The organism is Streptomyces longisporus, assembly GCF_039532765.1.
Classification (GTDB): domain Bacteria; phylum Actinomycetota; class Actinomycetes; order Streptomycetales; family Streptomycetaceae; genus Streptomyces; species Streptomyces longisporus.
Map to the genome: position 1 here is coordinate 166,806 of NZ_BAAASG010000016.1, position 207,078 is coordinate 373,883.

190 protein-coding genes, 1 tRNA gene, 4 pseudogenes and 2 riboswitches (1 of these 197 cut by a window edge) are annotated in these 207,078 nt (G+C 70.4%); of the genes and pseudogenes, 58 read left to right on the forward strand and 137 right to left on the reverse strand.

What is annotated here, in order from left to right; genetic code table 11:
* Positions 1 to 1,325: the 5' portion of an MMPL family transporter gene (locus ABD355_RS32800; protein WP_344404703.1), read on the reverse strand. The gene continues 1,078 nt to the left of window position 1, outside the view; 1,325 of the gene's 2,403 nt are visible here — the first part of the coding sequence; it begins with the start codon at positions 1,323 to 1,325; its stop codon lies off the left edge, out of view.
* Positions 1,326 to 1,490: 165 nt separating this feature from the next.
* Between ABD355_RS32800 and ABD355_RS32805 the strand changes: the two genes are divergently transcribed.
* Both ABD355_RS32805 and ABD355_RS32810 read left to right on the forward strand, forming a co-directional pair.
* Positions 1,491 to 2,180: a response regulator transcription factor gene (locus ABD355_RS32805; protein ID WP_344404519.1), complete on the forward strand. Its 690-nt coding sequence runs from the start codon at positions 1,491 to 1,493 to the stop codon at positions 2,178 to 2,180.
* Positions 2,177 to 3,661, forward strand: coding sequence for a sensor histidine kinase (locus tag ABD355_RS32810; protein WP_344404520.1), 1,485 nt, complete (start codon positions 2,177 to 2,179; stop codon positions 3,659 to 3,661). Before ABD355_RS32805 ends, ABD355_RS32810 begins: the two co-directional genes overlap by 4 nt.
* A gap of 15 nt (positions 3,662 to 3,676) precedes the next feature.
* On the opposite strand, the gene ABD355_RS32815 is transcribed toward ABD355_RS32810, so the two are convergent.
* From ABD355_RS32815 to ABD355_RS32825, 3 genes and pseudogenes are all read right to left on the reverse strand, one after another.
* The gene (locus tag ABD355_RS32815; protein ID WP_344404521.1) at positions 3,677 to 4,078 is read right to left on the reverse strand and encodes an ATP-binding protein; all 402 of its coding nucleotides are present in this window, start codon (positions 4,076 to 4,078) and stop codon (positions 3,677 to 3,679) included.
* Positions 4,079 to 4,173: 95 nt separating this feature from the next.
* The gene (locus ABD355_RS32820; protein WP_344404522.1) at positions 4,174 to 5,730 is read right to left on the reverse strand and encodes an ABC transporter substrate-binding protein; all 1,557 of its coding nucleotides are present in this window, start codon (positions 5,728 to 5,730) and stop codon (positions 4,174 to 4,176) included.
* A 216-nt stretch (positions 5,731 to 5,946) separates the two neighbouring features.
* Positions 5,947 to 6,372 (reverse strand): annotated as a pseudogene (locus ABD355_RS32825) (metallophosphoesterase); the annotation flags it as partial.
* A gap of 59 nt (positions 6,373 to 6,431) precedes the next feature.
* Between ABD355_RS32825 and ABD355_RS32830 the strand changes: the two are divergent.
* Positions 6,432 to 7,240, forward strand: a protein-coding gene (locus tag ABD355_RS32830; RefSeq protein WP_344404523.1) for an IS5 family transposase whose coding sequence is annotated in 2 segments (ribosomal slippage) — positions 6,432 to 6,779 and positions 6,782 to 7,240 — 807 coding nt in all. Because the reading frame shifts where the segments join, the coding sequence is not laid out codon by codon here.
* Positions 7,241 to 7,258: 18 nt separating this feature from the next.
* Here ABD355_RS32830 and ABD355_RS32835 read toward each other — a convergent pair.
* A pseudogene (locus ABD355_RS32835) lies at positions 7,259 to 8,083 on the reverse strand (metallophosphoesterase); the annotation flags it as partial.
* A 52-nt stretch (positions 8,084 to 8,135) separates the two neighbouring features.
* Positions 8,136 to 8,375: an SCO4848 family membrane protein gene (locus ABD355_RS32840; RefSeq protein WP_344404524.1), complete on the reverse strand. Its 240-nt coding sequence runs from the start codon at positions 8,373 to 8,375 to the stop codon at positions 8,136 to 8,138.
* A 91-nt stretch (positions 8,376 to 8,466) separates the two neighbouring features.
* Between ABD355_RS32840 and ABD355_RS32845 the strand changes: the two genes are divergently transcribed.
* On the forward strand, positions 8,467 to 9,738 hold the full coding sequence (locus ABD355_RS32845; protein ID WP_344404525.1) for a D-alanyl-D-alanine carboxypeptidase family protein: 1,272 nt from the start codon (positions 8,467 to 8,469) through the stop codon (positions 9,736 to 9,738).
* Here the strand turns inward: ABD355_RS32845 and ABD355_RS32850 are convergent.
* A complete protein-coding gene (locus ABD355_RS32850) occupies positions 9,683 to 10,657 on the reverse strand; it encodes a YihY/virulence factor BrkB family protein (RefSeq protein ID WP_344404526.1) in 975 nt (324 codons plus the stop codon). The genes ABD355_RS32845 and ABD355_RS32850 overlap by 56 nt on opposite strands.
* Before the next feature lie 198 nt (positions 10,658 to 10,855).
* Here ABD355_RS32850 and dprE1 point away from each other — a divergent pair, with 198 nt between their 5' ends.
* Both dprE1 and dprE2 read left to right on the forward strand, forming a co-directional pair.
* Positions 10,856 to 12,211, forward strand: coding sequence for a decaprenylphosphoryl-beta-D-ribose oxidase (gene dprE1 / locus ABD355_RS32855; protein WP_344404527.1), 1,356 nt, complete (start codon positions 10,856 to 10,858; stop codon positions 12,209 to 12,211).
* A gap of 658 nt (positions 12,212 to 12,869) precedes the next feature.
* A complete protein-coding gene (dprE2, locus tag ABD355_RS32860) occupies positions 12,870 to 13,625 on the forward strand; it encodes a decaprenylphospho-beta-D-erythro-pentofuranosid-2-ulose 2-reductase (RefSeq protein WP_344404528.1) in 756 nt (251 codons plus the stop codon).
* 10 nt (positions 13,626 to 13,635) lie between these two features.
* Here the strand turns inward: dprE2 and ABD355_RS32865 are convergent, their stop codons facing one another.
* Together ABD355_RS32865 and trpS are read right to left on the reverse strand one after the other, a co-directional pair.
* Positions 13,636 to 14,214: a 2'-5' RNA ligase family protein gene (locus tag ABD355_RS32865; protein WP_344404529.1), complete on the reverse strand. Its 579-nt coding sequence runs from the start codon at positions 14,212 to 14,214 to the stop codon at positions 13,636 to 13,638.
* 137 nt (positions 14,215 to 14,351) lie between these two features.
* Positions 14,352 to 15,365 carry a tryptophan--tRNA ligase gene (gene trpS, locus ABD355_RS32870; RefSeq protein ID WP_344404530.1) on the reverse strand — a complete coding sequence of 338 codons (1,014 nt, stop codon included), beginning with the start codon at positions 15,363 to 15,365 and terminating at the stop codon, positions 14,352 to 14,354.
* 89 nt (positions 15,366 to 15,454) lie between these two features.
* Between trpS and ABD355_RS32875 the strand changes: the two are divergent.
* A pseudogene (locus tag ABD355_RS32875) lies at positions 15,455 to 15,598 on the forward strand (siderophore-interacting protein); the annotation flags it as partial.
* A 103-nt stretch (positions 15,599 to 15,701) separates the two neighbouring features.
* On the opposite strand, the gene ABD355_RS32880 reads toward ABD355_RS32875, so the two are convergent.
* Positions 15,702 to 17,153, reverse strand: a complete 1,452-nt coding sequence (locus ABD355_RS32880) for a glycine hydroxymethyltransferase (protein ID WP_344404531.1) — start codon at positions 17,151 to 17,153, stop codon at positions 15,702 to 15,704.
* 45 nt (positions 17,154 to 17,198) lie between these two features.
* Positions 17,199 to 17,288: riboswitch (ZMP/ZTP riboswitch) on the reverse strand.
* A 104-nt stretch (positions 17,289 to 17,392) separates the two neighbouring features.
* Here ABD355_RS32880 and rocD point away from each other — a divergent pair.
* The 4 genes and pseudogenes from rocD (at position 17,393) to ABD355_RS32900 (ending at position 20,843) form a co-directional block, all read left to right on the forward strand.
* On the forward strand, positions 17,393 to 18,598 hold the full coding sequence (gene rocD, locus ABD355_RS32885) for an ornithine--oxo-acid transaminase (RefSeq protein ID WP_344404532.1): 1,206 nt from the start codon (positions 17,393 to 17,395) through the stop codon (positions 18,596 to 18,598).
* Between the two features lie 143 nt (positions 18,599 to 18,741).
* Positions 18,742 to 19,581, forward strand: a complete 840-nt coding sequence (locus tag ABD355_RS32890; RefSeq protein WP_344404705.1) for a DMT family protein — start codon at positions 18,742 to 18,744, stop codon at positions 19,579 to 19,581.
* A 280-nt stretch (positions 19,582 to 19,861) separates the two neighbouring features.
* A pseudogene (locus ABD355_RS32895) lies at positions 19,862 to 19,939 on the forward strand (FAD-dependent monooxygenase); the annotation flags it as partial.
* A gap of 34 nt (positions 19,940 to 19,973) precedes the next feature.
* On the forward strand, positions 19,974 to 20,843 hold the full coding sequence (locus tag ABD355_RS32900) for an aminotransferase class IV (protein ID WP_344404533.1): 870 nt from the start codon (positions 19,974 to 19,976) through the stop codon (positions 20,841 to 20,843).
* On the opposite strand, the gene pdxR is transcribed toward ABD355_RS32900, so the two are convergent.
* Entirely contained in the window at positions 20,765 to 22,162 is a 1,398-nt protein-coding gene (pdxR, locus tag ABD355_RS32905; RefSeq protein ID WP_344404534.1) for a MocR-like pyridoxine biosynthesis transcription factor PdxR, read from the reverse strand. The genes ABD355_RS32900 and pdxR overlap by 79 nt on opposite strands.
* A 47-nt stretch (positions 22,163 to 22,209) precedes the next feature.
* On the opposite strand from pdxR, the gene ABD355_RS32910 reads away from it, so the two are divergent.
* From ABD355_RS32910 to ABD355_RS32920, 3 genes are read left to right on the forward strand one after another with little or no spacing between them, the layout of a single operon-like run.
* Complete coding sequence (locus ABD355_RS32910) at positions 22,210 to 22,707, forward strand: carboxymuconolactone decarboxylase family protein (protein WP_344404535.1); 498 nt, start codon at positions 22,210 to 22,212, stop codon at positions 22,705 to 22,707.
* A complete protein-coding gene (locus ABD355_RS32915) occupies positions 22,704 to 23,150 on the forward strand; it encodes a carboxymuconolactone decarboxylase family protein (RefSeq protein ID WP_344404536.1) in 447 nt (148 codons plus the stop codon). The genes ABD355_RS32910 and ABD355_RS32915 overlap by 4 nt, the downstream gene beginning before the upstream one ends.
* Positions 23,147 to 23,875 carry an isocitrate lyase/PEP mutase family protein gene (locus ABD355_RS32920; RefSeq protein WP_344404537.1) on the forward strand — a complete coding sequence of 243 codons (729 nt, stop codon included), beginning with the start codon at positions 23,147 to 23,149 and terminating at the stop codon, positions 23,873 to 23,875. The genes ABD355_RS32915 and ABD355_RS32920 overlap by 4 nt, the downstream gene beginning before the upstream one ends.
* On the opposite strand, the gene ABD355_RS32925 is transcribed toward ABD355_RS32920, so the two are convergent.
* From ABD355_RS32925 to ABD355_RS32960, 8 genes are all read right to left on the reverse strand, one after another.
* Positions 23,876 to 24,847 carry an ABC transporter substrate-binding protein gene (locus ABD355_RS32925; RefSeq protein ID WP_344404538.1) on the reverse strand — a complete coding sequence of 324 codons (972 nt, stop codon included), beginning with the start codon at positions 24,845 to 24,847 and terminating at the stop codon, positions 23,876 to 23,878. It abuts the gene before it with no gap.
* 1 nt (position 24,848) lies between these two features.
* Positions 24,849 to 26,792 carry an ABC transporter permease gene (locus ABD355_RS32930; RefSeq protein ID WP_344404539.1) on the reverse strand — a complete coding sequence of 648 codons (1,944 nt, stop codon included), beginning with the start codon at positions 26,790 to 26,792 and terminating at the stop codon, positions 24,849 to 24,851.
* Positions 26,792 to 27,853: a quaternary amine ABC transporter ATP-binding protein gene (locus ABD355_RS32935; RefSeq protein ID WP_344404540.1), complete on the reverse strand. Its 1,062-nt coding sequence runs from the start codon at positions 27,851 to 27,853 to the stop codon at positions 26,792 to 26,794. The genes ABD355_RS32930 and ABD355_RS32935 overlap by 1 nt, the downstream gene beginning before the upstream one ends.
* Entirely contained in the window at positions 27,853 to 29,382 is a 1,530-nt protein-coding gene (locus ABD355_RS32940) for a GMC family oxidoreductase (RefSeq protein WP_344404541.1), read from the reverse strand. The genes ABD355_RS32935 and ABD355_RS32940 overlap by 1 nt, the downstream gene beginning before the upstream one ends.
* Positions 29,383 to 29,521: 139 nt before the next feature.
* The gene (locus ABD355_RS32945; RefSeq protein ID WP_344404542.1) at positions 29,522 to 31,051 is read right to left on the reverse strand and encodes an aldehyde dehydrogenase family protein; all 1,530 of its coding nucleotides are present in this window, start codon (positions 31,049 to 31,051) and stop codon (positions 29,522 to 29,524) included.
* Between the two features lie 181 nt (positions 31,052 to 31,232).
* Positions 31,233 to 32,276, reverse strand: coding sequence for a hypothetical protein (locus tag ABD355_RS32950; RefSeq protein ID WP_344404543.1), 1,044 nt, complete (start codon positions 32,274 to 32,276; stop codon positions 31,233 to 31,235).
* A gap of 10 nt (positions 32,277 to 32,286) precedes the next feature.
* Entirely contained in the window at positions 32,287 to 32,652 is a 366-nt protein-coding gene (locus ABD355_RS32955) for a hypothetical protein (RefSeq protein WP_344404544.1), read from the reverse strand.
* Positions 32,642 to 34,426 carry a hypothetical protein gene (locus tag ABD355_RS32960; RefSeq protein ID WP_344404545.1) on the reverse strand — a complete coding sequence of 595 codons (1,785 nt, stop codon included), beginning with the start codon at positions 34,424 to 34,426 and terminating at the stop codon, positions 32,642 to 32,644. The genes ABD355_RS32955 and ABD355_RS32960 overlap by 11 nt, the downstream gene beginning before the upstream one ends.
* 157 nt (positions 34,427 to 34,583) lie before the next feature.
* Between ABD355_RS32960 and ABD355_RS32965 the strand changes: the two genes are divergently transcribed.
* Complete coding sequence (locus ABD355_RS32965) at positions 34,584 to 35,504, forward strand: GNAT family N-acetyltransferase (RefSeq protein WP_344404546.1); 921 nt, start codon at positions 34,584 to 34,586, stop codon at positions 35,502 to 35,504.
* Between the two features lie 356 nt (positions 35,505 to 35,860).
* On the opposite strand, the gene ABD355_RS32970 is transcribed toward ABD355_RS32965, so the two are convergent.
* From ABD355_RS32970 to ABD355_RS32995, 6 genes are all read right to left on the reverse strand, one after another.
* Positions 35,861 to 36,727 carry a hypothetical protein gene (locus tag ABD355_RS32970; protein WP_344404547.1) on the reverse strand — a complete coding sequence of 289 codons (867 nt, stop codon included), beginning with the start codon at positions 36,725 to 36,727 and terminating at the stop codon, positions 35,861 to 35,863.
* A 127-nt stretch (positions 36,728 to 36,854) separates the two neighbouring features.
* A complete protein-coding gene (locus ABD355_RS32975) occupies positions 36,855 to 37,844 on the reverse strand; it encodes a malate dehydrogenase (RefSeq protein ID WP_344404548.1) in 990 nt (329 codons plus the stop codon).
* A 338-nt stretch (positions 37,845 to 38,182) separates the two neighbouring features.
* A complete protein-coding gene (locus ABD355_RS32980) occupies positions 38,183 to 39,424 on the reverse strand; it encodes a helix-turn-helix domain-containing protein (RefSeq protein ID WP_344404549.1) in 1,242 nt (413 codons plus the stop codon).
* A gap of 347 nt (positions 39,425 to 39,771) precedes the next feature.
* On the reverse strand, positions 39,772 to 40,254 hold the full coding sequence (locus tag ABD355_RS32985) for a helix-turn-helix domain-containing protein (protein WP_344404550.1): 483 nt from the start codon (positions 40,252 to 40,254) through the stop codon (positions 39,772 to 39,774).
* 191 nt (positions 40,255 to 40,445) lie between these two features.
* Positions 40,446 to 40,967, reverse strand: a complete 522-nt coding sequence (locus ABD355_RS32990; protein WP_344404551.1) for a DUF3017 domain-containing protein — start codon at positions 40,965 to 40,967, stop codon at positions 40,446 to 40,448.
* Positions 40,957 to 41,811 carry a bifunctional methylenetetrahydrofolate dehydrogenase/methenyltetrahydrofolate cyclohydrolase gene (locus tag ABD355_RS32995; protein ID WP_344404552.1) on the reverse strand — a complete coding sequence of 285 codons (855 nt, stop codon included), beginning with the start codon at positions 41,809 to 41,811 and terminating at the stop codon, positions 40,957 to 40,959. The genes ABD355_RS32990 and ABD355_RS32995 overlap by 11 nt, the downstream gene beginning before the upstream one ends.
* 246 nt (positions 41,812 to 42,057) lie before the next feature.
* Here ABD355_RS32995 and ABD355_RS33000 point away from each other — a divergent pair, with 246 nt between their 5' ends.
* The 7 genes from ABD355_RS33000 to ABD355_RS33030 all read left to right on the forward strand — a co-directional run bounded on the left by ABD355_RS33000 (position 42,058) and on the right by ABD355_RS33030 (position 48,607).
* Positions 42,058 to 42,669, forward strand: a complete 612-nt coding sequence (locus tag ABD355_RS33000; RefSeq protein WP_344404553.1) for an RDD family protein — start codon at positions 42,058 to 42,060, stop codon at positions 42,667 to 42,669.
* Positions 42,670 to 42,706: 37 nt separating this feature from the next.
* Positions 42,707 to 43,234, forward strand: coding sequence for a hypothetical protein (locus ABD355_RS33005; protein ID WP_344404554.1), 528 nt, complete (start codon positions 42,707 to 42,709; stop codon positions 43,232 to 43,234).
* A gap of 131 nt (positions 43,235 to 43,365) precedes the next feature.
* Complete coding sequence (locus ABD355_RS33010; RefSeq protein WP_344404555.1) at positions 43,366 to 44,112, forward strand: FHA domain-containing protein; 747 nt, start codon at positions 43,366 to 43,368, stop codon at positions 44,110 to 44,112.
* A complete protein-coding gene (locus ABD355_RS33015) occupies positions 44,109 to 45,674 on the forward strand; it encodes a serine/threonine protein kinase (RefSeq protein ID WP_344404556.1) in 1,566 nt (521 codons plus the stop codon). Before ABD355_RS33010 ends, ABD355_RS33015 begins: the two co-directional genes overlap by 4 nt.
* A 98-nt stretch (positions 45,675 to 45,772) precedes the next feature.
* Positions 45,773 to 46,273, forward strand: coding sequence for a hypothetical protein (locus tag ABD355_RS33020; protein WP_344404557.1), 501 nt, complete (start codon positions 45,773 to 45,775; stop codon positions 46,271 to 46,273).
* Positions 46,274 to 46,401: 128 nt separating this feature from the next.
* Positions 46,402 to 46,869, forward strand: a complete 468-nt coding sequence (locus ABD355_RS33025; protein WP_344404558.1) for a hypothetical protein — start codon at positions 46,402 to 46,404, stop codon at positions 46,867 to 46,869.
* Between the two features lie 73 nt (positions 46,870 to 46,942).
* On the forward strand, positions 46,943 to 48,607 hold the full coding sequence (locus ABD355_RS33030) for a protein kinase domain-containing protein (protein WP_344404559.1): 1,665 nt from the start codon (positions 46,943 to 46,945) through the stop codon (positions 48,605 to 48,607).
* A gap of 10 nt (positions 48,608 to 48,617) precedes the next feature.
* On the opposite strand, the gene ABD355_RS33035 is transcribed toward ABD355_RS33030, so the two are convergent.
* From ABD355_RS33035 to purN, 4 genes are all read right to left on the reverse strand, one after another.
* On the reverse strand, positions 48,618 to 49,343 hold the full coding sequence (locus ABD355_RS33035; protein WP_344404560.1) for a glycoside hydrolase family 16 protein: 726 nt from the start codon (positions 49,341 to 49,343) through the stop codon (positions 48,618 to 48,620).
* A gap of 150 nt (positions 49,344 to 49,493) precedes the next feature.
* Positions 49,494 to 49,997 carry a hypothetical protein gene (locus ABD355_RS33040; RefSeq protein ID WP_344404561.1) on the reverse strand — a complete coding sequence of 168 codons (504 nt, stop codon included), beginning with the start codon at positions 49,995 to 49,997 and terminating at the stop codon, positions 49,494 to 49,496.
* Between the two features lie 364 nt (positions 49,998 to 50,361).
* Positions 50,362 to 51,951: a bifunctional phosphoribosylaminoimidazolecarboxamide formyltransferase/IMP cyclohydrolase gene (gene purH / locus ABD355_RS33045; protein WP_344404562.1), complete on the reverse strand. Its 1,590-nt coding sequence runs from the start codon at positions 51,949 to 51,951 to the stop codon at positions 50,362 to 50,364.
* A complete protein-coding gene (gene purN / locus ABD355_RS33050; RefSeq protein ID WP_344404563.1) occupies positions 51,948 to 52,577 on the reverse strand; it encodes a phosphoribosylglycinamide formyltransferase in 630 nt (209 codons plus the stop codon). Before purN ends, purH begins: the two co-directional genes overlap by 4 nt.
* Before the next feature lie 318 nt (positions 52,578 to 52,895).
* Here purN and ABD355_RS33055 point away from each other — a divergent pair, with 318 nt between their 5' ends.
* Positions 52,896 to 53,657 (forward strand): hypothetical protein, encoded by a 762-nt coding sequence (locus ABD355_RS33055; RefSeq protein WP_344404564.1) that lies wholly within the window; start codon positions 52,896 to 52,898, stop codon positions 53,655 to 53,657.
* Positions 53,658 to 53,688: 31 nt separating this feature from the next.
* On the opposite strand, the gene ABD355_RS33060 is transcribed toward ABD355_RS33055, so the two are convergent.
* Positions 53,689 to 55,500, reverse strand: a complete 1,812-nt coding sequence (locus ABD355_RS33060; RefSeq protein WP_344404565.1) for a cell division protein PerM — start codon at positions 55,498 to 55,500, stop codon at positions 53,689 to 53,691.
* Between ABD355_RS33060 and ABD355_RS33065 the strand changes: the two genes are divergently transcribed.
* Entirely contained in the window at positions 55,483 to 56,430 is a 948-nt protein-coding gene (locus ABD355_RS33065; RefSeq protein WP_425585821.1) for a sigma factor-like helix-turn-helix DNA-binding protein, read from the forward strand. The two genes, ABD355_RS33060 and ABD355_RS33065, sit on opposite strands and share 18 nt — an antisense overlap.
* Before the next feature lie 73 nt (positions 56,431 to 56,503).
* Here the strand turns inward: ABD355_RS33065 and sucD are convergent, their stop codons facing one another.
* The 7 genes from sucD to ABD355_RS33100 all read right to left on the reverse strand — a co-directional run bounded on the left by sucD (position 56,504) and on the right by ABD355_RS33100 (position 67,856).
* A complete protein-coding gene (gene sucD / locus ABD355_RS33070; RefSeq protein ID WP_099930861.1) occupies positions 56,504 to 57,388 on the reverse strand; it encodes a succinate--CoA ligase subunit alpha in 885 nt (294 codons plus the stop codon).
* 20 nt (positions 57,389 to 57,408) lie between these two features.
* Positions 57,409 to 58,587, reverse strand: a complete 1,179-nt coding sequence (gene sucC, locus ABD355_RS33075; protein ID WP_344404567.1) for an ADP-forming succinate--CoA ligase subunit beta — start codon at positions 58,585 to 58,587, stop codon at positions 57,409 to 57,411.
* A 455-nt stretch (positions 58,588 to 59,042) separates the two neighbouring features.
* Positions 59,043 to 60,968 (reverse strand): hypothetical protein, encoded by a 1,926-nt coding sequence (locus tag ABD355_RS33080; RefSeq protein WP_344404568.1) that lies wholly within the window; start codon positions 60,966 to 60,968, stop codon positions 59,043 to 59,045.
* A gap of 244 nt (positions 60,969 to 61,212) precedes the next feature.
* Positions 61,213 to 62,244 (reverse strand): hypothetical protein, encoded by a 1,032-nt coding sequence (locus tag ABD355_RS33085; RefSeq protein ID WP_344404570.1) that lies wholly within the window; start codon positions 62,242 to 62,244, stop codon positions 61,213 to 61,215.
* A gap of 289 nt (positions 62,245 to 62,533) precedes the next feature.
* The gene (locus ABD355_RS33090) at positions 62,534 to 63,709 is read right to left on the reverse strand and encodes a VWA domain-containing protein (protein WP_344404571.1); all 1,176 of its coding nucleotides are present in this window, start codon (positions 63,707 to 63,709) and stop codon (positions 62,534 to 62,536) included.
* Positions 63,710 to 63,878: 169 nt separating this feature from the next.
* Complete coding sequence (locus ABD355_RS33095; protein ID WP_344404572.1) at positions 63,879 to 66,509, reverse strand: DUF5682 family protein; 2,631 nt, start codon at positions 66,507 to 66,509, stop codon at positions 63,879 to 63,881.
* Positions 66,510 to 66,716: 207 nt separating this feature from the next.
* Positions 66,717 to 67,856, reverse strand: a complete 1,140-nt coding sequence (locus tag ABD355_RS33100; RefSeq protein WP_344404574.1) for an ATP-binding protein — start codon at positions 67,854 to 67,856, stop codon at positions 66,717 to 66,719.
* Between the two features lie 145 nt (positions 67,857 to 68,001).
* Here ABD355_RS33100 and ABD355_RS33105 point away from each other — a divergent pair, with 145 nt between their 5' ends.
* Both ABD355_RS33105 and ABD355_RS33110 read left to right on the forward strand, forming a co-directional pair.
* Positions 68,002 to 69,357, forward strand: a complete 1,356-nt coding sequence (locus ABD355_RS33105; protein WP_344404575.1) for an SWIM zinc finger family protein — start codon at positions 68,002 to 68,004, stop codon at positions 69,355 to 69,357.
* Between the two features lie 64 nt (positions 69,358 to 69,421).
* Complete coding sequence (locus ABD355_RS33110; protein WP_344404576.1) at positions 69,422 to 71,044, forward strand: DUF5691 domain-containing protein; 1,623 nt, start codon at positions 69,422 to 69,424, stop codon at positions 71,042 to 71,044.
* Positions 71,045 to 71,195: 151 nt separating this feature from the next.
* On the opposite strand, the gene icmB is transcribed toward ABD355_RS33110, so the two are convergent.
* Positions 71,196 to 71,612: a coenzyme B12-dependent isobutyryl CoA mutase small subunit gene (gene icmB / locus ABD355_RS33115; RefSeq protein WP_030930230.1), complete on the reverse strand. Its 417-nt coding sequence runs from the start codon at positions 71,610 to 71,612 to the stop codon at positions 71,196 to 71,198.
* Between the two features lie 352 nt (positions 71,613 to 71,964).
* Between icmB and ABD355_RS33120 the strand changes: the two genes are divergently transcribed.
* Positions 71,965 to 72,831 (forward strand): lipase family alpha/beta hydrolase, encoded by an 867-nt coding sequence (locus ABD355_RS33120; protein ID WP_344404577.1) that lies wholly within the window; start codon positions 71,965 to 71,967, stop codon positions 72,829 to 72,831.
* 288 nt (positions 72,832 to 73,119) lie between these two features.
* Positions 73,120 to 74,580, forward strand: a complete 1,461-nt coding sequence (locus ABD355_RS33125; protein WP_344404578.1) for a M23 family metallopeptidase — start codon at positions 73,120 to 73,122, stop codon at positions 74,578 to 74,580.
* 40 nt (positions 74,581 to 74,620) lie between these two features.
* On the opposite strand, the gene pcrA is transcribed toward ABD355_RS33125, so the two are convergent.
* The gene (pcrA, locus tag ABD355_RS33130) at positions 74,621 to 77,107 is read right to left on the reverse strand and encodes a DNA helicase PcrA (RefSeq protein ID WP_344404579.1); all 2,487 of its coding nucleotides are present in this window, start codon (positions 77,105 to 77,107) and stop codon (positions 74,621 to 74,623) included.
* A gap of 354 nt (positions 77,108 to 77,461) precedes the next feature.
* Positions 77,462 to 77,615: riboswitch (cyclic di-AMP (ydaO/yuaA leader) on the forward strand.
* Positions 77,616 to 77,623: 8 nt separating this feature from the next.
* Here pcrA and ABD355_RS33135 point away from each other — a divergent pair.
* Both ABD355_RS33135 and ABD355_RS33140 read left to right on the forward strand, forming a co-directional pair.
* On the forward strand, positions 77,624 to 78,775 hold the full coding sequence (locus ABD355_RS33135) for a C40 family peptidase (protein ID WP_344404580.1): 1,152 nt from the start codon (positions 77,624 to 77,626) through the stop codon (positions 78,773 to 78,775).
* A 99-nt stretch (positions 78,776 to 78,874) separates the two neighbouring features.
* A complete protein-coding gene (locus ABD355_RS33140; protein ID WP_344404582.1) occupies positions 78,875 to 79,849 on the forward strand; it encodes a tellurite resistance/C4-dicarboxylate transporter family protein in 975 nt (324 codons plus the stop codon).
* Here the strand turns inward: ABD355_RS33140 and ABD355_RS33145 are convergent.
* Positions 79,827 to 80,180 carry a hypothetical protein gene (locus tag ABD355_RS33145; RefSeq protein WP_344404583.1) on the reverse strand — a complete coding sequence of 118 codons (354 nt, stop codon included), beginning with the start codon at positions 80,178 to 80,180 and terminating at the stop codon, positions 79,827 to 79,829. The two genes, ABD355_RS33140 and ABD355_RS33145, sit on opposite strands and share 23 nt — an antisense overlap.
* Positions 80,181 to 80,730: 550 nt before the next feature.
* On the opposite strand from ABD355_RS33145, the gene ABD355_RS33150 reads away from it, so the two are divergent.
* The gene (locus ABD355_RS33150) at positions 80,731 to 81,792 is read left to right on the forward strand and encodes a C40 family peptidase (protein ID WP_344404584.1); all 1,062 of its coding nucleotides are present in this window, start codon (positions 80,731 to 80,733) and stop codon (positions 81,790 to 81,792) included.
* 17 nt (positions 81,793 to 81,809) lie between these two features.
* Here the strand turns inward: ABD355_RS33150 and ABD355_RS33155 are convergent, their stop codons facing one another.
* A complete protein-coding gene (locus ABD355_RS33155) occupies positions 81,810 to 82,535 on the reverse strand; it encodes a LuxR C-terminal-related transcriptional regulator (RefSeq protein WP_344404585.1) in 726 nt (241 codons plus the stop codon).
* Positions 82,535 to 83,824 carry an ATP-binding protein gene (locus tag ABD355_RS33160; protein WP_344404586.1) on the reverse strand — a complete coding sequence of 430 codons (1,290 nt, stop codon included), beginning with the start codon at positions 83,822 to 83,824 and terminating at the stop codon, positions 82,535 to 82,537. Before ABD355_RS33160 ends, ABD355_RS33155 begins: the two co-directional genes overlap by 1 nt.
* A 179-nt stretch (positions 83,825 to 84,003) precedes the next feature.
* Here ABD355_RS33160 and ABD355_RS33165 point away from each other — a divergent pair, with 179 nt between their 5' ends.
* The gene (locus tag ABD355_RS33165) at positions 84,004 to 85,452 is read left to right on the forward strand and encodes a PspC domain-containing protein (RefSeq protein ID WP_344404587.1); all 1,449 of its coding nucleotides are present in this window, start codon (positions 84,004 to 84,006) and stop codon (positions 85,450 to 85,452) included.
* On the forward strand, positions 85,439 to 85,687 hold the full coding sequence (locus tag ABD355_RS33170; RefSeq protein ID WP_344404588.1) for a hypothetical protein: 249 nt from the start codon (positions 85,439 to 85,441) through the stop codon (positions 85,685 to 85,687). Before ABD355_RS33165 ends, ABD355_RS33170 begins: the two co-directional genes overlap by 14 nt.
* Before the next feature lie 55 nt (positions 85,688 to 85,742).
* Here the strand turns inward: ABD355_RS33170 and ABD355_RS33175 are convergent, their stop codons facing one another.
* Together ABD355_RS33175 and ABD355_RS33180 are read right to left on the reverse strand one after the other, a co-directional pair.
* Positions 85,743 to 86,273, reverse strand: coding sequence for a DoxX family protein (locus tag ABD355_RS33175; protein WP_344404589.1), 531 nt, complete (start codon positions 86,271 to 86,273; stop codon positions 85,743 to 85,745).
* Positions 86,274 to 86,419: 146 nt separating this feature from the next.
* Positions 86,420 to 87,709 carry a hypothetical protein gene (locus ABD355_RS33180; RefSeq protein WP_344404590.1) on the reverse strand — a complete coding sequence of 430 codons (1,290 nt, stop codon included), beginning with the start codon at positions 87,707 to 87,709 and terminating at the stop codon, positions 86,420 to 86,422.
* A gap of 186 nt (positions 87,710 to 87,895) precedes the next feature.
* Here ABD355_RS33180 and ABD355_RS33185 point away from each other — a divergent pair, with 186 nt between their 5' ends.
* Complete coding sequence (locus ABD355_RS33185) at positions 87,896 to 88,780, forward strand: DUF4429 domain-containing protein (RefSeq protein ID WP_344404591.1); 885 nt, start codon at positions 87,896 to 87,898, stop codon at positions 88,778 to 88,780.
* On the opposite strand, the gene ABD355_RS33190 is transcribed toward ABD355_RS33185, so the two are convergent.
* Positions 88,777 to 89,586 carry a class II aldolase/adducin family protein gene (locus ABD355_RS33190; RefSeq protein ID WP_344404593.1) on the reverse strand — a complete coding sequence of 270 codons (810 nt, stop codon included), beginning with the start codon at positions 89,584 to 89,586 and terminating at the stop codon, positions 88,777 to 88,779. The genes ABD355_RS33185 and ABD355_RS33190 overlap by 4 nt on opposite strands.
* A gap of 177 nt (positions 89,587 to 89,763) precedes the next feature.
* On the opposite strand from ABD355_RS33190, the gene ABD355_RS33195 reads away from it, so the two are divergent.
* Positions 89,764 to 90,237, forward strand: coding sequence for a pyridoxamine 5'-phosphate oxidase family protein (locus ABD355_RS33195; protein WP_344404594.1), 474 nt, complete (start codon positions 89,764 to 89,766; stop codon positions 90,235 to 90,237).
* Between the two features lie 10 nt (positions 90,238 to 90,247).
* Here ABD355_RS33195 and guaA read toward each other — a convergent pair whose 3' ends face one another.
* Positions 90,248 to 91,828 (reverse strand): glutamine-hydrolyzing GMP synthase, encoded by a 1,581-nt coding sequence (gene guaA / locus ABD355_RS33200; protein ID WP_344404596.1) that lies wholly within the window; start codon positions 91,826 to 91,828, stop codon positions 90,248 to 90,250.
* Between the two features lie 429 nt (positions 91,829 to 92,257).
* On the opposite strand from guaA, the gene ABD355_RS33205 reads away from it, so the two are divergent.
* Positions 92,258 to 92,560, forward strand: a complete 303-nt coding sequence (locus ABD355_RS33205) for a chorismate mutase (RefSeq protein ID WP_344404597.1) — start codon at positions 92,258 to 92,260, stop codon at positions 92,558 to 92,560.
* Positions 92,561 to 93,100: 540 nt separating this feature from the next.
* Here the strand turns inward: ABD355_RS33205 and ABD355_RS33210 are convergent.
* Positions 93,101 to 94,234, reverse strand: a complete 1,134-nt coding sequence (locus ABD355_RS33210; RefSeq protein WP_344404599.1) for a hypothetical protein — start codon at positions 94,232 to 94,234, stop codon at positions 93,101 to 93,103.
* Between the two features lie 300 nt (positions 94,235 to 94,534).
* Here ABD355_RS33210 and ABD355_RS33215 point away from each other — a divergent pair, with 300 nt between their 5' ends.
* A complete protein-coding gene (locus ABD355_RS33215; RefSeq protein ID WP_344404600.1) occupies positions 94,535 to 95,512 on the forward strand; it encodes an LPXTG cell wall anchor domain-containing protein in 978 nt (325 codons plus the stop codon).
* Positions 95,513 to 95,586: 74 nt separating this feature from the next.
* Here the strand turns inward: ABD355_RS33215 and ABD355_RS33220 are convergent, their stop codons facing one another.
* The 4 genes from ABD355_RS33220 to ABD355_RS33235 all read right to left on the reverse strand — a co-directional run bounded on the left by ABD355_RS33220 (position 95,587) and on the right by ABD355_RS33235 (position 101,854).
* The gene (locus tag ABD355_RS33220) at positions 95,587 to 97,365 is read right to left on the reverse strand and encodes a GMC family oxidoreductase N-terminal domain-containing protein (RefSeq protein WP_344404601.1); all 1,779 of its coding nucleotides are present in this window, start codon (positions 97,363 to 97,365) and stop codon (positions 95,587 to 95,589) included.
* Positions 97,366 to 97,394: 29 nt separating this feature from the next.
* Positions 97,395 to 99,008, reverse strand: a complete 1,614-nt coding sequence (locus ABD355_RS33225; protein ID WP_344404603.1) for a succinic semialdehyde dehydrogenase — start codon at positions 99,006 to 99,008, stop codon at positions 97,395 to 97,397.
* A 136-nt stretch (positions 99,009 to 99,144) separates the two neighbouring features.
* Positions 99,145 to 100,902, reverse strand: coding sequence for a serine/threonine-protein kinase (locus tag ABD355_RS33230; protein ID WP_344404604.1), 1,758 nt, complete (start codon positions 100,900 to 100,902; stop codon positions 99,145 to 99,147).
* Between the two features lie 49 nt (positions 100,903 to 100,951).
* A complete protein-coding gene (locus ABD355_RS33235; protein WP_344404605.1) occupies positions 100,952 to 101,854 on the reverse strand; it encodes an MBL fold metallo-hydrolase in 903 nt (300 codons plus the stop codon).
* 72 nt (positions 101,855 to 101,926) lie between these two features.
* On the opposite strand from ABD355_RS33235, the gene ABD355_RS33240 reads away from it, so the two are divergent.
* Positions 101,927 to 102,829 carry an AraC family transcriptional regulator gene (locus tag ABD355_RS33240; protein WP_344404606.1) on the forward strand — a complete coding sequence of 301 codons (903 nt, stop codon included), beginning with the start codon at positions 101,927 to 101,929 and terminating at the stop codon, positions 102,827 to 102,829.
* Positions 102,830 to 102,836: 7 nt separating this feature from the next.
* On the opposite strand, the gene ABD355_RS33245 is transcribed toward ABD355_RS33240, so the two are convergent.
* The 5 genes from ABD355_RS33245 to ABD355_RS33265 all read right to left on the reverse strand — a co-directional run bounded on the left by ABD355_RS33245 (position 102,837) and on the right by ABD355_RS33265 (position 113,101).
* Entirely contained in the window at positions 102,837 to 104,405 is a 1,569-nt protein-coding gene (locus ABD355_RS33245; protein ID WP_344404608.1) for a serine/threonine-protein kinase, read from the reverse strand.
* Positions 104,406 to 104,502: 97 nt separating this feature from the next.
* Complete coding sequence (locus ABD355_RS33250) at positions 104,503 to 106,116, reverse strand: serine/threonine-protein kinase (RefSeq protein WP_344404609.1); 1,614 nt, start codon at positions 106,114 to 106,116, stop codon at positions 104,503 to 104,505.
* A 72-nt stretch (positions 106,117 to 106,188) separates the two neighbouring features.
* Complete coding sequence (locus tag ABD355_RS33255; RefSeq protein WP_344404611.1) at positions 106,189 to 107,865, reverse strand: serine/threonine-protein kinase; 1,677 nt, start codon at positions 107,863 to 107,865, stop codon at positions 106,189 to 106,191.
* 161 nt (positions 107,866 to 108,026) lie between these two features.
* The gene (locus ABD355_RS33260) at positions 108,027 to 110,708 is read right to left on the reverse strand and encodes a protein kinase (protein ID WP_344404612.1); all 2,682 of its coding nucleotides are present in this window, start codon (positions 110,706 to 110,708) and stop codon (positions 108,027 to 108,029) included.
* A 164-nt stretch (positions 110,709 to 110,872) separates the two neighbouring features.
* On the reverse strand, positions 110,873 to 113,101 hold the full coding sequence (locus tag ABD355_RS33265) for a serine/threonine-protein kinase (protein ID WP_344404707.1): 2,229 nt from the start codon (positions 113,099 to 113,101) through the stop codon (positions 110,873 to 110,875).
* 172 nt (positions 113,102 to 113,273) lie between these two features.
* Here ABD355_RS33265 and ABD355_RS33270 point away from each other — a divergent pair, with 172 nt between their 5' ends.
* A complete protein-coding gene (locus ABD355_RS33270; protein WP_344404614.1) occupies positions 113,274 to 114,317 on the forward strand; it encodes a serine hydrolase domain-containing protein in 1,044 nt (347 codons plus the stop codon).
* Positions 114,318 to 114,395: 78 nt separating this feature from the next.
* Here the strand turns inward: ABD355_RS33270 and ABD355_RS33275 are convergent, their stop codons facing one another.
* Positions 114,396 to 116,102: a glycerol-3-phosphate dehydrogenase/oxidase gene (locus tag ABD355_RS33275; protein ID WP_344404615.1), complete on the reverse strand. Its 1,707-nt coding sequence runs from the start codon at positions 116,100 to 116,102 to the stop codon at positions 114,396 to 114,398.
* A 272-nt stretch (positions 116,103 to 116,374) separates the two neighbouring features.
* On the opposite strand from ABD355_RS33275, the gene ABD355_RS33280 reads away from it, so the two are divergent.
* Together ABD355_RS33280 and ABD355_RS33285 are read left to right on the forward strand one after the other, a co-directional pair.
* A complete protein-coding gene (locus ABD355_RS33280) occupies positions 116,375 to 117,580 on the forward strand; it encodes a nucleotide sugar dehydrogenase (RefSeq protein ID WP_344404617.1) in 1,206 nt (401 codons plus the stop codon).
* Positions 117,581 to 117,705: 125 nt separating this feature from the next.
* Positions 117,706 to 118,245: a hypothetical protein gene (locus ABD355_RS33285; RefSeq protein WP_344404619.1), complete on the forward strand. Its 540-nt coding sequence runs from the start codon at positions 117,706 to 117,708 to the stop codon at positions 118,243 to 118,245.
* Between the two features lie 688 nt (positions 118,246 to 118,933).
* Here ABD355_RS33285 and ABD355_RS33290 read toward each other — a convergent pair.
* The 4 genes from ABD355_RS33290 to ABD355_RS33305 form a co-directional block, all read right to left on the reverse strand.
* Entirely contained in the window at positions 118,934 to 120,058 is a 1,125-nt protein-coding gene (locus tag ABD355_RS33290; protein ID WP_344404621.1) for a GuaB3 family IMP dehydrogenase-related protein, read from the reverse strand.
* Between the two features lie 118 nt (positions 120,059 to 120,176).
* On the reverse strand, positions 120,177 to 121,679 hold the full coding sequence (gene guaB, locus ABD355_RS33295; protein ID WP_344404622.1) for an IMP dehydrogenase: 1,503 nt from the start codon (positions 121,677 to 121,679) through the stop codon (positions 120,177 to 120,179).
* A 154-nt stretch (positions 121,680 to 121,833) separates the two neighbouring features.
* A complete protein-coding gene (locus ABD355_RS33300; protein ID WP_030930346.1) occupies positions 121,834 to 122,421 on the reverse strand; it encodes a sigma-70 family RNA polymerase sigma factor in 588 nt (195 codons plus the stop codon).
* A gap of 455 nt (positions 122,422 to 122,876) precedes the next feature.
* Positions 122,877 to 123,488, reverse strand: coding sequence for a response regulator transcription factor (locus ABD355_RS33305; RefSeq protein ID WP_003948568.1), 612 nt, complete (start codon positions 123,486 to 123,488; stop codon positions 122,877 to 122,879).
* Positions 123,489 to 123,869: 381 nt separating this feature from the next.
* Here ABD355_RS33305 and ABD355_RS33310 point away from each other — a divergent pair, with 381 nt between their 5' ends.
* A complete protein-coding gene (locus tag ABD355_RS33310) occupies positions 123,870 to 124,196 on the forward strand; it encodes a WhiB family transcriptional regulator (protein WP_115906403.1) in 327 nt (108 codons plus the stop codon).
* 82 nt (positions 124,197 to 124,278) lie between these two features.
* Here the strand turns inward: ABD355_RS33310 and ABD355_RS33315 are convergent, their stop codons facing one another.
* Positions 124,279 to 125,178, reverse strand: a complete 900-nt coding sequence (locus ABD355_RS33315) for a LysR family transcriptional regulator (RefSeq protein WP_344404623.1) — start codon at positions 125,176 to 125,178, stop codon at positions 124,279 to 124,281.
* Between the two features lie 89 nt (positions 125,179 to 125,267).
* Between ABD355_RS33315 and ABD355_RS33320 the strand changes: the two genes are divergently transcribed.
* From ABD355_RS33320 to ABD355_RS33330, 3 genes are all read left to right on the forward strand, one after another.
* Entirely contained in the window at positions 125,268 to 125,549 is a 282-nt protein-coding gene (locus tag ABD355_RS33320) for a hypothetical protein (protein WP_344404624.1), read from the forward strand.
* Between the two features lie 96 nt (positions 125,550 to 125,645).
* The gene (locus ABD355_RS33325) at positions 125,646 to 126,419 is read left to right on the forward strand and encodes an SDR family NAD(P)-dependent oxidoreductase (protein WP_344404625.1); all 774 of its coding nucleotides are present in this window, start codon (positions 125,646 to 125,648) and stop codon (positions 126,417 to 126,419) included.
* 85 nt (positions 126,420 to 126,504) lie between these two features.
* A complete protein-coding gene (locus ABD355_RS33330) occupies positions 126,505 to 127,212 on the forward strand; it encodes an ester cyclase (RefSeq protein ID WP_344404627.1) in 708 nt (235 codons plus the stop codon).
* Positions 127,213 to 127,275: 63 nt separating this feature from the next.
* Here ABD355_RS33330 and groL read toward each other — a convergent pair whose 3' ends face one another.
* The 3 genes from groL to ABD355_RS33345 all read right to left on the reverse strand — a co-directional run bounded on the left by groL (position 127,276) and on the right by ABD355_RS33345 (position 130,553).
* Positions 127,276 to 128,901 (reverse strand): chaperonin GroEL, encoded by a 1,626-nt coding sequence (gene groL / locus ABD355_RS33335; protein WP_344404628.1) that lies wholly within the window; start codon positions 128,899 to 128,901, stop codon positions 127,276 to 127,278.
* Between the two features lie 128 nt (positions 128,902 to 129,029).
* Positions 129,030 to 129,338 carry a co-chaperone GroES gene (gene groES, locus ABD355_RS33340; RefSeq protein ID WP_003998759.1) on the reverse strand — a complete coding sequence of 103 codons (309 nt, stop codon included), beginning with the start codon at positions 129,336 to 129,338 and terminating at the stop codon, positions 129,030 to 129,032.
* 282 nt (positions 129,339 to 129,620) lie between these two features.
* Positions 129,621 to 130,553 carry a polysaccharide deacetylase family protein gene (locus ABD355_RS33345; protein ID WP_344404629.1) on the reverse strand — a complete coding sequence of 311 codons (933 nt, stop codon included), beginning with the start codon at positions 130,551 to 130,553 and terminating at the stop codon, positions 129,621 to 129,623.
* A gap of 89 nt (positions 130,554 to 130,642) precedes the next feature.
* On the opposite strand from ABD355_RS33345, the gene ABD355_RS33350 reads away from it, so the two are divergent.
* Entirely contained in the window at positions 130,643 to 131,806 is a 1,164-nt protein-coding gene (locus ABD355_RS33350) for a class I SAM-dependent methyltransferase (RefSeq protein ID WP_344404630.1), read from the forward strand.
* On the opposite strand, the gene ABD355_RS33355 is transcribed toward ABD355_RS33350, so the two are convergent.
* The 6 genes from ABD355_RS33355 to ABD355_RS33380 all read right to left on the reverse strand — a co-directional run bounded on the left by ABD355_RS33355 (position 131,807) and on the right by ABD355_RS33380 (position 138,747).
* Entirely contained in the window at positions 131,807 to 133,066 is a 1,260-nt protein-coding gene (locus ABD355_RS33355) for an RNA polymerase sigma factor (protein ID WP_344404631.1), read from the reverse strand.
* 47 nt (positions 133,067 to 133,113) lie between these two features.
* Positions 133,114 to 133,470 (reverse strand): YciI family protein, encoded by a 357-nt coding sequence (locus tag ABD355_RS33360; RefSeq protein ID WP_344404632.1) that lies wholly within the window; start codon positions 133,468 to 133,470, stop codon positions 133,114 to 133,116.
* 133 nt (positions 133,471 to 133,603) lie between these two features.
* Entirely contained in the window at positions 133,604 to 134,998 is a 1,395-nt protein-coding gene (locus tag ABD355_RS33365) for an FG-GAP-like repeat-containing protein (protein ID WP_344404633.1), read from the reverse strand.
* An 83-nt stretch (positions 134,999 to 135,081) separates the two neighbouring features.
* Entirely contained in the window at positions 135,082 to 136,044 is a 963-nt protein-coding gene (locus tag ABD355_RS33370; RefSeq protein ID WP_344404708.1) for an LCP family protein, read from the reverse strand.
* A 155-nt stretch (positions 136,045 to 136,199) separates the two neighbouring features.
* Complete coding sequence (locus ABD355_RS33375) at positions 136,200 to 137,573, reverse strand: glycoside hydrolase family 10 protein (RefSeq protein WP_344404634.1); 1,374 nt, start codon at positions 137,571 to 137,573, stop codon at positions 136,200 to 136,202.
* Between the two features lie 112 nt (positions 137,574 to 137,685).
* On the reverse strand, positions 137,686 to 138,747 hold the full coding sequence (locus tag ABD355_RS33380) for a LacI family DNA-binding transcriptional regulator (protein WP_344404635.1): 1,062 nt from the start codon (positions 138,745 to 138,747) through the stop codon (positions 137,686 to 137,688).
* Between the two features lie 152 nt (positions 138,748 to 138,899).
* Here ABD355_RS33380 and ABD355_RS33385 point away from each other — a divergent pair, with 152 nt between their 5' ends.
* The gene (locus ABD355_RS33385) at positions 138,900 to 141,203 is read left to right on the forward strand and encodes a beta-xylosidase/alpha-l-arabinosidase (protein WP_344404636.1); all 2,304 of its coding nucleotides are present in this window, start codon (positions 138,900 to 138,902) and stop codon (positions 141,201 to 141,203) included.
* 308 nt (positions 141,204 to 141,511) lie between these two features.
* Here the strand turns inward: ABD355_RS33385 and ABD355_RS33390 are convergent, their stop codons facing one another.
* The 4 genes from ABD355_RS33390 to tsaB are packed head-to-tail and all read right to left on the reverse strand — an operon-like array spanning position 141,512 to position 144,042.
* Complete coding sequence (locus ABD355_RS33390) at positions 141,512 to 141,769, reverse strand: hypothetical protein (protein WP_344404638.1); 258 nt, start codon at positions 141,767 to 141,769, stop codon at positions 141,512 to 141,514.
* Positions 141,766 to 142,863, reverse strand: coding sequence for a tRNA (adenosine(37)-N6)-threonylcarbamoyltransferase complex transferase subunit TsaD (tsaD, locus tag ABD355_RS33395; protein WP_344404639.1), 1,098 nt, complete (start codon positions 142,861 to 142,863; stop codon positions 141,766 to 141,768). Before tsaD ends, ABD355_RS33390 begins: the two co-directional genes overlap by 4 nt.
* Positions 142,856 to 143,389, reverse strand: coding sequence for a ribosomal protein S18-alanine N-acetyltransferase (rimI, locus tag ABD355_RS33400; RefSeq protein WP_344404640.1), 534 nt, complete (start codon positions 143,387 to 143,389; stop codon positions 142,856 to 142,858). The genes tsaD and rimI overlap by 8 nt, the downstream gene beginning before the upstream one ends.
* Positions 143,386 to 144,042: a tRNA (adenosine(37)-N6)-threonylcarbamoyltransferase complex dimerization subunit type 1 TsaB gene (gene tsaB, locus ABD355_RS33405; protein ID WP_344404641.1), complete on the reverse strand. Its 657-nt coding sequence runs from the start codon at positions 144,040 to 144,042 to the stop codon at positions 143,386 to 143,388. The genes rimI and tsaB overlap by 4 nt, the downstream gene beginning before the upstream one ends.
* A 632-nt stretch (positions 144,043 to 144,674) precedes the next feature.
* Between tsaB and ABD355_RS33410 the strand changes: the two genes are divergently transcribed.
* Positions 144,675 to 145,229, forward strand: coding sequence for a hypothetical protein (locus tag ABD355_RS33410; RefSeq protein ID WP_344404643.1), 555 nt, complete (start codon positions 144,675 to 144,677; stop codon positions 145,227 to 145,229).
* A gap of 9 nt (positions 145,230 to 145,238) precedes the next feature.
* Here ABD355_RS33410 and ABD355_RS33415 read toward each other — a convergent pair whose 3' ends face one another.
* The 5 genes from ABD355_RS33415 to ABD355_RS33435 form a co-directional block, all read right to left on the reverse strand.
* Entirely contained in the window at positions 145,239 to 145,412 is a 174-nt protein-coding gene (locus tag ABD355_RS33415) for a hypothetical protein (RefSeq protein WP_266959048.1), read from the reverse strand.
* A gap of 150 nt (positions 145,413 to 145,562) precedes the next feature.
* On the reverse strand, positions 145,563 to 146,108 hold the full coding sequence (gene tsaE, locus ABD355_RS33420) for a tRNA (adenosine(37)-N6)-threonylcarbamoyltransferase complex ATPase subunit type 1 TsaE (protein WP_344404645.1): 546 nt from the start codon (positions 146,106 to 146,108) through the stop codon (positions 145,563 to 145,565).
* Positions 146,074 to 147,324 carry an alpha/beta fold hydrolase gene (locus tag ABD355_RS33425; protein ID WP_344404647.1) on the reverse strand — a complete coding sequence of 417 codons (1,251 nt, stop codon included), beginning with the start codon at positions 147,322 to 147,324 and terminating at the stop codon, positions 146,074 to 146,076. The genes tsaE and ABD355_RS33425 overlap by 35 nt, the downstream gene beginning before the upstream one ends.
* Before the next feature lie 173 nt (positions 147,325 to 147,497).
* A complete protein-coding gene (gene alr / locus ABD355_RS33430) occupies positions 147,498 to 148,667 on the reverse strand; it encodes an alanine racemase (RefSeq protein ID WP_344404648.1) in 1,170 nt (389 codons plus the stop codon).
* Between the two features lie 62 nt (positions 148,668 to 148,729).
* Positions 148,730 to 149,533 (reverse strand): L,D-transpeptidase family protein, encoded by an 804-nt coding sequence (locus tag ABD355_RS33435; RefSeq protein ID WP_344404649.1) that lies wholly within the window; start codon positions 149,531 to 149,533, stop codon positions 148,730 to 148,732.
* Between the two features lie 128 nt (positions 149,534 to 149,661).
* On the opposite strand from ABD355_RS33435, the gene ABD355_RS33440 reads away from it, so the two are divergent.
* Positions 149,662 to 150,039, forward strand: a complete 378-nt coding sequence (locus ABD355_RS33440) for a VOC family protein (RefSeq protein WP_344404651.1) — start codon at positions 149,662 to 149,664, stop codon at positions 150,037 to 150,039.
* Positions 150,040 to 150,078: 39 nt separating this feature from the next.
* Here ABD355_RS33440 and ABD355_RS33445 read toward each other — a convergent pair whose 3' ends face one another.
* From ABD355_RS33445 to glmS, 3 genes are all read right to left on the reverse strand, one after another.
* Complete coding sequence (locus ABD355_RS33445; protein ID WP_344404653.1) at positions 150,079 to 151,551, reverse strand: NAD(P)H-hydrate dehydratase; 1,473 nt, start codon at positions 151,549 to 151,551, stop codon at positions 150,079 to 150,081.
* A gap of 16 nt (positions 151,552 to 151,567) precedes the next feature.
* Positions 151,568 to 151,939 carry a holo-ACP synthase gene (locus tag ABD355_RS33450; RefSeq protein ID WP_344404654.1) on the reverse strand — a complete coding sequence of 124 codons (372 nt, stop codon included), beginning with the start codon at positions 151,937 to 151,939 and terminating at the stop codon, positions 151,568 to 151,570.
* Between the two features lie 89 nt (positions 151,940 to 152,028).
* A complete protein-coding gene (gene glmS / locus ABD355_RS33455) occupies positions 152,029 to 153,876 on the reverse strand; it encodes a glutamine--fructose-6-phosphate transaminase (isomerizing) (RefSeq protein ID WP_344404655.1) in 1,848 nt (615 codons plus the stop codon).
* A 130-nt stretch (positions 153,877 to 154,006) separates the two neighbouring features.
* Here glmS and ABD355_RS33460 point away from each other — a divergent pair, with 130 nt between their 5' ends.
* The 3 genes from ABD355_RS33460 to ABD355_RS33470 all read left to right on the forward strand — a co-directional run bounded on the left by ABD355_RS33460 (position 154,007) and on the right by ABD355_RS33470 (position 156,191).
* The gene (locus ABD355_RS33460; RefSeq protein ID WP_344404656.1) at positions 154,007 to 154,171 is read left to right on the forward strand and encodes a DUF6183 family protein; all 165 of its coding nucleotides are present in this window, start codon (positions 154,007 to 154,009) and stop codon (positions 154,169 to 154,171) included.
* A 61-nt stretch (positions 154,172 to 154,232) separates the two neighbouring features.
* Positions 154,233 to 155,222 carry a type I pantothenate kinase gene (gene coaA / locus ABD355_RS33465; RefSeq protein WP_344404657.1) on the forward strand — a complete coding sequence of 330 codons (990 nt, stop codon included), beginning with the start codon at positions 154,233 to 154,235 and terminating at the stop codon, positions 155,220 to 155,222.
* Positions 155,223 to 155,243: 21 nt separating this feature from the next.
* Positions 155,244 to 156,191: a DUF389 domain-containing protein gene (locus ABD355_RS33470; protein WP_344404658.1), complete on the forward strand. Its 948-nt coding sequence runs from the start codon at positions 155,244 to 155,246 to the stop codon at positions 156,189 to 156,191.
* On the opposite strand, the gene ABD355_RS33475 is transcribed toward ABD355_RS33470, so the two are convergent.
* The 4 genes from ABD355_RS33475 to rplM form a co-directional block, all read right to left on the reverse strand.
* Positions 156,188 to 156,688: a hypothetical protein gene (locus tag ABD355_RS33475; RefSeq protein ID WP_344404659.1), complete on the reverse strand. Its 501-nt coding sequence runs from the start codon at positions 156,686 to 156,688 to the stop codon at positions 156,188 to 156,190. The two genes, ABD355_RS33470 and ABD355_RS33475, sit on opposite strands and share 4 nt — an antisense overlap.
* A gap of 145 nt (positions 156,689 to 156,833) precedes the next feature.
* Positions 156,834 to 158,192 carry a phosphoglucosamine mutase gene (gene glmM, locus ABD355_RS33480; RefSeq protein ID WP_344404660.1) on the reverse strand — a complete coding sequence of 453 codons (1,359 nt, stop codon included), beginning with the start codon at positions 158,190 to 158,192 and terminating at the stop codon, positions 156,834 to 156,836.
* A gap of 162 nt (positions 158,193 to 158,354) precedes the next feature.
* Positions 158,355 to 158,876: a 30S ribosomal protein S9 gene (rpsI, locus tag ABD355_RS33485; protein ID WP_115906438.1), complete on the reverse strand. Its 522-nt coding sequence runs from the start codon at positions 158,874 to 158,876 to the stop codon at positions 158,355 to 158,357.
* Between the two features lie 42 nt (positions 158,877 to 158,918).
* Complete coding sequence (rplM, locus tag ABD355_RS33490; RefSeq protein ID WP_030930458.1) at positions 158,919 to 159,362, reverse strand: 50S ribosomal protein L13; 444 nt, start codon at positions 159,360 to 159,362, stop codon at positions 158,919 to 158,921.
* Between the two features lie 347 nt (positions 159,363 to 159,709).
* Here rplM and ABD355_RS33495 point away from each other — a divergent pair, with 347 nt between their 5' ends.
* Complete coding sequence (locus tag ABD355_RS33495) at positions 159,710 to 160,612, forward strand: hypothetical protein (RefSeq protein WP_344404661.1); 903 nt, start codon at positions 159,710 to 159,712, stop codon at positions 160,610 to 160,612.
* Here the strand turns inward: ABD355_RS33495 and truA are convergent, their stop codons facing one another.
* The 31 genes from truA to rpsJ all read right to left on the reverse strand — a co-directional run bounded on the left by truA (position 160,613) and on the right by rpsJ (position 178,054).
* Entirely contained in the window at positions 160,613 to 161,467 is an 855-nt protein-coding gene (truA, locus tag ABD355_RS33500) for a tRNA pseudouridine(38-40) synthase TruA (RefSeq protein ID WP_344404662.1), read from the reverse strand.
* Between the two features lie 128 nt (positions 161,468 to 161,595).
* Positions 161,596 to 162,111 (reverse strand): 50S ribosomal protein L17, encoded by a 516-nt coding sequence (rplQ, locus tag ABD355_RS33505; protein ID WP_344404663.1) that lies wholly within the window; start codon positions 162,109 to 162,111, stop codon positions 161,596 to 161,598.
* Between the two features lie 94 nt (positions 162,112 to 162,205).
* Positions 162,206 to 163,228, reverse strand: a complete 1,023-nt coding sequence (locus ABD355_RS33510; protein ID WP_003966937.1) for a DNA-directed RNA polymerase subunit alpha — start codon at positions 163,226 to 163,228, stop codon at positions 162,206 to 162,208.
* A 120-nt stretch (positions 163,229 to 163,348) separates the two neighbouring features.
* The gene (gene rpsK, locus ABD355_RS33515; protein WP_003956432.1) at positions 163,349 to 163,753 is read right to left on the reverse strand and encodes a 30S ribosomal protein S11; all 405 of its coding nucleotides are present in this window, start codon (positions 163,751 to 163,753) and stop codon (positions 163,349 to 163,351) included.
* Between the two features lie 70 nt (positions 163,754 to 163,823).
* A complete protein-coding gene (rpsM, locus tag ABD355_RS33520) occupies positions 163,824 to 164,204 on the reverse strand; it encodes a 30S ribosomal protein S13 (protein WP_009300593.1) in 381 nt (126 codons plus the stop codon).
* Positions 164,205 to 164,399: 195 nt separating this feature from the next.
* Positions 164,400 to 164,513, reverse strand: a complete 114-nt coding sequence (gene rpmJ / locus ABD355_RS33525) for a 50S ribosomal protein L36 (RefSeq protein WP_003998809.1) — start codon at positions 164,511 to 164,513, stop codon at positions 164,400 to 164,402.
* Positions 164,514 to 164,572: 59 nt separating this feature from the next.
* Positions 164,573 to 164,794 (reverse strand): translation initiation factor IF-1, encoded by a 222-nt coding sequence (infA, locus tag ABD355_RS33530; RefSeq protein WP_003948620.1) that lies wholly within the window; start codon positions 164,792 to 164,794, stop codon positions 164,573 to 164,575.
* Between the two features lie 176 nt (positions 164,795 to 164,970).
* Entirely contained in the window at positions 164,971 to 165,807 is an 837-nt protein-coding gene (gene map / locus ABD355_RS33535) for a type I methionyl aminopeptidase (protein WP_344404709.1), read from the reverse strand.
* 100 nt (positions 165,808 to 165,907) lie between these two features.
* Positions 165,908 to 166,570: an adenylate kinase gene (locus ABD355_RS33540; RefSeq protein ID WP_344404664.1), complete on the reverse strand. Its 663-nt coding sequence runs from the start codon at positions 166,568 to 166,570 to the stop codon at positions 165,908 to 165,910.
* Positions 166,570 to 167,883: a preprotein translocase subunit SecY gene (gene secY / locus ABD355_RS33545; protein ID WP_344404665.1), complete on the reverse strand. Its 1,314-nt coding sequence runs from the start codon at positions 167,881 to 167,883 to the stop codon at positions 166,570 to 166,572. Before secY ends, ABD355_RS33540 begins: the two co-directional genes overlap by 1 nt.
* Positions 167,884 to 168,070: 187 nt before the next feature.
* Complete coding sequence (gene rplO, locus ABD355_RS33550) at positions 168,071 to 168,526, reverse strand: 50S ribosomal protein L15 (RefSeq protein ID WP_006140897.1); 456 nt, start codon at positions 168,524 to 168,526, stop codon at positions 168,071 to 168,073.
* Positions 168,527 to 168,528: 2 nt separating this feature from the next.
* Positions 168,529 to 168,711 carry a 50S ribosomal protein L30 gene (gene rpmD, locus ABD355_RS33555; protein ID WP_003974250.1) on the reverse strand — a complete coding sequence of 61 codons (183 nt, stop codon included), beginning with the start codon at positions 168,709 to 168,711 and terminating at the stop codon, positions 168,529 to 168,531.
* A gap of 2 nt (positions 168,712 to 168,713) precedes the next feature.
* The gene (gene rpsE, locus ABD355_RS33560; protein WP_019753099.1) at positions 168,714 to 169,319 is read right to left on the reverse strand and encodes a 30S ribosomal protein S5; all 606 of its coding nucleotides are present in this window, start codon (positions 169,317 to 169,319) and stop codon (positions 168,714 to 168,716) included.
* A gap of 36 nt (positions 169,320 to 169,355) precedes the next feature.
* Positions 169,356 to 169,739, reverse strand: a complete 384-nt coding sequence (gene rplR / locus ABD355_RS33565) for a 50S ribosomal protein L18 (RefSeq protein ID WP_071364959.1) — start codon at positions 169,737 to 169,739, stop codon at positions 169,356 to 169,358.
* A 3-nt stretch (positions 169,740 to 169,742) separates the two neighbouring features.
* On the reverse strand, positions 169,743 to 170,282 hold the full coding sequence (rplF, locus tag ABD355_RS33570; protein WP_344404667.1) for a 50S ribosomal protein L6: 540 nt from the start codon (positions 170,280 to 170,282) through the stop codon (positions 169,743 to 169,745).
* A 24-nt stretch (positions 170,283 to 170,306) separates the two neighbouring features.
* Complete coding sequence (gene rpsH / locus ABD355_RS33575; RefSeq protein WP_030930492.1) at positions 170,307 to 170,705, reverse strand: 30S ribosomal protein S8; 399 nt, start codon at positions 170,703 to 170,705, stop codon at positions 170,307 to 170,309.
* 212 nt (positions 170,706 to 170,917) lie between these two features.
* Positions 170,918 to 171,103: a type Z 30S ribosomal protein S14 gene (locus ABD355_RS33580; RefSeq protein WP_003948630.1), complete on the reverse strand. Its 186-nt coding sequence runs from the start codon at positions 171,101 to 171,103 to the stop codon at positions 170,918 to 170,920.
* Between the two features lie 5 nt (positions 171,104 to 171,108).
* Positions 171,109 to 171,666: a 50S ribosomal protein L5 gene (rplE, locus tag ABD355_RS33585; protein WP_007494758.1), complete on the reverse strand. Its 558-nt coding sequence runs from the start codon at positions 171,664 to 171,666 to the stop codon at positions 171,109 to 171,111.
* On the reverse strand, positions 171,666 to 171,989 hold the full coding sequence (gene rplX / locus ABD355_RS33590) for a 50S ribosomal protein L24 (RefSeq protein ID WP_031477830.1): 324 nt from the start codon (positions 171,987 to 171,989) through the stop codon (positions 171,666 to 171,668). The genes rplE and rplX overlap by 1 nt, the downstream gene beginning before the upstream one ends.
* A gap of 2 nt (positions 171,990 to 171,991) precedes the next feature.
* Positions 171,992 to 172,360 (reverse strand): 50S ribosomal protein L14, encoded by a 369-nt coding sequence (gene rplN, locus ABD355_RS33595; RefSeq protein ID WP_003998823.1) that lies wholly within the window; start codon positions 172,358 to 172,360, stop codon positions 171,992 to 171,994.
* Positions 172,361 to 172,672: 312 nt separating this feature from the next.
* A complete protein-coding gene (rpsQ, locus tag ABD355_RS33600) occupies positions 172,673 to 172,963 on the reverse strand; it encodes a 30S ribosomal protein S17 (RefSeq protein ID WP_099930779.1) in 291 nt (96 codons plus the stop codon).
* Positions 172,963 to 173,187, reverse strand: coding sequence for a 50S ribosomal protein L29 (gene rpmC / locus ABD355_RS33605; protein WP_030930505.1), 225 nt, complete (start codon positions 173,185 to 173,187; stop codon positions 172,963 to 172,965). The genes rpsQ and rpmC overlap by 1 nt, the downstream gene beginning before the upstream one ends.
* Positions 173,187 to 173,606, reverse strand: a complete 420-nt coding sequence (gene rplP / locus ABD355_RS33610) for a 50S ribosomal protein L16 (protein ID WP_009327094.1) — start codon at positions 173,604 to 173,606, stop codon at positions 173,187 to 173,189. Before rplP ends, rpmC begins: the two co-directional genes overlap by 1 nt.
* Before the next feature lie 5 nt (positions 173,607 to 173,611).
* Positions 173,612 to 174,439 carry a 30S ribosomal protein S3 gene (gene rpsC / locus ABD355_RS33615; protein WP_030839666.1) on the reverse strand — a complete coding sequence of 276 codons (828 nt, stop codon included), beginning with the start codon at positions 174,437 to 174,439 and terminating at the stop codon, positions 173,612 to 173,614.
* On the reverse strand, positions 174,439 to 174,786 hold the full coding sequence (gene rplV, locus ABD355_RS33620) for a 50S ribosomal protein L22 (RefSeq protein ID WP_003974262.1): 348 nt from the start codon (positions 174,784 to 174,786) through the stop codon (positions 174,439 to 174,441). Before rplV ends, rpsC begins: the two co-directional genes overlap by 1 nt.
* A 44-nt stretch (positions 174,787 to 174,830) precedes the next feature.
* Positions 174,831 to 175,112: a 30S ribosomal protein S19 gene (gene rpsS / locus ABD355_RS33625; protein WP_030930516.1), complete on the reverse strand. Its 282-nt coding sequence runs from the start codon at positions 175,110 to 175,112 to the stop codon at positions 174,831 to 174,833.
* Positions 175,113 to 175,124: 12 nt separating this feature from the next.
* Positions 175,125 to 175,961 carry a 50S ribosomal protein L2 gene (gene rplB, locus ABD355_RS33630; protein ID WP_115906448.1) on the reverse strand — a complete coding sequence of 279 codons (837 nt, stop codon included), beginning with the start codon at positions 175,959 to 175,961 and terminating at the stop codon, positions 175,125 to 175,127.
* Between the two features lie 38 nt (positions 175,962 to 175,999).
* Complete coding sequence (gene rplW / locus ABD355_RS33635) at positions 176,000 to 176,419, reverse strand: 50S ribosomal protein L23 (protein ID WP_099930777.1); 420 nt, start codon at positions 176,417 to 176,419, stop codon at positions 176,000 to 176,002.
* Positions 176,419 to 177,075 (reverse strand): 50S ribosomal protein L4, encoded by a 657-nt coding sequence (gene rplD, locus ABD355_RS33640; RefSeq protein ID WP_266958977.1) that lies wholly within the window; start codon positions 177,073 to 177,075, stop codon positions 176,419 to 176,421. The genes rplW and rplD overlap by 1 nt, the downstream gene beginning before the upstream one ends.
* A gap of 8 nt (positions 177,076 to 177,083) precedes the next feature.
* Entirely contained in the window at positions 177,084 to 177,728 is a 645-nt protein-coding gene (rplC, locus tag ABD355_RS33645; RefSeq protein WP_189933353.1) for a 50S ribosomal protein L3, read from the reverse strand.
* A gap of 17 nt (positions 177,729 to 177,745) precedes the next feature.
* Positions 177,746 to 178,054, reverse strand: coding sequence for a 30S ribosomal protein S10 (gene rpsJ / locus ABD355_RS33650; protein ID WP_003948644.1), 309 nt, complete (start codon positions 178,052 to 178,054; stop codon positions 177,746 to 177,748).
* A 579-nt stretch (positions 178,055 to 178,633) separates the two neighbouring features.
* Between rpsJ and ABD355_RS33655 the strand changes: the two genes are divergently transcribed.
* Positions 178,634 to 179,806, forward strand: a complete 1,173-nt coding sequence (locus tag ABD355_RS33655) for a right-handed parallel beta-helix repeat-containing protein (RefSeq protein WP_344404669.1) — start codon at positions 178,634 to 178,636, stop codon at positions 179,804 to 179,806.
* A gap of 122 nt (positions 179,807 to 179,928) precedes the next feature.
* Positions 179,929 to 181,296 carry a S41 family peptidase gene (locus ABD355_RS33660; protein ID WP_344404670.1) on the forward strand — a complete coding sequence of 456 codons (1,368 nt, stop codon included), beginning with the start codon at positions 179,929 to 179,931 and terminating at the stop codon, positions 181,294 to 181,296.
* Positions 181,297 to 181,435: 139 nt separating this feature from the next.
* Here ABD355_RS33660 and tuf read toward each other — a convergent pair whose 3' ends face one another.
* The 16 genes from tuf to ABD355_RS33740 all read right to left on the reverse strand — a co-directional run bounded on the left by tuf (position 181,436) and on the right by ABD355_RS33740 (position 201,162).
* Entirely contained in the window at positions 181,436 to 182,629 is a 1,194-nt protein-coding gene (gene tuf, locus ABD355_RS33665) for an elongation factor Tu (protein ID WP_344404671.1), read from the reverse strand.
* A gap of 178 nt (positions 182,630 to 182,807) precedes the next feature.
* A complete protein-coding gene (fusA, locus tag ABD355_RS33670; RefSeq protein WP_344404672.1) occupies positions 182,808 to 184,934 on the reverse strand; it encodes an elongation factor G in 2,127 nt (708 codons plus the stop codon).
* Between the two features lie 39 nt (positions 184,935 to 184,973).
* Positions 184,974 to 185,444 carry a 30S ribosomal protein S7 gene (gene rpsG / locus ABD355_RS33675; RefSeq protein ID WP_003998848.1) on the reverse strand — a complete coding sequence of 157 codons (471 nt, stop codon included), beginning with the start codon at positions 185,442 to 185,444 and terminating at the stop codon, positions 184,974 to 184,976.
* A 2-nt stretch (positions 185,445 to 185,446) separates the two neighbouring features.
* Complete coding sequence (gene rpsL, locus ABD355_RS33680) at positions 185,447 to 185,818, reverse strand: 30S ribosomal protein S12 (protein ID WP_003948652.1); 372 nt, start codon at positions 185,816 to 185,818, stop codon at positions 185,447 to 185,449.
* 341 nt (positions 185,819 to 186,159) lie between these two features.
* The gene (locus ABD355_RS33685; protein WP_425585819.1) at positions 186,160 to 186,813 is read right to left on the reverse strand and encodes a DUF1707 and DUF4190 domain-containing protein; all 654 of its coding nucleotides are present in this window, start codon (positions 186,811 to 186,813) and stop codon (positions 186,160 to 186,162) included.
* Positions 186,814 to 186,956: 143 nt separating this feature from the next.
* Positions 186,957 to 190,856, reverse strand: a complete 3,900-nt coding sequence (locus ABD355_RS33690) for a DNA-directed RNA polymerase subunit beta' (RefSeq protein WP_344404673.1) — start codon at positions 190,854 to 190,856, stop codon at positions 186,957 to 186,959.
* A 99-nt stretch (positions 190,857 to 190,955) separates the two neighbouring features.
* Positions 190,956 to 194,441 carry a DNA-directed RNA polymerase subunit beta gene (gene rpoB, locus ABD355_RS33695; protein ID WP_344404674.1) on the reverse strand — a complete coding sequence of 1,162 codons (3,486 nt, stop codon included), beginning with the start codon at positions 194,439 to 194,441 and terminating at the stop codon, positions 190,956 to 190,958.
* Between the two features lie 558 nt (positions 194,442 to 194,999).
* Complete coding sequence (rplL, locus tag ABD355_RS33700; RefSeq protein WP_344404711.1) at positions 195,000 to 195,389, reverse strand: 50S ribosomal protein L7/L12; 390 nt, start codon at positions 195,387 to 195,389, stop codon at positions 195,000 to 195,002.
* Positions 195,390 to 195,510: 121 nt separating this feature from the next.
* Positions 195,511 to 196,041, reverse strand: coding sequence for a 50S ribosomal protein L10 (gene rplJ / locus ABD355_RS33705; RefSeq protein ID WP_344404675.1), 531 nt, complete (start codon positions 196,039 to 196,041; stop codon positions 195,511 to 195,513).
* Between the two features lie 280 nt (positions 196,042 to 196,321).
* Entirely contained in the window at positions 196,322 to 197,179 is an 858-nt protein-coding gene (locus ABD355_RS33710) for an SCO4651 family lipoprotein (protein ID WP_344404676.1), read from the reverse strand.
* Between the two features lie 109 nt (positions 197,180 to 197,288).
* On the reverse strand, positions 197,289 to 198,221 hold the full coding sequence (locus ABD355_RS33715; protein WP_344404677.1) for an SCO4651 family lipoprotein: 933 nt from the start codon (positions 198,219 to 198,221) through the stop codon (positions 197,289 to 197,291).
* Positions 198,222 to 198,361: 140 nt separating this feature from the next.
* Positions 198,362 to 199,087 (reverse strand): 50S ribosomal protein L1, encoded by a 726-nt coding sequence (rplA, locus tag ABD355_RS33720; protein WP_115906465.1) that lies wholly within the window; start codon positions 199,085 to 199,087, stop codon positions 198,362 to 198,364.
* Positions 199,088 to 199,170: 83 nt separating this feature from the next.
* Positions 199,171 to 199,605 (reverse strand): 50S ribosomal protein L11, encoded by a 435-nt coding sequence (gene rplK, locus ABD355_RS33725; RefSeq protein ID WP_311696792.1) that lies wholly within the window; start codon positions 199,603 to 199,605, stop codon positions 199,171 to 199,173.
* Positions 199,606 to 199,773: 168 nt separating this feature from the next.
* Positions 199,774 to 200,613, reverse strand: coding sequence for a transcription termination/antitermination protein NusG (gene nusG, locus ABD355_RS33730; protein WP_344404678.1), 840 nt, complete (start codon positions 200,611 to 200,613; stop codon positions 199,774 to 199,776).
* 80 nt (positions 200,614 to 200,693) lie between these two features.
* On the reverse strand, positions 200,694 to 200,981 hold the full coding sequence (secE, locus tag ABD355_RS33735; protein ID WP_344404679.1) for a preprotein translocase subunit SecE: 288 nt from the start codon (positions 200,979 to 200,981) through the stop codon (positions 200,694 to 200,696).
* Positions 200,982 to 201,089: 108 nt separating this feature from the next.
* Positions 201,090 to 201,162, reverse strand: a tRNA-Trp gene (locus ABD355_RS33740).
* 283 nt (positions 201,163 to 201,445) lie between these two features.
* Between ABD355_RS33740 and ABD355_RS33745 the strand changes: the two genes are divergently transcribed.
* Entirely contained in the window at positions 201,446 to 202,672 is a 1,227-nt protein-coding gene (locus tag ABD355_RS33745; RefSeq protein WP_344404681.1) for a pyridoxal phosphate-dependent aminotransferase, read from the forward strand.
* Between the two features lie 118 nt (positions 202,673 to 202,790).
* Positions 202,791 to 203,864, forward strand: a complete 1,074-nt coding sequence (locus tag ABD355_RS33750; protein ID WP_344404682.1) for an adenosine deaminase — start codon at positions 202,791 to 202,793, stop codon at positions 203,862 to 203,864.
* Here ABD355_RS33750 and ABD355_RS33755 read toward each other — a convergent pair.
* Entirely contained in the window at positions 203,809 to 204,513 is a 705-nt protein-coding gene (locus tag ABD355_RS33755; RefSeq protein ID WP_344404684.1) for a hypothetical protein, read from the reverse strand. The two genes, ABD355_RS33750 and ABD355_RS33755, sit on opposite strands and share 56 nt — an antisense overlap.
* A gap of 54 nt (positions 204,514 to 204,567) precedes the next feature.
* A complete protein-coding gene (locus tag ABD355_RS33760; protein ID WP_344404685.1) occupies positions 204,568 to 205,179 on the reverse strand; it encodes a TetR/AcrR family transcriptional regulator in 612 nt (203 codons plus the stop codon).
* 103 nt (positions 205,180 to 205,282) lie between these two features.
* Here ABD355_RS33760 and ABD355_RS33765 point away from each other — a divergent pair, with 103 nt between their 5' ends.
* On the forward strand, positions 205,283 to 205,915 hold the full coding sequence (locus ABD355_RS33765) for an NAD(P)-dependent oxidoreductase (protein WP_344404686.1): 633 nt from the start codon (positions 205,283 to 205,285) through the stop codon (positions 205,913 to 205,915).
* A gap of 44 nt (positions 205,916 to 205,959) precedes the next feature.
* On the opposite strand, the gene ABD355_RS33770 is transcribed toward ABD355_RS33765, so the two are convergent.
* Positions 205,960 to 207,015 (reverse strand): UDP-N-acetylmuramate dehydrogenase, encoded by a 1,056-nt coding sequence (locus ABD355_RS33770; RefSeq protein WP_344404687.1) that lies wholly within the window; start codon positions 207,013 to 207,015, stop codon positions 205,960 to 205,962.
* Positions 207,016 to 207,078 lie beyond the last annotated feature (63 nt).

The window sequence follows — 207,078 nt, forward strand, 5'->3', positions numbered from 1 at the left end:
GCCACGCCGGGGGTGGTTTCGATGCCCTTGACCAGGGCGGTGGTGTCGCCGCCCTCGGTGACCACCTGGAGCGGGCCGTTGAAGCCGGGGCCGAAGCCCTCGGCGAGCAGGTCGTACGCCTTCCTGGTGGTCGTCGACGCGTCGTCGTTGCCCTGGTCGGTGGCGCCGAGGCGGAGCGACAGGACGGGGACGGCGAGGACGGCCATGACGACCAGGGCGAGGGCGGCGATCCTGCGGGGCCGCTTCTCGACGCCGGTCGACCAGCGGGCCGCGAGGCCGCTCGCCCGCTCCGGCTCGGGGCCGTCGGCGGCGAGCCTGCGGCGCTGGCGGCGGCTGAGCACCCGCGGGCCGAGGAAGCCGAGCAGGGCCGGGAGCAGGGTGGTGGCGGCCATGACGCTGAGCACCACCGTCAGCGAGGTGCCGATGACCACGCCGTCCAGGAAGCGCAGTTGCGTCACGAGCATGCCGGCGAGCGCGATGCAGACCGTGCCGCCCGCGAACAGCACCGCCCGGCCCGAGGTGTTGAGCGCCGTGACCGCCGACTCCTCGGGGTCCAGGCCGCGCAGGATGCCGCGCCGGTGCCGGGTGACGATGAACAGCGCGTAGTCGATGCCGACACCGAGGCCGATCAGGGAGGCGAGCAGCGGGGCGATGTCGGGGATGTCGGTGGTGTGGCTGAGCAGCTGGGTGGAGAACAGGCCCATGCCGACGCCGAAGACCGCGATGGCGATCGGCAGCATCATCGCGAAGAACGAGCCGAAGGCCAGGAACAGCACGACGGCCGCGGCGATGATGCCGACCATCTCGGACAGGCCCTGCGGCGGCTGCTGGACGCGCTGGATGGCCTGGCCGCCCAACTCGACGTGCAGGCCGCTCTTCCTGGCGCCCTGCGCGGTGTCGAGGACGTTCTGGACGAGGTCCTTGGGCACCTCGTTCGCGCGCTTGGCGAAGGTCAGCTGGGCGTAGGCGATCCTGCCGTCACTGCTGATCTGCACGGCACCCCGCGGGCCCGCGTAGGGGCTGGTGACCGCGCCGACACCGGGCAGTTTCGCGATCCTGTCGAGAGCGGGCGTGATCCGGGACCGGACCGCCTGGTCATTGACCGAGCCCTGGTCGACCTTCCACACCACCGTGTCGGTGTCGCCCGAGGTGTTCGGGAAGGCCTTCTCCATCAGGTCGTACGCGCTCTTGGAATCCGTGTCCGGGAGGGAGAAGACGTTCGCGTAGTTCGTGCCCGCCGTCGAGGCCGAGAAGCCCAGGCCGAACAACGCCCCCACCCACAGCAACAGGACCACCAGCCGGTGCCGATAGCACCACCGTGCCAATGCCGCCACGATCAACGCTCCTCTACGGTCGTCGGTTGGTCCCCCAGGTCCTGCGCAACAGGATTGGCGGCGCCACGCGCGCGTGGACCCGAATGCCCCTGACTCTCAAGGAACTCCAAAGACGGATCCGGCCTCGTTGTCAGTGGCCCGCCCGATACTGGGGTCATGACGACGGCTCCAGGCACCGTGCTGGTGGTGGAGGACGAGCCGAGCATCGCGGACGTCCTCGCCATCGCCCTGCGCTACCACCGGTTCGAGGTGATGGTCGCGGGCACCGTCCGCGAGGCCCTCGCGCTCGCCGAGCGCACCCGGCCCGACGCGGCGCTGCTCGACGTCATGCTCCCGGACGGGGACGGGCGGTCGCTGGGCCGCGAACTGCGCGCCAGGCGGCCCGAACTGGCGCTGGTCTTCCTCACCGCACGGGACTCGCCCGGCGAGATCGTCGGCGCCCTGGGCTTCGGCGACGACTACATCACCAAGCCGTTCAACATCGACGAGGTCGTCGCCCGTATCACCGCGGTGCTGCGGCGCACCCGCACGGCCGACGTCCTGCCGCAGCGGCCCCCGCTGCGCTACGGGGACCTGGAGCTGGACGAGACGACGTACAGCGTCCACCGCGCGGGCCGCTCCGTCGAGCTCACCCCCACCGAGTACGCCCTGCTGCGCTTCCTGGTGCGCAACGGCGGCCGGATCGTGCCCAAGGAGCAACTCCTGCGCCATGTCTGGCAGTACGAGCACACCCCGCCGGAGTCGACCGTCGTGGAGACCTACATCAGCTATCTGCGGCGCAAGCTGGACGCGCTGGGCCCGCCGGTGATCACCACACGGCGCGGTGTGGGATACGGGCTGGCATGAGGATCCGGTGGCCGCACTGCGAGCGCGGCATCCATTCGCTGCGCGCCAAGCTGACGCTGGCGAACGTCGCGCTGCTGGCCCTCGGCATCGTCGCGGCGACCGCGGTCAGCCTGATGGGCATGCGGTACTACCTGCTGAACCAGGTGGACGCCGAACTGAACAAGACCCGGCAGTCGCTGGGCGGTTCGCTCACGATGGACCAGATCGACGCGCTGGGCGCGCTGACGATCGTCCGCGACCGGTTCCTGCCGCAGCACGACGAACAGGCCCGCCCTGACTCGATCCTCACCGCCGTCGACGCGCACGGAAAGCCGCTCTCCCTGGCCCGTTTCGCCCCGACGGACACCCAACGCGCCCTCGCGAGCGCGGTGGACGATCCCCGTGCCCTCGCCGCGGCCGCCGACCCGCACGACATCAGGGTGCACGGCGCCCGCTACCGCGCCACCGCGACCCGCCTCGCCGACGGCACGTACATCCTGTTCGCCACCTCCACGGACGCCCTGCATCAGGGCATGCTCAAGGCCCTCAAGCTGGACCTCGCCATCGGTTCGCTGCTGCTGGTGCTGCTGGCCTGGCTCACGATGATGAGCGTCAGCCGCCGGATGCGGCCGCTGGAGGACATGGTGGAGACGTCGACGGCGATAGCCGAGGGCGACCTGACCCGGCGCGTGCCCTCCAGCCACCATCCGACCGAGGAGGTCGAGCAGCTGCGGCTCGCCCTCAACTCCATGCTGCACCAGGTCGAGTCGGCGTACCGCACGCGCGAGCACAGCGCGGCCCAGCTGCGCCGCTTCGTCGCCGACGCCTCGCACGAACTGCGCACCCCGCTCTCCGCGATACGGGGCTATCTCCAGCTGTACGACAAGGGCATGCTCAGCGTTCCGGACATGGGGGTCCCCCCGGTCGAGCGAAGTCGAGACTGGGGGAGCAAGCGGGCCTGGGAGCGGGTGCTGGCGGAGACGGACCGCATGGGGCGGCTCGTCGACGAACTGCTCACCCTGGCCCGCCTCGACCAGCAGCCCGAGCTGCGCTTCCGGAACGTCGACGTGAGCCGTCTGGTGCGGGACGCGGCCGAGGATCTGCGGGTGCAGCAGCCGGAGCGGCCGATCAAGGTCGCGGCCGACGGAGCCGTGCTGGTGCACGCCGACGAGTCGGGGCTCAGACAGGTGCTGGGCAACCTGGTGGGCAACGTACGCACGCACACGCCGGAGGACGTGGCGGTGCGGCTGGGGGTGGAGCGCGAGGACGGGGTGGTACGGCTGTGCGTCGCGGACGAGGGTCCGGGGCTGTGCGAACAGGACGCGGCTCGGGTCTTCGACCGCTTCTTCCGGGCCGGCGGCGGCGCGGGCAGCGGGCTGGGCCTGGCGATCGTCCAGGGGGTGGTGGAGGCGCACGGCGGTGAGGTGAGGGTGCAGACAGCGCCGGGCGAGGGCTTGCAGGTGACGGTCACCCTGCCGTCCCGGACGGCGGTACGGCCATGACCACCGGGGCGGGGCTCAGGTGTTGACCATGACGAGGGCCCACACCGTCTTGCCGTGGTGCCCTCTGCTCCACACCCCCCAGGCCGCCGCGACGGTCTCCACCAGATGCAGGCCCCGGCCGCTCTCCTCCCACTCGCCCACCAGCCGTAATCGGGGCTCCAGTCGGCCCTCGTCCGAGACCTCTATGAGACAGGAGCCGTCGGCCAGGGCGGTCACCGCCACCTCGAACTCCCGCTCGCGGAGCGGTCCGTGGCGTACGACGTTGGTCGCCAGCTCGGACACCAGCAGCACCGCGTCGGCCAGCGCCGGATCGTCCGGACCGTGCCCCCAGTCGGCCAGATGGTCCCGCACCCGGCGCCGTGCCAGGCCGACGGATGCCGGATGCCGGGGCAGCCGGAAGGAGTTGCGTCTCAACACGTTTGCTCCTCACCCCGCGCACACCTCCGCCACATGGTCCCGCGTCAGGTGAGCGTCCGACGTCACTGGGGCGAATGTCAACGCCGCGAGAAGCGTCAGATCCAGCCCAGGCTCCAGAGCCGGAACACACCGGTGCCGTCGTCGAGATACTGGCTGCCGCCGACGTCCTCGGTGCTCAGGACGTACTCCTTGCCCTGCCACAGCGGGATGACCGGCACGTCATGGGCGACGTCCCGCTGCAGCGTGCTGAAGTCGGAGGCGGCGTCGCCGCGGTCGGCGTACCGCTGGCTGGCCTGGATGAGCTGGTCGACGGCCTTGTTGCTGTAGCCGGTGTTCATGGTTCCCTTGGTGCCGACGAGCGGGGCGCCGAAGGTGTCCGGGTCCGGGTAGTCGGCGACCCAGCCGACGGCGTACGCGTCCAGCTTGCCGGTGGCCCAGGCCTCCTGGAAGGAGGTCCACCCGTAGCCCTTGAGGGTCACCTTGAACAGGCCGCTCGCCTCCAGCTGCGTCTTGATGGCCTGGGCCTCCGCCTCGGAGGAGCCGCGGTTCTCGGCGTAGCCGTAGGTGAAGCGGACCGGCGTCGTCACACCGGCCGCGGTGAGCAGGGCCTTCGCCTTCTTGGCGTCCTGCTTCGGGTAGGCGTCGAAGAACGAGGTGGTGTGGCCGGTGATGCCCGTCGGGATCAGCGAGTACAGCGGGTCGACGGTCCCCTGGTACACCGTGGCGGCCAGCTCCTCGCGGTCGATCAGCCATGCCATGGCCTGCCGGACCCTGGTGTCGTGCAGGGGCGCGTTCGCGCGGGTGTTGAGGTAGATGTTGCGGGTCTCGGCGCTGTCGGACTCGGACAGGCGCTGGTTCGGGTCGCTCGCCGAGAGCCGGGACAGGACCTTGGGCGGCAGCTGGCGGGTGGCGACGTCGATCTGCTTCGCGTTCCAGGCCTTGTCGAGGGCGTCCGAGTCGACGTAGTAGAGCAGGTCGACGGGCCGGCCCGTCTTCTGGACGGCGCCCTGGTAGTGCGTGTTCGGCGTGAGAGCCGCCTTCTTGCCCTTCGTGTACGACGTCAGCTCGTACGGTCCGGTGCCGTCGGCGCCGGGGTCGGTGCGCAGATGGTTCTTCGGGTACGTGTGGCTGTCGACGATCGAGCCCGCACCGGTGGCCACCTTGAACGGGAAGGTGGCGTCGGGCGAGGACAGATGGAAGGTGACCGTCAGGCCGTTCGCGTCGACCGAGCGGAGCGTGCTGAGCAGCGAGGACGGGCCGACGTCGGACTTGATCGCCTTGACCCGGTCGAAGGAGTACTTGACGTCCTCGGCGGTCATCGTGCGGCCGCTGGGGAAGGCGAGTCCCGTGCGCAAGGTGCAGCGGTAGGTGGTCGGTTGACTGCCCACGAAGTCGCAGCTGCGGGCCGCGTCGGGCACCGGCGCGGTGCCGCCCGGCTCGAACGTCAGCAGTGACTGGAAAACGTTGCTGAACAAGGCCCAGGAACCCGCGTCGTAGGCGCCGGCCGGATCGAGCGAGGTGACCTCGTCCGTCGTGCCGACCTCGATGGTCCTGTCCGTGTTCTCCTGCGACGGCAGCAGCTGCCAGCCGCCGACCCCCACGCCCGCCAGTACCAGCAGTGTCGCGAGAATCCGCATGCGAACCGAGCGCATCGGTTGCCCTCCCCGGGCCCGACGGGCCCCACCCCACATGCCACTCCCCTAGTGGCGCGGCTCACCTAATCACAGGTTTTTCAGCTGGGGGAAGAGGAATCTGCCGAGTTGAGAAAGAAGTTACCGCAAGGGGTTTCCGTCAGATTTCACAGGGCTCCCACAGGGTTCCCGCCACACGGTTTCGGCCAGCGGTTTCCATCGGGCTCTCGGTCCGGCTCAGGCCTCCATCGAGGCCAGTTCGATCACGGTGATGTCCGAGGGTGCGCCGACGCGCGTGGGCGGCCCCCAGGCGCCCGCGCCCCGGCTGACGTAGAGCTGGGTGTCGCCGTAGCGCTCCAGTCCCGCGACGGTCGGGTTCGCGGCGGCCGCGATGAAGTTGCCGGGCCAGAGCTGGCCGCCGTGGGTGTGGCCGGAGAGCTGGAGGTCGACGCCGTGCTTCACGGCGTCGTGGATCTGGACCGGCTGGTGGGCGAGGAGCACGCACGCGCGTGCCGTGTCCCGGTCGCCGAGCGCCTTGGTGAAGTCGGGGCCCTGGCCCTCGCTCTCGCCCGCGATGTCGTTGATGCCGGCGAGGTCGAACCAGGGCAGCTCGGTGCGGGCGTTCTCCAGCGGGTGCAGCCCGAGCCGCCGCACCTCCTCGACCCTCCCCCAGTGCCTTAGACGCCATTTCAGTTGGCGTGATCTTGCGGCAGTCTGGGGTGATGACTGCTGCGCTTGTCGAGCGGATGGCGCCGGAAGAGCTGTGGAGGTTGTTCCAGCGGGTGGTGCCGCCGGCACCGGTTCGCCCGCAGGGTGGAGGGCATCGCCGTCGCGGGGACCGCGAGGTGCTGGCGGCGATCATCTTCGTGGCCACCTCGGGCTGCACGTGGAACCAACTCCCCCCGGGCTTCGGGCTGTCGGGGGTCACCGCCTTCCGGCGGTTCACCGAGTGGACCGAGGCCAGGGTGTGGGCCAAACTTCACCGCCTGGTCCTGGACGAACTCGGTGCCCAGGGCGGGCTGGACTGGTCGCGGTGTGCGATCGACTCGGTCAGCGTCCGGGCCCTCAAAGGGGGCAGCTGACGGGACCGAATCCGACCGACCGCGGCAAGAAGGGATCGAAAATCCATCTCATCGTCGACCGCCAGGGCCTGCCCCTGTCTGTCGGCATCTCCGCCGCCAACCTCCATGACAGCCAGGCCCTCATCCCGCTGGTCTGCGGCATTCCGCCCATCCGTTCCCGCCGCGGCCCGCGCCGTCGTCGGCCCGGCAAACTGCATGGCGACAAGGGCTACGACTACCGCCACCTGCGGCGATGGCTCGCTTCCCGTGGCATCCGACACCGCCTCGCCCGAAAGGGCATCGAGTCGTCCCGACGCCTGGGCCGGCACCGCTGGGTCGTGGAGCGGACAGTGTCCTGGCTGTCCGGGTGCCGACGCCTTCACCGTCGCTACGAGCGCAAGCCGGAACACTTCCTTGCCTTCACCGCCATCGCCGCGACCCTCATATGTCACCGCAGACTCGCCAAGTGAAATGACTTCTTAAAGGCCTGGGGGGACCCCCAGCCGGGCACCGGAGAAGTACTCGTGGTTGCCGGTGACGAAGTAGGAGGGCGCCTTCAGCTGCGACAGCGGTGCCGCCGCCGGGCCCAGGTTCTTCACGCTGCCGTCCACCAGATCGCCTACGACCGCGACGATGTCCGGCTGGGTGGCGTTGATCGTGTCGACGACCTTCTGCGCGAAGCCCCGGCCCAGGATCGGGCCCAGGTGGATGTCGCTGACCACCGCGATGCGGTAACCGTGGGCCGCGCGAGGGAGTTTGGCCAGCGGCACGGTGACGCGCTTCACAGCTGGGCCGCGCAGCACTCCGTAGGTGCCGTAGCCCACCGTTCCCACGGCGGCGGCGGCAGCGGCTCCTGCGACGACACGGGAGACGAAGAGGCGGCGCGACGGCTCCGGGAGCGGCGCGGGTTCGGGCTCGGCCTCCGGTGCCCTCGGGGGTACGGATCCCGCCGGTACCGGATGCGGCTGGTATACGGCCGCCGTGGCGCGCGCCCGCCGTTCCAGCAGGCGGCGCAGCAGGGGCCGTACCACTTCGCCCGCCACCACGGCCAGCAGCAGATAGATGGACAGCGCCAGCCACAGGAAGCCGGGCCAGGCCAGGACCTGCTGGAGCCAGAAGGGCGCACCGACACGTTCACCGACGACGGCCCCGACCGCCAGCGCCCAGCCGGCCGCGATTCCCGCCGCACCCGCGCGGCGCGCGAAGCCCGGACCCCGGGTCGTGTCGCGGAACAGACGGCGCCACAGGTACCAGTTGCCGACGACGAGAACGGCGAGCGCGAGGAGCCCGACTACCCCGAAGACGACGACCATCGTGCCGTGACCCCCGTTGCCGGTTCTGCCGTTTGTGTGTATTTGCCTGCTGTTATGAGGTCTGGCGCAAAGCGCGCAGTCCGCGCAACCCGATGACCCCGATGACCGTCCCCAATACGAAGGAGACGACGGCGAGCGTCAGATGCACCCAGAAGTACGCCGTCGGGTGACCGTCGTGGAACGCGAGCCCGCTGCCGTCCTTGATGAGATTTTTAACGAAAGTGACCCAGATGACCCAGGACCACACCCCGAAGGCGAGCAGGAACCAGGAGACCGGGCGGCTGAGCTTCATGCGTTCAGTATCGCCGCCGCCTCTTTCGTTCCGTGTCCGGGGTGGGGTGGGAGGCGGGACTTCACGGCCCGTGGCATGTACTTTCTCGTCCGTGTCCGCTCCCCAGAAGACCTTCAGGCGATCCCTGCTGGTCACCTCCGCCGTCCTGTCCTCGATCGCGCTGACCGCGCCCGTCGCCTTCGCGGCCCCGAAGCCCTCGCCGACTCCGACAGCCACTCCCCCTGCGGACATGTCGTCCGTGGGCGGCGCCCGTCTGGGGCAGCCAGGCACACAGGTCGATCTGGGCAGCGGCGCGCCCGTGCTCCCCAAGGACATCACCGCGCGCTCGTGGATCGTCGCCGACGCCGAGTCCGGCGAGGTGCTCGCCGCGCACAACGCGCACTGGCGGCTGCCCCCGGCCAGCACGATGAAGATGCTGTTCGCGGACACGGTGCTGCCGAAGTTCCCGAGGACCCAGGAGCACGAGGTGGCGCCCTCCGACCTGGCCGGCATGGGTGCCGGTTCCAGCATGGTCGGGATAAAGGAGGGCGAGACGTACACCGTGCGCGACCTGTGGCTCGGCGTCTTCCTGCGCTCGGGCAACGACGCGGTGCATGTGCTGTCGGCGATGAACGGCGGCGTCGAGACCACCGTCAAGGAGATGAACGAGCACGCCGAGGAGCTCCAGGCCCTCGACACCCATGTGGTCACGCCGGACGGGTACGACGCACCGGGGCAGGTCTCGTCCGCGTACGACCTGACGCTGTTCGCGCGCTCCGGGCTGCAGAAGAAGGACTTCCGCGAGTACTGCTCGACGGTGCGCGCGAGCTTCCCGGGCGACACCAAGGAGAAGAAGGGCAAGTCGGTCCGCGAGTCCTTCGAGATCCAGAACACCAACAGGCTGCTGACCGGCGACTCCGACGTCCCCGTCTACCAGGGCATCGCCGGCGTCAAGAACGGCAACACGACGAACGCGGGCGCGACCTTCACCGGTGTCGCCGAGCGCAACGGCAGGGTGCTCCTCGTCACCGCCATGAACCCGGAGAAGAGGGAGCACAACGAGGTCTACAAGGAGACCGCCAAGCTCTTCGACTGGGGTTTCCAGGCGGCCGGGAAGGTACGCCCCGTGGGTGAGCTGGTGGCGCCGAAGAGCGCCGCGCAGTCGGGCGGGCAGTCCGGTGGGAACGGGTCGGCGGGCGGGGCCGCCGGCAAGGCGTCCGGTTCGCCGGTGGCGAGCGCCTCGGCCGCGGGCCGCTCCGGCGGCATGGGGGTCGCCTTCGCCATAAGCGGTGGGGTGCTGGTGCTGCTCGCGGCGGCCGCGTTCCTGGTCAACCGCCGCTGGCCGCTGCCCGATCTGGTACGTCGCCGGTCGTCCCGTCCGTGAGGTCCGCCCCGGCGCTCAGCTCGTCCTGTTCCTGCTGTTCGTCCTGCCCCTCCCCCTGAGCGTGGTCGTGCTGCTCGCTCGGCGTCGCCGTCCACGCGGCGCAGAACAGGACCAGCTTCGCCGTGAAGTTGATCCACAGCAGCAGCGCGACGGGCACGCCGAACGCGCCGTACATGCTCTTCGCGGCCACGCCCTGCATATAGCCGCTCAGCAGCGTCTTCAGCAGCTCGAAGCCGACGGCGCCGGTCAGCGCCGCGACGATCAGGCGGTGGCGCCGCGGTTCGACGCCGGGCAGCAGCGTGAGGACGTACAGAAGCAGCAGGAAGTCGGCGAACACGGCGACGGCGAACGCCGCGATGTGGAGGAGCGCCCCGCCCCAGCCGCCGTTGGCGATGTCGAGCTGCCGGGTGATCCAGCCGACCATCGCGGAGGCGACGGTGGAGGCGGCGATCGTGACGAGGACGGCGCCGCCGAGACCGACGAGGATGCCCAGGTCCTTGGCCTTGCGCAGGAAGGGGTTCTCCTCCTCGTCGGGCAGCTCCCACACCGCGCGCAGGCACTCGCGCATCGAACCGGCCCAGCCGATGCCGGTGAACAGCAGGGCGGCGCCCGCGATGAGGCCGATGGTGCCGGCGTTCTGGACCAGGTTCTGGATGTCCAGCTGGTCGGAGATGCCGGGCACCTGCTCGGCGAGCTTGTTCTGCAGGTCGCTCTGCTGTTTCGTGCTGAGCGTGGCAGCGGCGATCGCGGCGGCCACGGTGAGCAGCGGGAACAGTGCGACGAAGCTGGTGAAGGTCATCGCGGCGGCCAGCCGGGTCCACTTCACCCTGTCCAGTCGTTCGAACGACCGCCAGGCGTGGGTGAGCATGAGGCGCGCCAGCAGCGGCCCGACGACGGGGAGCTTCTTCAGCCAGTCCATGATCAGACTCTCCCCCCGGTGTGGAAGACCAATGTGCGAGTACCCCGAAAACCCGGCACAGTGCCGCGCGGCGGTCGGTGCGGGCACTGCGAGGGCGCCTCAATTCGCCCTGGGGCGACATCCCATTAATCCCCCATTCCGGGCATAAGCGTCCTGTTTAACTTCTGCCGGTTATATAGGGCCGATACGGTCACCGATATGTCTCCCGACACCGCTCCGGTCACCGTCACCGGCTGGGGCCGCACTGCTCCGACCGCGGCCCGTCTGATCCGCCCACGGTCGTACGAGGAGGCCGCGGCCGCCGTCCGGGGCTGCGGGGTTCGCGGTGGCATCCCCAGGGGCCTGGGGCGGGCGTACGGCGATGCGGCGCAGAACGCAGGCGGTGCGGTGCTCGACATGACGGGCCTGGACCGCATCCACGCGATCGACGCCGAGGGCGGCACCGTGCTGTGCGACGCGGGCGTCTCCCTGCACCGGCTGACGGAGGTGCTGCTGCCGCTGGGCTGGTTCGTGCCGGTGCTGCCCGGCACGCGCCATGTGACGGTCGGCGGCGCGATCGGCGCGGACGTCCACGGCAGGAACCACCACGTCTCCGGCTCCTTCTCCCGGCACGTCCTGTCGCTGGAACTCCTCACCGCCGACGGCGGGATCCGCACGGTGAGCCGCGGCACGCCGCTGTTCGACGCCACCACCGGCGGCCTGGGCCTGACCGGTGTGGTCCTCACGGCCACCATCCGGCTGCTGCCGGTCGAGACCTCCCTGATGTCGGTGGACACGGAGCGCGTCGCGGATCTCGACGACCTGATGGCGCGCCTGACGGCCACCGACCACCGCCACCGCTACTCGGTCGCGTGGATCGACCTGCTGGCCCGCGGCGCGGCGACCGGACGTGCGGTCCTCACCCGCGCCGACCACGCCCCGCTCGACGCGCTGCCCGCACGCGCGCGTGGAGGGCCACTGGCGTTCCGCACGCCGCAGTTCCCGCCGGTCCCCGCCTTCCTCCCGGAGGGCCTGCTCGGCCGTACCGCCGTGGGCCTCCTCAACGAGCTCCGGTACCGGACGGCGCCACGCGCGCGTACCGGCCGGCTGCAGCGGATCTCCGCCTTCTTCCACCCCCTGGACGGCGTGCCGCACTGGAACCGCGTCTACGGCCGCGGCGGCCTCGTGCACCACCAGTTCGTCGTCGGACGCGGCCAGGAGGACGTCCTGCGCCGGATCGTGCGACGCATCTCCGAACAGCGCTGCCCGGCGCTCACGGCCGTCCTCAAGCGCTTCGGGGAGGCCGCCCCGGGGTGGCTCTCGTTCCCCGTGCCCGGCTGGACGCTCGCCGTGGACCTCCCGGCGGGTCTGCCCGGTCTCGGCGCCCTCCTCGACGAACTCGACCAGGAGGTCGCCACGGCCGGCGGCCGCGTCTGCCTCGCCAAGGACTCCCGACTGCGCCCCGAACTCCTCGCCGCGATGTACCCGCGCGTCGACGACTTCCGCTCCCTGCGCACGGAACTCGACCCGCGGGGCGTGTTCACGTCCGACCTGTCCCGCCGCCTTGCGCTGTGACGTTGCGCCGCGTCGGCCGGGGCCCCCGGGTCGCCCCACGAAAGACGCAACAGGTCCGACCGCTCGCGCCGCCTCATCCTGCGACGATGCGCTACGCCGACCGAGGGCCCGGGATCGACCCTCGCGAGATGCAGCACGACCGGCCTCCGCCGCCCCGCCCTTCGACCATGCTGCGTCGACGGGACGTCAGGCGACACCCTCCGGAATGCAGCACGCTTCGACCCTTCCCCCCTGGCCCTCTCACGATGCCCTACGCCGACCGGGGGGGCACGACCGGCCTCCGCCGCCCCGCCCTTCGACCATGCTGCGTCGACGGGACGTCGGGGAACGCCCTCCGGAATGCAGCACGCTTCGACCCTTCCCACCCCCTGGCCCTCTCACGATGCCCCACGCCGACCGAGGGCCCGGGATCGACCCTCGCGAGATGCCGCACTCCCGGCCCCTCCCGCCGCCAAGCCCTGCGACGATGCGCTGCTCGCCCGGAGCTCGGGAGCCCCGGGGGCGCCCCCGGGACATGCAGCACGACCGATCCTCTCCCGCCGCCTCGTCCTCTCACGACGCGCCGCGTCAGCCGGGGGCCCGAAGGCGGCACCCGGGAGATGCAGTACGTCCGATCCAACCCGCCGTCTCGCCCTCTGGGCACCTAGGAGCTGCTGTCGTGAAGGACGCCTTCGGCCTCCCCCAGTCCCTGCTCGTCCTCGGCGGTACGTCCGAGATCGCGCTCGCCACGGCCCGCCGTCTCATCGCGCGCCGCACCCGCACGGTGTGGCTCGCGGGACGCCCCTCGCCCGCCCTGGAGCAGGCCGCGGAGCAGCTGCGCGGCCACGGTGCCGATGTGCACACCGTCGCCTTCGACGCGCTCGACCCCGACGCCCACGAGACCGCCCTCGGCAAGGTCTTCGCGGAGAGCGACGTGGACATGGTCCTGCTCGCCTTCGGGATCCTCGGCGACCAGGCGCGCGACGAGCGCGAACCGGCCTGGGCGGTGCGCGTCGCGCAGACCAACTACACGGGCGCGGTGTCGGCGGCCCTGGTGAGCGCACGCGCCCTGCAGACGCAGGGCCACGGCTCGCTGGTGGTGCTGTCCTCCGTCGCCGGCGAGCGGGCCCGCCGCAGCGACTTCATCTACGGCTCCAGCAAGGCCGGCCTGGACGTCTTCACTCAGGGCCTGGGCGACGCGCTGTACGGCACCGGCGTGCACGTCATGGTCGTACGCCCCGGGTTCGTACGGTCGAAGATGACCGCCGGCCTTGAGGAGACACCGTTCGCGACGACGCCGGAGGCGGTCGCGACGGCCGTGGAACTGGGGCTGCGGCGGCGCTCGGAGACGGTGTGGGTGCCCGGCACGCTGCGCGTGGTCATGTCGGCGCTGCGGCACATGCCGCGCGGTCTGTTCCGCCGACTGCCCCTGTAGCTGCCCGGGGTCAACGGGTCGGCAGCGAGCCGCGCTCCACGTGCCCGGCCTGCGGCGGCACCACCAGGCCGCCGAAGGGGTACTCCCGCAGCTTGCGCCACACGCCGTCCGCGCCCTGCTCGTAGAGGGCGAAGCCGGTGCACGGCCAGTCGGCCTCGTAGTCGGCGAGCTCCTCGAAGGCGCGGTCCATCGCCTCGTCGTCGATGCCGTGCGCGACCGTGACATGCGGGTGGTACGGGAACTGCAGTTCCCGCGGTACGGGGCCGGCCGGGTCGCGGAGCTGCTTCTGCAGCTGGGTGCAGGCCTCGGCCCCCTCGGCGATCCGCACGTAGACGACGGGTGACAGGGGCCGGAAGGTGCCGGTGCCGGACAGCCGCATCGGGAACGGCCGGCCCGTCGCGGCGACCTCGGCCAGATGCGCCTCCACGGCCGGCAGATCGCTGCCGTCGACCTCGGTCGGCGGCAGCAGGGTGACGTGCGTGGGGATGCCGTGAGCAGCGGCGTCGCCGAAGCCCGCGCGCAGCTGTTGGAGCAGGCTGCCGTGAGGCTCCGGGACCGCGATCGACACGCCGATCGTTACGGTCCCCACGTCGTCTCCTGTCGTCGTGACGGATTTGTTCTCAGCCGTCGGCTATCGACTGTACGGCCACGGCCGGGTCGCGGGCAGGCGCAACCGTAGTGATGTGCAGCGCTCTGCCGAGTGGCACACGCGTGCGCCGGGGTGCGTCAGTGCTTGGCGGGCAGGAAGCCCACCTTGTCGTACGCCTGGGAGAGGGTCTCCGCGGCGACCGCACGGGCCTTCTCGGCGCCCTTGGCCAGGATGGAGTCCAGCGTCTCCGAGTCGTCCAGATACTGCTGGGTGCGCTCCCGGAAGGGCGTCACGAACTCGACCATGACCTCGGCGAGGTCCGTCTTGAGCGCGCCGTACATCTTGCCCTCGTACTCCTGCTCCAGCTCCGCGATCGTCTTGCCGGTGAGGGTGGAGTAGATGGTGAGCAGATTGCTGACGCCGGGCTTGTTCTCGGCGTCGTAGCGGATGACGGTGTCGGTGTCGGTGACCGCGCTCTTGACCTTCTTGGCGGTGGCCTTGGGGTCGTCGAGGAGGTTGATGAGGCCCTTCGGCGTGGACGCCGACTTGCTCATCTTGATCGACGGGTCCTGCAGGTCGTAGATCTTCGCCGTCTCCTTGAGGATGTACGGCTTCGGGATGGTGAAGGTCTCGCCGAAGCGGCCGTTGAAGCGCGTGGCGAGGTCACGGGTGAGCTCCACGTGCTGGCGCTGGTCCTCGCCGACCGGGACCTCGTTGGCCTGGTAGAGCAGGATGTCGGCGACCTGGAGGATCGGGTACGTGAACAGGCCGACGGAGGCGCGGTCGGCGCCCTGCCTGGCGGACTTGTCCTTGAACTGGGTCATGCGGGAGGCCTCGCCGAAGCCGGTGAGGCAGTTCATGACCCAGGCCAGCTGGGCGTGCTCGGGCACATGGCTCTGGACGAAGAGCGTGCAGCGCTCGGGGTCGAGCCCGGCCGCGAGCAGCTGGGCGGCGGCGAGCCGGGTGTTGGCGCGCAGCTCCGCCGGGTCCTGCGCAACGGTGATCGCGTGCAGGTCGACGACCATGTAGAACGCGTCGTGGGACTCCTGCAGGGCCACCCACTGGCGGACGGCGCCCAGGTAGTTGCCGAGGTGGAACGAGCCTGCGGTGGGCTGGATTCCGGAGAGCACGCGGGGTCGGTCAGAGGCCATGCTCACCATTCTCTCAGGTCTGTCGAGCCGATCAGGAACTGGTCGGAAACAGCTGGGAACCGATCCGTCTGCTGCGGTGCAACAAGGCTGTGAGGACGCGGGAGGGGGGCCGCATCGTCGATGAGGCCGCGGTGATCGCACGCGAACCCGCCGGGGAGCCGGAGGCGTATGCGCAGCTGGTGCGGGCCGATACGGCGCGCGGCGGCCCGGCAGGGTGCCGGACCGCCGCAGGAGGAACCACGACAGGAGCTCATCGACCTGTGAGCGTCACCGGTATCTGAGCTTCACCGATCTCCGAACGCCATCGATCTTTGACAACTCAAGAGAGGGCGCTGCTCAGCCCAGGTCGATCTCCGGGTACAGCGGGAAGCCGGCCACGAGGTCGGTGGCGCGGTGGGAGATCTCGTCCGCGATCTTCGGGTCGAGGACGTGCTGCGCCTTGGACGGGGCGCCCGACTTGGTGGTGCCCGGCTCGGCGGTGGTGAGGACGCGGTCGATCAGGCCCGCGACCTCGTCCATCTCGGCGGTGCCCAGGCCGCGCGTGGTCAGCGCGGGGGTGCCGATGCGGATGCCGGAGGTGTACCAGGCGCCGTTGGGGTCGGCGGGGATGGCGTTGCGGTTGGTGACGATGCCCGAGTCGAGCAGGGCCGCCTCGGCCTGACGGCCGGTGAGGCCGTAGGAGGTGGCCACGTCGATGAGGTTGAGGTGGTTGTCGGTGCCGCCGGTGACGAGGGTGGCGCCGCGGCGCATCAGGCCCTCCGCCAGTGCGCGGGAGTTGTCGACGATGCGCTGGGCGTAGTCCTGGAAGGAGGGCTGCCGGGCCTCGGCGAGGGCGACGGCCTTGGCGGCCATGACGTGCGGGAGGGGGCCGCCGAGGACCATCGGGCAGCCGCGGTCGACCTGGTCCTTGAGGGAGTCGTCGCACAGGACCATGCCGCCGCGCGGGCCGCGCAGCGACTTGTGGGTGGTGGTGGTGACGATCTGGGCGTGCGGGACCGGGTCGAAGTCACCGGTCAGCACCTTGCCCGCGACCAGGCCGGCGAAGTGCGCCATGTCCACCATCAGGGTCGCCCCGACCTCGTCGGCGATCTCCCGCATGATGCGGAAGTTCACCAGACGCGGGTAGGCGGAGTAGCCGGCGACGATGATCAGCGGCTTGAACTCGCGGGCGGAGACGCGCAGGGCCTCGTAGTCGATGAGGCCGGTGGCGGGGTCGGTGCCGTAGGAGCGCTGGTCGAACATCTTGCCGGAGATGTTCGGGCGGAAGCCGTGGGTGAGGTGGCCGCCGGCGTCCAGGGACATGCCGAGCATGCGCTGGTTGCCGAAGGCCTGGCGGAGTTCGGCCCAGTCTGCCTCGGTGAGGTCGTTGACCTGGCGGGCGCCGGTCTTCTCCAGGAAGGGTGCCTCGACCCGGTCGGCGAGGACGGACCAGAAGGCGACGAGGTTGGCGTCGATGCCGGAGTGCGGCTGGACGTAGGCGTGGCGGGCGCCGAAGAGCTCCTTGGCGTGCTCGGCGGCGAGCGACTCGACGGTGTCGACGTTGCGGCAGCCTGCGTAGAAGCGGCGGCCGATGGTGCCCTCGGCGTACTTGTCGCTGAACCAGTTGCCCATCGCGAGGAGGGTGGCCGGGGAGGCGTAGTTCTCGGAGGCGATCAGCTTGAGCATCTCGCGCTGGTCGGCGACCTCCTGCCCGATGGCGTCGGCGACCCGCGGCTCGACGGCGCGGATCACGTCGAGGGCGGCGCGGAAGGCGGTGGACTCGGTGGAGAGGGGCTGCTGCTCTGACATGTCGTCGGCCTCCGGGCGGCGTGGCGTGCAAGCGGTCACGGTTCTCGGTCTGGCCCAGGCGCACGGCACTCGGTCACGCACGGGTCGCTCCCCGATGGTCCGTCCCATCCATGCGCGCCAGTCACGACCCGTCGATCAGCCTACCGGCCACGCCGGAGAGCGCAGGTCCCGCGTCCACCATGCGAGCGACGATAGGAAGAGGGGGCCGCTGCAGGGCTGCCACACCCCCGGGAGGTCCCGTGACCACGACGGAAGCGCTCATCGCCACCGCCGACGCGCACAGTGCGCACAACTACCACCCGCTGCCCGTGGTCGTCGCCTCCGCGGACGGGGCGTGGATGACGGATGTGGAGGGGAGGCGGTATCTGGACCTGCTGGCCGGTTACTCGGCGCTCAACTTCGGGCATCGCAACCGGCGGCTGGTGGAGGCGGCGAAGGCGCAGCTGGAGCGGGTGACGCTGACGTCGAGGGCGTTTCATCACGACCGGTTCGCGGCGTTCTGCTCCGAGCTCGCCGAGCTGTGCGGGATGGAGCTGGTGCTGCCGATGAACACCGGCGCGGAAGCGGTGGAGACGGCCGTGAAGACGGCCCGGAAGTGGGGGTACCGGGTCAAGGGCGTGCCCGCGGAGATGGCGAAGATCGTGGTCGCGGGCAACAACTTCCACGGCCGTACGACGACCCTCGTCAGCTTCTCCACCGACCCGGAGGCCCGGGCGGACTTCGGTCCGTACACGCCGGGCTTCGAGATCGTGCCGTACGGGGACCTGACGGCGATGCGGTCGGCGGTCACGGAGAACACGGTGGCCGTGCTGCTGGAGCCGATCCAGGGTGAGGCGGGGGTGCTGGTGCCGCCGGCCGGTTATCTGCCGGCGGTGCGGGAGCTGACCCGCGAGCGGAACGTGCTGTTCGTGGCGGACGAGATCCAGTCGGGCCTTGGCCGGACCGGAAAGACCTTCGCGTGCGAGCACGAGGGCGTGGTGCCGGATGTGTATGTGCTCGGCAAGGCGTTGGGCGGTGGGATCGTGCCGGTGTCGGCGGTGGTGTCGTCGGCCGATGTGCTCGGAGTGTTCCGGCCCGGTGAGCACGGTTCGACGTTCGGCGGGAATCCGCTGGCCTGTGCGGTGGCCCTGGAGGTGATCGCGATGCTGCGGACGGGCGAGTTCCAGGCGCGGTCCGCGGAGCTGGGCGGTCATCTGCACCGGGAGCTGGGGGCGTTGAGCGGCACGGGCCGGGTGAGGGCGGTGCGCGGGCGGGGGCTGTGGGCGGGCATCGACATCGCGCCCCAGTACGGCAGCGGGCGGGAGGTGTCCGAGAAGCTGATGGAGCGGGGGGTACTGGTGAAGGACACGCACGGTCCGACGGTGCGGATCGCACCGCCGTTGGTGATCGCGAAGGAGGACCTGGACTGGGGGCTCGCGCAGTTGCGGGCGGTGCTCGGGATCTGAGCTGCGCGCCGGAGGCCGGGGCCCTGGACGCCGATCGATATGCACCTTACGTAGGTGTGTAAAGCATAGGATCGGTGAGAGCGGACCCCGGGGCATCGCCGCCTGCTGTGCGTCTCCCCTACAGTCACTTTGTGATCTTTGGGATGGTGTGCGCGCTGGGCGCGGCGGTCTGCTTCGGTACCGCGACGGTTTTGCAGGCGGTTGCCGCGAGGACGGCCGGTACGGGTGGGGGCGGGGAGGCGGCGCTGCTGCTGCGGGCCTTGCGGCAGTGGCGGTATCTGGCCGGGCTGGCGCTGGACGGGCTGGGGTTCCTGTTCCAGATCGCCGCCCTGCGGTCGATCCCGATCTACGCGGTCGCCGCGGCGCTCGCGTCCAGCCTGGCGGTGACCGGGGTGGTCGCGGCGCGACTGCTGCAGGTGCGGCTGAGCGGGACGGAGTGGGGTGCGGTCGCGGTGGTGTGCGCCGGGCTCGCCATGCTGGGGCTGGCGTCCGGGGCCGAGGGGGACCGTCACGGGTCGACGGCGCTGAAGTACGCGATGCTCGCGATCGCCGTCGTGGTGCTGCTGCTCGGGCTGTTCGGAGGGCGGTGGTCCGGGCGCGGGCGGGCGCTGGTGCTCGGCCTGGGAGCCGGGTTCGGGTTCGGGGTGGTGGAGGTGTCGGTGCGGCTGATCGACTCGCTCGCACCGTCAGAGCTGCTCACCAACCCGGCGACCTACGCCCTCGTCATCGGCGGGGGCGCCGCCTTCCTGCTGCTGACGTCGGCCTTGCAGCGCGGCTCGGTGACCACCGCCACCGCCGGGATGGTGATCGGCGAGACGATCGGGCCGGCGGCGGTGGGTGTGGTGTGGCTCGGGGACCGCACCCGGGACGGGCTGGCCTGGCTTGCGGTGCTGGGGTTCCTGATCGCGGTCGCGGGGGCGCTGGCGCTGGCGCGGTTCGGGGAGGCACCGACCACGGACGCCCCGACCGCGGAGACGGCGTGAGCGATGTTCCCGCGTCGGCATATCCGCCGGTAGATCGGACGGGCGCCCCCTTTCGGGAAGCTGAAACACTTCGTTGAATGTTTGAACGTGCTGTGGAGTTCTTGCGTACTGGGTGGGTGCCGCCTTCCTCGCACCGGCCCGGTGCCGTGGACACCGGGGGCCGTGCCGGGTCCGGTGGACGCGCACACTCCGCTGCACGTCCCGTACGCCTCCGGCACCACGGGCCGCCCGAAGGGGGGCGTGCACGCTCACAGCGACCCGAAGGCGTATCACGACCTGATCGGCGCATCTGTTACCACCGTTCGGGGCCCGGGGCATGAACACCGGGATCGCGGATGCGGCGGCGCTCGCGCTCGCGGGCCGCAAGTACTGAGACGTCGGGAGGAGCAGTGATGACACAACCGGTCATCGGGGAGGGCCTGTTGGCGTGGAGTGCGGCCGGTGGGCTGAGGCCGGCCGCGGAGCCCGGCGGGCGGTTGCTCGTCGCGGACTCATGGCTGGTGCGCGACGGCCGGATGCGCGGCCACGACCGGCACCGGGAGCGTTTCCTGCGGTCCTGCGGCGCGTGCGACGGACCGCCGTTGTGCCGGCTGCTGGAGTTCTGGCAGGACATGACGGCCGCCCTGCCGCGCGCGGGCGAGTGGTTTCCCCGGGTCGAACTCGCCGCCGGGTCCAAGGAGTTGAGGCTGCTGCTGCGGTACGCGCCGCCGCTCGGTACGGGCGTGCGGGTCTGGGCGGCCGGCCAGTGCGATCCGCGGACCGTCCCCCGCCGCAAGGGACCCGACCTGGACACCCTGGCCCGGGTCCGCAGACGGGCGTCCGCCGAGGGCGCCGACGAGGCGGTGCTCGTCGCACCCTCCGGCGTCGTCCTGGAGGCGGCCACCAGCAGCGTGCTGTGGTGGGAGGACGACACCCTCTGCCTGCCCTCGCCGCAGCTGCCGGTGCTGCCCGGGGTGACGGCCGCCCTCATCCAGGAACGAGCACGGCGCGAGGGCATCCGCATCGCCCACCGCGAACGGACGGTCGCCGAGCTCGACGGCCGCGAGGTGTGGCTGGTGAACGCCCTGCACGGGATCCGCCCGGTCACGGGCTGGACGGGAGGACCACTGCGGGCGGCTCCGCCGGTACGCGCGCCGGAATGGCGGGCGTGGCTGGACGACCTCATGGAACCGCTGCCGGAGAATTACAGTTCCGGTTCGGGCAGTGCCGCGCACAGCGCGTCCAGGGTGCCCGCCCATGCGCTGTCCGGTGGCGTCCCGTAGCCCACCACCAGTGCGTCGTGCGGCTCGACGGTCGCTTCGGGGTGCCGGTAGCGGTGCAGTCCGTGCACCGCGAGGCCGTGCCAGGCCGCCGCCCGCAGCGTCGCCTGCTCGGTGCCCGGCGGCAGCCGCAGCACCACGTGCAGGCCCGCCGCGATACCCGTGGCGCTGACCTGCGGTGCCCGCCGCGCGAGTTCCGCGACCAGTGCGTCCCGGCGGCGGCGGTAGCGCAGCCGGGCGGCGCGCACATGGCGGTCGTACGCGCCGGAGGTGAGGAACTCGGCGAGCGTCAGCTGGTCCAGGGCCCCGCAGGAGTCGATGTGCCCCTTGGCCTTCGCCGCCTCCCGGGCGAGGTCCGGCGGCAGGACCAGCCAGGCCAGTCTCAGGCCGGGGGCGAGGGACTTGCTGGCCGTGCCCGCGTAGACGACGTGGTCCGGATCCAGGCCCTGGAGGGCGCCGACGGGCTGGCGGTCGTAGCGGAACTCGCCGTCGTAGTCGTCCTCGACGAGCAGGCCGCCGGTGCGGCGCGCCCAGTCGACGGCGGCGGCCCGCCGGTCGCGGTGCAGGGTGCCGCCCATCGGGAACTGGTGGGCGGGGGTGAGCAGGACCGCGTCCTCGTCCGTCAACTCGCGCGGGTTCGTGCCCCGTTCGTCGAACGGCAGCGGAACCGTCCGCAGACCCGCCTCCGTCAGCAGGTCCCAGTGCACGTACAGGCCGTACGACTCCACCGCGACCGTGTTCGCGCCGCGTGCCCGCAGTACCGCGCCGAGAATGCGCAGGCCGTGCGAGATGCCTGCGCACACCAGGATGCGTTCGGGGTCGGTGCGCACGCCCCGGGCGCGGGCGAGGTAGTCGGCGAGCGCGGTGCGCAGTTCGATGCGGCCGCGCGGGTCGCCGTAGTCGAGGGCCTGGTACGGGGCCGCGGTCAGGGCGCGGCGGGCGGCCTTGAGCCACTCGGAGCGGGGGAAGAAGGCCAGGTCCGGGGTGCCGGGGATCAGGTCGTAGGCGGGGCGGTCGACGGTACGGGAGCGGGGTGCGGGCGCGGCGGGCCGGCTCACCGCCCGGTCGGCCACCCGGGTGCCCGAGCCCTGCCGCGCGGTCAGCCAGCCCTCCGCGACCAGGTCGGCGTAGGCGTCGGCGACCGTGTTGCGGGCGAGACCCAGGTCGGCGGCGAGGGTGCGGGAGGAGGGCAGCCGGGTGCCGGGAGCCAGCCGGCCGGTGCGGACGGCCTCGCGCAGGGCGTCGGTGAGACCCCGGCGGAGGCCGGGACCCGTCGGCTCCAGGTGCAGGTCGACGCCCAAAGTGGCCCAGGATTTCGCCATGGGAATGGACCATACCGCTGGGCTGCCTGGCTTCTAGGGTCGAAGGCATGACGACAGAAGAAGCCACCGCATACGCGCCCGAGCAGCCCGCCCGGCTGCGCTGGGCCCAGCACGCCCCCGAGGTCTACAAGGCGATGGTCCGCCTGGACGCGGCCGCCCGGCGGGGCCTCGACCCGAAGCTGCTGGAACTGGTGAAGATCCGCGCCTCGCAGCTCAACCACTGCGCGTTCTGCCTGGACATGCACACCAAGGACGCGCTCGCGGCCGGTGAGAGCGTCGAGCGGATCGTCCAGCTCGGCGCGTGGGAGGAGTCGAAGCACTTCTACACGCAGAAGGAGCTCGCCGCTCTGGAGCTGACCGAGGCGGTCACCGTGCTGACCGACGGCTTCGTCAGGGACGAGGTGTACGAGCACGCCGCCAAGCACTTCGAGGAGCCCGAGCTGGCCCAGCTGATCGCCGCGATCACGGTGATCAACGCGTGGAACCGGTTCGGCGTGACCTGCCGCATGGCTCCCGGCCACTACGAGGCGGGACAGCACAAGTGAGCCGTACGACCGTCCTGGACCGCGAGGTCGGGCAGGCGCTGTCCGCACTCAGCGCGACCGCGAAAAGAGGCCTCGGCGACCCCGCCCTCGCCGAACTGGTCGTGATCCGGGCCTCGCAGCTCAACCACTGCGCGTTCTGCCTGGACATGCATCTGGGCCTCGCCCGCCGACACGGCGTGAGCCAGCGGCAGCTCGACCTGCTCGCCGCCTGGGAGGAGGCCGGGGACGGCGTCTTCGACGAACGGGAACGCGCCGCGCTCGCGCTGACGGAGGCGGTCACGGTCGTGACGGACGGGTTCGTGCCCGACGAGGTGTATGCGACCGCGGCCAAGCACTTCGACGAGCCGCGGCTCGCGCATCTCATCGCGCTGATCGTCGCCATCAACAACTGGAACCGGGTGATGGTCGCCCGCCGGATCCCGCCGGGAGGTTACACGCCATGAGCAAGGTGGATGTCTTCCGCGCGCTGCACAAGGGCCGCACCCCGGACGACCCGCTCGTCCTCCCCGGCCCGTGGGACGCGGTGAGCGCCCGCGTGTTCGTCGAGGCCGGCTTCCCCGCGCTCGCGACGCCCAGCGCGGGGATCGCCGCCTCCCTGGGACACGAGGACGGGTCCACGCCGGCCGACGAGATGTTCGCCGCGGTTGCGCGCATCGCACGGGCCGTGGACGTGCCGGTGTCGGCGGACGTCGAGGACGGGTACGGGCTCGCGCCCGAGGAGCTGGTGGAGCGGCTCCTGGACGCGGGCGTCGTGGGCTGCAACCTGGAGGACTCGAAGGGGGGTGCCCTCAAGGACCCGCACGAGCACGCCGAGTGGCTCGCCGAGGTGCGGTACGCGGCGGGCGACCAGCTCTTCGTCAACGCCCGCGTCGACACCTTCTCCCACGGGGACGGCAACCCCGAACGGGCCATCGAGCGGGCCGCGTTGTACGTCGCCGCGGGCGCCGACTGCGTCTATCCGATCGGCGCCCCGGCGGACGTGCTGCCGCTGCTGCGATCCGGGATCCAGGGGCCGATCAATGTGCACGGCACGCTGGACGGCAGGGGCCCCTCGCCCACCGAACTCGGTGAACTCGGGGCCACCCGCGTCACGTTCGGGCCCGGGCTGCAGCGCTGGGCGGCGCTGGCGCTGCAGGGGATGGCCGAGCAACTGAGGAAGCTGCAGTGATCAGGACAGCCACGCCTTCCACGTCGACGCGTGGCTGTCCACCCACTTCTTCGCCGCCTGTTCCGGGGTGAGCTTCTGGTCGGCGATCATCAGGGAGACCTCGTTCTGGTCCTCGGTGGTCCACTTGAACTTCTTCAGGAAGGCCGCCGCCTTGCCGCCCCGCTTCGCGAAGTCGGCGTTGAGGTACTTCTGCAGCGGGGTGTGCGGATAGGCACAGGCGACCTTCGCCGGGTCGGTGTCGCAGCCCTCCTTGTACGGCGGCAGCTTCACCTCGGTCATCGGGACCTTCTTGAACAGCCACTGCGGCGCGTACCAGTACGTCAGGAAGGGCTTCTTCTCCTTGGCGAACTGTTTCATCTGGGTGATCTGCGCGGCCTCGGAGCCCGCGAACACCACCTGGTAGTCCAGCTTCAGGTTCTTCACCAGCGCCTTGTCGTTGGTGACGTAGGACGGTGAGCCGTCCATCAGCTGGCCCTTGCCGCCGCTCTCCGCGGTGCGGAACAGCGACGCGTACTTGTTGAGGTTCTTCCAGTTCGTGATGTCGGGGTGCTGCTTGGCCAGGTACGTCGGCACGTACCAGCCGATGTGTCCGGTCACCCCGAGGCCGCCGCCGCGCGCGATGGTCTTCTTGTCGTCGACGTAGCGCTTCTCCTGGTCGGGGTGGCCCCAGTCCTCCAGGATGGCGTCGACGCGGCCCTGGCTGAGCGCGTCCCAGGCGGGGACCTCGTCCACCTGGACGGTGTCGACCCGGTAGCCCAGCTTGTGCTCCAGCAGGTACTGGGCGACGGCCACGTTGGACTGCGCACCCACCCAGGACTGGACGGACAGGGTCACCGACTTGGCGCCCTGCGCGTTGGCGAACGGCGACGCCTGCTTGGTCATGTCGGCGGCACCGCAGCCGGTGAGCAGCACCAGGGAGCCCACGGCGGCGGTCGTACCCAGAGTCGCGCCCATACTCGTACGGAGTCGCATGTCACGCTCCCTTCTTCGCGCGGCGTTCGGTCGGCTGGGTCACCCGGTCGAGCATCAGGCCGAGGCAGACGATCGCGGCGCCCGCCACCAGACCGGTCGCCAGGTCGCCCTGGGCCAGCCCGAAGACGGTGTCGTAGCCGAGCGCGCCGCCGCCGACCAGGCCGCCGATGACGACGACGGCGAGGACGAGGACCACGCCCTGGTTGACGGCGAGCAGCAACGCCGGGCGGGCGAGCGGGAGTTGCACCTGGCGCAACTGCTGGGCGGGGGTCGCGCCGAGGGAGCGGGCCGACTCCAGGGCGGCCGGGTCGACCTGGCGCAGGCCCTGCGTGGTGATGCGGACGACGGCGGGCAGCGCGTAGACGACGGCGGCCGCCGCGGCGGGCGCGCGGCCGACGCCGAACAGCGCGACCACCGGGATCAGGTACACGAACTGCGGCATCGTCTGGAAGACGTCGAGAACGGGGCGCAGCAGGCGCTCGAACCGGTCGCTGCGGGCCGCCGCGATACCGATGGCGAAGCCCAGGACCAGGGTGACGGCGACGGCCGCCAGCACCTGGGAGAGCGTGTCGAGCGAGGGCTGCCACACGCCGAGCACACCGATCGCGGCCATGGCGAGGACCGCGGTGAGCGCGGTGCGCCAGGTGCCGATCAGCCAGGCCAGGGCGGCGACGACGAGCAGCACCGACCACCAGGGCAGCCCCTGCAGGCCGCTGCGGACCGGGTTCAGCACCCAGGTGGTGAAGTGGCCCGCCCAGTCGGCGGTGCCGCCCACGACGGGCACGCCCGAGTAGAGGTGCGCGGTCATCCAGTCGACGGCGCGGTTGACCGGCTCGGCGATGTCGAACGTCCAGGAGTCGGGCCAGTCGAGGCGGCCCGCCAGCCGTCCGGCGAGCGCGACGGCCACGGCGGCGGCAGCGGCGTAGAGCCACGGCCTCAGGCTTCCGGGCTCCTCTCCGGACTGCTCGCCCGCGGCACCGGTCACCCGGTCCAGTACGACGGCGAGCAGCACGATCGGGATGCCGGCCGCGAGCGCCGCGCCCACGTCGACGGAGGCCAGCGCCTGGTAGACGCGGTCACCGAGGCCGCCCGCGCCGATGACGGAGGCGATGACGGCCATCGACAGCGCCATCATGATCGTCTGGTTGAGGCCGAGGAGGAGCTCCTTGCGGGCCAGCGGGATCCTGGCGGTCAGCAGGCGCTGGCGCGCGGTGGCGCCGAGCGAGTCGACGGCCTCCAGGACCTCCTTGTCGGCGCCCTGCAGACCGAGGGCGGTGAGGCGGGCCATCGGCGGGGCGGCGTAGACGACGGTCGCGAGGACGGCGGCGGGCACGCCCATGCCGAAGACCAGGACAACGGGCAGCAGATACGCGTAGGCGGGCAGCACCTGCATGGTGTCGAGGACCGGGCGCAGGCCGCGGTCGAGGCGGCCGGAGAGTCCGGCGGCGAGCCCGAGGACCACGCCGACGGCGACCGACACGAGTACGGCGACCACCATCAGGGCGAGCGTCTGCATGGTCGGCAGCCACATGCCGAGCAGACCGCAGGCCAGGAACGCGGCGCCCGTGCCGAGGGCGAGCCGGACTCCGGCGACGCGCCAGGCGACGAGGGCGCCGATGGCGGTGACGCCGGCCCAGCCCGCGGCGAGGAGGACCAGGTAGACGGCGCGTACGGAGATCACGACGGCGTTGCTGATGTAGCCGAAGAAGTAGAGGAACAGGGGGTTGCTGTCCCGGTTGTCGATGATCCAGTTGCTGGCGGCGGTCAGCGGCTTGGTGAGGTCGACGGTGAGGGCTGCGGGCCAACTGCCGCTGGCCCAGCGGGCGTTGGCGAGGGGGACGAGGATCGCGGCGGCGAGCGCGAGGAGCAGCAGCTTCTGCACCGCACGGTGTTTCAGCAGACCGCCGGGCAGTGCGCGCGGGGCGGATGCGGTGACGGTGGCCATCAGGCCGCCTCCTTCCGCGGCTGCGTTCCGGCGACGACGCCGAGGAGCCTTTCGTGGTCGACGACACCCAGGCAGCGGCCGTCGTCGACCACACAGGCCGGCCTGCCGCTCGCGGCCACGACCTTGATCGCGTCGGCGACGAGGTCACCCGGCGCGAGCGCCCCGGGATGCTCCCTGCCGCCGCAGTCCCCGGGCCGCATGGCCGTGCGTACGGTCATGACCTGCTCACGGGAGACGTCCCGGACGAACTCGCGGACGTAGTCGTCGGCCGGGCTGCCGACGATCTCCTCCGGGGTGCCCAGTTGGACGACCCGGCCGTCGCGCATCAGGGCGATGCGGTCGCCGAGTTTCAGGGCCTCGCTCAGGTCGTGGGTGATGAAGACCATCGTGCGGCCCTCCTCGCGGTGCAGGCGGACCACCTCCTCCTGCATGTCCCGCCGGATCAGCGGGTCGAGGGCGCTGAACGGCTCGTCGAACAGCAGGACCTCGGGGTCCACGGCCAGGGCGCGGGCGAGACCCACGCGCTGCCGCTGGCCGCCGGAGAGCTGGCTCGGGCGGCGCTGTTCCATGCTGTCCAGGCCGACCTTGGCGACGACCTCCTGGGCGCGTGCCCGCCGCTCGGACCTGCCCACGCCCTGGATCTCCAGGCCGTACGCCACGTTGTCGAGGACCGTGCGGTGCGGCAGGAGGCCGAAGTGCTGGAAGACCATGGCGGCGCGGTGGCGGCGCAGTTCGCGCAGCCGGGACCTGTCCATGGCGCGGACGTCCTCGCCGTCGATGGCGATCGTGCCCGCCGTCGGCTCGATCAGCCGGGTCAGACAGCGCACCAGCGTGGACTTGCCGGAGCCGGACAGGCCCATCACCACGAACACCTCGCCCTTGCGCACGTCGAAGGAGACGTCACGGACGGCGGCGGTGCAGCCCGTGCGGGCGCGGAGCTCGGCGGGTGGCAGCGAGGTCAGTCCGGGGTCGGCGGGTACGCGGTCGGCCTTCGGGCCGAACACCTTCCACAGCCCGTCGACGGAGAAGACCGGCTTGCTCATCACGTTCGTCGCGTTCATCACGCACCACTTCCGATCAGGTCTACGGCTTTCTCCCCGACCATCAGCACTCCGATCATCGGGTTCACGGCGGTCATGGTCGGGAACACGGAGGCGTCCGCGATGCGGATCCCCTCCAGACCGCGGATCCTCAACTGCGGGTCGACGACCGCCAGTTCGTCGTCGCTCGCCCCCATACGGCAGGTCCCGGCCGGGTGGTACACGGTGTGCGCGACCTTGCGGGCGTACTCGCTCAGCTCCTCGTCGCCGGTGATGTGCGGGCCGGGAGCCACCTCGCGCTTGAGCCAGCCGGCCAGCGGCTCCGTCTGCGCGATCTCGCGGGCGATACGGATGCCGTCGACCAGGGTGCGGCCGTCGTAGTCGTCCTCGTCCGTGAAGTACCGGAAGTCGAGGGCGGGCTTGACCGACGGGTCGGCGCTGGTCAGGTACAGCCGGCCGCGGCTCTTCGGCTTCGGGATGTTGGGCGTCATCGAGACGCCGTACCGGGGCCGTTCGTATCCCAGCCGCTCCGGGTTGTCCGTGAACGGCACCTGGTAGAAGTGGAACATCAGGTCGGGGCCCTGGTGCCCGGGGTCGCGGCGCACGAACAGCCCGGCGTCGCTGTCCATCGCCGAGTTCTCCGGGAGCGGGCCGTGGGTCTCCCAGACGATCACCGACTCGGGGTGGTCGAGGAGGTTCTCGCCGACGCCCGGCAGGTCGAGCGCCACGGGTATGCCGAGCGCCTCCAGATCCTGACGGGGACCGATGCCGGAGTGCAGCAGCAGCCGCGGGGAGTCGACGGCACCGGCGCAGAGCAGCACCTCGCTGCGCGCCCGTACGAGGATCTCCTCGCCGTCCTTGGTGCGGACGTGCACGCCCTGGGCCCGGGTGCCGTTCAGCTCCAGCTTGTACGCCCAGGTCTCCAGGAGGATCGTCAGGTTCTCGCGCTCGTCCATCACCGGGTGCAGATACGCCACCGAAGCCGACGACCGCTTGTTGTTCTCGGGGTGGTAGGCGAGGTCGAAGAAGCCCACGCCCTCGGTGAACGGCGAGCGGTTGAAGCCCTCGATGCGGGGAACTCCGACTGCCTGCTGCGCGGCGTCGACGAAGTCCTGGGCGATGTCGTTCCGGTCCTTCTCGTCGACCGGGACGATGTTGTTCTTCAGCCGGGCGTAGTACGCCTCCATCGGCACCGCGCCCCAGCCCTTGGCGCCCGCCTCCTCCCACTCGTCCCAGTCGGACGGCAGCGGCTTGAAGGCGATCAGGGTGTTGTGCGAGGAGCAGCCACCGAGCACCCGGGCCCGGCTGTGCCGGATGTGCGAGTTGCCGCGTGGCTGCTCGGTGGTGGGGTAGTCGTAGTCGAGCTCGCCGCCCAGAAGGCCCATCCAGCGGCGCAAGGTCAGCACGTCCTCCCGCCCGACATCACTGGGCCCGCCCTCGATGACGGCAACGGTGACGTCCGGGTCCTCGGTGAGCCGGGAGGCGATGACGGACCCTGCGGTGCCGCCGCCGATGACGACGTAGTCGTAGATCTGCGTGTTCTCGGACATGGGGGTGGTAACTCCAGATGATCAGGCTCGGGGGGCTGACGGACGCGCCCTTGAGGCGCGCGGGGCTGTGTCGATATGCGGCTCCGCCGCGCGGGCGCGACCAGCCACGACGCAGCCGCAGACGCTCGATGCCCCTCGGTCAACCGGCGAACCAGCGAACCGCCTTCGGCGCCAGGTTCTGATAAACGTGCTTGCTCTCGCGGTACTCGGCCAGCCCCGCAGGACCGAGTTCGCGCCCCACCCCGCTCTTGCCGAACCCGCCCCACTCCGCCTGCGGAAGATACGGATGGAAGTCGTTGATCCACACGGTGCCGTGCCGCAGACGACCGGCCACCCGCCGGGCCCGCCCCGCGTCGGCGGTCCAGACGGCACCCGCGAGGCCGTACTCCGTGTCATTGGCGAGGGCGACGGCCTCGTCCTCGGTACGGAACGTCTCCACCGTGAGGACAGGCCCGAAGACCTCTTCGCGCACCACGCGCATCTCGCGGTGGCACTGGTCGAGAACGGTCGGCTCGTAGAAATAGCCGCCCGCGGGGCGCTGTTCAGACGGCTCGGGGCGCCTGCCGCCGGTCCGCAGCACCGCGCCGTCGGCCAGCGCGGAGGCGACGTACGACTCGACCTTGGCGCGTTGCTGCGCGGAGACGAGGGGACCGCACTCGACGCCGTCCTCGGTGCCGCGGCCCAGGCGGATCCGGGCGGCCCGGCGGGCGAGCTCGGCGACGAAGCGCTCCCGTACGGACTCCTCGACGATGAGGCGGGAGCCGGCCGAGCAGACCTGGCCGCTGTGGATGAAGGCCGCGTTCAGGGCCTGGTCGACGGCGGTGTCGAAGCCTTCGTCCGTCGCGCAGGCGTCGGCGAAGACGACGTTGGGGTTCTTGCCGCCGAGTTCCAGGGCGACCTTCTTGACGCTCGGGGCGGCGGCCTGCGCGACCTTGGTGCCGCTGACCAGGCCGCCGGTGAAGGAGACCAGGTCGACGTCGGGGTGCTCGGCGAGCCGGGCGCCGACCATGTGGCCGGGGCCGGTGACGATGCCCGCGACGCCGGTGGGCAGCCCGGCCTCGGAGAGCAGGTCGATGAGCGCGATGGTGGTGAGCGGGGTGATCTCGCTCGGCTTGATCACGAAGGTGTTGCCCGCCGCGAGAGCCGGGGCGATCTTCCAACTGGCCTGGAGCAGCGGATAGTTCCAGGGGGTGATCAGCGCGCAGACCCCGACCGGCTCGTGCACGACGACGCTGTGGATGTCGGGCGAGCCCGCGTCGACGACCCGGCCCGGGGCCTCGCCTGCCACCAGATCGGCGAAGTAGCGGAAGGCGTCGGCGACGCAGTCGATGTCGACCCGGCCCTCCTCGACGGTCTTGCCGGCGTCGCGGCTCTCCAGCAGCCCGAGCCGCTCGCGGTCGCGCACGAGCAGGTCGGCGACCCGGCGCAGCAGCGCGGCGCGCTCGGCCACGGGGGTGCGGGGCCAGTCGCCGTGGTCGAAGGCGCGCCGGGCGGCCGCGACCGCCAGGTCGGTGTCCTTCTCGTCTCCCTCCGCAACCAGAGCGAAGCCCTGGCCGTCCGCGGGGTCGATGATCTCGCGCGTGGCACCGGAGGAGGCTTCTCGCCATTCCCCTGCCACGTGGATGGTCGCCTGCGCGTCCAGCCCCTGGGTTTCCGCTCTCTCCGCCATGATCCGTATTGCCTTCCGTTCCTGTTCGGTGCCCCTGAGTGACACGTGTGTCCCTCATGAGGACCGTGAGCGCCTGCCCCCCGCCTTCGGTTGCATGCGCAATCCATGGCGGAAAGTGCGCTGCGTCACTGAAAATGCGGGCAAATAGGGCGAAACAGGAACGGAATGGAACGGAGAGCGATCAGTCGACCCCCGGGTCCGCGTCACAGGTCGTGTAGGGCGGGCAGAACCAGTCCAACGCCGTGGTGAGCTGCGTGAGTTGGTCCTCGTGGCTGTCGGAGTCGGGGCCGTAGGAGGCGATGGCGTAGATGTTGCCGTCCGCCGCGACGAAGCGCTCGTCGTAGACGTGCCAGGTGCCGACGTCGGGCTCGCCCTTGATCGTGTCGGCCTGGTACTCCAGCCGTGAGCCGGTGAACCTGCCGTCGTCGAGCTTCTGCAGATCGAGCTTCTTGAAACCGGCGGGTTTGCGGGTCTGGTCGGACAGATACAGCTGGAAGGAGGCGTCGGGGGACGACTCCTGCACCTGGTACACCTGCAGCCGGTGCTTGCGGTCGGCGCTGCGGTAGTTGACCACGGCCATCCCGTATATCGAAGCGACACTGCTGCGCGACCACCCCTCGGGTATCGCGATCCGGAACCCCTCCGTGTCGTCACGCAGCTCGTACCCCGCGGGCGGCGCGGAGGCCGAAGGGGACGGCGATGCCGTGTCGTCGGCGAACGGCGACGGCGACACGTCCGGCGACGCGGAGGCCGTCGAGGACGGGACGGGACTCGCCGCCACATGCTTCTTCCCTGACCCGCCGTCCTTGCCGACCACCAGGGTCAGTACGAGGCTCACGGCGACCCCCACCACGGCGGCACCGACGACCACGGACCAGACGAGCCGCCGGTTGAGCCCTGGGGCGGGGGCGGGTGCGGGGAGCGGCTCGGGGGGCGTCCAGGACGCGCCACTGGACCACTCGGGCACGGCGCCCTCGGTCCCCGGACCGTGCCAGGCGCTGTCCGCACCACCGCCGGGCCAGCCCTGCGCCGCTCCCACGGTGGGGGCCTCTGTCCCCACGGTGGGAGTCGAGGTCGGGGGCGCCGGGTGGGCCGGGCCGGTGACCTGCGCCCCCTCCTGCGCAGGCTTCGGCGCCGGCAGCGTCGGTTCGGCCGCCGAGGGCCCGCCCGTGCCGTCCTCCCAGCGCTGGGTGTCCTCGTTCCAGTACCGCTGTCCCCCGTTCATGGTGTCCCGCTCACCGCCCCAGAAGGCCGGCCAGGGCGCCGGCGGAGGACAGGAAGGTGACCAGGGCCTGGGAGTCGGTGAGCAGTTCGCGCAGACGCTGGCGGCGCGTGGGCGGCGCCTGGCCGGTGCGGGTGATCTCGGTCTCCGTGTCGGCAAGTGCCCGGCCGAGCGCGACCGTCTGTTCGGTGCTGTTCACCAGCGCCAGGTCCTCCCGCAACTTCCTTATGGCCACGAGGAGTTGCCGGGTCTCCTCGTCCGGCTGCGCTCCCGCGCCCTGGTGCACATGGCTCTCGGCGCTTGCGTTGTGGCCGGCGGCGACCGCGTTGTTGCTGCCCGAGATGTCACCGATGTTGATGCTCGGCTGTTCACTGGCCATTGCTGTCGGCCCCCTTCTGCGGCGCCGCGCCGCCCGAGACATGAGAATCAGCGGAGTAGGACGACGAGGCGGAGTTCTGCATGCCCGCCGCGATCGAGTTGTTGCTGCCGGAGATGTTGCCGATGTTGACGTCGCCGTTGCTGATGTTAACGATCTTCTGCATGAACTCGCCGGTCTCGTAACCGGCTTCGGCGAGCGCCGCGCGCACCCCATTGGCGACCCGGTCCTGCACGCTCTTCAGATAGCGCGCCACGTCCATCTCCTGGAAGAGCGAACCGGTCTGCACCGAGCCCAGTTCGCGCACCGACAGCGCCGGGCCGTCGGGCAGCGCGCCCGCGTACCCGCCGGTCAGCAGCCGCCACACGTACACCAGGCCGCGGCCGAGCTGGGCGAGAGAGCGCCCCGCCGAGGCGGGCACCAGGACGACGGCGCCGGCCGCCTTGCCCAGTACGTTGTTGTTGCGGAACCGGTGCGCCGTACGGTCGGCGTCCTTGAACTCCGCACGCACCGGCGTCAGCACATGCGGCGCGATCTCCAGCATCAGCATCCGGCCCTGGGTGTGGATGCGCACGAACACCGTGACGACCAGCTCCTCCTCCCAGCCGCCGACGCGGATGCGCAGGAAGTGACGCCGTTTCTCGGCGCCCTCCTCGACCGCCCGCGCCCGGTGCTCCTCGAAGGCCTGCGGGGTGTACGGCGCCTGGTCACGGGTGAGCAGCCCCTCCGCGGGCAGGAACACGCACTCGTCGATCTCCAGCCAGCGCAGCCGGTCGCGGACGCCGGGGCCCGCGTACTCGGCCGGGACGCGGAGCTGTTCGAGCAGCGGGCGGACCCGCTCCAGGATCGCGCGGTTGCTGAGCGGCTGCTGCTTCTTCAGCTCGTCCCGGCGCAGTTCGACGGCGAGCACCCAGGTGTTGTACGCCGCTCCGGCCCCGCAGAACGGGCGCGCCTCGTGGTACATGACCAGCGGTGCGTGCTGCTCGATGCGGATGCGCTGCTTCAGCCGCTGGAAGCGGGGGTTCTCGGCCTGCTCGGCAGGGTCGGAGGCGGCGTCCGGGAAGCGCTGCGGGGAGAGCTCGGCGGCCAGCGCGCGGCTGAACTGGTGGCGCTGGGAGTGCACGCACCAGGCGAGGAGCGCGAACACGGCGAGCGTGAGCCAGGCCTGCCACGGCTTGATCGCGTCGGCGAGGCTGCTCGGCGAGAACGCATCGCTGACGCTCGCCGGGTCCGAGTAGCCGTAGCCGTAGTCGGAGCCGTACGAACCGTAGGAGGGGCTGCTGTCCGAGCCGCCGCCGAACGCGGCGACGACGGTCAGGACCAGTATCGTCGCGAAGAAGGCACGGCCCCACCAGCGGACGAGGAACGCGGCGATCCGGCGGTACAGCGGCGGCTGTTCGCCGCGCCCCCTGACCCATGGCGCGAGGGCCAGCAGCACGCTCGGCCAGAGGAAGAGGAGCAGCAGCCCTCCGCTGAGGGCCGAGCCGACCACCCACAGCCCGAGGATCGCCCCGGCCCACAGCAGCTCCTGGCGGCGGGCGCGCAGCGCGTGCGCGAGGACGCGGGCGGCGTCGAAGCCGAGCGAGGGCGCCACGATCCGCTGCTCGTTGAGATGCAGTTCCTCGATCACGCGGTCGCGGTAACCGGAGTCCAGATAGGTGCCCGCGCACAGCAGCCGGGTCGCCTCGCTGGCGTGCGGCGGAGTGGGCGGTGGTGCGGGTGGCGCCCCTGTGGGCGTCGTCGGCTGCGGTTGCTGTGGCACAAATGCGGTGCTCACGCGAACTCCCCCGATGCGTGGAAAGACCGTTGTCAGACGTTCAGTTGACAAACCATCAGCATAGAGGGGCGGGCGGGACGGATGAAAGCGGAATGCCAAGGGACGGACACGGAGAGCAGGGATGGACGTCCCGATATTCTTTGACTAAGGTCAAAGAATGAAGCCAGGACATACGGAGCCGGTGTCGACGGAGCAGGTGGCGGCCCTCCGCCGGTTCAACCGCTACTTCACCCGCCGTATCGGGGCCCTGGACGATCACTACCTCGGCCAGGACCGCCCGCTCGGGGAAGCGCGTCTGCTGTTCGAGATCGCCGAGAACCCGGGCGGGGTCTCACTCCGGGAGCTCAGGAGCCGCCTGGGACTCGACGCCGGCTACCTCAGCCGCATGACGAAGGCGCTGGAGGCACAGGGCCTGGTCCGGCTCAGTGTCCACCCCGACGACAACCGGCTGCGCATGGCCGAACCGACGCCCGCCGGACACGCCGAGGTCAAGGAGCAGAACCGCCGGGCCAACGCCCTCGCGGCAGGCCTGCTGGACAACCTCGCCCCCGACCGGCGCGCACAGCTGATCGAGGCGATGGCCACCTCGCAGCGCCTGCTGCGCCTGGCCGCCATCAGCGTGGAACTCGTCGACGGCGGTTCCCCGGACGCCCGCGCCTGCCTGGACGCGTACGCCGCCGACATCGACGCGCGCTTCCCCGAGGGCTTCGACAAGTCCGACCTGGTGGGCCCGGAGGAGGTGTCCGGGGAGGCGGGCGCGTTCTTCGTCGCGTACGAGGAGGGCCGCCCGGTGAGCTGTGGCGCGCTGCGCCGTCTGGAGCCCGGCGTCGGCGAGATCCGGCACGTGTGGGTGCACCCCGAGGCCCGGCGGCTCGGCCTCGGCCGCCGGATCCTCGGCGCCCTGGAGGACGCGGCGGCCGCGCGCGGCTGCACCGTCGTACGCCTCGACACCCACGCGAGCCTCACCGAGGCGCAGGCCATGTACCGGGCGTCCGGCTACACGGAGATCCCCGCCTACGTCGACCACGTGTACGGCGACCACTGGTTCGAGAAACGGCTGTCAGGCCCGGCCGGCTGACCACTGGGGAGCAGGTCCCGCACGGTCCGCCGCAGCCAGGCGTGCGCCGGGTCGGCGTCGTCCGGGCCCCCCGCACAGCGGCCCCGCTCCGGGGCGAGGCCCACGGGCCTGCTGAAGCGGATCGCATGGAGAGTCCCGCCGACTGCCCGGAAGCGATGCTCGATGACGGTGGCGGGCCGAGCCCGTCGAGCAGGCCGGTCGAAGGCGCCCAGCCTCAGCAGCACCCGGCCCTCCCCGGGAGCAAGCTCGACGAGCCCACTGGAACCCTCGACCGCCCGGAAGCGATGGTCGACCACCCGGCGCCGGGCCTGCGGGTGAGGGCCCTGAAAGGGCGCGCGGCGCAACCCGTGAACCGCTCAGCACCGCGCCCCCGCCGGGCAGAACGAGCGCACCGCCATCCGAAGCGGCGCTCGCACCTGCTCCGGGGCCAGGTTCGCGGGGCCGCTGGAGCGGATGGCGTAGAGGGTGCCGTCGGCTGAGCGGAAGCGGTGGTCGATGACCTGGCGGGTGCCTTTGTGCTGGTCGTCGTAGCGGTACGTCAGCTCCGCCCAGGTGTCGCCGTGGTCGCGCTCGACGACCCGGTAGCCGGGCTGCTTGGCGAAGCCGTAGCCGGGGTCGGTCTCGGCAAGGGTCAGGGAGTCGTACGGGGTGGGCTCGGTGACCTCGAAGATCTGCAGTTGGCGGCCGTCGGAGGGGGCGTCGTAGTAGACGATCCGCGCGAGCTTGCCCTGTTCCTCACGCCGGGTCCAGCCCTTCGGGACGTCGACGGAGTAGCCGACGGGGTCCTGGGCGCGGCGGTAGCCGACCGACGGGGACGAGGACGTCAGGAGCGAGGCCGACGCGGTGGGGGTGGGCGGCGGGGTCGTCGTGGCCGTGACGCTCACGCTCGTGACGGGCGCGGCCCCGGTGCCGCGCGCGTGCTCGCGGGTGAGGTACCAGGCGCCCGCTCCGGCGCCCGCACCGAGGACGAGCGTGGCCGCAAGGACGGCCAGGACACGGCGGGCCGTGCCGCGCGGCTGCGCGGGAGGCAGGACACCGCCCGTGTGGGCCGGAGCGAAGGCCCACGGCGGTGGCGCCTGGCCCGTCCGGGTCTCGGCCGAGGACCACGGCGGCGGAGTCGCCGGCTGCTGGGCGGCCCAGGCCGCCTGGCCTCTCTCCTCGCTCGGTTCCCGCTCCGGCCCGGAACCGGAGCGACCGTCGTCGTAGCCGTACGGACCGCTCATGACACACCACCCCATCGCTACCGCTTCCGACCGTAACGGCGAAAACGGCCACGGGCCCCGTTCCGGAAGGAACCGGAACGGGGCCCGTGCAGGGTCGTGACAGAACCGTGAAGCCGTACGGCTCGGTTCAGATGAGGCCGAGACCGCGAACCGCCTCGCGCTCCTCCTCGAGCTCCTTCACGGAGGCGTCGATGCGGGCGCGGGAGAACTCGTTGATGTCCAGACCCTGGACGATCTCGTACCGGCCGTCCTTGGTGGTGACCGGGAAGGAGGAGATCAGGCCCTCCGGGACGCCGTAGGAGCCGTCCGACGGGATGCCCATGGAGGTCCAGTCGCCGTCCGCGGTGCCGTTGACCCACGTGTACACGTGGTCGATGGCGGCGTTGGCGGCCGAGGCGGCCGAGGACGCGCCGCGGGCCTCGATGATCGCCGCGCCGCGCTTGGCGACGGTCGGGATGAACTCCTCGGCCAGCCACTTCTCGTCGTTCACGGTCTCGGCGGCGTTCTTGCCGGCGACCGTGGCGTGGAAGATGTCCGGGTACTGGGTGGCGGAGTGGTTGCCCCAGATGGTCAGGCGCTTGATGTCGGCGACCGTCGAACCCGTCTTCTTCGCGAGCTGCGTGAGCGCGCGGTTGTGGTCCAGGCGGGTCATCGCGGTGAAGCGCTCGGCCGGAACGTCCGGCGCGGCGGCCTGCGCGATGAGCGCGTTGGTGTTGGCCGGGTTGCCGACGACGAGGACCTTGATGTCGTCCGCGGCGTGGTCGTTGATGGCCTTGCCCTGCGGCTTGAAGATGCCGCCGTTGGCCTCCAGCAGGTCGCCGCGCTCCATGCCCTTGGTGCGCGGGCGGGCGCCCACGAGGAGGGCGACGTTGGTGCCGTCGAAGGCGACGTTCGGGTCGTCCGTGATGTCGATGCCCTGCAGGAGCGGGAACGCGCAGTCGTCGAGTTCCATGGCCGTGCCCTCGGCGGCCTTCAGCGCGGGCGTGATCTCCAGCAGGCGCAGCTTGACCGGCACGTCCGCGCCGAGCAGCTGGCCGGAGGCGATGCGGAAGAGGAGGGCGTAACCGATCTGGCCGGCCGCGCCGGTGACGGTGACGTTCACGGGAGTGCGGGTCATGGCGTTCTCCGTATGACAGCTGGCGGTGGGCGTCCTTGCCCTGGGGTGCGGACGGACGTACAAATGATCGATCTCTTGGTATCAAGAGAGATCCACCGGTCAGGCTATCGCGCATCCGGGATGCCGGACGCGCGGGTCCGTGTGGCCCGGCCCACAGAGCGAACCGGCGACCCAACCGGCTCAGAAGAAAAGCGGGACGGGAGGAATAGTCGTCCCCATCCCGGGCACGCGAACCGTACCCCCACGGGAGTCCGGCACGGTCGGTCCCCCCACGGCGGCCGCCTCAGTCCCCCCTCTCCCGGACGGGCGGCCGCCCCTTTTTCTGCCCTGCCTGCCGGCTACTTCGTGCACCCCTTCTGCCCGGACGCCAGCGTCGCGCACGCCGTGGCCTCGCCCGCGTCCTTGACCGCGACCATCGGCGTGTACGCGATGTTGTCCCCGGTGGCCGTGATGCTGTCGCTCTCCTTGGCCTTGCCGGCGGTCACCTGCACGGAGTCCCCCTGGGTGGCCTGGGTGACACGGCCCCACGCCGCACCGCACGTCTTGCTGTACCGCACCTCGACCGTGGAGGTGCCGACGACGGCGGTCTTGGCGGTGGTGACCGAGGCGGCGTCCTTGGTGCAGCCCATGGCCTCCGCGTCCTTGCCGGTGCAGGAGGCGCCGCTGCACTTCACCCCGGCCGGCAGGTCGGTCCGGGCGCTGACGGACGGGGACGGCGAGGCGCCGCCCTCGTTCTTCTTGCCCGAGCCGTTGTCGGTCAGATAGAACACGGCCGCTATCACGACCAGCACGCCGACGAGACCCGCGAGGAACATCGTCAGCTTGCGCCTGCCACCGCCCGAGGAGGAGTCCCCGCCGGGCCGCGGGCCCTGCGGTGGCTCACCGAACGGACTCGGTGTCGTCTCCGGCGTCCGGCCCTGACCGCCGGTCGCCGGCTGCGGCGCCGCGGCCCCGGGAGCACGCGCACCGGACGGCGACGGGCCCTTGTACCCGGCCAGCCCCCACGAGTTGGCATCGGAGGAGCTCTCCGGTGCGTCCGCGGCGGGCGAGGCACCGCTCTCCCGCACCGTGCCCGCCGCGTCCCGCACATCCGGCCCCGGCTGCGGCGGCACCGTCGGCGCCACGCCCGCTGGTCCCGCGATCCCCGGCGTCGCCGTCGCGCTGCCGGACCTGCGGGCCGTAGTGCTGCTGCTCTTGCTGCTCGCCCTGCCGCCCGCCTTGGCATTGGCGGGAGGCGCACCGAACTCACCGAGCGCGGCGCGCGCCTGGGAGATGCGGATGGCCTCCATGGTCATGTCGTGGCGCATCTCCGAACGGCTCCAGGCACGCTCGGCGAGCTCCCACATGGTCGTCAGATGGATCGGGTTGGTACCCGTGACCTCGGCCAGCGCCACGATCGCACCCTTGGGCGCGAGCAGCCGGCCGTTCAGATACCGCTCCCAGGACGTCTTGCTGTAGCCCGTGCGGTCGGCCACCGACGCGATGCTCAGGCCGCTGCGGTCCACGAGCCGGCGCAACTGGCTCGCGAACTCCCTGACCTGCGGATCGAGTTCGTCCGGCAAGGCCCTCCAACGAGGCATTGCTTCCCCCCTCTTCCCCCCGGTTGGTGCTGGTATTACTCGCGTTCCCCCGCGCGTGGTGCCCGTTCTGGATACCCACAGGGATGCGCCCGGTAAGGATCTCAGTTCCCGGGATGGGGGCGCACGGGAGCGTTGGGGCCGTTCGGCATGCTCCGTTGCACGCCGACGCGACCGCGGTCCAGTGTCCCACCGGCGGCCCCCTCCGCCGTCCGGCCGGACCCGCCCACCCTAGGGCCCTCATCGAACAACCCCGTGTCAATTCCGCAAACTTGTCAATACATCGACACCGGAGACACACATGGACAACCTCCCCCGTCACGGGCGTATTCACCCCGCCCAGGGGCACCTCACCCGAGCGCGAGGACGCCCACGACCGCGATCACCAGCATGAGGAACAGCAGCAGTACGGCGTACAGCAGCAGCCGTCCGCCCGGCCGCCGACGGGTCTCTTCGGGTGTGTCCCACCAGGGCAGGGTGGGATCGTCCTCGTACTCCTCACCGCCCGGCCCTTCCGCCTCCCCCAAGCCGTCGGCGGGTTTGGCGGGCAGGGCGGCCGGTCGCGGCCAGGCCTGCACCGCCAGTTCCCAGCGCACCCCGAAGCGCTCGGCCTCCGTGTCGGCGAGACCCGCGATCCGGCACAGGGCGGCGACCGCCTGCCGGGGCGGCGGCTGGGTGGCGTTGAGATAGCGGTGCCAGGAGGACTTGCTGTACGCGGTGCGGGCGCCGAGCGAGACGAGGCTGAGCCCCGTCCGGTCCTTGAGGAGCCGCAGCTGCTCCACGAAGTGCCGCACCTCCGGCGGCAGATCGTCCGGCAGCGGCTGCCAGCCCATCGCGCACCTCCACCAGATCTCTCGCATTGCCCGCCCTGACCAGGTGACGAAGCCGACGCGCCGTTGGTTCCACCGGCGGCCGAGCCGCGCCCCAAAGGGGCGCGGGGCCGTGTCGACATGCGGCTCCGCCGCGCGGGCGCGACAAGCCACGACCGGCGCCGCAGCCAAAAACAACCCACCCCGCGGAGCGGTCAGTTGCTGACCGTGAAATGCAGCGTGTCCTTCAGGAACGGAATCTGCAGCCACGGGTGCGGCTGCACCATCATCGCGAGCAGCACGATCGCCAGGCCCAGCACGCCGTACGTCACGATGTCCGTGAAGCGGGAGCGTACGGCGAGCATGCCGACGTCGGGCAGGATCCAGCGCAGCGCGGCCCCGGCCACCAGGGCGATGCCGATCAGCAGGGTGCCGTACCGGAAGACGTCCAGCGCGGTCAGCAGCAGGCCGAGCCCGACCAGCCCGAGGACGGCGAGGATCGGCCACTGCCGGGCGGGCGCGGGGGCATCGCTGGGAGCGGCCCGGCCGCCGCCCTCGGGACGTGCGGTGTCCTTCGTGAACAGCGGGAAGCGGCGCGTCGTGCGGCGCGGCACGCCATCGGCGTCGGGCGCGCTGATCGCGTCGCAGACGGTCTCCTCCGCCTGCTGCTCGGGGTCCTCGACCGCGCGCTCGGGCTGCTTCGCCGCACCCTCGGGGTGCTTCGCCTCAGCCGGCACTGCGCTCCGCCGCCTCGACCACGTTGACGAGCAGCTGGGCACGGGTCATCGGGCCGACACCGCCGGGGTTCGGCGAGATCCAGCCGGCGACCTCGGCGACGCCCGGGTGGACGTCGCCCACGATCTTGCCCTCGGCGCTGCGCGAGACACCGACGTCGAGGACGGCGGCGCCCGGCTTCACGTCCTCGGGCCGGATCAGATGGGCCGAACCGGCGGCGGCGACGATGATGTCCGCGCGCTTGAGGTGGGAGGAGAGGTCGCGGGTGCCGGTGTGGCACTGGGTCACGGTGGCGTTCTCGCTGCGGCGGGTGAGCAGCAGCGGCATCGGGCGGCCGATGGTGACACCGCGACCGACGACCACGACCTCGGCGCCCTTGATCTCGACGCCGTACTGACGGAGCAGGGTGAGGACGCCGTTCGGGGTGCAGGGCAGCGGGGCCGGCTCGTTGAGCACCAGCCGCCCGAGGTTCATCGGGTGCAGGCCGTCGGCGTCCTTGTCCGGGTCCATCAGCTCCAGGATCCGGTTCTCGTCGATGCCCTTCGGCAGCGGCAGCTGGACGATGTAGCCGGTGCACGCCGGGTCCTCGTTCAGCTCCCGGACGACCGCCTCGATCTCCTCCTGCGTCGCCGTCTGAGGCAGCTCCCGCTGGATGGAGGCGATGCCGACCTGGGCGCAGTCGCGGTGCTTGCCGGCGACGTACTTCTGGCTGCCGGGATCGGTCCCGACGAGGATCGTGCCGAGGCCGGGCGTGACGCCCTTCTCCTTCAGCGCCGCCACGCGGGCGGTCAGATCGGACTTGATCGCGGCTGCGGTGGCCTTGCCATCGAGAATCTGGGCGGTCATACCCCCATCCTCGCGGATGACCGGCCCCCGGTTCCAATCCGGGTGCCGTACCGGCGGGACGGTCATGATCGGCAAGATTGCACTTGCACAACACATGCGAAATGCCACTGGACAAGGCGAGCAGCCGTAAAGAACGATGAACGGCGCAGTATCGCGGTTCGTGTTCGGGGGGCAAACCGCTCACATCGTGTGAATTCCTCCGCGCAATCCGCAATGTCCCCATATGCGCAACGGAGGAATCACGCCATGAGTTACGGCGACCCGAACAACCCCTACGGCCAGCCGCAGCAGCCGCCGCAGCAGCCCGGTTACGGCTACCCCCAGCAGGGCGGCCAGCAGCCCTACGGCTACCCGCAGCAGCCCCCGCAGGGCGTGCCGCCGCAGCAGCCGGGCTACGGCTACCCGCAGGCGCCCCAGGCCCCGGCCGGCTACGGCTACCCGCAGCAGGCGGGTTATGGCGTGCAGCCGCCGTACGCGAACTGGGGTCAGCGTTTCCTCGGTCTGCTGGTCGACGTGCTCGTGTTCGCGCCCTGCTACATCGTCATCGCCATCGGGGGGGTCAGCAAGATCTGGGCCCTGGTGATCGTCGGTTACCTCGCCGTCTTCGGCGTGGCGATCTGGCAGCTGATCAAGGAAGGCCAGACCGGCCAGACGGTCGGCAAGAAGGCGCTCGGCATCCGCCTGGTGCGGGAGAGCGACGGGCAGCCCCTGGGCGTCGGCATGGCCTTCGTGCGCCGGCTCGCGCACTTCCTGGACAGCCTCGCCTGCTACCTCGGCTGGCTGTGGCCGGCCTGGGACGCCAAGCGTCAGACGTTCGCCGACAAGGTCTGCTCGTCGATCGTGATCCGTACGAACTGAGCGCTGCTCCACCCCATTTCACGGAGGAACATCCCCCATGAGTTTCGGCGGCCCCAACAACCCCTACGGCCCGCAACAGGGCCAGCAGCCGGGCTACGGCTACCCCACTGCTCCCCCGGTCGCCTACGGCGGCACTCCCGTGATGACGACGATGCCGGGCACGGTGAGCGTGGGTCGCGTGCTGCTGTGGGTGATCGTTCCCCTGCAGCTCATCGGTGTGGCCCTGTTCGCCTTCGTCGCCGGGGTGGTTCGGAGGGCGTCGAACGCGGGCGTCGAGAACGACGCCTCCTTCGAGAAGATCAAGGAGTACTCGTCCGGCGTGCTGTGGGCGATGGTGGTGTTCGCGCTGGCCTGGGCGGTGTTCGCGGCCGTGCTGGCGTTGAAGTTCAGCGACGGCGGCAACCGTGTCCGGATCACGGCCATCGTCTTCGGCGTCATCACTGCGATGCTCGGGATCTACCCCTTCGTCGTCGTGGGCCTCCTCCACACGGTTCTCGGCATTCTGATAGCCGTGTTCGCCGGCAACGCGAACGGAACCGCCTGGTTCAACCGCGTGCGCCAGTGAACACCCCGGCGCCACTGAACAGTTCGCGCCAATAAATCGCCAAGGGCCGTGTCTCCCCGTCCGAGGGGGACACGGCCCTGGTGCGTCGCCCTACTCTGACGTGGGTAGCCGGCAGGCACGGGAGACGCACCTTGTACAGCATCATCGTGGTACCTCCGCCGACCACGGAGGACCAGTCCACTCGCACCCAGCTCAAGCTCGCGCCCGGCGAGCGGCTGACGTTCGGGCGCAGCGCCGACTGCGACGTGGAGATCCCCCACAAGGGCGTCTCCCGCAGGGCCGGTGAGATCACCGCGCAGGGCGCCTTCTGGATACTGAGCAACCTCAGCCGCGAGCAGACGTACGTCGTGGAGAACCCCGAGGGCGCCGGCGAGCACGTGAAGGTCGGCCCGGGCCGCCTCGACGCCCCCGTGCCCTTCGAGTTCTCACGGATCGTGCTGCCGGCCGCCGGGGACCTGCTGGCCGTCGAGGTGTGGGCGCCGCGCCACGACTACCTCCACTCCGAGGGCGGCCTCGACGGCGCGACCACCGCCCCCGCCTTCTCCGTCGACCGCACCAAGCGCTACTTCGCGGTCCTCGCAGCCCTGTGCGAACCGCGCCTGCGCGGCGAACCGCACGCGCCCCTGCCCACCGTCGACCAGGTCGTCGACCGCCTGCGCCCCAACTGGCCCGCGGCGTCCCGCACTTCGGTGCAGTGGAACATCGACTACCTGGCGGTGAAGCTGCGCCTGAAGCCGGGCCCGGACGAGGCGGACACCGGTCCGCGCCTCAACGGCAAGAAGGAGTCGCTGGTCTCGCTGGCACTCCGCTTCGACCTCGTCCGCGAGGACGACCTGGTGGTCCTGGCCGCCTCACCGTCCGGCCGGGCGGTCCGGTGACCGAGCCGTACGCCGTGCCGGTGCCCAAGGGGTACCGGGTGGGCATCTGGGAGGTGCGGGACCCGATCGCGACGGGCGCCTTCGGGAGCGTGTACGAGGGCAGACGCACGGGCGACGACCTGGCGGGCACGGGCGAGGAGCTGCCCCGCACGGCCGCCCTGAAGTTCCTGCCGACCGGCACCGGAACCCCCCGCCAACTCGCCCATCTGCGCGAACTCATCGACCGCGAGGTCGAGTTGCACCGCCGTCTGAAGCAGCCGTGCCTGATCCGGATGTACGGCACCCTCACGGTCGACGACCCCGGTCGGCCGGAGTTGGACGGCGCCACCGTCCTCGTACTGGAGAAGGCGGAACGCTCCCTGGCGGCGCTGCTCGCGCACTCGCCGAGACCGCAGTCCGGGCCGGCCCTGCTCGCGCAGATCTGCGAGGGCCTGGCCCAGCTGCACCGCGCGGGCTGGGTGCACGGCGATCTGAAACCGGCCAACGTCCTGCTGATGAAGGACGGTTCGGCACGGCTCGCCGACTTCAACATGGCGGCGGAGCTGGAAGGAACGCACGCGTACACCCCCGCCTTCTCGACGCCCGACTACACCCCACCCGAACTCCTCTGGTCGGAGATCGGCACCCGCGGCCGCCAGATCCGCCCCTCCGCCGACGTGTGGGCCTTCGGTGTCCTGGCGCATCTGGTGCTGACCGACTCCTTCCCGCTCCCCGGCGGCACCCCGACCGCCCGCCGCGACGCGGCCGCCGCCTATGCCCGCGGCACCGACGAGCTGCGCCTCTCGCCCGAACTCCCCGACGCCTGGCGGCAGATCGTCCGCGACTGTCTCTCGCGCACGCACGCCGACCGCGTCGGCACGGACGCACTGCTGCGCCGGGTCGTGGAGGCGGCCGGCTCGGACCACCCGCCCCGCCTCCCGCGCCTCGGACGCCGCTCGACGGTGATCGCGAGCGCCGCGGCAGCCACCGTCGCGATCGCGGCACTCGGCTACGGCATCAGCACCTGGGCGGACTCCGGCGGCAACCCGCCGGCCGTCAGGAGCGCCTCCCCCACGACGAAGATCACCCCCGCCACCTATGGCTCCCCCGAACTCCGCACGGACCAGGGCATTCCGGCTGCCTACCGCCCGATGATCGTCGACGCGGCTCACCACTGCGACCAGGCGGACGTCACCCCCGCGCTCATCGCGGCCATGCTCAAGGCGGAGAGCAACTTCGACCCGAAGCTCTCCGACCCCGGCAAGGACGAGTACGGCATCGCACGCTGGACCCCGAGGCTTCTGCGCTGGTGGATCAGGGCCGACGGCCGGCCGGTGAAGTCGATGCCCAAGCCGCCCCTCTCCGTCCCCGACTCGATCACGGCCCTCGGCCACTACCTCTGCTACATCGAGCCGAACCTGACACCCAACCTGCCCGGCGACAAACGGGTGCTGATCGCCGCCGCCTACCGGACCTCGTACAAGCGAGTGAATGCCGTGCGCGGCATTCCCCCCGAGTACGGCGACTACTGCAAGCGGCTCACCCGGTACCTCAAGGAGTACACGCCACCCGGGAGTTGGTGACCCTGAGACTTCCGAGGTACCGGTCGGCGGGTGCCGGCGGCACGGTGGTACCACTCCGCCACGGCGGAACGACCACCAGAGTTCATGGGGGAAACATCGTGAACATCGCCAAGCCCGCCGCACTGCTCCTCGCGGCCACCGCCCTGCTCGCCGGCTCGACGGTCGCGGCCACCGCGGCCGACACCCCGGACGGCACCCGGGTGACCTCGACGCCGGACGGCATCCGCGTCAACAGCCTCCAGCAGACCGCCGACCAGGTGCTCGCCGGCCACCCGAAGGCCCTCAAGACCACCGCCGATGAGGTCAAGTACGACGGCCTGACCCTGACCCGCGCCCCGAAGAGCAAGCTCGGCGCCCAGGACCTGGCCTGTGACTACGGCCACCTGTGCATGATCGTCAGGGGCACCAAGTTCGACTTCTACAAGTGCCAGACGTGGACCGTCAGCAACTGGACCGGTGACGGCCCGTTCACCAACAACCAGACGCCCGGCACGGTCGCCAGGTTCTACAACCAGGACGGCAGCGTCCGCTGGACGTCCACGGCGTACCAGGCGGGCACGGCCACCTGGGACCCGATCTGGTCCCTGCGCCCCTGCTGACGGGCGCCCGATGGACAGCGGTCTCCGGCTCCCTCGGGGGAGGGCCGGAGACCGCGTACGTTCCGGCTGTTGTACGGTCCCCGTGCCGCGCCCGAGACCAGGGAGCGGTACCTGTGGACAGGGGGATCGTGAGCAGAAGAGGGAACACCGCAGTCGCGGTGGGGGCACTGATCGTCGTTCCGGTGCTGATGGCCGGCACGGCCTGCGGATCCAAGAACGCCGCCACACACGACGCCTCGACGGCCGCCGCGCAACCTGCCGCCGGTCACACCAGCCCGGCAGCGACCCCGGCGACCCGGACGTCACCGCCACCCGGCCCGGCGCAGAAGCTGGCCGGCCTCGACGGCGGCCTTCGCCCTGCCGACCAGTACCAGCAGGTACTCGCTGCACTCGCACCGCGCTGCAAGGAGGACCTCCCCCACCTGGCGACCGTCGTCGACACGACGCTCAAAGCCATCAAGAAGAAGGGCGGCGGCGAGGACGAGTTCGGCGTCCTGCAGAAACTGGAGACCTGGGTGCCTGCCGGTAAGCCCCGGACGACGTGCGCGTCACTGGCGGCGGCCTACGTCGCCCAGCGCGATCCGGCGACCCGATAGTCTCTCGTCAACCAGTGCTGCCCCAGGGCACGTTGGGGTGACCGAGGTCGACAGAGAACACGTCGGGGGATCCATGTCAGACGCCGCCCTCGCACAGACGTGTGCGAGACTCCTGCGGCCGGCCGATCCGGTGCGTATCGGGCCGTATGTGCCGTTGGGGCTGCTCGGCAGCGGTGGCATGGGGCGGGTCTATCTGGCGAGGCACGGCGACGGGACGCCCGGGCTCGCCGCGGTGAAGGTCGTCCGGCCCGAGCTCGCGGAAGACCCGCGTTTCCGACGGCGGTTCGAGCGGGAGGCCACCGTGCACGCGCGCGTGGGCGCGCCGTACACACCGGAGCTCTTCGGTACCGGATTCGAGCCCGACAGCGAGTTGCTGTGGATGGCGACCGCCTATCTGCCCGGGCTCAATCTCGCGGACGCCGTACGGGACTGCGGGGTGCTGGAGCCGTCCGGGGCCTGGCGGCTGGTGGCGGATCTCGGCCGGGCGCTGGGCGCACTGGCAGCCGTAGGGATCGTGCACCGGGACTTCAAGCCGTCGAACGTGCTGCTGACCCAACAGGGCGCGCACGTCATCGACTTCGGCATCGCACAAGCGGTGGACGCCAGCGCGATCACCACCACGGGCAGCCGGGTCGGCACCCCGGCCTTCATGTCGCCGGAGTACCTCAGGGACGGCCGCTGCGACACGGCGTCGGATGTGTTCTGTTGCGCGAGCACCGTCGTCCACGCGCTCACCGGCCACGCCCCGTTCGGCGACGGCACCGGCATGGACGTCCTGCACCGCGTCGCCTCCGAGCAGCCGAACGCCGAGGTCATGGCCCAGGTCGCGGCCGCCGACCCCGCCCTGGCCGCGCTGCTGACGGCCTGCCTCAACAAGGACCCCGCGCTACGGCCGGGCCCACAGGACCTCATCGACGCCGCCGCCGCACACCCACGGGCCACCTCCTGGCAGGAGCCCCTCGGCAGCCGCCTCCTGGCCCGGCAGCAGGCGTACGACGTGCTGCGGAACAGCCCCCTGCGGGGCGAGCAGGCTCAGCAGACGCCGACCCAGCGGGTGGTGTACCCGGCGGCGGGGCCGGGCTTCGGCCCGCCGGTGCCTTTGCCGGTGACGCCTACCGCACCCGTCCGGCCCCGCAGGAAGCGGTACGTCGCCCTCACCGCCGTACTCGGGGTGTGCGCCGTAGCCGTGACCGCCTTCCTGCTCACCCGCCCGTCGTCCTCCGGCAACCTCGCAAGCAGCGCCGGCATGGCCTCCACCAGCGCCACGACCAGCGCGTCCGGCGACGGGCCCTCCTCGCCGTCCAAGAACCCGAAGGAGAAGGCGAAGGCGAAGGGGATGAAGAACGAGAACCCGATCACCTCCGCCGGCCCTTCCGCCAACGGCACGCAAGGCGCCCCCCGAACCAGCCCCACTCCCCGCCCCAGCTCGAAGACCCCCGGCACCCCGACCTCCGCCCCCTCGAAGTCGACTCCCGCCCCGGCCAAGCCGCCATGGCTCACCGAGTGCACCACCTATTCCGGCACCGAACTCACCCAACTCGGCGACCGCGGCCAACGCGTCGTACAGGTCCAGTGCATGCTGACCAAGCGCGGCTACGGCGTGGGCGGTTCAGGCGTCGACGGCGACTTCGGCAAGGCCACCGACGCGGCGGTACGGAGCTTCCAGAGCGACAAGGGGCTGGAGGTCGACGGCCAGGTCGGGCCCAACACCTGGGCGGCACTGCGCAGTTCGACCTGAAGCGGAACCCTTACGGAAAGTACGGGGTGTACGTGATCGAGGAGACCTTCAGATACCTCGCGCCGTCTCCCGTGGCCCATGTCGAGTCGTTGGGGTTGCCCGGCCAGTCGCCGCCGACGGCGGTGTTCACGATGAAGTGCATCCCGACACCCGCAGGAGTGGTGTACCACTTGGTGCCGGTGATGGTGCCGTCCACGGCGAAGTCGATGTGATCCGGCCACCAGGTGAACGAGTACCTGTGGTACGCGTTGGTCCAGCCCGCTGAATTCGTCTTCGAGAACTGGGTCTGGGCGTTGTTGGTGTCGTGGGATGTCTGGTAGACGGTGTTCGCGTTCTGGCCGACGATTTCGGCGGCGTCGAACTCGGGCAGCCATGGATTCAGGTACGCCGCCCATACCGCGGGCAGGAGGCCCTGGCCGTTGGGCATGTTCGCGGTGAAGCTGTAGGTGCCGTAGCCGTAGAGCGCCTTGGACTCCACGCGGCCCGAGTAGTACGTGCCGCCCGACTTGTAGGTCTTGATGACCAGGGTGTTGCCCTCGTACCAGACGCAGCCGGGAGTGTAGGTCTCCAGTTCGTTGTTGGCGGTCCACCGTCCGTTGATGACGTTCCAGGAGTTAACCGTCTGCGGGGCTCCCCAGGACGCCGCATGGGCTTGCGGCTGCCCCAGGAGAAGCAGTGACAAGGCCGCCACGGCGCCGACTATCAGGCGTCCCGGCCGGAGAAGTGCAGATGACATCGCGGCTCCATCGCTCGGATGACACGGGAGGTGGGAGCGGTCCCACTCCGATCAACCGGACTGTAGGAGTCCGTTCAACGTTTGACAAGATACGCGGCGCAGATCACTTCCTGGCTTCTGGACTTGAAGCCACGGGCGCTACGCGGGCTGCTAGTCGAAATCCGAGACGGCCGGGGATGTCCGGAAGGTCACAGCCGGCCCATAGGAGCCGTCCTCCTCGTCGCCGACCTCGACGGTGATCTCCCGGTCCGGGTAGCGCGCGGACAGGACTCCCTGCCAGCACTCCCCCAGAGCCAGCGCGAGCTGGGGCAGCTCCTCCCCTAGCTGTTCGTCGTCCGTCCGGGAAGCGTTGAGGAAGACGTCCCACAATCTGACCTGATTGACGACTGCTTCGATTCGTTCCCGATCATGGCCCAAAGTCGTGAACCAGTTGTCGACAACGTCCTGGCTGAAGTTCTCCTTGAGGAACACGCAACCGCGGTACTCGACCGTCTCGGGGCAGAACAGCCAGGCCGCTGCCAGGACGAAGCGCAAACCGCCCTCGTAGTCGAGGTAGTTGGAGGGGGAGAGCTCCTCGTCCTTCCATTCGGTGCGCCACCGTTTGAAGAACGCCGGCAGCTCGCGTTCGGACCACGCCGGTTTGCTGGTGCTCACGGGATCTCCCAGGGGAACGCGGCGCGCACTGACCTCGATGGGCGCACAAAGACCTCACCGGTCGTTGACTGCCGGGGCCAGTTCATCGTGTCTGGTACTGATCCCGGATGCGGCTTTGCGCAGCGCGTCGAGAGCCACGGAGAACCCGTCCGACATCTTCAATATCCTCCCGATGCCCGGCGCCTGAACCGAGTCGCCCGGCATCCCCCGTCAAGATGCCCCATCAAGGACCGCAATCGCTAGGAGAGCCCAGCAACGGATCCGATGGGTCGGACCAGGAGGGTCTGACGTGAGAGCGCAGAGGAACCGCCCGTACGCGGCGCAAACCGCGTACGGGCGGATGACACTGTGGCGAATGCGCGGCTCAGTGGAAGAAGTGCCGCGTCCCCGTGAAGTACATCGTCACGCCCGCCTTCTTCGCGGCCTCGACCACCAGCTCGTCGCGGACCGAACCGCCCGGCTGGACGACCGCCTTCACGCCGGCCTCGATGAGGATCTCCAGGCCGTCCGGGAAGGGGAAGAACGCGTCCGAGGCGGCGTACGAGCCCCGGGCGCGCTCGGCGCCCGCACGCTCGACGGCGAGCTTCGCGGAGTCGACGCGGTTGACCTGGCCCATGCCGACGCCGACGGAGGCGCCGTCCTTGGCGAGCAGGATCGCGTTGGACTTGACGGCGCGGCAGGCCTTCCAGGCGAAGGACAGCTCGGCCAGTTCGTCGGCGGAGAGCGCCTCGCCCGTGGCCAGCGTCCAGTTGGCCGGGTCGTCGCCCTCGGCCTGGAGGCGGTCGGTCGCCTGGAGGAGCGCGCCGCCGTCGATGGGCTTGAGCTCGGCGGGGTGGGAGGGCGCGGACGGGGCCTTCAGGACGCGGATGTTCTTCTTTTTGGCGAGGGCCTCGAGGGCGCCGTCCTCGTAGTCCGGCGCGACGATGACCTCGGTGAAGATCTCGGCGACCTGCTCCGCCATCTCCTTCGAGACCGGGCGGTTGACGGCGATGACGCCGCCGAACGCCGACAGCGGGTCGCAGGCGTGCGCCTTGCGGTGCGCCTCCGCGACGTCCGAACCGACGGCGATACCGCAGGGGTTGGCGTGCTTGATGATCGCGACGGCCGGCTCGTCGTGGTCGTACGCGGCACGGCGCGCGGCATCCGTGTCCGTGTAGTTGTTGTACGACATCTCCTTGCCGTGCAGCTGCTCGGCCTGCGCGAGGCCGCCTCCGCCCGCGGCGGAGCCGCTGATGGATGCAGTGTCGACGTACAGGGCGGCGGGCTGGTGCGGGTTCTCGCCGTAGCGCAGGGTGTGCGCGCGCTCCCAGGTGGCGCCCAGGAAGTCGGGGAACTCAGAGTCGTCAACAGGGGCGTAGGCGCTCGCGAACCAGCTCGCGACCGCGATGTCGTACTCGGCCGTGTGCCGGAAGGCCTCCGCGGCGAGCCGCTTGCGGGTGGTGAGGTCGAAGCCGCCGTCCTTGGCCGCGGCCAGGACGTCGCCGTAGCGGGCCGGGCTGGTGACCACGGCGACCGACGGGTGGTTCTTCGCGGCCGCGCGGACCATCGACGGGCCGCCGATGTCGATCTGCTCGACGCACTCGTCGGGGGACGCCCCCGAGGCGACGGTCTCGCGGAACGGGTAGAGGTTGACCACGACCAGGTCGAACGGCTCGACGCCCAGCTCGGCCAGCTGCTCGCGGTGGCTCTCCAGGCGCAGGTCGGCGAGGATGCCCGCGTGCACCCTGGGGTGCAGGGTCTTGACCCGGCCGTCCAGGCACTCGGGGAACCCGGTGAGCTCCTCGACCTTGGTGACGGGGACGCCCGCGGCGGCGATACGGCCGGCGGTGGACCCGGTGGAGACGAGCTCCACGCCCGCCTCGTGCAGGCCGCGTGCGAGGTCCTCGAGGCCGGTCTTGTCGTAGACGCTGACGAGCGCCCGGCGAAGGGGCCGCTTGTTGCTGTCGGCGGTCACTGGATAACTACCTTTCGTCCCTCAATGCGATAGCCGTTGCGGGCGAGCCGCCCCACGACATCGACGAGCAGCCTTCGCTCGACTTCCTTGATGCGCTCGTGCAGCGCACTCTCGTCGTCCTCGTCCCGGACCTCCACCACGCCCTGAGCGATGATCGGTCCGGTGTCGACGCCGTCGTCGACGAAGTGGACGGTGCAACCGGTCACCCTGGCGCCGTACGCGAGCGCGTCGCGCACACCGTGGGCTCCGGGAAAACTGGGGAGGAGGGCCGGGTGCGTGTTCACGAACCGGCCGCCGAAGCGGGCCAGGAACTCCTTGCCCACGATCTTCATGAACCCGGCGGAGACGACGAGGTCGGGCTCGTACGAGGCGACGGCCTCGGCGAGCGCCGCGTCCCACTCCTCGCGACTCCCGTAGTCCTTGACCCTCGTCACGAAGGTCGGCAGCCCGGCGCGCTCGGCCCGGGCGAGTCCCTCGATGCCGGCGCGGTCGGCCCCGACGGCCACGATCTCGGCGCCGTAGGCCTCGACGCCGGTCGTCTCGATGGCGTCCAGCAGCGCCTGGAGGTTGGTGCCGGATCCGGAGACCAGCACGACGAGGCGCTTGGCCACGGGCTTGGCGGCCACGGTGGGGGCCCTTTCTCGGGGGAGCGGTTCCGTACAGTCGGCCGTATGTACGTTCGTACGAATGCTTCGCGCCCCGGGATACGGGGAAGTCTACGAAGCGGCCGAACGCCAGCAACGATACCGGCACTCCGGGCAGCCCCCACGGGACGGGGGCGCGGCCGGAAGGTAGCGTCTGGGAGAGCCCGGGTCGGGAACGTGGTCGTGGTGCTGTGCGTTTCCGAAGTGGAAGCTCGTGCAAGGACAGCCGTACGAACGCCTGATCATTGCTTGATCAACGCCTGCTCACCGCCGTATCGCCTAGGGGAAGACGCTCACTTGATGCCGGACCGCAGCCTGCGACTGCTCACGCTCCCCCCGCAGTCGGTGGAGGGAGGGGAGCACCGCGGCGTGCTGCTGCGGGAGCGCCCCGCCTCTCCGCCCGACGCACCCTCGGACCGCAAGACCGGCGACTCCCCCGAGGACGACAACCCCTTCGCCCCGCCTCCGGAGGGCACCCCGGACCGCCCGTGGCGGCCGCGCCGCCCGGCCGAGGGGGAGAACGGCGACGGGTCCGGCGAGTCCGGTTCCCCGTGGGGCAGCCAGTGGAGCGACCGCCAGCCGGGCCGCTCCCCCGGCGGTTTCGGTGAGCGCCCCGGCAGTCCGCCCCCCGGCCCCGAGGGCCAGGGCAACAACACCCCGAGCTCCGGCATGCGCTGGGACCCGACGGACCCCTCGCAGCGCCGCGCCCGCTACGCCCTGCTGTGCGGCATGTGGGCCTTCTTCTTCGCCCTGTTCAGCTGGCCGTACGTGGCCCTGCTGCTGGGCGCCCTCGCCCTGTACTGGGGGATCAGTGCCCTGCGCGCGAGGACCGGCGCCGAGCCCGCGGGCGACCCCGGCGGCCGGCCGCAGACGACGGCGGCGGTGACCGGCCTGGTGACGGCCTCCCTGGCGATCGCACTGGTGGCCGCGACCTTCACCGCGCAGATGGTGTACAGCGACTACTACAACTGCACCAACGACGCCCTCACGAACCAGGCGAAGCAGTCCTGCACCCAGCTGCTGCCGAAGGAACTGCGGGGGCTGCTGGGCACGAACGGCTGACGAACGGCCGTTGCGACAGCGCGATCGGCGCTCACGGCCCGTCCGGCGTCTCCGGTGCATCCGGCGTCCGAGGCGGGTCGGACGCGTCCTTGAGGGCCGCCCAGCGGGACTCCCGGGTGGCCTCGCCGGGCCATGAGGCCTCCGGCCGGGGCGAGGAATCGACGGGCAGGAAGTCGTACGGCCCGAACCCCGCCTCCTCCTCCTGGTCGCGCAGCGCGCCGTACCCGTCGTCCTGGTCGTAGGGGGCGGAGGGTGTCCCGGCGTCCGCCGCACTCTGCGCCCCGCCGGAAGCCGACTTCTTCTTCCGGAACCGGCCCCCGCCTTTCGCCTTCTCCGCCTTCGCCGCCTTATTTGCCTTGTCTGCCTTCTTTGTCTTCTTCGACTTCTCCTGTTTCTCCTGCTTCTCCTGCTTCGAGTCCGCCGCCTCCGGCCTCGGCTCGACGATCTTCGCTTTCGGGTCGATGGTCCTCGGCCGCAGGGCGAGGGTGTTCGAGCCGGCGTCTGCACCTGCCCCGCTCCCCCGGCCGCCCCGGCACCGCCAGGCCCGCACGCCGACCGCGGTCGGAATCGCCGCGAGCGCCGTCCATACGGCCGCCGCGCCCCCCGTCTCCCACCACACCGGCCCGAACCTGGCAAGCTCCCCGACCCCGAGCCGCCCACCCGCCATCGTCGCGAGCACGGCCATGGCGGCCCCGCAGAGCAGGGCCGCCAGCAGGGCGGTGCCGGCGGTCTTCCTGGTCCCGGACGTTCCGGCGTCGGGCGAGGAGGACGCGTCGCGCGCTTCCGCGCCGCCCACGAACCACCCCACCGCGAGTCCGGCCGCCACCGGCACCGCTCCCGCGACCCAGTTCGGCCACCAGCCGGCCCCCGCGTCCGGCACCGCGGCCAGCAGCGGAAACGGTGGCAGCAGCGGGGCCGGTGCCGAGGACAGCGGGTCCACCACATGCCCCGTGCCGAGCACGAACCCGGGCCCGAGGGCGTAAGCGGCCCCCCACACCGCCGCGTTCGGCACCAGCACCAGGCACAGGAACAGCACGGCGAAACGGCCCGACCAGCCCTCCGTCAGCTGCAGGAAGGAGACCCGCGCCGTCCCGCCGTGCCACACCAGCGACACGGCCACCAGAGCCGCCCCGCCCCCGACGAGCACCGCCGCACCGGCCCCCGCGGAGCGCGCCGCGATGCCCAGGCGGGCGTGGGAGCCCGGCCCGCGGACGAAGCTGCGCAGACCGGACGGCAGCAGCTTCAGCACACCGTCGAACGCCCGGCGCGGATGCCCGTACGCGGTCCACACCCCGGCCCCCGCCATCACCATGACGAGCACCGGCAGACACAGCATGGGCCGCCCCCACGAGGGGCGCAGCTCTCCGCCCGAGGCGTACAGTGCCGCGGCCGCGCCGACGCCGAGGTAGCCGAGGACGACGCCCGCCCAGGCGGTACGGGCGGACAGCAGCGGCCCGTCCTCCTCGCCGCCGTACACCACGTCCCGCGCCGCCCGGTGCACCAGCAGCACCGGCACCGCGAACAGCAGCAGCGGAGTGACCCCCACCGGGGCGGGGACACCCGAGAGCGTGTCGGTGCGGAGCAGTTCGGTGCCGTGCGCCAGCAGCCACAGCGCTGCGGCGACGTGCAGGGCACCGCCTGGCCCGCTGTCGGGGTACGGCGAACTGATCCAGAACACCATCACCAGCACGGTGATCGTCCCGAGCCCCAGCCCGGCGGCCACCGCACCGCCCGCCACGCCGGCGCCAAGGCCGGGCGATCGGTCCCGCATCCTGGCCCGGATCCGGGCACGCAGGTACGGCAGCGGAGCTCGGCGAGCAGTCGTCTGGATCACGACCGCCATGCTCCCAACGACACGCGCTTTATCGCCGTAATAGGCAAACCGCCGAAGTGTCGCTCAATATACGTTTATGTACTTTTTCGTACGAAAGGGCGCCCCGTGACGTCGACCCCTGCGAGCCCGCTGCCGCTCGAGCTGACGCCCGCTCAGGCCTTCGACGCGCTGTACGCGTTCTGCGCCCCCGCCCTCGTACGGCAGACGTTCCTGCTCACCGGGCGGCGCGAGCTGGCGCGCGAGTCGGTCGAGCGGGCCTTCCAACTCGCCTGGCAGCGCTGGCCCGAGGTGGCCGTCGACCGGGATCCGGCGGGGTGGGTGCGGGCGACGGCCTACGAGTACGCGCTCTCGCCCTGGCACCGGTTCCGCCCGGGCCTGCGGCGCCGCCCCGAGCCGCCGCTCGTCGACCGGCGCGACCGCGAGCTGATGCACGTACTCATGGAACTCCCGCCGTCGTACCGCAGGGCGCTGCTGCTCTACGACGGGGTCGGCCTCGATCTGCCGGAGACGGCGGCCGAGGCGGAGGCGAGCACTCCGGCGGCGGCGCACCGGCTGCTGCACGCGCGCGAGGCGATCGCCGCACGCCTGCCGGAGCTTGCCGACCCGGCCGAGTTGAACCGCCGTCTGGTCGAACTGGCCTCCACGGAGCGGCAGCCCGCCCCCGGACCACCGACGGTCCGCAGCCGCGGCGAACGCAGCGCCCGCTTCTGGACGCGGGCCGCCATCGCCTTCACAACGGCCCTGATCGGCACAACGGCCCTGGCCCTTCGTACGGCCCCCACGCACTACGAGCCCCCGGTACCCCCGGGCTCGACCGTGCGGGGGGTCCCACCACGGGTGGCCCTGGGGGCACTGTCACAGGGGGAGGTGCAGCTACGGGCGAAGCTGCGGGGGGCAACTGCGCACGGGCCGGAGCGGCTCGTACCGCTGACTCAATAGCCGCGTGGCGAAACGCCGGTGGGCCCGCCCCCACCCAGGGGAACGGGCCCACCGACGCTCAGCTGAAAACGCCTCAGCCGGCCAGGATCTCCCGCGCCAGCTTCGCCGTCTCGGTCGGCGTCTTGCCGACCTTCACACCGGCGGCCTCGAGGGCTTCCTTCTTGGCGGCAGCCGTGCCGGAGGACCCGGAGACGATGGCACCCGCGTGACCCATGGTCTTGCCCTCGGGCGCGGTGAAGCCCGCGACGTAGCCGACGACCGGCTTGGTCACGTTCTCCTTGATGAACGCGGCGGCGCGCTCCTCGGCGTCGCCACCGATCTCACCGATCATCACGATCAGGTCGGTGTCGGGGTCGGCCTCGAACGCGGCGAGCGCGTCGATGTGCGTCGTACCGATGACCGGGTCGCCACCGATGCCGACGGCCGAGGAGAAGCCGATGTCACGCAGCTCGTACATCATCTGGTACGTCAGCGTGCCGGACTTCGAGACCAGGCCGATGCGGCCCGGCTTGGTGATGTCGCCCGGGATGATGCCGGCGTTCGACTGGCCCGGGGTGATGAGACCGGGGCAGTTCGGGCCGATGATCCGGGTCTTGTTGCCCTTGGACACGGCGTACGCGTAGAACGCGGCCGAGTCGTGGACCGCGATGCCCTCGGTGATGACGACCGCGAGGGGGATCTCGGCGTCGATCGCCTCGACCACGGCGGCCTTGGCGAAGGCCGGCGGTACGAAGAGGACGGATACGTTCGCGCCCGTCTTCTCGATCGCCTCGGCGACGGTGCCGAAGACCGGGATCTCGGTGCCGTCGACGTCAACGGTCGTGCCCGCCTTGCGCGGGTTGACGCCACCGACGATGTTGGTGCCGTCGGCGAGCATGAGCTTGGTGTGCTTCATGCCCGTGGAGCCGGTCATGCCCTGGACGATGACCTTGCTGTCCTTGTTGAGGAAGATAGCCATGGCTGTGTGTCCCTCGTCCCTTACTTCGCAGCCGCGAGCTCGGCGGCCTTGTCGGCCGCGCCGTCCATGGTGTCCACGCGCTGCACCAGCGGGTGGTTGGCGTCGGAGAGGATCTTGCGACCCAGCTCGGCGTTGTTGCCGTCCAGACGGACGACGAGGGGCTTGGTGACTTCCTCGCCCTTGTCCTCCAGGAGCTTCAGCGCCTGGACGATGCCGTTGGCGACCTCGTCGCACGCGGTGATGCCGCCGAAGACGTTGACGAAGACGGACTTGACGTCCGGGTCGCCGAGGATGATCTCCAGGCCGTTCGCCATGACGGCCGCGGAGGCGCCGCCGCCGATGTCGAGGAAGTTGGCGGGCTTGACGCCGCCGTGGTTCTCACCGGCGTACGCGACGACGTCCAGGGTGCTCATGACGAGACCCGCGCCGTTGCCGATGATGCCGACCTCGCCGTCGAGCTTGACGTAGTTGAGGTTCTTCTCCTTGGCGGCGGCCTCGAGCGGGTTGGCCGCGTCCTTGTCCTGGAGGGCCTCGTGCTCCGGCTGACGGAACTCGGCGTTCTCGTCCAGCGAGACCTTGCCGTCCAGGGCGATGACGTCACCGGAGGCGACCTTGGCCAGGGGGTTGACCTCGACCAGGAGGGCGTCCTCCTTGATGAAGGTGTCCCACAGCTTGACGAGGACGTTCACGACCTTGTCGGCGACCTCGGCCGGGAACTTGGCGGCCGCGACGATCTCGCGGGCCTTCTCCTCGGTCACACCCTCGTTGGCGTCGATCGGCGTCTTGGCGACGGCCTCGGGGCGGGTGGCCGCCACCTCCTCGATCTCCATGCCGCCCTCGACGGAGGCGATGGAGAGGAAGGTGCGGTTGGCACGGTCGAGGAGGAAGGAGACGTAGTACTCCTCCACGATCTCGGGCGCCGTCTCGGCGATCATCACCTTGTGGACCGTGTGGCCCTTGATGTCCATGCCGAGGATGTTGGTCGCGTGCTCGACCGCCTCGTCCGGGGTGGCGGCGAGCTTCACGCCACCGGCCTTGCCACGGCCGCCGACCTTCACCTGGGCCTTGACGACAGACTTGCCACCGAGGCGCTCGGTGGCTGCGCGGGCCGCCTCAGGCGTGTCGATGACTTCACCGGCCAGCACCGGTACATCGTGCTTGGCGAAGAGGTCCCTCGCCTGGTACTCGAACAGGTCCACGCGCTTCCGTCCCTATCAGTGATCTCGCGGTTCGTTGGATGCGTGGGCGTGCCGCGAAGGGCAACGTGACGTCCGCTAGTCACAGGGGAGGCGCACACGGTGTCCGAGCGCGCGGCATGTCCGTCTCGCAGGTTATCGCTGCTTGCGGAGGGCCCCTAAATCGAGGGTCACACCTGAGCGGTGATACCTGTCACATGATGCCGCGCTCACTGGCACGGCGTGCCGGATGTGAGGGACAGGCACGGTTCGCAAGGGCGTGCGAGGCACGCACGGGGAAGGGCCTCACCGGGCTGGGGTTGACCCGGTGAGGCCCCCTGTTCAGCCCCGGAAGGGGGCTCGGAGCAGTTGATCCCCACCCCAATGGGGATCACCTGGCTCCATCCGCGGGGTGCGGGCCGGCCGGTCCGACGGCTTTCGGCCGTCCGGGTCCCTGGGTCCGCGGAGTCGGTCGGGCGTCAGACGCCGTACTGCACGTTCTGCACGTAGCCGGGCGTGATCGACTCGGTGACGCCCTGGACGCCGGTGACGGCGTGTGCGGCGAGCGGGCCGCCGGTGGACCGGACGGTGTCGGTCAGGTCGCCGGCGAAGGGTGCCACCTGGCCCACGACGCCGTGGGCGAAGGGGTCGACGTCTTCGGCGACCCCGTACGCGAAGGGAGTCACATCGCCCGCGACGCCGTACGCGAGCGTCGTCGCGCTGCCGCCGACGCCCTGGACCACCGGCTCGACCAGGTCGACGACGGGCTGGGCGGCCCCGGTGACGCCCTGCGCGAACTGCGGCACCTGCCCGGCGACGCCGTGTCCCAGGCCGGTCGCGTGACCGGCCACGCCGTACGCGAGCGGCGCCGCGTCGTCGGCGATCCCACCGGCGAACGGCCGGACGTCACCCGTGACGCCGTACGCCAGCCCGCCCGCGTCCGCCACGGCCTGCCCGGCGACCGGCAGCACGCCGTCCAGGGCGGTGTGCACGACCGGCGGCAGCACGGCGCCCGTCGCGTCCTCGGTGACCTGACCGACCAGACCGGTGGCGTACGACGGCACGTCCGCGACGACACCACCGGCGACCGGCGCCACGCCGTGCACGGCACCCCCGGCGACGGACTGCACATCGGACACCGCGCCGCCGGCGACGGGAGTCACCCCCTGGGCGACGCCTCCCGCCACCGGCTGCACGCCCTCGACGACCCCGCCCGCGACCGGCTGGACACCGGCCACCGCGCCGTACGCCAGCGCCGTCGCGGCGCCGACCGCGTGACCGGCGGTCTGCCCCACCCCGGTCACGGCGCCGCCCGCGACAGGCAGCACGCCGCTCACGGCGCCCGTGGCCAACGGCGTCACCCCGTCCACGGCGTGGGTGACGGTGGGCGCGATCCCGCCGACGGTCTGCTGGGCGACCGGCACGACGCCCGCCACCGCCTGGCCGGCGACCGGCGTCACGCCCTGCACGGCGTGGGCTGCGAGGGGCGGCACGACGGCCGCGGCCGTCTCCGCGACGACCGGGGTGACCGCGCCGGGAACGCTCTTCACGGTGCCGACGACCTTCTGCTCGGCCCCGCCGACCGTGCCGGTGACATGGCCGGGGACCGCGGCCACGGAGGCCCGGGCGGCACCGGCGACGACCCCGGCCTCGCCCTGCGCAAGGGACGCCACGCCTGCGGCACGTCCCTGAACACCCGCCGCGGTACGGCCCGCGCCCGCGACGGACTGCTGCGCCTTCGTCCGTACGACACCGTCGACGCCCTGCGCCTGGGTGCGGGCCGCCGACTGCACGCCCTGCAGCTTGGTCTGGGCGGCGGCCAGCGCCTGTTCCAGCTCCGGTGCGAAGGCGGCGAGGGGGCCGAAGAGGTAGTCGACCTCGCCCTGCGGGGAGGAGGCCGTGTCGGTCACGGTGGTGGCTCCCTGGGCGGCCGCGGCCTTCGCCTCGGCCTGCGCGGCGCGGGCGGCCTTGGCGCCCTGGATGGCGGCGGCGCCCTTGATCCTGGACGCCTTCTTGACCGCCTGCGGGGCGGACACCTCGGCGTCGACGTACTTACGGGCCTGCTCGGCGGTGCCGCCGGGCAGCGTCCTCTCCGCGCCGGTGACCGTGGCGGTCGCCTTGGCCGCGGTGGAGCCGGCCGTCCCGGTGACACCGGAGACGGTGTGCTGGACGCCGGTGACGACGCCGTCGACCGTGCCGGTGACGGTGTCGGTCAGCGCGCCGAGGGTGCTGCCGGAGTCGACGGTCGCGTCCGTGGCCGGATCGGAGGCCGGATCGGAGGTCGTGTCGGACACGGACAGGGAGGAAGAGGGCAACTCGTCGGCGCTGGCGACGGCGGAACCGAGCGCCCATGCGCCGGTGACACCGGCGGCTATGACGATGGAGCGGCGGATGTTCTTGTTCATGCGTGCGTCAGATCCTTAGATCCCTGGAAGCTCCGCGCTCCTTGATCTCCGGGGAGATCCGGGGAGTTCCGGGGCTTCTTCGAAAGGCTTGGGGACAATTCCGGCGCCGCTTCCGGTCCTGGTCCGGGGAGTCGGGACCAGCGGAGTCGGCGGCTTGCGTCCGGAGAACGAAGAAATGTCCGGACGGGCGGGCAGACCTGCTCCACCCCCGCGCGGCAGGTCCGTGGCGGGGGAAGGGCCTGCCCTAGCCGGGGAATACGGGAATGTCCCGGTGCCTGTCCCGGGTACCGGCCGCGGCGGTGCGAACGGCGGCGCCGGGCACGAGCCGCACGAGCGGCCGGTGACTCAGGGCGACGGCGTGCGCGTCAGCGTGCCTCGAGGTGCCGTTGTCGACCGCGGCCCGGTTGGCCGGAACACCGGCCGGGTCGCCGTCGGGGGCCTGGTGCGCCGGGGCGTGCCCGGCACCGGTGGCCCTCCGGCCGCCGCCCTGCGCGGCGGTGGCGTCGCCCGCGGTCACGTCCACGACGAGCCGCGGCCCGTACGTCGTACCGCTCGCGGTCGCTGCGGAGCGCCTGTCGTCGACGGCGCCTTCCGTCCCCGAGTGCCCTGCGACACCCGGCTGGGGTGCCTGTGCGACGGGCGCGGGAAGTATCCGTCCCGGCGATGAAGGAAAGCCGGGCAGTGCGGGCAGGCCCGGCATCGACGGCGACCCGGGCAGCCCCGGCAGGGAGGGCCACGACGCCAACGGCGGTATCTGCGCGGTCACCCTGCCCAGCTGGGCGGTCACGGTCTCCACCAGACCACCGACCGGCTGCACGACGCGATCACCCACGGAGCGGACGAGCTCACCGGTCGACGGAGTGAGGATCCGACCGGCTGCGCCCGGGGTCGCGGGAAGGGCGCGGGGATTCGGGGCGGGCCTGGGATCGGTCGGTGCCGGGACTGGTGCCGGTGCCTGTGCCGGTGCCTGCGCGGCGGGAGCCTTCGGCTTGGGCTTGTCCGGAGCGGCCTGCTGGGGTCGGGGTGGCTGCGTGAGCCGACTGACCGTGGCGACGGTGTCGCTCGTCAACGCCCGGACGCCGTCCGCCGGAGCGGTCGTCACGACCTCGGACGAGGAGGCGGTCGGCACCCCCTCCGCCGCATGCGCCTGTTCCCCGCAGAGGAGCCCCAGCGCGAACAACCCACCCACCAGCAGAACCACTTGCAGCGCACGCCGTCCGGCCGCCGTGCGCATCACGCGCAGAGCGGCACCGGGCAAGGCTGCTGGCCAGGTCAAGAGGGGGTGGTCCTCCCGTGCGGCGGAACGAATCGCACGTAACGAGCCGTAACGAGCTACGAGTCGGCGCGACGCGGTGCGGTACGGACGAGGCGGCGCAACGGCGCGCCGCTGATGAGGCGTCGATCCTCGCACGCTCCTCCCGAGGTTGCGCAAGCCCCCTGTTACTGATGGGTAGGCATGTCCGTTTTGTTGGACCAAGTCGGACGACGATGCATCGACAAATCGTCAGTGACCGTCCCCTGTCAGCCCGGTCGCGCTCTTTCCGGTCATGCCGTGTCGTGTCCGGTCATGCGGTGTCAGGTATGGGCAGCGGTCGCTTCTCGATGGCCGCCGCCATCACTTCGGGGAAGAGATCGGGCGTGCACGCGAACGCCGGTGCCCCCAGCGCGGCCAGCGCGGCCGCGTGCTCCCGGTCGTAGGCCGGCGCCCCTTCGTCCGAGAGCGCCAGCAGCGTGACGAACTGCACTCCGGACGCCTTCATCGCGGCGACCCGTTTGAGCATCTCGTTCCGTATCCCGCCTTCGTAGAGATCGCTGATGAGCACGACCACCGTCTCGGCGGGCCGGGTGATCTGCGACTGGCAGTAGGCGAGTGCCCGGTTGATGTCCGTGCCGCCCCCCAGCTGCGTGCCGAAGAGCACGTCCACCGGGTCGTCGAGCTGGTCGGTGAGGTCCACCACCGCCGTGTCGAAGACGACGAGTCGCGTGTCGATCGACCGCATGGACGCGAGCACCGCCCCGAACACGGACGCGTAGACCACGGATGCCGCCATCGACCCCGACTGGTCGATGCAGAGGACGACTTCCTTCTTCACGGACCGGGACGCCCGCCCGTAGCCGATGAGCCGCTCCGGCACGATCGTCCGGTACTCGGGCAGGTAGTGCTTGAGGTTGGCCGCGATGGTGCGGTTCCAGTCGATGTCGTGGTGGCGCGGCCGGTTGATCCGGGCGCTGCGGTCGAGGGCGCCGGTGAGGGTGGCCCGAGTGCGGGTGGCGAGCCGCTTCTCCAGGTCCTCGACGACCTTGCGGACAACGGCCCGTGCCGTTTCCTTGGTCGTCTCCGGCATCGCCTTGTTGAGCGAGAGCAGCGTGCCGACGAGGTGGACGTCGGCCTCCACCGCCTCCAGCATCTCCGGCTCCAGCAGCAGCGCGGACAGCCCGAGCCGGTCGATGGCGTCGCGCTGCATGACCTGGACGACGGAGGAGGGGAAGTACGTCCGGATGTCCCCGAGCCAGCGCGCCACCGACGGCGCCGACGCCCCGAGCCCAGCCGACCGGTCCCGCCTCGCCTGCCCTTGCTTGTCGCCCTTCCCGTAGAGCGCGGCCAACGCCCCGTCCATCGCGCTGTCCTGCCCCGACAGAGTGCATCCCGTGCCGTCGGCGGCGTCGCCCCCGAGCACCAGCCGCCAGCGCCGCAGCCGCTCCTGCGCCGGGGCTGCCGGGTCCATCGCCTCGGCCGTCATCGGCACACCCCCGTGCAAGGCCGGTCCCAGAGCGGCATCACGGGAACGGCGACCGCCGGACGGTCCTTCTCCCCGCCCGCGCGTCTGCTGCGGTTCCCGTTGCCGTTCCAGTTCCTGCCGACTGCCGTTGCGCCGACATCCTCCTGGGCTTCTGTCAGTCCGTCCCTCGTCATCCCGCCACCCCCACAAGGTCGTTGTCGATGTCCTCTTCCACTCCGCCCGGGCCGCCCGGTCCGTCCAGGCCCAGCAGCAACCGGACCACCGGCAGCACGGCGTCCGCGCGCCCGGGGTCGAGGTCGGCCGCGAAGCCCGGTATGCCGGAGCCGGCGGCCGTCACGCTCCCCCGCTCCCCCGGTCCGCGCCGGACGAGTTCGCCCAGCGTCCGGCGCACCCCCGGCTCGTACGCCGAGAACGTCCGCCGCAGCAGGGGCAGTACGTCCGTGAACGCCTCCGCCGGCACCCCGGTCAGCCAGGAGTCGACCAGCCCGAGCAGCCGCTCGTCGTGCACGAGGAGCATCCCGCCGCCGGACCCTCCTCCGACGAACCCCTCGATCCAAGCGGCGGCATCCCCCGGCGGAGTTCCAGGCGACAGCACGAGACCCATGAGCCGCGCCGCCTCCTCCTGCCCCAACTCCCCGTCGTCCAGCAACAGCCGCACGGCCCGCCCCCGGACCACACCCGGCACGGTGTCCCGGACGGACAGCACACGCAGAACCGAGTGCCAGCGGCCCCGAAGGTCGCGGTGGTCCGGTGCGGGCGCATCGCCCAGCAGTCCCACCGCCCCGTGCACCGCGTCCACATGGCGCCGCATCTCCTCGGCGGCGTCCGCGTCCAGGGCCGCGCAGGCCGGGGGCAGGCCGACGAATATCCGCTCGGCGAGGCCCGCGGCGACCCCGGCCAGCGCTCCTGTGTCCGTGCCGCGTACATCGCCGTACCGGAGGGAGCGGACCAGGGCCGGCAGGGCCTGCGCGAGGTGGCCGACGTCCGTGTCGAGCGCGGCCCGGTCGGCGAGGACCTGCATCACCACCGGTAGCGCCTGGGGGAGCTCGGCCAGCAGGCAGCGCTCGGCGAGTCCGGTGACATCGGCCAGGGCCTGTGCGGCGACGGCGTCCGCCTCCGCCTTGGCCGTCGCGGCGGCGAGCACCGTCGTGCCCCACACCCCGGCCTCCGCCACCCGCACGGCCAGCTCCGGCTCCCAGCGCAGCCGCCATGTCTCCCGGAACGTGCCCGTGCTCCCCCGCGAAGCCACCGGTTCGCCCCATGCCACGCCCAGCAACCGCAGTCGGTGCAGCAGCCTGCTGCGGCCTGCGTCGGTCTCCTTGCGCAGGTCGAGCTCCAACTCCCGCTCCAGCGCCTCCGGTTTGAACCGCAGCCGTCGCTGGATCCGGTCCAGGTCCCGCTGCAACGGCACCGCCGGCGCCGCCTGCGGCACCTCCCCCAGCACATCCCCGACGACCAGCCGGTCGTGCACCAGCGCCAGCGGCACGTCCGAGCCCTCGCACATCACCGCGCGCACGGCATCCGTCGTCTCGCCGAGCCCCGGCAGCGGGCGGCCCCGCATCGCCGCGAGCGTCTCCGCCAGCCGCACCGCCTCGATGACATGGGCCGAGGAGACGATCCGGTCCTCGCCCCGCAGCAGCCCGGCCACCTTGGTCATCCACCGCTCGACCGGCCGGTCCGGAACGGCGAACAGATGCCCGTACCAGCCCGGCGAGTCGATGCCCGCCCCGTATCCGCTGACCCGTGCGAGCCTCCGGTACGTCCACGGCACCCATGTCATGTCCGTCTTGACCTTGGGCAGCCCCTTGACCAGCGACCGGTCGGCGGCGACGGCCGTCTTCTGCCGCAGCGCGGGCACATGCCAGGCCCCGCACACGACGGCCACCGCGTCCCCGAACTCCCGCTGTGCGGCCCGTACCTGGAGCCGCATGTACGCCTCCCGTACGAGATCCCGGTCATGTCCCCCGCTGCCGTACGCCTCCCGCAACGCTCCCATGGCCTCTTCGAGCACCAGGAAGGGCGCGAACGCGTCGCCCTCTCCCACCCCCCGGTGCTCGACGACGTCCTCCCACCACCGCTCCGGGTCGTCGTACCCGGCGGCTTCGGCGAGCACGGCGAGCGGGTCGATACGGACGTCGGTCTCCATGGCCGACCTGTCGGCAGAGGGCCGGCCACCGGAATCGGCAGCGGGATCGGCTTCGGCCCGCCTGTCGGTGTCGGGGGTGACATCGACGGCGGAGCCTGCCACGGTCTCGGCCTCCACGTCGGATCCGGCCGTGGCGTCGGCTCCTGCGTCGGCCCCCGCGCCGTGGCCGGCGTCCGGCCTGGCCCGAAGCGCTGCCACAGCACCGGTACCGGAGTTGGCCCCGCCCCCGGCCGTATCGACGCCGCCCTCGCGTCCGCCGCCCGCGCCCCCTCCTAGTTCCCCCTCCATGTCCTTGCTCCACGCCAGGGTGTGGGTCGCCGGCAAGTCGATGAAGCGCGCCGGTACGTCGTGCTCCAGGGCCCACCGGATCGCGACCCACTCCGGGGAGAACTCGGCGAGCGGCCAGAAGGCCGAGCGGCCGGGCTCGTCCACCGCGTGCGCGAGGAGGGCGACCGGCGGCCGCATGTCCTCCTCGGCGGCGAGCGGGATCAGTACGTCGGCCTCGGGCGGCCCCTCGATCAGCACGGCCCGGGGCCGGGCCGCGTCCAGCGCCGCCCGCACCGCTCGTGCCGAGCCGGGTCCGTGATGTCGTACGCCCAGCAGCAGCGGCCCGTCACCGGCCGCGCCGCTCCCGCCCCTCGCCGTCCCTGTCACGCCGTCCCCCTCGTCGTCCTGGTCATCGCACCCCTCGCATGCGGCCGCCGAATGCCTTCCGGGAGCCCTCCGGGCCGCTGCCGTGCCCGCCGTACACGCCGTCCTCGTGCGCCCCGCACACCGATCCGCCCGGTCCCTGGCCCCCGCCCGACCCCTTGTTCCCGCTGTTTCCGCCGCTCCCGCCGGACCGGCCCCACCCCAGGTCGTTCACGCGCTCACCTCACGGCAGGCCCGGTAGAAGTCCTTCCATCCGTCGCGCTCGCGGACGACCGCCTCCAGGTACTCCTGCCAGATGACGCGGTCGGCCGCCGGGTCGCGGACTACGGCGCCGAGGATGCCCGCGGCGACGTCCCCGGCCCGCAGCACGCCGTCGCCGAAGTGGGAGGCCAGGGCGAGCCCGCTGGTGACGACCGAGATCGCCTCGGCCGTCGACAGCGTGCCGCTCGGCGACTTGAGCTTCGTACGCCCGTCGGACGTGACCCCGTCGCGCAGCTCGCGGAAGACGGTCACGACCCGGCGGATCTCGTCGATGCCGTCGGGCACGGCCGGCAGGTCGAGCGAGCGGCCGATCTGGTCCACTCGGCGCGAGACGATGTCGACCTCGGCCTCGACGCTCTCCGGCAGCGGCAGCACCACCGTGTTGAAGCGGCGGCGCAGGGCGCTGGAGAGGTCGTTGACCCCGCGGTCCCGGTCGTTGGCCGTGGCGATCAGGTTGAAGCCCCGGACGGCCTGCACCTCCTGGCCCAGCTCCGGTATCGGCAGCGTCTTCTCGGAGAGGATCGTGATCAGCGTGTCCTGGACGTCGGCGGGGATACGGGTCAGCTCCTCCACCCGTGCCGTCATCCCCTCCGCCATGGCCCGCATGACGGGGCTGGGCACCAGGGCGGCCCGGCTCGGGCCGTTCGCCAGCAGCTGCGCGTAGTTCCAGCCGTAGCGGATCGCCTCCTCCGGCGTGCCCGCCGTGCCCTGCACGAGCAGTGTCGAGTCGCCGCTGACCGCCGCGGCCAGGTGCTCGGACACCCAGGTCTTCGCGGTGCCGGGCACGCCGAGCAGGAGCAGGGCGCGGTCGGTGGCGAGCGTGGTGACGGCGACCTCGACGATGCGGCGCGGGCCCACGTACTTCGGTGTGATCACCGTGCCGTCCGGCAGGGTGCCGCCGAGCAGATACGTCGCCACCGCCCACGGCGACAGCTTCCAGCGGGCCGGGCGCGGGCGGTCGTCCTGCGCGGCCAGCGCGGCGAGTTCACCGGCGAAGGCGTCCTCGGCGTGCGGCCGCAACGCCTCTGCCGGCTCCTTCGCGGGTACGTCGGCAGCTTCGACGATCGTCGGTTCCACGGACACAGACATGGCTGAGGCCCCCTCCAGCTCGGCCGGTTCGGATCTGGCATCCACGTTGCACTACGCCACTGACAATCCGTTCTGACCTGGGAAAACTCTCGAGAGAGGGCGCTCGCAGGACCGATTGTCAGTGGCGGGATCTACCTTCGACGGCATGACTCAGCAGGGGGTGCGCTGGAGCGCGGATCAGGTGCTGGCGCTGGCGCCTGACGCCGCGTCACGCAAAGCGGGCAGCAAACTCGGCACGGCGGGGCCGTGGTCCGAGGCGGGGAGTTCCGACGAGGGGACGGTGTGGGGGCAGTGCAAGGGCAGTGGCAGCAAGCCGTATCAGACGGTCGTGGACATCGCAGATGCGGCGGGCCCCGCGTACAAGTGCAGTTGCCCGAGCCGCAAGTTCCCGTGCAAGCACGCGCTCGGGTTGCTGCTGCTCTGGGCGGGTGGGGACGGTGCGGTGCCGTCGGGGCAGGCGCCCGACTGGGCGGAGCAGTGGATAGCGGGGAGAAGGCAGCGCGCCGAGCAGAAGCGGACGGCGGGGGCGTCCGGATCACCGTCCGGGTCCGGTGATCCGGAGGCCGCGCGGCGCCGGGCGGAGCGCAGGGCCGAGCGGATCACCGCGGGTGCGACCGAGTTGGAGCAGCGCCTGGCGGATCTGCTGCGCGGCGGGCTGGCGAGCGCGGAGCAGGCGGGGTACGGGCTGTGGGAGGAGACTGCGGCCCGCATGGTCGATGCCCAGGCCCCTGGACTGGCCGCGCGGGTGCGGGAGTTGGGGGCGATCCCGTCGTCCGGGCCGGGCTGGCCGGTGCGTCTGCTGGAGGAGTGCGCGTTGCTCCATCTCCTCGACCAGGGCTGGCTGCACCGCGAACGGCTCCCGGACGGCCTGGCGGCGACGGTCCGCTCCCGGATCGGCCTGCCCGGCTCGGCGGACGGGCCGCCGCTGCGCGACCGCTGGCTGGTCCTCGCCCAGTACGACACGGCGGACGCGCGCCTGACGACCCGCAGGATCTGGCTGCACGGCACGGACTCGGACCGCACCGCGCTCCTCCTCTCCTATGGTGCCGCGGGGCGCGCCCCGGAGTTGGCGCTGCCCGTCGGGCTGACCCTGGATGCCGAGGTGTCCGCCTATCCGGGTGCCGGGCAATCACGGGTGGCCCTGGGCGAGCAGTTCGCACCACCGGCACCGTCGGTGACACGGCCGCCGGGAGTGACGACGGCCCAGGCGGCCGCCCGCTACGGCGGGGCCCTGCGGGACGACCCCTGGCTTGACTCCGTCCCGGTCACGCTGGACCGGGTCATACCGGTCCCGGACGGCGACTCCTGGCAGTTGGCGGACGCCGACGCGGACGCTGCGCTGCCGCTGACTCCCACTGCCCGTGCCCGCCCCGGGCTGTGGCGCCTGGTCGCCCTCTCGGGCGGCGCCCCGGTCAAGGTCTTCGGGGAGTGCGGCCACCGGGGATTCACGCCGCTGACGGCGTGGCCGGAGGGAGCGGGAGAGGCGGTGCAGCTGTGCTGATCCATCAGTCAAAGGACCGCCGTACGGCGCCCACACGGGGCGGGCCCTCACGGAAAGGAACCGCATGAACAGGACGTCCACGCCGGTGGATGCGCCCGCCTCGGGCGCCTGGGAGGAACTCGTCACGGCGGCACTGCTCGGCACGGAGCGGCGCACCCCGCCGGGCGGAGCGCCGGGACGGGAGGCGCCGGTGGCCCTGCTGGACGCCGCGGCCGCGGAGACCGTTCGGCGGCGGGCCGGGCTGCGGGCGGTGCCGGCGGCCGCACGGCCCGAGCCGGCTGCCGAGGACCCACGGCCCGTGCTGCCCCTCGCGGCGGCCCGCAGGCTGGCGCTGCTGCTGGCCGACCGGCCGGGCACGGGCGGCGGCGGCCGTAGGGGCACGGCGCCGGACCTCATGGAGCTGCTGCCGCAGTGGCTTGCGGCGGCGAACGCCCGCGGTTTCGCGGCACCCCCTCAGGCGCTGCCCGCGCTGCTGGACGCGGCCCGTGGGCGTACGGATCTGCGGCCGGCGGCGCTGGCGTTCGCAGGGCCGCGCGCCGTGTGGCTCGCCCGGCTGAACCCCGACTGGCGGTTCGCCCTGCGTGCGGCCCCGGGCGGGGGCGCCACCCTGCCGCACCCCGAGGACACGGAGCAGACGCGGCGCCTGTGGGAGGAAGGCCTGTTCGCCGAGCGGGTCGCGCTCCTGTCCGCCATACGCGCCCGTGAACCCGCCGCCGCCCGCGAACTGCTCACCACGACCTGGTCGACGGAGCGGGCCGAGGACCGTCTCATGTTCCTCGACTCGCTGCGTACGGGCCTAAGCCCCGAGGACGAGCCCTTCCTGGAACAGGCGCTGGCCGACCGCAGTCGCAACGTGCGGGCGACGGCAGCGGAGTTGCTCTCCGCACTGCCGGGTTCGGCGCTCGCGGCGCGGATGGCCCTCAGGGCCGCGGCCTGCGTGGCCGTCGACCACACGGGCGGCTCGCCGATGATCACCGTTGAGGCTCCGCACGAGTGCGACGCGAGCATGGAGCGCGACGGTGTCGTGGCCAAGGCTCCGGCAGGACGAGGTGAACGATCATGGTGGTTCGGCCAGTTGGTGGAGGCGGCACCGCTCGGGACCTGGTCCAAGCGGCTGGGCGGGCGTACGCCGGGGCAGATCGTGGCACTGCCCGTGACGGACGACTGGCAGAGCGAACTGCACGCGGCCTGGTGCCGGGCCGCCGTGCGGCAGCGGGACCCCGAGTGGGCCCGTGCGCTCCTCGGAACCCCGTCCGCGCCGGAGGCCGGCGGTCCTGGCGCGGTGTCGCTGGCCGAACGCGCCAAGCTGCTCGGCACCCTGAGCGCAGCCGAACGGGCCGACTGGGTGGCCGGTTTCATCGCGGCACACGGCCTGTCCGAGGCGTTTCAGCTGCTCGGGGTGTGCGCGGTGCCCTGGTCCGCGCCGCTCGGTCGGGCGGTGGTGGACGCGCTCAACATCGCGCGGGACGCGGGGAGTTATCCATGGAGCTTCAGCGGCGTGATGGGCCTGGCCGAACGCTGCCTCGACCCCTTCGAGGCGAGCCGCCTCGACGGCCTGCTGGCGATACCCGACGAGACGGAGGACGCGTCACCCGGGGCGGGCGGCTACTGGGCGGAGGCGTTCCAACGCCTGGTGACGACCTTGCGGTTGCGGGCGGCGATGGCGGAGGAGTTGGCATCGGCGTAGGGCCGCCCTACGGTGGCCGGCGCCTCTCGGAGCCGATCGGTACCCAACAGCCCGTCCGGCGTTTGAGGACGAGGCCGTTCAGGCCGATCGGGGGTCTGGGGGCAGAGCCCCCAGGGACGACAACCCCCACTCGCCCGCCGCGCACGACGGCCTAAGCCCCTGCCGGCTGCCTGACATTCGCCCGCACCCAGTCCACGATCGACTGCGTCGTCGCCCCCGGCGTGAAGATCTCCGCGACGCCCTGCTCCTTCAGCGGAGCGATGTCCGCCTCGGGGATGATCCCGCCGCCGAAGACCAGGATGTCCTCAGCGTCCCGCTCCTTGAGCAGCTTGATCACTGCGGCGAAGAGCGTGTTGTGGGCACCGGAGAGGATGGACAGCCCGATCGCGTCGGCGTCCTCCTGGATCGCGGTGTCGACGATCTGCTCGGGGGTCTGGTGAAGGCCGGTGTAGATGACCTCCATACCGGCGTCGCGCAGCGCACGCGCGATCACCTTTGCCCCGCGATCGTGGCCGTCGAGCCCCGGCTTGGCCACCACCACGCGGATCGGACCGGCTGCCACACCCATCACTGCCTCCATGAAGCGACTGCATCCATCCCTACCGACAAGTACTGGGTACCCGAACCGGCCGGGAGAGTGAACGAACGTTATCGCCAGCATCCCGCAACCGGCAGTTTCGCGGTGAAGACAGAGGGGGAAATCACACGATGGGACACGTTCACCGCGCACCGTTCCGGCGGGAACACGCGCAAGGGGAGCCGCAAAGAGGTCGCCGCACCACCGCGCCGCAGGCCGCGCGCCGTGGCGATGCGGCGTGTCGACGATGCCGTGACGGGCTGCCGACCGCCTTCCTCGCGGCCTCCCACGAGGGCACACGGGGGACAGAGGCGTCCTCCTGCGTGCCGACAGGAGGTCGGCCATGAAGGTCACGAGGGCAGCGCTGCCCTTTCTCCCGCTCTGCCAGCGACTGCTGCCGAGCAGACTGGCGGGACTCTCCCTGGCCCTGCTGAAGGCGACCGCCCTGGAACTCGCGATCCTCGCAGGACACCTCCTCCTCTATCCCTCCGGCGTCGCACAGGAACGCCGAGGACCATCGGTCCCGCTCCCGTCGGCGGACGGCGCCGCGCAACTGCCGACCGAGACCAAGCCCCCGGTCGTCCTCCTGCACGGCTTCATCGACAACCGCTCGGTCTTCGTGCTGCTGCGCCGCAGCCTCGCCCAGCACGGCAGACAGCAGATCGAGTCGCTCAACTACTCGCCGCTGACCTGCGACATCCGCACCGCGGCCGAGCTGTTGAGCCGGCACATAGAAGAAATCTGCGAGCGTACGGGCAGCAGGCAGGTCGACATCGTCGGACACAGCCTCGGCGGGCTGATAGCGCGGTACTACGTGCAGCGGCTGGGCGGGGACCTCCGGGTCCGCACGCTGGTGACGCTCGGCACCCCGCACTCCGGCACCCGGGTGGTGCCGTTGGCGAACGCGCACCCGATCGTCCGCCAGATGCGCCCCGGCTCCGAGCTGCTCGATGAGCTGACCCGGCCCGCGCCGGGCTGTCGTACGCACTTCGTGAGTTTCTGGAGCGACCTCGATCACCTGATGGACCCGCTGGAGACCGCCTGTATCGACCACCCCGACCTGATGGTGCAGAACGTGAGGGTGAGCGGGATCGGACATCTCGCCCTGCCCGTGCATCCCGCCGTCGCGACCGGGATACGCCAGGCCCTCGACGCCGAACGATCGGGAGCCGAAGCCGCCGCGCACGCCGGCGGCCTGACCGTGGCCTGACCCCATCCCCTACCTACCGGCGCGTCCGGCACAGCCCGATCCCGCACAGCCTGCCCACGACCCTGGGACGGCGCCCGGACAGCATCCGCACGGCTATGCGACAGCCATTTGGCCTCGAACATCCTTCGAACACAGGGCCAAGGCCATGCCCGTCGTCCCCCGAAACACGGCCGAATGCCCGTTTCCTGCGCGCACGAAACCTGTTGAAGATTGTCGAGCCCGTATACCGCCGGGTACAGTCACCGCACTGCTCTGGCAGCCCCTGTTGTCGAGGCGAAAGAGAAGTTGGTGAACGACCGTCACCCGTCGGGGACCATGACCCCGGCTCCGGCTTCCGACGCCGCCTCGGCGCACTACGCGTCGTACGGCACGCAGGAAGCCCAGTACGGCGATTTCACCACGTACGGCGACTACGACTCCAACGGTTTCGCGACCGGCAGTCACGCCACCGCGACCTTCGCCGCAGACCCCCTGTTCGGCAGCCTCCCGGGCGAGAGCACGGGTTCGTACGACACCGGTCACTGGGCCACGGGCGGCCACCAGACCCTGAACTACGACGCGTACGCGGCACAGCACCATGCCGCCTATGACACCGGCGTGTACGACACGAGCGTCTGGACCACCGACCACCAGCCCCTTTCCGTCATCCCGCCGCAGGCCACCGGGCATGACGCCTCGGGCCAGTGGGATGCGAACGCCTGGCTGCAGCCCGACCATCCGGGCGGTCACGCCGACCAGACACAGCAGTGGGAATGGGGCACCCAGGCCTTCGACACCGGCGCATACGACGCCACGCAGTGGAACTCCGAGGGCCCGGAGGCCGACGACACCACCGCTACCGCCGGACCCGCCGGCGACTACGAGCAGCAGGCCGAGCACGGTTCCTACGCCGAATCCGCCGCGGACGGCGGCCAGCCGGACTCCACCGGGGAGCTGCCCTCGGTGGCCCCGCTCCTCGACGAGCAGGAAGAGGTCACGTCGACTCCGGCGTCGCGCTCGGGCTCGCGCAGCGGGGCCCGTTCCCGCCGCCGCGCACCCGCCAAGCGGTCCGCGCTGCTGACCATCGCCGTGCCCTCGGCGTGTGTGATGGGCGTGGCCGGTATCGCCGCCGCCTCCGTGGGCACCTTCACCGGCGACCAGGGCACCTCGACGACCGCGTCGGACGCACAGGCGGTGAAACCATCCGCCGCCAACAACAAGCTGGACACCCAGCTCCGCAGCCTCTCCGCGGGCGCCGACGACTTCGCCGACCGGGCCAGCCGTACGCAGGAGCGCATCGACCTCAAGGCGCAGCAGGAGGCCGAGAAGAAGAAGGCGGCAGCGGAGGCGGCCCGCAAGGAGCGGATGCGCCCGAAGTACGTCCTTCCGGTCACCCAGAAGGGGCTCAGCGCCTACTTCGGCCAGGCCGGCATCAACTGGATGTCCGTGCACACCGGCATCGACTTCCCGGTCTCCTACGGCACGACGGTGATGGCCGCGACCGACGGCACCGTCCGCACGCAGTGGAACAGTGCGTACGGGAACATGATGATAGTGACCGCGAAGGACGGCACGGAGACGTGGTACTGCCACCTCTCCAGCTATCGCGTCGCCTCCGGTACCACGGTCAAGGCCGGCGACCCGATCGCGTACTCCGGGAACTCCGGCAACTCGACCGGCCCGCACCTGCACTTCGAGGTCCGCCCGGCCGGGGGTTCGGCGATCGACCCGCTGCCCTGGCTGCGGAGTCACGGGCTGGACCCGACGTAGGAGAACTGGGGGCTGCGCCCCCAGGATCCCCCAGGTCCCGTTACAGCTTCTCGACCGGTGCGTACCGCAGCAGCAGGCGCTTCGGCTTGGTGTCGCCGAAGTCGATCGTCGCCTCGGCGTTGCCGCCCGTGCCCTTCACGGCCACGACCGTGCCGAGTCCGAACTGGTCGTGTGTGACCCGGTCGCCCACCGCCAGCGAGACCACCGGCTTCTCGGAGGCGCGGCTCGTGGCGAAGCCGGACGCGCCCGACGCCGACGAGCGCGAGCGGGAGGACGACAAGGAGGCGGCCAGGCCCGACGCCGGGCCGGAGGAGACCGGGGCCGTGGCACCCGTCCGCTTCCAGTCCACGTGCTGTGCCGGGATCTCCTCCAGGAACCGGGAGGGCGGGTTGTACGACGGCTGCCCCCACGCGCTGCGCAGCGACGACCGGGTCAGATACAGCCGCTCACGCGCGCGTGTGATGCCGACGTAGGCGAGCCGCCGCTCCTCCTCCAGTTCCTTGGTCTGGCCGAGGGCGCGCATGTGCGGGAAGACGCCGTCCTCCATGCCGGTGAGGAAGACGACCGGGAACTCGAGGCCCTTGGCGGTGTGCAGGGTCATCAGGGTGATGACTCCGGAGCCGTCCTCGTCCTCGTCGGGGATCTGGTCGGAGTCGGCGACGAGCGCGACGCGTTCCAGGAAGTCGGCGAGAGAGCCGGGCTCCTCGCCCTCACCGGACTCCTGCTCGAACTCCAGGGCCACGGCGGCGAGTTCCTGGAGGTTCTCGATGCGGGTCTCGTCCTGCGGGTCGGTGGAGGCCTGCAGCTCGGCGAGGTAGCCGGTGCGTTCGAGGATCGCCTCCAGGACGGTCGCCGGGCCCGCGCCGGACTCGACGATCGTCCGGAGGTCCTCCATCAGTGTGTTGAACCGCTTGACGGCGTTGGCCGACCGCGCGGCCATGCCGTATGCCTCGTCGACGCGGCGCAGCGCCTGCGGGAAGCTGATCTTCTCCCGCTGGGCGAGGGCGTCGATCATCGCCTCCGCGCGGTCGCCGATACCGCGCTTGGGGACGTTGAGGATGCGGCGCAGCGGCACCGAGTCCTCGGGGTTGGCCAGCACCCGCAGATAGGCCAGGACGTCCCTGACCTCCTTGCGCTCGTAGAAGCGGACACCGCCGACGACCTTGTAGGGCAGGCCGACGCGGATGAAGACCTCTTCGAAGACACGGGACTGGGCGTTGGTGCGGTAGAAGACGGCGACGTCTGAGGCCTTCGTCTCGCCGGCGTCCGTGAGACGGTCTATCTCGTCGGCGACGAACTGCGCCTCGTCGTGCTCCGTGTCGGCGACGTAACCGGTGATGCGGGCGCCCGCACCCGCGTTCGTCCACAGGTTCTTGGGGCGGCGGGACTCGTTGCGCTCGATGACCGCGTTGGCCGCGGAGAGGATCGTCTGGGTGGAGCGGTAGTTCTGCTCCAGCAGGATCGTCGTCGCGTCCGGGTAGTCCTCCTCGAACTGGAGGATGTTGCGGATCGTCGCACCGCGGAAGGCGTAGATCGACTGGTCGGCGTCGCCCACGACGCACAGTTCGGCGGGCTGGAGGTCGTACTCGTTCGGCGGTACGTCCTCGTCGTGCGCCCCGGTGCCGACGAGTTCCCGTACGAGCGCGTACTGGGCGTGGTTGGTGTCCTGGTACTCGTCGACGAGGACGTGCCGGAAGCGGCGGCGGTAGTGCTCGGCGACGTCCGGGAAGGCGCGCAGCAGATTGACCGTGGTCATGATCAGGTCGTCGAAGTCGAGGGCGTTCGCCTCGCGCAGCCGCGACTGGTACATGGCGTAGGCCTGGGCGAGGGTCTTCTCGAAGCCGTCGGCGGCCTGGGCGGCGAAGTCCTCCTCGTCGATCAGCTCGTTCTTCAGGTTCGAGATCTTGGCACTGAAGGACTTCGGCGGGTAGCGCTTGGGGTCGAGGTCCAGGTCGCGGCAGACCAGGGCCATCAGGCGCTTGCTGTCGGCCGCGTCGTAGATCGAGAAGGAGGAGGTGAAGCCGAGCTTCTTCGACTCCCTCCGCAGGATGCGCACGCACGCGCTGTGGAAGGTCATCACCCACATCGCGTTCGCGCGCGGGCCGACGAGCTGCTCGACGCGCTCCTTCATCTCGCCCGCGGCCTTGTTGGTGAAGGTGATCGCGAGGACCTGGCCCGGATGCACGTTCCGCTCGCCCAGGAGGTAGGCGATGCGGTGGGTGAGCACGCGGGTCTTGCCGGAGCCGGCGCCGGCCACGATGAGCAGCGGGGAGCCGGAGTGGACGACGGCCGCGCGCTGGTTCTCGTTCAGCCCGTCCAGGAGCGCGGCCGGGTCGAGCGCAGGGCGCAGGGCGCCGTTGCGGTAGTAGGCCTCCCGGTCCGGTGGCACGTCGAACTTCCCGCCGAACAGATCGTCCGGAACCGGCTCCGGTCCGTGATCGTCCTCGGGCGGCGGCGGAGGTTCCTCCTCGTGCCCCCGGGGGGCCTGGAGGTTCGCCAGGAAGCTGTCGTCAAAGAGGCTGCTCATCGCTCTCCGAGTCTAGGGTGCCCCACTGACAGCCCGCCGCCGCCCCGAGAACATCGCCGGAATTGGCGGGCTCGCCCTCTCGCCCTCCGGAACGGCGCCGTCACGTACCGTAATCGAACAGGTGGAGACACGGACCGAAGCGAGTGGGGCCGCCGCTCCTGCGGAAATACCCCCAAGACGCCGCACATCCTCCCGGATTGACGACCGCGTCCGACCCGCTGACCGAAGGTCACGAAAATGTATCGGGCATATCGAACATCAACCTTCACAGGGGCCACACGAGTTGGCTACCGTTCCGGCAGGCCGCACGACCCCCACCGGCGAACGTCGCCGGGCCGCGCGGCCTCCGCCGAGTCCGGGGCGCCGCCGCGCATCCGGAGCCGGGGACCCACACCGACCTTGGGGTGATCGGTCCTCCTCCCTTTCGGGGCACGGACCGTAGGGCAACCCTTCCGAACCACCCGCCCGAACCCGACAGCTAACTCGGTAGGCGGAGCATGGAAGGAGTCGCCTCCCTTGGCGTCGCACCGCAAGTCGCGCCCCGCGGGTACGCGCGTAGCAGGCATACGCACCCCCGCCCTCGCCACGGCCGCCCTCACCTCGGTGGCCCTGCTGTCCCAGTCGGCGAACGCCGCCCCCGCCGCCGACGGCAAGCCCAGCCTCGAAGAGGTCGAGAAGAAGGTCGACGACCTCTACCGCCAGGCGGAGTCGGCCACTGAGAAGTACAACGCGGCCAAAGAGAAGACCGCGAAGCAGCGCAAGAACGTCGACACGCTCCTCGACGACGTCGCCAGGCGCACTCAGAAGCTCAACGAGGAGCGGGACCGGCTCGGATCCTTCGCCGCGGCCCAGTACCGGACCGGAGCCGCCGCACCCGACACGGCGACCTTCCTGCTCGCGGACTCCCCGCAGGACTACTTCGACCAGACACAGCTGATGGGACGGCTGACCTCCCGTCAGAAGAGCGCGGTCGACGAGTACTTCACCGAGGAGTCCGCGACGATGAAGAAGCGTCAGGAGGCCTCCAGGAGCCTCGAGACGCTGACCGCGACACAGAGCGACCTGCAGATCGCCAAGTCCACGGTGCAGAAGAAACTCTCCGACGCGCGCGAGCTGCTGTCGAAGCTGACCGCCGAGGAGAAGGCGCGGCTCGCGGCGATCCAGAAGCAGCAGGAGGAGGCGGCCGCCCGCAAGGCCGCTGAGCTGGCGAAACAGCAGGCGGCGAAGAAGGCCGAGGAAGCGGCCGCGGCCCAGGACGGCGGCTCCGCCTCGGGATCGGGATCCACCTCCGCCGGCGACTCCTCGTACGCCACCAAGGCCGAGAAGGCGCTCGCCTTCGCCCGCGCGCAGATCGGCAAGCCGTACGTCTGGGGCGCCACCGGCCCCGAGTCCTACGACTGCTCAGGCCTCACCCAGGCCGCCTGGAAGGCCGCCGGCGTCTCCCTCCCGCGCACCACCTACGACCAGGTCAACGCCGGCACCACGGTCTCGCTGACCGACGCGCAGCCCGGCGACCTGATCTTCTTCTACGACGACATCAGCCACGTCGGCGTCTACATCGGCAACGGCATGATGATCCACGCCCCGAAGCCCGGCGCGTACGTCCGCGAGGAGTCGATCTACTACGGCGGCGAATCGATCATCCACAGCGTGGTGCGGCCCGCCTGAGACGCCAGGGGGCAGGACACGCGCGCGTGCGGGGCAGTTTGTGATGCACGCGCGCGTGGCCCGCCCTCAACCCGCGCCGCACTCCTTAGCATCGGCCCCATGTCCGGCCCGACCTTCCTCCGCGCCTGGTGGGCGCAGCGTTCGCCGGCGGCCGGGGCCGCCGTGATGGCGACCGGCAGTGTGTCGCTCGGACTGCATCTGACGGGGTACGAGGTGCTGTCGCGGGTCGCCCTGGGACTGGCCTGTGTCTCCTGGGCGGTGCTTGCGGCGGGCTTCGGCGTCCGGCTGGTGCGGGAACCGCAGAGGTGGCGGGCGGAGGCGGGGACGCCGGGGGCGCTGACCGCCGTCGCGGCGACCACCGTCCTCGGGACCGGGTTCTCGGCCCTCGGACGGCAGACCCTCGCCGAGGCCCTGCTCGCGCTGGCTGCCGTGCTGTGGCCGCTGCTGCTGGTGCAGGTCGCACGGCACTGGCGGCGTCACATGCCCGGCGCGGTGTTCCTGTGCAGCGTGGCCACGCAGGGGCTCGCGGTGCTCGGCGCCACACTCGCCGGGGCCGAGGCGACGGCATGGCTCGCACACGCGGCGCTCGCACTGTTCTGGCTCGGGCTCGTCCTGTACTGCTGCGTGCTGGCCCTGTTCGATCTGCGACAGGTGACGGAAGGGCTGGGCGACCAGTGGGTGGCGGGCGGCGCGCTCGCCATCTCGGCGCTCGCCGGAGCGAGGCTCATCGCGGCGGACAGCGCGCGCCTTTACCTGTGGGACGACGACGACCGCGGTGTCCTGCGCGCCGTCACCGTGGCGCTGGTCGTGCTCGACCTGGCCTGGTACGCCGTGCTGCTCGTCGCCGAGGCGGTCCGGCCGCGGCGCGGCTACGACGTGCGGCGCTGGGCGACCGTCTTCCCGCTGGGGATGACGGCGACGGCCGTGCTGTCAGTCGCCGCCGTCTTCGAGGCCCGGTGGCTGAAGGGGCCCGGGCAGGTGCTGTTGTGGATCGCGGTGGCGGCATGGCTGGCCGTTGCCGCGGGGGCCGTCGCCGCAGCCAGTGCCGGCATCAGGTCCACAGCACCGCGATGAAGATGTTTGTCGTGGTGAGCGCGCCCACCAGCCCGAACAGGCCCTTGTCGATCTTCTCGTCGTCCCGCTTCACATAGACCAGGCCGAGGATCACGATCAGCAGGGCCAGCTTGATCCCGATCTTGAGGGTGTTGATGTGATGGTCGTCGGCCTGGTTGAGGCCGACCAGGATCGCGCCGGTGACCAGCATCGTCAGCGCGCCGTGCAGCATCGCCGGGACGAAGCGGGCCTCGCCGCGGCCCATCGCCTTCATCTGGGTGAAGAAGCCGCCGAGGAGCGCGGCGATGCCGATGATGTGCAGGCCGACGAAGAGATGGATGAGTACGTCCATGAGGCCGGAGCTTAAACAGGGGCGCACGGGGCGCCGGACACCGCCCCGGCCTTCATCGGTGGATCCTGCATATATGCGGCCCATAGCACTCCCTCACCCGCACGTGTCCCGGAACCGTCACATCGGTCAGCGCACTGCGTGAAGTCGACGGCGCAAGTCCTGGATCACGGCCGCATACGGTCACCCGGCGATCCACCCGGGGCACTTCCGCACATCGCGTTACCGAGCCGATACAGACAGGTTTAGCGTCCTCCACCAGGTGACCGGCTCCCCACCGCCGCCCGGGCCAGGGGCGGCAGCCGGCCACCACCGCCGAGAAGGTCCGGCGGCGGCCCGCTCCCCCTGTGCGGGCCGCCGCCGGACGCGGAGGGGGTGTCCGGGGTCTGGTGCGTGCAGCTGCAAGGCGGAGGAGGGCGTCGACGCGGAGCGTCGGCAACCGACGACAACGCGGCAGATGTGCGTGCCAGACCCCGCGACGCCGAGCTGATCCGCCGGACACCCCCTAAGCCGCCCCGGAACGGGCGGTCGTACGAAAGGACGGGCAGTCCACGTGGCAGCGCACCGAAAGCCCAGTCGGCGCTCGCTCAACGGCCGTCCGGCCCGGACGGCGTTCACGATCGCCGTGGCGGGCGCGGCGACCGCGACGGGCTTCGACGGGACCGGGCACGCCGAGCCTGAACTGACGCCGACGCAGGTCAGGGCGGAGGTGGACAAGCTGTACCAGGAGGCGGAGGCCGCCACCGAGAAGTACGACGGGGCGAAGGAACAGGCGGACGCGGCCGAGCGGCGGCTGTCGACGCTGCGGGACGAGGCGGCGCGCAAGACAGACCGGCTCAACTCTGCGCGGGACAAGCTGGGTTCGATCGCCGCGGCGCAGTACCGGGACGGCGGTCTCGACCCGGCACTGCAACTCGCGCTGTCGGACGATCCGGACCACTATCTCGAGGGCGCCGAGTTCGTCGACCGGGCGGGCACCCGGCAGGCGGCGGCGGTGGCGGAGGTACGCGAACAGCTGCGGGAGATCGAGCAGTTGCGCGGGGCCGCCCGCATCGAGCTGGCCGGACTCAGGTCGCGGCAGGCGGAGCTGAAGCGCGACGAGAAGGCGATCACCGGGAAGCTGGATACGGCACGGCGCCTGGCGTCCCGGCTGTCGGCCGCCGAGCGCGCCCGGCTCGGGGGCGGCACCGACCGCGCCTCACGGTCCGCCACGGGTTCGCGGGACGGCCTCGTGTCCCTCGGCTCCGCGACCTCCGAGGCGCCCGACTCTCGTGCCGCGGCCGCCCTCTCGTATGCGTACTCCAAGCTGGGCAGCCCCTATGTGTGGGGCGCGACCGGCCCGGACGCCTTCGACTGCTCGGGCCTCGTCCAGGCCGCCTACCGCTCCGCGGGCATCTCCCTGCCCCGCACGACCTACGCCCAGATCGACGCCGGCCGCCGCGTCTCCCGCTCCGAACTGGCCCCGGGCGACCTGGTGTTCTTCTACTCCGGGATCAGCCACGTCGGCATCTACGTCGGCAACGGCATGATGATCCACGCCCCGAACCCGTCGGCGCCGGTGCGGATCGCGCCGATCGACGAGATGCCGTTCGCGGGCGCCACACGCGTGGTGTGAGCTCCGGGCGATGCCCCTCAGACCAGCCGTCGCGCCGTCGCCCACCGGGTCAGCTCGTGCCGGTTCGACAGCTGCAACTTCCGTAGGACCGCCGAGACATGGGACTCGACCGTCTTCACGGAGATGAACAGCTGCTTGGCGATCTCCTTGTACGCATACCCCCGGGCGATCAGACGCAGCACCTCCCGCTCGCGCTGGGTGAGACGGTCGAGGTCCTCGTCGACCGGCGGGGCGTCGGTGGAGGCGAACGCGTCGAGGACGAAGCCCGCCAGACGCGGGGAGAAGACGGCGTCGCCCTCCTGCACGCGGAAGATGGAGTTGATGAGGTCCGTGCCGGTGATCGTCTTGGTGACGTAGCCGCGGGCGCCGCCCCGGATCACGCCGATCACGTCCTCCGCCGCGTCCGACACGGACAGCGCGAGGAAGCGGACGGGCTGCTCGCTGTCCGCCATCAACGCGGCGCAGCGACGCAGGACTTCCACGCCACCGCCGCCCGGGAGGTGGACGTCGAGGAGGACCACCTCGGGGCGGGTCGCGGTGATGACCGTGACCGCCTGGTCGACGTCCGCGGCCTCGCCGACGACCTCGACTCCGGTCTGCTCGGTCCGGCCGATCTCGGCCTGGACGCCCGTACGGAACATGCGGTGGTCGTCGACGAGGACCACACGCACGTGCCGTTCGCCCGCGCCAGTGCCGGCCGTCGGCTCCACAGGCTCCGCGTTCGCCTCGGTCGGGTCGCTCATCACGTCTTCTCCGCCCTCTCCATCTCCAGCTCGACCTCCGTGCCGCCGTCCGGCACCGCGCGCAGCCGCGCCGTACCGCCGTGGCGCTCCATGCGGCCGATGATCGATTCTCTGACGCCCATACGGTCGGCGGGTATCGAGTCCAGGTCGAAGCCGGGGCCGCGGTCCCGGACCGACACGAAGACGGTCCGTCCCTCGACTTCGGCGTAGACCTGTACGGCGCCGCCCTCGCCACCGTACTTGGCGGCGTTCACCATCGCCTCGCGCGCGGCCTGCATCTGTGCGCCGATCCGCTCGTCGAGCGGGCAGTCGCCGACGATGACGACCTCTATGGGGACGCCGTGCTTGTCCTCCACCTCCGCTGCGTTGCGGCGCACCGCGTCGGCCAGGTCGGTGGGTTCGTCGGCCTCGTCCTTGCCGGTGCCCTCGGGCTTGTAGAGCCAGGTGCGCAGGTCGCGCTCCTGGGCGCGGGCGAGGCGGCGCACCTCGTTCGCGTTCTCCGCGTTGCGCTGGATCAGGGTCAGGGTGTGCAGCACGGAGTCGTGGACATGGGCGGCGACCTCGGCACGCTCCTGCGCGCGGATGCGCATCAGGCGCTCCTCGGAGAGGTCCTGGGTCATACGGACGAGATAGGGCCCCGCGAGGAGCGTTATCCCGACGAGGACCGCGAGGGCCGCCTGCAGGACGGAGCCGAGGTGGGCGGCGGAGCCCTGGAGGACGAAGATGCCGGAGACGCCGGCGGTGACGAGGAGGACGCCGCCTGCCGCGCGCAGCAGGGTGAGCGTGCGCCGGCGGCTGCCCACCTCCACCCAGCGGGCCCGCCGGGCGTTGTCCGCCTGGCGCCAGACGAGGGCGACGCCCGCGCCGACGAGGACGGCGGGCCAGAGGTAGGCCTTGGTCCCGCCGCCCACCTTCACATTGCCCACGAAGACCAGGGCCACGACGACCATGAGCAGCAGGGCGACGATCTGGCCCTTGTCCGGTTTGCGGGCGACCAGTCTGCGACGGCCGTCCGGCGAGGTTTCGGTACTGACCAGGGACGGGGGTTTCTGGCCGCCGACGCCACCGACGCCGAGCGGCACGAAGAACCAGAACGCGGCATACAGCAGCGCGCCGAGGCCGTCCGCCATGAACAGGCCGACGAAGACCAGCCGCACCCAGATGACCGGCAGCCCGAGATGCCCGGCGAGCCCCCGCGCCACGCCACCGAGCCAGCGTCCGTCGCTGCTGCGGTAGAGCTTGCGCGGCGGCCGCGGTTCGACGAGTGGCGCTGCAGCGGCTTCCGGCATGCCCTCGATACTCGCAGGGTCGGCGGACAGGGGCATCAGGGTCGACCCCCGAGACACCCCTGATCTTCGAACCGCGGGCCGGTCGAACGGTTCCCGGGCGCCGGCTCAGGGGCGATATCAGGGTCCGGCCAGGGTCGTACAGACTCCCGTCCGAGCGGCTCGCCCGTCACCATGGACACATGACAGATCACGAGCGCGCCGCGACGGGTCCCAGGCCCGGCTCCGGCCCGCGCCCCGCTCCGGGCGCCGGGCCGCAGGATGCCGCGCCCGCCGCGGATGCCGCACCCGCCGCCGGGGCGAGGCCCGGTGCGGGAGCGGGCGCGCAGGAAGGGGTCGCGGGCGCGGAGGGCACCGAGGCTCCCCGCAGGTTCCGGCGCGACCGCCGGTACAAGGTGCTCGCCGGGGTCTGTGCCGGGCTCGGGCGGCAGTGCGACATGGATCCGGTGATCTTCCGGATCACGCTCGCGGTGCTCTCCGCGACCGGCGGCATCGGTCTGCTCTTCTACGGCTTCGCCTGGCTCCTCATCCCGTACGAGGACGAGGAGGAGAACGAGGTCCGCAAGCTGCTCACCGGCCGGGTCGACGGCCAGGCGCTGACCGCGGTGATGTTCGCGCTGGTCGGCTGCGGGGTGTTCCTGTCCCTGCTGAAGAACGGCGGGGTGCTGGCCTTCGCCGTCGTCCTCTCCCTGCTGCTCGCGGGCGCCGGTTACTGGTCGCGGCAGCGCGGCGCCCCCGACCCCGACCCGCTGGCCGCGCAGGCCGTCGCCGACGCCCCGCCGGAGGCCCAGGCACCCCCGGTACCCGCCGCCTACCCCTCCTGGTGGCGCGACCCCATCGTCAAGGACGGCACGCATGTCGGTGGCACCGGCTATCTGTGGGGGCCCCGGGACTCCCGCGAGCGGGACATCGCAGCGGCGGTCAACATCAGCCTCGGCACGTCCTGGACCAATCGCACGGACATCCGCACACCGCGCTCCCCGGCCCCCAGACCGCGCGGCCCCCGCTGGATCGGCGGCTGGGTCTTCCTGCTGGCCCTGCTCGCGGGGGGCCTCGGCACCGGGCTGACCTGGGACGACCATACGCTCGGCACCAGCCTGCAGACCGGGCTGTCGTGCGCGCTCCTGGTCCTCGGTCTGGGCATCGCGGTCAGCGCGTTCCTGGGGCGTACGGGCGCGGGTTCGGTCTTCCTCGCCATCATCACGGCGGCCCTGCTCGCCGGCTCGGCGGCCCTGCCGAAGGACGTCGGCACCCACTGGATACGCACGACCTGGCAGCCGGCCGCGGCGGCCGACGTGCAGGGGAAGTACGAGGTCGGCAGCGGGGTCGGCACCCTGGACCTGAGCCGGCTGCACCCGGCCAAGGGGGAGACGGTGAGCACCAGAGCCGACGTCGGCCTGGGCCGGCTGAAGGTGATCGTGCCGAAGGACGTGACCGTGAAGCTGAGCATCGACGTGGGGGTGGGCGACATCCAGCTGCCGGGCGACAAGCCGGGAGACGTGGACGTGGAGCCGGGCAAGCACAAGGAGGTGACCCTGTCGCCGGTCTCGGGCGGCAAGAACACCGGCACGCTCGACCTCGGACTGCAGGTCGGTCTCGGACAGGCGGAGGTGAGCCGTGCTGCGTCATGAGTTCCAGCCGGGAAAGCTGGTCGCCGGCGTCTTCCTCGCCCTCGCGGGCGCCCTCTACGCCGGCGACGCGGCCGGCCTGTGGGAGACACCGTGGTTCGCCGTGATCCCGGTCGTCGCGGGCGGTCTCTGCCTGGCCGGCGTAGCGGGAGCACTGGCCCGGGGCATACGGCGGCGCAGGGCGGCAGTGTCCGGAAAAGGTACGGGTGAGGCACAGCTGAACGCACCGGGAACCTGACCGGACCCAGGTCGTGCCCCAGGGTTCGCCACCGGTAGCCCCCGCCTACCAGGAGCTACCGGTAACCGGCCGCCCGTTGCCTGCGCCGTGCGCGGAGTGCGGCGTCCAGGGAGAACGTGGCGGCGCCCGCGAGGACGAGGGGGAGCCAGGCCATCAGGTAGGCGAGGTCGTTGCCGTAGTAGTACGGGTCGGAGGCCCAGCTCACGGTCAGCCAGAGGCTGAGGGAGATCAGTGCGCCGCCGAGCGCCGCCAGGCGCGCGAACAGACCGATCAGGGTGCCGATGCCGACCGCCAACTCACCCAGGGCGATGGCGTACCCGAAGCCCACGGGGTTCTTCAGGGCCATGTCGACCATGGCCGGGATGGCGGAGGAGTCGCGGACGTTGCGCATCATGTCGCCGATGGACCCGGAACCGGAGCCCTTCATGAACGCGCTGTTGGTGAGCTTGTCCAGCCCGGCGTAGATGAAGGTGACGCCGAGGAAGACGCGGAGTGGAAGGAGGGCGTGTCGGGTGGCGGAATCGCGCCAGCTCCGGTCGCCGTCGAGGTACGGGGTGTGCGTTTCGGTGCGTATGCCGTGAGTCATCGCTGTCGCCTCTCGCCCGCGGTGCCGGGACCCCTCACAAGACGATACGTACGTCGACGACGGTGCGCTCAATGCGTTCGTGCCGATTTCAGCGCCCGTGCCCTGCGTAGAGAGGGGCTGTCCTACTTCAGTCCATGAGGATCAGTTCAGTCCGTCACGTCGATCGTGTATCTGTTCGTCTCTACCCCCGCTGCCGTGACCACTTGCACCTCGACCCGCCCGGGTTCCACCTCCGCCGGTACGGGCACGGTCAGTGCAGCGTCCGTCGGGTTGCTGAAGCCGCCGGTCACCGGGACGAGGGGGACATGGACGTTCACCGTGCCGATGCGGACCACCATCCGCGTCAGCCGGTCGGCGCCCTGGGCGCCCGGCGGGACGAAGCCCGCCCCGCGGATCTCGATGTCGTCGCCCGTGCGGATCGGGGCGTCGAGGTCGCCTGCCTCGCGGGCGCGCACCACGGAGAGGATCACCGGGCGGCCGCCCTCCGCGTACTTGCCGGCCACATAGGTCGCCGCCGACACCAGCACCACCACCGCGAGACCCCACGGCAGGTCGGGCAGCTGGTCCGGGCGGCGGGCCAGCCGTACCGCGGCGAACAGGACGGCGACGGTGCTGATCACGACGTACTGGATGTCGGCGAAGGTGCCCCGCCCCGAGTCGTCGGTCAGCAGGTCGGCCGCCCGGGGCCGGTCCGCCCGTACCTTCTGCAGCCGCTGGCCGAGGACCCGCAGCCCCACCACGCGCCGCACCAGCACCGCGATACCGCAGACCACGGCGAGGACGGTGACGACACCGGCGCCGCGGGCGAGTTCGAGACCGGAGATCAGGGCGTCGCGCTCCGCGTGGTCGGAGGCAGCGGCGAGACGGCCGGCCAGGAGCAGCACGGCGTAGGCGACGAACAGCACCCAGGCCGCCGCCACCGTGCGGGACGTGGACAGGCGGTTGTCCTCGCCGACGACGGGCGCCAGCACACCGCCGCGCGCCCGGTGGAACCAGGACGCGGTGGTCAGCACACCGCCCACGACCGCAGCCGCGAGGAGGCCCGCCGTGCGTGCCGTGGTCCACCCCGCGCCGATGGCCGTGAGCGACTGCACCAGCAGCAACAGCAGCACCAGCGCCCACACCGCACACACCGTTCGCCGCCACAGCCGGGCCAGCCAGGCCTCGCCCTCGGCGCGGCCGCGTTCGGCGACGAGTTCCGCGGACTGGGTGAGCTCCTCCGAGACCCACTGGCGGGAGGCCGAGGCCGAGTGCGCCACCGCGGCGGGCAGCCCCTGCCCGGCCGCGAAACCGTCACGCATCAGCAGGAATTCGGCGACCGCGCGCCGGTGCCCCTCGCGCGCCCCGTGCGGGCAGTCCCCGCAGGTGCAGCCACCGCCGTGCGCACCTCTGCGGGCGCCCGCGTCCGCGCCGCCTCTCGCCTCCTGCACCGCCACGCCCGCCGCCCGCCTTCCCCGCAACGCCTACGGCCGGCGGCCCTGTCCGGCAGTCGGCCGCCGCCCTGCAACACCCGTGTGATGACAGCGAATTGTGCCCTACGCCACGCCACCCCCGCCCGCCAGGTCTGGTCAGCCCGGGGTGAAGTGGGGCCACCGTGTTGACCCGGCTGCGAGAATTTCCCTATGGCCGAGATCATCCAGCGGGACGGGACCTGGGCCTTCGACGGCACCACGGTCAGGATCACGCCGGGTCTCCACCGCTCCGTGCCGCTGTTCCGGCAGACGTACGGGGAGGTCGCGGTGCCCCTCGAAGCCGTCGCGGGCGTGGTCTTCGAACCGGAGCGCAAGCGCGGACGGCTGCGGATACGGCTGCGCGAGGGCGCCGATCCGCTGCTCCAGGCGACCGGCGGGCGGCTGCCGGATCCGGCCGATCCCTACCGGCTGGTGGTGGACGTGGACCGGGCCGGGGTCGCCGAGTACGTCGCCGAGGAGATCCGCCGGGCCCTGCTGCTCGACCAGATCCCCAAGGAGCCGACCAAGGCGTATCTGCTGCCGGGGCCACCCGTCCCGGTCTCGGTGCGGTCCTCCGACGGCACCGTCTCCTTCGACGGCACCCAGGTGCGCATCGACTGGGCCGACACCTCCGACCGGGTGAAGCGGGCGACCGGGCCACGGATCATCGCCGTAGGCGATCTCGTGCAGGTCGAGTGGCTGCCCAACTCCGGTTACGAGGACGGCTTCCTGCGCTTCGTGACGCGCGAGACCGTGTTCTCCAAGCTGCCGCCGGAGAAGGACCCGTACGCCCTGGATCTGTGGGGCAGCGCCCGGCGCGACCTGCTCACCGCGCTCGTCGCCACCGCGATCACCGCGCGGCTGCCGCATCCGTCCACCCGAGGCGACGGCGAGCAGGCGCAGCGACGGTCGGCGACGGCGGCCGTGCCGCCCGCGGCCGACCACCACGACGTACTCCTGCGGCGGCTGCGGGAGTTGGGCGAGTTGCACCGGGACGGGGTGCTCACGGACGAGGAGTTCGCGATGACCAAGGCGGCCGTACTGCGAGGCTTCTAACTGAGCAGATCCGGCTCGCTGCGGCTGATGTCCTGCCACAGCGGCTGGTAGTTGATCCATGCCACCAGGTCGCCGCCGAGCTGCTCGCGGGTCGCCACCGCCGCTCTGTGGTCGATGAGCAGGGGGCGCCCTGCGGCCTTGGCGGTCAGCTGCACCTGGGCGGAGCGTTCCATGGACAGGAACCACCAGGCCGCCGCGTCCACCGAGTCGCCGACCGTCAGCAGTCCGTGGTTGCGCAGCACGAGCGCTTTGCGGGTGCCGAGTGCGGTGGCGATACGGCGGCCCTCCTCGGCGTCGACGGCGACACCGGTATAGGCGTCATAGAGGGCGTGGTCCTCGTAGAAGGCGCAGCTCTCCTGGGTGATGGGGTCCAGGAGGTCGCCGAGCGCGGACAGCGCGCGGCCGTGCACCGAGTGGCAGTGGGCGACGGCCACCACGTCCGGACGGGCCGCGTGGACCTGGGCGTGGACGGTGAAAGCGGCCTGGTTGACGTGGTAGCGGCCCTCGATCACCTGCCCCTCCGAGTTGGCGAGGACCAGGTCGCTCACGGTGACGTGCTTGAACGGCATCCCGAACGGGTTGACCCAGAAGCAGTCGCTGTACTCGGGGTCGCGCGCGGTGATGTGCCCCGAGACGCCGTCCTCGAAGCCGAGCCGCCCGAAGATCCGCAGCGCGCCCGCCAGCCGCTCCTTGCGATGCCGGCGCTCGTCGTCGACCGAGTCGTGCATCGGCGGCATCGCGAACCGCAGCCGGTCGCTGGGAAGGGCGGGCGGCGGGGTGGGCCCGGTCCCGGGGGTCCCGTGCATGTGTCCTCCAGCACTGGGTTGCTCTACGGGGCGGAAGTTACCGTCGGTCAGCTCAGGAGAACAGAGATGTTCTGTAAAGATGACACACGCAACCGTTGCGGGGGCGCGCGGAAAGGTTGCCCGCGCCCCGGCACATACCCGACAGAGGATGTCGGGTATCGGCGGCACACTCGCCGTATGACAGTGAACTGGGCGGCTTTCGCCGCCGCCGAACCGGAGCTGGCCAGGACCGTCGAGGATCGCTTCGGCGCCTTCACTCACCACGTTCTCGCCACCCTGCGCAAGGACGGGTCGCCGCGCACCACCGGCCTTGAGGTCCGTTTTCTCGATGGTGAGCTGTGGCTCGGCATGATGCCGGGCTCGCTCAAGGCCCTCGACCTGAACCGCGACCCGCGCTTCGCGCTGCAGGCGAATCCGGGGCCGGGGACCGGCATGGGTGGCGGTGATGTGCGGGTCAGCGGGCGGGCGATCGGCGTCGAGGACGGCGAGGCGAAGGCGGCGTACAGCAAAGAGGTGGAACCGCCGGAGCCGTTCCACCTCTTCCGTACCGAGCTGACCGAGGTCGTGAGGACCTACGTGGAGGACGACAAGTACCTCGTCGTCCAGGTCTGGAAGCCCGGTGAACCCCTGCGCACGATCAAGCGCACCTAGCGCCCGGGGACTACTCCCACTCGATGGTGCCCGGCGGCTTCGACGTCACGTCGAGGACGACCCGGTTGACGTCCGCGACCTCGTTCGTGATCCGGGTCGAGATCTTCGCGAGGACGTCGTACGGCAGGCGCGACCAGTCCGCCGTCATGGCGTCCTCGGAGGAGACCGGGCGCAGGACGATCGGGTGGCCGTAGGTCCTGCCGTCGCCCTGGACGCCGACCGAGCGGACGTCGGCGAGCAGGACCACCGGACACTGCCAGATGTCGCGGTCGAGGCCGGCCGCGGTCAGCTCCTCGCGGGCGATGGCGTCGGCCTCCCGGAGCAGGTCCAGACGCTCCTTGGTGACCTCGCCGACGATACGGATGCCGAGGCCCGGGCCGGGGAACGGCTGGCGCTGGACGATCTCCTCCGGCAGGCCCAGCTCCTGGCCGACCATCCGGACCTCGTCCTTGAACAGCTTGCGCAGCGGCTCGATGAGCTGGAACTCGAGGTCCTCGGGGAGGCCGCCGACGTTGTGGTGGGACTTGATGTTGGCGGTGCCGGTGCCGCCGCCGGACTCGACGACGTCCGGGTAGAGGGTGCCCTGGACCAGGAACTCCACCGCCGGGCCCTCGTCGGCGATGATCTCCGCCTGGGCCTGCTCGAAGACCCGGATGAACTCGCGGCCGATGATCTTCCGCTTCTCCTCGGGGTCGGAGACCCCGGCGAGCGCCTTGAGGAACCGCTCCTGCGCGTCCACGACCTTCAGCTGGACGCCGGTCGCGGCCACGAAGTCCTTCTCGACCTGCTCGGTCTCACCCTTGCGCATCAGGCCGTGGTCGACGTACACGCAGGTCAGCTGGGAGCCGATGGCCTTCTGGACGAGCGCCGCCGCCACGGCGGAGTCGACGCCGCCGGACAGACCGCAGATGGCGCGCCTGTCGCCGACCTGCTCGCGGATCGCGGCGACCTGCTCCTCGATGACGTTCCCGGTGGTCCAGGAGGGGGTCAGGCCCGCACCGCGGTACAGGAAGTGCTCCAGCACCTGCTGGCCGTGCGTCGAGTGCATGACCTCCGGGTGGTACTGGACGCCGTAGAGCTTCTTCTCGTCGTTCTCGAAGGCGGCGACCGGGACGACGTCCGTGGAGGCCGTGACGGTGAAGCCCTCGGGGGCGGCGGAGCAGGCGTCGCCGTGCGACATCCACACCGACTGCTCGTCCGGGGTGCCCTCGAAGAGGGTGGAGCCGGTCTTGGAGACATGCAGCGGAGTACGGCCGTACTCACGGGCGCCGGTGTTGTCGACGGTGCCGCCGAGGGTCGTGGCCATCAGCTGGAAGCCGTAGCACATGCCGAAGACGGGGACGCCGGACTCGAAGATCTCGCGGTCGAGACGCGGGGCGCCCTCCGCGTAGACCGACGAGGGGCCGCCGGAGAGGATGATCGCCGCCGGGTTCTTGGCGAGCATCTGAGCGACCGGCATGGTGCTCGGCACGATCTCGCTGTAGACCCGGGCCTCGCGGACGCGACGGGCGATGAGCTGGGCGTACTGCGCGCCGAAGTCGACGACCAGGACGGTGTCGGGAGCGGCGGCAGCGGGGGTCGCTGATGACACGGGGTGCCTTCCGGCGGTTGGGCGGGGTCTTTGCTTTCCGAGTCTACCGGGGTGGCCGTGTGGTGACCTCGCCGTCTACTGGGGGGCTGCCGCCCCCCGGACCCCCCTTCGGCCTGAACGGCCTCGTCCTCAAACGCCGGACAGGCTGTGTTGCCGGACCCGGCGCTGAAATCCGCGACCCCCGGTCTCACGATGCGAACCGGGTTGGACCGCATCGCCGGGCCGGGCATACTGGCCCCATGCTCACGCACCCGACCTTCCTCTTTACCTATGGCAACCGGCCCGCCGGCTGCCATGGTCGTGCTGCTTGAGCTACTGACAAGCGACTTCCCAGGCGCCCCGGGCCGACAAGGCCCGGGGCGCCTGTCGTTTTCCGGGTCCTGCCGCTCCGGGGCACCGCACCCCACCCACCGATGAGGAGCCCCCGACATGACCGCCACCGCTGCCGAGAAGAACGTCGCGGAGAAGACCGGCGCCCGTACCCCCGAGGCCGCCGGTGTGATCACCGGCGCGCGGGAGCGCATCGACGCTCTCGACGACCGGATCATCGGCCTGATCCAGGAACGGATGGCCGTCTCCGCCGTCATCCAGGAGGCCCGCATCGCCTCCGGCGGGCGGCGCGTGAACCTGTCCCGCGAGATGGAGGTCCTCGGCCACTACAGCGAGGCCCTCGGCAAGCCCGGCACCTCCCTCGCCATGACGATGCTCGAACTGTGCCGCGGTCGCATCTGAGTTCGCAGCCCCTTTAACCCGTACGGCGCGTGACCGCCCGGCGAACCCCTTCGTTGGTGGTGGTGTCCGTGCCAGCCAGGGACGGGCCCGAAAGAACCACGCGTGGCTTGCTGGAGTGATGAGACGTACGGGTCGTGCCGAACGTCGTGGGACCTCACTCCAGGGTTGTGACCGGACGGCAGGGGACAGCAGCCCGGTCACCCAAGTAAGCGGTCGGCCCCGGGGACGCCCGGGGCCGACCGGCGGAAAATGCAAAAATGCACAACCCTGGGTCAAACGGTTGCGTACGCCCCGTCCATCCAGCACGATGCGTAGAAAGCCCCCAAGTCCCGCCGCAGACAACTGCATTGCTTGCACTTCCGTACCGTCAGAGGTCGAGACCATCCGCGCGCCCCGAATGCGCCGGGGCGGCGACCCAGGGCACACAGGACAAGCGGCGCAACCCCCCGGCGCCGCTCCCCGGCACCGGCGCTGCCCTGACGTCGGTGCTGACGGAGAAGGGCCCCGCGGCCCAAGCCCGCGGGGCCCTTCGCATGTCCGTCAGACCCTGGACACCGTCCCGCAGCCCTTCGTGAGGCCGTCTTCGATGCCCTTGCTGCGGTCGTACGGGTCCGTCGTCGGGCCCGTGGGAGGGGCGCCGGTCGCGGTGTCCGACGTGAACCCCGGGTGCAGATAGCCGTCGTAGACATCACAGGCGGAGTTGCCGATGTCGCGGTCGTAGCGGCGGATGGTGATCTTGCCGGGGGTGACCTTGTAGCGGGCCGGGTCGGACATCTGGATGTCGAGGACGCGGCGCACGATGGTGCGGGTGACCTCCTTCGAGCCGTCGGTGCGGGCGACCGGGTAGACGAAGGTGTAGTCGGCGTGCACGGCGACGGAGGACTGTTCGCCGGCTGTGAAGGTGATGCGGCCGCGGGTCTTGATCACGTCGCCGACGAGTTTGATCTGCGCCGGGTCGAAGCGGCTGAACATGGACAGCGGGTCGTATTTCTCGTCCGGTTTGTTCAAGGACGTGTTGAGCCGCGCAAGAAGGTCCGTCTGCTGCGGCTCGATCACGCCGAGCGCGGTGGCGGGGCGTTCGCCGCGCAGGGTGGCCGAGTTGAGGTTCGCGTCGACCAGGAGGGTTCTGGTCTGCTGCAGGGCCTGCTCGACCTGGGCCTTGGAGAGCGTGCCGACGGGGGTCGCCTTCGGCAGGACGATGCCCGCCGCGCCGTCGGCCCAGCGCTCGGCCGGGGAGCCGGCGAACGGCCGGGCGAAGGAGGGGGTTTCGGAGTCGGCCGGGGAGGGCGCGGCGGTGGGGGCCGCGGTCTCCGCGGGAAGGGGAGAGGCGGAGGGGCCCGCGTGGCCCTTCGTGCCGAAGGGATCGCCGGGGATGACCGACGGCTTCACGGCCACGACGGCCACGGCAGCGGCGAGGAGGACGCCGAGCACCGGCCAGAAGCGGCGGCGCCGTTCGGGGCGGACCGGAGCGGCGCGCCAGCTCTCCGGGCTCTCGCCGCGCGCGTCCTGCTGCCGCAGCCGCTCGGTGACCATACGGGCGCGGGCGGAGGGCTCCTTGGGGGCGGTGGCGAGCTCCGCCTCGGTTTCCTTGAGGAACTTGTCCCACACGTCGTCGGGTATGGAAGGCTCCTCGCCGGAACCGGAACTCCGCTCGTCGGACGGTCTGTCGGCCACGACTCGGACGCCTTTCTGTCAGGACTCTTCGGGGCTGCTCGGGCTGAGAGGTGCTCGTCGGCGGCTGTCATGTGCATCGCCTGTCGAGCAGCAGAGCGTACGTGACCCGGCTGGCGCAAAGAATGGCGGCTTCGTGAACCGCCGAATGCCGACCGCAAGTGACGTAGGCCACATAAGAATTCAGTAAATGCCTGGGCAACCATTTACAGGCTTCACGGATCCAACCATGCGTACCAAGGGCCACACCCGCGCCCCACACGCGGAGCCCTTCCCATTGGACTGGACTCCCTTGAGGTTGTCATGAAGCTTCGTCGTGCCATGGGCGTCGCGGCCGCCACCGCGGTCCTCGCGCCCCTCGCGCTGCTGTCCGCGCCCGCCGCCTTTGCGGACGAGACGCCGGCCGCAGGCGCCACCGAGACCGTGTCCGAGACGCCCACCGAGACGCCGAGCGACACGGCCACGGCGACGCCGACGGACACCGGCCTGGCCACCGACACGGCCACCCCGACCGCCACGGCGACCAGCTCGACGCCGACCGCGACCCAGTCGGGCAAGCCCACGCCCTCCACGTCGGCCGAGCCGAGCGAGGACCCGTCGCCCTCCGGCGGACCGGTCGACGAGTGCAAGGACTCCAAGGTCGACGTCAGCATCACGGGCCTGCCGGGCAAGATCGCGGCGGGCAGCGGCTGGCACAAGTTCTCGCTGAACGTCCTGAACAACTCCGACTCCACGCTGAAGGACCTCGACTTCTTCGCGGGGGCCTCCCCCGACAAGAACGGCGAGGACCTGTTCAAGAGCAAGCAGGTCCGGCTCCAGGCGTGGAACCCGGCGGACAAGGTCTGGGAGAACCTCGACGAGGGCGGTTACGCGGTCGGTTACGTCGGCTACGCCGACGAACTGAAGCCCGACTACGAGATCGACATCCCGCTCCGGGTCGACGTCACCTCGTCCGCCCCGGTGGGCGCCGGCTTCTCGCTCGGCGCGACGATCTACGGCGACAGCGCCGGCGAGTGCACCGGCTACGGCGACGTCGCCTACAAGTTCCAGATCGTGGCCGGCGGCACGGACACGTCCGGCACCAAGCCGCAGGAAGGCGGCGAGGCCCCGGTCACGGACAAGAAGCCGTCCAGCACCACGCCGGAGGTCACCGGCAGCCTCGCCGCGACCGGCTCCAGCTCCGCCCTTCCGGTGATCGGCCTGGTCGGCGGTGTCGCCGTCGTCGCCGGTGCCGGTGCGGTGTTCGCGGTGCGTCGCCGTCGGGCCGGCGCGGGCGCGTAACGGCAGCTCACTGCAAGAAGAGAAGGACCCGCACTCGGAGGGGGGTGCGGGTCCTTCGCCGTGTGTCTGAGCGGCTACTTCCTCGGCGGCACGGCCGGCATCCCCAGGAACGGCAGCTTCAGTGCGCCGAAGGCGTCCGCCGGGACCGCGGGGGCCTTCGGCTCCACCGGCTTCAGGCGTTCGTACGCCGCTCCCTGCGCCGGGCGCGGGTCCTCCTCGCCCTTGTTGGGCCAGTACGACATCGCCCGCTCGGCCTGAGCGGTGATCGTGAGGGACGGGTTCACGCCCAGGTTGGCCGAGACCGCCGCGCCGTCCACCACCGAGATGCCGGGGTGGCCGTAGAGGCGGTGGTACGGGTCGATCACACCGGTCTCGCGCGAGCCGCCGATCGGGCAGCCGCCGAGGAAGTGGGCGGTGAGGGGGGTGCCCATGAGTTCGCCGACGTTCGAGCCCGCGAAGCCGTTGATGTCGGCGGCGATCGCGGACGCGCCCTCCGAAGCGGCCCTGATCTGCTTGGGGTTGGGGGCGCCGTGGCCCTGGCGGGCGGTGAGCAGGCCCTTCCCCACGCCGTCCGGCTTGAGGTACGTCGTCAGGGAGTTGTCCAGCGACTGCATCACCAGGCCGATGATGGTCTTCTCCGACCAGCGGCGGTTGGAGAGGGAGCGCAGTACGAGGACGGGGTGGCGGGCCGCGTTCGCGAGCCAGCCCATGACCCTCGACGAGCCCTCCGCGTACGGCACCTGCAGGATGGAGAGGCTGCCCATCGAGTTGGAGCCCTTGCCGTAGCGGACCGGCTCGATGTGGGTGTTCTCGTCCGGGTGGATGGACGAGGTGATGGCGACTCCCCGGGTGAAGTCGACCTTCGGTTGGCCGGTCGCCCTGCGGTAGCGGCGGTTGTCCGTCTGCGCGCCGACCAGCGCCTCGGAGTTCGTACGGGTGAGCTCGCCCAACTTGTCCGAGATGTACGGGAGTTGACCGCCCGCCTTCATGCGGTGCAGCAGGGTCTGGGTGCCGTAGGTGCCGGCGGCCAGGACCACCCGGCGGGCCTTGAAGGTGCGGCCCTTGGCCTTCTTCTTCTCGTCGGTGGGGAGGGTGGCGACGGCGTAGCCGCCCTGCGAGTCGTCCGTGATCGACACGACCGTCGTCATCGGGTGCACCACCGCGCCCGCCTTCTCGGCGAGGTAGAGGTAGTTCTCGTTGAGGGTGTTCTTCGCGCCGTGCCGGCAGCCGGTCATGCACTCGCCGCACTCGGTGCACGCCTTGCGGGCCGGGCCCGCGCCGCCGAAGTAGGGGTCGTCGACCTGCCCGCCGGGCGCCGCCTTCGCCCTCCCGTCCGCGTCCTTCCCGTCGCCGAAGAACACGCCGACCGGCGCCATGTGGAAGGTGTCGCCGACGCCCATCCGCTCGGCCGCGGCCTTCAGGTGCACGTCGGACGGGGTCATCGTCGGGTTCAGCCGTACCCCGAGCATGCGCTGGGCCTGGTCGTAGTACGGCTTCAGCTCCTCCTGCCAGTCCGTGATGTCACGCCACTGGGGGTCCTCGAAGAACGGCTTCGGCGGTACGTAGAGGGTGTTGGCGTAGTTGAGGGAGCCGCCGCCGACGCCTGCGCCGGCCAGGACCATGACATTGCCCAGCAGGTGGATGCGCTGGATGCCGTACATGCCGAGTTTCGGCGCCCAGAGGTAGTTCCTGAGGTCCCAGGAGTTCTTGGGGAGGGACTCCCGGGTGAAGCGGCGGCCGGCCTCCAGGACACCTACGCGGTAGCCCTTCTCCGTCAGGCGCAGGGCGGTCACCGAGCCGCCGAAACCCGATCCGACGACGATGACGTCGTAGTCGTAGGTGTCCTGTGACAACGTGCTCTCCTCGTTGAGAACGGGTGTTTCTACTTGAAGCGCAGGGCCTTCATCAGCCTGAGGCTGCGGCTCATGAACTGCGCGTACTTCTCGTCGTCCATGCCCAGCGACGGGGCCATCGGCAGGAGCCGCTGGTGGGCGACCGTCTGGGCCTCCGTGTACTTGAGGATGCCCTCGGAGCCGTGGCGGCGGCCGAGGCCGGAGTCCTTCATGCCGCCCATGGGCGACTGGACGCTGCCGTAGGCGGGGGCGTAGCCGTCGTTGACGTTCACGGTGCCCGTGCGCAGGCGGGAGGCGACCTCGCGGCCGCGGCTGCCGTTCTTCGTCCAGACCGAGGAGTTCAGGCCGTAGGGCGTGGAGTTGGCGTGCTCGATCGCCTCCTCGTCGGTCTTGAAGCGGTAGATCGAGACGACCGGGCCGAAGGTCTCCTCGGTGCAGACCGACATGGGCTCGGTCACGCCGTCGAGGATGGTCGGCTCGAAGAAGTACGGGCCGATGTCGGGGCGGGCGACACCGCCGGCGACGATCTTCGCGCCCTTCGCCACGGCCTCCTCGACATGGCGGGTGACGGTCTCCAGCTGGCGTTCGCCGACCAGGGAGCCCATGTCGGCGCCGTAGGCGAGGGACGTGCCGAGGCGCATGGCCTTGGTGCGGGTGGCGAAGCGCTCCAGGAAGGTGTCCGCGATCGACTCGTGGACGTACAGCCGCTCGATGGAGATGCACAGCTGGCCGGCGGAGGAGAAGCAGGCGCGGACGGCGCCCGCGGCCGCCTTCTCGATGTCGGCGTCGTCCAGGACCAGCATGGCGTTCTTGCCGCCGAGCTCCAGGGAGACGCCGACCAGGCGGGCGGCGGCGCCTTGGGCGACCTCGCGGCCGGTGCGGGTGGAGCCGGTGAAGGAGACGTAGTCGGCGTGCTTGACGACCTCGGGGCCGACGACCGGGCCCTCGCCGAGGACGACCTGGAAGACGTCGGCCGGCAGGCCCGCCTCGATGAGGAGGTCGCGGGCCCACAGGGCGGTCAGGCAGGTCTCGGTGTCCGGCTTCATGACGACCGCGTTGCCCGCCACGAAGGCCGGGAGGGCGTCGCCGACCGAGAGTTCCAGGGGGTAGTTCCACGGGGCGATCTGGCCGACCACACCGCGCGGGTGACGGAGCTCGGTGACCTTCGTCAGGGTCGGCATGGCGCCCGCGTGCCGCTTCGGCTTCAGGTAGGCGGCGGCCCGGCGGCCGTAGTGGCGGCTCGCCACCGCGACGGCCTGGACCTCCTCGTGGGCGTGCAGCCGGGCCTTGCCGGTCTCCAGCTGGATCAGGTCGAGGACCTCGGCCTGCCGGGCGAGGATCAGGTCGTGGAAGCGGAGCAGGACGGCCGCGCGCTGCCGGACCGGGGTCTTCGCCCAGACCGCCTGCGCCGCGCGGGCCGCGTCGAAGGCCTTGGCGACGTCCTCGGGCGTGGACTCGGGCAGGTCGGCCAGTTTCTCGCCGGTGAACGGCGTGTGGTTGGCGGTGCGTCCGGAGCCGACCACGCCCTTGGTGAGCTGCGCGATCAGCTCGGGGGTGACCACGTCGGCGGCGGTACGGGCGCCTTCGGGGGCGGGGGCGAGGGGGTTCGTGCCGGTCTTGGCCTCGGCATGCGCTTCCGTCATGAGCCGCAGGGTATGACGGCGCGGGGCCTTTGGGTACCCGTCGGTAACGCGGCTTCACGCAGTACACACACGCCGCCAGTGCTCACTGGCAAGGTTTGCGCTGATCAGGCGTTGTGCGCGGCCGGCGTGGACTGGTTCAGCTTTTTCCGATCACGAGGCGGTCACGTGCGCCCTTGAAGAGTGCGGTGCCCTTTTTCTCGGCCGGGGTGCCCTTGGGCATGTCCACGCGCAGTTCGTACATGCGCCCGTCGTCGGTGCGGATCATCAGCTGCATCACCCGTTCCGGGGTGCCGTCCAGACCGTAGGCGGTGTCGGCCTGGACGGCCTCGTTGCCGTGGAAGGTGGTGCGGGTGTACTGGGTGCGGGCGTCCCCGTTGTAGCTGTTCCAGTCGGCGTGCGCCTGCTGCGCCTGGGCCATCGGGGAGCGTGGGGCCTTGTCCCACTCGGTGAGGCGGATGGTGACCCTGCCGTCGGGCCCGTCGTACTCGACGAGACGGGGCGGGCGCGTGGCGCTGCCTTCCCTGGCGGACTCCTGGTACCGGCTCGGCAGGGCCAGCACTGCGTTCATTCCCTGCTCCCGGTGTGCGGTCCAGACGGTGGCGCCGGGACCGGGGGTCGCCTCGCGGGCCGGAGTCTCGGTGAGGGTGGCGGTCCGTTCGGTGACGCCACCGCTGTCGGTCTCGGCGAAGTAGGGGGTGCCGAGCCAGGCCCCGCCGACCAGCAGGACAGCGAGCGCGGCGAGGGAGGTGCGGCGGCGCAGGAGGGCGCGCTTCGGGGCCGGGACGGGGTGGGGGACGCTCGCGGTCGCGGGTTCGGCGGACGGCTCGGTGTCGGACGGGCCGGGGTCGGCGGACGGCTCGGATTCCGCCCGGGGCCCGGAGGTGGGTGCGGTGTCGGATTCCGGTACGGCCGGGGGGGCCGCCGCCTCCGCCGCAGGAGCCGGCGTGTCCGGCACCGGCGCCGCTCCCAGTCGTACGGTCCCCACGTCGTCGGCGAACTCCCGCAGTCCTGCCGTGCCCTGTACCGCCGTCGCGCCGAGGTCGACCTGCGGCACCGGCCAGCCCTCCGCCACCGCCTCCAGTACCGCGCCGGTCTCCTTCGCGCCCGGTCGCTGCTCCGGGTCCTTCACCAGCAGCCGGGCGATCAGCGGGCCGAGCGGTCCGGCCTGTTTCGGCTCGGGCGCGTCGGAGGCGATGACCGCGGCGAGCGTGGACTCCACCGTCGTACGCCGGAACGGGGAGACGCCCTCCACGGCCGCGTACAGCAGCACGCCCAGCGACCACAGGTCGGAGGCGGGACCGGCGCCCCGGCCCGACATCCGCTCGGGCGCGACGAACTCCAGGGAGCCGACGAACTCGCCGCTCACGGTGAGGGATTCCTCGCCCTGGACGTGGGCGATGCCGAAGTCGGTGAGGACGACCCGGCCATGGACGCCGAGCAGGACGTTGGCGGGCTTCACATCCCGGTGCACGATGCCGACGGCGTGCGCCGCGTCAAGGGCTCCGAGGACGGCGAGGCCGATGCGGGCGGCCTCGGAGGCCTCGACGGGACCGCGCTGGAGGACTTCGTGGAGGGACTCGCCGCGGATCAACTCCATGACGATCCAGGGCAGTCCGTCCTCCTCGACCACGACGTCATGGATGGAGACGGCGGCCGGGTGGTCGACGCGGGCGGCGGCGCGGGCCTCGCGGTAGAGGCGGTGGGCGGCCCGCCGGTGGTGCTCGTCCTCCGGGTCGCCGGGCAGCCGCGGCTGCTTGACGGCGACGTCCCGCTCCACGAGTTCGTCGTACGCCTGCCAGACGGTGCCCATGCCGCCGGAGCCGATGCGCTCGGTCAGCCGGTAGCGCCCGCCGAGCAGCCGACCTTCGCGCGTCCGTTCGCCGCCTGCACTCATGCCCCATGAGTACCTTGCGGAACGGGGACTTGTCGACGCGGGGCCTGTGTCACGGAGTCCAGCGGGCGAAGGCGAGGGCGTCGCCCCTTCGCCGCATTTCCACGACCCCCGAGCCGCCGAAGTGGGCCGGGACCAGCAACTCTCCCTCGTCCACGGCCCGTTCGAGCACCCGGCGGCGGCTGGTGGCCGCCTGCCCGGGGTCCAGGCAGAAGCAGCTGCTGCACTCGGGGTGCGGGATCTGGACCGGGCTGTGCAGCAAGTCCCCTACGAACACTGCCCGTTCACCGCGAGAGGCGACCCGCAGGACGGACGAGCCGGGGGTGTGGCCGGGGGCGGACTCCAGGGTGAGGTACTCGTCGATGCGGTGCTCGCCGTCCCACAACAGAGCCTGCCCGGACTTGTGCACGGGCGCGATGCTGTCCTGGTAGATCAGCCGGTCGTCCGGGCGTACACCGCCGCCGTACCCGCCGTCGGGGCCGAAGTGGTGGTCGTCGGCGGCCGGGAGGAGGTAGCCGGCGTTCGGGAACGCGGGCACCCAGCTGCCGTCCAGGTCGCGGGTGTTCCAGCCGACGTGATCACCGTGGATGTGGGTGTTCACGACGACGTCGACGTCCTCCGGGCGCACTCCGGCCTGCGCCAGACGCTCAAGGAAGTCGCCCTGCCGCCGATGGAAGAGGGCGTTGCCGGGCCGCTCGCGGCCGTTGCCCACGCCGGTGTCGACGAGGACGGTGCGGCCGGCGCTGCGGAGCACCCAGGTCTGCAGCGCGACCACGGCGCGGTCGCTGCCGGGCTCCCAGTGGTCCGGGACCAGCGCCTCCCGGTTGTCCCGCCACACCTCTGGGCCGATGCCCGGAACCAGGTCCCGGGCCGGGGCATAGGGCGCCCGCCACTCGACGACCCGGAGCACCTCGACGTCACCGACCATGAAACTCTGCACGTTCTCATCAGCCATGACAAGAACCTTAGAAGCGCTTCCATGAGCAACCCAATGCCTGTCCAGCTCATTCGGATACGCTTGCGTCTCATGGACGTGGTGAGTGACGCGATCTCCGCCGTGCGCATCGGGCAGCCCTCGTCGAACCGGCTGCGGGTCGCCGGCAGCTGGTGCACTCGGCTCGCCCCGTACGAGGGCGCGGGGTTCCATGTGGTCCTCGCGGGTGCCTGCTGGCTGCTGCCCGACGGGGGCGGCGAGCCGGTGACGCTGGGCGCCGGGGACGTCGTACTGCTGCCTCACGGGGCGGGACATGTGCTCGCGGACGCACCGGGCGATACGACGCGGGCCGTGCCGTTCGAGGAGATGAGACCGCCCGCGGGGGCGCCGGGCGGGCGTGAGGTGGAGTTGCTGTGCGGCAAGTACCGCCTCGACCGCAGCCGCGTGCATCCGCTGCTCGCGGAGCTGCCGCAGGTCGTCCATCTGCCGAACCGGGTCGGCTCCCATCCCGAACTGCGCGCTGCCGTGGACCTGTTGGCCCGCGAGCTCGACGAGCGCCGCCCGGGTTCCTGCCTGGCCCTGCCGAGCCTGCTCGATCTGCTGCTGATCTACATGGTGCGGGCGTGGACGACGGAGGCGGACACGGCGACGGGTGCCTGGCCGGCCGTGCTCAGCGACCCGGTGACCACGGCCGCCCTCCGCGCCCTGCACTCGGACCCGGCCGCCCCGTGGACCAACGACCGGCTGGCCGCCGAGGCGGGCGTCTCCCGCGCCACGCTGGCCCGCCGGTTCACGGCCCTGGTCGGCCGCCCGCCCATGGCGTATCTGACCTGGTGGCGGCTGACCCGCACGGCCACCCTCCTGCGCGACACCGACGCCCCGCTGGCCTCGGTGGCCCGCGAGTCGGGATACAGCAGCCCGTACGCCCTGTCGCACGCGTTCAGCAGGGAGTTCGGGGTGACGCCGGGTCGGTATCGGACGCAGGTGCGGCGGTGACCGCGGGTCAGAGCTTGTCGATGGCGAGATTCGCGATCGCCGCCTGCGCGACCTCGCGTCCGCGCGCGGTGAAGTCTCCCTTGCCCGGGTAGCTGACGATCAGCTTGTAGAGGTCACCGGCCGAGGACTTGTAGTAGAAGATCCGCACTTCGCGCGGGAGCGGGTGCTGACTGTCGTTGGTCTTGTAGGCCACCGTGTTCTCGGCGGACGGTTTGTTCTCGTACGTCGTCAGCCTGGTCTTCGTCTTCGTCTCCGGGCCGCCGGGCATGTTCAGCTCGTATGCGCCGCTCTGCTTGAACGTGCCGTTGTCGTCGTACATCTGGGCGGCCGCGGAGTCCTTGATGGTGCCGCCGGTGTCCTCGGACTTCTTCTGGAGGCTCAGGGTGATCCCGATCGCGCCGCTCAGGTCGCTGTAGGTGACCCAGTGGTTCTTGTCGGTCTTCCGGTCGGGCACCACCCGCTCGTAGTCGTCCGGTACCGCCAGCGTCGCGGCCACGTCGCTCTCGTGGTGCGTCTTCCAGCCGTCGGGCAACGGGCCCGCGAAGGGGTGCCCGATCACCAGGTACGCCGCCAGCGCCGCCGCGAGGGCGCCCGTGCCCGCCCCGATCCACGCCTTGCGGGCGAAACGGAACCCTTGGGTGACGATCCGTACAGGCTGCGTAGAGGGTACGGGAGCCGGCGGGTTCGCGGTCCGTTCCAGCAGCGCCCGGACCTGTGCGGCGTTCGGACGCCTCGCCGGGTCCTTCTGCAGCAGGCCGGTGATCAGCTCGGCCAGCGGTCCCGACGCCGAAGCGGGCGGTGCCGGAGTGGCGTTGAGGACCGACTGGAGGGTGGCCGGCGTGTTGCTGCGGCGGAAGGGGGAGACACCCTCCGTTGCCGCGTAGAGGACGACACCGAGGGACCAGAAGTCGGAAGCCGGGCCGGGGCGCCGGCCCAGCACGCGTTCCGGGGCGATGAATTCGGGCGAGCCGACGAAGCCGCCCGTGTCCGTCAGGCTGGTCTCGCCCTCGATCTGGGCGATGCCGAAGTCGGTCAGGACGACGCGGTCGTGGCGGCCGAGCAGCACGTTGTCCGGCTTGACGTCGCGGTGCAGGATGCCCGCCGCGTGCGCGGCCTCCAGCGCGCCGAGCACCTCCAGGCCGATCCTGGCGGCCTCGCGGGCGTCCAGCGTGCCCTCCTGGAGGGCGCTGCCGAGCGAGCGGCCCTGCACCAGCTCCATCACGATCCACGGCCGCCCGTCGACGACCGCCACATCGTGGACGGTGACGACCGCCGGGTGGTCGAGTCGGGCCGCGGCGCGGGCCTCGCGGCGCATCCGCTCATAGGCGTTGGCACGTTCGCGTTCGGGAAGGTGGTCCGGGACGCGGGGCTCCTTGACGGCGACCTCACGGTCGACGGTCTCGTCCTTGGCCCGCCACACCGTGCCCATGCCACCGTGACCGAGCTTGGCCAGCAGCCGGTAGCGGCCCGCGACGAGACGCCCGGCGCCGGGCTCGGACTGCCGAGGTCTGGGAGGTTGCAGAACAAAACTCGTCGTGTCATCGGACTCGTGGCCGACGCCCCCGCTGCTGCTCATGGACCATCCATATCGCGCCGGACGCTCACGCAGCCAGGGCCGGCGCATTCCGGTCACACACCCGTGACGTATCCCTGGGTAACCCCGGACCCGCGCCTCAACCGGCCGTGAACGTGTCCACCGCGACGTCGAAGTACTCCTTCGCCTCCCGCACCTTGCCGACCGGCGCCGACACCCACACGTCGTACATCCGGCCGCCCTCCTCCCAGCACAGGTCGTAGGTGTGCCGGGGGCCCTCGGCCGTGCTGAAGCCGTTCCAGGTGAACTCCCAGAGGGCGGCCGGTTGTCCGTGCTGGGTGGTCGGGGTGACCCGGCCGTCGTGGTAACCGGGGTTGGTGTCGGAGCCGTTGGCGGCGGAACGCCGCATCACCGCGAGCGGGCCGCCCGCGTCGGGATCGGTGGCCTTGATGCCGAGCCGGAAGGTCTCCCCCGGTGACAGGTAGAAGACGCGCTCGCCCTGCGGTGAGCGGGTGAAGTCCTCCGGTACGGCGAGGGAGAAGCCGGCCGGGTCCTCGGCGACGCGGTAGCCGGAGGGGGCGGAGGGGCGGGTCGCCGTGACGGGGGACTTGGACGGTGTGCGCGAGGGGCTCGGCGTTGTGGAGGTGGGTGACGGCGACCCGCTCGCCGAGGTCCGCGGCGCCGGACTCGTCGGCGTACCTCCCCCTTCGCCGCCCCGGTTCATGAGCAGCGCCGCCGCCGAGACCCCCGCCCCGGCCATCGCGGCGACCAGCAGCGCGGCCACCAGCACGCCCCGGGTGGACTGCCTGGTCTCCACGGTGGGCGACGGCGTCGGTGACGGCGTGGGCGGCGGCGCGGGCGTACGGGGCACGTCCTGCTCGGTGGGTGTGTAAGTAGGGGGCAGGGCCGGGGTGCGGCCGGTGTCGCGGTAGGCGCGCAGCATCCGCTCGGCCTGCGCCGCGTCCAGCCGGCGGTCGGGATCGCGCTCCAGCAGGCCCAGGACGACGGGCAGGAGCGGCTCGGCCTGCGCGGGCGGCCGTATCTCGTCGAACACGACGGCGTGCAGGATGCCGCCGAGCGAATCGCGCCGGAACGGGGACTCGCCGCTCAGCGCGGTGCACAGCAGCGCGCCCAGCGACCACAGGTCGGACTCGGGGCCGGTCCTCGCCCCGGACATCCGCTCCGGCGCGGTGTACTCGGGCGAGCCGACGAAGGAGCCGGTCTCGGTGAGCGTGGTGGCGCCCGCGACCTGCGCGATGCCGAAGTCGGTGAGCACGACCCGGTCCGTGCCGGACTCCAGCAGGACGTTGGCGGGCTTGATGTCGCGGTGCAGCACCCCGGCCTCGTGCGCCGTGCGCAGGGCGCTCAGCAGGGCGGCGCCGATCCGGGCGGCCTCGGCGGGGGTGAGCGGCCCGCGCCGGGAGATGCGGTCGGCGAGGGAGCCGCCGTCGATCAACTCCATGACGATGTACGGGCGTTCGTCGTGCTCGACGACATCGTGGACGACGATGATGTGCGGGTGGCGCAACTGGGCCACGGCACGCGCCTCGCGCAGGGTGCGGTCGCGCTGCCGCCTGGTCTCCTCCGCGGAGAGCGTCTCGTCGAGGTCGAGGGGGAGCTCCTTGACCGCCACCTGCCTGCCGAGCAGCTCGTCGGTCGCCCGCCACACCACACCCATGCCACCGCGCCCGAGTCTCGCCTCGAGCCGATAACGGCCCGCGATGACACGGACGCCTTCCCCCTCGGTCCCCATGCGCCCCATCATGCCCCACCGGACGGATGTGCTCCGGGGCGGTGACCGGCCAACCCCCGTCCGGCCCAACGGTTACTGGGAGGTCTTCTCCTGCCAGCCCTGCAGGACCCACCTGAACTGCTTGCTCGTGGTGGCCCAGTCGGCTGCGGGCGACGAGATGTAGATCGCGTACTCGGTGCCGTCCCCGGACATGTACGTCTCCTCGACGGCGCGGCGCGGACCGGGGAAGGGCACCTCCTGCTGCCCCTCCAACGCGGTCCAGGTGTACTCCCAGACGGAGCCGGGCCGGTCGCGGTAGATGTTCGATTCCAGCCGCACCCGGTGGTAGTCGGCGAAGCGCCGCTGGAGCTGGTGGTCCAGGCTCACCTGGTGGGAGTAGGCGTCCTTGAAGTCCGGTGCGGTGTCCATGGCGATGCGGACGAAGTGCTTGCCGTGGTCGGGTGTGTAGTCGACCTGCCTGATCTCGCCGGAGACGCCGAAGACCTTCCGGCTCCAGCCCTTGGGCAGGTAGAGGCTGAAGCCCCAGGGGTCGTCGTAGCGCTGCCATGCGGCAGGAACGGTTCCGTTGGCGCTCGGGCTGGGCGAGTTCGTCGGCGTCGGGCTCTGTGTCGTGGAGGTGCCGGCTGTGCCGCTCGGCGTGCCCTCGTCCCGCGACTGGAGTGCCACGGCGGCGCCTGCGCCGACGATCGCCGCGAAGGCGATCGCGAGGACGACGGTACGCAGTCGTCGGCGTTTCGGCGCGGGGCCGGTGCTCGTCCGGTGTTCCGGGCCCAGCCCGGTCGGCCCGATCGACGTCGGCCCGGTCGTCGGCGGGTACGGCGTGCCGGAGCCCGTCTGCGGTCCTGTGCCGGGGCCGGTGCCCGTGGCGGCGGTTCCGGTCTCGTAGCGGGAGCCGGTGTGCTGGGTCGGCACGTACGCCTGCGCCGCGTTCGACCGCCGGCCCTCCGCCGCCTCGGCGAGCATCTGCTCGGCCTCGGCCGCGGACGGCCGTGCGGCGGGATCCTTGTGCAGCAGCGCGGCCATGACGGGCCCGAGCGGACCGGCGTGCTGCGGATCGGCGGCATTCTCCTCCACGACCGCCTGCATGGTGGACAGCGGCGAGGTGCGGCGGAACGGCGACCTGCCCTCCACCGCCGTGTACAGCGTGGCACCGAGCGCCCACAGGTCGGAGGCGGGGCCCGGGTCGTGGCCGCGGACCCGCTCGGGGGCGAGGTAGTCGACGGAGCCGACGACCTCTCCGGTGCGGGTGATCGTCGTGTCGCCCTCGATCTGGGCGATGCCGAAGTCGGTGAGCAGGACGCGGCCGTCGTGGCCGATGAGTACGTTGCCGGGCTTCACGTCGCGGTGCAGCACTCCGGCGGCGTGCGCGGCGCGCAGCGCGCGCAGCACCCACAGTCCGATGCGCGCGGCCTCGGCCGGCTCGACGCGCCCCCGTTCCTTGACCGCGTCGGCCAGCGAGTAGCCCTCGACCAGCTCCATCACGATCCACGGGCGGCCGTCGTGTTCGAGCACGTCGTGCACGGTGACCACGGCGGAGTGGTTGATGCGCGCGGCGGCGCGCGCCTCCGCCCGGGTGCGCGCGAGCAGCCGCTCCTGTTCGCTCTCGGACACATAGAGCGCGGCGGTCAACTCCTTGATGGCGACAGCACGGTGCAGCACCTCGTCGTGTGCGCGCCACACGCGGCCCATGCCGCCGCTGCCGATCGAGTCGGCGAGCCGGTAGCGGCCCGCGACAAGCTGGCCCTGCATCTGATTCACGTTGCCCCGCAATGCTCTTGACAGGGTCAGACTAAGGACCGGTCCGTCAACAGGGAACAAGGGGGGTCCCAAGGAGACCGCACTGTGACGGTTGTCGCTTCGGTGCGCAGGACGCAACCATGCGGCCCTTCACGGGCTGTTCACAAACGGGATCAGCCGGTCACCTGATAGGTGGACGACGCCTGCTCGTACAGCTTCGTCACCTCGTCCCGCTGCGACTCGGGACCGCGCACCTGCACGATGTGGTACCGCCCGCCGATGAGCATCACGAGGTTGCGCACATACAGGTCGTTCCCGCTGTCGTCGGTCCAGGTGAACTGTCCTTCGGCCATGGTCCGGGTCCCCACCGTGACGGTGCGCAGCCCGGTCGCGGTGGCCCAGCTGGAGCTGCGGTACGGCTGCAACTCGTGCTCCGTGTCCCGCTGGTACGCCATGGGGTCGCTGCCGTAGGTGACCGCGCCGTCGCGTCCCTTCACGACGATGAGCTCGAAGGCGCCGTGCGAGTACACCACCTGGTTCCAGTCGTTCTTTCCGGCCCGGGACCAGCCCTTGGCCACGGCGATCCGGAAGCCCTCCGGGTCGTTGCGCAGCGTGAAACCGTCGGCGACGGCCGTCCCGCTGGTCTGGCTCTCCGTCGCGGTCGCCGAATTCGAGGGGCTGTCCTCGGACTTGGGCGAGGTCTGATCGGGGCGTGGCTGGCTGCTCGCGCCCTTGCCCGACTGCCCGGGCGCGGGGCTGACCTCCCCCGCACTGCCGGTACGGTCGCTGCCGGCGTCCTTCTGCCCGGCCTTCGGCATGAAGAGCACGGCGTACGCGACCGCCGCGGCCAGCACGAGCAGTATCAGCACCAGCAGGGTGCGGCCGAGGCTGCGCGGCGAACGCGCCTGCTCCCTGGCCCGCTTGTGCCGTCCGTGCGCGCTGGTCGCGGGCAGCCCGGCGCGCCGCCTGCGCACCAGCTCGCCCCGCCGCCGTACGACGGGCAGCCGGCTGGCGTCGGCGGGCGGCGCAGCGATGACATGCGCACCGGCGTCGGGTTCGGGCGCGGACCGCACGAGGGACCGCAGCCAGCCCCTGAGCTCCTCGAAGTCCAGCCGCTCGGTCGGGTCCTGACGCAGCAGCGACTCCACGACCGGCCGCAGCGGCCCGCACTCCTCCGCGAAGGCGGGCGGCTCGGCGCACACCATCTGCACCAGCTCGGCCGTCGACTCCTCCGGATACGGCGCATGCCCCTGTACGGCCCTGAACAGCAGCGCCCCGAGCGCCCACAGGTCGGTCGCGGGTCCGATGGGCGCCGCCAGCTGCCAGTTCTCGTGCACGGGCCCGGCCTGCTCCGGCGCCCACCGCTCCGTCACGGGCCCCACCACGGCCATCCGCGCCTGCCTGGCCCGCTCGGCGGCGAGCGGGGTGGCGGGGCCGCGCGGGGCGGGGGTGCCGGCCACGAGGTCGTCCCAGCGGCCGGACGGCGCGGCACCGGGCGGGAGCGGGGCGGAAGCATGGGAGCCGGGTGCCGGAACGCCGGTCGGGGGAGCCTTGTCGAGGCGAGGGGTCGGAACGCCGGAGGCCGAAAGAGCACCGGCGCCCGGCGCCGAGGTACCGCCGTTGCCGTAGGGGCTTCCGCCGGCGTAGGAGCCGCCGTCGCCCGGCGGGAGTGCCGTACGACCGCCCTGGCCCGGGAGACCGGCCGCCTCACCACCCTCGACGGTCGGTGACCCACTGGCTCCGCTGCGGGGCGCGGCCCCGTGCCAGGCACTCACTCCGTACGGGTCGGCTATCTGCCCCGGCGGGTTCGTGGTGCCGTTGGCCTGTGAGGCGGGGCCGCCCTCGGGCGCGGAACGGGCGCCGGGCAGCGCCGCCCGCCCGCTCTGCTGCGCCTCCTGAACCCTGGCCGCGGCCCGGGCACCCGCCCGGTACGCGGCGATCGCCCCGGCCCGCGCGGCCCGGATGTCCCCGCCGGTCTCCAGGGCCTTGGGCGCGAGCGCACCCGGCGCCCCCGCCCCGTTCGCCGTGTCCGGCCCGGCGCTCGGCAGCCCCCCGGCCGTACGCGCCCGGATGGCGGCACGCCGAGCGGCCTCGGGGTCGCCGCTGCCGGGACCGCCTTGAGCACCCTGGAATCCAGGGGAGCCCTGAGGACTCTGTGCAGCGCCTGGCAGACCCGGCTCACCCGCGGAACCGCCCGCAGCTCCGAACCCGCCGTCCCCGTCGCCCTCCGGAGCCGGCACCGGGTCGTACCCGCACAGCGCCTCCTCCGCCGCCCCGACCGCGAGCCCGGTGAGCATCACCCGGCCGTCGTCGCAGACCAGCACCGTACGGGCGGTGATGTTCCGGTGCACCCAGCCATGGGCGTGCAGCACCCGCAGCGCCATCAGGACGTCGGAGGCCACCTCGGCCGCCCGATACGGCGTGAGGGGCTTCTCGGCGAGCAGCGCCGCGAGCGGCCGCGCCGACACCAACTCGCTGACGATCCACAGCGAACCGCCCTCGGCGAACACGTCGAAGACCTGGTCGAGCCGCGGATGGTCGGGGATCTGCGCCGCTGCCTGCGCGGCCTCGACCGCACGCCGTACCGCAGGGTCGGTGGGCCGCCGCACCCCGGTGCGCGCCGCGGACCGGCCGCTCCCCCGCTGCCGCGGGTCACGCGCCGTGAACCCGTCCGGCAGCCCCTCCGCGTCGAGCACCTCCGCCTCGACGACTTCCGGCAACGGCACCTGCCTGACCAGGACTTCCTGACCGCTGTAGGTGTCGAAGGCGCGGGTGTCGGTGAGTTCGTACTCGTCGGCGGGTGGCAGCGGCAGGCGGTAGCGGTCGGCGAGAACTCGTCCCGCATAGTCGTCCACGTTGCCTCCCCCGGCCGCCCGGTTGGTCAATTCCGTTCGCCTTGCGCCCCGTTCCGCACCCATACCTGGATGCGTACGGTCCGCAAACACTCACGATACGTGCCGGAGGCAACCCGCAATGAGGGGATGCCAGATCTCACGGCTCAAACACGGGTTCGGTCACCTCACGACTTGGGTTCGAACGTCTTCGCGAGGGTGTCCCAGGTGGCCTTACGCAGGTCACTGTCCCAGTTCGCGGCTTTCGCCGTGTACATCAGCGCATAACCGAGATGCTCATTGACGACGAACCCGCGATCGATCGTCCGGTACTCCGTCCCGCTCTCCACATAGGTGAACTCCCAGTCGGCCGTGTTCCAGCCGCGGTAGTCCACCTGCTCTATCCGGATCTTCTGGTACTGCGAGCGCGTCATGTAGCGCTCCTGGTCCTTCCAGTCGGCCACCGGGTCGCCCTTGGGCGTGGACGTCCAGGCGACGAGCAGCTTCTGCCCGTCGGGCCCGGTGAACCGGTCCCCGGCGGAACTCGCCGACTGGTACTTCCACCCCTTGGGCAGTCCTATCGAGTACCCCTGGCTCCCCGTGTACTTCGTCCGCACCGCGCCGTCGTCCCCGGACGACCCGCCCGCTCCCGCGCTGCTCCCGCCGGACGCGGTCGGGCTGTTGCTGGGAGTGCTGCCGTCCGTCGACGCCGACCCGGACTGCGAGCCGGCTCCGTCCGCACGGGTGCCGCCGCTGGTGTCCTCCTTGGTGCGGGCACCGGCGGAGGCACTGGCCGCGGCCTTCCCGCCGCTGCTCTTCCCGCCGTTCGAGCTCTTGCCGTCCCCGCCGAGCACGATGGCCAGCACGGTCCCGACCACGGCGAGCACGACCACCACCGCGATGATCACCAGCGTCCGCTTCGGCACCACGTCGGTGAGCGGTGCCCTGGGCACGGGCCGCGGCGGCAGATCCGGCGGCGGCACGACCGGCCACCCCGAACTGCGCCCACCTGCCTGCGCATTCGCCCCTTGCGTCCCGCTCTCCCGCCCCGCGGAGTCTGCACCGGCCGACGAGGCCGAGGCACCGGCGGAACCCGAAGCCGCGGATGAACCGGAACCGGCAGCGGTACCGGAAGGCGCCTTGGCACCCGAAGCCGAGGACTGCACCGGCGCGGACGGCGACGCGGCCGCCCGCGGAGCCGGAGGCACCGCAGGCATCGGAGTCGTCGCAGCGGGAGGGGCCGGAGGAGCAGAAGGCGCCGGGGGAGCAGAGGAAGCGGCCGCACCCGACGCCCCGCCGGACCCCGAACCGCCCGTACCGCTCCCCGACTTGCCGCGCGTCGCAGCCGCCGATCCGGCCGCTGCTCCCGCCGCCACGGCGGCCTTCCGCACGGAACGCAGCGCCCCGCGCAGCTTCTCCGCCGCCTCCTCGCCCCGCTTGCTTCCGGAGCCGCCCGAACTGCCCTTGCCCTTGGGCGCATCGGGCTGCACCGGCAGCGGCACCACCCGCGTCGCGTCCAGCGGCGGCTCCGGCTCGGCCTCCTTCGGCTCGGGCGCGTGGATCACGCGGTTGAGCATCGCCCGCGCACCCGCGTCGTCGAGCCGCTTGGCGGGATCCTTGGTCAGCAGCCCGTAGATGACGTCCCTCAGCGGCCCCGCGTTCTTCGGCTCCTCCATCGGCTCGGTCATCACCGCGGTGAGGGTGGCGATCGCGGAACCCTTGTCGTACGGCGGCACGCCCTCGACGGCCGCGTACAGCAGTCCGCCGAGCGACCACAGGTCGGCCGCGGGGCCCGGCTTGTGACCGCGGGCCCGCTCCGGGGAGATGTAGGAGGGCGCGCCGACGAGCATGCCGGTCGAGGTGATGGACGGATCGCCCTCGACCTGGGCGATACCGAAGTCGGTGAGCACGACCCGGTCGGTGTCGGACTCCAGAAGCACGTTGGACGGCTTCACGTCACGGTGCAGGATGCCCTCGCGGTGCGCCGAGCGCAGCACGTCGAGGATCGCAAGACCGACCTCGGCCGCCCGCTTCGGCTCCAGCAGGCCGTCCTCCCGGATGACCTCGGCGAGCGACTTGCCCTCGACGAGTTCCATCACGATCCACGGCCGGTCGTCCTCCTCGACCACGTCGAAGACCGTCACCGCGCTGTTGTTGCGGATCCGCGCGATCGCCTTGGCCTCGCGCAGCGTCCGCGTGATCAGCCGCCGTTTCTCGTCCTCGTCGATGTTCGACGGGAACCGCAGCTCCTTGACGGCGACCGTCCGGCCCAGGGTCTCGTCCTCGGCCCGCCACACCGTGCCCATGCCGCCGCGGCCGAGCACCCTCCCCAGCCGGTACCGCCCGGCGAGAAGACGCTCGCTGTTGTCCTGACGAGTGTCCTGACGAGATGTCCCCGCCCGCTCCGCCTCCGACATGCGTCCCCTCATGCAACCCGCCCTGACAGAGCCTCCATTGTCCCTCACCCGACAAGTGCCCGACGCCCAGGGTGCCCGTGGGGCCGTACGAGGAGCCCGTGCACCCGGGACCCCGCCGGGCCGCGCGTCGCGGCACCCTGGATGATGGGCCGCGACAAGGGAGGACCTCGCGATGCCGCCGCTCAGGACGCTACTGGCCGCGCCCGTGTCGCTGGTGCTCCTCACCCTGTCCCCGGCACCCTCCTCGGCCCCCGCGGCACCGGCCGCGGACACGCTCCTGCCCCTGCTGGTCACACAGGGCGGAGCCCCCGCCGCGGCCCTCCTCTCCGACGAGGACTCCGGCACCCGCTACGCGCGGGCCGGCCGCGGCATCGCCCGCGCCGACCACTTCCGCGCCGGCAGCATCACGAAGACCTTCATCGCGACGGTCGTCCTGCAACTCGCGGCGGAACACCGGCTTTCCCTGTCCGACACCGTCGAGCAGCATCTGCCCGGCCTGGTGCACGGGGCCGGCAACGACGGCCGCACGATGACCCTGCGCGCCCTGCTCACCCACACCAGCGGCCTGAACGACTTCACCGCGGAGACTGCAGGCCTCGTTCCCCTCTCCCCTCGTCAGGCCGTACGCATCGCCCTCACCCACCCCCCGGCCGACCCCGGCCGCTACTCCTACTCCAACACCAACTATGTGGTGCTCGGCATGGTCATCCAGCAGGTCACCGGCCACTCGTACGCCACCGAGGCCGAGCGCCGCATCATCGCTCCGCTGGGTCTGACGGGCACCTCCTTCCCCGGCTCCCGCACCTCTCTGCCCTCCCCGCACGGCCGCGCCTACGCCACCGACGGAACCGACGTCACCGAACTCGACCCGCGGGTGGCCGGAGCCGCGGGCGAGCTGGTGACCACGCTCGCCGACCTGGACCGCTTCTACGCGGCACTGCTGGGCGGTGAACTGCTGCCCCCGCGCCGGCTGCGCGAGATGCGCGACACCCGCACCGCACACGGCCTGTACGGCATGGGCCTGTTTCCCGCGAAGCTGCCGTGCGGCATCACGGTGTGGGGGCACAACGGACGCATCACCGGCAGCTACGTGCGCACCGCAGCCACCGCCGACGGCCGGCATGTCCTCACCTTCCGCGTGAACACGACGACGATCGCAGATCCCGGCCTCGAACCGGCCCTGCTCGCCGCCGAGTTCTGCCCTCGCACTCCGTAGAACGGCCGGGTTCCGAACGAAGATCCCGGATCCCGCCACTCGTTCGAGTGATATCCCGGTGCCTGGATGCCCGGCCTCCTACAGCGGCACGATGTCCGGCGCCCCCAACCGCGCCGCGTCCGCCGTCAGGTCGTCCGGCTGCCGCTGCGACTCCCGCTCGGCCTCCACCCGCTTCTCGTAGTGCTCGATCTCGCGCTCGATCTGGTCCTTGTCCCAGCCGAGCACCGGCGCCATGAGCTCGGCCGCCTCCCGCGCGCTGCGCGTCCCCCGGTCGAAGGTCTCGATGGAGATGCGGGTGCGCCGGGTCAGTACGTCGTCCAGGTGCCGGGCACCCTCGTGCGAGGCGGCGTACACCACCTCGGCGCGCAGATAGTCGTCGGCGGCCTGCAGCGGCTCCCCGAGCGAGGCGTCGGCGACGACGAGGTCGAGGACCTCCTCCGCCATCGATCCGTAGCGGTTCAACAGATGCTCCACGCGCACCACATGAAGACCCGTCCGCGCCGCGATCCGCGCCCGCGCGTTCCACAGCGCCCGGTAGCCCTCGGCGCCCAGCAGCGGCACGTCCTCCGTCACGCACTCGGCGACCCGCAGGTCGAGGCCGTGGACCGCCTCGTCCACCGCGTCCTTGGCCATCACCCGGTAGGTCGTGTACTTGCCGCCCGCGACCACGACGAGGCCGGGCACGGGATGGGCGACCGTGTGCTCGCGCGACAGCTTGCTGGTGGCCTCCGACTCGCCGGCCAGCAGCGGGCGCAGCCCCGCGTACACGCCCTGCACGTCGTCCCTGGTCAACGGCACCGCGAGGACCGAGTTCACATGCTCCAGCAGATAGTCGATGTCCGCACTGGAGGCGGCCGGGTGTGCCTTGTCGAGGTCCCAGTCGGTGTCCGTGGTGCCGACGATCCAGTGCCGGCCCCAGGGGATGACGAACAGCACGGACTTCTCGGTGCGCAGGATCAGCCCGGACGAGGAGCTGATGCGGTCCTTCGGTACGACCAGGTGGATGCCCTTGGACGCCCGGACGTGGAACTGACCTCGCTCGCCGACCATGCCCTGGGTGTCGTCGGTCCACACCCCGGTCGCGTTGACGATCTGCTTGGCGCGGACCTCGTACTCGCCGCCCGCCTCGACGTCCTGCACACGCGCGCCGACGACGCGCTCGCCCTCCCGCAGGAAACCCGTCACACGCGCGCGGTTGGCGACCTTCGCGCCGTACGCCGCCGCCGTGCGCACCAGGGTGGCCACATAACGCGCGTCGTCCATCTGGGCGTCGTAGTACTGCAGTGCCCCGACCAGCGCGTCCTTCTTCAAGGCCGGTGCCACGCGCAGGGCGTGGCGGCGGGTCAGATGACGGTGCGTGGGCAGGCCGCGGCCGTGTCCGCGGGCCATCGACATCGCGTCGTAGAGCGCAACACCCGAACCGGCGTACAGGCGCTCCCAGCCCTTGTGCTGCAGTGGGTACAGGAACGGCACCGGCTTCACCAGATGCGGGGCCAGCCGCTCCAGCAGCAGGCCGCGCTCCTTCAGTGCCTCCCGCACGAGCGCGAAGTCGAGCATCTCCAGATAGCGCAAGCCGCCGTGGATCAGCTTGCTGGACCTGCTGGATGTGCCCGACGCCCAGTCACGCGCCTCGACCAGGCCGGTGGACAGTCCGCGCGTCACGGCGTCCAGGGCGGTGCCCGCACCGACCACGCCGCCGCCCACCACCAGTACGTCCAGCTCGCGCTCGGCCATTCCCGCCAGTGCCTCGGCTCGCTGCGCCGGCCCCAGTGTCGCTGTCCTCACCGCTGCCTCCCGCTATCGGTAGCGTCGGCCGCACCCGTCGGGCGAAGCCCGGTTCTCATCCCCCCATGCCCAAATTCTGACCGGCTTGCCCGGCTTCAGCCACCAGTCACCCCCAGCCTGTGGACAACATTCCCGAGACCTGCGGAAAACACGGACAACCAATCCCGCAAATCGGTCATATTTACTCCTAGTGTGACATTGCACTTCGCCTGTCCTGTCCACAGGACTTGCGCACCTGCCCCGCTTCGGTTACTGGGAGGACGGCCCACCCCATGCCCGCAGATCTCGCCGTCATCGGACTCGGCCCGTTCGGCCTGCCCCTGGCCCAGGCAGCCGTAGCGGCCGGCATCCCCACACTCGGCTATCGGACCGGGCCCGAGCAGGGCTCCCTCAGCCCCGCCGAACTGCGCCGGATGCTCTCGGGGGGCTTCCGGCACGCCACCAGCCCGGCCGAGCTCGGCCGGGTACGCACCGCGGTCATCTGCGCGCCGACCCCGCGCGGCGCCGACGGCAAGCTCGACCTCGGCCAGGTGGAGGCGGCCGCCCGTGCCCTGGCCGCGCGGCTGCGCCCGCACACCACGGTCATCCTGGAGTCACCGGTCCCCCCGGGTACCACCGAGGAGTTCCTGTGCCCCCTCCTGGAGGAGGGCTCCGGGCTGCAGGCGGGCCGCGACTTCCACCTCGCCTACTCCCCCAGCCGGGTCGATCCCGGCAACCGCGCCTTCACCCCGGCCAACATCCCCAAGGTGATCGGCGGTCTCACCTCCGCCTGCACCGAGTCCGCCGCCGCGTTCTACGGCCGCCTCACCGACAAGGTGGTACGCGCGCGTGGACTGCGCGAGGCGGAGACCGTGCAGCTCCTTGAGACCAACTTCCGGCACGTCAACATCGCGCTCGTCAACGAGATGGCCGTCCTCTGCAACCACCTCGGCGTGGACGTCTGGGACGTCATCCGCTGCGCGGAGACCAAGCCGTTCGGCTTCGAGGCCTTCCGCCCCGGCCCCGGCGTCGGCGGCCACGCCGTCCCCCAGGACCTGACCGGCGCCCCGGGCCGCCTGCGCATGGTCGAACTGGCCCAGCAGGTCAACAGCCAGATGCCCCGTTACGTCGTCCAGCGCGCCGCGGCCCTCCTCAACGAGCACGGCAAGTCGGCGCGCGGCGCACGCGTGCTGCTCCTCGGCGTCACCTACAAGCCGGACCTCGCCGACCAACAGGGCACCCCTGCCCCGGAGATCGCCGTCCGCCTCATGGAACTGGGCGCCTCGATCAGCTACCACGACCCGCACGTCCCGTCCTGGAGCGTCCAGGACCGCCCGGTCCCACGCGCGGACGCCCTCTACGAGGCCGCGGCCGAGGCCGATCTGACGATCCTGCTCCAGCAGCACCGGACATACGACCTCCAAGGCCTGTCGGTGAAGGCGCAGTTGCTGCTGGACACGCGGGGAGCCGTTCCGACGGGGGCTGCCCACCGCCTCTGACCGCATATTTCGCTGGCCGCACTGTCACCCTCGGCTGTTACTCTCCCTTTACTCGTCGCACATACGTGCGCACAGTTTCTTCGCTTCACCATCCGCTTGTTCCATCCCGTGGGGGGATTTCTGTCATGAGCCAGTCAGCTCCAACTCCGCCGCCGCAGCCCCAGCAGGCCGACGACACCCCGGAGGCCCAGCAGCCGGACGCGGTGCCGCAGCCTCCGGCGCCGGGCGTTCCGTACGCGCCCGTTCCCGCGCCCGCTCCCGTGAAGAACAACATCGGGCTCGGTCTGGCGGCCGCGTTCGTTGCCGCCCTGGTCGTCGCCGGTGTCTACGGCGCGATCATCGGCATGACGAAGCACGAGATCGGCTGGGCGGCGGTCGGCGTCGGCTTCCTCATCGGTCTCGCCGCGGGCCGGCTCGGCGGCCGCAACCCGGTCCTGCCGGTCGCGAGCGCGGTCCTGTCGCTGGCCGCCGTCTACGTCGGCCAGCTGGTGGGCGAGGCCATGCTCATCGCGGACGAGGTGAAGGTCGGCTTCAACGAGGTCTTCTTCCAGCACCTCAGCGTGGTCCAGGAGGCCTGGAAGGCGGACGCCGACCCGCTGACGTTCGTGTTCTTCGCGATCGCCGCGTACGTCGCGTTCACCGGTGCCAAGAAGGCGGCGATCTGACGCTGCCGGTGCGGGGCAGGGCGGCGCGTCGGTTGTGAAGGGGGGCGCGCGGGTGCGGATGGCTCCGGGGCTGGTGGCATGCGGGGCGCGGCGCCGGTACCGTACCTAGCAGGTGGGGCCCACCGCAGAGGGCAATGCAGTACTGTGCGGGCTCCTGGATGGTTTACGGGTGTCCGCCCCTGGTCTTCGTGGGGGCGGCCGCTCACCACCGAAAAGGTGGAGCCCACCGCAGCGGGAACTGCGGCAGGCTCCTGACTGGTTTACGGGTGTCCGCCCCTACTCCCTATGGGGGCGGCCGCTCACCGGCCAAAAATCCGCAATACCCACCTCCTCCGGCATTGCACCATCCGAAGACGGATCCGGTCCCAGCGAGTGGGTTTGCGGTGACGGCCCATGGGCACGCCCCCTTCCATGAGGCCGCCCATTACCCGGTGGACGGTTCACTGGAGTTCCGGGCCGGGCCCCGGGCACCGGGTCCGGCTACGTGCTCCTTGGAAGGGGGCGTCCCAGAGAGCGGGGCGCCGATCAAGGACACTACCGCCCCACTACGCCCGTTCGGCCCACATTCGCCCCGAACGCAACCACGCGCCCCCACCCCTCAACACGCGCCCCCACCAGCCCACTTGGGCACGCAAAAAGGCCGGTCACCCGCGCGGGATGACCGGCCCTTCAAGCGCCGCCGTAAGCCCTACCGCTTGTGCTGCGAGTCCGCCACCGTCACCTCGACCCGCTGGAACTCCTTCAGCTCGCTGTACCCGGTCGTGGCCATCGCCCGCCGCAGCGCACCGAAGAGGTTCATCGAGCCGTCAGGAGTGTGCGACGGGCCGGTCAGGACCTCCTCGATGGTGCCGACCGTGCCGAGGTCGACCTTCTTGCCGCGCGGAAGCTCCTCGTTGACGGCCTCCATGCCCCAGTGGTGGCCGCGACCGGGCCCGTCGGTGGCACGGGCCAGCGGGGAGCCCATCATCACGGCGTCCGCGCCGCAGGCGATCGCCTTCGGCAGGTCGCCGGACCAGCCGACGCCGCCGTCGGCGATCACGTGCACGTACCGGCCGCCGGACTCGTCCATGTAGTCACGACGGGCCGCCGCCACATCCGCGACCGCGGTCGCCATCGGGACCTGGATGCCCAGCACGTTGCGCGTGGTGTGCGCCGCGCCGCCGCCGAAGCCGACCAGCACGCCCGCCGCGCCCGTGCGCATCAGGTGCAGGGCCGCCGTGTAGGTGGCGCAGCCGCCGACGATCACCGGGACGTCGAGCTCGTAGATGAACTGCTTCAGGTTCAGCGGCTCGTGCGAGCCGGAGACGTGCTCCGCGGAGACCGTCGTACCGCGGATGACGAAGATGTCCACGCCCGCGTCCACGACGGCCTTGGAGAACTGCGCCGTGCGCTGCGGGGAGAGCGCGGCGGCGGTGACCACGCCGGAGTCGCGCACCTCCTTCAGGCGCGCGCCGATCAGCTCCTCCTTGATGGGGGCGGCGTAGATCTCCTGGAGCCGGCGCGTGGCCCGGTCGTCGTCGAGGCCGACGATCTCGTCGAGCAGCGGCTGCGGGTCCTCGTACCTCGTCCACAGGCCCTCGAGGTTCAGCACGCCGAGGCCGCCGAGCTCGCCGATGCGGATCGCGGTGGCCGGGGAGACCACGGAGTCCATGGGGGCGGCCAGGAACGGCAGCTCGAAGCGGTAGGCGTCGATCTGCCAGGCGATCGAGACCTCCTTCGGGTCCCGCGTACGGCGGCTGGGGACGACGGCGATGTCGTCGAAGGCGTACGCCCGGCGGCCGCGCTTGCCGCGCCCGATCTCGATCTCAGTCACGTCTGTGGCCTTTCCCTGATGCGTTTCAGCGTCTTCCAGTATCGCCGACGGGTACGACAAGGGCGGCCCCGGTGCTTCCGGGACCGCCCTCGAACGAGCCTGCTGACTGCTCGGGTGACTACTTGCGGCTGTAGTTCGGCGCCTCGACCGTCATCTGGATGTCGTGCGGGTGGCTCTCCTTGAGGCCCGCGGAGGTGATCCGCACGAAGCGGCCCTTGGACTCCATCTCCTCGATGGTGGCCGCGCCCACATAGCCCATGGTCTGGCGCAGACCGCCGACGAGCTGGTGCAGGACGCTGGACAGCGGGCCGCGGTAGGGCACCTGGCCCTCGATGCCCTCGGGCACGAGCTTGTCGTCCGAGGAGACCTCGCCCTGGAAGTAGCGGTCCTTCGAGTACGACTTCGCCTGGCCGCGGGACTGCATGGCGCCGAGCGAGCCCATGCCGCGGTACGACTTGAACTGCTTGCCGTTGATGAACTGCAGCTCGCCGGGCGACTCCTCGCAGCCCGCGAGCAGCGAACCGAGCATCACCGTGTCGGCGCCGGCCGCGAGGGCCTTGCCGATGTCGCCGGAGTACTGCAGGCCGCCGTCGCCGATCAGCGGGATGCCCGCCGGGCGGGCCGCGAGGGAGGCCTCGTAGATGGCGGTGACCTGCGGGACGCCGATGCCGGCGACGACACGGGTCGTACAGATGGAGCCGGGGCCCACGCCCACCTTGATGCCGTCGACACCGGCGTCGATGAGAGCCTGCGCGCCGTCGCGGGTGGCGACGTTGCCGCCGATCACGTCGACGGAGACGCTCGACTTGATCTTCGACATCCAGCTCAGGGCGTTGCTGTTGTGGCCGTGCGAGGTGTCGACGACCAGGAAGTCCACACCGGCCTCGGCGAGCGCCTGGGCGCGCTCCAGGGCCTCGGGGCTGGCGCCGACGGCGGCACCGACGAGCAGGCGGCCCTCGGCGTCCTTGGCGGCGTTCGGGTACTTCTCGGCCTTGACGAAGTCCTTGACGGTGATGAGGCCCTTGAGGACACCGGTCTCGTCGACCAGCGGAAGCTTCTCGATCTTGTGGCGGCGCAGCAGCTCCATGGCGTCCACACCGGAGATGCCGACCTTGCCGGTGACCAGCGGCATCGGCGTCATGACCTCGCGCACCTGGCGGCTGCGGTCGGACTCGAAGGCCATGTCGCGGTTGGTGACGATGCCGAGCAGCTTGCCGGCCGGGTCGGTGACGGGGACACCGCTGATGCGGAACTTGGCACACAGGGCGTCCGCGTCGGCGAGCGTCGCCTCCGGGTGCACCGTGATCGGGTCGGTGACCATGCCGGACTCGGACCGCTTGACCAGGTCGACCTGGTTGACCTGGTCCTCCACGGACAGGTTGCGGTGCAGCACGCCGACACCGCCGAGGCGGGCCATCGCGATCGCCATGCGGGACTCGGTCACCTTGTCCATCGCCGCGGAGAGCAGCGGGATGTTGACCCGGACGTTGCGGGAGATGCGGGACGAGGTGTCGACCGCGTTGGGGAGCACCTCGGATGCGCCCGGCAGCAGCAGCACGTCGTCGTAGGTCAGCCCGAGTGTCGCGAATTTACCGGGCACTCCGTCGACGTTTGCAGTCATGACACCTTCCCCAAATGGCCTTGATCGGTGCGGATGTCCATGCTAACGGGAAGCACGGCTCTCGAATTCCACGGTTCCGCAGGACCCTGGGCTTCGTATGTTCGTACGGAATCGTCGAGAGCCCTGTTCAAGGAAGGCGCTTACGGCAGTGCGGTTACTGCTCCGCGAGTGCCCTGAGCCGGCTCAGTGCCCGGTGCTGTGCGACCCGCACCGCCCCGGGTGACATTCCCAACATCTGTCCGGTCTCCTCGGCCGTGAGGCCCACCGCGATCCGCAGCAGGAGCAGCTCGCGCTGGTTCTCCGGCAGGTTGGCCAGCAGTTTCTTGGCCCATTCGGCGTCGCTGCTGAGCAGCGCCCGCTCCTCCGGGCCCAGCGAGTCGTCCGGCCGCTCCGGCATCTCGTCGGACGGGACCGCCGTCGACCCCGGGTGCCGCATCGCCGCCCGCTGCAGGTCCGCGACCTTGTGCGCGGCGATGGCGAAGACGAACGCCTCGAAGGGGCGGCCGGTGTCCTTGTAGCGCGGCAGCGCGAGCAGGACGGCGACGCAGACCTCCTGTGCGAGGTCCTCCACGAAGTGCCGGGCATCACCCGGCAGACGGGACAGACGGGTGCGGCAGTAGCGCAGCGCCAGGGGGTGGACATGGGCCAGCAGGTCGTGTGTGGCCTGCTCGTCCCCGTCCACGGCGCGGTGGACGAGTGCACCGATCGCCCCTGCGGCACTCGCCGCCTCGTCGTCGCGCATCGGTCCATGGTGCCTTGCGGCCGGGCGGGCCGTGGCACCGTGTCCGATGTTGTGCACCGAAGCGTTATGAGCAGGTGCGCCGGAACTCATCCCTTGCGCCCTCCCCTTCCGCTCGACCGACTCGTCCCCGAGAGACTCCACACCTCAAGGATGCGGCATCCGCGCCGAAACGAGCATCGGGTGCCCGGCGGGGCCTTTTGACAAGCGGCTCCGAGGGGGTGCGGGCGCTTTTTCCCGCGCCCCACGGCAGCGGCCGGCGTCGAGGCCGGTGCGTGCTCACGGCATGCCGGACGAAGGCCCTCGCAGCAGAGCTGCCAGGGCCTTTGACCGGTGCACCGAAGCACGCGTGCCGGGCGGTGTGGGGGCGTGCCCGAAATTCCTCGGGGTCGCCCGGTCCCACCCACCGTGCGGTGGGCGGGGGTTCCCGGACCCCCGCTGCAACCCACCCGACCGGCCTAGCGGACCAGGCCCCAGCGGAAGCCGAGCGCCACGGCGTGCGCCCGGTCCGAGGCGCCGAGCTTCTTGAAGAGCCGCCGGGCATGCGTCTTCACGGTGTCCTCGGAGAGGAACAGCTCGCGGCCGATCTCCGCGTTGGAGCGGCCGTGGCTCATGCCCTCCAGTACCTGGATCTCACGCGCGGTGAGCGTGGGCGCTGCGCCCATCTCGGCGGAGCGCAGCCGGCGCGGAGCCAGCCGCCAGGTCGGGTCGGCGAGGGCCTGGGTGACGGTCGCGCGCAGCTCCGCGCGCGAGGCGTCCTTGTGCAGATAGCCCCGGGCACCCGCGGCGACCGCGAGGGCCACGCCGTCCAGGTCCTCGGCGACGGTGAGCATGATGATGCGCGCGCCGGGGTCGGCGGACAGCAGCCGGCGGACGGTCTCGACGCCGCCCAGTCCGGGCATGCGTACGTCCATCAGAATCAGGTCCGAACGGTCGGCGCCCCAGCGGCGGAGGACTTCCTCGCCGTTGGCCGCGGTCGTCACGCGCTCGACGCCGGGCACGGTCGCGACCGCGCGGCGGAGCGCCTCTCGGGCAAGCGGGGAGTCGTCGCAGACGAGGACGGATGTCATGGCCGCCCTCCGCAGCTGATGCACGTCACCTTGAGCCTCCAGGCTGGTACGAAATCGTCACCTGTGCGGTCGACCGTCTCGGACGCCTGCCCGAGCACTTGTTGCTTCAACCGCCTCCGCACTCTCAACGATGGTCACTCGAAAGAGTTACGGGGCCGTGTGCCATCTTCGGCACTCTACGTGAGGGCACGGACACGGTGCAGACATGCAGGGCGGACCCTCAACGTTTCATCACAACCCATGCCCCATTTAGCCCTTTTTCTTCCCATCTACTGGTGTCTGAGGCTAGATTCGCAATGAGTCATATTTTCATTTCCTTAGATCGTAGATATACGGTCGTGGGCACCGTATCCGCTCAGAACGGCTACAAGGGGTCACGCAATGGCAGATTTCTCCCGCCTTCCCGGACCGAACGCGGACCTGTGGGACTGGCAGCTTCTGGCCGCCTGTCGCGGGGTGGACAGCTCGCTCTTCTTTCATCCGGAGGGTGAGCGCGGTGCGGCCCGGAGCGCTCGCGAGAACTCGGCCAAGGAGGTCTGTATGAGGTGCCCGGTGCGCGCGCAGTGCGCGGCGCACGCGCTGGCGGTGAGAGAGCCGTACGGCGTGTGGGGCGGCCTGACCGAGGACGAGCGCGAAGAGCTGATGGGGCGGGCACGGAACCGGCTGGTGGCGGCGGCGACCGCCGGGGACGGCGTCTCGAACAATTGAAGGAACGTTTCTGCGTTCCCGGGTCCCTGAGCTCCCGGAACCCGAGCTCCCCATGAGAAGGGCACGCGCGCGTGCCCTTCTTTCACTGCCGGGCGGCTGCGCGCGCCAGTTGCTCCAGGGTCGCCGCGACCGCGGGCACCTGGGCCAGGTCGGGCAGCGTCAGCGCCACGATCTCCCGCCGCACCGCCGGCTCCAGCGTCAGCACGCGCGCGTGCCGCGGCCGTACCGACTCGATGGCGAGCTGCGGCAGCACGGCGACGCCCAGGCCCGCGCCGACCAGGCCGACGACGGCCGGATAGTCGTCGGTGGCGAAGTCGATGCGCGGCGTGAACCCCGCGCTCTCGCACACCTCGACCAACTGCCCGCGGCAGCGCGGGCACCCGGCGATCCACGGCTCGTGCGCGAGGTCCCCGATGGACACGGACGGGGCCTCGGCGAGCCGGTGCCGCTCGGGCACGAGCCCGACGAGGCGGTCGCTCAGCAGCGGCCGTACGACGAGGTCGTCCCACTCCTCCGCGCCCGTCGCGCGCTCGTAGCGGAAGGCCAGCGCCACGTCGCAGTCGCCCTCGCGCAGCAGTTCGACGGAGGCGGGCGGTTCGGCCTCCTCCAGGGAGACCCGGGTGCCGGGGTGCGCGGCGCGCAGGGCCGCGAGGGCGGTGGGCACGAGCGTCGAGCTGCCGCTCGGGAACGAGACGAGCCGTACGCGTCCGGCGCGCAGTCCCGCGATGGCGGCGACCTCCTCCTCCGCCGCCGTGAGCCCGGCCAGGATCCCCGAGGCGTGCCGCACCAGCGCCTCACCGGCCTGGGTCAGCCGCATCTCGCGCCCGCCGCGGACGAGCAGCGGCGTGCCGACCGACGCCTCCAGGGCCTTCATCTGCTGGCTGACGGCGGGCTGCGTACAGCCCAGTTCGCGACCCGCGGCCGAGAAGGAGCCGGTGGTGGCGACGGCACGCAGGACGCGCAGATGACGGGCTTCGATCACGGTTCGAGGATAAGGGAGACTTGGGGAGGCCAGGGATTTGCGACGCCCAGCTTTTACGTCGCGCACCCTGTGCGCTTCCCCGGTGGCCCGTGAAGCTGCTGTCCGCCGCCTTCTCGGTCTTGAGCACCCGGCCGACCGGCCGAGTCCGCACCGAGATCGCCGCTGCAACCCGGGTACGGCACGGCGGCGCGGGCCCCTGCCTCACCTTCCAGGGCCATCCGGGTGAGAAGGGATGCGAGATCCGCTCCGGCGACCCTGTCGAGATCGTGCACCGGGCGGACGCGCTGCCGCGGCTGCCGGCGGCGGGTGCGGTGCTGCATCCGGACGGCCGCGAGGCGGCGCGTCTGCACCCGAGAAGCAACGGCTTCTGACGAGCCATCAGACATGGCCTCTTCCCGGAGGCTTCACCATCGTCGGGCCCTGTGCAGAGATCGGATTCCCCCAGTCCGGGTCACTACCCTTGGGCCATGACAACGGCTCTGATTACGGGATCGACCGCGGGCATCGGCGCCGCGTTCGCGCGGCGGCTGTCGGCCGACGGGCACAATCTGGTGCTCGTCGCCCGCGACACCAAGCGATTGCAGGAACAGGCGACCGAACTGCACGACCGGCACGGCATCGAGGCGGAGGTGCTCACCGCCGACCTCGCCACGGACGAGGGCATCGAGGCCGTGGCCGCGCGCCTGGCCGACCGCAAGAACCCCGTCGACCTGCTGATCAACAACGCCGGCTTCGGCAACAAGGGCCGCTTCCTCGACGTATCGATGGCCGACGAGCTGACGATGCTCAAGGTGCACTGCGAGGCGGTGCTGCGCCTGACGGCGGCGGCGACCGAGGCGATGCGCGAGCGCGGCCGCGGCGGAGTCGTCAACGTCGCGTCCGTGGCCGCTTTCGTGCCGCGCGGCACGTACGGCGCCTCCAAGGCGTGGGTCGTGCAGTTCACGCAGGGGGCGGCGAAGGACCTGGCGGGCAGCGGGGTGCGGTTGATGGCGCTGTGCCCCGGGTTCGTGCGGACCGAGTTCCATCAGCGGGCCGGGATGGGCACGGACAACATCCCCGGGTGGATGTGGCTCGATGCCGACAAGCTGGTGGCGGCGGCGCTTTCGGACCTGGCGCGGGGGAAGTCGCTGTCCGTTCCGGATGCCCGGTACAAGGCACTGATGGGGATCGTGAAGGTGACGCCCCGGGGCCTGCTGGGCGGGATCACCTCACGGACCGGCCGGAAGTACGGGCCGCAGTAGCCTCCCGGCGCTCGGGGGGCGCCGTGGAGCCCGGGTGGGGAGAATGGTGCTGTTCAACCGGACCCCGGGGACCGGAGGCACGATCATGACCTTCGTTCAGATCATCGACTGCAAGACCAGCCGGTTCGACGACATCAACCGGCTGATGGACACATGGGTCGAACAGACCAGGGGGAAGCGGACGGCGACGCACGCGGTGGTCGGCAAGGACCACTCCGACGCGTCCCACTTCATCGAGATCGTGGAGTTCCCGTCGTACGAGGAGGCGATGCGGAACTCCAACCTGCCCGAGACCGACAAGATCTTCCGCGAGATGGTGGCTCTCTGCGACGAGATGCCGACCTTCACCGACCTGGACGTCGTGCGCGACGAGCAGTTGTACGCGGCGAACGTGCGGCGGTTCTTCGAGACCATCGCCGTCAAGGGTGAGCTGCCGCCGCTCGACGACCTCATCGCCGAGAACTACCACGACCACGATCCCGCCAACGAGCAGGACACCATGGGCATGGACGCCATGCGGCGTGAGATCGGCATGTGGCGCAGCGGTTTCGACTTCACCTTCGACGTCGAGGACCAGATCTCCCAGGGTGACCGGGTGAGCACCCGGTGGACCTGGCGCGGTACCCAGACCGGTGAGTTCATGGGGCTCCCGTCCACCGGGAAGAACGTCGTCATGACCGGCACGACCCTCTTCCGGTGCAATGAAGAAGGGAAGATCGTCGAGGGCTGGTGGCAGTACGACCGGCTCGGGCTCATGGCGCAACTGGGCGCGCTGGAGGGGCTGGAGCAGTAGCAGGACGGCGAAAGGCCCGGCACCCCAGGGGTGCCGGGCCTTCGTAGCGACTACTGAGCGAGCTCAGTGGGCGTGGCCGTGGCCGTGGCCCGCGGCGGCCGGCTCTTCCTCTTCCTTCTTCTCGACGACCAGGGTCTCGGTCGTCAGCAGGAGGGAGGCGATGGAGGCCGCGTTCTCCAGGGCGGAGCGGGTGACCTTGACCGGGTCGATGACGCCGGCCTTGACCAGGTCGCCGTACTCGCCGGTGGCGGCGTTGAAGCCCTGGCCCTTGTCGAGCTCGGCGACCTTGGAGGTGATGACGTAGCCCTCCAGGCCCGCGTTCTCGGCGATCCAGCGCAGCGGCTCGACGACCGCGCGGCGGACGACGGCGACACCGGTGGCCTCGTCGCCGGTCTTGCCCAGGCCGCCCTCGAGCACCTTGGCGGCGTGCACCAGCGCGGAGCCACCACCGGAGACGATGCCCTCCTCGACCGCGGCGCGGGTCGCGGAGATGGCGTCCTCCAGACGGTGCTTCTTCTCCTTCAGCTCCACCTCGGTGGCGGCGCCGACCTTGATCACGCACACGCCGCCGGCCAGCTTCGCGAGGCGCTCCTGGAGCTTCTCGCGGTCCCAGTCGGAGTCCGTGTTCTCGATCTCGGCCTTGATCTGCGCGACGCGACCGACGACGTCCTCGGAGTTGCCGGCACCGTCGACGAGGGTGGTGTCGTCCTTGGTGACCGTGACGCGGCGGGCGGAGCCGAGCACGTCCAGGCCGACCTGGTCGAGCTTGAGGCCGACCTCCTCGGAGATGACGGTGGCGCCGGTGAGGATCGCCATGTCCTGCAGCATCGCCTTGCGGCGGTCGCCGAAGCCCGGGGCCTTCACCGCGACGGCGTTGAAGGTGCCGCGGATCTTGTTGACGACCAGGGTGGACAGGGCCTCGCCCTCGACGTCCTCGGCGATGATCAGCAGCGGCTTGGAGGAGTTGGTCTGGATGACCTTCTCCAGCAGCGGCAGCAGGTCGGCGATGGAGGAGATCTTGCCCTGGTTGATGAGGATGTAGGGGTCCTCCAGGACGGCCTCCATGCGCTCCTGGTCCGTCACGAAGTACGGCGACAGGTAGCCCTTGTCGAAGGCCATGCCCTCGGTGAAGTCGAGCTCCAGACCGAAGGTGTTGGACTCCTCGACGGTGATGACACCGTCCTTGCCGACCTTGTCCATCGCCTCGGCGATGAGCTCGCCGACCTGCTGGTCCTGCGCGGAGAGCGCGGCCACGGCGGCGATGTCGGACTTCTCGTCGATCGGGCGGGCGGTGGCGAGGAGGTCCTCGGAGACGGCCGCCACGGCCGCGTCGATGCCCTTCTTCAGCAGCGCCGGGGAGGCACCCGCGGCGACGTTCTTCAGGCCCTCGCGCACCAGCGCCTGGGCGAGCACGGTGGCGGTGGTGGTGCCGTCACCCGCGATGTCGTTGGTCTTGGTCGCCACCTCCTTCACCAGCTGCGCGCCGAGGTTCTCGTACGGGTCCTCGACCTCGACCTCACGGGCGATGGTGACGCCGTCGTTGGTGATGGTGGGCGCGCCGAACTTCTTGTCGATGACGACGTTGCGGCCCTTGGGGCCGATCGTCACCTTGACCGTGTCGGCCAGCTTGTTGACGCCGCGCTCGAGGGCGCGACGGGCGTCCTCGTCGAACTTCAGGATCTTCGCCATGGGAGCGGTTCAGCCCTCTCGGAAAACGTGGGTGAAACGAACTGCGCCCCGGACGCCCGGCTTCATAAGGTCGCGGGAACCCGGGGCGCAGCTCACAAGCAATGTGCTTCGGTAAGGAAGCGGGCGAATTACTTCTCGATGATCGCGAGCACGTCGCGAGCCGAGAGGACGAGGTACTCCTCGCCGTTGTACTTCACCTCGGTGCCGCCGTACTTGCTGTACAGCACGATGTCGCCGGTCTTGACGTCGAGCGGCAGGCGCTCGCCGTTCTCGAAGCGGCCCGGGCCCACGGCCAGGACGACGCCCTCCTGGGGCTTCTCCTTGGCGGTGTCCGGGATGACCAGGCCAGAGGCGGTGGTCTGCTCGGCGTCGAGCGGCTGGACCACGATGCGGTCCTCAAGCGGCTTGATGGCAACCTTGGAGCTGGTGGTCGTCACGATCCGACCTCCCCCTTCGGAGATCTCACGGGGTTAACTGTCTGAGGTGGCGACCAGGTGGATCCGTCGTCGCGGGTGCCGGACCTGCCCGTCGCGTGGTTGGCACTCTCCAGTGGGGAGTGCCAGAGCCGAGACTATGACCGCGATTAGCACTCGGTCAAGCGGAGTGCCAATGCCCGCGGCGCGTCGCCGGGGTTTCCGGTCGACCGGGGGCTCGGGGGACGTCCCGGGGCCGCCGCCCCCGGACCCCCGCTTCGGCCTGAACGGCCTCGCTGTCCGTGCTCACAGGTAGTCCTCCAGGCGGGCCACCGCGTAGCCCTCGGCCGTGACCCTGTTCAGGAAGCGGCGCATGTCGTCGACCATCGTGCCGTCCCACTCGTCACGGCCGCGGAAGTGGGTGAGGACGATGTCGCCGGGGTGCAGGTCCAGGTCGTCCTCGCGGTACTCCCAGTGGTCGACGAAGACCTCCTCGTCCCAGATGGGCGCGTACTTGATGCCGCAGGACTTCGCGGCCATCAGGGTGTCCTGGTTGTAGTTGCCGAAGGGCGGGCGGAAGACGGTCGGGGCCTTGCCGAACTGCCTCTTCATGATCTTCTGCATCCCGCAGATCTCGTGCTTCTGCTCCCGGTACGACAGGCCCGGGAGGTAGGGGTGGGTGAGCGTGTGGTTGTTGAGGGTCACCCCCTCGGACTGCATCCGGCGGAAGTAGGCGTAGTCGTCCTTCACCGCGAAGTCGCTGAGGAAGGCGGAGTAGGGGATCTTCAGGTCGCTCATCATCCGCAGGAACGCCGGGTCCTTCTCGGCGCCGTCGTCGATGGTCAGGAAGACGACCTTCTGCCTGGTCGGAATGGTCGTGAAGACGGGCGGGAGGTTCAGCTCCTCCTGGTCGTCCACCTCGAAGCCCTTGCGTGCCCTGATCTCCGGCTTCTTCGCGGGCGGCGGCGGAGCCGTCAGCGGGACCCTCTTCAGGCCCCAGTGGCGCGCCGCGGCGGCGCGGGCGAGGTACGCGGAGCGCAGCCTGGTGGCGTACGAGTCGAGGGCGCGGGCCGGGGGCGCGTGCAGCGGCGGCTCCTGTCCGGGGGCCGGGCGCACCGGCGGGCCGCCGAACTGGGCACAGCCCGAGGCGATGGCCGCGACGGCGAGCACGGCGATCCCACCGCGGAGCCATGTCACCCCATAGGCACGATTTTTATCGTTTTGTACTACTACTCGCATGGTGCCGGATCATCGCAGGCCACCGTCCGGATCCCGGCCCGCCACGCGGCCGGAGGCGCACCGTCCACCGACTGGCCCACAATGGGCCGGTGAACGACCTCGCCGACCTGCTCACCCCCGAAGGCCGCGCCCTCCTCGACGAGGTGCGCGGCACGGCCCCCGCCGACGAGCTCGCCGTCGCCACCCGGTTGCGCCGCGAACACCCCGCCGAGCTGGTGTCGGCGGCGCTCGGGCAGGCGCGGTTGCGGCAGCGGGCGGCGGCCAAGTTCGGCGCCGAGGACGCGGAGCGGATGTTCTTCACGCCGAACGGGGTGGAGCAGTCGACGCGGGCGAGTGTCGCCGCCTACCGGGCCGAGCGGCTGAAGGCGCTCGGGGTCACCTCGCTCGCCGACCTGTGCTGTGGGATCGGCGGCGATGCCGTCGCGCTGGCCCGGGCCGGGATCCGGGTGCTGGCCGTGGACCGGGATCCGGCGACGGCGGCCGTGGCGCGCGCGAACGCCGCCGCGCTCGGGCTGGCCGAGCTGATCGAGGTGCGGGAGGCGGACGTCACGGAGGTGGACACGGGCGGCTACGACGCCGTGTTCGTCGATCCGGCCCGGCGCGGCGGGCGCGGCCGCATCTTCGACCCGGAGGCCTACTCGCCGCCCCTGTCGTGGGCGGTCGAGGCCGCCCGCAAGGCGTCCCGCGCCGCCGCGCTGAAGGTCGCACCCGGCATTCCGCACGAGGCCGTGCCCGCCGACGCCGAGTCCGAGTGGATCTCGGACGGCGGGGATGTGAAAGAGGCCGTGCTGTGGTTCGGGACGGACCCCGGGGCGGTACGGGCGACACTGCTCCCGGGACCGCGCACGCTGCTCGGGAAGGGACTTCCGGACCCTCGAGTACGGCCCGTCGGGCGGTACTTGTACGAGCCCGACGGCGCCGTCATCCGGGCCCATCTGGTCGCCGAGGTGGCCGAGCAGCTGGACGGCGGGCTGGTCGACGCGACCATCGCGTACATCACCGCCGACGAGTTGCGGCCGACGCCGTATGCGAGCTCGTACGAGATCACCGATCAACTTCCGTTCAACGTCAAGAAGTTGAAGGCGCTGCTGCGGGAGCGCGGGGTCGGGACGCTGACCGTGAAGAAGCGGGGGTCGGCGGTGGAGCCGGAGGAGTTGCGGAAGAAGGTCAAGCCCCAGGGGCCGGGCTCGGCCACCGTGTTCCTGACCCGGGTGGCGGGGGCGCCGACCATGCTTGTCGGGCACCCCGCCTGATCAGGACGGATCGGCCGCACGGCGCAGCAGCAGCTCCCGCTCCCGTTCGTTGCGCGCCAGCCCGGCCGCCCGTACGAACTCCTCGCGCGCCTCGGCCGTACGCCCCAGCCGTGCCAGCAGGTCGCCGCGCACGCTGGGCAGCAGATGGTAGTCGCGCAGGGTGGGTTCGGCGGCCAGGGCGTCGACGATCGCCAGCCCCTGCGCCGGGCCCTCCGCCATGGAGACGGCGACCGCGCGGTTGAGTTCGACGACCGGGGACGGGGCGCGGGCGGCGAGCAGGCCGTACAGCGTCGCGATGCTCTTCCAGTCGGTCTCCTCGTAGGTGTACGCGTGCGCGTGGCAGGCGGCGATGGCGGCCTGCAGGGCGTACGGGCCGGGGGCGCCGGTGGCCGTGGCGTCGGCGCGGTGGAGCGCCGTGATGCCGCGGGCGATGAGCATGCGGTTCCAGCGGCGGCGGTTCTGGTCCTTGAGGAGGACGGGTTCGCCGTCCGGGCCGGTGCGGGCGGCCGCGCGGGACGCCTGGAACTCCAGGAGGGAGGTCAGCGCGTGCACCTCGGGCTCCTTGGGCATCAGCCCGGACAGCACGCGGGCCAGGCGCAGCGCGTCCTCGCAGAGCGCTGGGCGCAGCCAGTCGTCGCCGGCCGTGGCTGCGTAACCCTCGTTGAAGATCAGGTAGATGACGTCCAGGACGGAGCCCAGCCGGGCCTCGCGTTCGGGGCCGTAGGGCACCTCGAAGGCGATGTTCCTGGTGGCGAGGGTCTTCTTGGCGCGGACGATGCGCTGGGCGACCGTGGGCTCCGGGGTGAGGAACGCGCGGGCGATCTCGGCCGTCGTCAGACCGCCGAGGAGGCGCAGGGTGAGGGCGATGCGGGCCTCGGCGGACAGGACCGGGTGGCAGGCGGTGAAGACCAGGCGGAGCAGGTCGTCGTCGATGTCGTCGGGGTCGGCGGGCTCCTCGGGCGGGGCGGTGGTGTCGAGGGAGCGGCCGATCTCCTGCAGCTTGCGGGCGTAGTTCTCGCGGCGCCGGATCAGGTCCACGGCGCGGTGGCGGGCGGTGGCCATGAGCCAGGCGCCCGGGTTGTCGGGCACGCCGTCGCGCGGCCACTGCTCCAGGGCGGCGACCAGGGCGTCCTGCGCGAGCTCCTCGGCGATGCCGACGTCGCGGACGAGACGGGCGACGGCGGCGATGACGCGCGGGGACTCGAGACGGAAGACGGTCTCGATGGCGTGGCGGGGGTCGCCGGGGGGCTGTGGTCTCACAGCCCCCCATTCGACACCCGCCCCGGCACAAGGCCAAGGAAGGGCGCTCAGCCCTCCGCGATCTCCCGGACCTCGCAGGTCACCGTCCAGTACTCCTCGTGGACCTTCACGAACCGCTTGGTCCACTCCAGGGCCTCGTCCATGTCCTTGCACTGCATGATGGCGTAACCGCCGATGACCTCCTTGGACTCCGTGAACGGCCCGTCCGTGACGGTGAGGTCCCCGCCCTCCCAGTGCACCCGCTTGCCCTGGGTGTGCGGGGTCAGCCCGGCCGTGTCGAGCATGACCCCGGCCTTGGTGATCTCCTCGATCAGCTCGCCCATGCGCTCCATCAGCTCGGCGCTGGGGCCCTCCGCGGGCACGGTCTTCTCGTCGAGCTTCACGATCGACAGGTAACGCGGCATGGTGACTCCTCGGACCTACGGGGCCGGTCCTTCCCGGCCTCTCACCAGTGCGTCGATCGGGAGAGGCCGGGATCGACAGACCCCGCGGAATTCTTCGGAGTTTTTTTCCGGAGCCCTGGCCTGCCGGAACCGGCTAGGACAGCTCCCGGCCGAACGCCGCCTTCGCGTTCGGCGCCCCGACCGTCCGCCCGCCGAAGGTGAACGCCGCGTCCGTCACGATGCCCGTGGGACGCCCCCGCAGGGACCAGACCGCGCCGTCGCCGGCGTTCTCGTGGGGCGCCGCCGCCGCGAGGTCCGCGTAGCCGTTGCCGTTGATGTCGAGGAGGCTGACCGCGCCGCCGAAGCCGTCACTCGTCTCGACGGCTCCGGGGACGCCCTCGGTGTTCTGGGTGAAGCCCTGGGCGCCCTTGCCGGTCAGACCGCTCCGGGTGCCGTACAGGACGTCGACCATGCCGGCTCCGTCGTCGTAGCCGAGTTCCTCGCCGGGCGCGCCCACGGCCACGTCGTCGTAGCCGTCGCCGTTGATGTCACCGACCGCCACCGCGGCGCCGAACTCGTCCACGCTCTCCTTGCCGCCGGGGACGCCGTCGGTGTTCTGGCTGTACGTCTTCCAGGTGGACTGCGGCTTCAGACCGGAGGCCGAGCCGAGGGCCACGGTGACCGTGTTGTGGTTCTCGGCGCCGCGGACGACGTCGGCGTAGCCGTCGTGGTTGATGTCGCCGAAGGCCACCCCGCCGTCGCCCTCGGGGGCCTTGGCGGGGGTGAAGGCGTCTCCGGAGGCGTTGGCCAGGTAGAACCGGGACGTGGAGGCGCCCTCGCCGATGTAGTCGGTCAGCGCGAGGTCGTCGCGTCCGTCGCCGTTGACGTCGCCGGCGGCGGTGTCCAGGACGTCGTCGTACTGGAGGTCGGTTGCACCGAAGGCCCTGGTGACGGCCGGCTTGCCGGTGGGGGAGATCGGGCCGGTCCAGACGGTGGCCGTGGTGCCCTCGGGGTCGTCGTGTCCGGAGCGGCCCCCGCGGAACAGGACGAGGTCCTGCTTGCCGTCACCGTCGAAGTCGCCGGCCTGGGTGACCGCGGCGGGCACGGACACCCCGCCGGACAGGCCGCTCCGACTGCCCCAGACGACGACCGCGTCGCGTACCGAGGAGGCCTCCCCGACGATCAGGTCGGTGCGCCCGTCGCCGTCCAGGTCGCCCTTGGACAGCTGGATGCCGAAGTTGTCGCCCGCCTGGGGGCTGCCCGGAATGCCGCTGGTGGCACGGCTGATGACCGTGCGCCGGTCCCTGCTCAGGCCGTGCGGCCCGCCGTACATGACGACGACTTCGCCCGCCCCCTGCCGGCCGCCGACGGTGGCGTTCGGGGCGCCGATGGCGAGGTCCTTGTAGCCGTCGCCGTTGAAGTCGTCCCGGACGGTCTTCGGGGCGGCGGCCGCGGCGCTGCCCGCCAGCGCCGGAATACCGCCGAGCGCCAGCACACCGGCGATCACCGGCACGGACCAAGTTGCTTTGTACGAACGTGAGATGGACATCTGAAATCCCCCTGGTTACGGCAATGCGGTCACCGCAGGAGACCCCCGGTATCACCCGATGGTTGTAGTCCGGCGGCTCACTTTCAGCGCAGGGATTCCCACAGCCTGCTCGCCGCCGGTTCCTTCGCCACCACCCGGTTGGGGTCCGAGGGCGCGGTGACCACCGGCATCATCACCGTCTTCACCCGGTCCGCGGACAGACCCTTCAGGCTCTCGCCGAGGCTCACCAGTTCGCTCAGCGAGTCCAGGCCGGTGTCGGTGGTCAGGCTGCTGGTCACGGCCTCGGCCACCGTGTACAGCTTGGCGGGATCGGTGAACAGGTTCGTCGAGGAGATCTGCTCCAGCAGCGCCTTCACCAGCTTCTGCTGCAGGCCTATGCGGCCGAGGTCGCTGCCGTCGCCTATGCCGTGGCGGGTGCGGGCGAGGGCGAGTGCCTGCTTGCCGTTCAGGGTGTGGGTGCCGGCCTTCAGGTGAAGGTGGCTGTCGTCGTCGTCGATGTCCTGGTCGGTGGTCACGGTGACGCCGCCGAGCGCGTTCACCAGCCTCGCGAAGCCCGAGAAGTCGATCTCGACGTAGTGGTCCATGCGGACGTTCGTGATCGACTCGACCGTCTTCACGGCGCACACCGCGCCGCCCACCGAATAGGCGCTGTTGAACATCGAGTTGTACGCCACCGCCGTCGACCCGCCGGACCTCAGCGGGCACGACGGACGCGTGACGAGCGTGTCGCGCGGGATGCTGGCGACGGTGGCCTTCTTCCGGCCCGCGTCGATGTGCACGACCATCGCCGTGTCGGAGCGGGCCCCGGAGCTGTCGCCCCCGCCGAGCGCCTTGTTCTCCTTGCCGCTGCGCGAGTCCGAGCCCAGCACCAGGATGTTCAGGGAGCCGGTCGGGAGGGGGGACGCGGACGGCGAGGGTGTGATCACCGCCTTCGCCGGGCGGTCGTCGCCGAGCGCCTGGTTGATGTCGACGCTCTTGATGTTGTGGTCCAGGTGCCAGTACGCCCAGCCCGCCGCACCCGCGCCCAGCACCAGCAGGCCCGCCATGGTGAGGCCGGCGATCTTCAGTGCCTTCGACCGCCGGCCCCTGGGTCTGCCCGCGTCCGCGCTGTCATCGAGTCCCGTCACGGACAGGAACGTAAGTCCGAATTATTAGGGGATTGTTAGTGACGACGGCGTGAAGCGGTTTTCTTCGGAAATTCTCACGCTCGGCCCAACGTCACCGTCGGCACCGGATTGCTGCCGCTCCAGGACCCGTTGAACCCGAAGCTCACCGAACCGCCGTCCGGCACCGAGCCGTTGTAGGAGGCGTTCGTGCAGGTGACCGCCGTGCCCGACTGACTGCAGGTGGCGTTCCAGGCCTGGGTGATCTGCTGGCCCGCGCCGAACGTCCAGTTCGCCTTCCAGGAGGACAGCGAGGCGCCCGAGCAGGCGATCGTCACCTGGCCGGTGAACCCGGTGTTCCACTGGCTGCTCACGCTGTACGTCGCCGTGCAGGCACCGGTGGGCGGCGGGGTCGTCGTACCGCCGAGGGCCTCCGCGATCGCGTGGTAGGCCGGTTTCGGCACGTAGTTCTCGTCGTACGGCGTCGCCGCCCCGTAGCCCGGGAACGTGCTCGGCACCCAGGAGTCGGAGTCGGTGAAGCCCCAGACGGTGACGCCCGCGCACCGGGTGACCGCCACACAGGCGTTCAGCACCGACTTGTAGTCGGCGGCCTGCTGCGCCAGCTTCGTGCTGTCCGCCGGAAGCGCCATGCGCACGTCCAGCTCGGTGATCGACACGTCGACGCCGAGGTCGGCGAAGCGCTGGATGTTCTGCTGCAGGGACGAGGGCACCTGACCGAGGATCAGATGCGCCTGCAGGCCCACGCCGTCGATCGGGACGCCGCGGCCCTTGAGGTCCTTCACCAGGTTGTACAGGGCGGTCGACTTCGCGTCGACGCCCTCGACGTTGTAGTCGTTGATGTACAGCTTGGCGGCCGGGTCGGCGGCATGTGCCCAGGTCAGGGCGTTGGCGATGTAGTCGGCGCCAAGAGTGTCGTACCAGAGGTCCGAGCGATAGGTGCCGTCCTCGTTGAAGGGTTCGTTCACCACGTCCCAGGCGGTGATCTTTCCCTTGTAGCGGCCGACCTCGGTGGCGATGTGGTTCTGGAGGAGGCTGCCGAGCTGGGCCGCCGTCCAGGTGCCGTTGGTCAGCCAGCCGGGGTTCTGGTTGTGCCAGACCAGGGTGTGGCCGCGCACCTGCTGGTTGTGGGCCTGTGCGAAGGCGACGATCTGGTCGGCCTCCGTCCAGTTGAAGCTGCCCTGGGTGGGCTCGACCGAGCCCCACTTCATGGCGTTTCCGGGGGTCAGCGAGTTGAACTGCGCCCCGGCGAGGTCGCCGTACGTCCCGGTGAGCTTGGATCCGGTCACCGCCGTGCCGATGACCTTGCCCTTGGCGGCGGCGAGGTCGCGCAGCGGGGTGTCGGCGGCGTGCGCCGCGGGCGCCGTGAACAGCAGCGCGGCGCCGGTGGCGAGAGCCGCCAGGAACGAGCCTGTTCTCAGAGAAGTGCGCAGAGATGTTCTCAGAGATCTCATCGCGGAGTGCCTCCGAAAGTTTCGGTCGTCCAACCGATTGGCTTCGGAGGAGTGTGGAGGCGGCCGTACCACCCGTCAATACGTCAACTTCCGGCCACCCCGGGCCCGTGCGTCACGCCGGTGGCGGCGCCGTGCTGCTGCGCACCACCAGGCTGGTCGCCAGTTCCACCCGGGTCGCCGCGGGCGCCTGGTCCTCCCGCCCCAGGTCGAGGACGAGCCTGGCCGCCGCCTCCGCCATCTCCGTCAGCGGCTGCCGTACGGAGGTCAGCGGCGGCCCCACCCAGCGCGCGACGGGCAGATCGTCGAAGCCGACCACGCTCAGGTCCTCGGGGATGCGCAGGCCCAGTTCGCGCGCGGCCTCGTACAGGCCGAGCGCCTGGAGGTCGTTGAGCGCGAACACGGCGGTGGGCCGGTCCGGGCGGCGCAGCAGCTCCAGGCCCTGCCGGTAGCCGGCCTCGTGGTGGAAGTCGCCGGTCGCGATCAGCGCCGGGTCGACCGGCAGCCCCGCGGTCTCCAGCGCGGCCCGGTAGCCGTCGACGCGGGCACGGCTGCACATCATGCGGGACGGTCCCGTTATGGCCCCGATGCGGGTGTGGCCGAGTTCGATCAGGTGCCGGGTGGCGGCCAGACCGCCCTGCCAGTTGGTCGCGCCGATCGAGGGGACGTCGACGCCGGGGTCGCCGGCCGGGTCCATCACCACGAACGGGATGGAGCGGCTGGTCAGCAGCGCCCGCTGGGACTCGTCGAGCCCGGACAGCACCAGGACCACCCCGTGCGGGCGGCGGGCGGCGACCTGGTCCGCCCAGGTCCGCCCGGGCGTCAGCCGCCCGGCGCTCTCGCTCAGCACCACGCTGAGGCCCGCGTCCCGGGCCACGTTCTCCACGCCCCGGATGACCTCCATCGCCCACGCGCTCTCCAGCTCGTGGAAGACCAGGTCGATCAGGGGCGAGCGGCTCGCCTCGGCTCGTCGGCGCCGGTAGCCGTGGGCGCGCAGCAGTTCCTCGACGCGGTTGCGGGTGGCCGGGGCCACGTCCGCGCGGCCGTTGAGGACCTTCGAAACAGTCGGCGCGGACACGCCGGCCTCGCGGGCGATCTCGGCGAGCGTCGCGGTCTGTGCCGACCGGCCCGCCGTCGGGGTTGTCGTCCGCGTTTCAACGGGCTCCGGGGGTGTCATGGCGGCGATCGTATCCCTGCACGACCTCTTGACGAAGCCTTCGGACCGGCCTAGGTTCCCGGAACATTCGATATACATAGCGAAACATTCGTCGCCAGAGTTTGCCAGCGTTCGTGAGAGGGCCCCACCCACTCGACCAGAGCAGGAGTTTCATGACCACCGCCCCCTGGCGTGACCCCGCCCTGCCCGCCGCCGTCCGCGTCGACGACCTCCTCTCCCGGATGACCCTCGAGGAGAAGACCGCCCAGCTGTACGGCGTGTGGGTGGGCGCCGCCACGGACGGCGACGGAGTCGCCCCCCTGCAGAGCGAGATGACCGCCGACTACGACTGGGACGAGCTGATCACCCATGGCCTGGGCCAGCTCACCCGCTCCTACGGCACCGCCCCCGTGGACCCGGCGCTGGGCGCGCAGGCACTGGCCCGCGCCCAGCGCCGTATCGCCGAGGCGGGCCGGTTCGGGATCCCGGCCGTGGCGCACGAGGAGTGTCTGGCCGGGTTCACGGCCTGGGGCGCCACCGCCTATCCCGTCCCGCTGGCCTGGGGCGCGAGCTTCGATCCGCCGCTGGTCGAGGAGATGGCCCGCGCCATCGGCGGCGACCTGCGCACGGCCGGCGTGCACCAGGGCCTCGCCCCGGTCCTGGACGTCGTACGGGACCCGCGCTGGGGCCGGGTCGAGGAGACGATCGGCGAGGACCCGTACCTGGTGGGCACGGTCGGGGCGGCCTATGTGCGCGGCCTGGAGTCGGCCGGGATCGTCGCCACGCTGAAGCACTTCGCCGGGTACGCGTCCTCGGCGGGCGCCCGCAATCTCGCACCCGTGCGGGCCGGCATCCGCGAGTTCGCGGACGTGACGCTGCCGCCGTTCGAGCTGGCGCTGCGCGAGGGCGGCGCCCGCTCGGTCATGGCGGCGTACACCGACACGGACGGCATCCCGGCCTCCGCGGACCCGTCCCTGCTGACGGAACTCCTGCGCGAGGACTGGGGATTCACCGGCACGGTGGTCGCGGACTACTTCGGCATCGGCTTCCTGGAGACCCTGCACCGGGTGGCGGGCTCCCCCGCCGAGGCGGCGCACGCGGCGCTGGCGGCCGGCATCGACGTGGAGCTGCCGACGCTCAAGTGCTACGGAAAGCCCCTGCTGGAGGCGGTACGGGCGGGCGCGGTACCGGAGTCGCTGGTGGACCGCGCGGCCCGCCGGGTGCTGCTCCAGAAGTGCGAGCTGGGCCTCCTGGACGAGGACTGGGACCCCGAGCCCGCCGCCGTGATCGACCTGGACTCGGCGGCGAACCGGGCCCTGGCCCGCCGTCTCGCCGAGGAGTCGGTGGTGCTCCTGGACAACCCCGACGGGGTCCTTCCCCTCCCTCCGGACACCCGTGTCGCGGTGGTCGGGCCGCGCGCGGCCGATGCGCTGGCGATGCTCGGCTGCTACTCCTTCCCGTCCCACGTCCTGGCCCACCACCCCGACGTTCCCATGGGCGTGGAGATCCCGACCGTCCTTCAGGCACTGCGGGCCGAACTCCCGGACGCCAAGGTGACGTTCGCTCAGGGCTGCGACACCTCGGACCCGGACCTGTCGGGGATCGAGGAGGCTGTGGCGCGGACCGCCGAGGCGGACGTGTGCGTGGCGGTCCTCGGCGACCGGGCGGGCCTGTTCGGTCGGGGCACCTCGGGCGAGGGCTGCGATGTGACGGACCTCCGGCTCCCGGGCGTGCAGGGCGACTTGCTGGACGCGCTGGTCGCCACCGGGGTGCCCGTGGTCCTCGTGCTGCTCACCGGCCGCCCGTACGCCCTGGGCCGCTGGCACGGCCGGCTGGCCGCGGTGGTGCAGGCGTTCTTCCCCGGGGAGGAGGGCGGCCCGGCGGTGGCGGGAGTGCTGTCGGGCCGCGTGAACCCCTCGGGCCGCCTCCCGGTGAGCGTCCCGCGGCTCCCCGGAGGCCAGCCGTGGACGTACCTCCAGCCCCCGCTGGGCCTCGCGGGCGAGGTCAGCAACCTCGACCCGACCCCGCTGTACCCCTTCGGCCACGGCCGCTCGTACACGACGTTCGCCTGGGAGTCCGAGTCCGCCGGGGCGGAGATCGGCACGGACGGCTCGTACGACGTGACGGTCACCGTCCGCAACACGGGCGAGCGCGCGGGCGCGGAGGTCGTGCAGCTGTACCTGCACGACCCGGTGGCCTCGGTGACCCGCCCGGACGTACGCCTCATCGGCTACCGGCGGCTGGAGCTGGACCCGGGAGGGGCGGCCAGGGTCGTCTTCCGCTTCCATGCCGACCTGTCGGCCTTCACGGACCGCTCGGGGGCGAGGGTGGTCGAACCGGGCGCGCTGGAACTACGGTTGGGGGCATCGAGCGCGGAGGTGCGGCACACGGCACGGCTCCGGCTCGCTGGACCCGTGAGGGTGCTGGGGACCGATCGGCGCTTGCTGTGCGAGACGGAGGTGTCGGCGGCGGACTGACCCCCGGGCCTCGGACACGAGGGACCGATGATCCGCGGCACGGGACAGAGCCCGCCGGTGCGCAGCGGAGCCCTCGACATGCTGGTGAGCTTCGCGCCCGGCTTCCTCGTGCTGTCCACGCTGCTGCGGGCGTCCCGACCGAGCGAAGCGAGAGGGGGGTCCCCCGAACGAAGTCCGGGGGACGGTCGGGCGGATACGGGAGTTCGAGGCCGCGGCACTTCTGCCGGACTCCGAGGAGGTCCGGCACCGCACCGCCTTCGCCCCCCGCCTGCTCGGCCCGGGCAAGGCGGTGGCGGGCGCCGGCTGGGTCAGTCCGACCCCAGCGACTCGAACCGCCACCGGTGCACCGCCCGCATGACCAGCTCGCCGTCCGGCTCGGGCAGTTCGGGCAGCTCCGCGTCGGGGGAGGCGTCCCACCAGGTGATGACGAGGACGCGGTCCTGCGAGGCCCGGAAGGTCTCCCGGCGCGCCGGTCGCACCGGGAGCTCCTGCGCCCGCGCCCAGGCGAGCAGCTCCTCGCCCCGGCCCTCGGCCGCCCGTGCCTCCCACATCAACGCGACCGTCATGAGTACAGGTTCTCCTTGCTGACCTCGTGGACGTGATCGTGGTCGTGCGCGGGCCCGGGCACATGCGCCTCGGTCACCGGCAGCGAGGAGTCCGCGGACAGGTCCCAGTTCGACGCCGCCCGGTTGCGGGCCACCAGTTCGGCGCCGAGCGCGGCCACCATCGCCCCGTTGTCGGTGCACAACTTCGGCCGCGGCACGCGCAGTTGGATGCCGGCCGCCTCGCACCGCTCCTGCGCCAGTGCGCGCAGCCGGGAGTTGGCGGCCACACCGCCGCCGATCATCAGATGCCCGACGCCCTCGTCCTTGCAGGCCCGTACGGCCTTGCGGGTCAGCACGTCGACGACCGCCTCCTGGAAGGAGGCCGCCACGTCCCGCACCGGCACCTCCTCCCCCGCCGCCCGCTTGGCCTCGATCCAGCGGGCCACGGCCGTCTTCAGCCCGGAGAAGGAGAAGTCGTACGCGGGGTCGCGCGGACCGGTCAGCCCGCGCGGGAACGCGATCGCCGAGGGGTCGCCCTCGCGTGCGTAGCGGTCGATGACCGGGCCGCCGGGGAAGCCGAGGTTCAGCACCCGGGCGATCTTGTCGAAGGCCTCGCCGGCCGCGTCGTCGATGGTCGCGCCCAGGGGACGTACGTCCGAGGTGATGTCCGTCGACAGCAGCAGCGAGCTGTGCCCGCCGGACACCAGCAGCGCCATCGTCGGCTCGGGCAGTGCACCGTGCTCCAGCTGGTCCACGCAGATGTGGGAGGCGAGGTGGTTCACGCCGTAGAGCGGCTTGCCCAGCGCGTACGCATACGCCTTCGCCGCCGACACACCGACCAGCAGGGCACCGGCCAGGCCGGGACCGGCGGTGACCGCGATGCCGTCCAGGTCCCTCGCGCTCACCCCCGCCTCCTTCAGCGCGCGGTCGATGGTCGGCACCATCGCCTCCAGGTGCGCCCGGGAGGCGACCTCGGGGACGACGCCGCCGAAGCGGGCGTGCTCGTCGACGCTGGAGGCGACGGCGTCGGCCAGCAGGGTGGTGCCCCGGACGATGCCGACGCCGGTCTCGTCGCAGGAGGTCTCGATTCCCAGGACCAGGGGTTCGTCAGCCATGGATCTCGGTTTCTCGTTCGGAAGTCGGTCCCGCGGCGGGGCCGCTGTCGGATTGCGTGGTCAGCCGCATCACCAGGGCGTCCACATTGCCGGGCTGGTAGTAGCCGCGCCTGAAGCCGATGGCCTCGAAGCCGAAGCGCTCGTAGAGCTTCTGGGCGCGGATGTTGTCGATGCGGCACTCCAGCATCACTTCGGCGCACTCGAAGGCGGTGGCGGCCCGCAGCAGCTCGGCGAGGAGCCGTCCGCCGAGCCCGGTGCCCCACTGCTCGCGGGTGACGGCGATGGTCTGGATGTCGGCAAGGTCTCCAGAGGCGGCGAGGCCCGCGTACCCCACCACCCGCCCCTCGCTGTCCTCGGCGACGACATAGCGGCGGGTCGCCTCGGGGCCGCGGGCGTGGGCGAGTTCCGACCAGAACATGCCGCGGGACCAGGCGTCCTCGGGGAAGAGGTCCTTCTCCAGTTCGAGCACGCGGTCGATGTCCCACCAGCGCATCTCGCGCAGTCGAGAGGTCACGGGTTCGGTCACTTGGGGGTGACCACCTTGTAGTTCTTGGGGACCTGGGCGTCCGGGCGGCGCAGGTACAGCGGCCGGGCCGCGGGCAGTTCCTCGCCCTTGGCCAGCCGCTCGGCGGCCAGCCGTGCGAGCGCGGCGGCCGACACGTGCTCCGGCTCGTGCACGTTCGGGAAGGTGTCCGGGTACAGCAGCGCGCCCGCGCCGACGGCGGGCAGCCCCGCCACCCGGTCGGCGATGTCGGCGGGCCGGTCGACGGCGGGGTCGGTGAGCCGGGTCCGGGAGTCGGCGTAGCGCGCCCAGTAGACCTCCTTGCGCCGGGCGTCGGTCGCCACGACGAAGGGGCCCTTGTCGATGTCGGCCGCGTACGCCAGACCGTCGAGCGTGCACACGCCGTGCACGGGGACACCGAGCGCGAGCCCGAAGGTGTCCGCGGTCATCAGGCCGACGCGCAGCCCGGTGTAGGGGCCGGGCCCGATGCCGACGACGATGCCGGTGACGGCGTCGAGCCCGAGCCCGGCCTCGGCGAGCACCCGGTCGACGGCCGGCAGCAGCAGCTCACCGTGCCGGCGGGCGTCCACCTGGCTCGAGGAGGCGATGACGTCCGTGCCGTCGTGCAGGGCGACGGTCACGGCTGGGGTTGCGGTATCCAGAGCGAGCAAGAGCACGCAAACAGCCTACGGCTCCCGGGGCCCGTGTCGGACGCCCCGTCGTCGCCCGGAGGGGCGGGCCCCGCGGTGCCATGGGGTGCCGCGCGAGGCGGTTCGAGCGTGGCGGACCGGTCGACCACAAACGGCGACCCCGCACCGGGCCCCACGGACAGGCGCGTACGGGCTACTGCGGCTCCGTCTGCGGGCTGCTGCAGCTCCCGGGACCCGGCCAGGCACCCGGCCCTCCGCCCACGGAGACAGACCCCTCGACGCCAAGGCGTTCCACGCAACCCTGTTCGAGCAAGGCGGACCGGTCGACCACAAACGGCGAGCCCGCACGGGCCCCACGGACAGGCGCGTACGGGCTACTGCGGCTCCGTCTGAGGGCTGCTGCAGCTCCCGGGACCCGGCCAGGCACCCGGCCCTCCGCCCGCAGAGACGGGCCCTCGACGCCAAGGCGTTCCGCGCAAGGCTGTTCGAGCATGGCGAACCGGGCGACCACAGGACGAGCCCGCACCGGGCCCCACGGCGCAGGCCGGGTGTCCGACACGGGCCGCCACCTCGGGCATCGCCACCTCGGTCAGGCGTGTACGGGCTGCTACGGTCGCCGCAAAGCATGACGTTCGAGGCGAATGGGGCAGGTGGCGACTGTGGCGAGGAGCAGCTCCGGATTCGTGTTCGGGCTCACCGTGGCCGCCCTGGCCACCGTCGCCTTCCTCGGCTACCGGGCCTCCGTGACCGCACCGGCCGGCTTCGGCAAGCCGCAGGCGAGCGCCTCACCCACCGCGGCCGTCCCGGGAGCGCCCGGCGCCCAGCGCAACCCCGGCCTGCCGCCCGCCGCGTCCGGTGCCGGGGAACGCGTCGTCTACTCGGTGGGCTCCGACCGGGTCTGGCTGGTCGACGCGCGCAACCAGGTCCTGCGCAGCTTCACGGTCGCCCCGGGCAATGTCGACCCGGCGCCCGGCGTCTACGGGGTCACCTCCCGCTCGAACTCCGCGATCGGCACCGACGGGACCGCCATCGAGCACGTCGTGCGTTTCACCAGCGTGGAAGGCGTCCCCGTCGGCTTCAGTGCGGCGGTCAGAAGCACGCCGGCGGCACCCGACCCGACCGTACGCACGGGCGGGATCCGCGAGTCCCGCAAGGACGGCGCCGCCCTGTGGGAGTTCGCCACGATCGGCGCACAGGTGGCCGTGATCCCCTGAGCGGCTCGGCTACGCGGCTTCCCGGTGCCGCGCCGGCGGCCCGGACACCTCGGGGTCCGGCAGTCGCGGCGGGGTCGAGACCGCGTCCGCCGCGGCGCACGACGCCAGTAGTTCGCGCATGGACACACCGGCTACGACGGCGTACGGCTTCTGCGGCTGCGCGTTGCTCTCGGTGGCCGGCATGGACGCCTCCTGAGGACCCGGGGGCAGGCGTAGTTAGGTAGACCTAACTACGAACTGGGTACCATGTGACCACGCACTAGACACCGAATGCAATATCTTGCCGACGTCTTGTCGGAACGTTCACGGAATGGTGGGCCTGCCGTACGGCCGTCAGGCGGACAGCACGCTCAGATCCACCGCCGACCACCGCTCGCCCAGGCCGGTCACCGTCATGTGCCGGACTTCATCCGTCGCGTCGCCCACGGCCCGGTGGATGACGACGTGCAGCCGGTCCTCGGTCAGCTCCTCGACCTTGCCCTCGCCCCACTCCACGACGATCACCGACTCGGGCAGCGAGACGTCGAGGTCGAGGTCCTCCATCTCGTCGAGCCCGCCGCCCAGGCGGTACGCGTCGACGTGCACGAGCGGCGGACCGTCGCCCAGCGACGGATGCACACGGGCGATCACGAAGGTCGGCGAGGTGACCGCGCCCCGCACGCCGAGCCCTTCACCCAGCCCGCGGGTGAGCGTCGTCTTGCCCGCGCCGAGTTCCCCGTTGAGCATCACGAGGTCGCCGGCACGCAGCAGCTTGGCCAGGCGACGGCCCAGGTCCCGCATCTGCTCGGGGGCGGTGACGGTGATCTCCACAGAAGGCATGGCGGACGACACGGAGGCCTCGGTCTCAGCCGGGTTGTGCGGTGCTGCGGGTGCTTCCATAGCCCCCCACGGTAGCTCCTGCCGGCACGGCACCCGCACGGGTGAGCAGGTCGGCCAGCCGGTCGGTGACCACCTCGGGGTGCTCCAGCATCACCAGGTGCCCGGCGTCCGGGACCAGCACCAGTTCGGCGTCCGGCAGCAGGTCGGCGATCGCCTCGCTGTGCTCGCTGGGCGTGACGAGATCGCCGATCCCGGCCAGCACCAGCACCGGCAGGTCGGCGAAGTGCACCAGCGCCTCGGTCTTGTCGTGCTCCGTAAACGCCGGGTAGAACTCGGCGACCACGTCGATCGGCGTGCCCTCGATCATCCGCTCGGCGAACCGTGCGACGGCCGGGTCGACGTCCCGGGAGGCGAACGAGTATCGCTTGATGATCCCGGCGAACAGATCGGCGGTCGCCCGCCGCCCCTTCTCCACCAGCGCGGCCTGCTGCCCCAGCGCCTTCAGCACGCCGGGGAGCACCCGCCGCACCGCGTTGACGCCCGCGACCGGCAGCCCGAAGTTGACCTCGCCGAGCCGCCCGGACGACGTACCGACGAAGGCGACGGCGACCACCCGGTCACGGATCAGCTCGGGATACTGGTCGGCCAGCGCCATCACGGTCATGCCGCCCATGGAGTGCCCGACCAGCACGATCGGCCCGTCCGGCGCGGCGGCGTCGATGACGGCCTTCAGATCGCGCCCCAGCTGGTCGATGCTGATCGGCACGCCGTCCTGCACCTGCTGCACGCCCCGCCCGGACCGCCCGTGGCTGCGCTGGTCCCAGTGCACGGTCCGTACGACACCGCGCAGGGCCGCACGCTGGAAGTGCCAGGAGTCCTGGTTGAGGCAGTAGCCGTGGCTGAAGACGACGGTGACGGGAGCGGGCGCCTTACGGCCGAACAGCCGGCGGCGGCGCTGCCCCAGCGCGGGCACGGCGTCCGGGTCGACGTCGTCGACCTCGTAGTACAGCTCGGTGCCGTCGTCGGCCGTGGCCTTGCCGGGCGTGCCGCGCAGCGCCCCGTACGGTCCGGTCGAGTCGAGCGCGAGCCGCGCCTTCTTCCGCATCCCGCGGCCCACGGTGAGCCGCTCTATGGCGACTCCGGCCGCCGCGCCCGCGGCGACCACGCCTATCGCGGCGCCCGCGATGCCGGTCGCCCTGCGCCAGTTCCCGGCCGCCCCCGTGGCGGAGGCGACGGCCGCGACGGCTGCGACGGCCTCCGCACTGCTCTCGCTCACGTACCGCTCCTCTTCGCCGGATCATCACTGCTGTTCGCTGGGTCGGGTGATGCAGGTGTTGCTTGTGTTACTCGTGTTGCCTGTTGATACCGCTGTCGATCGACTGCCCGATGTCGCCCGGCTTACGGGTGTTGCTTCTCTGCCGGTCTGTGGACGGTCGGGCCTCTGTGCGGTTACCCGCTTTGTTCTTCATTCACATAGACGCGGGGAACGCGCGTTCCGATCCGCGTGACGATCTCGTACGCGATGGTGCCCGCGGCCTGCGCCCAGTCCTCGGCGGTGGGCTCGCCGCGGTCGCCGGGCCCGAACAGCACCGCTTCCGTCCCGACCGGGGGCTCGTCCCCGCCGAGATCGACGACGAACTGGTCCATGGCGACCCGCCCGGCGACGGTTCGCCACTTGCCGCCGACCAGCACCGGGCCGGTCCCGGAGGCGTGCCGCGGAACGCCGTCGGCGTACCCGACGGGCACGAGTCCGAGGGTCGTCGCGCCGGGGGTGACGTAGTGATGCCCGTAACTGACGCCGTGACCCCCCGGAACGTGCTTCACGAGCGCGATGGAGGCCGACAGTGTCATCACCGGACGCAGCCCGAAGTCGGCGGGGCTGCCCAACTCGGGGCTCGGCGAGATGCCGTAGAGGGCGATCCCGGTCCGCACCAGGTCGAAGTGGGCCTCGGGAAGGGTGAGGGTGGCGGGCGAGTTGGCGATGTGCCGCACCTCGGGGCGTACGCCCCGGCCCTCGGCGTGGGCGAGCATCTCGCGGAAGCGGGTGAGCTGGAGGTCGATGGAGGGGTGGCCGGGTTCGTCGGCGCACGCGAAGTGCGACCAGAGTCCGGTGATGCGGACGGTCCCCTCGGCCTCGGCGCGCAGGGCGGCTTTGACCAGTTCGGCCCAGTCCTCCCCCGGCTGACAGCCGCCCCGCCCCAGCCCGGTGTCGGCCTTGAGCTGTACGCGCGCGGGGATGCCCGCCGCCCGGGCGGCCGCGGTGACCTCGTCCAGGGCCCACATTCCGCTCACCGACACGTCGATGTCGGCCTCGACGGCCTCCCGCCAGGGCCCGCCCGGCGTCCACAGCCAGCACATGATGCGTCCGGGCAGCCCGGCGGCCCGCAGTGCGAGCGCCTCCTCGGGCGTGGCGGTCCCCAGCCATGCGGCCCCCGCCGCGACGGCGGCCCGGGCGCACGGCACGGCCCCGTGGCCGTACGCGTCGGACTTGACCACGGCCATGAGGGCAGCGCCCGGCGCGAGGGCGCGCAGGGTCCGCACGTTGGCGCGCAGGGCGGCCAGGTCGATCTCGGCGCGGGCGCGCAGGGGCGCGGTCGGGGCAGCTGCTGTCTCAGTCATGGCGCCCCCAGTGTCTCAGAGGGGTCGGACACCCCCCGAGGCACCGGCCCCGTCCAAGCCGCCTACTTCCCGGGCCGGTGTCCCCACACATACACACGGTCGCCCTTCTTCAGCACCCGCCACAGCTTCCGGGCGTCGTCCAGCCGCAGGTTGATGCACCCCCAGGAGCCGAGGGTGGTGTAAATGCTGTCGTGGACGCCGTGGAAGGCCTGCCCGCCGCTGAAGAACTGCGCATAGGGCATGGGCGCGTCGTAGAGCGTCGACCAGTGGTTCTTGTGCTTCCAGTAGATCTTGTGCCACCCGGTCCGGGTGGCGTGCCCGACCCGCCCGCTGCGCATCGGGACGGGCCCGTAGACCACGTCACTGCCCTTCTGCACCCAGGTCACCTGCCGGTCGAGATCGACGCACGCGACCCGGTGCTTGCGCACGGGGCACTTGTGCTTCGCGTTCGGATCGTCCTTGGCGGAGATGAGCTGCATGGTGGCCCAGGTGGCGGGCCCGGCGAACCCGATCGCGGGCTTGATCCCGTGCTGCTCCTGAAAGTCCCGGACGGCCTTGCAGTCGGCGGCCGACTGCTTCCCGTCCGCCTTCAGCTTCAGCCACTTCTCGACCGCCCGCTGATAGGGCCCGGTCCGCCGGCTGCACTTCACCTTCCCGACGACGTCCTGGTGCGGCACGACCTCGACGAGGTCCCCGTCCGCTACGGCGTCCTCGTCGTCGGCGGGCCGGTGAACCGAGGTCGCCCTCGGATCCGGGCGCGGGGGCGCGGCGGAGGCCGAAAGGGCGCCGACAGGCAGGACCGTGACGGCGGCGAGCACGACCGCGACACCCTGGCAGGCGATATGCACAAAATGTCTATTGATCATGCAATCAGAGAAACGCGCAGGGCCGGCAGGCCGGGAGCGGCGCGCGGCGGGTTCACCCTTTCCGACGAGCGCCGCCCGGGGCGACGGCTCACACCTCCCGGCCTAGGCTGGGAACGGAGGTGGTGGAGATGCTGGCAGACACACCACTCAACGCCGTCATCCCGGCGACCGACATCGAAAGGGCCAAGCACTTCTACGGCGACACGCTCGGCCTCAAGCTCATCGACGACCGGCAGGACACCGCGCTCTTCGAGTCCGGCGGTGCCCGGTTCGTGCTCTACACGACACCGAGCGGCGGCCAGGCCGCCCACACCCTGGCCGGCTGGGTCGTCGGCGACCTCGACGCGGAGATGACGGAACTGCGCGGCCGCGGCGTGACCTTCGAGGAGTACGACCTGCCGGGCCTGAAGACGGTGAACGGCGTGGCGGAGGGCGCCGGCATGCGCGGCGCCTGGTTCAAGGACAGCGAGGGGAACATCCTCAGCGTGGTGGAGGACCTGCGGTAGGGCTTGCTGAAGAACGGCCGACCACCTGCCGACGGTCGGTCAGTTCCGCACGTCCCGCCACGCCCCCGGAATGGCCTCGGCCACGTCGTGCGCCCCGGCCGGCGCTCCGTCGGCTGCGAACCGCCCGGCCAGCCCGTGCAGATACGCCGCCGCGCTCCCCGCGTCCAGCGCGGACAGGCCGGACGCCAGCAGCGACCCGGCGAGCCCGGAGAGCACGTCCCCGCTGCCCGCGGTGGCGAGCCACGGCGTCCCGGTCGCATTGACCCGCACGACGCGGCCCCCCGAGTCGGCGACGAGCGTGGTGGACCCCTTGAGCAGCACGGTCGCCCCGTACCGCGAGGCGAGTTCGCGCGCCGAGGCCAGCCGTGCCCCCTCGACCTCCTCCCGCGCCACACCGAGCAGCGCGGCGGCCTCCCCGGCGTGCGGGGTCATCAACGTCGGGGCGCTACGAGCCCGTACGGCATCCCGTTCGGCAAGCCGCAGCCCGTCCGCGTCGACGAGCACGGGCACGTCCGCTTCCAGCACCTCGGCCACGGTCGCGGCGTCGTCCCCCGCGCCGGGCCCGACCACCCATGCCTGCACCCGCCCGGCCTTCGCCGGCCCCTGATCCGATACGAGGGTCTCCGGGAACCGCGAGACGACGGCGTCCCCGGCGGGCCCGACGTACCGCACGGCTCCCGCACCGCCCCTCAGCGCCCCGGACACGGCGAGGACAGCGGCGCCGGGATAGCGCGCGGACCCGGCGGCGATCCCCACCACCCCCCGCCGGTACTTGTCACTCTCGGCGCCCGGCACCGGCAGAAGCCGCGCCACGTCCGCGTGCTGCAGGGCCTCCAGCTCCGGCTCGGCGGGCAGCACCTCCCCGAGCCCGATGTCCACGAGCCGTACCGACCCTGCGTACTCCCGCGCGGGATCGATCAGCAGCCCGGGCTTGTGCGTCCCGAACGTGACGGTGAGATCGGCCCGGATGGCGGCACCGCGCACCTCCCCGGTATCGGCGTCGACACCGCTCGGCAGATCGACGGCGACGACGGCGGCACCGGATTCTTCGACGCACGCGGCCAACTGCGCGGCCTCGGGCCGAAGTCCGCCCGTCCCGCCGATCCCGACGATCCCGTCCACGACGAGATCGGCCCGAAGAATCGCCTCTTCTACGGCACCGACCCCGGCGGAGGCGGCAGCGCCGGCGCCCGCCCCGCTGCCTACGATCCGCCCTCCGGCGCGCAGCAGGGCGGCAAGTCCACCGGGATGGGCCCGCTCGGGTGCGAGCAGCACGGCCACGACCGCGGCCCCCCGCCGGGCCAGCCGCGCCCCGGCATACAACGCGTCACCTCCGTTGTCGCCGCTCCCGACGAGCAGCACGACCCGGCTGGCGTAGACCCGCCCGATCAGATCGGCGCAAGCGGCGGCGAGCCCGGCAGCCGCCCGCTGCATCAACGCCCCCTCGGGGAGCCGCGCCATGAGCTCCCGCTCCGCTGCCCTTACCGTCTCCACGCTGTACGCAGTACGCATGGGGTCGAGTCTGCCCTCAGCCCTCGGCGATCACCACCGCCGACGCCACCCCGGCGTCGTGACTCAGCGACACATGCCAGGACCGCACCCCCAGCTCGGCCGCCCGCGCCGCCACCGTGCCCCTCACCCGCACCCGGGGCTGCCCGCTGTCCTCGACGAACACCTCGGCATCCGTCCACAGCAGCCCGGCCGGCGCACCGAGAGCCTTGGCCAGCGCTTCCTTGGCGGCGAACCGGGCGGCGAGCGAGGCCACACCCCGACGCTCCCCGCTGGCCAGCAGCAACTCGCTCTCCAGGAACAGCCGTTCCGCCATCCCAGGCGTCCGCTTGAGCGACGCCTCGAACCGCTCGATCTCGGCCACGTCGATACCGACCCCGATGATGCTCATTCGGGCACTCTATTCGCCGGGAACCTCCGGGTCCTCGGCGAACAGGTCCTCGGCCGCTCGACCGTGCGGGATCGCTCCAGCCGGCCCGCTCACTCCACCGTCACCGACTTCGCGAGGTTGCGCGGCTGGTCCACCTCGTTGCCGCGAGCCGTCGCAAGTTCACACGCGAAGACCTGCAATGGCACCGTGGCCACCAGCGGCTGCAGCAGTGTCGGCGTCGCGGGGATCCGTACGAGATGGTCGGCGTACGGCACGACGGCCTCGTCCCCCTCCTCCGCGATCACGATCGTCCGCGCTCCCCGCGCCCGGATCTCCTGGATGTTGGACACGATCTTGTCGTGGAGAACGGACCGCCCCCGAGGCGAGGGCACAACGACGACCACCGGCAGATCGGGCTCGATCAAGGCGATCGGACCGTGCTTCAACTCCCCCGCCGCAAACCCCTCCGCATGCATGTAGGCGAGCTCCTTCAGCTTCAGAGCCCCCTCCAGCGCCACCGGATACCCCACATGCCGCCCCAGGAACAGCACCGTGTTCTTGTCGGCGAGCGACCTGGCCAACTCCCGTACCGGCTCCATGGTCTCCAGCACACGCTCGACCTCACCGGAGATGTGCGACAGGTCCCGGATGACGGCCCCGATCTCGTCGCCCCACTTGGTCCCCCGCACCTGCCCCAGATACAGAGCAACCAGATAACAGGCCACAAGCTGCGTCAAAAACGCCTTGGTGGACGCGACGGCCACCTCCGGCCCCGCATGCGTGTACAGCACCGCATCCGATTCCCTCGGAATCGTCGACCCGTTGGTGTTGCAGATGGCCAGCACCTTGGAGCCCTGCTCCCGCGCATGCCGCAGCGCCATCAGCGTGTCCATGGTCTCGCCGGACTGGGAAATCGCGATCACGAGCGACCGCGCGCCAAGAATCGGATCCCGATACCGGAACTCACTCGCAAGCTCCACCTCACACGGAATCCGTGTCCAGTGCTCGATGGCGTACTTGGCGATGAGTCCGGCATGAAAAGCCGTACCGCACGCCACGATCACCACCTTGTCGACTTCCCGCAGCTCGGCGGCGCTGATCCGGAGCTCGTCCAGCGTCAGCGAACCCCCCGCGTCGATGCGCCCCAGCAACGTGTCGGCGACCGCCTTGGGCTGCTCGGCGATCTCCTTGAGCATGAAGTAGTCGTAGCCGCCCTTTTCCGCGGCGGAGGCGTCCCAGTCGACGTGGTACGAGCGCACGTCGGCCGGGCGGCCGTCGAACCCCGTCACCGTCACCCCGTCGCGCCGCAGCTCGACGACCTGGTCCTGGCCCAGCTCGATGGCCGACCTGGTGTGGTCGATGAACGCGGCGACATCGGAGGCCAGGAACGTCTCGCCCTCCCCCACGCCCACCACGAGCGGTGAGTTCCGCCGCGCCCCGACCACCACGTCCGGCTCGTCCGCATGCACCGCGACCAGCGTGAACGCCCCTTCCAGGCGCCGGCACACCAGCCGCATCGCCTCGGCGAGGTCCGCGCAGGCCGAGAACTCCTCGGCGAGCAGATGCGCCACCACCTCGGTGTCCGTCTCGGAGGCGAGGTCGTGGCCCCGCTCCTCCAACTCGGCCCGCAGCAGGGCGAAGTTCTCGATGATCCCGTTGTGGACGACGGCAACCCGCCCCGCGTTGTCGAGGTGAGGATGCGCATTCGGATCCGTGGGCCCGCCATGCGTGGCCCACCGCGTGTGCCCGATCCCCGTCGAGCCCGTCGGCAGCGGCCGGTCCACCAGCTCCTTCTCCAGGTTCACCAGCTTCCCGGCCTTCTTCGCGGCCGCCAGCCCGCCGTCCGCCAGCACGGCGACACCGGCCGAGTCGTACCCCCGGTACTCCAGCCGCTTCAGCCCGGCCATCACGACATCGAGCGCCGACTGCGACCCCACGTATCCCACGATTCCGCACATGCGCCGCAGCCTACGATCCGACGGCCGCCGAAACCGCCCTCCGCTTGCCCGAATTCGGAAATTTTCCACCGCGGCGTGAAGGCCTACGGCGATCCAGCCGAAGCGAAACCTTGTGCGATTTGGCGTGTACATGCCCGCCTTGGTGCTGCAGGTGCTGCAGATGCTGCTCACCACGGCGGTGCGCAGCCCCGCGTACGGCAGCGGCATGGCCGGTGCGTATGGGCGGCTCGCGGCCTGGCACCGACTGATTCCAGCAGCATCTCGACTGCACGTGAAGACGCCCCCAAGCGCTTGATCACGGAACAACGTGACCGACCCCACCCCCCACCCCGTTCAAACTCCGTTAACAATGGACTGTGATCTCTCCGGTCTCCTCGACGCCCCGGAGCGCCCACCGGCCCAGGCCGGAGGCGACTCCCTACGTCGACCTCACCCGATCCGAGTGGAGCGCGCTGCGTGAGAAGACGCCGCTCCCCCTCACCGCCGAGGAGGTCGAGAAGCTGCGCGGCCTCGGTGACGTCATCGACCTCGACGAGGTGCGGGACATCTACCTCCCGCTGTCCCGGCTCCTCAACCTCTACGTCGGAGCCACCGACGGCCTCAGAGGCGCCCTGAACACCTTCCTCGGCGAACAGGGCAGCCAGTCCGGTACGCCCTTCGTCATAGGGGTCGCCGGCTCCGTGGCCGGCGGCAAGTCGACCGTCGCCCGCCTCCTCCAGGCCCTGCTCTCCCGCTGGCCCGAGCACCCCCGGGTCGAGCGCGTCACGACCGACGGCTTCCTGCTTCCCACCAGGGAGCTCCAGGCCCGCGGCCTCATGTCGCGGAAGGGTTTCCCCGAGTCCTACGACCGCCGCGCCCTGACCCGCTTCGTCGCCGACATCAAGGCGGGCAAGGACGAGGTGACGGCCCCCGTCTACTCCCACCTCATCTACGACATCGTCCCCGACCAGCGGCTCACGGTCCGCCGCCCGGACATCCTGATCGTCGAGGGCCTCAACGTCCTACAGCCCGCCCTCCCCGGCAAGGACGGCCGTACCCGCGTCGGTCTCGCCGACTTCTTCGACTTCAGCGTGTACATCGACGCCAGCCCCGAGGACGTCGAACGCTGGTATCTCAACCGGTTCAAGAAGCTGCGTCAGACGGCCTTCCAGGACCCGCACTCGTACTTCCGCAAGTACACGCAGGTGTCCGAGGAGGAGGCCCTCGAATACGCCCGCACCCAGTGGCGCACCATCAACAAGCCCAACCTGGTGGAGAACATCGCCCCGACCCGCGGCCGGGCCACCCTGGTCGTCCGCAAGGGCCCGGACCACAAGGTCCAGCGGCTGCGGCTGCGCAAGCTGTAGACCCTCCTGTTAAAAAGGACCATGCTGCACCTGCGCCTGATCACGCCGTCCGACAGGACCGGCGACGTGGTCCGCCTGATAGAGAAGACTGTCGGCACCACGCATCTCGTCGTGCTGCCGGGAGCCGCCCGCAACCCCGCAGGCGATGTCGTGATGTGCGACGTCGCACGCGAGGCGGGCGACGAACTCATCGGCGAACTCAGGGCGTTGGAGCTCGACCGCACCGGATCCATCGCCGTGGAGAACATCGACCTGTCGCTGTCCAGGCGAGCCGACAAGGCCGAGGCGGAGGCACCCGGCGAAGGCGCGGACGCGGTCCTCTGGGAGCACCTCACCGACGCTACGCACGAGGAGTCCACGCTCTCCATCACCTACGTCGCCTTCATCACGCTCGCCACGATGATCGCGGCCTGCGGTGTCGTCCTCGACAACGCCATCCTGATCGTGGGCGCGATGGCGGTGGGCCCGGAGTTCGGCCCGCTGGCGGGTATCTGCACGGCGCTGGTGCAACGCCATCCGCGTCTCGCCCTGCGGTCAGTGATCGCGCTGCTCGTCGGCTTCGCCGTCGCCATGCTGGTGACGGTCGGCTTCACCTACTTCATGGACGGCGTCGACCTGTTCACCAAGGTCCGGCTGGAAGCCGAACGCCCCAACACCAACTTCATCTACCGCCCCGACGCGTTCTCGTTCGTCGTCGCGGTGCTGGCCGGAGCCGCGGGCACCCTCTCCCTCACCTCGGCGAAGTCCGGCGCCCTGGTGGGCGTGGCCATCTCGGTGACCACGGTCCCGGCCGCCGCGAACGCGGCAGTGGCCTTCGCCTACGACGAGTACAGACAGGCCTGGGGCTCCACCGAGCAGCTCCTGCTGAACCTGCTCGGCATCGTCCTGGCCGGCACCCTCACACTCCTGGCCCAGAAATGGCTCTGGGCCAGGCAGCGTGAACGCACGGCCAAGGCGGGCGGCGTCTAGGAGCGGGTTTCGCAGTCCGCGGCGACGCTGTCGCCGGGGTCGGCGAACACCACGTCGGAGCCGCCGTCACAGCTCACCGTGTCGACGGCGGGCGAGTCGCCGCTCACTCCGATCGTGTCGTTGCCGCTGCCGGTCGCCACGGTGTCGGAGCCCGTACCGGCGTCGACGAGGGTGGGCAGCGAGACGCTCGTCCCGTCGAAGCTGTCGTCCAGGTCACCCAGTCCGATCGAGAGCCGCGAGGTGCCGGCGACGCTGCCGCAGTCGACGCTGGTGGCGGTCAGCCGAACGCAACCCGGTCCCAGCGCGATGCCCGTGGAGTCCGTGAGGATCACACGACCGGTGGAGGTACTGGCCGTGACATGGTTCGCCACGCCCGAACGTGCGCTGAGCACCACCATGCCGAAGAGACGGAGCGCGGTGGAGCCGGGGGTCGCGGCCGCGGCCGGGGTGGCGAACGCGGGAACGGCGAGACTCACGGCCAGGACCGGAACGGCCATTCGCTTCAGGGTGCTGCTGACTGTCTTCATGCTGTTTCTCACTTCCGTCGGGGGCACGCCACGCATGGCGGCCTCGACGTCAGTGAAACAATCAGTAACCCATTCGGCACATTGTGTTACGACCTTCGAGTGACGCGGGTCGGCTCTAACCCAGCGCCGACTTCACCACGTCGGCAAGCCGCCCGGCCACGGCCCGGGCCTGGTCGATGTCGGCGGCCTCGACCATCACCCGCACCAGGGGCTCGGTCCCCGACGGTCGCAGCAGCACCCGCCCGGTGGACCCGAGTTCCCGCTCGGCCTCGGCGACGGCAGCCGCCAGCTCCGCGGAGGTCTTCACCCGTGTCCGGTCCACGTCCGGCACATTGATCAGCACCTGCGGCAGTCGCTCCATGACTCCGGCGAGGTCCTTGAGCGTACGGCCGGTCTCGGCGACCCGGGCCGCCAGCAGCAGCCCGGTCAGCGTGCCGTCACCGGTGGTCGCGTGATCGAGGATGATCACATGCCCGGACTGCTCGCCGCCGAGCGCGTACCCGTGCTCCTTCATCTCCTCCAGCACATACCGGTCCCCGACCGCCGTCTGGACCAGATGCAGCCCCTCCCGCTCCAGCGCCAGCTTGAAGCCCAGGTTGGACATGACCGTGGCGACGACGGTGTCCTCCCGCAGTACGCCCCGCTCCCGCATCGCGAGCGCCAGCACGGCCAGGATCTGGTCGCCGTCGACCTCCGCACCGGTGTGGTCCACGGCGAGGCACCGGTCCGCGTCCCCGTCGTGCGCGATGCCGAGCGCGGCCCCGTGCTCGACGACGGCGGCCTTCAGCAGGCCCAGATGGGTCGAGCCGCAGCCGTCGTTGATGTTGAGCCCGTCCGGCTCGGCGCCGATCGTGATCACCTCGGCACCGGCTCGCGAGAACGCCTCCGGCGACACCCCCGCCGCGGCACCGTGCGCCTCGTCGAGGACGATCTTCAGCCGGTCGAGCCGGTTCGGGAGCACGCCGATGAGATGCGCGACGTACTGGTCGAAGCCCTCGTCGTACGACCGCACCCGCCCCACGCCCGCTCCGGTCGGCCGCTCCCAGGGCTCGCCGTGCCGGTGGGACTCGTACACGGCCTCGATCTTGTCCTCGAGCTCGTCGGCGAGCTTGTGGCCGCCGCGGGCGAAGAACTTGATGCCGTTGTCGGGCATGGCGTTGTGGCTGGCGGAGAGCATGACGCCCAGGTCGGCGCCGAGGGCGCCCGTGAGATACGCCACAGCGGGAGTGGGCAGCACGCCGACGCGCAGGACGTCCACGCCGGCGCTGGCGAGGCCGGCGACCACGGCGGCCTCCAGGAACTCTCCGGACGCGCGCGGGTCCCGTCCGACGACCGCCGTCGCCCGGTGGCCCTCGAAGGTGCCCGCCTCGGCCAGTACGTGCGCCGCGGCCACGGAGAGGCCGAGCGCCATCTCCGCCGTCAGGTCCGCGTTGGCGACGCCGCGCACGCCGTCCGTGCCGAAGAGTCGTCCCACTTGTCCTCCTGAGGAAGCGTCAGTTGTCGCAGGCGTACCGGCAGCCCATCACACAAGCCTTCGAGGGTCTTGTGCCGTTATACGCCCCCGACAGTGATAAACGAACGCCCCGACAGCACTGAGGCGTGCCGCCGGGGCGTACGTACGAGCAGGCAGCGAAGCTTAGCGCTTGCTGTACTGCGGGGCCTTGCGGGCCTTCTTCAGACCGGCCTTCTTGCGCTCGACCGCACGGTCGTCGCGGCGCAGGAAGCCGGCCTTCTTGAGCGGGCCGCGGTTGTTGTCGACGTCGGCCTCGTTCAGCGCGCGGGCGACACCGAGACGGAGCGCACCGGCCTGACCGGAGACACCGCCACCCGCGATGCGGGCGATGACGTCGTAACGGCCCTCGAGCTCGAGCACCTTGAAGGGCTCGTTGACTTCCTGCTGGTGCACCTTGTTCGGGAAGTAGTCCTCGAGGGTGCGACCGTTGATCTTCCACTTGCCGGTGCCCGGGACGATCCGGACGCGGGCGATGGCGTTCTTGCGACGGCCCAGGCCGGCGGCCGGCTGGGGCTCGCCGAAGCGGGACGCGAGGGACTCCGAGGTGTACTCGCCCTCGACGGGGACCTCGGACTCGGTGGTGTAGCTGTCGATGTCGACGAGCTCAGTCTCTTCGACCGGCTGCTCAACGGTGGTCTCGGCCACGATTCTCCTCAGATTCTCTTCAGTCTTAGGGGGTGGCCGGACTTACTGCGCGACCTGGGTGATCTCGAACGGCACCGGCTGCTGGGCAGCGTGCGGGTGCTGGTCGCCCGAGTAGACCTTCAGCTTGGAGAGCATCTGACGGCCCAGGGTGTTCTTGGGGAGCATGCCCTTGACGGCCTTCTCGACGGCCTTCTCGGGGTTGTTCGCGAGGAGGTCGTCGTAGCGGACGGAGCGCAGACCACCCGGGTAGCCGGAGTGGCGGTACGCCATCTTCTGGGTCCGCTTGTTGCCGGAGAGGTGCACCTTGTCGGCGTTGATGATGATGACGAAGTCACCGGTGTCGACGTGAGGGGCGTAGATCGGCTTGTGCTTGCCCCGCAGGAGGGAGGCGGCGGTGGTGGCGAGACGGCCCAGGACGACGTCCTGAGCGTCAATGACGTGCCACTGGCGAGTCACATCGCCGGGCTTAGGGCTGTACGTACGCACTTCTCAGCCTTCTTCTTCAGGGATGGGTGCTGACACAAGGCATCCTTGAAGCGATCATGCAGCTGGGGGCGACAGAAGCCGGGCCCACTGCCCGTATGCCGCCCACTGGTAACTGCTCCAGGGAACCTACGTAAGGGCCTTCCGCCGGAGAGCGACCAAGCCAATACGCATAACAAACCGCAAGGGTACTAGCGCTGCCCCGGACGGGTCAAAACGAGGCCCGCGCCTTCCCGCACCACGCCACGGCAACAATACTCGGCCGAGATGTACGGCCCTGCCGGAAAGGTCCCCACAGGCCTCCACGGACCCTCACCGGCACCACCCGCCTCCCGTCTAAGATGCGCCCCATGAGCTTTGGGCAGCAGGGGGGACCGCAGTCCCAGTGGGACCCCTGGAAACCGCACTCGCAGCAGCCGTGGACCAGCGGCGGCGACGACGGCCAGACCCCGGACTGGGCAGCGCTCGCCGAGGCCTCCGAGACGCGCAACAAGAGGCGCCGGCTGCTGTTCATCGGCGGCGGCGCGGTCGCCACGCTCGCGATCGGCACGGCCGTCGCCATGGCCGTGGTCTCGGCGAACGGCAAGAACGAGGCCTCGGGCAACCCGTCCAACCTCCCCGCAAGCGGGTCGATCCCGAGCGGCAGCGCCTCGGCGCCCTCCTTCGCCCCGACCAGCGCCCCGCCCCCGCTGGACCCGAAGGAGTTCATCGCCAGCAAGGCCAAGGACAAGGCCCCGCTCAGCGTGCAGAACCTCTTCCCGCTCGCACAGCTGACCATGGAGTCGAACGTCTACAAGAGGGGCGCCACGGCCGACACCAAGGACTGCGCCTCGGCCGCCCAGGACACCCTCCCGAAGATCCTCACCGGCAACGGCTGCACCCGCCTGCTGCGTGCCACCTACAGCAGGGACGGTGTCGCGGTGACGGTCGGCGTCGCCGTCTTCGACACCGAGGCCCAGGCGGCCAAGGCCAGAACCCAGTCGAACGCGGCGGCCAAGGCACACCAGAAGGCCTTCGTCACCGCCCTGCCGGGCAACGGCGTGAAGGCCTTCTGCAACGCCGCCACCTGCCTCACGACGGCCAACTCCTACGGCCGCTACGCCTACTTCGCCACGGTCGGCTTCACCAACGGCAAGGACGTCACCAACCAGTCCACGTCCGTCTTCAAGACCGGCAACGACCTGCAGCTGTACACCTTCCGCCAGATCCACGCCCGCGGCGAGGCGCAGGCGTCGGCAGCGGCGAACCAGTAACTAGCAGCACCCGGCCCCGGGCAGCGTCCGCTTGTTGCGCGCCTCCTTGTTGCGCGCGGCGAGCAGCTCGTCGGCCGGGTAGCCGACCTCCTCCAGGGTCAGCCCGTGCGGCCGTACGACATGCACCGCCGAGTCCCGTACGCCGGCCGCGAGCACCTTGCCCGGCCAGTCCGGCCCCCGGTGCCCGTCCCCCACGAACAGCAGCGCCCCGATCAGCGAGCGCACCATGTTGTGGCAGAAGGCGTCGGCCCGCACGGTCGCGGTGATGATCCCGTCGTCCCCGCGCACCAGGCTCAGCTGCTGCAGCGTACGAATGGTGGTCGCGCCCTCCCGCTTCTTGCAGTAGGCGGCGAAGTCGTGCTCCCCCAGCAAACGCTCGGCGGCCTCGTTCATGGCGTCGACGTCGAGCGGCCAGTCGTGCCAGAGCACATGGCTGCGCAGCAGCGGATCGACCCCGCCCGGGTTGTCGGTGACCCGGTACGCATACCGACGCCAGACCGCCGAGAAACGGGCGTTGAAGCCGCTGGGCGCCTCCCTGAGGGCCCACACCCGCACATCCCGCGGCAGCCGCCCGGCAAGCCGCTTCAGCAGCTTGTCGTGGTGCGCACCCCAGACCTCCCGCGGCAGATCCACGTGCGCCACCTGCCCCCGTGCATGCACCCCGGCATCGGTCCGCCCGGCCACGGTCAGCTCATAACTCTCCCGAGACCGCGTGACCGTACGCAACGCATCCTCGATCTCCCCCTGCACGGTCCGCCGCCCCCCGGCCTGCTTGGCCCACCCGGAGAACTCGGAACCGTCGTAGGACAGATCGAGACGGACGCGCACATAACCGGGTTCTACTTCATCACTCACACAGGGATCCTCTCAGGAACACCAAAGCGGGCCCGCTCCTCGAAAGGAACGGGCCCACTGACGCGCCCCTTCAGGGGCGCGGGGAACTGCACGACCAGCCACAACGGACCGGCAGTCAAAAGACGGCCTTACGCGTCCTTCGACTCCTCGGCGGCCTCAGCCTCGGTGGCCTCGACCTCGGTCTCCTCGACCTTGGTCTCCTCGGCAACCGGAGCCGCGGCCTCGGCGTCCTTGGCGGCACGCTTGGTGGCGGCCTCGGCCTCACCCGTCGCCTGCTGCGCAACCGTCAGCGCCTCGACCAGCTCGATGACAGCCATGGGCGCGTTGTCGCCACGGCGGTTACCGATCTTGGTGATGCGGGTGTAGCCACCCGGACGGTTCTCGTAGCGCGGGCCGATCTCGGTGAAGAGCGTGTGGACGACGCTCTTGTCCGTGATGACCTGCAGCACCTGCCGGCGGTTGTGAAGGTCGCCCTTCTTCGCCTTGGTCACCAGACGCTCGGCGTACGGCCGCAGACGGCGGGCCTTCGCCTCGGTGGTGGTGATACGGCCGTGCTCGAACAGCGACTTCGCGAGGTTCGCGAGGAGCAGCTTCTCGTGCGCGGCGCTGCCGCCCAGACGGGCACCCTTGGTGGGCTTCGGCATTGTTCTTCTCCTGTGTGTCTGCCCCGGCCGTATCAGGTACCGGGGTCAGGAACCCGATGAGCGGATGCTCACCGGCAACGACCTGTCAGTACGGTCAGTACTGCTCGGTCTCCACGAAACCCGCGTCCGCGTCGTCGTCGGCGCCGAAGGCGTCGGCGGCGGCCGTGGGGTCGAATCCGGGCGGGCTGTCCTTGAGGGCCAGGCCCATGCCGGCCAGCTTCGCCTTGACCTCGTCGATGGACTTCGCACCGAAGTTGCGGATGTCCAGGAGGTCGGCCTCGGAGCGGGCGACGAGCTCACCCACGGAGTGGATGCCCTCACGCTTGAGGCAGTTGTACGACCGAACGGTGAGCTCCAGCTCCTCGATCGGCAGCGCCAGATCAGCGGCAAGGGCGGCGTCCGTCGGGGACGGGCCCATGTCGATGCCCTCGGCGTCGATGTTCAGCTCGCGGGCGAGACCGAACAGCTCGACCAGGGTCTTACCGGCGGAGGCCATGGCGTCACGGGGACGCATCGCCTGCTTGGTCTCGACGTCGACGATCAGCTTGTCGAAGTCGGTGCGCTGCTCGACACGGGTCGCCTCGACCTTGTACGTGACCTTCAGCACCGGCGAGTAGATGGAGTCGACCGGGATACGGCCGATCTCCTGGCCCACCTGCTTGTTCTGCACGGCGGAGACGTAACCGCGGCCGCGCTCGACCGTGAGCTCCATCTCCAGCTTGCCCTTGCCGTTGAGCGTGGCGAGGACCAGGTCGGGGTTGTGCACCTCGACACCGGCCGGGGGCGCGATGTCGGCGGCGGTGACGAGACCCGGGCCCTGCTTGCGCAGGTACATCACGACCGGCTCGTCGTGCTCCGAGGAGACGACCAGCTGCTTGATGTTGAGGATCAGGTCGGTGACGTCCTCCTTGACGCCCGGCACGGTGGTGAACTCGTGCAGAACGCCGTCGATGCGGATGGACGTGACCGCCGCACCCGGGATCGAGGAGAGGAGCGTACGACGCAGGGAGTTGCCGAGGGTGTAGCCGAAGCCCGGCTCCAGCGGCTCGATCACGAACCGGGAGCGGAACTCGTCGACGACCTCTTCGGTCAACGAGGGACGCTGAGCGATCAGCATGTTGCGTTCCTTCTGTCAGGGGCGCCCGCTATTTGACGCCCTGAGGTACTACAAGGGTACGGGCGATACGGCCCTTACAGAGCCGTACCGCCCGAAACCACTGCCTGCGAAGGCGACGCGTCAGACGCGACGACGCTTCGGCGGACGGCAGCCGTTGTGCGGGGTGGGCGTGACGTCCTGGATGGAGCCGACCTCGAGGCCGGTGGCCTGGAGGGAGCGGATCGCGGTCTCGCGACCGGAGCCCGGGCCCTTCACGAAGACGTCGACCTTGCGCATGCCGTGCTCCTGCGCGCGGCGGGCGGCCGACTCGGCGGCCATCTGCGCGGCGAAGGGGGTGGACTTGCGCGAGCCCTTGAAGCCGACGTGGCCGGCGGAGGCCCAGGAGATCACGTTGCCCGAGGGGTCCGTGATCGAGACGATCGTGTTGTTGAACGTGCTCTTGATGTGCGCGTGGCCGTGAGCGACGTTCTTCTTTTCCTTGCGGCGCACCTTCTTGGCAGCGCCCTGACGACCCTTGGGGGGCATCTACTAACTCCTACGGGGAGGTGGTCGGTCCTACAGCGAAGACCGCTGATGAAGCGTTGTCCGCTGAGGACTACTTCTTGCCCGGCTTCTTCTTGCCGGCGATGGCGCGACGCGGACCCTTGCGGGTACGGGCGTTGGTGCTGGTGCGCTGACCGCGGACGGGCAGACCGCGACGGTGACGGAGACCCTGGTAGCAGCCGATCTCGACCTTGCGGCGGATGTCGGCCTGGATCTCGCGACGGAGGTCACCCTCGGTCTTGATGTTGTTGTCCACGTACTCGCGGATCGCGACGAGCTGCTCCTCGGAGAGGTCGCGGACGCGGGTGTTGGGGTCGACGCCGGTCGCAGCCAGCGTCTCCTTCGAGAGGGTCCGGCCGATGCCGAACACGTAGGTGAGGGCGACCTCCACGCGCTTTTCGCGCGGGATGTCAACACCGGAAACGCGTGCCATTCAATGGCTCCTGGTGATCTTCGGAGGTCTTCCACAGAACCGGTTCCCGGCCGCCGTACGAGGTACGAACCGAGTCCCCGGCCTCCGAACCGGGGGTGTCAAGCCATGTCGGCTTGGGTCCTGCGTATGAACATATTCAGCTCGCGTCGCGCGAATCTCTGCGATATCGATGCAGAGGGATCGGTCGATCGTGCGTCAGCCCTGGCGCTGCTTGTGGCGCGGGTTCTCGCAGATGACCATGACCCGACCGTGACGGCGGATCACCCTGCACTTGTCGCAGATCTTCTTGACGCTCGGCTTGACCTTCATGGGATTGAGGTTCTCCGGGTCAGTGCCACCACCCCGCCGAAGCGGGATGCGGGCAAGATCTACTTGTAGCGGTAGACGATCCGGCCACGCGTCAGGTCGTACGGAGAAAGCTCCACCACGACCCGGTCGTCAGGGAGGATGCGGATGTAGTGCATACGCATCTTGCCGCTGATGTGTGCCAGGACCTGGTGGCCGTTCTGGAGCTCGACCTTGAACATGGCGTTCGGAAGAGACTCGACGACAGTGCCCTCGATCTCGATGGCACCTTGCTTCTTGGCCACGCTTCGCCCTTCGAATCGACTACCTTGATCGACTCCGTGCTTTTCCCTTACGGGCGCATGCGGACATGCGGGTGCACGAGAGCCGACGAGTCAGTCTACGTCAGCACACCCTGAAAGACGAATCGAGGAAGGATGCCCAGCCGGGGAGATCATTAAGCGGACCTCTGCCTGCGGCGCTACGCCAGCGGGTCCGGGGCGGCGGTGATCCCGTGCTCCGCCAGTTTCGCCCTGCCCCCGTCGGGAGCCGTGAGCACCAGCGGGCCTTCCTCCGTCAGCGCCACCGAGTGCTCCCAGTGGGACGACCACGTACCGTCGAGCGTGATGACGGTCCAGTCGTCGGAGAGGACCTCCGTCTTCGGCGTGCCGAGGGACACCATCGGCTCGATCGCGAGGCAGAAGCCGGGCACCAGCTTCGGCCCCTTCCCGCGACGCTTCTCGACGTAGTTCAGCAGGTGCGGGTCCATGTGCATCTCGGTGCCGATGCCGTGGCCGCCGTAGTCCTCGATGATCCCGTACTTGCCGCCGCCCGGCTTCGGCTGGCGGCGGATGTACGTCTCGATGGCCCTCGACACGTCCACCAGCCGGTTGCCCTGCTTCATCGCCGCGATGCCGGCCCACATGGACTCTTCGGTGACCCGGGAGAGCTCGATCAGCTCGGGGGCGTGGCCGGAGCCGACGAAGGCGGTGTACGCCGCGTCGCCGTGCCAGCCGTCGATGATCGCGCCGCAGTCGATGGAGATGATGTCGCCGTCCTTCAGGACGACGTCGTCGGACGGGATGCCGTGGACGACGACCTCGTTGACGGAGGTGCAGATGGTCGCCGGAAAGCCGCCGTAGCCGAGGAAGTTGGGCTTGGCGTTGTGCTCGGCGAGCACCTTGCGGGCGACCTGGTCCAGGTCCTTGGTGGTGGCCCCGGGCACCGCGGCCTCACGAGTGGCCGCGTGGATGGCGGCGACGACCAGCCCCGCCTCACGCATCTTGGCGATCTGCTCGGGGGTCTTGATCTGCACCATGGGTGGCCTGCGCTCTCCGTCACTCACGTCAACCGGTTACGTACACAACAGTACGGCCGTGACGCCCCTTCGGGTGCCACGGCCGTAACTGGGCTGACGGCTACTTGCCGTCGTCCTCGCGCTTGAGGGCTTCCAGCGCCCGCTGCGTGACCTCGCCCACCGGGCCGAGGGACGAGATCGTGACGACCAGGCCCTGCGACTTGTAGTAGTCGATGATCGGCTCGGTCTGCGTGTGGTAGACCTCGAGCCGCGTGCGCACGGTGTCCTCGGAGTCGTCGTCACGCTGGTACAGCTCGCCGCCGCAGACGTCACAGACGCCTTCCTTCTTGGCGGGGCTGTACGTCACGTGGAAGACGTGCGACGAGTCGTTGCGGCAGATGCGCCGGCCGGCGATCCGCTTGACGACCTCTTCCTCGGGGACCTCGAGGTCGAGTACCGCGTCCAGCTTGATGCCCTCGGTCTTGAGCAGCTCGTCCAGCGCCTCGGCCTGCGAGACATTGCGCGGGAAACCGTCGAGCAGGAAGCCGTTCTCCGCGTCGGGCTGCTCCATGCGGTCCTTGGCCATCGCGATGGTGACCTCGTCGGGGACGAGGTTGCCGGCGTCCATGTAGGACTTCGCGAGTTTCCCGAGCTCCGTCTGCTGGCTGATGTTGGCGCGGAACAGGTCGCCCGTGGAGATGTGCGGGACGCGCAGCTTGTCGGCAAGGCGAGTGGCCTGCGTGCCCTTCCCTGCACCCGGCGGCCCGACGAGGACGATTCGCATCAGCGGAGGAACCCTTCGTAATTGCGCTGCTGAAGCTGGCTCTCAATCTGCTTCACCGTCTCGAGGCCGACACCCACGATGATCAGGATGCTGGTACCACCGAACGGGAAGTTCTGGCTTGCCCCGAAGCCAACCAACGCCATCGTCGGTACGAGAGCGATCAGACCCAGATACAGCGAACCCGGCCAGGTGATCCGGTTGAGTACGTAGCTGAGGTACTCAGCGGTCGGTCGGCCAGCCCGGATGCCCGGGATGAAGCCACCATACTTCTTCATGTTGTCGGCGACTTCCTCGGGGTTGAAGGAGATCGCCACGTAGAAGAACGCGAAGAAAACGATCAGCAAGAAGTACGTGGCCACATAAACCGGGTGGTCACCCTTGGTCAGGTTGTTCTGGACCCACGTCTTCCAGCCGGAATTGCCGCCCGAGAACTGGGCGATCAGGCTCGGGATGTAGAGCAGCGACGAGGCGAAGATCACGGGGATGACACCCGCCTGGTTGACCTTCAGCGGGATGTACGTGGACGTACCGCCGTACGACCTGCGTCCGATCATGCGCTTCGCGTACTGCACGGGGATCCGCCGCTGGGCCTGCTCGACGAAGACCACCAGACCGACCATCACCAGACCCACGGCGATCACGGTGCCGAACTCGATCCAGCCGCCGGCGAGCTTGCCCTGCAGCTTGATCGCCCACAGGGCGCTCGGGAAGGTCGCGGCGATCGAGATGAACATCAGGATCGACATGCCGTTGCCGATGCCGCGGTCGGTGATGAGCTCACCGAGCCACATGACGACGCCGGTACCGGCGGTCATGGTGACGACCATGGTGATGGTGGTGAAGATCGACTGGTCCGGGACGATCTGGCTGGCCACCGGGCAGCCGGAGAACAGCGCACCACTGCGGGCGGTGGCGACCAGACCCGTGCCCTGGAGGATGGCCAGCGCCACCGTCAGGTAACGGGTGTACTGCGTGATCTTCGCCGTGCCGGCCTGGCCCTCCTTCTTGAGGGCTTCGAGGCGCGGGATCACCACGGTCAGCAGCTGCAGGATGATGCTCGCGGTGATGTACGGCATGATGCCGAGCGCGAAGATCGTGATCTGCAGCAGCGCGCCGCCGCTGAACATGTTGATCAGGCTGAACAGGCCGCGGTTCGAGCTGGCCACATCCATGCACTGCTGGACGTTCTTGTAGTCGACGCCCGGGATCGGGATGTGCGTACCGATCCGGTACACCACGATGATGCCGAGCGTGAAGAGCAGTTTCTTGCGCAGGTCGGGCGTCCTGAACGCCCGGGCGAACGCGGTGAGCACGGTGCCTCCTGCGACCCCCGCGCAACTGCGTCAAGGGTGACGGTCTTGAGGTTCGACGGATACAAAAAAGAACAGTGCAGGCTACCTTACCGGCGGCACGGCTCCCCTTGGAACGACCGACCGGGGATACCCCATTGTGAGGTATCCCCGGTCGGGACTGCTTACGTCATCGAGACGTCCGAGAAATTCAGACGAGCTCGGTGACGGTGCCGCCGGCGGCGGTGATCTTCTCCTTGGCGGAGCCGGAGACGGCGTCGACCGTCACCTGCAGCGCCACGGAGACCTCGCCCTGGCCGAGGACCTTGACGAGGCTGTTCTTGCGAACGGCACCCTTGGCCACCAGGCCCTCGACGGTGACCTCGCCACCCTCGGGGTAGAGCGCGGCCAGCTTGTCGAGGTTCACGACCTGGTACTCGGTCTTGAACGGGTTCTTGAAGCCCTTCAGCTTCGGGAGGCGCATGTGGAGGGGCATCTGCCCACCCTCGAAGCGCTCCGGAACCTGGTAGCGGGCCTTGGTGCCCTTGGTACCACGACCGGCCGTCTTACCCTTCGACGCCTCACCACGACCGACACGGGTCTTGGCGGTCTTGGCGCCCGGGGCGGGACGGAGGTTGTGGATCTTGAGCGGGTTGTTCTCCGCCATGATCAGTCGACCTCCTCGACCGTCACGAGGTGGCGGACGGTGTGCACCATGCCGCGGAACTCGGGGCGGTCCTCCTTGACGACCTGCGTGTTGATGCCCTTGAGACCAAGGGAGCGCAGGGTGTCACGGTGGTTCTGCTTGCTGCCGATGTAGGACTTGACCTGCGTAATCTTGAGCTGCGCCATGACTACGCACCCGCCCCGGCACGCGCACGCAGCAGAGCCGCGGGGGCGACGTCCTCGAGCGGCAGACCGCGGCGGGCCGCGATCTCCTCGGGACGCTGCAGACCCTTCAGGGCCTCCACGGTCGCGTGCACGATGTTGATCGCGTTGTCGGAGCCGAGCGACTTCGACAGCACGTCGTGAATACCGGCGCACTCGAGCACGGCACGCACCGGGCCACCGGCGATAACACCGGTACCGGGGGACGCGGGCTTGAGCAGCACGACGCCGGCAGCCTTCTCACCCTGGATCGGGTGCGGGATGGTGCCCTGGATACGGGGGACCTTGAAGAAGTGCTTCTTGGCCTCCTCAACACCCTTGGCGATGGCGGCCGGCACCTCCTTGGCCTTGCCGTAACCGACACCCACGGTGCCGTCACCGTCGCCCACCACGACCAGCGCGGTGAAGCTGAAGCGACGACCACCCTTCACAACCTTGGCGACGCGGTTGATCGCGACGACGCGCTCAACGTACGCGGTCTTCTCGGCGGCAGCAGCGCCGCCGTCACGGCCCTTCCGGTCCCGCCGCTCGCCGCCACCGGCACCGCTTCCACGGCGCTGGGGTCCAGCCATTGGATTACCTCTCTCTTTCCGCTAGCTACAAGCGGCTCAGAACTTGAGCCCGGCTTCGCGGGCGGCGTCCGCCAGGGCGGCGATGCGCCCGGCGTACTGGTTGCCACCACGGTCGAACACGACGGCCTCGACACCGGCGGCCTTGGCGCGCTCGGCGACCAGGGCGCCGACCTGCTTGGCCTGCGCGGACTTGTCGCCCTCGCCACCGCGGATCGAGGTGTCCAGGGTGGACGCCGACGCAAGGGTGTGACCCTTGAGGTCGTCGATCACCTGGGCCACGATGTGGCGGTTCGAGCGGGTAACGACCAGACGCGGACGCTCCGCCGTACCGTTGATCCGCTTGCGGATCCGGATGTGACGGCGCTTGATCGCGGCGCGCTTGTAGGCGTCGCCCTTGAGGATCTTCTGTCCGTATGCCATGGCTTACTTACCCGCCTTTCCGACCTTGCGGCGGATGACTTCGCCCTCGTACTTGACGCCCTTGGCCTTGTACGGGTCGGGCTTGCGCAGCTTGCGGATGTTGGCCGCAACCTCGCCGACCTTCTGCTTGTCGATGCCCTCGACCGAGAACCGGGTGGGGGCCTCCACCTTGAAGGTGATGCCCTCGGGGGCCTCGACGGTGATCGGGTGGCTGTAGCCGAGAGCGAACTCGAGGTTCGAACCCTTGGCGGTCACGCGGTAACCGACACCACTGATCTCGAGCTTCTTCACGTAACCCTGGGTCACGCCGGTGATCATGTTCGCCACCAGCGTGCGGGACAGGCCGTGCAGGGCCTTGCTCTGACGCTCGTCGTTGGGGCGGGTGACGTTCAGGACGCCGTCCTCACCCTTGGCGATCTCGATCGGCGCCGCGACGGTGTGGGTCAGCGTGCCCTTGGGGCCCTTGACCGAGACCGTCTGGCCGTCGATGGTGACGTCCACGCCGGCGGGAACCGTGATGGGGAGCTTGCCAATACGCGACATAGCTGTTTCCTCCGTTCCCTTCCGCTACCAGACGTAGGCGAGGACTTCCCCACCCACGCCCTTCTTGCCGGCCTGCTTGTCGGTGAGGAGCCCGTGCGACGTGGAGATGATCGCCACGCCGAGGCCGCCGAGCACCTTCGGCAGGTTGGTGGACTTCGCGTACACCCGGAGACCGGGCTTGGAGATCCGCTTGATGCCCGCGATGGAGCGCTCACGGTTCGGGCCGAACTTCAGCTCGAGAACGAGGTTCTTGCCGACCTCGGCGTCCTCGACCTTCCAGCCCGTGATGAAGCCCTCCTGCTGGAGGATCTCCGCGATGTGCGACTTGATCTTCGATGCCGGCATCGACACGGAGTCGTGGTATGCCGAGTTCGCGTTCCGCAGACGCGTAAGCATGTCTGCGATCGGATCAGTCATGGTCATGAATTGGCCTTCGGCCTCTCTCGCCGGGGTTTCCAGGTGCCCATCCCTCTCCTCGATCCGAGACGAGGCGGGTGCGGTGCGGTGGACCTACGGCGTAGTAAGTCGTACGGGCAGTCGTCAGACGCCCAACCCTCCAAGCCTAAGCCATGGAAGGGAGGGCGCCTGACACGCCCATTGCTTACCGAGAGCTTCGGGAATCCCTAAATGCGGGATTACCAGGAGCTCTTGGTCACGCCCGGCAGCTCGCCACGGTGAGCCATCTCACGAAGGCACACGCGGCACAGGCCGAACTTGCGGTACACGGAGTGGGGACGGCCGCAGCGCTGGCAGCGCGTGTAGCCACGCACGCCGAACTTGGGCTTGCGAGCAGCCTTCGCGATCAGAGCCTTCTTCGCCATCTCGCTCACGCCTCCTTGAAGGGGAAGCCGAGGTGACGAAGGAGCGCACGGCCCTCAGCGTCGTTGGTCGCCGTGGTCACCACGGTGATGTCCATACCCCGGACGCGGTCGATCTTGTCCTGGTCGATCTCGTGGAACATGACCTGCTCCGTGAGACCGAAGGTGTAGTTGCCACGGCCGTCGAACTGCTTGGGGGACAGGCCGCGGAAGTCGCGGATGCGCGGGAGCGCGAGCGACAGGGTGCGGTCCAGGAACTCCCACATGCGGTCGCCACGGAGCGTGACGTGGGCACCGATCGGCTGGCCCTCACGCAGCTTGAACTGCGCGATGGACTTGCGGGCCTTGGTGACGGCCGGCTTCTGACCGGTGATCGTGGTGAGGTCGCGGATGGCGCCCTCGATCAGCTTGGAGTCGCGGGCGGCGTCGCCCACACCCATGTTGACCACGATCTTGACGAGGCCGGGGATCTGCATGACGTTCTCGTACTTGAACTCGTCACGCAGCTTGCCCGCGATCTCCTCGCGGTACTTCGTCTTGAGACGCGGAGTGGTGGTGGTAGCCATCAGATGTCCTCACCCGTCCGCTTGGCAACGCGGATCTTGTTGCCCTCGTCGTCGAAGCGGTAACCGACACGCGTGACGACCTTGTTGCCGTCCTTCTCAACGACCAGCTGGACGTTGGAGACGTGGATCGGCGCCTCGGTCGTGACGATGCCGCCGGCCTGCGAACCGCGAGCGGTCGGACCGGCCTTGGTGTGCTTCTTGACCCGGTTGACACCCTCGACCAGGACGCGCTCCTCGCGCGGGTAAGCGGCAATGACCTTGCCCTGCTTGCCCTTGTCCTTGCCGGTGATGACCTGGACCAGGTCGCCCTTCTTGATCTTCATGCTTACAGCACCTCCGGAGCCAGCGAGATGATCTTCATGAACTTCTTCTCGCGCAGCTCACGCCCGACCGGGCCGAAGATGCGGGTGCCGCGAGGGTCACCGTCGTTCTTCAGAATGACGGCGGCGTTCTCGTCGAAGCGGATGTACGAGCCGTCCGGACGGCGGCGCTCCTTGACGGTGCGAACGATGACCGCCTTGACGACGTCACCCTTCTTCACGTTGCCACCGGGGATCGCGTCCTTGACGGTGGCGACGATGACGTCACCGATGCCCGCGTAGCGGCGACCGGAGCCACCGAGCACACGGATGCAAAGGATCTCCTTCGCACCAGTGTTGTCGGCGACACGCAGTCGCGACTCCTGCTGGATCACGTCTATCTCCTGTTTGTCTGCCGGTTCCCTCCGGGGGTTGACCCGGAGAGCCTGGCGGAACCGTCCTGCCGGGATACCCCCGCAGGAATTACTTGCCGACCCGGCCGGGCCGTGGGGCGGCTCTCGCGACGAGCGCGAGTGCCTCACGCACCTCGGCCGGGCTTCCCGGCGGCGGCTCCGTAAGTCGTTTCACGGAGCTCGCCGGGCGGCGGTCTTTCTTCGATCGGGCGAAACCTCGCCGGGAGCGCCCGGCCGGGCCGGGGCCCAGGGGCGAGCCCCCGGCGGGGGCAGCGGGGGCGAACCCCCGCTTGATTACTTCGCCTTCTCGAGGATCTCGACGACGCGCCAGCGCTTCGTCGCGGACAGCGGCCGGGTCTCCGCGAGGAGGACACGGTCGCCGACACCCGCGGCGTTCTGCTCGTCGTGCGCCTTGAGCTTGTTCGTACGGCGGATGACCTTGCCGTACAGCGCGTGCTTCACGCGGTCCTCGACAGCGACGACGACGGTCTTGTCCATCTTGTCGCTGACGACGAGACCCTCACGGGTCTTGCGGGCGCCACGTGCCTCGGTCGTCTGCTCTTCAGTCACATTGCTCTCGCTCATCAGGCGTTCTCCACCGTTTCGATGCCCAGCTCACGCTCGCGCATCAGGGTGTAGATCCGCGCGATGTCCTTGCGGACCGCCTTCAGACGGCCGTGGTTCTCGAGCTGACCCGTCGCCGCCTGGAAGCGGAGGTTGAACAGCTCTTCCTTGGACTCGCGGAGCTTCGCCAGAAGCTCCTCGTTGCCCAGCTCGCGCAGCTCGGACGCCTTGGTACCGGCCGACATCACGCTTCACCTGCCTCGCGCTTGACGATCCGGCACTTCATCGGCAGCTTGTGAGCGGCACGAGTGAGGGCCTCACGCGCAATCTTCTCGTTGGGGTACGACAGCTCGAACATCACGCGTCCGGGCTTGACGTTGGCGATCCACCACTCCGGAGAACCCTTACCGGAACCCATGCGGGTCTCGGCAGGCTTCTTGGTGAGGGGACGGTCCGGGTAGATGTTGATCCAGACCTTGCCACCACGCTTGATGTGACGCGTCATGGCGATACGAGCGGCCTCGATCTGACGGTTCGTCACGTACGCCGGGGTGAGCGCCTGGATGCCGTACTCGCCGAACGCAACCTGCGTGCCGCCCTTGGCAGCGCCGGAGCGCTTCGGGTGGTGCTGCTTGCGGTGCTTGACCCTACGGGGGATCAGCATGTCGGTCAGGCCTCCGTTCCGGTGCTCTCAGCCGGAGCGGCGGCGGGAGCCTCGGCCTTGGGGGCCTCGGCGCCGGCAGCCTGCTGCGGCTTGCGACCGCGCCCGCCACGCTCGCCACCGCGGCCACCACGGGCCGGGCGGTCGGCGCCACCACGGGCCGGGCGGTTACCCGCACGGGCCGCAGCGTTCTCGGCGCGGACCTCGGCGATGTTCTTGACGTCGCCCTTGTAGATCCAGACCTTCACGCCGATACGGCCGAAGGTCGTCTTGGCCTCGAAGAAGCCGTAGTCCACGTTCGCGCGGAGCGTGTGCAGGGGCACACGGCCCTCGCGGTAGAACTCCGAGCGGGACATCTCGGCGCCACCGAGGCGGCCACCGCACTGGATCTTGATGCCCTTGGCGCCGGCCTTCATCGCCGACTGCATGCTCTTACGCATGGCGCGACGGAAGGAGACGCGGGAGGAGAGCTGCTCGGCGACGGCCTGCGCGACCAGCTGAGCGTCCGTCTCGGGGTTCTTGACCTCGAGGATGTTCAGCTGGACCTGCTTGCCCGTGAGCTTCTCGAGGTCACCGCGGATGCGGTCGGCCTCGGCGCCACGGCGGCCGATGACGATGCCCGGACGAGCGGTGTGGATGTCCACACGCACACGGTCACGGGTGCGCTCGATCTCCACCTTCGAGATGCCGGCGCGCTCCATGCCGGACGTCATCATCCGACGGATGGCGACGTCTTCCTTGACGTAGTCCTTGTACAGCTTGTCGGCGTACCACCGGGACTTGAAGTCCGTGGTGACACCGAGCCGGAACCCATGCGGGTTAACCTTCTGGCCCATTACCGGGTTCCTTCCTTGCTGCTGACGACCACGGTGATGTGGCTGGTCCGCTTGCGGATCCGGTAGGCACGGCCCTGGGCGCGCGGCCGGAACCGCTTCAGGGTCGGGCCCTCGTCGACGTACGCCTCGGAGATGAAGAGGCTGTCGGCGTCGGTGTGGTCGTAGTTGTGCGCGGCGTTGGCGATGGCGCTGTCGAGCACCTTGCCGACGGGCACGGAGGCTGCCTGCGGAGCGAATCGCAGAACAGCCTGAGCCTCCGTGGCATCCATGCCACGGATAAGGTCCACCACGCGGCGGGCCTTCATGGGCGTAACGCGGATGTACCGCGCCTGGGCCCTGGCTTCCATGGTTGTCCCTCTCAGTTACTTACGTGTCTGAATGCGATCCGCTACTAGCGGCGCTTCGACTTCCGGTCGTCCTTGACGTGGCCCCGGAAGGTGCGCGTCGGCGAGAACTCGCCGAGCTTGTGGCCGACCATCGACTCGGTGACGAACACCGGGATGTGGGTCTTGCCGTTGTGCACCGCGATCGTGTGGCCGAGCATGGCCGGGACGATCATCGAGCGACGGGACCAGGTCTTGATGACGTTCTTGGAACCGGCTTCGTTCTGAGCATCCACCTTCTTGGCGAGGTGCTCGTCGACGAAGGGCCCCTTCTTGAGACTGCGCGGCATCTAAACCCGCTCCTAGCGCTTCTTGTTCGTCTTGCGGCGGCGGACGATGTACTTGTTCGACGCCTTCTTGGGCGAACGAGTACGACCTTCCTTCTGACCCCAGGGGCTGACCGGGTGGCGACCACCGGAGGTCTTGCCCTCACCACCACCGTGGGGGTGGTCAACCGGGTTCATCGCCACACCGCGAACGGTCGGGCGGACGCCCAACCAGCGCTTGCGGCCGGCCTTGCCCCAGTTGATGTTGCTCTGCTCGGCGTTGCCGACCTCGCCGACCGTGGCGCGGCAGCGCTGGTCGACCAGGCGGATCTCACCGGACGGCATGCGGAGGTGGGCCATCGAGCCCTCCTTCGCGAGCAGCTGCACGGAGGCACCGGCGGAGCGGGCGAACTTGGCGCCACCGCCCGGACGAAGCTCCACGGAGTGGATCGTCGTACCGACCGGGATGTTGCGCAGCGCCAGGTTGTTGCCGGGCTTGATGTCGGCGCCGGGACCGTTCTCGATCCGGTCGCCCTGCGTCAGGCCCTTCGGCGCCAGGATGTAGCGCTTCTCGCCGTCCGCGTAGTGGAGCAGCGCGATGCGCGCGGTGCGGTTGGGGTCGTACTCGATGTGCGCGACCTTCGCCGGCACGCCGTCCTTGTCGTGACGACGGAAGTCGATCACGCGGTAGGCGCGCTTGTGTCCGCCACCCTGGTGGCGAACGGTCACACGACCGGCGTTGTTACGGCCGCCCTTGCTGTGCAGCGGGCGGACCAGCGACTTCTCCGGCGTGGACCGCGTGACCTCGACGAAGTCGGCGACGCTGGAGCCACGACGGCCCGGCGTAGTCGGCTTGTACTTGCGGATTCCCATTTCTCAGTCCTCGTCCGATATCGGACGATCCGACCCGCTTACGCGGTCGGACCGCCGAAGATGTCGATACGGTCGCCCTCGGCGAGGGTCACGATCGCGCGCTTGGTGGCCGCACGCTGGCCGAAGCCGGTGCGGGTCCGCTTGCGCTTGCCGATGCGGTTGATCGTGTTGACCCCGGTGACCTTGACCGAGAAGACCGCCTGGACGGCCTGCTTGATCTGGGTCTTGTTGGCACTCGGGTCGACGATGAACGTGTACTTGTTCTCGTCGAGAAGCGCGTAGCTCTTCTCGGAGACGACCGGCTTGAGCAGCACGTCACGGGGGTCCGTGTACGACTTGCTCAGCGGGGTCTCGACGGTGTTCTTGCCCTCGGCGGCGTGGCGACGCGCCTTGGCGACGCGCGCGGCCTTGGCGGCCTTCGCGGCCTTGGAGGCAATGCTCGGGTGACGCGTAGCCATCAGGCCTCGCTCCCTTCGGTGTCAGCGGCCTTGGGGCCAGACACGAAGGACTCGAAAGCGGCCTGGGTGAAGACCACGTCGTCCGAGACGAGAACGTCGTACGTGTTCAGCTGGCCCGGCTCCAGGATGTGGACCTGGGGCAGGTTGCGGGCGGACAGCCACGCGGCCTCGTCGGCGCGCTCGACGACCAGGAGCAGGTTCTTGCGCTCCGAGATCTTGCCGAACAGCGTCCGGGCGGCCTTCGTCGACGGGTTCTCACCCTCGACGACGCCGGAGACGACGTGGATGCGGTTGTGGCGGGCCCGGTCGGTGAGGGCGTGACGCAGCGCGGCAGCCTTCATCTTCTTCGGGGTCCGCTGCGAGTAGTCACGCGGCACGGGACCGTGCACGACGCCACCACCGGCGAACTGCGGCGCACGGGTCGAGCCCTGACGGGCGCGGCCGGTGCCCTTCTGGCGGTACGGCTTCTTGCCGCCACCGCGGACCTCGCCACGGGTCTTGGTCTTGTGCGTGCCCTGACGGGCAGCGGCCAGCTGCGCGACGACGACCTGGTGGATCAGCGGGATGCTGACCTTCTCGACGTCGAAGATCTCCGCGGGGAGTTCGACGGAACCGGCCTTGTCGCCCGCCGGCGAAAGGATGTCAACAGTGCTCATCGGTTACCTCAGGCCCCCTTGGCCGCGGTGCGGACCAGGACGAGGCCGCCGTTCGGACCGGGAACCGCGCCCTTGATGAGCAGCAGACCCTTCTCCGCGTCAACGGCGTGGACGGTCAGGTTCTGGGTGGTGACCCGCTCGTTGCCCATGCGACCCGCCATGCGGAGGCCCTTGAACACACGGCCCGGGGTGGCGCAGCCACCGATGGAACCGGGAGAGCGGTGCTTGCGCTGGGTGCCGTGACCGGCGCCGAGGCCACCGAAGTTGTGGCGCTTCATGACACCGGCGAAGCCCTTGCCCTTGCTCTTGCCGGTGACGTCGACCTTGACGCCCGCCTCGAACACCTCGGCGGTGATCTCCTGGCCGAGGGTGTACTCGCTGGCGTCAGCGGTACGGATCTCGACGAGGTGGCGGCGGGGGGTGACGTCGGCCTTGGCGAAGTGGCCCTTGAGGGGCTTGTTCACCTTGCGCGGGTCGATCTCGCCGAAGGCGATCTGAACCGACTCGTAGCCGTCGCTGTCGTTCGTACGCACCTGGGTGACGACGTTCGGGCCGGCCTTGACGACGGTGACCGGAACAACACGGTTGTTCTCGTCCCACACCTGCGTCATGCCGAGCTTCTCGCCCAGGATGCCCTTGATCTGCTTAGCCATTCTCAGATCACCGGCCCTCAGAGCTTGATCTCGATGTCGACACCGGCCGGGAGGTCGAGTCGCATCAGAGAGTCAACGGTCTTGGGCGTCGGGTCGAGGATGTCGATCAGGCGCTTGTGCGTGCGCATCTCGAAGTGCTCGCGCGAGTCCTTGTACTTGTGCGGCGACTTGATGACGCAGTACACGTTCTTCTCAGTGGGCAGCGGCACCGGGCCCGCGACCGACGCACCAGTGCGGGTCACCGTCTCGACGATCTTCTTCGCCGAGGAGTCGATGACCTCGTGGTCGTAGGCCTTGAGCCGGATGCGGATCTTCTGTCCCGCCATGGCTACTCAGTAGTCCTTTGTCTCTTCACGCTCTGGAACCCGGCCCTCCGTACGCTCGTTCGCCGACCCACGCGGTCGGGCGTGTCGCGCTTCCGCTGACACAGATGTCCCTTGTTCGAACATCCCTTGCCTGGGAAAGAGGTTCACCCGGGTGCCTGGCCAGTGCCGCACCGCACTTCCCGGAAGATTCCCGTACGTCCGCCCCAGTGCTGCCTTACGGCAGTTAGGGCGACGAGTACTGTGGGACTCGCTTCCGGTCCCCCCGGCGGGAGGCGCGCAGCATCAACACTCGACCGAGCAACTCCGACAGTCTGCCATACGGGGCAGGGGCCTGGCCAATCGAGCCGGAGAGAATACCCCCAGGGTGACGCAGGTCAAACCCGCACCCTCGACACCCCCCGGACGAGCCCCGCACGAACCCTCGCCACAACCGGGCCTTTGTTCATGTCCGTGAATAAGAATCAAGCACCCAACTATTGACGCGTCCATAGCAAGCGCTTACGTTCCCCTTCGGCACCATCGGAAAGCGCTTTCCCTTGCACGGCACCCCTGGTCACGGACGAACCCGGAGGCACCACCATGCAAGTGAGACCCGTCATCGCGTGTGTCAGCCTGCTGTCCGGCGCGCTCGTCGCCCTGTCCGGCACCCCGGCACAGGCCGCGAGCACCACGCAGTACGTGTCGCCGAGCGGCACCGCGAGCGCGGCCGGCACACAGTCCGCCCCCACGACGCTCGCCACCGCGATCAGCCGCATCGCATCCGGCGGCACCATCTATCTGCGCGGCGGGACCTACAACTACTCGTCGACGATCACCATCCCGGCCGGCAGCAACGGCACCTCGAGCGCCCGCACCACCCTGTCCGCGTATCCGGGCGAGACCCCGGTGCTCAACTTCTCGGCGCAGAGCGAGAGTTCGTCGAACCGCGGGCTCCAGCTGAACGCGAACTACTGGCACGTCTACGGCCTCACCGTCGAGCACGCCGGCGACAACGGCATCTACGTGGGGGGCAGCAACAACGTCATCGAGCGCACGGTGACGGCGTACAACCGCGACACGGGCCTGCAGCTGGGCCGGATCTCCTCCAGCACCCCGAGCAGCCAGTGGCCGTCGAACAACCTGATCGTGAGCTCGGAGTCGCACGACAACATGGACTCCACCGGCGAGAACGCCGACGGCTTCGCGGCGAAGCTCACCACCGGCACCGGCAACGTCTTCCGCTACGACGTGTCCCACAACAACATCGACGACGGCTGGGACCTGTACACCAAGTCCGACACGGGCCCGATCGGCCCGGTGACCATCGAGTACTCGCTCTCCTACGGCAACGGCACCCTGACCGACGGCACCCGGAACGCCAACGGCGACCGCAACGGCTACAAGCTGGGCGGCGACGACATCGCCGTCGACCACGTCGTCCGGCACAGCATCGCCTACCGCAACGGGCATCACGGGTTCACGTACAACAGCAATCCCGGCACGATGGCGATCTCGAACAACGTCGGCATCGACAACGCCGAGCGCAACTTCTCGTTCGACAAGGGAACATCCGTGTTCCGGACGAACACCTCGTGCCGCTTCAGCGTGAGCGGTTCGAACGACAAGACCGTCGGTGACGCGGACAGCTCCAACCAGTTCTGGACGGGCACGAACGGCTCCCGCTGCTCGTCGTACTCGGGCGCACTCGGCTGGTCCTTCGCCTCGAACGGCTCGCTCGCCGTGACCTTCGGCGGCAAGGTGGTGACGCCGTGACCAGGGGCCTCTGACTCCCCTGGGGCTTCCCCCACCCCGATACACCGGCTCGCCGGATGGTCCGGGGGAAGCCGCCCCGGCCACGGTGGTGGCACAGCCCGCAGCCACCGGAAGGACACCTCGTGCGCATCGTCACGGCCACCGCCGTCATCCTGACCCTGGCGGCGGGAGCCGCACCGGCCACCGCGGCCGACGCCGGCCCATCCGGTGCGGACGGCCTGTGGCGGATGGACGGCTACGGCACCGTCCTCGCCCTCGGCCACGGGGTCTACCAGGAGTACCAGACCACCGCGGTGAGCTGCCTCAAGGGCGACACCGCGCGCCAGACCGGTCCGGGCACGTACACGGCGGACGGCACCGTGCTGACCGTACGCCTCGGACGGGACCGCGATCACGCCCGGCTCTCGGCGGACAGTTCCGTGGGCCACCGCCGACTGCGGCGGATCGCGGCGCTGCCCGTCCAGTGCACCCGGCCGACACCCACGGACCCCCGTACCGCCTTCGACGTCTTCTGGCAGTCCTTCGAGGAGAACTACCCGTTCTTCGCCGCCAAGGGCACCGACTGGCACGCCGTACGCGACCGCTACCACCCGCTGATCCACAAGGACACGACCCGCTCGCAGCTCTTCGACGTCTTCAGCCGGATGGTCGCCCCGCTGCACGACGCCCATGTCGCCGTACAGGACGGCGACCGTGTCTTCGCCCAGGGCCGCCCAGGCACCGAGACACCCACGGAGCAGCTGGACGCCAAGGTCAAGAAGTTCACCGTCGGGCGCGATCTCGCCCGGGCCCCCTACCGGCGGGACTTCGCCGCCGGGCGCATCACCTACGCCGACCTGCCCGGCAACGGCCCCGGATACCTGCGCATCTCCGGCTTCGGCGGGTACACGACCGCCGACCACGGCTCGTACGCCGCCAACCTGGCCGAACTCGACAAGGCGCTGGACACCGTTCTCACCGCGGAGCGCACCCGGCGCCTGCCGGGCCTGATCATCGACCTGCGCATCAACGGCGGCGGTTCCGACGCCCTCGGCATCCACCTCGCCGGACGCCTCACGGACCGGCCCTACACCGCGTACGCCAAGCGCGCCCGCAACGACCCCGCCGACCCGACCCGGCACACCCGCCCCGAGCCGGTACCGGTCCTCCCGGCCCCCGCCCCCCGCTACACCGGCCCGGTCGCCGTCCTGACCGGCGGCTCCACGGTCAGTGCGGGCGAGACCTTCACCCAGGCCCTCATGGACCGCCCCGGCAGGACGATCCGCATCGGGCAGTCCACCCAGGGCGTCTTCTCCGACGTCATGTCCCGCACCCTCCCGAACGGCATGACGGCCTGGCTCCCCAACGAAGAGTTCCTCACCCACGAGGGCCACACCTTCGACGGCACGGGCATCCCGCCCCAGATCACGGAGCCGGTCTTCACAAGGGAGGAGTTCGAAGAGAGCCGGGACTCGGCATTCGACCGCGCGGTGAGCCTGCTGCGCCCCTGATGGGGCGCAGGGCTGTGTCGATACACGGCTCCGCCGCGCCGGACGGTGGACGCCGGGCAAGCGAAAGGGCCCGTACGACCGAAGTCGTACGGGCCCCTTCAGGAGCTCGCGCTGGAGCTACCAGGTCAGATCAGCAAGCTCACTTGTTGATCTTGGTGACCTGGCCGGCGCCGACCGTCCGGCCACCCTCACGGATGGCGAACTTCAGGCCCTCTTCCATGGCGACGGGCTGGATGAGCTCCACCTTCATCTCGGTGTTGTCACCCGGCATGACCATCTCGGTGCCCTCGGGGAGGGTCACGACGCCGGTCACGTCCGTCGTACGGAAGTAGAACTGCGGACGGTAGTTGTTGAAGAACGGCGTGTGGCGGCCACCCTCGTCCTTGGACAGGATGTACGCCTGGGCCTCGAACTCCGTGTGCGGGGTGACCGAGCCCGGCTTGATGATGACCTGGCCGCGCTCGACGTCCTCGCGCTTGATGCCACGGAGGAGCAGACCGACGTTCTCACCGGCCTGGCCCTCGTCGAGCAGCTTGCGGAACATCTCGATGCCGGTGACCGTGGTGGTGGTCTTCTCGGTCTTGATGCCGATGATGTCGACGGTCTCGTTGACCTTCAGGACACCACGCTCGATACGGCCGGTGACGACCGTACCGCGACCGGTGATCGTGAAGACGTCCTCGATCGGCATCAGGAAGGGCTTGTCGACGTCGCGCTCCGGCTCCGGGATCGCGGTGTCGACGGCGGCCATCAGGTCCAGGACCGACTGGCCCCACTCCTTGTCGCCCTCGAGCGCCTTGAGCGCGGAGACCTTGACGACCGGAACGTCGTCGCCCGGGAACTCGTACTCGGAGAGCAGCTCACGGACCTCGAGCTCGACGAGCTCCAGGATCTCCTCGTCGTCCACCATGTCGGCCTTGTTCAGGGCGACGACGATGTACGGAACGCCGACCTGGCGGGCCAGGAGCACGTGCTCCTTGGTCTGCGGCATCGGGCCGTCGGTGGCGGCGACCACGAGGATGGCGCCGTCCATCTGGGCAGCACCGGTGATCATGTTCTTGATGTAGTCCGCGTGACCCGGGCAGTCGACGTGCGCGTAGTGACGCGTCTCCGTCTGGTACTCGACGTGCGCGATGGAGATGGTGATACCGCGCTGGCGCTCCTCGGGAGCCTTGTCGATCTGGTCGAACGCCGAGGCCTCGTTGATGTCCGGGTACGCGTCGTGCAGCACCTTGGTAATGGCGGCCGTGAGGGTCGTCTTACCGTGGTCGATGTGACCGATGGTGCCGATGTTGACGTGCGGCTTAGTCCGCTCGAACTTCGCCTTCGCCACTGGGGTCCTCCTGTGGAGTGGTTCTGTACGCCTTACTTCATCGGCGCCAGGTGATCTTTGCTGTTAGTGCCCGGGCCCCGGGGCACCACTCGCAAACGGTGACGAATGCGGGTGAATGCCTCGGGAGGCTCCGGAGTCAAGCCTAAGGCGTGTGAACGCAGTGCGTTAACGCAGTGCGTTACTCGCCCTTGGCCTTCGCGATGATCTCCTCGGCGACGTTCCGCGGAACCTCGGCGTAGGAGTCGAACTGCATCGAGTAGCTTGCGCGACCCGACGTCTTGCTGCGGAGGTCTCCGACGTAGCCGAACATCTCCGAGAGGGGCACGAGGCCCTTCACGACGCGGGCACCGGCCCGCTCCTCCATGGCCTGGATCTGACCACGGCGGGAGTTGATGTCGCCGATGACCTCACCCATGTAGTCCTCGGGCGTGGTGACCTCGACGGCCATCATCGGCTCGAGCAGCACGGGGCTGGCCTTGCGCGCGGCCTCCTTGAAGGCCTGCGAACCGGCGATCTTGAAGGCGAGCTCGGAGGAGTCGACCTCGTGGTAGCCACCGTCGATGAGCGTGACGCGGACGCCCGTCATCTCGTAGCCCGCGAGGATGCCGAACTGCATGGCCTCCTGCGCACCGGCGTCCACCGAAGGGATGTACTCCTTCGGGATGCGGCCACCGGTCACCTTGTTCACGAACTCGTACGAGGCGTCGCCGCCCTCGATGGGCTCGATCGCGATCTGCACCTTGGCGAACTGACCGGTACCACCGGTCTGCTTCTTGTGGGTGTAGTCCACGCGCTCGACGGCCTTGCGGATCGTCTCGCGGTAGGCGACCTGCGGCTTGCCGACGTTGGCCTCGACCTTGAACTCACGGCGCATACGGTCGACCAGCACCTCGAGGTGCAGCTCGCCCATGCCACCGATGATGGTCTGGCCGGTCTCCTCGTCCGAGTGGACCTGGAAGGACGGGTCCTCCTCGGCCAGGCGCTGGATCGCGACGCCCAGCTTCTCCTGGTCGCCCTTGGACTTGGGCTCGATGGCGACCTGGATGACCGGCGCCGGGAAGTCCATGGACTCCAGGATCACCGGGGCCTTGTCGTCGCACAGCGTCTCACCGGTCGTGGTCTGCTTCAGACCCATGACGGCGATGATGTCGCCGGCGCCCACCGCGTCGATCTCCTCACGCTTGTTCGCGTGCATGCGGTAGATCTTGCCGATGCGCTCCTTCTTGCCCTTGACGGAGTTCAGCACGGCGGTGCCGGACTCCAGGCGGCCCGAGTAGACCCGGACGAAGGTGAGCTTGCCGAGGTGCGGGTCGCTCATGATCTTGAACGCCAGCGCGGACAGCGGCTCGTCGTCGGACGGCTTGCGCTTGACGACCTCCTCCGGGTCGTTCACGGCGTGGCCCTCGATGGCCTCGACGTCGAGCGGGGAGGGGAGGTAGCGCACGACCGCGTCGAGCAGGGGCTGGACGCCCTTGTTCTTGAACGCGGTGCCGCAGAACACCGGGGTGACCGTGGTGTCCTTGGACTTGCCGGACGCGATGGTGATGCGACGGATCGCGGCGTACAGCTGCTCCACGGAAGGCTCGGTGCCCTCCAGGTACAGCTCCATGATCTCTTCGTCGTTCTCGGCCACGGCCTCGAGCAGCTTGCCGCGGTACTCCTCGGCAGCCTCAGCGTGGGTGTCCGGGATGTCGACGACGTCGTACATCTCGCCCTTGGTGGCCTCGGCGGACCAGACCAGGGCCTTCATCGTCACGAGGTCGACGACGCCCTTGAAGTCGGCCTCGGCACCGATCGGGAGCTGCATCACGATCGGCTGAGCGCCGAGGCGGTCAGAGATCATGTCGACGCAGCGGTGGAACTCGGCACCGGTCCGGTCGAGCTTGTTGACGAAGCAGATGCGGGGGACGCCGTAGCGGTCCGCCTGACGCCACACCGTCTCGGACTGGGGCTCAACGCCGGCGACGCCGTCGAACACCGTCACGGCACCGTCGAGCACGCGCAGGGAACGCTCCACCTCGACGGTGAAGTCGACGTGGCCCGGCGTGTCGATGATGTTGATGGTGTGGTCGACGTCTTCCAGCGGCCAGTGACAGGTGGTGGCAGCAGAGGTGATCGTGATGCCACGCTCCTGCTCCTGCTCCATCCAGTCCATGGTGGCAGCGCCGTCGTGGACCTCACCGATCTTGTAGGACACACCGGTGTAGAACAGGATCCGCTCGGTGGTGGTCGTCTTGCCCGCGTCGATGTGGGCCATGATCCCAATGTTGCGGACCTTGGCCAGGTCAAGTGAAGTGGTAGCCATAAGGCTTCAGTCTTCTCTCGGTCTCGATGTGGGTAGCGACTACCAGCGGTAGTGCGCGAAGGCCTTGTTGGACTCGGCCATCTTGTGCGTGTCCTCGCGCTTCTTGACGGCCGCACCGAGGCCGTTCGAAGCGTCGAGAAGCTCGTTGAGCAGACGCTCGGTCATGGTCTTCTCGCGACGGGCGCGGGAGTAACCGACCAGCCAGCGCAGCGCCAGGGTGTTGGCGCGGCCGGGCTTGACCTCGACCGGCACCTGGTAGGTGGCGCCACCGACACGGCGGGACTTGACCTCGAGGGTCGGCTTGATGTTCTCGAGAGCGCGCTTCAGCGTGATGACCGGGTCGTTGCCGGTCTTCTCGCGCAGGCCCTCCATGGCGCCGTAGACGATGCGCTCGGCGGTGGAGCGCTTGCCGTTCAGCAGCACCTTGTTGATGAGCGACGTGACCAGAGGAGAACCGTAGACCGGGTCGATGATGACCGGGCGCTTCGGGGCGGGGCCCTTACGAGGCATTCTTACTTCTCCTTCTTGGCGCCGTAGCGGGAACGGGCCTGCTTGCGGTTCTTGACACCCTGGGTGTCGAGGGAGCCACGGATGATCTTGTAGCGAACACCCGGCAGGTCCTTCACACGGCCGCCGCGCACGAGCACGATGGAGTGCTCCTGCAGGTTGTGTCCCTCACCCGGAATGTAGGCCGTGACCTCGATCCCGCTGGTCAGACGCACACGCGCGACCTTACGCAGGGCCGAGTTCGGCTTCTTCGGGGTGGTCGTGAACACACGCGTGCAGACGCCACGACGCTGAGGGGAACCCTCGAGTGCGGGCGTCTTGTTCTTCTCGACCTTGTCCTGCCGGCCCTTACGGACCAGCTGCTGGATCGTAGGCACTACTTCTCCGGTTTCTGTGTGCCGATGGGTACAGCTAACCTGGAACGTCGCCGACCCACGCGGTCGGGTGTGTCGAATCCGGCGGACTCCCGCCGCGAGGCGAAAAGAGCACAGATTACGGTGGCCGCTCACAGCTCGCGATGCGGTTGAAGGCACGCACGAGAGCCAGGGCACACCCCAGGCACAAGGTCTGAGCGTACCTACCTCATACGCTGCGGTCAAAACAAATGGGCCGCGCCCGCATCGCCATGCGAAGCATGTCAAGACCCTACGCCGGACATGATCTTCGAATTCACGTTCCCGACACCTCGAGGGGCTACGTCACCGCAGCTCACCCGGGGTCATGCGGAGGCCAGAGCCGCGGCGATGAGGATGGTGATGACCAGCGCCCATCCGGCGACCGACAGCCAGCCGAGGACCAGGCCCGTCATGGCGAGACCCTCGCCGCGCTCACCGGTGCGCTGCATTTCGCTGCGGGCGGAGTGACCGAGGATGACCGCGGGGAGGCCGGTGAGCCCCGCGGTGAAGAACGTGAGGATCCCGCAGACCAGGGAACCGACCGCCTTGCCGTTGGTCGGCGGCGGGGCCGCCAGGAAGGTCGCGGGCACGGCAGGAGCGGCCTGGTTGACCGGCACGGGGCCCTGCGGCAGGTCGGCGACCAAAAGGGCCAGCTCCCCCACCGTACGGGCCGCGTACGCCCGCCCCACCCGCCGGTCGAACTCCCCCTTGTCCAGCCGCCCTTCCCCGTACCCCGCCCGCAGCACGTCCACGGCACGCTCGCGGTCGGCGTGGGAGGCGAGCAGGGACGGAGCGGTCTGCCCCTGCCAGGTCTGCCCGAAGCCCTGGACCGGCGGTGAGCTTCCCGGCCACGCCTGAGGCAGACCGGCCTGCTGCCAGGGCCGCCGGGGCACGTCCTGCCCCGACTGCGGCACATCCTGCGCCCGCTGCGAGTCCCCCTGCCCGGACTGCCACGGCTGCCACGACGGATTGGACACGAGTACCTCCCCGAACCCCCGAGTCACTCCATGATGCGCCGAAAGGGGATTTCCGGCACAGACCGCCGCCGAATGGTCCTTGCAACGCCGAAGGGCGGCCACCCCCCAACGGGGGCGACCGCCCTTCGGCTCAAGCTGCTCGCTTACTGGTTGTACGGCCCGTAGTCGTAGTCCTCCAGCGGGACGGCCTGGCCGGAGCCGGTGCCGAACGGCGAGTAGTCGATGTCGTCGTAGCCGACGGCCGAGTACATCGCGGCCTTGGCCTCCTCGGTCGGCTCGACCCGGATGTTGCGGTAGCGGGACAGACCCGTACCGGCCGGGATGAGCTTACCGATGATGACGTTCTCCTTCAGGCCGATGAGGCTGTCGGACTTGGCGTTGATCGCCGCATCCGTCAGGACTCGGGTCGTCTCCTGGAAGGAGGCGGCCGACAGCCAGGATTCCGTCGCCAGCGAAGCCTTGGTGATACCCATCAGCTGCGGACGGCCGGAGGCCGGGTGGCCGCCTTCCTGGACCACACGACGGTTCTCGACCTCGAACTTCGAGCGCTCGACCAGCTCGCCGGGCAGCAGCTCGGCATCGCCGGACTCGATGATCGTCACTCGGCGCAGCATCTGCCGGATGATGATCTCGATGTGCTTGTCGTGGATCGACACACCCTGCGAGTTGTAGACCTTCTGGACCTCGCCGACCAGGTGGACCTGAACGGCACGCTGGCCCAGGATGCGCAGCACGTCGTGCGGGTTGGTGGCACCCACGGTGAGCTTCTGGCCCACCTCGACGTGCTCGCCCTCGCTGACCAGGAGTCGGGCACGCTTCGAGATCGGGTACGCCGTCTCGTCGCTGCCGTCGTCCGGGGTGACGACGATCTTCTTGGTCTTCTCGGTCTCCTCGATCCGCACGCGGCCGGAGGCCTCGGAGATCGGGGCGACACCCTTCGGGGTACGGGCCTCGAAGAGCTCGACGACACGGGGCAGACCCTGGGTGATGTCGTCACCGGCCACACCACCGGTGTGGAAGGTACGCATCGTCAGCTGGGTACCGGGCTCACCGATGGACTGGGCGGCGATGATGCCGACCGCCTCACCGATGTCGACCAGCTTGCCGGTGGCCAGCGAGCGGCCGTAGCACATGGCGCAGGTGCCGACCTGGGACTCGCAGGTCAGGATCGAGCGGGTCTTGACCTCCTCGACACCGTGGTGCACCAGCTGGTCGATGAGCACGTCGCCCAGGTCCACGTTGGCCGGCGCGATCACCTTGCCGTCGATGACGACGTCCTCGGCGAGCATACGGGCGTAGACGCTGGTCTCCACGTCGTCCGCCTTGCGCAGCACACCGTCGGCGCCGCGGTTGGCGATCCGCAGCTTCAGACCGCGCTCGGTGCCGCAGTCCTCCTCGCGGATGATGACGTCCTGCGAGACGTCCACCAGACGACGGGTCAGGTAACCCGAGTCGGCGGTACGCAGAGCGGTGTCCGCCAGACCCTTACGGGCACCGTGCGTGGAGATGAAGTACTCCAGCACGGACAGACCCTCACGGAACGACGCCTTGATCGGACGCGGGATCGTCTCGTTCTTCGCGTTCGACACCAGACCACGCATACCGGCGATCTGACGCATCTGCATCATGTTGCCTCGTGCACCCGAGTTCACCATCATGAAGATCGGGTTGGTCTTCGGGAAGTTGTCGTTCATCGCCTCGGCGACCTCGTTGGTCGCCTTGGTCCAGATCGCGATGAGCTCCTGCGTGCGCTCGTCCTTGGTGATCAGACCGCGCTCGTACTGCTTCTGGACCTTCTCGTCCTGCGCCTCGTAGCCCTTGACGATCTCCTTCTTCGCCTCGGGAACGACGACGTCGGAGATGGCCACGGTGACACCGGAACGGGTCGCCCAGTAGAAGCCCGCCGCCTTCAGGTTGTCGAGCGTCGCCGCCACGATGACCTTGGGGTAGCGCTCGGCGAGGTCGTTGACGATCTCGGAGAGCTGCTTCTTGCCGACCTCGTAGTCGACGAACGGGTAGTCCTCGGGCAGCAGCTCGTTGAAGAGCGCGCGGCCCAGGGTCGTCCGCAGCCGGAAGGTGTCACCCTGCTGCCACTCCGGCTCGCCCTCCTCCTGCGCCGGCGGGGTCCAGCCGCGCGGCGGGATGGTGCCCACCGGGAAGCGGATGTCCACGCGCGACTGCAGCGAGAGCTCGCCGGCGTCGAACGCCATGATCGCCTCGGCGACGGACGCGAAGGAACGCTCCTCGCCCTTGACGTTGCGCATCTCGCCGTCGGTGGTAAGGAAGAACAGACCGAGGACCATGTCCTGGGTCGGCATCGTCACCGGACGGCCGTCGGCGGGCTTGAGGATGTTGTTCGAGGACAGCATCAGGATGCGGGCCTCAGCCTGCGCCTCCGCGGACAGCGGCAGGTGCACGGCCATCTGGTCACCGTCGAAGTCCGCGTTGAACGCGGTGCACACGAGCGGGTGGATCTGGATGGCCTTGCCCTCGACCAGCTGCGGCTCGAAGGCCTGGATGCCGAGGCGGTGCAGGGTGGGAGCACGGTTCAGCAGCACCGGGTGCTCGGCGATGACCTCTTCGAGGACGTCGTACACGACGGTGCGGCCACGCTCCACCATGCGCTTGGCGCTCTTGATGTTCTGCGCGTGGTTCAGGTCGACCAGGCGCTTCATCACGAACGGCTTGAAGAGCTCCAGCGCCATCGCCTTCGGCAGACCGCACTGGTGCAGCTTCAGCTGCGGACCGACGACGATCACGGAACGCGCCGAGTAGTCCACACGCTTGCCGAGCAGGTTCTGACGGAATCGACCCTGCTTGCCCTTCAGCATGTCGCTGAGGGACTTCAGCGGGCGGTTGCCGGGGCCCGTGACCGGGCGACCACGACGGCCGTTGTCGAACAGCGCGTCCACGGCCTCCTGGAGCATGCGCTTCTCGTTGTTCACGATGATCTCGGGCGCACCGAGGTCGAGAAGCCGCTTCAGGCGGTTGTTGCGGTTGATCACACGGCGGTACAGGTCGTTCAGGTCGGAGGTCGCGAAGCGGCCACCGTCCAGCTGCACCATCGGGCGAAGGTCCGGCGGGATGACCGGGACGCAGTCGAGGACCATGCCCTTGGGGCTGTTGGAGGTCTGCAGGAAGGCAGACACGACCTTCAGCCGCTTCAGCGCACGGGTCTTCTTCTGGCCCTTGCCGGTGCGGATGATCTCGCGGAGGCGCTCGGCCTCCTCCTCCAGGTCGAAGGACTCCAGGCGCTTCTGCAGCGCCGCGGCACCCATCGAACCGTCGAAGTACGTGCCGAAGCGGTCGCGCAGCTCGCGGTAGAGCAGCTCGTCGCCCTCCAGGTCCTGGACCTTGAGGTTCTTGAACCGGGTCCACACCTCGTCGAGACGGTCGATCTCGCGCTGCGCACGGTCGCGCAGCTGCTTCATCTCACGCTCGGCACCCTCGCGCACCTTGCGGCGCACGTCGGCCTTGGCACCCTCGGCCTCGAGCTCGGCCAGGTCGGACTCGAGCTTCTTGGCACGGGCCTCCAGGTCGGCGTCCCGGCGGTTCTCGACCTGCTGGCGCTCCACGGAGACGTGCGCCTCCAGGGAGGGCAGGTCGCGGGTACGGCGCTCCTCGTCGACGTACGTGATCATGTACGCCGCGAAGTAGATGACCTTCTCCAGGTCCTTCGGGGCGAGGTCGAGCAGGTAACCCAGCCGCGACGGAACACCCTTGAAGTACCAGATGTGCGTGACGGGAGCGGCCAGTTCGATGTGGCCCATCCGCTCACGGCGCACCTTGGCGCGAGTCACCTCGACGCCGCAGCGCTCACAGATGATGCCCTTGAACCGGACACGCTTGTACTTGCCGCAGTAGCACTCCCAGTCCCGGGTCGGACCGAAGATCTTCTCGCAGAAGAGTCCGTCCTTTTCGGGCTTGAGGGTGCGGTAGTTGATGGTCTCGGGCTTCTTGACCTCGCCGTGGCTCCACTGACGGATGTCGTCAGCGGTGGCCAGGCCGATCCGGAGCTCGTCGAAGAAGTTGACGTCGAGCACTATGCGTCAATCCCTCTCAGGGTTGTAAGTCTTTGGTCTGATACGGGGGTCCTGGGGCCGGCCGGAGGGTCCTCACCAGGTCCTCCGGCCGGACTCCCGTCAGACCTCTTCGACGCTGCTCGGCTCGCGCCGGGACAGGTCGATGCCGAGCTCCTCCGCAGCGCGGAAGACATCCTCGTCGGTGTCACGCATCTCGATGGACATACCGTCGCTGGACAGCACCTCCACGTTCAGGCAGAGCGACTGCATCTCCTTGATGAGCACCTTGAAGGACTCGGGGATGCCGGGCTCGGGGATGTTCTCGCCCTTGACGATGGCCTCGTAGACCTTCACGCGGCCGGTGACGTCGTCGGACTTGATGGTCAGCAGCTCCTGGAGGGCGTATGCGGCGCCGTAAGCCTCCAGCGCCCACACCTCCATCTCGCCGAACCGCTGGCCACCGAACTGGGCCTTACCACCCAGCGGCTGCTGGGTGATCATCGAGTACGGGCCGGTCGAACGCGCGTGCAGCTTGTCGTCGACCAGGTGGTGCAGCTTCAGGATGTACATGTAGCCGACCGAGATCGGCTCCGGGAACGGCTCACCGCTACGGCCGTCGAACAGCCGCGCCTTGCCGGACGGGAGCACCATGCGCTCGCCGTCGCGGTTCGGGATGGTGTGCTGCAGCAGACCCGCGAGCTCGTCCTCGCGCGCACCGTCGAAGACGGGGGTCGCGACGTTCGTGCCCGGGTCGACCTGGTCGGCGCCGATGGCCTGCAGGCGCTGCGCCCACTCGTCGGCGAGACCGGAGACGTCCCAGCCACGGCTGGCGAGCCAGCCGAGGTGGATCTCCAGCACCTGTCCCGGGTTCATTCGGGACGGCACACCCAGCGGGTTGAGGATGATGTCGACCGGAGTTCCGTCCTCGAGGAACGGCATGTCCTCGATGGGCAGGATCTTCGAGATGACACCCTTGTTGCCGTGGCGGCCGGCGAGCTTGTCACCGTCGGTGATCTTGCGCTTCTGCGCCACGTACACGCGCACCAGCTGGTTCACACCGGGGGGAAGCTCGTCGCCCTCCTCGCGGTCGAAGACGCGCACACCGATGACCTTGCCGGTCTCGCCGTGCGGCACCTTCAGCGAGGTGTCACGGACCTCACGCGCCTTCTCACCGAAGATCGCGCGCAGCAGGCGCTCCTCCGGCGTCAGCTCGGTCTCACCCTTCGGGGTCACCTTGCCGACGAGGATGTCGCCGGCGATGACCTCGGCACCGATGCGGATGATGCCGCGCTCGTCGAGGTCGGCGAGGACCTCCTCGGAGACGTTCGGGATGTCCCGGGTGATCTCCTCGGGGCCGAGCTTGGTGTCACGGGCGTCGACCTCGTGCTCCTCGATGTGGATCGAGGAGAGGACGTCGTCCTGCACGAGGCGCTGCGACAGGATGATCGCGTCCTCGTAGTTGTGACCCTCCCACGGCATGAACGCCACGAGCAGGTTCTTGCCCAGCGCCATCTCGCCGTTCTGGGTGGCCGGACCGTCGGCGAGGACCTGGCCCTCGATGATCCGGTCGCCCTCGTTGACGATGACCTTCTGGTTGACCGAGGTGCCCTGGTTGGAGCGGGCGAACTTGGCCAGGCGGTACGTGATGTACGTGCCGTCGTCGTTGGCGGTGGTGATGTAGTCCGCGGAGACCTCCTGGACCACACCCGCCTTCTCGGCCTTGACCACGTCGCCGGCGTCGACGGCGGAGCGGTACTCCATGCCGGTGCCGACGAGCGGGGACTCGCTCTTGATCAGGGGCACGGCCTGGCGCATCATGTTCGCGCCCATGAGGGCACGGTTGGCGTCGTCGTGCTCGAGGAACGGGATCATGGCGGTCGCGACCGACACCATCTGGCGCGGCGAGACGTCCATGTAGTCCACGTCGTCACCGGCGACGTAGTCGACCTCGCCGCCACGGCGGCGGACCAGGACGCGGTTCTCGGCGAAGCGCATGTCCTCCGAGAGCGTGGCGTTGGCCTGCGCGATGACGAAGCGGTCCTCCTCGTCGGCCGTCAGGTAGTCCACCTCGTCGGTGACCTGACCGTCGACGACCTTGCGGTACGGCGTCTCGACGAAGCCGAACGCGTTGACACGGCCGTAGGAGGCGAGCGAGCCGATCAGACCGATGTTCGGGCCTTCGGGCGTCTCGATCGGGCACATGCGGCCGTAGTGGGACGGGTGCACGTCACGGACCTCGAAGCCGGCCCGCTCACGGGAGAGACCACCCGGGCCAAGAGCCGACAGACGGCGCTTGTGGGTGAGACCCGACAGCGGGTTGTTCTGGTCCATGAACTGCGACAGCTGGCTGGTGCCGAAGAACTCCTTGATGGAGGCGACGACCGGCCGGATGTTGATCAGGGTCTGCGGCGTGATCGCCTCGACGTCCTGGGTCGTCATGCGCTCGCGGACGACGCGCTCCATACGAGCCAGACCCGTGCGGACCTGGTTCTGGATGAGCTCGCCGACGCTGCGCAGACGACGGTTGCCGAAGTGGTCGATGTCGTCGGTCTCGACGACGATCGTGCCGCCGCTGTCGCCGGTCGTCTCGGTCTCGCCGGCGTGCAGCTTGACCAGGTACTTGATCGTCGAGATGACGTCCTCGACGGTCAGGATGCCCGCGTCGAGCGGAGCGTCGGCGCCCAGCTTCTTGTTGACCTTGTAGCGGCCGACCTTGGCGAGGTCGTAACGCTTCGGGTTGAAGTACAGGTTCTCCAGCAGCGTCTGCGCGGCCTCACGGGTGGGGGGCTCGCCCGGACGCAGCTTGCGGTAGATGTCGAGCAGCGCGTCGTCCTGGCCCTGGGTGTGGTCCTTCTCCAGGGTGGCGCGCATGGACTCGTACTCGCCGAACTCCTCCAGGATCTGCTCGGTCGTCCAGCCGAGAGCCTTGAGCAGAACGGTCACGGACTGCTTGCGCTTGCGGTCGATGCGCACACCGACCATGTCGCGCTTGTCGATCTCCATCTCCAGCCAGGCACCCCGGGACGGGATGATCTTGGCGGAGAAGATGTCCTTGTCGGACGTCTTGTCGATGGAGGAGTCGAAGTAGACACCGGGCGAACGGACCAGCTGCGACACCACGACACGCTCGGTGCCGTTGATGACGAACGTGCCCTTGTTCGTCATGAGCGGGAAGTCGCCCATGAAGACCGTCTGGGACTTGATCTCGCCGGTCTCGTTGTTGGTGAACTCAGCCGTCACGAAGAGCGGAGCGGCGTAGGTGAAGTCGCGCTCCTTGCACTCGTCGATGCTGTTCTTCGGCGGCTCGAAACGGTGGTCGCGGAACGTCAGCGACATCGACCCGGAGAAGTCCTCGATCGGGGAGATCTCCTCGAAGATCTCCTCCAGACCGGACTTGGTGGGGACGTCCTGACCGGACTCCAGAGCCGCCTCGACCCGACTCTGCCAGGCGGTGTTCCCGAGCAGCCAGTCAAAGCTCTCGGTCTGCAGCGCGAGCAGGTTGGGAACCTCGAGGGGCTCCTTGATCTTTGCAAAGGAGATGCGCAGCGGGGCGGTGCTGGCACCGTTGTTCGTATTCGCGGTCGAGGCAGTGCGCGAGGCGGCCAAGAGGGGGTCCTTCCGAGGGCTCGGACTCACTACGCGCGTACCGGTCCCTCTCCCGCACACAGAGACAGGATTCCCCGATTTGGCCGAAAGGCCAGGTCAGGGACGTTCCGATCGTCGGTGTTCAAGCGAGGGCATGCCCCTGGTGACGGGCAGGGGACAGCTAACAGGCAGCGCAAAGGGTCAGTGTAGCCACTCGGCACACTGATGTCCAGCCCCGATTTCTGAGACCCTCGTCGTCCTCAACACCTGCAGCAAGCCCACGCCCTCAATGCACGTTGATACTGCCCTCTTCGTCGCCGATCCATGCCTCGGATTCGGATCCTTGTGACGACGCGTCCTGAGAATTGCGCGCTGCGTGCGGTTCGTCAAGGCCCCCATGGCCCAAACCACATACCACCTGGGGTGCTTGGAGCCACGACGAAGATCACCATACTCCGCACACCCGAGGGTGCAAGGCAGCCACCACCCGGCACCCAGGAACGCCGAAGAGCGACCACCCGGATGGATGATCGCTCTTCGGTGCTCAGGCGTTACAGCCCCTTGCGGGGCCGAGAGACCTTACTTGACGTCGACGGAGGCGCCGGCGCCCTCGAGGGCCTCCTTGGCCTTGTCCGCGGCGTCCTTGGCGACCTTCTCGAGAACGGGCTTCGGGGCGCCGTCCACGAGGTCCTTGGCCTCCTTCAGGCCCAGCGAGGTCAGCTCACGCACGACCTTGATGACCTGGATCTTCTTGTCGCCGGCGCCGGTGAGGATGACGTCGAACTCGTCCTTCTCCTCGACCTCGGCGGCGCCACCGGCGGCACCGCCGGCAGCCGGGGCGGCGACGACGGCCGCGGCAGCGGCGGTGACGTCGAACTTCTCCTCGAACGCCTTCACGAACTCGGAGAGCTGGATGAGGGTCATGCCCTCGAACTCGGCGAGCAGTTCGTCCTGGGTGAGAGCCACGATGGCTTTCCTTCCACTAATTTCGGCTGGTGCCGGATGTACATGTCTGGCGGGCGTACGTTCGGCCCGCTGTGACCGCTCCTTGGGCGGGGAGCCTCAGGCGGCGGTCAATGCGCGAGCCGAGTTACTCGGCACCGCCCTGCTCGTCCTGCTTGGCGCGAAGGGCGTCCACGGTGCGGACGAGCTTCGTCGGAAGCGCCTGGAAGAGCTGTGCAGCCTGCGTCTGCTTGCCCTTCAGGGCGCCCGCCAGCTTGGCGAGCAGAACCTCGCGGGACTCGAGGTCCGCAAGCTTCTTGATCTCGTCGGCGGACAGCGCCTTGCCGTCAAGGACACCGCCCTTGATGACGAGGTTCGGGTTGTCCTTGGCGAAGTCACGAAGACCCTTCGCCGACTCCACCGGGTCACCGGTGACGAAGGCGACCGCCGTCGGACCGTTGAACAGGTCGTCGAGCGTCGAGATCCCGGCCTCGTTGGCCGCAATCTTGGTCAGCGTGTTCTTCACCACGGCGTACTGGGCGTTCTCACCGAGCGAGCGGCGCAGCGTCTTGAGCTGCGCCACGGTGAGACCCCGGTACTCGGTCAGCACAGCGGCGCTCGAGCTGCGGAACTGCTCCGCGAGCTCGGCCACCGCGGCAGCCTTGTCGGGCCTTGCCATGAGCGTCGGCCTCCTTCCGGGTGATGACGACCGCTCGGAAGGGGCTGGAGCAAACGAAACGCCCCGGCGCAGGCGCACGGGGCGTAGCTCGACCGGATCATCACAGCGCCAGCTGCGAACTCCGGGAGCACTTCCACAGTCACCTGCGCGGGTCGTCCGCGGTTCAGCGGATCCTTCGGCCACCGCACCCTCCAGGAGCGCACGGCAACGACCAGCGGTCTTTGGCTTCCCCAGGAGGGTACGTGACCGGATCGCTGTCAAGCAAATCCGGTCCTACGGCTCAGCTCTGGGCACCCTTCATCATCTCGGCGAGGTCGGCGGTGTCCTTGGCCGGCGGGGCCGTGACCTGCACCGGCTTGTTGATGTCGAGGAAGGTGATCGTCAGGTCGAGCGGACCCTTGTCGGCCTCGCCACGCATCCGGAACTGCTTGGTGTGGTCGTCGCCGTCGATCCACGCGTCCATGGTGAACGAGTCGACGCCCATCTTCTCGAACTGCTCGAGGCTCTTCTCGCGCTGTTCCCGGACGGTCTTGTCCTTGTCCTTGAACGAGGCCCTGAGGTCCTCGACGGTGACCTTGCCCTCGTAGTGGGTCGTCTTCACGCCGTCGACGGTCTCGATGCCGACCTTCTTCACGTTCTTGGAGCCGGTGAGGAAGGTGGAGTTGGCGGCCGGGTTCTGGTTGGCCTGGCCCGCGCCCAGCTGATCCGCGTTCAGCCCCTTGCCGCCGCCGAGCGCCGACATGTCGAACTTGATCCAGCTCTTGCCGTCCATCTCCTTGGCCATGGAGGCGTTCCCGCCGATGTACATGGCCTTGCCGACGAGGCGGATCTCGACCGGGCCCTTGATCGCCTGGTTCTGAGCGGTCATTTTCATGCTGATGGCCAACGGCTTGATGCTCACCGCCGCCTCGGCGGAAATCCGGCCCTGCCCCGGGACCTGGCCCGTCATCCTGTAGTGCGCGGACTTGATGTCCTCGCTGTTCTTCGCCGCCTTGGCGACGGCCGCCGCCGGTGTCATGGCGGGCGACTCGGCGGAGTCGCTCTTCTGGCAGCCGACCGCTCCCCCGGCGAGCAGCAGGGCGGCGAGGCCTGCCCCCGTCGCTTTACGGCGCGCCGAAACCCGTACGGAAGTCCCCATTGATTCCCCCCATGGAATGCATGGCTGATACACAGCAAGGAGGCGAGCCTAACCTCAGGAGGCTGCGGGAGTCTTCCGTATTCCCCGAAACATCAGCAGCCCCGCCGCCTCAGGAGCTGCTGCCTGATCCGCTCGCGGTGTCGCCGCTGCCCGGGGTCCAGCCCTGCTTCTTCATCAGCTGCTTGAAGTCCTGGGTGTCGCCCGCCGGGGGCTTGGTGGCGGAGACCTTCACGCCGTAGTCGCTGTAGTAGGCGGTCTGGGTGTACTCCCCTGCCGACATGCGGCCCTTCTCGACCTTCTTGACCAGGAGGTTCTGGTCGTTGACCCAGATGTCGACGGACTCCGTGCTGACACCGGCCTGGGTGAGCTGCTTCTTCAGGCCGGCGAGCTGGCTCGCGGTGAGGTTGGAGTTCTTGCGGGCGAGGTCGGCGACGTCCACCGTGCCCGAGTAGTGCGTGGCCTCGACACCGCGCACCTTCTCGGTGCCGACCTTCTTGACGTCCCCGGAGGCCAGCAGCAGCTTCACCGACTGGTTGGGGGTCGTGTTCTGCATCTGGTCCTTGAGGTACGCGCCGGAGCTGCCGCCGAGCGCGGCGAGGTCCGCGTAGCCGTACCGGAGCCAGTGCTTGCCGCCCGCCTGCTGGGCGAACTTGTCGCCCATCTTCGCGTAGTACGCGTCGGGCAGATAGCGGGCCTCCATGGAGGTGGTGCCGAGCCGGCGCATGGTGTCCGCGATGGTGCCGCTGGTGTACGTGATGGTCATGTTGCCGGTGAGACCGTCCGCCCAGCGCAGGGCTCCGTCGCCCGTCATGGACATCAGGGAGCCCATCGTGGTCGTGGACTCCACCTTCGCCGAGTCGGCGCCGTCGGTGGACTTCTCGGCGGTGCGCAGGGCCGCTATGGGGCTGACGCGCGTCGCGCCCTTGCCGGATGCCCCCTCGCCCTTGCCGGAGGAACCCGAGGACGTGCAGGCGGCCACCCCCGACAGCGCGGTCACCGCTGCGATCGAAAGGCTCACCCGGCGCACGGTCGTGCTCTTCATCGGTCCCCCACCCCTATGCGATTGCTGTGCCCGCACGCTAACGCAGAGCACTGACACCCGTCCGGGAAAAGGGACGAGCCCCGCACCACGGAGGTTGCGGGGCTCGTGCGAGAAACGCGTACGCGCGACTGCCGTCAGGATCAGACGGCGGCCGGGTCCTCCTCGACGAGGAGGTTGCGGGTGCGGTTCGGGTCGACCGGGATGCCGGGGCCGATCGTGGTGCTGATCGCGGCCTTCTTGATGTAGCGACCCTTGGCGGCGGACGGCTTCAGACGGAGGATCTCCTCCAGCGCGGCGCCGTAGTTCTCCACCAGCTTGCTGTCGTCGAACGACACCTTGCCGATGATGAAGTGCAGGTTCGAGTGCTTGTCGACGCGGAACTCGATCTTGCCGCCCTTGATGTCGTTGACGGCCTTCGCCACGTCCGGGGTCACGGTGCCGGTCTTGGGGTTCGGCATGAGACCACGGGGACCGAGCACACGGCCGAGGCGGCCGACCTTGCCCATCAGGTCCGGGGTGGCGACGACGGCGTCGAAGTCCAGGCGGCCCTTCGAGACCTCGTCGATCAGTTCGTCGGAGCCGACGATGTCGGCGCCCGCGGCCTCCGCGGCCGCAGCACGGTCACCGGTCGCGAAGACCAGGACCCGGGCGGTCTTACCGGTGCCGTGCGGAAGGTTCACGGTGCCACGGACCATCTGGTCGGCCTTGCGCGGGTCGACACCCAGACGGAAGGCGACCTCGACGGTGCCGTCGAACTTGGTCGTGGAGGTCTCCTTGGCGAGACGGACGGCCTCGAGCGGGGCGTAGAGCTTCTCCCGGTCGACCTTGGCGTCCGCAGCGCGGAGAGACTTGCTGCGCTTGCTCACTACTGCTCCTGGTGATTCTTAGGAGTCGTGGTCCGGGCCGAGCAGGCCCTGCCACTTCTGCTTGTTTACGGGGGAGTTGGGGCTCAGCCCTCGACCGTGACGCCCATGGAGCGCGCGGTACCGGCGATGATCTTCGCGGCGGCGTCCAGGTCGTTGGCGTTGAGGTCGGGGAGCTTGGTCTGGGCGATCTCGCGGACCTGCGCCTCGGTGATCTTGGCGACCTTGGTCTTGTGCGGCTCGCCGGAGCCCTTCTCCACACCCGCGGCCTTGAGGATCATCTTGGCGGCCGGCGGCGTCTTGGTGACGAAGGTGAAGGAGCGGTCCTCGTAGACCGTGATCTCCACCGGGATCACCCAGCCACGCTGCGACTCGGTCGCGGCGTTGTACGCCTTGCAGAACTCCATGATGTTGACGCCGTGCTGACCCAGCGCGGGGCCGACCGGCGGAGCCGGGTTCGCCGCACCGGCGTTGATCTGGAGCTTGATGAGCCCCGTGACCTTCTTCTTCTTGGGAGGCATTGCTCTCCGGGTCCTTTCGATTGAGGCGTGCCCCCACCCGGGTCGCGTCCCGGATGAAGGCATACCGCACAACGATAACGGGTATAGATGCGCGGCTAAAAACCGAGCAGGTCAGACCGGCTACGAGAGCCCGCCTGACCTGCGTGGAAGCGGTCCGTCCAGAAGCTGCTAGTTCTTCTGGATCTGGTCGAACGAAAGCTCGACCGGCGTCTCGCGTCCGAAGATCTCCACCAGACCCTTGACCTTCTTCGAGTCGGGGTTGATCTCGTTGATGGTCGCCTGCAGCGTGGCGAACGGGCCGTCGGTGACGGTGACCGAGTCGCCGACCTCGAAGTCCAGCACCTGGACCTCGACCTTGCGCTGCGGAGCGGGCTTGCCCTCGGCCTCGGCGGCCTCGCGGGCGGCCTTCTCCTCGGCCTCCGGGGCGAGCATCTTGACGATCTCGTCCAGGGTCAGCGGGTACGGGTCGTAGGCGTTGCCCACGAAGCCGGTGACGCCTGGGGTGTTGCGGACGACACCCCAGGACTCGTTCGTCAGGTCCATGCGGACGAGGACGTAGCCCGGGAGCTTGTTCTGCTTGATCGTCTTGCGGTCGCCGTTCTTGATCTGGACGACCTCTTCCTGCGGCACCTCGGCCTGGAAGATGTAGTCCTCGACGTTCAGCGAGACGGCGCGCTGCTCCAGGTTGGTCTTCACGCGGTTCTCGTAACCGGCGTAGGTGTGGATGACGTACCACTCGCCGGGCAGGGAGCGCAGCTCCTCGCGGAGGGCCTCGACCGGGTCGACCGGCTCGGGCTCCTCCTCCGCGATCTCTTCCTCGGCGGTCTCGTCCGCGGCGGTCTCGTCCTCGTCCACGACCTGCAGGGCGGCCTCCTCGGCCGGCTCCCCCGCCTCGGCCTCGGCAGCCTCGAACTCGTCCTGCTCGTCCGCGCCCTCGACGATGTCGAGCTCGTCGTCCACGGACTCGTCCGGCTCGATGGCGTCGTCGTTCAGGTTCGTGTCAGACACGGTGGCTGCTTCTTCCTGGATACATAGGGGTGGAACATGCGAAAGGGGCGCCGGGTACCTCGGCGCCCTTCGCTCTCGGCTCAGCCGAAGACGTACTTGGCCGCGTGGTTGAGCCCATAGTCAATCACGGTCACCAGGGCGATCATGACGGCAACGAAGAAGATCACCACGGTGGTGTACGACGTCAGCTGGTTACGCGTAGGCCAGACGACCTTGCGGAGCTCGGCGATGACCTGACGGTAGAAGAGGGCAAGCCTCTTGAACGGGCCTTTCTTGGCCCGCTTACCGCCCTTGCGGGCCTTCTTCTTCGGCTCCTGCGCCTCGTCCTGGGCATCAGGCGTGTCGATGGAGCCCACGGCGTCCGCCATTCGTCCTCACCTGTTCCCGGGTCGTGGCCGTGCCGCGCCCGGTCTGAGCCGCACGGCGTTGCATTGCTGTACGTACATGCGCACACATCCTGGCGAAGGTGTGTGTAGCAGGGCCGGAGGGACTTGAACCCCCAACCGCCGGTTTTGGAGACCGGTGCTCTACCAATTGAGCTACGACCCTTTGTGTGTCCCCCAACGTACCGCATCCGACCGGGTGCTCGGTGTGCACCGCCTGCGGCGCGGCTGCTGATGGCCAACGAGGTGAGAGTGTACGTGGTCCGGAGCGCATCGTCGAACAGAAAGCGCCCGTAGGGGGCTTGGCGGAGGAAGATCGCCGGAAAGCCGAGGGAAGATCACCCAGGCCACCGGCTGATTCCGGACAGGTGTTCAGTGGTCGACCCACACATGTTCAGTCTGTGAAACCCGCGTGCCGGGGTCGTTTCCGGTCTGAAACGATGGGGCCCATGAGCGCTGCAACCCCTCCCACCGAGCGCCGGGTCTCCGCCCGAGTCGGCGCGATCTCCGAGTCCGCCACCCTCGCCGTGGACGCCAAGGCCAAGGCCCTCAAGGCCGCCGGGCGTCCGGTGATCGGCTTCGGCGCCGGTGAGCCCGACTTCCCGACCCCGGACTACATCGTCGAGGCGGCCGTCGAGGCCTGCAAGAACCCGAAGTACCACCGGTACACCCCGGCCGGCGGTCTGCCCGAGCTGAAGGCCGCGATCGCCGCGAAGACGCTGCGCGACTCCGGCTGGGAGCCCGACGTCTCCCAGATCCTGGTCACCAATGGTGGCAAGCAGGCCATCTACGAGGCCTTCGCCGCGATCCTCGACCCGGGCGACGAGGTCATCGTCCCGGCGCCGTACTGGACGACGTACCCCGAGTCGATCCGTCTCGCGGGCGGTGTCCCGGTGGAGGTCGTCGCCGACGAGACCACCGGCTACCGCGTCTCGGTCGAGCAGCTCGAGGCCGCCCGCACGGAGAAGACCAAGGTCGTCCTGTTCGTGTCGCCGTCCAACCCGACCGGCGCGGTGTACTCCGAGGCCGACACCGAGGCGATCGGCCGCTGGGCCGTCGAGCACGGCCTGTGGGTGCTGACCGACGAGATCTACGAGCACCTGGTGTACGGCGACGCGGTCTCCGTGTCCCTGCCCGCGCTGCTGCCCGAGCTGCGCGACAGGTGCATCGTGGTCAACGGTGTCGCGAAGACGTACGCGATGACGGGCTGGCGCGTGGGCTGGGTCATCGGCCCGAAGGACGTGGTCAAGGCGGCCACCAACCTGCAGTCGCACGCCACGTCGAACGTGTCGAACGTCGCCCAGGTCGCGGCGCTGGCCGCCGTCTCCGGTGACCTGGAGGCCGTCGCGAAGATGCGCGAGGCCTTCGACCGGCGGCGCAAGACCATCGTGCGGATGCTCAACGAGATCGACGGCGTGGTCTGCCCGGAGCCCGAGGGTGCCTTCTACGCGTACCCGTCGGTCAAGGGCCTGCTCGGCAAGGAGATCCGCGGCAAGCGGCCGCAGGACACCGTGGAGCTGGCCGCGCTGATCCTGGAGGAGGCCGAGGTCGCGGTCGTCCCGGGCGAGGCCTTCGGTACGCCGGGTTATCTGCGACTGTCGTACGCCCTGGGTGACGAGGATCTCGTCGAGGGTGTCAGCCGGATCCAGAAGCTGCTGGCGGAGGCTCAGGACTGACCTGCTCGCACGAAAAAGCGGATCCCCTCGTGCGAGGGGGTCCGCTTTTTCGTGCGAGCAAGACCACGTACGGGGAATCCGCTTCCGGGACGGCTGGGGCGTACGGCAGGATCCTGGAATGCTGAGCTCTTCAGGGGGGCACCCCCCGAACCCCCCGCGTGTACGTGATGTCTCTGAGCTGCCGAAGGCCCATCTGCATCTGCACTTCACCGGGTCGATGCGGCCCACCACCGTGCTGGAGCTGGCCGACAAGTACGGTGTGCGACTGCCCGATGCCCTGACCGAGGCGCTGACCAGCGGGGAGCCGCCGAGGCTGCGGGCGACGGACGAGCGGGGCTGGTTCCGCTTCCAGCGGCTGTACGACGCGGCGCGCTCGTGCCTGAGGGAGCACGAGGACATCCGGCGTCTGGTGCGGGAGGCCGCCGAGGAGGATCTGAAGGACGGCTCGGGGTGGCTGGAGATCCAGGTCGACCCGACCTCGTACGCGCCCCGTCTGGGCGGTCTGATCCCGGCGCTGGAGATCATCCTGGACGCGGTGGAGACGACCTCGCGGGAGACCGGGCTCGGGATGCGGGTGCTGGTCGCCGCGAACCGGATGAAGCATCCCCTGGACGCGCGGACGCTGGCCCGGTTGGCCGTGCGGTACGCGGACCGGGGTGTGGTCGGCTTCGGGCTGTCCAACGACGAGCGCCGGGGCATGGCGAGGGACTTCGACCGGGCGTTCGCGATCGCCCGCGAGGGCGGTCTGCTGTCGGCGCCGCACGGCGGGGAACTGACGGGTCCTTCGTCGGTACGGGACTGTCTCGACGACCTGGACGCGAACCGGATCGGGCACGGGGTGCGGGCCGCGGAGGACCCGCGGCTGCTGAGGCGGCTCGCGGAGCGGGGTGTGACCTGTGAGGTCTGTCCCGCTTCGAATGTGGCCCTGGGCGTGTACGAGAAGCCGGAGGACGTTCCGCTGCGGACGCTGTGGGACGCCGGTGTCGCGATGGCGCTGGGCGCCGACGACCCGCTTCTGTTCGGGTCCCGGCTGGCCGCGCAGTACGAGATCGCCCGGCACGCCCACGGTTTCTCGGACGCCGAACTCGCCGAGCTGGCCCGCCAGTCGGTCCGAGGCTCGGCCGCCCCGCAGGACGTCAGGGCACGGCTGCTGGCCGGCGTGGACGAGTGGCTGGCCCGCCCGCCGGCCTGAAGTGGGCGTAGGGCGGATATGCCTTGAAGCAGATCATCACCTCGACCGGATGCCCGCCGCCGGGCGGGTCGACGGGGAGGATCGATCCCAGGCACGCCATGTGCCCCTCGCCGACACCCTTCTGAAGTGGCCCGTGGCCCGCCGCGTGGGCGAGCCGGACCGCGGTGTCGGCGAACAGGTCGCGATCGCCGAAGAAAAAGAGCGTACGCGCGTGCGTGGCGTGCCTCAGCGCGTCCTGGGAACCGGTCCGCTCCTGGCGTGCGCGCCAGGCGGCGGCGTACCGCGCGGTGCGCGCCTCGTCGGTGCGGACGGTGAGCGGGGTGCCCTGCCGCAGCCTGCGCCGCAGTTCGGGCCACTGGCCGGCGCGCAGGCCGAGGCTGTGGTGGACCAGGACGAGGTCGACCAGCTCGCCGACGCCCTGGTCGGGCGGCACGCCGTCGCGCAGCGGCACATGGACGACGGTGTGCCGGGAGCAGGCGGCGAAGGAGAACAGACCCGCCAGCTTGCTCAATCCGTCGTGGTCGCCGAGCAGCAGGCCGATGGGGTCGGGAGCGCGCAAGGAGGTGTGCCGCAAGGGGCGCCGGGGCTGGACGACCCGGTATGTATGGGGTCCGGTGCGGGGCCGGAACTCGCGCAGCCTCAGCCGCATGCCGTGCTCCACCGGGCGGCGGTCCGGCTGCTTGTCATGCCCCCAGCGTGAGGTTCACGCGCGCGTGGGCGCAACGGAGATTCCGCCCAGCAGTGCCCTCGCAAGCCGTGCGGCGAACGCGTCGACCGGGGGCCGTTCCCCCGTGTCGGTCATGTCGTAGGCGAACGCGCGCTGTGCGCAGGCGCCCAGCAGCAGGGAGGCCGCGGCGAAGGTGTCGGCGTCGGCGCGCACGCGGCCGAGGGCCTGTTCGGCTCGCAGATAGGCGTCCAGGTCCTCGATGGGCCGGTGCGGACCGGCGCCCAGCGCGCGCAGGGCGTCGTCGTGGCGTCGTTTGAGCTGGGGCTCGGCGTACAGGGAGGCGGCGATCGGGAAGCTCTGCTCGTAGAAGAGCGCGGCCTCGCGGGCGATCCCGGTGAGGTTTGCCTCCAGGGTGCCCTGTCCCGGTTCGGCGGTGAGGCCGGCCAGGAGGGGCGTGAGCCGGGGCAGCCGCTCGGCGAGGACGCGCACGAACAGCTCCTCCTTGCTCTCGAAGTACTTGTAGAGGGCCGCTTCGGAGCAGTCGGCCGCCCGGGCGATCTCCTTGGTGGTGGTGCGGGCGAGTCCGACGGTGAGCATGAGCTCGTGGGCGGCGTCGAGGATGCGGACACGCGCCGGCTTCGGCTCCATGGGGCGTCCAATCGGCTTGACGAGTGAGTGAGTGATTACCCACTCTAGGAGGAAGCAGCGGTGAGTGAATACTCACCCACCCATCCCGAGCACGGGAGCACTCATGAACCTCACCGTTTTCGGCGCCACCGGCGGCATCGGCCGGGAGATCGTGCGCCAGGCCCTCGGGGCCGGCCACCGGGTGACCGCGGTGGTCCGCGATCCGGCCCGGCTCGACGTCACGGGGGACGCGCTGGAGGTCTTCCGCGCCGACCTCACCGACCCCGACGAGTTGCGCGCCGCCGTCAGCGGCCGGGACGCCGTCCTCTCCGGCCTGGGCGCGCGCAGCCGCAAGGACGCCGGGGTCGCCACCCGGCTGACCCGTACGGTCCTGCGGGCCATGGAGACCGAGCGCGTACGCCGACTGCTCGTGGTCAGCGCCGGTCCGGTCGGGCCCGCCGCCGACGGCGACGGCGCGTTGGACCGTGCGATGCGCGGCCTGGTGTCGGCCGCCCTCAAAGACATCTACACCGACCTGCGCGGCATGGAGGCCGAGCTGGCCGGCAGCGCCACGGACTGGACGTCCGTACGGCCACCGCGCCTGCAGAACAAGCCGCTCACCGGCCGCTATCGCACCGTCGTCGGCGGCTTCCCGCGCAAGGGCCGCTTCATCGCACGCGCCGATGTCGCGCACGCCATGCTGGCGATGATCGACGACGAGCGGACGGTGAAGCAGGGGGTGGGACTCGCGTACTAGGCGTACGCCCTGTGCCCTGCCCGGCCGCCCGGGCCGGGCCGGCGCTACAGGCTGACGCCGACCGTCACCGGCTCGTTGACCAGGGTGATGCCGAAGGCCTCACGGACGCCGGTGACGACCTCGCGGGCGAGTGCGAGCAGGTCCTCGGTGGTGGCTTCGCCGCGGTTGGTGAGGGCGAGGGTGTGCTTGGTGGAGATGCGGGCGGGGCCCGTGCCGTAGCCCTTGGTGAAGCCCGCCTTGTCGATCAGCCAGGCCGCGGAGGTCTTGGTGTGGCCTTCGCCCGCCGGGTAGGCGGGGGGCTCCACGCCGTCGCCGAGCCGCTCCTGCACGCGCGCGTGGAAGGCGGCGAACTGGGCGTCGGTGAGGATCGGGTTGGTGAAGAAGGAACCGGCCGACCAGGTGTCGTGGTCCTCGGGGTCCAGAACCATGCCCTTCCCGGCGCGCAGTTTGAGGACGGTTTCGCGGGCCGCTGCGAGGGGGACGCGGTCGCCGGGCTCGACGCCGAGGGCGCGGGCCGTCTCGGCGTACTTGATGGGGCCGGAGAGGCCGTCGGCGTCCTCCAGTTCGAAACGGACGCGGAGGACCACGTAGCGCTCGGGGTCGGCCTTGAAGCGGCTGTGGCGGTACGAGAAGGCGCAGTCGGCGTTCGGGACGGTGACCGTTTCGCGGGTGTGGCGGTCGTAGGCGATCACCTCGGTGATGGTCGAGGAGACCTCCTGTCCGTACGCGCCGACGTTCTGGATGGGGGTCGCGCCGGCCGAGCCCGGGATGCCGGCCAGGCACTCGATGCCGGCGAGTCCGGCTTCGACGGTGCGGGCGACGGCGTCGGTCCACACCTCGCCCGCGGCGAGCTCCAGGCGTGTGCCGTCGAGGTCGAGGCCCTTGGTGGCGATGAGGAGAGCGGTGCCGGCGAAGCCCTTGTCGCCGATGACCAGGTTGGAACCGCCGCCGATCAGCAGGAGCGGGGTGCCGGTGTCGTCGGCCTCGCGGACCGCTGCGATCACCTCGGCGTCGGTCGTGGCGGTGATCAGCCGGGTCGCGGGACCGCCCAGCCGGAAGGTGGTCAGCGGGGCGAGGGGGGCGTCGTGTCGTTCCTGCACGGGCTCAAGGGTACGAGACGGGGGGTGGGCGGCAGGGGTGCGGATGCCTGCGGCGCTTGTGCG

Excerpts from the sequence above, each read along its gene's own strand:
- ABD355_RS32805 (WP_344404519.1), top strand. The coding sequence starts at position 1,491 with ATGACGACGGCTCCAGGCACCGTGCTGGTGGTGGAGGACGAGCCGAGC.
- ABD355_RS32810 (WP_344404520.1), top strand. The coding sequence starts at position 2,177 with ATGAGGATCCGGTGGCCGCACTGCGAGCGCGGCATCCATTCGCTGCGC.
- ABD355_RS32820 (WP_344404522.1), bottom strand. The coding sequence starts at position 5,730 with ATGCGCTCGGTTCGCATGCGGATTCTCGCGACACTGCTGGTACTGGCG.
- ABD355_RS32840 (WP_344404524.1), bottom strand. The coding sequence starts at position 8,375 with ATGAAGCTCAGCCGCCCGGTCTCCTGGTTCCTGCTCGCCTTCGGGGTG.
- ABD355_RS32850 (WP_344404526.1), bottom strand. The coding sequence starts at position 10,657 with ATGGACTGGCTGAAGAAGCTCCCCGTCGTCGGGCCGCTGCTGGCGCGC.
- dprE1 (WP_344404527.1), top strand. The coding sequence starts at position 10,856 with ATGTCTCCCGACACCGCTCCGGTCACCGTCACCGGCTGGGGCCGCACT.
- trpS (WP_344404530.1), bottom strand. The coding sequence starts at position 15,365 with ATGGCCTCTGACCGACCCCGCGTGCTCTCCGGAATCCAGCCCACCGCA.
- ABD355_RS32880 (WP_344404531.1), bottom strand. The coding sequence starts at position 17,153 with ATGTCAGAGCAGCAGCCCCTCTCCACCGAGTCCACCGCCTTCCGCGCC.
- ABD355_RS32890 (WP_344404705.1), top strand. The coding sequence starts at position 18,742 with ATGGTGTGCGCGCTGGGCGCGGCGGTCTGCTTCGGTACCGCGACGGTT.
- ABD355_RS32900 (WP_344404533.1), top strand. The coding sequence starts at position 19,974 with ATGACACAACCGGTCATCGGGGAGGGCCTGTTGGCGTGGAGTGCGGCC.
- pdxR (WP_344404534.1), bottom strand. The coding sequence starts at position 22,162 with ATGGCGAAATCCTGGGCCACTTTGGGCGTCGACCTGCACCTGGAGCCG.
- ABD355_RS32910 (WP_344404535.1), top strand. The coding sequence starts at position 22,210 with ATGACGACAGAAGAAGCCACCGCATACGCGCCCGAGCAGCCCGCCCGG.
- ABD355_RS32920 (WP_344404537.1), top strand. The coding sequence starts at position 23,147 with ATGAGCAAGGTGGATGTCTTCCGCGCGCTGCACAAGGGCCGCACCCCG.
- ABD355_RS32925 (WP_344404538.1), bottom strand. The coding sequence starts at position 24,847 with ATGCGACTCCGTACGAGTATGGGCGCGACTCTGGGTACGACCGCCGCC.
- ABD355_RS32930 (WP_344404539.1), bottom strand. The coding sequence starts at position 26,792 with ATGGCCACCGTCACCGCATCCGCCCCGCGCGCACTGCCCGGCGGTCTG.
- ABD355_RS32935 (WP_344404540.1), bottom strand. The coding sequence starts at position 27,853 with ATGAACGCGACGAACGTGATGAGCAAGCCGGTCTTCTCCGTCGACGGG.
- ABD355_RS32940 (WP_344404541.1), bottom strand. The coding sequence starts at position 29,382 with ATGTCCGAGAACACGCAGATCTACGACTACGTCGTCATCGGCGGCGGC.
- ABD355_RS32945 (WP_344404542.1), bottom strand. The coding sequence starts at position 31,051 with ATGGCGGAGAGAGCGGAAACCCAGGGGCTGGACGCGCAGGCGACCATC.
- ABD355_RS32950 (WP_344404543.1), bottom strand. The coding sequence starts at position 32,276 with ATGAACGGGGGACAGCGGTACTGGAACGAGGACACCCAGCGCTGGGAG.
- ABD355_RS32955 (WP_344404544.1), bottom strand. The coding sequence starts at position 32,652 with ATGGCCAGTGAACAGCCGAGCATCAACATCGGTGACATCTCGGGCAGC.
- ABD355_RS32965 (WP_344404546.1), top strand. The coding sequence starts at position 34,584 with ATGAAGCCAGGACATACGGAGCCGGTGTCGACGGAGCAGGTGGCGGCC.
- ABD355_RS32970 (WP_344404547.1), bottom strand. The coding sequence starts at position 36,727 with ATGAGCGGTCCGTACGGCTACGACGACGGTCGCTCCGGTTCCGGGCCG.
- ABD355_RS32975 (WP_344404548.1), bottom strand. The coding sequence starts at position 37,844 with ATGACCCGCACTCCCGTGAACGTCACCGTCACCGGCGCGGCCGGCCAG.
- ABD355_RS32980 (WP_344404549.1), bottom strand. The coding sequence starts at position 39,424 with ATGCCTCGTTGGAGGGCCTTGCCGGACGAACTCGATCCGCAGGTCAGG.
- ABD355_RS32985 (WP_344404550.1), bottom strand. The coding sequence starts at position 40,254 with ATGGGCTGGCAGCCGCTGCCGGACGATCTGCCGCCGGAGGTGCGGCAC.
- ABD355_RS32995 (WP_344404552.1), bottom strand. The coding sequence starts at position 41,811 with ATGACCGCCCAGATTCTCGATGGCAAGGCCACCGCAGCCGCGATCAAG.
- ABD355_RS33000 (WP_344404553.1), top strand. The coding sequence starts at position 42,058 with ATGAGTTACGGCGACCCGAACAACCCCTACGGCCAGCCGCAGCAGCCG.
- ABD355_RS33005 (WP_344404554.1), top strand. The coding sequence starts at position 42,707 with ATGAGTTTCGGCGGCCCCAACAACCCCTACGGCCCGCAACAGGGCCAG.
- ABD355_RS33030 (WP_344404559.1), top strand. The coding sequence starts at position 46,943 with ATGTCAGACGCCGCCCTCGCACAGACGTGTGCGAGACTCCTGCGGCCG.
- ABD355_RS33035 (WP_344404560.1), bottom strand. The coding sequence starts at position 49,343 with ATGTCATCTGCACTTCTCCGGCCGGGACGCCTGATAGTCGGCGCCGTG.
- ABD355_RS33055 (WP_344404564.1), top strand. The coding sequence starts at position 52,896 with ATGCCGGACCGCAGCCTGCGACTGCTCACGCTCCCCCCGCAGTCGGTG.
- ABD355_RS33060 (WP_344404565.1), bottom strand. The coding sequence starts at position 55,500 with ATGGCGGTCGTGATCCAGACGACTGCTCGCCGAGCTCCGCTGCCGTAC.
- sucD (WP_099930861.1), bottom strand. The coding sequence starts at position 57,388 with ATGGCTATCTTCCTCAACAAGGACAGCAAGGTCATCGTCCAGGGCATG.
- ABD355_RS33080 (WP_344404568.1), bottom strand. The coding sequence starts at position 60,968 with ATGAACAAGAACATCCGCCGCTCCATCGTCATAGCCGCCGGTGTCACC.
- ABD355_RS33090 (WP_344404571.1), bottom strand. The coding sequence starts at position 63,709 with ATGACGGCCGAGGCGATGGACCCGGCAGCCCCGGCGCAGGAGCGGCTG.
- ABD355_RS33100 (WP_344404574.1), bottom strand. The coding sequence starts at position 67,856 with ATGTCTGTGTCCGTGGAACCGACGATCGTCGAAGCTGCCGACGTACCC.
- ABD355_RS33105 (WP_344404575.1), top strand. The coding sequence starts at position 68,002 with ATGACTCAGCAGGGGGTGCGCTGGAGCGCGGATCAGGTGCTGGCGCTG.
- ABD355_RS33110 (WP_344404576.1), top strand. The coding sequence starts at position 69,422 with ATGAACAGGACGTCCACGCCGGTGGATGCGCCCGCCTCGGGCGCCTGG.
- icmB (WP_030930230.1), bottom strand. The coding sequence starts at position 71,612 with ATGGGTGTGGCAGCCGGTCCGATCCGCGTGGTGGTGGCCAAGCCGGGG.
- ABD355_RS33120 (WP_344404577.1), top strand. The coding sequence starts at position 71,965 with ATGAAGGTCACGAGGGCAGCGCTGCCCTTTCTCCCGCTCTGCCAGCGA.
- pcrA (WP_344404579.1), bottom strand. The coding sequence starts at position 77,107 with ATGAGCAGCCTCTTTGACGACAGCTTCCTGGCGAACCTCCAGGCCCCC.
- ABD355_RS33140 (WP_344404582.1), top strand. The coding sequence starts at position 78,875 with ATGTCCGGCCCGACCTTCCTCCGCGCCTGGTGGGCGCAGCGTTCGCCG.
- ABD355_RS33145 (WP_344404583.1), bottom strand. The coding sequence starts at position 80,180 with ATGGACGTACTCATCCATCTCTTCGTCGGCCTGCACATCATCGGCATC.
- ABD355_RS33155 (WP_344404585.1), bottom strand. The coding sequence starts at position 82,535 with ATGAGCGACCCGACCGAGGCGAACGCGGAGCCTGTGGAGCCGACGGCC.
- ABD355_RS33160 (WP_344404586.1), bottom strand. The coding sequence starts at position 83,824 with ATGCCGGAAGCCGCTGCAGCGCCACTCGTCGAACCGCGGCCGCCGCGC.
- ABD355_RS33165 (WP_344404587.1), top strand. The coding sequence starts at position 84,004 with ATGACAGATCACGAGCGCGCCGCGACGGGTCCCAGGCCCGGCTCCGGC.
- ABD355_RS33175 (WP_344404589.1), bottom strand. The coding sequence starts at position 86,273 with ATGACTCACGGCATACGCACCGAAACGCACACCCCGTACCTCGACGGC.
- ABD355_RS33185 (WP_344404591.1), top strand. The coding sequence starts at position 87,896 with ATGGCCGAGATCATCCAGCGGGACGGGACCTGGGCCTTCGACGGCACC.
- ABD355_RS33190 (WP_344404593.1), bottom strand. The coding sequence starts at position 89,586 with ATGCACGGGACCCCCGGGACCGGGCCCACCCCGCCGCCCGCCCTTCCC.
- ABD355_RS33195 (WP_344404594.1), top strand. The coding sequence starts at position 89,764 with ATGACAGTGAACTGGGCGGCTTTCGCCGCCGCCGAACCGGAGCTGGCC.
- ABD355_RS33205 (WP_344404597.1), top strand. The coding sequence starts at position 92,258 with ATGACCGCCACCGCTGCCGAGAAGAACGTCGCGGAGAAGACCGGCGCC.
- ABD355_RS33215 (WP_344404600.1), top strand. The coding sequence starts at position 94,535 with ATGAAGCTTCGTCGTGCCATGGGCGTCGCGGCCGCCACCGCGGTCCTC.
- ABD355_RS33225 (WP_344404603.1), bottom strand. The coding sequence starts at position 99,008 with ATGACGGAAGCGCATGCCGAGGCCAAGACCGGCACGAACCCCCTCGCC.
- ABD355_RS33230 (WP_344404604.1), bottom strand. The coding sequence starts at position 100,902 with ATGAGTGCAGGCGGCGAACGGACGCGCGAAGGTCGGCTGCTCGGCGGG.
- ABD355_RS33235 (WP_344404605.1), bottom strand. The coding sequence starts at position 101,854 with ATGGCTGATGAGAACGTGCAGAGTTTCATGGTCGGTGACGTCGAGGTG.
- ABD355_RS33240 (WP_344404606.1), top strand. The coding sequence starts at position 101,927 with ATGGACGTGGTGAGTGACGCGATCTCCGCCGTGCGCATCGGGCAGCCC.
- ABD355_RS33245 (WP_344404608.1), bottom strand. The coding sequence starts at position 104,405 with ATGAGCAGCAGCGGGGGCGTCGGCCACGAGTCCGATGACACGACGAGT.
- ABD355_RS33250 (WP_344404609.1), bottom strand. The coding sequence starts at position 106,116 with ATGGGGACCGAGGGGGAAGGCGTCCGTGTCATCGCGGGCCGTTATCGG.
- ABD355_RS33255 (WP_344404611.1), bottom strand. The coding sequence starts at position 107,865 with ATGCAGGGCCAGCTTGTCGCGGGCCGCTACCGGCTCGCCGACTCGATC.
- ABD355_RS33265 (WP_344404707.1), bottom strand. The coding sequence starts at position 113,101 with ATGTCGGAGGCGGAGCGGGCGGGGACATCTCGTCAGGACACTCGTCAG.
- ABD355_RS33270 (WP_344404614.1), top strand. The coding sequence starts at position 113,274 with ATGCCGCCGCTCAGGACGCTACTGGCCGCGCCCGTGTCGCTGGTGCTC.
- ABD355_RS33280 (WP_344404617.1), top strand. The coding sequence starts at position 116,375 with ATGCCCGCAGATCTCGCCGTCATCGGACTCGGCCCGTTCGGCCTGCCC.
- ABD355_RS33285 (WP_344404619.1), top strand. The coding sequence starts at position 117,706 with ATGAGCCAGTCAGCTCCAACTCCGCCGCCGCAGCCCCAGCAGGCCGAC.
- guaB (WP_344404622.1), bottom strand. The coding sequence starts at position 121,679 with ATGACTGCAAACGTCGACGGAGTGCCCGGTAAATTCGCGACACTCGGG.
- ABD355_RS33300 (WP_030930346.1), bottom strand. The coding sequence starts at position 122,421 with ATGCGCGACGACGAGGCGGCGAGTGCCGCAGGGGCGATCGGTGCACTC.
- ABD355_RS33305 (WP_003948568.1), bottom strand. The coding sequence starts at position 123,488 with ATGACATCCGTCCTCGTCTGCGACGACTCCCCGCTTGCCCGAGAGGCG.
- ABD355_RS33310 (WP_115906403.1), top strand. The coding sequence starts at position 123,870 with ATGGCAGATTTCTCCCGCCTTCCCGGACCGAACGCGGACCTGTGGGAC.
- ABD355_RS33325 (WP_344404625.1), top strand. The coding sequence starts at position 125,646 with ATGACAACGGCTCTGATTACGGGATCGACCGCGGGCATCGGCGCCGCG.
- ABD355_RS33330 (WP_344404627.1), top strand. The coding sequence starts at position 126,505 with ATGACCTTCGTTCAGATCATCGACTGCAAGACCAGCCGGTTCGACGAC.
- groL (WP_344404628.1), bottom strand. The coding sequence starts at position 128,901 with ATGGCGAAGATCCTGAAGTTCGACGAGGACGCCCGTCGCGCCCTCGAG.
- ABD355_RS33345 (WP_344404629.1), bottom strand. The coding sequence starts at position 130,553 with ATGCGAGTAGTAGTACAAAACGATAAAAATCGTGCCTATGGGGTGACA.
- ABD355_RS33360 (WP_344404632.1), bottom strand. The coding sequence starts at position 133,470 with ATGCCGCGTTACCTGTCGATCGTGAAGCTCGACGAGAAGACCGTGCCC.
- ABD355_RS33365 (WP_344404633.1), bottom strand. The coding sequence starts at position 134,998 with ATGTCCATCTCACGTTCGTACAAAGCAACTTGGTCCGTGCCGGTGATC.
- ABD355_RS33370 (WP_344404708.1), bottom strand. The coding sequence starts at position 136,044 with ATGGCGGGCCTGCTGGTGCTGGGCGCGGGTGCGGCGGGCTGGGCGTAC.
- ABD355_RS33375 (WP_344404634.1), bottom strand. The coding sequence starts at position 137,573 with ATGAGATCTCTGAGAACATCTCTGCGCACTTCTCTGAGAACAGGCTCG.
- ABD355_RS33380 (WP_344404635.1), bottom strand. The coding sequence starts at position 138,747 with ATGACACCCCCGGAGCCCGTTGAAACGCGGACGACAACCCCGACGGCG.
- ABD355_RS33385 (WP_344404636.1), top strand. The coding sequence starts at position 138,900 with ATGACCACCGCCCCCTGGCGTGACCCCGCCCTGCCCGCCGCCGTCCGC.
- ABD355_RS33390 (WP_344404638.1), bottom strand. The coding sequence starts at position 141,769 with ATGACGGTCGCGTTGATGTGGGAGGCACGGGCGGCCGAGGGCCGGGGC.
- tsaD (WP_344404639.1), bottom strand. The coding sequence starts at position 142,863 with ATGGCTGACGAACCCCTGGTCCTGGGAATCGAGACCTCCTGCGACGAG.
- ABD355_RS33415 (WP_266959048.1), bottom strand. The coding sequence starts at position 145,412 with ATGCCGGCCACCGAGAGCAACGCGCAGCCGCAGAAGCCGTACGCCGTC.
- tsaE (WP_344404645.1), bottom strand. The coding sequence starts at position 146,108 with ATGGAAGCACCCGCAGCACCGCACAACCCGGCTGAGACCGAGGCCTCC.
- alr (WP_344404648.1), bottom strand. The coding sequence starts at position 148,667 with ATGACTGAGACAGCAGCTGCCCCGACCGCGCCCCTGCGCGCCCGCGCC.
- ABD355_RS33435 (WP_344404649.1), bottom strand. The coding sequence starts at position 149,533 with ATGATCAATAGACATTTTGTGCATATCGCCTGCCAGGGTGTCGCGGTC.
- ABD355_RS33440 (WP_344404651.1), top strand. The coding sequence starts at position 149,662 with ATGCTGGCAGACACACCACTCAACGCCGTCATCCCGGCGACCGACATC.
- ABD355_RS33445 (WP_344404653.1), bottom strand. The coding sequence starts at position 151,551 with ATGCGTACTGCGTACAGCGTGGAGACGGTAAGGGCAGCGGAGCGGGAG.
- ABD355_RS33450 (WP_344404654.1), bottom strand. The coding sequence starts at position 151,939 with ATGAGCATCATCGGGGTCGGTATCGACGTGGCCGAGATCGAGCGGTTC.
- glmS (WP_344404655.1), bottom strand. The coding sequence starts at position 153,876 with ATGTGCGGAATCGTGGGATACGTGGGGTCGCAGTCGGCGCTCGATGTC.
- ABD355_RS33460 (WP_344404656.1), top strand. The coding sequence starts at position 154,007 with ATGCCCGCCTTGGTGCTGCAGGTGCTGCAGATGCTGCTCACCACGGCG.
- ABD355_RS33470 (WP_344404658.1), top strand. The coding sequence starts at position 155,244 with ATGCTGCACCTGCGCCTGATCACGCCGTCCGACAGGACCGGCGACGTG.
- ABD355_RS33475 (WP_344404659.1), bottom strand. The coding sequence starts at position 156,688 with ATGGCCGTTCCGGTCCTGGCCGTGAGTCTCGCCGTTCCCGCGTTCGCC.
- ABD355_RS33495 (WP_344404661.1), top strand. The coding sequence starts at position 159,710 with ATGAGCTTTGGGCAGCAGGGGGGACCGCAGTCCCAGTGGGACCCCTGG.
- rplQ (WP_344404663.1), bottom strand. The coding sequence starts at position 162,111 with ATGCCGAAGCCCACCAAGGGTGCCCGTCTGGGCGGCAGCGCCGCGCAC.
- ABD355_RS33510 (WP_003966937.1), bottom strand. The coding sequence starts at position 163,228 with ATGCTGATCGCTCAGCGTCCCTCGTTGACCGAAGAGGTCGTCGACGAG.
- rpsK (WP_003956432.1), bottom strand. The coding sequence starts at position 163,753 with ATGCCCCCCAAGGGTCGTCAGGGCGCTGCCAAGAAGGTGCGCCGCAAG.
- rpsM (WP_009300593.1), bottom strand. The coding sequence starts at position 164,204 with ATGGCACGCGTTTCCGGTGTTGACATCCCGCGCGAAAAGCGCGTGGAG.
- rpmJ (WP_003998809.1), bottom strand. The coding sequence starts at position 164,513 with ATGAAGGTCAAGCCGAGCGTCAAGAAGATCTGCGACAAGTGCAGGGTG.
- map (WP_344404709.1), bottom strand. The coding sequence starts at position 165,807 with ATGGTGCAGATCAAGACCCCCGAGCAGATCGCCAAGATGCGTGAGGCG.
- ABD355_RS33540 (WP_344404664.1), bottom strand. The coding sequence starts at position 166,570 with ATGCGAATCGTCCTCGTCGGGCCGCCGGGTGCAGGGAAGGGCACGCAG.
- rplO (WP_006140897.1), bottom strand. The coding sequence starts at position 168,526 with ATGGCGGAGAACAACCCGCTCAAGATCCACAACCTCCGTCCCGCCCCG.
- rpmD (WP_003974250.1), bottom strand. The coding sequence starts at position 168,711 with ATGGCGCAGCTCAAGATTACGCAGGTCAAGTCCTACATCGGCAGCAAG.
- rpsE (WP_019753099.1), bottom strand. The coding sequence starts at position 169,319 with ATGGCTGGACCCCAGCGCCGTGGAAGCGGTGCCGGTGGCGGCGAGCGG.
- rplR (WP_071364959.1), bottom strand. The coding sequence starts at position 169,739 with ATGGCATACGGACAGAAGATCCTCAAGGGCGACGCCTACAAGCGCGCC.
- rplF (WP_344404667.1), bottom strand. The coding sequence starts at position 170,282 with ATGTCGCGTATTGGCAAGCTCCCCATCACGGTTCCCGCCGGCGTGGAC.
- rpsH (WP_030930492.1), bottom strand. The coding sequence starts at position 170,705 with ATGACCATGACTGATCCGATCGCAGACATGCTTACGCGTCTGCGGAAC.
- ABD355_RS33580 (WP_003948630.1), bottom strand. The coding sequence starts at position 171,103 with ATGGCGAAGAAGGCTCTGATCGCGAAGGCTGCTCGCAAGCCCAAGTTC.
- rplE (WP_007494758.1), bottom strand. The coding sequence starts at position 171,666 with ATGGCTACCACCACCACTCCGCGTCTCAAGACGAAGTACCGCGAGGAG.
- rplX (WP_031477830.1), bottom strand. The coding sequence starts at position 171,989 with ATGAAGATCAAGAAGGGCGACCTGGTCCAGGTCATCACCGGCAAGGAC.
- rpsQ (WP_099930779.1), bottom strand. The coding sequence starts at position 172,963 with ATGAGCGAGAGCAATGTGACTGAAGAGCAGACGACCGAGGCACGTGGC.
- rpmC (WP_030930505.1), bottom strand. The coding sequence starts at position 173,187 with ATGTCGGCCGGTACCAAGGCGTCCGAGCTGCGCGAGCTGGGCAACGAG.
- rplP (WP_009327094.1), bottom strand. The coding sequence starts at position 173,606 with ATGCTGATCCCCCGTAGGGTCAAGCACCGCAAGCAGCACCACCCGAAG.
- rpsC (WP_030839666.1), bottom strand. The coding sequence starts at position 174,439 with ATGGGCCAGAAGGTTAACCCGCATGGGTTCCGGCTCGGTGTCACCACG.
- rplV (WP_003974262.1), bottom strand. The coding sequence starts at position 174,786 with ATGGAAGCCAGGGCCCAGGCGCGGTACATCCGCGTTACGCCCATGAAG.
- rpsS (WP_030930516.1), bottom strand. The coding sequence starts at position 175,112 with ATGCCGCGCAGTCTCAAGAAGGGGCCCTTCGTCGACGAGCACCTCGCC.
- rplB (WP_115906448.1), bottom strand. The coding sequence starts at position 175,961 with ATGGGAATCCGCAAGTACAAGCCGACTACGCCGGGCCGTCGTGGCTCC.
- rplW (WP_099930777.1), bottom strand. The coding sequence starts at position 176,419 with ATGGCTACGCGTCACCCGAGCATTGCCTCCAAGGCCGCGAAGGCCGCC.
- rplD (WP_266958977.1), bottom strand. The coding sequence starts at position 177,075 with ATGAGCACTGTTGACATCCTTTCGCCGGCGGGCGACAAGGCCGGTTCC.
- rplC (WP_189933353.1), bottom strand. The coding sequence starts at position 177,728 with ATGGCTAAGCAGATCAAGGGCATCCTGGGCGAGAAGCTCGGCATGACG.
- rpsJ (WP_003948644.1), bottom strand. The coding sequence starts at position 178,054 with ATGGCGGGACAGAAGATCCGCATCCGGCTCAAGGCCTACGACCACGAG.
- ABD355_RS33655 (WP_344404669.1), top strand. The coding sequence starts at position 178,634 with ATGCAAGTGAGACCCGTCATCGCGTGTGTCAGCCTGCTGTCCGGCGCG.
- fusA (WP_344404672.1), bottom strand. The coding sequence starts at position 184,934 with ATGGCTACCACTTCACTTGACCTGGCCAAGGTCCGCAACATTGGGATC.
- rpsG (WP_003998848.1), bottom strand. The coding sequence starts at position 185,444 with ATGCCTCGTAAGGGCCCCGCCCCGAAGCGCCCGGTCATCATCGACCCG.
- rplJ (WP_344404675.1), bottom strand. The coding sequence starts at position 196,041 with ATGGCAAGGCCCGACAAGGCTGCCGCGGTGGCCGAGCTCGCGGAGCAG.
- ABD355_RS33710 (WP_344404676.1), bottom strand. The coding sequence starts at position 197,179 with ATGGGGACTTCCGTACGGGTTTCGGCGCGCCGTAAAGCGACGGGGGCA.
- ABD355_RS33715 (WP_344404677.1), bottom strand. The coding sequence starts at position 198,221 with ATGAAGAGCACGACCGTGCGCCGGGTGAGCCTTTCGATCGCAGCGGTG.
- rplK (WP_311696792.1), bottom strand. The coding sequence starts at position 199,605 with ATGCCTCCCAAGAAGAAGAAGGTCACGGGGCTCATCAAGCTCCAGATC.
- secE (WP_344404679.1), bottom strand. The coding sequence starts at position 200,981 with ATGGCGGACGCCGTGGGCTCCATCGACACGCCTGATGCCCAGGACGAG.
- ABD355_RS33745 (WP_344404681.1), top strand. The coding sequence starts at position 201,446 with ATGAGCGCTGCAACCCCTCCCACCGAGCGCCGGGTCTCCGCCCGAGTC.
- ABD355_RS33750 (WP_344404682.1), top strand. The coding sequence starts at position 202,791 with ATGCTGAGCTCTTCAGGGGGGCACCCCCCGAACCCCCCGCGTGTACGT.
- ABD355_RS33755 (WP_344404684.1), bottom strand. The coding sequence starts at position 204,513 with ATGCGGCTGAGGCTGCGCGAGTTCCGGCCCCGCACCGGACCCCATACA.
- ABD355_RS33760 (WP_344404685.1), bottom strand. The coding sequence starts at position 205,179 with ATGGAGCCGAAGCCGGCGCGTGTCCGCATCCTCGACGCCGCCCACGAG.
- ABD355_RS33765 (WP_344404686.1), top strand. The coding sequence starts at position 205,283 with ATGAACCTCACCGTTTTCGGCGCCACCGGCGGCATCGGCCGGGAGATC.